Origin of the sequence: Lysinibacillus sp. FSL K6-3209 (assembly GCF_037976175.1) — a bacterium.
Lineage (GTDB): Bacteria > Bacillota > Bacilli > Bacillales_A > Planococcaceae > Lysinibacillus > Lysinibacillus sphaericus_D.
This window is the reverse complement of sequence record NZ_CP150264.1, coordinates 572,920-803,605: the sequence shown is the minus strand read 5'-3', so window position 1 is coordinate 803,605 and position 230,686 is coordinate 572,920. Positions and strand designations below refer to the sequence as shown.

Genomic DNA, 230,686 nt, shown 5'->3' with positions numbered 1-230,686 from the left:
CATACCATGGATCACCCGACCAAGACTGAACTGCCCCTACTGGTTTAATTCCTAAAGCTAATAAAGCTTCTGTTCCTTCATTTGTTAGTACAACAATACGTTTTGGTGTATCTTTTACCTCTGTCGTCCCCATTGCATGGTCCACACTGTATGAATTGCTTTCTTTTACACTTTCTTCTTTCTCATTGTCCTTCGAATTGCCACAAGCCGCAAGAACAAAAATAGCCATTACAGCTAGCAAAACTAGTAACTTATAAAATGCTTTTTGCATCTTCTTTTCCCCCATTGTATGTGATAGAATGTTTGTTGGTAATGATAATGATAATCATTTTTATTTAACAGAACGAAATCAATCATATGGTAAGATTTTATTACTGTCAATATGTTTTTACTAAAATGCACGTACATTCTACAGAAAAGAAAGAGTATAAATTTATGATTTTCAATAACAATTTTTCAAAATCTGTGGCGTTAATAATAGGAACGCTACTCTTAGTCATTTGTATGGGGATAAGTATTGTATATGGCTATGCAGATACTTCCATTCAAATAACCATTGAATCCTTTACCAATTTTAATCATTCGAACGAGCATATTATTATTCAAAATGTTCGCATTCCTAGAGCTTTAATTGCTACATGTGTAGGGGCTTCTTTAGCTATTACAGGCGTGCTTATGCAGACATTAACGAAAAATCCATTAGCATCACCAGGAATTTTAGGTATTAATACAGGCGCTGGTTTTGCAGTTGTATTTGCCATGATTTTTTTCCACACTTCAAGTTTACAATCATTCGCATGGATTGCCTTCTTAGGTGCAACACTAGCTGCTCTAGCTGTTTATGGCATTAGTTCATCTGGTCGAGATGCTGTAACGCCAGTAAAAATAACTTTAGCTGGTGCCGCAATCAGTGCTCTTTTTGCTTCCTTTACACAAGGTTTACTCGCAACAAATGAAGCAGAACTAGAGCAAGTATTGTTTTGGTTAGCTGGGTCTGTACAAGGGAGAAAATTAGAAATTTTATTATCTGTTCTACCATATTTAGTGATTGGATGGCTTGCCGCATTGTTTATCTCTTCGAAAATGAATATTCTTGCTCTTGGGGATGACATAGCGAGAGGTCTTGGATTGCCACTTGGACTGATGAAATTAACGGTCGGTATTATTGTTATTTTATTAGCAGGGAGTTCAGTTGCAATAGCTGGTCCAATAGGATTTATTGGTATTGTAGTACCCCATTTTGCGCGCAAATTTGTTGGTACAGATCACCGTTGGCTTATTCCGATGGCTGCTATACTAGGCGGAATTCTTTTACTGTTAGCCGATGTGTCAGCACGCTATATTATTATGCCTCAGGAAGTGCCAGTTGGGGTAATGACCGCGATGATTGGCACACCGTTCTTTATTTACCTTGCGCGAAAAGGTGGAAAAAAATGAAACAGTTAAAAACAGTACGTTTACTACAAAATAAAATATCCTTTTTACTAGATGTAAGTGCTTCTAAAAAACTAACCATTATTAGCCTTATAGCATTGTTTACTTTTTTCTTTAGTGCTTCATTTGGGGATTCTTTTATCAATCCGTTAAAGGTAATACAAGCCATAATAGGTCAAGGTTCTGAATTCGATCAGTTAATTATAATTGACTTCCGACTACCAAGAATTTTTATTGCGGCGTTTGCAGGTATAGCGTTAGCAGTGGCAGGTGCTATTTTACAAGGGATTATTAAAAACCCACTTGCTTCACCTGATATTATCGGTATTTCTGCTGGTGGTGGAGCTGCAGTCGTAGGTTTTTTAGCCTTATTTAGTGATTCAAATCATTCATTAACAGTTAGTATTGAATGGCTACCACTAGCAGGGTTTATCGGCGCAACGGTTGTGGCATTAATTGTTTACATATTTGCTTGGAAAGATGGGGTAACACCAAACCGACTTGTACTAATTGGGATTGCTGTCTCGGCCTTTATGCAGGCCATTACGACGATGTTGATGATTATCGGTCCTATTTATCAAGCTAGTGAAGCCAATAAGTGGATTACCGGAAGTGTCAAAAGCGCAGATTGGAACCAAGTACAAATAATAGTACCTTTAATTATTTTACTTCTATTTATTACAGTTTTTATTACTCGACAGTTAAATGTGCAAGAACTGGGTGATGATACAGCAGCAAGCTTAGGTCAAACGATTCAAAAAACACGTCTATTTTTATTACTCTTGAGCTCGAGTCTGGTAGCTAGTGCTATCGCATTTGCAGGAGCTATAGGCTTTGTCGGCTTAATGGCCCCCCATATTGCCAGACGTATTGTAGGTCCATCATTTGGTGTATTGATTCCAACATCTGCTTTCATCGGTGCTTTATTAGTAATGGTTGCAGATATTATTGGACGAACTGCATTTAGTCCTTTAGAAGTGCCAGCGGGCGTCTTTACAGCTGCCATTGGTGCTCCTTATTTTATCTATTTATTATTGAGAAACACTAAAAAATAAAGGAGTCAAACTGCATGACGGAAACTTTAGAAACGAAATCACTTACACTAAATTATGGTGATGCTACTATCATTGAAAATCTAACTTTATCTATTCCTATGAATGAAATCACCGTACTAATTGGGGCCAATGGTTGCGGAAAATCTACACTTTTACGCTCCATTGCTCGATTGTTAAAACCAAAGCAAGGCTCTGTATTATTAGATGGACAAGATCTTTTTAAATTATCCACAAAACAAGTTGCCAAAAAACTTTCGATTCTTCCGCAGTCACCTGTAGCACCTGAAGGGTTAACAGTCTTACAGCTTGTCAAACAAGGGCGTTATCCTCATCAAAGCTGGCGAAAACAATGGACAGAAAAAGATGAGGAAGTCGTATCCAACGCCTTAAATGCAACAGGCATTGAACATTTACAAGATAAACCGGTTGATGAACTTTCAGGTGGTCAACGGCAGCGTGCTTGGATTGCCATGACACTTGCACAGGATACAGATATTATTCTTTTGGATGAACCAACTACTTATTTAGATCTTACACATCAAATAGAAGTTTTAGATTTATTATTTGAATTAAATCATCAGCAAAACCGAACGATTATTATGGTTCTACATGATATTAACTTAGCCTGCCGGTATGCGGATCATATTATTACCGTTCGAGATCGGGGCGTCTTTCAAGAAGGTAGACCTGAAGAAATTATGACAACTTCATTAGTAAAACATGTATTCGATTTAGATTGTCAAATGACAAACGACCCTATTTATGGTACCCCTTTATGTATCCCCTTTAGTAAAGGAAGAATTATCTCTTAACATCCATATTACAGTCCAGTCTTTATAAATGAAACTCCCCCGTAAAAGGTTAGACTCATGTCTACTTTGACGGGGGAGTTTACTGTTAAATACTAAATCCATTCAATGAATTATTAGCTGGCTATAGCACATTTCTTTTGCTACTGTATTGATGCTTTCGGCGAATTTTTTCTTTCGTAGCATTATTATACGCTTCTTTATCAGTACCACGATTTGTTACATTTTCCCCTTATCTATACTTGCTTTAGATAAGATTGATAAAAGTGCTTTAGTCAGTTCTTCTGGAGGATACGGTTTAGTTAAATACTTTTCTATTTTATATCTTGCCACATCTTCTTTTGATTCATCTAGCGCAGATGAAATTAGGATTGGTATATTACAAGTTTCTTCGGTATCTCTTAATTGTCTTATTAAGTCCCAACCGTTTTTTTCATCTCCAAGCATTAAATCAATAACGATTCCAACAAGTGGTGTCTGAAGCGCTTCTTCATAAGCTCTTTTAGGATTATCGTGATAAATAACAGTAAATCCTCTACTTTTAAGTTCTTCTGATAAAAGTAAAGCAAGGCTTAAGTCATCCTCTATAATCAAAACATTTAATCCTGTTTGATTATTAAACTCATTATCTTCTAAATTAGATTCAAATTGCCTTTGTATAAGTGGTAAATTAAAGGAAACTGTTGTACCTTTTCCTTCTTCGGATTCTATCCAAATATCCCCACCATGTTTCTTAATTATTTCTCTACTAATAGATAATCCTAATCCAGTACCACCAATTTTCCGTCTTGTGGTATTATCAATGCGCTTAAATTTTTGGAACAGTTTTGAGATTTCATGTTTAGGAATACCGATTCCTTGATCTTCTATACTAACTTGTACCATATTATTTCTATTTTCTAGCGTAATCATTACATCTCCACCAGAAGGTGAAAATTTAATAGCATTCCCAATGAGGTTAATAAACACCTGAATTAGTCTTTCTTGATCACCATTTACATTTACTTGTTTTGCTTTATCAATTAAATGGACATGGTGTTTTTGTTCATGACGGAAACGATTAACAATTTCAATTGATAATTCGTCTATTGATAATTGTTGCATATTATATTGTTGTCTACCTGATTCCATTCTCTGTAAATCTAAGAAATCGTTAATAAGGTTAGTTAAACGAACCGCTTCCTTATGTATAGTTTCGATGTATCTCTTTTGTCGCTCAGGTTTTACTTCTTTTGTTAATAAAAGCTCTGTAAACCCTAGAACGCTAGACAATGGCGTACGTAATTCGTGACTAACCGTGCTTACTAATTCAGACTTCATTTGATCTATTTCATATTCTCTTGTAATATCCCGATGAACAAACATAGTTCCCATTTTTACTCCGCCTTCATACACACTTGTTGCATATACTTCAACAAATATAGGCGTATTATGTGAAATGGAGTAACGGAAAGTTCTCGTATCTAAAAAATCTTCTATGATTGCCTCGTTAAAAAAAGTAAGCAACTCTTCTGGTTGATCACATAGGTTTTGAAAATGCTCCAACCAAATATTTAGTGAAACATTATCCTTATTTATTATATTTTCAAAACGAATTATTCGTGATAAAGCTTTGTTAATTAATAATACATCTCCTGTAATTGAGACGAGTTGAATTCCTTCGTTTACAGTGTCAATGATATTTTGATTAAGCTGTCGGGAACGTTCGACTTCTTCATACATAAATATACGTTCAAAAGCAATTGATACACGGTTCATTAAGCCATTCAACTCATCTATCTCTTGCTTTGTAAAATGGTTTCCTTCTCGAGTTGCCATTAAAATAGCTACTAGGTGTCCATCTGAATTTAAAATAGATGAATAGAGGTCATAGCAATGGTAGTAATCTTGTGCAATATCCTGATTGTTTGGGGCAATTTCGCGTGTAATAATAAAGAATTTTTCTTCTTCTAACCGCACTTGCTTATCCCTATTCAAATTTCCTACAAGCTGTTCCGTTGTTTGTTCCGTCAATCCTTTGGACACATATATATTTCCTTCTAACAAATAGAGAACACTCGTGTCGAACATATAAATATCGTTCAAATAGTCATGTAGATTTTTTAATAGTTGTTTTTTATCCAACGTGAACGTTAAAACATGATTCAGTTGATTATATTTTTGTAAATGATCTAATGACTGTTGTAATTGAAGTTGATTTCCTTGTAATTCATCTTGCTGTGCTAATAGTTCCTCATTTTGTGTTGTTAAAACTTCCTCTTTTTCCTGTATAGAAAGTGTCATTTTATAAAATGAGTTTGCTAATATGCCTAGTTCATCTTCTTTTTGAACAAGACCGCCAAGTTCTATAAATCGTCCAGAAGCTATTTCATTTGTAGCTGTTGTTAATTGTTCAATTGGTTTAATCACATTAAATAACACTCTGCGCATAATGATAGCCACAAATAGTAAAATAAGCGCGCCTAGCAGCAAGGATATTAAAGTAAACTGCTGTGCTTTCTCAATAGTTCGTGAGAATAATTCATTTAAATCCACTTCAGTTTTTTTTTCGTACATTTTTGTATAGTTTACAAAATTATTTACCAGATCATTTGTCCCGCTACTTGATAGTTTTCTTAATGCCTCATAATCATTAGCATCTACATAACTTAATGCTTGAGGGAGAATGACAGATTTATAGTTTTTATTAAATTCGACTAAATCATTATATAATGCCTTTTCTTCATCAGTAAGTTGAAGTTCAGCAAACTGATTTAAATATTTTTCAAATTCAGCAAGATTTTCATGAAGTAACTCTAGTTCATGTTTATCTTGAAAAGCATAATAGCCTCTTGCTCTAAAAATAATTCCATTAAATGCTTCTGATAATCCATCAACAATTTGCGCTTTTCCACTAACAGATTCTCTCTCTTCTTTTAGACTCTGGTTAGTTGACTTAATGTATAGAATAAAAATAATCACAATTACGATAAAAATGATTGTTAGACTAATCAACATCTTAAGGAATTGGTTGCGAATATTCTTTTCTAATAAGGGAAAGTTTTTATGCATTCAATATATCCTCAACTAAACCCAATAATTCAATCGGGCTAAAAGGCTTAGACATAAAATAATTAGCACCTTTCTCCAATGCTATTTGACGGTCTGACTCTTGTGCCTTGGCAGTAAGCATAAGAATAGGTGTTTTTTGTGTAACTTCCATAGGTAGCTCTTCAATGACTTCTATGCCTGATAAATTAGGCATCATGTAATCTAATATTATTAAATCATAAGTTTGTTGACTGATTTTTTTTAAAGCTTCTATACCATCTTCTGCTTCGTCCATATCATACCCTGTATCTTCCAATGTATCACAAATAAGCATTCTTAAAATTTCTTCATCATCGACTACTAAAATTCTTTTCATACTCTCACTCTTTTCAGTATCTATTATTAAAATAAGCGATTGATTAAACGGAGAATTCGATTCGATACATCTGTAATATTAAATGGTTTGACAATGTAATCATCCGCCCCATTTTCTAGAGCATCTACTACGTACTCTTCACCCTTTCTACCTGTTAACATAGACACAATGACGTCATTGGATGAATATTTTTTTCTAATAGTTTTTAGCACTTCAATACCATCCATTTTAGGCATCATACCATCTAACAAGATAATATATTTACTATTTGAGTTATACCAATTAGATTTTAAGAAACTAACACCATCACTAAACTCCAAAACGTCAATGTCATAGTTTTCGTTTGGCCCCCAATTATTAAAATAATTTACAATTAAATTACGAATAATAAAAACATCATCAATGATAATAATTTTTATTTTAACTTTCTTTTTCACAACTTCTGCAACACTATCATATATCATTGTCTGGTTTCTTCCAGATTGTTTCGCGTTATAAAGTGCTTGATCTGCCTCTTCTAACATTTTTTTAGGATGTAGGTTAGTTGCAGAAACATCAACCAATCCTGCTGAAAAGGTTACATTGAATTTAACGCCGTTTGCTGTGAAATATTTTTTTTCCATCGATTTACGGAGTCTTTCTATTAATACGTAAGAATCTTGTATAGAAGTTTGAGGCATTAACATTACAAACTCCTCACCACCATAACGGCAGAAAATATCAGTATCTCGTTTTAAATTCATTACTAATGCTGCAAAACCTTTTAAAACTTCATCGCCTACTAGATGGCCATATGTATCATTTACTTTTTTAAAATAATCTAAATCTAAAATTGCAACCGAAAAAGGAGTTTGATTTCGATTAAATTGTTGAATTAATTTTTCAAACTGATTTTCTAAAAATTTACGATTATACACTTGTGTTAATTCATCAATAATAATAGAGTGCTCTAATTCCTTCTTATAAGCTAAACGATTGGTTACATAGGATACTAGTATTTCTTCATCAATCGGTTTAGGCATAAAATCTAATGCCCCCATATCATAAGCACGCACCCGATTTTCCTTACAATCATTTGCGCTCATCACAGTTACAAACATACGATCTTTTTTAATTTTTTTTATATTTTGTAATATAGAAAAACCATTTGTATCCGGAAGCATGATATCTAAAAAGACAATAGCTGGCTTTAATTCATAAATTAACTCCATTCCACGTTTACCGTTATAAGCAATAACGACAGAATAACCTTTTTTCTCTAATACATTCTTAAGATAATTAATAAATACAATATCGTCATCAATAACTAAAATAAACTCTTGATTCAATACATTCTCTGGGGAGGCAAGGAGCGGTTTACTTTCAGTTTGAACAGTCATATTAGTTTGATAGAAACTAATGCCTTCAATTAAAGAAGAAAGATAACTTGTCCATTCAGCTTTACTCCATTTTTTTTCGCTAACTTCTGTTAAAGGTTCTAATTTTTCACTAGCTGTAATTGATAGTTCTTCTAACCCTATTGAACCTGCCGTCCCTTTTAAACTATGCAAGAAATGATAGATTTCTTTCTCTGAAATATACTTTAGTTCACTCCAGCTTTTAAATTTCTCATCCATATTTTTATAAACCATCTGTTGATATTTTACGTTTTCCATTTATTATCACTCCAGTAACAATTTACTTTGTTAAAAATAGTATAACCTAAATTATTTTTAAATCTAGAACTTAATTTTCCTATCACATTTTATCCATATTATTGGATATACTATACAACTATTCGTAATTCTTTGGTTTCAATTTCGCTATCTCTATAATTATATTAGTATAATTATTTCATGTGTAAAATTGATCCAACAGCCACTACCACAACATATAGATTAATTTAAAAATACCTATTTTGAATTTTCACGTCAAAATAGGTACTTTGTAGAACTATATTTTTAAACCGATATATGACAGGGCTGCTTCCGCTCTTATGCAGAACAGAACATTTCTTCTGCTATTGTATTGTTGCTTTAGGCAGATTTTTTTCTTTCATAGCATTATTTTACGTCTCTAAATTACCTTGCACTTTCGGGTACTGTTTCTCAAAAAACAAGCTAGATTTGTAGCATTGACAAATAACGCAGCAATTGTTGCTGACTATACGTAATGTGCTTATTGTCTTTTTCGAGTTTGCTAGCCATAATACTTCCCTCGAGCGTGGCAACAATAAAAGAAGCTACCGCCTTTGTATCAATATCTGGTTTTAGCTCTCCTTGTTTAATCCCTTCTTCAATAATCCCTTCAATCATATGGAGAAATATCTTGAAAACGCCAAGTGCTTTTTCTCTTAATAATGGATTCGTATCATCACTGTCTACAGCAGTATTCAGCAAAGGACAGCCCCCTTGTATTGGGGGATTATTAATTACATCTTCGTATACATTAAAAAAAGCACCCACTTTTTCTAATGTTGTATTAGCATTGTGTATCGCCTCTGAAAAATGTTGATGCACAGTATCGATGGCGTATTCAAATGCTTCTAATGCAATCTCATCTTTATTTTTAAAATGGCGGTAAATACCACCCTTTTTTAGCCCTGTAGCCTCCATAATGTCATTCATTGAACAGCCAGCATAGCCTTTTTGATTAAACAATACTGCCGATTTTAAAATAATGTGTCTCCGTGTATGTTCGCCTTTTTGCATAATATCCTCCATTTATTATTGTCGAAAAATTGTAACATCTATTAGTTGTACATTAACATATAGAAAGTTATATTAAAAGAGACCGAACGGTCTTTTCTGATATAAGAATAGCATTTCTAAAAGGATAGGGTGTGAAAATGAGCACTTTGGTTAGCACGTAAAATTTTTATTAGGCTATGGTGGTATAAATTTATTGAAAAATAAGCAATACGTAGGAGGAAATTATGCAGAACATTATTATTCCAGATAGTAAGGTGGCAAAGGATGCTACCCAATTAATTTACGAGATTTCTCCAGCATTTCTTTATAATCATTGTTTACGGACATATGCTTTTGGTGATGCATTAGGGAAAAAATATGGATTTAAATATGATCAGGAGTTATTTTATCTTGCTTCTGTCTTACATGATGTGGGTCTTACAGATCACGTTTGTTGTAAACATTCATTTGAATATGAGGGTGCAGATTATGCAGAAAGTTTCCTTCATTCTCATGGCTTACCGCAAAATAAAATTGATGTGGTACGTGAAGCTATTATTCTTCACACCTCAGAAATTGCTGAAGAAAAACAACCTGAGATTGCCTTAGTTCATTTGGGAGCAGGGATGGATGTAGTTGGTTTACGTATAGAAGATATTCCAGAGGAAACATTTAATTTTATAATTGAGGCTTATCCTCGATTAGGTTTTAAAAAATCTATAATTGAACTAATTAAATATGATGCCAATTTAAAAAATGCACAGCAACAGCCAAATAATTTGAGTTCTTCTATGCTTCGTATGGGATTTGTAGATTGGGTGATGAATGCTCCTTTTAAGGATTAGTGAATAAAGCATTAGATTGTCCATAAGATTAGGAATACATGATTGTCATAAGAAAGAAAAATGCTACTCTTTCAATCTTCATTTAATACGGAAGGGTAGCGCTTGCTCGAAATAAAAAGGTTTTAAATATACTATATATGCCTACTATAACCTTCAAAAAGGATGGAAAAAATGAACCGAGTAAAAAAGGGGACAAAAATTGTTATTATAATCATCACTATAATGTGGGTTCTACATACGCTTTCAAAAAATTTCATCATTGACCCGTTATTTCAACGGTTTCTTTCCAATAAAGAGCAATACCTCATGAACCAATCATTATGGTTTGTGATGATTCGTATTCACATTCTTCTCGCTGTAGTAGCATTGATAACAGGACCATTAGGTTTGATTCAATGCGTTCACTCGAAATCATTGCACTTTCACCGGTGGAATGGACGTATTTATGTTTTATCAATTATTTTGAACTATATTCCTGGATTCTATGTGTCTTTCTTTGCAACAGGGGGTTGGCTCAGTACAATTGGGTTTCTCATTTTAAACACTTTATGGATTTGGACAACACTTAAAGGGTACGTATCTATTAAAAAGAAACAAATCATTCCCCACAAGCATTGGATGGTTCGAAGTTTGTTCCTTTCTTTAGCGAACTTGACCATTTATATTAGTGTCACAATCATTCATCATGGTGTAAACCTTTCCTACGTTACGTCATACACCATTGCTGTGTGGCTTTGTTGGATTCTCAATTTATGTTTGGCGGAAATCATTATTAGAAGGACAATATTTGACTAAGCATTTTTCGGAGAAAGTGGTTTCTCATTCGATTCTTGAAGCGCACAAAATTGCTAATACAAGGGGATTCATCAGGAAAATGACTGATCGTTGTAAATCCGTATTTTCCTGATGGCGCCCTCTAAGTCAATTTAACTTTTCCATATGACATTATTGCGTAGCAGGAATAAAACCCGCTGCTTCTGCATCTTCTTTCGTACAGAACATTTCTTCTGCTACAGTATTGTCATAATCACGTTGTCCAGGCATATGATAAATTTTGTTACCTTTTGAATTAACATTTCCTTTAATAGTACAATTGTCTTTACTGCTAATATTATTCGACTCATCTTTACTTGCTTTAGATGGATTTTCTGGGTTTTCTTCTTTCACAGCATTATTATAAGCCTCTTTATCGTAACCACGATTTGTTACGTAGTCTTCAACTGACCAAATACCAATGGCAGATTGTTGCGCAGTTTTTTGAATGGACTTAAACCAATCTACATGTTTCGTATTTGGCTCATAAATATAGGCCACGCGTGCTAACCCATTTTTCAATAATTGCTCTTGTACACTAATACCATCTTTCGTATAAACATAAGCTAATAATCTTTTGTATTTATCCCGATAGGAAACGTCGAATTCTAAATAAACCGTATCTTGTCCAGCTAGTAACTGTTTTGTAAATTCTTTCGCTTCTGGCCCAAATGGTTGCACCCCTAATGTTTTGTGATTCGTTTCAGGCGTATCTACAAGAAGAAACCGTATTTTTTCGGAACTACCATTATATTTTATTCTGATTGTGTCCCCGTCAATTATTTCCTGTAGTTCATATTCTTCAAATTTACTCACATCATGCTTTTCAGCAGATTCCTTTGTTGAAGCTACAATCCCTTGTATATCTTCAGTCTTACCATTGCCGGTGCTAGCCTCTTCTGTACATCCACTAATAAGCAATGTTGAAAAGAATAAAGCTAAAAATAATTTTTTCAAATTCATATCCTACTTCCTTAAAGTTAAATCTAGAACAATATCCATTACTATTTAGGATCGTCCGGACAAAAATAAAAAATGATACATAATAATGATCACCTTTTTAATTCCTTACGCATATCGCCAAAATCAAAAATCTCCAGCTATATTTATAAACTGAAGATCTGATAATTTATCTAAATATTAAATACAATACAACGGCAAAAATAATTGTTCCGCTAGTGATTAACGTTTTAATATCTTTATCACTCATTTTCAGTACCTCTCTTCTTACTTCATACAATACTTTATTTAATTCTATTATCAATAAAGTCGACTAATATCACAATGGATTTGATTAGTTTTCTTCTGAAACTTTTAAGTATGCTTAAAATATTTCCTATTTGTACAAAAAATTTCAGATCGCCCGTTACAAAATAAAGAGTCGACAAACTTGAAAAATACGAGTTTGTCGACTTTCTAATTCCCTCAATTGAAGGCATTTATGATAATACGCTATTAAATTTCATTATGTGGTTTTGGCTTGGGACCGAGCTCTTCTGGCTCAATATCAGCAAATGTTTCGCCTTCTTCTTCTAAATCACGCATGCGGTGAGCAATACGTGATGCTGCCGAAGCTGCAATACTAGCAACTAAATCATCTAAAAATGTATTAACATGATGTCCAGGTTCTGTGTCGAGTTTTTTTATAATACCGATTTTTTGTTTATCTAAATGTCCAAATGTTGTTACAGCAATACTTCCATATGTAAACACAGACCCCAATGCAATTGTTTCATCTACTCCGAATAAACCTTCATCGGATTCGATAATTTGTTGTAGAGGTGTCGATAATAGCCCTTTTTCAGCTAATTCATCCAACTCTATTCCAACTAATACTGCATGTTGGACTTCTCGTTTACGTAATACACGTTCAACCGAATGAATACAATGCTCTAATGTTAAGCCTACATTGTAGGATTTTTGCATTTCATAAACAATCTCAGCAATGTCTTCTAACTCTACGCCACGGCGAATTAGTGCAGCTTGGGCTGCTTTCGCCACTTCTTCTGACTGTACGCGAATACTTTTATCATGCATAACTAACCCTCATTTCAGTTTTTTTGCTAACATAACGCTAGCCCAACCTATTATACCTTTACTTTCGTAATATGGTACAATTTTGTCACAAACACATGAAGGAGTGTCATCATTGGATAAGGGAACTGTACAAGATTTAAAGTTCTATAGTGAAGCATTGCAGGAGGAATTACAGCTATATATTTATGTCCCTGCTAATTATTCTCCACTATACAAATATAATATTCTCATCGCTTCGGATGGTAAAGATTATTTCCAACTTGGAGGTATTACAAAACTAGCCGATGAACTTATCGATGACTATGAAATCGAGAATTTAATCATTGCATTTGTGCCATACAAAGATATTAAAGATCGCCGTACTAAATATATTCCAAGTGGTGAGCAACATGAAGCTTACTTACGCTTTTTAGCACATGAACTTGTTCCCTATTTAGATGCTGAATATGCAACGTACCAAATGGGTATGAGCCGTGCAGTTATCGGTGATTCTATGGCTGCAACCGCTTCCTTAATGGCTGCATTAAAGTATCCAAGTATTTTTGGCAAGGTTATTTTACAATCACCTTATGTTGATGAAGATGTACTGAAAGCGGTTGAACAGTTTAAAGATCCAGGAGCTATTTCTATTTATCATATCGTTGGAAAAAATGAAGATAAAGTTGTGACAATGGATAAAACCGTTAAAGACTTTTTAACGCCAAATCGACAGTTGCATAATCTAATGTTAAGTAAAGGCTTCTCTACATTTTATGAAGAGTTTGATGGCAATCATACATGGAAATATTGGAAACCTGATTTAAGACGTGCGTTAATTGAAAATTTCAATTAATGTTAGGCGATTCAAATTACGTATTTTGAAATTTCTGTTATACTTAGATAGAAAAATCGTTTATTTTCGGGAGGTAATGGACTATGAAGTACGGAATTGTGGCATTTCCATCAAAAAAATTGCAAGATTTAGCAAACACGTATCGTAAACGTTACGATCCTCATTATGCGAAGATTACACCGCATATGACGTTAAAAGACAGCTTTGATGCAACAGAAGACGATATTCAATCTATTGTTAAGCAATTAGATGATATTGCTGCTAAACACGCACCTTTAAATATTCATGCATCACGCATTAGTTCGTTTTTCCCAACAACAAATGCGATTTATTTCCGCATCGAACCAACTGAACAATTACAAGCATTCCATCGTGTGCTGGAAGAACAAATTCCTTTTGGGGACTCTAAACATGTTTTTGTTCCACACATCACGATTGCACAAAAAATGACGGACTCAGAACATGATGATATTTTTGGGCAACTCCGCATGACTGGGGTTGATGAACATGATAGTATCGATCGTATTCATCTTTTATACCAATTGGAAGATGGGTCATGGACAACATATGAAACATTCCGATTGACTGGAGCTGAATGACTTTTGTATAACGTTAAGATTGTCGAAACAGAGAAAGAACATGCTGATGCATTTGCTGTGCGTAAAAAAGTATTTGTAGAGGAACAAGGTGTTCCGCTTCATTTAGAATGTGATGCTTTAGATGCAACGGCAACACATTTTATTATGTATGAAGGCATTGAACCTGTTGGTGCTGCTCGTCTACGTGGCATTGAAGATCATACTGCAAAAATTGAACGCGTATGTATTTTACAAAGTCAGCGGGGCAAAAAACTTGGCGTTTTAATTATGCAAGAAATGGAGAAATTCGCAATTTCCATTCAACAAAAGAAATTAAAACTCCATGCTCAAAGCTACGCTGTTCCTTTTTACGAAAAGCTTGGTTACACGGTAACATCTCCTGAATTTATGGATGCCGGGATACCTCATCGAGCAATGGAAAAAGAGATATAAATGAACAGGTGTTACGATATGCTAAAAGCATAGTCGTAACACCTTTTTTTATGCTTTTGTCTGTTCTCTATTTTGAGCTCTTTCTCACACCAAAATAGACAAACGTTTATCATTATTTCATCATTCTAGCTAGCTTTTCGAAATCTAGTGAAGCGCCATCTTGAATAATAGAGTTTACGATTTTATCTTCAAGCTCTTGTGTAATTTGTCTATTAGACACCTTACCTACACGACGTACAATCTTTCTTACTTGTTTTTCATTGGTGAAATCAGCATATTGAATTGCATTAGCTAATGCAAAGATTTCATCCATTGATACGCCTGTCTTTTGTTCAATCGAATTAAAAAACGAGCGATGCATGTTCCCCCTCCTATCAATTCCACCTCAACGTTATTGTCGCGAATGATTCATAAACGGTAACTTTGTACACAAAACATCAATGACAACTGTTGGAGGCTCTAACCTTATTCAGTAAGTTGTTTATATACTCACAGAAAAAAGCTAAAGCCTATATATCTAAAACTCTCTAGAGCTTTTTAATAGCTAGACTAATTAACTTACGAAAGTAGCGCCAACAATAATTAGGAGAATAAATAGGACAACAATTAAGACAAATGTTGAGCCCATTCCATTATTGTTATTGCCTCCGCAATAGTTCCAGCTATTTGCACCTGCAACATTATTACCATAAGGTTGTGCACACCAGCCTTGATATCCCATAAAAGCACCCCTCCCTTCTACAACCTATAATATGTAAAGTTGCAGACAAGAGAGGGGTATTCGTCTAGTCAATATTCCCTTTTGGTTTAAAAATTAATGCACCAATAAAGCCAAAAACAATTGCAGCACTGATTCCTGAACTTGTGACTTCAAACATGCCGGTCAATACGCCTACTAATCCATGTTTTTCCGCTTCAGCCATTGCCCCATGTGTTAAGGAATTACCAAATGATGTAATAGGTACAGTAGCTCCAGCACCTGCAAAATGGATGAGTGGCTCATACAAGCCCATTCCATCTAGAATTGCACCAACAACGACTAACGTACTTAATGTATGTGCTGGCGTTAATTTACCAACATCCATTAATAATTGACCGATCACGCAGAAAATGCCTCCTACAATAAATGCAAATAAAAAAGTCATACCCATGCTGTTGCCTCATTTCATTGTAATTTCTATCGCATGTGCCGTACATGGAATGGTCTCTTTCTGTTGGAACGAAAGTGGAGATAGCAATGCACCTGTCGCCACAAGGAGCACTCGTTTATATGTCCCTGCACGGAGCTCTTGCATTACATAACTAAAAAAAACAGCCGCTGAACAGCCTGCTCCACTTGCCCCCGATTGAAAGGATTCATCTTGACCGTAAAATTCCGCTCCAGCATCGCGTAAAAGTGTTAACTCCTCATTTTTTATACCACTCTCGACAAGCATTCCTTTAAGTAGTTTTAAGCCAAGCTGTCCTAAATCACCCGTTAAAATTAAATCATAATGATATATTTCTTGTTTACGTTCCTCTAAATGAGACTTAATCGTTTGGAAGGCAGCAGGAGCCATGGCAGCACCCATATGAAATGGATCATCCATGCCATAATCGATGACCTTACCAATTGTGGCTGCTTCAATAGAAGGAGCATCTTCACGATGTTTACCAACCAGTGCATAACCTGCTGCTGTGACAGTCCATTGTGCCGTTTGTGGTTTCTGTGCACCATAATTGATTGGATAGCGAAATTGACGTTCAATCGCATTGTGCTGACTTGATGCCCCAGCAATTGAATAATTAGCAGCACCAAGCTCTGTTAAAAGGCTAGCTACAATCACAGCTGAAACAGAGGTAGCACAAGCGGAAAATAATCCGATAAACGGAATAGCTAATTCCCTTGCAGCAAAATTGGTAGGCGTCATTTGGTTCACTAAATCGCCACCTAATAAATAATCGACTTCTCCAGTTGTAATACCACCTTTTTTCATAACAAATTCACAGGCTTCTTCAACCATTTTTCGATGACCTTGTTCATTTGTATCCATTTGCCAGCGCTCATCATCGTAGACCGTATCAAAATATTGTTTGAAAGTACTGCGATCCTCTAACGGTCCTGCTACTACGCCTCCTGCTAACAATGATGGCTTTGATGGAAAGATGATTACCATGAAACCACCCCTATCGTCACAAGGATATATTTAATAAGTGCCACAAAAAATGCAGATACTACACCAAATAACACAACAGATCCAGCTAATTTGAATAAGTTACCGCCAACACCGAGGACTAAACCTTCAGATCTATGTTCAATTGCAGCAGAGATTACCGCATTCCCAAACCCTGTAACAGGTACTGCTGAACCTGCTCCTGCAAATTGACCAATTCTTTTGTATAAACCAAAGCCTGTTAAAATCATTGCAAAAAATACCATAGTTGCAACGGTTGGGTTTCCGGCCGTTGCTTCTGTGAAATTAAAGAAAACGATATAAAAAAGAGAAACCGCCTGCCCGATTGTACAAATGAGACCACCTACCACAAATGCTTTAACAGCATTTTTTAAGTAGGGGGGCGTTGGTGTTATGTTTTGTTCTAGCTGTTGATATTGCTCTTTTTCCATTATGTTTCCTCCTTTGCCAGCTTCTGCAGCTCCGTAATTTTTTTGCTTAGTTTATTATCTTCAAGTTGGTCCTTTTTTATTTTATTGGCTTCATAAAATATTTTATAATCGGCTGAAACGAAAACTTCTTTGTTAGGATACTTTTCATCAAACTTCTTTTGGAGTTTCTTCTCTAATTTAGTCTTATTCCATTTTTTCAAAGGTTTAATTTGCACAGCCACAAGCATTTTATCGTCATGTTGAATAACCGTTGATTTTTCAACCGCTTTTTCTTCTTTTAATACCGATTCAAGCTCTGCTTCATTTTGTGGAGAACCATAAACAATAAATTTTTCTTTTTCCGTGCATCCAATCAGCAATGTCATACAGACTAACAGAGGCAACATCATTCCTAATAACCTCAAGTATTTACCCTCCTTTTCTTAACAGTTTCTCCACACATAAAAAAACTATTCATTTGAATAAGTAAACGAAAGCCCGAGTCCATTTTTCAAAAGCACATATTGTAGAAGTAGTTAGAAGGAAAGGAGGTGACAATATGGGTTGTGGTAAACCAACAAATCCTATTGGACCTATCCATTCAGCAGGCTGCGTTTGTGACGTGGTGCGTGCAATTTTAGATATTCAAAATCAAGCGGTGCGAGATGAGTGTTCCCCATGTACAGCAAACTGTTTCTTAGAACCACTAGGCGGGATCGTGAGTCCTGCACGCTCAGCGGCAGATACACGCGTATTCATGCTAATTACAAAAGACGGTACTCCATTTAAAGCATTCTTTAGCTCACCATCAGCAGATCCATGTAAATGTACATCAGTATTTTTCCGTGTCGAAGATATGTTTGATGAATGCTGTGCTACTTTACGCGTTTTAGAACCATTATGTACTTATGATTCTACTGAAAGCACTGTAGACTTATTAAGTCGTGACGGCTGTTGCGTAAATATGAAGAAAATTTGTAAAGTAGATGATTGGAACTCTACTGATAGCTGTATCACTGTGGATTTATCTTGTTTCTGCGCTGTTCAATGTATCGCTGATGTTGACTTAGGGATTTGTAATTAAGTCTTTCTCCTTTGACACACTACACATAAAAAAAAAGTGTACAGCATCCTCTGCTGTACACTTTTTTTATAATATTGGCAATTGTCTTCCCCGCCATAATATTTGTTCAATATCCTCGAAGTAAATAATTTCTTGTGTATTAAACTCCTTAGACGTCAACAGCAAGGAATCCATTTGCATATCTGAAGCAGTTCCACTTAGTCTTCTACCATCCTTTAAAGTGATTAATAATGGTTGATAAGCTTTTTGACGAAACGGTTTTTCTAAAAACTGTAGCTGTTTTATAATATATTCGTCCACTTCTTCGTTTACTTCTTCATTTACTTGTTCTGTTACTAATTTAGGTACCGCTTCATCTAGACTCGACTCACTGTCGTAATGATCTTGATCTTTTACATAGACAGACGTACTTTCATCCAAATCCAATTCATGTAGCATTTTAGAAATGTTTAAGAAATAAGTTGGTGACTTTATATATAGGCGTGGCTCTCGCTCCACAATTATCACTTCCCTTTTTTCCCTACAATATGCAAAAGAAAAGAAATTGGTTCTTAGCCTATCTGACTTAAAAACATTGTCGCTAGTCCTAAATAAATTAAAATACTCGTAATATCATTTAATGTTGTAATAAACGGACCCGATGCAACAGCTGGGTCAATCTTCATACGGTGCATTAATAATGGGATAAATGAGCCAGCAAGTGTTGCCACTAAAATCGAACCACAAATTGCTGCACCAACAAGCATACCTAAAATTAATTCACTTTTCCATATATATACAATACCAATAACAATCAGGCCACAAACAATTCCCGTTAAGATGCCAGTACCCGCTTCTCGAAGTAACAGCTTCATTTTGCTATGTTCTTCGACATCACCTGTCGCAATACCACGAATGGCAACTGCAAGTGCTTGTGTGCCACTATTCCCCGAAGTACCTGAAATAAGCGGAATAAAGACTGCAAGCAACGCTACTTTATCTAATGTATCTTCAAACTGCCCCATTAAATTCGCTGTTAGCATACCTAAAAACAATAAAATAACAAGCCAGGGCAAACGTTTTTTTGCTGCTTGCCAAGGATTAGTATCAAATTTATCCATATCGGAAATACCAGCTAATTTCGAGTAGTCTTCAGATGCTTCCTCATCAATAACATCGATAATATCATCGACAGTAATAATCCCCAAAAGCTCACCTTGATCACCAATAACAGGTGTTGCTAGAAAATTATAATCCTTCATAATTTGTGCTACTTCCTCTTGGTCATCACCCACATGCACCATTACAACTCGTTCATTCATAATCGAGCGAATAAGTGTATCCTCATCAGCAATGATTAAATCGCGGAGTGAAATAACCCCTGTTAGTCGATGTGCCTCATCCACAACAAATATATAATAAATCGTTTCGGCATTTGGTGCCTCTTTACGCAATATCGCCATTGCAGAACGAACAGTTGAATTTTCAGGAATAGCTACGTATTCAGTTGTCATAATAGAACCAGCTGTATATTCATCATAACTTAAAAGCTCATTAATCTCTTCAGCTGTTTCTACATCCATCATGCCTAAATAGCTTTCTCGTTGCTTTGTATCCAACTCATTTAAAACGTCTGCAGCATCATCAGCATACATATGGGACAGCATTTCTGCACCATATGCTGGATCCATCTCAGCTAAATACGCTTTATATTCATCATCATCTATTTCGATTGCCTCAAAAATATCAGCCATTTCCGTCGGAGACAAGTACGAATAGATGATCTTCCTTATATCAGGCTCCACCTTTTCATAAAACGTTGCCTGATCATATGGATGAAGTTCTAAAAACTCATCACGGAATGCGTTAATTTCATTGTTTTCTAGCATACCACGTAAATGTGCCTCGTCGAATTGCACATCATCCTTTTCATTTCTTTCCTCTATCATGCTTGTCCCCTCCTTCCGAGCGTTGAAATTATTTTACGTTCATTGATGCAAATCTACCTTTTATATAATAGTGTGCATGCACTGTTTGTGCAAACTCTTTTTTTAGATAAAAACAACTTTCTTCTTTACTATACCCTACAATTGCTTATTTTTCTGTTAACATGCTATTAAGATACTATTTAATAGTAAAAATGATAAAGAGATGCTCGTTTTTGCGAACACCTCCTCAATTTTTTAATATTTGTTGCATATCATCTTTTAACATACTTGTGAAAGATTGCTTCTCATTTGTTAATGGATGGTGCAAAGACAACGATACACAATGTAATGCTTGCCGATCTATCAAATTACGGCTCCCCCCATATAATTCGTCGCCTATAAGCGGGTGACCTACATAAGCCATATGCACGCGGATTTGATGTGTTCGTCCTGTATGCAATTTTAAGCGAATATGCGTCATCGGTTCACCTTGAACAGTAAAACGCTGTAAGACGGTCACATCCGTATGCGCAAATTGGCCATCCTCCCGTACCTCACGTTCAATAATACTAGATTCTTTTCGACCAATGGGCGCAATGATAGACTGCCTATCCTCTGTTAAATGTCCATGTACAATTGCTTCATATTCACGCGACACATTACCACTGCGTTGCGCTAAACCCATTAAATGATGGATATGTGCATGCTTGGCAATACATAACAAGCCTGATGTATCACGGTCAAGCCTTGTCACAACATGGACGGTGGAGGCTAAACGTTGTTGTTCAAAATAGCCACAAACAAAATTAGCCACACTTTTTGATGGATGCTCACGGGATGGAATTGTACTTTGATGCGCTGGTTTATCAAGCACTAACAAAGCCTCATCCTCGTAAATAATCGACAGCGCACCATATTCAATTGTGAGTCCATCACTTTTCTCTTCTGGTGGGAATTTTATTTCTACCTGATCTCCCTTGTGAAGGGGGTAACGTACATTTTGCTCGATACCATTGACCGATAGTAAGCCCCCATCAAACTTAATAGCTGTTAAAGCACGTTTCGATATTTGCCATTGTGCTAAAGCCTCACGTAGCAATTGCCCATCCTTTTCAGCTTGAAATTGAAGTGTAAAACGTGTATCGCGATTACTCATTTGCAACGAATGACTCATGCACACGTTCCCAAAATGGAAACGGTCTGAAGCGTGCAAAGCGAACCCTTTCATTTGCTACATTGAAAGCAATGGATTTCACATCTCCTTGTGTGACTTGTAGATGATCCACTGTCATATTGAAGTTTTGATCGTTCACTGGGCGTAAAATACAGTGATGGTGAGCTGGTAAAATTAGTGGCGAGCCCACTGTTCGGAAGACGCGATTATTTATAGAAGCAATTTCAGTAATTTGAAGTGCTGCTAATGTAGGATGGATAATGGCTCCCCCTAAAGCTTTGTTATAAGCTGTGCTACCTGATGGTGTCGAAACACAAAGGCCATCCCCACGGAAACGCTCAAACTGATTTCCGTTTAACTCAACATCCATCACAAGGGTAACATCTGGCGATTTCACGGTCGCTTCATTTAGTGCTAAATAAGTATTCGATTCTGCATTATGATGTTCCACTTTTACTTCTAATAAGGGATACTCCACAACATTAAAATCTTTTTTGGCAATCGATAGCACTAATTTCTCTAGTTCTGAAGGTTTCCAATCCGCATAAAAACCTAAATGACCTGTATGAATACCGACGAATGCAACTTGATCTAGCAAATGTGAGTAACGATGGAAAGCATGTAATAGCGTGCCGTCCCCACCTATCGATACGACAATTTCAGGTGTCTCTTCATCGTATGTCAATCCAAAATCTTGCAAATATGTTTTTGCAAGCTCCATTAATTCATTTGATTGTGCATCTCTACGTGATTGAATAGAAAATTTCATTGTGAGTCACGCTCCTTCTCTGATAGTAAACTAGGATTCGATGCCTCTTTAAATTCACTAAAATAGGCTTGTGCTTCTTGAATTTCACTACGAATCGAAGACATTTCTTCATCTAACCGGAAGGCTGCCTCTGCTGCACTTTGTAGACGATTTTTTATTTCCTCGGGAAACATGCCCTTATATTTATAATTTAGCGAATGTTCTATTGATGCCCAAAAATTCATAGCTAATGTACGAATTTGAATCTCTGCTAGCACTACTTTTTTTCCTTGTATGGTCTCAACGGGGTATTCTACAATCATATGATATGAACGATAACCGCTTGGCTTATTATGGGTAATATAATCTCGCTCTTCCACTACGCGCATATCCTTACGTTGTCGAATTAGCTCTGTCACCGTCGAAATATCATCTACAAATTGACACATAATACGAACACCTGCAATATCACCAAGCTCGTCGCCAAGTTGCTTCGACGGTTCAAAGGCTAGTCCTTTTTCTAGCGTTTTATCGTAAATGCTTGCCAGTGGCTTTACTCGTCCTGTCACAAATTCGATTGGTGAATTTGCATTGACAATGCCAAACTGAGAACGCATACCTTTTAATTTTATTTTTAACTCATCTACTGCTTGTTTATAAGGACTTAAAAAAATCTCCCATTGTCCCATCGCTAAAACCTCCCGACATTCGGTATCGAACAAAACCAACACCGACTGTTCGTTTTGTCTTTTTTAATCAGCGAGAACTGCCTTGAAGTGTTGTTCCACTGCTTGAACAAATTCTGCTCCGTAATTGTAATTTCCTTCAATATTATACACGAGCATTTCCAATTCCTCGTAAAAATTTGTCAGTTCAATTACTTCCCCATCTACTTTTAACATTGGGTTTTGTTTGGCTTGTAAAATATGTACAAGATTGTCCCAACTGTTTTGTGGAAAACGCAAGTAATGATAGTCCTCTCCTGCATCCAGTAAATAGATAAATGCAAAATCATCTGAATCTGCAATTACTTGGGCAGCAGGCTTTAGCTGTAAATTTTTATGATTGTCGTTTAAACTAAAATGAGGTTGCTGATTTTCAAAATAAAATGATTCTATAGTATATATTTTACGCAAATGTGGGTCCCCTTTTCGTCGTTCTCTTCCTCTTATTTTAGCATATGGGGTAAATAGTTGCAGTGTGTAATTGCAAAACAACAAGCAAACTTCAGCTAAAAACCAATGACGTTATTCGCTTAAGTGCGTCCCGAGCTTTATCATTTCTGCGTGAAAAAAGCTCCAGTTAAATATCGATGACAACAGTAGGGGTAGAAGCCCCTCCCAATCAAATTATAGTTTGGCAACACACACTTAATAGAAGTAGCGGACTTCCGTTGACGCAAGTAAATTAATAAAAAAGGATGAACATATATGGCACAACAACTTGAAATTGAGTTTAAAAATATTTTAACAAAACAACAATATGAGCAATTGCTAGAAAAATTCCAAATCCAAAAAAATGCTATTCATCGTCAAACAAATCATTATTTCGACACCCCTACTAATGCTATTCGAAATTTGCAAAGTGGGTTACGTATCCGCATGATTAACAATTATTATGAATGTACATTAAAAGAGAAAACTTCAAATCATACACATCTAGAAACAACCGATGAATTGACCGCTGCACAAGCTGAAAAAATGCTTGCAGGTCAAGGCTTTTATGCACCAGAAGTCGCAAAAAGACTAGCGTCACACAACATTGCATTAAAGCAATTAGCCGTGTTTGGTTCCCTTACAACGGACCGTGTCGAAATTCCTTATAAAGACGGACTTCTTGTATTTGATCATTCTTTCTATTTGCAGTGTGACGATTATGAGGTAGAATATGAATCAAAAGATGAAATAAAAGGAAAAGCAATCTTCGACGAATTTCTACAGCAATACGATATTAAAAAACAAATTGCTGAAAAAAAAATTGCACGCTTTATGAAAGCTTTACAATCAACTAAACAACAATAATGCTTATTACAATACGAAAGGGTGACCAGCTCATTGGATATCCAATCTTTGAGAACTATGCTTGAAATCCAAGCACTACAAACATTAGGTTCTACGGGAAATACTTCACCAAATTCTGTCACAAACAGCAATTCTATCTTTTCTGATATGATTGAAGAAATGTTAGGTGATGCGACAACAACGAACAACGCAAAATTATCTAGCCTCCTTGGCATGAGTTCATCAGGCTCCGCCAACTTTATGGACCAACTTAGTAGCTTAACAGGTATGACTGGTGGAAATACAAATAATTCGCTCCAATCATTGCTCTATAATGGAACGAATTCTGTGTATATTCCCGCCTCTCTCCAAGCAACATTATCAAACATGCAAGCCAGCACTAAGCTAGATTCCTATGTATCAGACGATGTGATTGGCTCGACTGCCTATGCAAATTCACTTGCTGGAGCCAACCAATATGCCGCTATTATTGATAAGGCTGCGGCTACCTATAATGTACCAGCTAAGCTTATTGCTGCCGTTATCAAGCAAGAGTCCAACTTTAACACATTCGCTGTTAGTCATGCAGGCGCACAAGGCTTAATGCAATTAATGCCTAAGACAGCCCAATATTTAGGTGTAACAAATTCATTTGATCCCGAGCAAAATATTATGGCGGGAGCCAAATATTTACGCCAAATGCTCGATAAATTTGATAATGATCCAACACTGGCTTTGGCCGCTTATAATGCTGGAGCTTCTCGCGTAACAAAATATAATGGCATTCCACCATTTAAAGAAACGCAGAATTATGTCAAAAAAGTGATGAATTATTACACTGTTTAAATCGCATAAAGCCTGTAATTACAGTCCTTTTCAGCAAATTTCACCCTCGTTGGTGAAATTTGTGCTTTTCTATCGAAAACATTTCCAAAGTGCTCTTTGTTTGTGTAAACGAATGGACGTTGATAGAATGAAGGTAGTCACAAGATATTCACATTTTTCAATTCAACAAAGTATTAGATAAAATGGTACATGAACATATTAATTTGTACTTTACGATATACTTCTTATAAAGAATAAAAGGAGCATTTACTTATGAGTCGAAAATACACTGTTCCTTATGAGGAGCTTGGAGCTGAAAAACTTTCTGAACTCATACATGCGTTCTATAAAAGAGTTGCACAGCATCCTGATCTTATGCCAATCTTCCCTAAAGATTTGACAGAGACAGCCCGCAAACAAATTCAATTTCAAACACAATATTTAGGGGGTCCAAATCTTTTTACAGAAGAGCATGGACATCCAATGATGCGTGCGCGTCATATGAATTTTCCAATCACACCTGATCGTGCCCAAGCTTGGCTAGAATGTATGGCCGAAGCGATGGATGAGGTTGGTTTGGAAGGGAAGTTCCGTGAAACCTACTACCAACGTTTAGTATTAACAGCTCATCACATGATTAATACACCTAATGACGATGAGGGGGAATTATTACGTGAATAATATTCAAATGTTGCAAGAACCAACACCAACGATTTCTACTGCCAATAAGCCAATTGAATTGTATATTTTCGTAGATCCACTTTGTCCTGAAGCTTTTAGTATGCAATCCATCATTCGTAAACTCCAACTAGAGTATAATCATTATTTCTCATGGCGCTTTGTGTTAAGCACAGAGCTCTCTTCACTTAATTGTTTGAGTAAGCGCATGAAAGGCTGCGAATCAGGTATTGAACTGGATATTAATCACCCTGTGTTACCCTCTATTGCCATAAAAGCGGCAGAATTACAGGGTAAACGTTCAGGCGCTCGTTATTTGTCGAAATTACAAGAATATGTTTTACTGAATTATCAAGATGTAAATTCCTATGCAACACTGTTAAAAATTGCAGAGGAAGTACAGTTAGATATGAATGAATTCACAGTCGATTTTGGTTCAAAAGAAGCTGCACGTGCATTCCAATGCGACCTTTATATAAAAAGAGAAATGGAAGTTGATGAAGTACCTAGTATTGTATTTTTCAATGAGTGCATTGAGGATGAAGGGCTTAAAGTGAGCGGTAGCTATGACTATGGAGTTTATGAACATATTTTACAAGAAATGATGAATGAACAGTTAATTCGCCAACCGTTACCAACTATTGAAGAATTATTTTTAAAGTACCATACACTTTCTACAAATGACATAGCCTTTATTTATTCCTTAACAGAACAAGCAGCAGAACGTGAATTAAAAAAACGTATGCTACAACAAAAGATTGAACGTATTCAAACAGATCACGCTACACTGTGGCGTATTAAATAATGCAATTATACTTTTATTCCAAAAGGATAGGAACTCAACCATTCTATAACTGAGTCCTATTCTTTTTTTTATGTCATAACGTCATAATCTTTGATTATAGGAAGTGCCTATTGTAGGTCAAAGGCAGTGCGTCTAAAACATTATATGAAGGCAACAAGATTCCATCTTTCGTCTTATCATTAAGTGAATATCAATCTATCCACCTTAGTTAAAAAAGACGCTAAGAAAAAAACTACAAAAGACATGGAATATATATAGAATTAGCAGGAAAGAACTATAATAAAAGAGGCGCCACTATCCTCGACAGATAGAGACGCCTCTTTTTCACAAAGGGGATGGGAGAAATGTTCACGTTCAAACAAAGGGGTGTATGTTTGTTTTGTGATTTATTTCACAAGATTCACTTTATCATGGAATAATAAATTTAGCAATGTATCCTGCTTTAGATTCACAAATTTGTCATATAGAAAGCGATTACAGTACAGTATTTTTTCAAGATGGAAACTTTTAATCATTTGTAAATCAAAGAAAAACATTATTATTTACTTTTTTCTCGAAAGCCAATTTCTGCATAAAATAGAAAATGGCTGTAGTAATGTTACTACAGCCATACTTATTAATTATTCAACAATAATTTTTCCAATTCATTTAAGCGTTGTTCAAATACTTTACAAGCATCATCAATAGGTTTTGCTACATTCATATCAACACCTGCAGCCTTAAGCACTTCAATCGGGAAATCAGAGCATCCAGCTTTCAAGAAGTTATTAATATAACGTTCTACAGCAGGGGCGCCCTCCTCTAATATTTGCTTACTTAATGCCGTAGCTGCGGATTTACCAGTAGCGTATTGATAGACGTAGTAATTGTAATAGAAATGTGGAATGCGAGCCCATTCCAAACCAATTTCCTCATCAACTACCATATCCTCACCGAAATATTGCTTATTCAAATTATAATACACTTCCGTTAAACGTTCCGCTGTTAACGATTCTCCGTTTTTATCCATCTGATGAATTAAATGTTCAAATTCTGCAAACATTGTTTGACGGAACACGGTGCTACGGAAACCGTCCAGCCAATGGTTTAATAAATATATTTTTTGCTGCGGATCTTCTATTGTTTTCAACAGATAATCATTCAATAGTTCCTCATTGCATGTAGATGCCACTTCTGCCACGAAAATGGAATAATCTCCGTAAACGAAAGGTTGGTTATTACGAGTATAATAACTGTGGACACTATGCCCAAACTCATGCGCCAATGTAAATAAATTATCCACATTGTCTTGCCAGTTCATTAAAATATAAGGATTCGTACCGTAAGCACCTGATGAATACGCGCCGCTACGTTTACCTTTATTTTCTTTAACATCAACCCAACGATTATCGAAACCACTTTGGACAATTTCTTGATATTCTTTACCGAGTGGAGCTAACGCTTTCACTAAAATATCTTTAGCTTCCTCATACGGAACTTTCATATCTACTTCTTGAACAAGAGGTGTAAATAAATCCCACATATGCAACTCATCCACACCTAATAACTTTTTACGTAATGCAATGTAACGTTGCATAGTTGGTAGATGCTTGTGAATAGTCTCTACTAACTGATCGTAGACACTTTCTGGGATAAAGTTATTGGACAATGCCGCATGTCGCGCCGATTCATAATGACGCACCCGTGCACTCACATTGTGTTTTTTTACATTACCTGTCAATGTAGCAGCGAATGTGTTTTTAAAATGACCATACGTTTCATACATCGCTTTAAATGCTGCTTCACGTACGGATCGATTTTTACTTTCTAAAAACTTAATGTAATTACCATGTGTTAGTTGGACTTCTTCCCCATCCTCGTTTTTAACTGTAGGGAAAACTAAGTCCGCATTATTTAACATACTAAATGTATTCGAAGCAGTGCCTGTCACTTCTGCCATTTGTGCAAGTAATGCTTCTTGTTCTGCTGGTAGAACATGCGGACGGGTCATTGAAATTTCTTTTAATGATTGCTTATATAATTGTAAATCCTGATTATCAGCTAAATAGGATTCAATTGTTTCTTCGCTTAGTGATAAAATTTCAGGTGTTAAAAATGAAAGTGCTGCTGAAATATTTGTCGCTAACGTTTGAATTCGACTATTCATATCTTGATAAAAACTATTCGTTGTATCTTGATCATATCGCATATGCGCATACGTATAGAGTTTCATTGTACGTTGATAAATTTTATCGTAATAAGTTAGTACAGCTAATAAGGCATCTGCACCATTTTTTAAAGTACCCGCATAGCTAGATGCCTCTTTCGAAAGTTCTGCGACTTTCTTAAATTCCTCTTCCCATAGTGTATCCGTTGCAAAAATATCTTCCAATCGCCAAGTTAACTCTACCGGTATTTCATTTCTCATTAAAACTCGATTATTGTTACTAGCCATGAGCCAGCCCCCTTTATATATGACTTTCCTGTACTCTCATATTTTCTCAATATATTGCGACAATTGCAAATAATACCCTGTAGCTCAACTCATCAAAATCCCAGTTTGATTATCCATAGCGATACATGAGCTCCTTACTTCCATAAAGGAATTTAAACAGATGGTTGATTGTACAAATTGGTATATACTCGCTTCCATATCGCACTAGCGTAATCTTTTCCAGAAAATCTATGACCTAACAAGTTTCCATAGTTTTCAACAGCTTGCACGCCTAATTCTGTTGGCTCTACATTGAGAAGCTTTAGAAACAGTCGAATATCTTCTTTTCTTAACTCATACGGTAGCAACTGTCGTTTCCTGCAAAAATCTAATAAAATCACTTGCCATTCAATTGAGAACATCGGAATAGCCTGTGCATTTTTAACAGGTATACCAATGTAATGTGGCAGTGCATTCAGAGGAAAATTTTGCTCATAGCAACTACGTAGAAAACGATCTTGAACTCCCTTTCGACTTCGCAATAATTTTTGCATTACATACTGTTGACCCCATTTTATATACATCTCCTTGTATATAGTAAATGATTCATGTGTAATCGGCTTTGGCTCATAAAATGGGAATTGCTGATTGTTGAGTGGAATAGAGAGTACTTTCGCTATAAAAGTATGCCCGTGAACATAAAGTAGATTCGTCCAATAATTAAATTTTGCTGCTCTCGCATCATATGTAACTAAATACTGTATATTGTTGGATGAATAAGTAATTGCATTTTGATGGATAGGGGAAATTCTAATTTTTTGAATAGCATTTGTAGTATATTTTTTCTGTGGTGTTTGAAAAAGCCATAATGCTTGAATGTTATGCTTTTCATATCCTTCTGTACGCCGTTGCCAGTTTTCTTTTGTTATCGCACTACATTGATATTCAATGGCAATCCGATGATGTTCACCTTGCAGTAGTAAATCGGGCCTTTGTGATAGCTTTCTTAAAAATGGCTCCAGCTCTACTGTATGCCCAAGTGACTGCAACCATTCAAATAATTGAATTTTCCCTTGTAAATGGAGCTTGGATTCCCCTTCCGCAAATTGATGATGACAATCATTAGTAATATGTGCAAAGTGCGGAATAATCTGCTTACCAATTTTTAATTGTACAGGCTGTTGACATTGTGGACAAAAAAATTGTAATTGCTGACGAAATTGTCGTAAAGCTTGTCTCGAATGTTGATAGGAAATAATTAACTGCTGTTTGTCTGTATAGGCAATAAGCATGTTATCCTTCTCCTTTTTGCCTCATTGTAGTAAAGGTTTTTCTATACGCCAACTAATGATGTGCTTTTCTTTGAAAATTGATTTTTCTTTCCCTCATTTATCTCAAAACGTAAAAAAAGACTGTAGTCTACTCAATTTTGAGTATATCTACAGTCTGAAAGCTCCTGAGAGTCAGAAGCATGAAGATGTTAACTAAAATATTTTCGTACAGTTTCAAAGCAATCGTATTCCATAATTTTTTCGCCATATTCTTCAAGGCGATGAATTGTGAAATTAGAAGGGCTTAAAAACTCTTTAATAATCGCGTTTTTATCATGACGATTTAAATCATCGTCTGCATTCGCAAAGTCTACTACAAGATAGTAACTACCTTCATATTTGAATAATGAGGAATCCACTAAGTCATCTGTCATCCGTTTTGCAACGGGGATTAACTCATCAATATCTTTAAATTTATAAACATAAATGTCTGTATCCATAAATAACTCTGATTCATCCATGTCACCAAATTGAGTTAATTGACTAAGAAGATCCTCTCCAACTTCGTCAAATGGGGCAAACATACTTTTTTGTTCATCAAAATTTGAATGACCATCTAATGTTTCACCGTCTTTTAAAATATGTGCACGTGTGACAATGATTTCTAAGCCTACTTCTGACGCATTGATATGAATCCAAATCGGACCTTCTACATCAAAATAATCTTCAGTGTTCACTTCATCAATCATATCCCAAAAAAGTTGTTCACCCTTTGCTCGGTTGTACCAAATTTCTTCACGACTATAGCCGCGATCCTCTATATCATTGTACGTAATAAAGAGCTTGAGTGTATTTTCATTTACACGTTCGATGTCCACTAGACCTCATCTCCCTTCACTGTCATTTGTCGAAAAACAGTATTATTTCATTAGTATGCTTTGATTCATTGTTTTTAACCTTCATACTCCTTTGTTTTTCAACCTTTGACCACACTACAGAAAATCATCGAGCAACCGCAATCGTATTTTTTGGTCACAGTTGTCTCTAATTCTATTGTATGCTGTTCTTTCATAAAATGAAAAGGATATACACCGTTTCAAAGAAGATATTTGAATAATTGAAATTGTAGTAAACTATTTGTATTAAATCAAGTTTAACATACTTTTACGGAAATATATGACTTTTACCTATTAAATATTAGTTTTGAATGCAGGTTTTTACATAAGTAAAGCATAAAAAAATAGATGTCACAACATGCATTTGCATTTGTAACACCTACTACATCATTCTATGCAGTCTAAGTGGGTTTTAGTTCACCATACGCTGTGCTTCTTGTAATTGATAAGCTCTAACCTTACGCGGTAAAAATCGTCGAATTTCATCTTCGTTATAGCCTACTTGAAGTCTTTTCTCATCTAAAATTATTGGTCGGCGTAATAATCCAGGATATTCTTGAATTAATTCATATAAGCGTTGTAAAGGTAAGCTTTCAACATCTACATTCAATTTTTGGAATATCTTAGAACGGGTAGAAATAATTTCGTCTGTTCCATCCTCCGTCATTCGTAAAATCTCTTTAATTTCACTAATGCTTAACGGTTCAGAAAAAATATTACGTTCTGTATAAGGAATTTCATGCTCCTCTAACCATGCTTTTGCTTTACGACAAGACGTACAACTTGGTGATGTAAATAAAGTAACTATCATACTGACACATCCTTTCTATTTGTATTCGTTATCTATAAACCAATTTCTTAAATTAGAATTAATGTAATGTAAATCTACAGTTCCATTATACAGCACTCTGCTGTATTTGAATATAGTTCCAAGGAAAAAAAGAATACAGGATATATAACTTTGTTACAAAATATTCTGTCTATTAATACTACCTTAATGTATTCAATAAAGTATTCACTTTCTTTGCATGTCCAATGAACTAATAATAATATTCCCAGTAACAAGTCATTTTAAACATGAATTTCTCGAAACTAGTTGTTCTCAATTAAAAAACACAAACGAGAATAATGTCATGTAGACGTGTACAATTAAGGACGTATTTTAGATAAAATTGGTTTCCTTTTTTTACAACACAAAAAAATTCAGTCATAAGACTGAATTTACAGGCTTGCATTTAACTAAGTCTTTATACTATAATTTTGTGCAACAAGAGAAGCGCATTTGCGCCAGTCTTGATGGTCAACAGTATTTTGATTGTTGTCTTCAAAAAGACACTCTCTACACATTAAATAGTGTAGTTAAAAACGCTGACGAAGAGTAGTACATTTGCAATATACATGTATAGAGAGTCTGTGGTTGCTGGAAACAGACCATGTATGCATTTGGAATGGACTTCCGAGTTAGCTTTGTGAACGTTCAAGTCTTCACTTGATCCCATTAGCAAAGCTCGTCCCTTCACGTTACGAAGCAAAGTGGCCTTCTAAGGCAAGCAGGGTGGTACCGCGGATTCGAACATCATTCGTCCCTTCATTAGTTTATTCTAATGAGGACGCATGATGTTTTTTATTTTTTCGAACCCCGAGGAGGAACTTATTATGACAACTATTTTTTCAGGCGTACAGCCAACAGGTATTGTAACATTAGGCAATTATCTTGGTGCATTCAAGCAATTCCCAGCACTACAGCATGAAGGGAATGCTATTTACTGTATCGTTGACCAACATGCCATTACTGTTGCGCAAGATCCAAAAGAGTTACGTCAAAACATCCGTAATTTAGCTGCTACTTATATTGCGACTGGAATTGACCCTCAAAAATCAACGCTATTCATTCAATCTGAAGTACCGGCTCATGCACAAGCAGGATGGATGCTACAATGTGTCGCTTCTATTGGTGAACTAGAACGTATGACACAATTTAAAGATAAATCACATGGTAAAGAGACTGTTTCAGCAGCTCTTTTAACTTATCCACCATTAATGGCGGCTGATATTTTATTATATAACACGAATATTGTTCCTGTAGGGGATGATCAAAAACAGCATATTGAGCTAACACGTGACCTTGCAGAGCGCTTTAACAAACGTTATGGTGAAGTGTTAACGATTCCTGAAATCCAGTTACCAAAAGCTGGAGCTCGTATTAAATCATTACAAGAACCTACAAAAAAAATGAGCAAATCTGATCCAAATACAAAAGCTACGATTAAACTTTTAGATACAGCGAAAGATATCGAGAAAAAAATCAAATCTGCTGTCACTGACTCTGATGGTATTGTGGCATTTGATGTTGAAAATAAACCAGGCGTTTCAAACTTACTAACGATTGAATCCGCTATTTCAGGTGTAGCAATTGAAGATTTGGTGAAAAAGTATGAAGGCATCGGGTATGGTGGCTTCAAACAAGGTGTCGCTTCAGCAGTAATCGACCACCTAACACCAATTCAAGAAAGATTTTATAACCTTGTAGAGTCATCTGAACTGGACATTATTTTGGATGAAGGTGCAGAAAAAGCAAACGCTATTGCAAGCGCAACTTTAAAGCGCATGGAACAAGCAATGGGCTTAGGCCGCACAAACCGCTAAGAGAGGAATTAACATATGCTCTGTGAACATTGTCATCAACCAATCAAAATCCTTCTATTAGAAGGTGATTTTGGTGCAGATCCACTATGGTGTGGCCATTGTCAAGCCAATTTAGAATTAGAGCAACTTCCTTTAGATGAGACACTATTATCGGAGCTGACAACATGGATGTGTAACTTCGGCGAATGGATCGACCTTGAAACAGATTCATTTATTGATGGTATGGATACTTTAGCGAAAAGCCATGATGTACAAGGTGAAGACTTGGCCAAAAAAGTAGCAGAAGCCTTGGCCATTCCTGTGACGTTCAAGCCTTATCTTTAAGATTCGCTGTTTTATCGAAACCAAAATCGAGCACAACACTACAAAGTACAATGCAAGCTCCAATGGCGATATAAAATTCCGTTGTATGCATGATGAATTTTAAGACTACTGACCAAGAATAACCAAGTGTCCGATAGTTCAAATATAAAATTAAATTGCCGATAGAAAGTATCATTAAGCCATAGCTCATTAAAAATATAAAAAGACGAAACAAATAAACGGCATCCTTTCTATTTCTTCTTACTTTCTTTTCTATTCGCTAACTTTTAAAAAAAGACGTCAGCCTTGTAAATTAGGCTGACGTTTTTTCATTATTCCTCTATTTTTTTGAATAATAGACTTGCGTTATGACCACCAAAACCAAGAGAATTACTCATTGCATATTCAATGTTCGCCTTACGCGCTTCATTTGGTACATAATCTAAATCGCACTCAGGGTCTGGCTCTGTTAAGTTAATTGTTGGAGGTAAAATGCCCTCTTTCAATGCTAGTGCTGTAAAAATAGCTTCAACACCACCAGCAGCACCTAATAAGTGACCTGTCATCGATTTAGTAGAACTCATTGCTAATTTATAAGCATGTTCACCAAATGCCTTTTTTACAGCTTGTGTTTCAAATAAATCGTTGTATGGTGTACTTGTTCCGTGTGCATTAATGTAGCCTACTTGTGAAGGGTCTACGCCACCATCTTGTAATGCTTGCGTCATGGCACGTGCAGCACCTTCACCTTCTGGGGCTGGTGCAGTAATATGATGTGCATCGCCAGTTGAACCGTAGCCAAGAACTTCTGCATAAATTTTTGCGCCACGTGCTTTTGCATGTTCATATTCTTCTAAAATAACAATTCCGGCACCTTCACCAATAATAAAGCCATCACGGTTTTTATCAAATGGTCGAGAAGCTGTTTGAGGATCCGTATTTAAAGATAACGCTGTATTTGCACAGAAGCCTGCAACTGCCATCGTCACGATTGGTGATTCAGCTCCACCAGAAATCATCACATCTGCATCTCCACGCTCAATTACTTTAAATGCATCACCGATTGAGTTCGTACCTGATGCACAAGCTGTTACTGAACAAGAGTTGATTCCTTTCGCACCAAAGTGGATAGACACTTGACCTGAAGCCATATCTGGAATCATCATTGGTATAAAGAATGGACTAACACGACGTGCGCCACGCTCTTGGAATGTGAGAAATTGCTGTTCATATGTTTCCATACCACCGATACCAGAGCCAATCCATACACCTGCACGCGGCGCTAACTCTTCATCGATTGTAAGCTGTGCATCTTCCATCGCCATAATTGACGCAGCTAGTGCATAGTGCGTGAAACGATCCATTTTACGAGCTTCTTTACGTTCAATATACTTTTCAATATCAAAGTCTTTTACTTCAGCCGCGATTTTTGCAGCGAATAGGTCTTTATTTAAGCGTGTTAATTCACCAACGCCTGATTTACCAGCTTTAATGTTTGCCCATGTTTCTTCGATGCTATTACCTAGTGGTGTTACTGCGCCAATTCCTGTAATTACTACTCGTCGTTTACTCATTGTCTTACTCCTCTCAAGCAATTATCGTTTTTATTTTCCCCATCTTAATGCAACGGCACCCCATGTTAAGCCACCGCCAAAACCGACAAGTACTAATAGATCATCATCTTTTATCTTACCTGCTTCAAGCTCTTCTACTAAAGAAATACCTATAGAAGCAGCCGATGTATTGCCATATTTGTGAATCGTTTTTGACATTTTTTCCGCTGGTAATGCTAAACGTTCACGTGCCGATTCCATAATTCGAATATTCGCTTGATGCGGAATTAAAAAATCAACTTCTTCTTTTGTTAAACCTGCTTTATCTAATACATTTACTGCTGATTCACCCATTTGGCGTACAGCAAACTTAAATACTTCGCGACCGTTCATCGCAATTGTATCCTGTTGCGTTAAATATAAATGTTTGCCGCCTGTGCCGTCTGCCCCAAGCTCAAATGATAAAATCCCTCTACCTTCTGATACTGGGCCAACAATGGCAGCACTAGCACCATCACCAAATAAAACGGCCGTATTACGATCTTCCCAATTAATGACTTTTGACAGCTTTTCAACACCTACTACTAAGACATATTTATAAGCATTTGATTCTACAAATTGTTTTGCTGTCACTAGGCTATATATAAATCCTGCACAAGCCGCTGCTTGGTCCATTGCTGCTGCATTTACCGCACCAATTTGCTCTTGAACCATACATGCTACACTAGGAAATGTTTGATCTTGCGTTACAGTTGCTACAAGTATTAATCCTATTTCTTCAGGCGTAATACCTGCTTTGGCTATAGCATCTTTCGCAGCAGCTACTGCTAAATCTGAAGTTTCTTGATTATCTGCAGCAAAATGACGTTCTTCAATTCCGGTACGAGTTCGAATCCATTCATCCGACGTATCCATAATTTTTTCTAAGTCAAAATTCGTCACGACCTTTTCAGGAACGTATCTGCCTAAACCTATAATACCTGCGTTCATATAGCAACCCCTCTGCTTTCTTACTATCAATTATTAGTAACTGGTCATAATTATAACTCATAATTAAGGAATGGTGCAAGGTGATTTAAAATTAGTATAGCAAATGGATGTACTTCAAATAGCTTTCGATGGTTCAATTCACGTTTTCGTTGGTGTCACTAAAAACGTGAAATTCGCCACGAACACTTTGCGTTGCGCCAATCTACTACTTTGTTGTGACAAAATTGCCATAAATCACAAGACGCAATACATCACTTTTTGATAAAAGGTTCTTTTTTTTTCGACTTATGTTATGATATGATAATGTATATGTAATAAAATAGTTCGGTTGAGGTGAAATTAATGCAATATATCGTAACGTTCATATGGTCATTCTTACTAGTTTCCATGTTAAACTACGTAGTAAGTGCTGTAATCGGAGTACCATTTGATTTCCAAACTGGTGCGATTCTTTCAGTTGTATTCTCTGTACTAATTTTCGTTATTGGCGCAATCATTCCAAACGAGCCAACTCCAGAAGCTGCAGACCATCATTAATCAAATTTATAAAAAACCTGTCTCGCCTAGTGCGAGACAGGTTTTTTTCTATTTATTATTTTTCTACTACACACTGACCATCACACATGTTAATATGCAAAGTTTCTCCTGGCAATACTTCACCACGTAATAGCTCCTTGGCAACCGCTGTTTCAATATAACGTTGCACAAATCGTTTTAATGGACGTGCCCCAAACTGTGGATCTGCACCTTGCTCGACAACCCAATCTATGACGTCTTGTGCGACATCTAACGTAATTTCCTGTTCGGCTACACGTTTTACAAGCTGTTCAACATATTTCCAAGCAATCGCTGTAAAATGTTCTTCTGATAACGCATGGAACAGAATAATATCATCCATTCGGTTTAATAACTCTGGTTTAAAGTGTTGACGTAATGCTGCCATCACTAAATCTTCTACTGCTGCATCATCTTTTTGTGCCTCCATTAAATAGCTAGAGCCGATATTAGATGTTAAAATAACAACGGTATTTGTAAAGTTAACCATTCGTCCTTGACTATCCGTAATGCGACCATCATCTAGAATTTGCAATAAAATGTTCGCCACATCAGGATGAGCCTTTTCAATTTCATCGAGTAAAACGACAGAATATGGATTACGGCGAACAGCTTCTGTTAATTGACCACCTTCTTCATAGCCGATATAGCCTGGAGGTGCACCTACGAGACGTGATACACTATGTTTCTCCATATATTCACTCATATCAATACGAATAAAATGCTCCTCTGAATCAAATAGCTGTGCCGCAAGTGCTTTAGCTAGCTCTGTTTTACCAACACCCGTCGGCCCTAGGAATAAGAAGCTACCAATTGGGCGATGTGGATCTTTAATGCCTGCTCTTGCACGCCAAACTGCTTCTGTAACAAGCTGAACAGCATTATCTTGCCCCACCACTCGTTCATGTAACGTATCTTTTAAACGCAATAATTTCTCACGTTCCCCTTCAACTAGCTTTGTAACAGGGATACCTGTCCAACGAGATACAATAGAAGCAATCTCTTCGGATGTTACTTCTTCACGTAAAATACGTGTGTCACTACCGTTTTCTAATTGCTTTTCCATCTCTTGAATTTCTTTTTCAAGTGCAGGGATTTTCCCATGTCGTAATTCAGCTGCTTTATTTAAATCATATTTACTTTCCGCTTCGTCTAAATCACGACGGTACTTATCTAGTGACTCACGTTTTTTCTGGATACCTTGCAGTGTTTTTTTCTCTGCTTCCCATTGTTGACGCATACCTTCTGACGAACTTTTTAGTTTTGTTAACTCTTCTTGTAATTGCTCAAGACGTTTTTTACTCGCTTCATCCTTTTCCTTACGCAATGCTTGCTCTTCAATTTCTAACTGCATAATACGACGAGTGACCGCATCTAGCTCTTGTGGCATCGAATCAATTTCTGTTCGAATCATTGCACATGCCTCATCGATTAAATCAATCGCTTTATCCGGTAAAAAACGCTCAGTAATATAGCGATTTGAAAGCTCTGCAGCTGCTACAATTGCTCGGTCATGAATGCGCACTGCATGATGTAGTTCAAAACGTTCCTTTAAACCACGTAAAATCGAAACGGTATCTTCAATAGATGGTTCACGTACAAGCACTTGTTGGAAGCGACGTTCTAAAGCAGGATCTTTTTCAATATACATACGGTATTCGTCTAATGTAGTCGCTCCTATGCAATGAAGTTCACCTCGTGCAAGCATAGGCTTTAACATATTTCCTGCATCCATTGCGCCATCGGTTTTACCCGCACCAACAATTGTATGAATTTCATCAATAAATAAAATAATGCGCCCTTCAGATTCTTTCACTTCTTTTAGTACACCTTTTAATCGTTCTTCAAATTGCCCACGATAACTTGCACCTGCTATTAATGCACTCATATCCAACTCATAAAGCACGCACTCTTTTAAGCCTTCTGGCACATCTCCTTTAACAATACGTTGTGCCAAGCCTTCTACGATGGCTGTTTTACCAACCCCAGGTTCACCAATTAACACAGGGTTATTTTTCGTTTTTCGCGTTAAAATTCGAATAACATTACGAATTTCTTCATCACGCCCAATGACGGGATCCATTTTGCCGTTTTTTACTTCTTCGACTAAGTTACGACCAAATTGCTCTAATGGTTTTTTATCATCTGTTTGTTGAAATTGCATAATAGCACTCCTCTTCACTTTTTATTTCTTTACCCTAACTTTGTTTTCAAAGTTTGACCTTCTTTGACTAACTTTATTTTACAACAATCGACAAAGCCAAGCAAAAAAAAAGCTCAAAAATTTTACACTGGATAATGGGAAATTACGTTATAATAGTGGTATGTTTCGTTGTTTTAATATATCGAAATGATTATCATCATCCTTTTGTAATACAGGTAATTTTTATTACAAAAAGAAAGAGATGTGTTTGATATATGGTACTAAAGGATAGTACACAAGAGAAAATAAAGGCGCTTTTTCAAAATAACGGCGTTTTCATCAAAGTGAATAAGGATAGTAAAATTTTCTTAGAAGGAGAACGTGCTAAAGAAATATATTATATTAAAACAGGCGCTATTTCGATTAGTCAGGAAACCGAAAGTGGAAAAGAATTAACCGTTCGAATTTGCGGTCCTGATAGTATAATTGGCGAGGGTTCATTATTTTGTAACCTCACGTATTTTTCGATGACGGCAAAAGTTTTAGAATCTTCCACGTTATATGTTCTAAGTCGTAAATCATTAGAGCACCTATTAGTTGAGCAACCGCAATTAATGGTAGAGTATATGAAGTGGTTGCAAACAGAAAATTTAAAATATCAAAGTCGTCTACGCGATTTAGTGTTAAATGGTAAAAAAGGGGCTTTATTTTCAACGCTTATTCGCCTGACAAATACGTACGGTAAGTCATTGGAAGATGGGTCAATTTTTATTGATTTTCCATTAACAAACTCTGAGATTGCGAATTTGTGTGCAACAAGTAGAGAAATGATTAACCGTATGTTGAACGATTTAAAAAAGCATCATATTCTATCCTTTGAAAAAGGCTATATTACGATTATAGATTTGCAATATTTAAAAGATGAAATTGCTTGTGAAAATTGTCCTCTGCAAATTTGTCGTATTGATTGATTTATCATTTAGCCCTTTTAATTGCGTCTTGATTTATCCCTTGAATATTCACCCAGGAGCTTGAACTAATTCATTAGCATTTTTAATCCCTTCTGAATACCAGTGTACATCCGGCATTCCACCCGTTAGATAATGAAAGAAGCTAAATAAAAATCCCCGCTTACAGTTATGTGCAAGCAGGGATTTTTTATTCACTAGAAGCAGCGAATTTCCTAACGAACGCCTAACGCCATTTTTGCATAGCGAGACATCTTATCTTTTGACCAAGGTGGATTCCATACAATATTAACATTTGTACTTTTCACCTCTGGTAGTTCACTTAAAGCTGTATTCACTTGATCAACAATTACTGGTCCCATTGGGCAACCCATAGAAGTCAGTGTCATTGTAACGGTCGCTAAACCTTCGTCATCTAACTCTACATCATATACTAAACCTAAGTTGACGATATCAATACCAAGCTCAGGGTCAATTACATTTTCTAATGCACTTAGCATGCTGTCTTTCATATCTTGATCCATTTGTATTTCTCCTTCCAACATAGTGTTAACTTAATCATAGCAGATGCTTCTTATTATGCCAAATGCTGTGCAAGCCATTCCGTTGCTGCTAGCATACCATCACGTGTCACGGCATGACCAGCGTGTTTATCTGCAATAAATTTTAAATTGCTCGGATTTTCTTCATAGTATGTACGTAATGTACAATAAAAATCATACGTATCTTGAAATGGTACAGTTTTATCTTGCTCACCATGCCAAAAGAACACAGGTCGTCCAGCGAATTGTTCCGGCGTTAAACTAATATCATACGTTGCGAGAAGTGCGTTTGTTTTTTGTACTTCTTGTTCTGACATCGGCCACTTTACACCACTTTTAGCCAATTGCTGTAATTGATAGGCTCCTAATTTGATAAAAGCTGGACCACCCATACATATTGCCGCGGTTTGTATCCAATCATAAAGCTTTAAACAGCCAGATGTAACGATGGCTCCCATTGAAGTACCGGCTACACCAATTTTATCGCCAGCTACAAGTTGCTTATTCTTTAAATCTTTATATAATTGCTCTACTTCATGAATAGAATTTAAGACAATGTCCCAAAAATGTAAATTCATCTGAGTCTCTGTTAATCCTTCACTACGCGCACCATGGAATTTTGCATCTGGTAATAGGACACGCACCCCTTTATTTACCAACTGGTAAGCATAATGTAGGTTATGTTCTTTTGCACTCATAAAGCCGTGTAAGAAAATTACTACCGGGGTTTTTTCATTCATCTTGTCTGTATATATATGTAACAAAGGAATCTGTCCCCATATTTCAGTCTTTACAAACATTCTTGTCACTCCCAACTTTTGTCTGACCTTTTTATGTTAGCAAACTTTTTTCAATGTGACAAAATTTTGACGAACGGATAACAAAGCGATACTATTCAAACATAAGGAAAGGGGCAACAAGCTATGAAACAGCATTTAATCGTTTTAGATTTAGACGGTACGTTATTAACGGACCAACAACAAATTTCTTCAAAAACTAAAAAAACATTATTGCAGGCTAAGGAACAAGGGCATCAAGTTATGATTGCCACAGGTCGTCCATATCGCGCAAGTGATATCTACTATCATGAGCTTGGTTTAACAACACCGATTGTTAATTTTAATGGAGCCTATGTCCACCATCCTAAAAATGCTGCTTGGCAAACTATGCATACACCGATTGATTTAAGTGTTGTACGAGAGGTAGTTGATTCAGTCAATCACTATGAATATGAAAATATTATAGCTGAAGTGAAGGATGACATCTATGTGCACACGGAGGATGATCGGATTTTAAATATTTTTAACATGGGCAATCCAAAAATTACGTTGGGTGATATTTCGACAAAACTATTAGTCAATCCAACGAGTCTATTAATTCAAGCAAACGAAGTAAATTCTATGATTATTCGCGACCATTTACAAGCTGTCCATGCAGAAGTGATTGAACATCGTCGTTGGGGTGCTCCACTTCACATTATTGAAATTGTTCGCCGAGGTTTAAATAAAGCGGTGGGTATTTCACATGTAGCGAAGGATTTAGGTATTCCACGTGAACGTATTATCGCTTTTGGCGATGAGGACAATGATTTAGAAATGATTGATTATGCGGGTATTGGAGTCGCTATGGGCAATGGAATCCCTAGCTTAAAAAACATTGCCAACGAAATTACAACAACAAATAATGAAGATGGCATTGCTAAAATACTTATTGAACGCTTAAAATTATCATAGTTAATGCATCATTTCCAGTTATTAAAACTTTATTCTGTAAAAGCTTTTCATCTCTAATGCTTGTAAAATTTGATTTTTATTTGTACACTTGAATGCTTATACGTCTAGTGAATAAAGTTATAGCTTTTGGCAAGCTACTAGATTTTAAAAAGCGAAGCGAATGCGATCATTTTAAATCAGGACGCATTAGACAATGCTAGCATTTCTAGTAAATACAGTTTTTTTAGGAGGTCAAGATGATGAAGATTTTTACTGATAGTGGATGTGATTTACCAAAGTCATACTATGAAGAGAATGATGTCATTCTACTTCCGCTACGTGTACAAGTAAATAACCATGAATATGATGATGTCTTGTCGATTGATTCGAAGGAAGTTTATGATGCTATTCGCCAAGGGGCTCATCCAAAAACATCGCAAGTTTCACCAGAGCTCTTTCTGCAACAGTTCGAAAACCTAGCAAAAAGCGGTGAGCAAGGTATTTACATCGCCTTTTCATCTGAATTATCAGGTACGTATAGTACAGCTGTAATGATCCGCAACCAAGTTCTTGAACAATATCCAACATTAAAGCTCGCAATAGTCGATTCGAAATGTGCCTCATTAGGCTATGGCTTAGTCGTTGATGAAGCCGTGCAACTTCGAAAAGCAGGTACTTCGCTTGATGAAATCGAAACAAAAATACAATTACTCGCTTCACAGATGGAGCATCTGTTTACAGTGGAAGATTTAGATTACCTTGCAAAAGGAGGTCGTGTTTCGAAAGCGAGTGCCTTCCTTGGCGGACTCCTTAGCATAAAGCCTATTTTGAACGTAGAGGACGGTAAACTCGTACCAATTGAAAAATCACGTGGTCGTAAAAAAGCCATTGCGCGTATGTTGGATTTAATGCAAGAGCGTGGTGGCAATTTTGCTGATAAAATTGTCGGAATTAGCCATAGTGATGACTTGGCCTTTGCTAACGAAGTAAAAGCATCCATACAAGAAAGATTTGCACCAAAAGCAGTCCAAATGACAATGATTGGCTCTGTTATCGGCTCCCATGTTGGGCCTGGTACAATTGCAATTTTCTTTACGAATAAAAATTATCAAGCGTAGTGTGAAGCTGGTAGAAGTCTACGAATCGCCAGGAAACCTAGACAAATTGCCATCACGTTCACAGCAAAAAAAGTGTTAGATTGATTGCAGTCAATCTAACACTTTTTCAATTAGCTATTTTTACTTGCAGCGTCTTGCTGTTGACGACGTTTTTTTCCTCGTTTAATAATAATAATAACGAAGCCAATAAATACAACATAGACCAATCCAAGCGCAACCATGTAAGGAACATTTAGCCCCTCATCGTCCTTCACTTGATAAATTTCTACGATTTCACGGTCTAGTATTACTGGATAAACATTTTTTTCATTAATTCGCACCTTTTCTTCTTGTAAAATACCGTTTAGCATTTTACCCTCACCAATTTGATCTGGTGTTAAATCGACACGTTGTGTTTTTCCTGTATTGTTCACCATAATAATCCATTGCTCTTCATCGGATTTTCTCGTAAACACAAGTAAACCATTGTCATTTGTAATAACTTCGAAATCACCTTTTCGTAATGTCGCTGATTGGTTACGTAATGACTGTACGTTTTTAATATAGTCAATTAACTCTTCATCTGTTTTGAAATTGTATAATTGATGCGTGTCAGGTTTGTCTTCCCCATTCATGGCAATTTCGGTACCATACTGAACAACTGGAATACCAGGCAGCATAAATAACGCACCCATCGCCATTTTCAATCGTGTTGGGGGGAACATATTTTCAGAAGCAGAATCAAATGTAAAGCGATGTGTTTGTAATGAATCAATCATAATTTGCGTTGGTTTTTCACCAGCAAAGGGCTCCATTAGCTTTGAAGAGTCCTGATCTACATTTTTGAAAATATTACGGTAAATCTCTGCTGTAGCTGGTGAGAAGGATGCATCAAAATTCGCATCACTTTCTTCATTCGAAATCACATATAATGATTTGTTGGTATTTTTTAACGCCTCAATCATGTCATTCAGAAAGGCTGTGTCAGCATCCGCAATATTCGTTAAACGTAAGCCACCCACATCATATGTAGAAACAAATTCTGTAGCTGATTCGATTAAAGCAGCTTGAACATCTTTATTTGTTAAATCCCATTGAATGTGCCCATTATTTGTTGAGGCAATCCAGTTTTGCTTTGCTGCGTCTTTTGCCCACTCATGATTAGGACTTACATTATTTAAAGGAAAGTCCACCATCATTGACATATTTTTTTCTTTATAGGCCTTCACCACACTTTGGAATTCTTCTGCTGTTCCAAAATGTTCTTCGATTGTACTATAGCTCGTTGGCATAGAACCATCGTATACTTCTGTGTCAAAAATTGTCCCAATGGATACGATGGTATAGCCCATTTCGCCAATAAATTTTAGTTTATCTAGTAGACCGGTGAAGTCGCCACCTGCAAATTTCGTTGGGTCTTGCGTATTTGTATCATAATCGTTAGTGCCTGAGCCATTAAAGAAACGGTCAACGAGTAAATCAAAAATGCTTTCTTCAGCAATCGTTCTTTTTTGTACTTCATCCGCGTGTGCCGGTGTTGCGCCTATTAATGAAGTTGCCAGTAAAAGCGATGCAGCTGTCGCGCTTATCCACTTCTTAAATTTCACTTTTATTCCCTCTCTTTCAAACCAATCCAACGTCATTTTACCAAATAAAACAGTAACGTTGCTATCATTTCAAAATATTTTACCGAAATGCAAAATGAATTACGACAAAAAGGTGTCAAATTAAGTTAACCCATAAACACTGAAATTTCAGAATTGTTCTGGTGTCTGGCACTTCAAGAAAATAAAAGAGCCGTGAAGCAACAACTTCACAGCTTTTATTAAACATTATGCAAGGAAATTGAATCCCATTGGTAGCTTGAATCCTAAGAACATTGTAATCAGTAAAAATACTGCAAATAAAATCCAGAACATTGTTGTTGGCTTGTTTTTCTTTTGACGAACTAATACCATTTCCATCATGCCAATAACGAAAATACCGCCTAAAAATTTAAAGCCATAAAGCATTCCTTGACCGAATTTCATCGCTTCAATAAATAATGCCCCGCCAGTAATAATAATTAAAATGTAGAATAAACGTAATAACATATGTAAGCCTTTGGACTGCTTACCACTAAGTGCTGCAATTAAAAAGATTACGATGCCAACTACCCAAGTTGTAATGTGCAAATGTGTTTGGTTAGTTAAAAAATCCATTTTTGTCCCACCTCATTTTTTTTCTATCAAACTCTATCCTATCACGCAGTGGTAATGGTTTCAAATATTACAAGTTGTGTTCACAAAATTGAATGAATTTACGTCTAAATGTCTTGGATTCCAGACTTTCGAACTTGCTTAATAAAAAAATCTATGACAGCTACCAACGCCTGACTTAAGGGCGATTCCTGTTAGTTATTTGCTATTCGTCCACCTTAGAAAAGTGATGAGCTCCACTGAAACAAATTAAAAAATCCGCGGAGCTTGCACTCACGCGGACTAGCTATATTATTCAAAATGATTTACTAACGTACCGATACCTTGGATGGATACTTTCACAGTATCTCCCGCTTTTAAATATTGCGGTGGATTCATGCCTTTACCGACGCCTGCTGGTGTACCCGTTAAAATCACATCACCTGGCTCTAACGTTACATGTTGCGATAAAATCGATACGAGCGATTCGACAGTAAACATCATATCTTTCGTTGTACCATTTTGACGTACTTCATCATTTACTTTTGTAACAACTGTTAACTCTTGCGGATTTGGAATTTCATCTTTTGTTACAAGGTATGGTCCTAATGGGCATGTTCCTTCTAGGCTTTTACCTAAGAAAAATTGTTTATGTTTATCTTGAAGGTCACGTGCTGTAATATCATTCGCAATTGTGTAGCCAAATACATAGTCAAAGGCTAAGTTTTTCGGAATGTTTTTCCCACGTTTACCAATAACTACTGCCAGTTCCCCTTCATAATCCATTTTTGAAGAAAGATCTGCATGGATTGATAGTGTTTGACCATCAGCCGCAATAGCAGTTGGCGATTTTGTAAATACCATTAAATCGATTGGTGCTGCTTCTGCACCCATTTCTTTTGCATGCTCATCATAGTTTTTGCCGATACACATAATATTTTTTGGTGTGCGTGGAATTGGTGATAACCACTCAATCACTGTAAACTCACGTTTGAAGCTATTCGCACGGTCTGATTTTTCCGCTGCTTCTACTAATTTACGAATTTGTTCAACAAAATCGAAGCCTAATGCAATGCCATCAACAATTGAACTTGAAAAAGAAGGGAGAACTTGTAATTCGTTTTGAATAGCGAGTACATCCCATACCGCTTCTTCTTTTTTTACTTTTGGTCCAAAGCTTACATGTCCACCTAATTTAAATGATAAAATTTTCATGATTTTAAGAGCTCCTTCTTTTTTCTACATGATACAACAATATGATATAAATTACCTTACTTTTACGATAACAATTTTTAATGTTGCTAATTCTCTATTAATTAAGCATGTTACGCACAAATTTCAGCTTGACTCGGTTTTCGCCTTATATGTTAACTTACGCCAGATCGCTTCTAATGGACCTTGCTTCCATTTTGTAAGCCAAATTTCCGCTAAAATCATTTGCACGACAATAATACCGATAGCAATTAATACACCTGTAGCAACACTTACTTTCCCATACCAACCTAATCCAAATTGATAAAATATAAATGTCCCAATCATGGATTGCAGTATGTACATCGTTAACGACATGCGTCCAATTTTTGCAAAAGGACTAAGTATTTTTGGTATGACTGGCATTAGACAAAGTAAAACAACAAGGCCAATATAGCCAACTGATAAAATCGGCCCACCGATATAGACCTTTATATAATCAAGTAAATACGTACGTGTAAATAGGATGGGTACACTTTTTAAGAAAATACCAAGTGCTAGCCCAGCTATCGTAAGTGCTAGCCACAGCCATTTCAGCTCTTTTGCACGTTCGACTAAATGCCATTTGGAGGCAGCTGCACCTATTAGCATATACGGTAATATCGTAAATAATGACGCAATCCACATCCCGATTCCCGCTTGAATAGATAAGTCAGATAAACGCTGTAAAAAGGCATCTATCCAATTACCTGTACCATAGGCTGTAATTGCCTTTTCCACCCCAGTAATATCTAAGTACGTTTCAATCTCCGTATTAAAGTTAATATAACCTACTACAAGCAACATAAAAACATGCATAAATCCATTGATAACAATACCCGTTAGTAATAGCCAGATGGGATGTAAACGTAAAAGCAACAGCAGAAAAACGCCACAGAAGGCATACATCATTAAAATATCTCCCCACCAAATAAGGAGCGCATGCAGCAAACCGAACATAAATAAAACAGTTAACCTTCGGAGTCCTGTTCCATAAAAGTTTTGTTCACGACTTTGAGCTTTTTGCCATTGTAGCGCTAATCCATAACCAAATAATAAGGAAAATAAAGGATAAAAACTACTTTGCACATAAATATCTAAATTTTGTTGCCAAACAATATCTGACGGTGTTGTAAACCATGACGCTAAATCAATGTGTGGCATTGGCAAATAAAAGGCATACATATTGACGACTAGTATACCTAGCAAGCTAATTCCACGTAAAATATCTAATGTTGCGATTCGTTCCTGCAACATCGTCGGTTTCAAATTCACAAAATAGCCTCCTCTTCTTTCTAAGTCGTTAAACTACAATGCGCATCCTTCTGCGCTTTCAGTAAACTTCGATCAAGCTTACTTTCCACGCAGAAGTTTGCCTATTGTTGTTAACGTTGCTGAAAGGAATACTTAATTTTACAGGCAAAGGATAGTGACCCTACGCATAAATCGCCTGCTCAATATCAAATAAGTACAACACTTTCTCATATACTTGTATGTGTAAAATCGACTCAAGTGCCTCGCTATAAACACGTAGTTGCACCCCATAGCGACCTAAAAGTTCCTTCGATAACGCCGGCTCCTCTGCAAATTGCCGCCCAATGCGGTCGGTTTTATAATCGAGTAATATCCAGTTACCGTAGACATCCTCAAACAAGCAATCGACAATCCCTTGCACAATTTGAGCGTCGCCATCCTCATCTACGCGGCTTATCGTAAATGGCATTTCTCTTCGAATTTGCTTTGCATTTTTAAAACGTTGGCCAATATCGGTTGTAAAGAAACGGTAAATTTTCTCACACGGAACAATCTTGCTCTCTGCCTCGGTTAGCAGTTGTTTTACCACTAACTCAGTGACAAATTGCTCCACTTCTTGCACTGTGCTAAAGCCACATTGCGGTACATGTTGCATGACCGTATGAATGGCTGTCCCCATTTCCGCACCTGTCAGCTGCTTATCCTGTAAAAAGGTTGGCCTTGGGGCAATTGTAGCCTTGTCCTTTTTAGGAGCGGTAAAATAGTATTCTGGCTCCTCTAGATGTTGTAAGCTTTCTAGACGTTTAATTTCACTAACAGATGTTTTCGAACGTTTCTGTGTAGATTTTTGGTATGCATATTGGGCTTGGAAGCGAGCTGTAATTTCTGCAAGCAGAGCTGCGTCCTCTGGCGTTGCGAGCATCTGTTGCACGTCTTCATCTAACGCTTGCGTTTCATACATAAAATGATGTGTTGAAATGGCTCTTACCCACCAATGCGAGCTATCTTGTCTTGCTTTATACGAAGAACTTGTAATAGCTGCAAAATCAGCATGTCTCGCAACAGCTGGCCCAACCCAGTCAAAATAACTATTTGCACGCGCACGTAAATAATCTTGCAAAGGAGCATCCACAGGCAAGTTTTGCGCGTCCTGCCAAGAATCAAGTGTTTTACTCCAATTTTTTACGGAGCCAATTAAAATAAGTCGTTCCTTTGCACGCGTCATTGCTACGTACAACACCCGCATTTCTTCGGCTCTCATCTCAAGCTCCTTTTTCTCCTTCATCGCTAGAAATGGTAAAGAAGTATAGGTAATCCGATTGTCAGGGTCAATTGCTTTAACTGCAAGCCCATAATCTTGGTCAAATAAATACGGATTATGAAAGTCCATTTTGTTAAAAGGTCGTCCCATTCCTGCAACAAAAACAACGGGATACTCTAAACCTTTGGATGAGTGAATTGTAACAAGTCTTACTACATCGTCTTTTTCACCAATCGACTTTGCTGTTCCTAAATCATCGCCACGCGTTCGCATTCTATCTATAAAGCGTAAAAAGCGGAACAGTCCTCGAAACGCCGTCTTTTCATACATTAATGCTCGATCATGTAAAATGCGTAAATTTGCCTGTCGTTGTTTGCCATTCGGCATGGCACCAACCATTTCATAATAATGAGTATCCAAGTAAATTTTCCAAATTAAATCCGACAAAGAGCCACGACGTGCTAAATCTCGCCAGTTTTCAAATGCCAGCATAAAACGTTGAAGCTTCTCAAATGTTTCGGATTGCACACCATGTCCTTCACTGCGTATAAATTGCCTTAATGCATCATAAAACGGTGTTTTAGTATCTGCTAAACGAATTTTAGCGAGCTCATTTTCTGTTAAGCCAACAAATGGTGCACGTAATACAGAAGCTAATGGTATATCTTGATATGGGTTATCGACAACTTTTAGTGTGTTCAGCATAATCATTACTTCTAAGGCATCGAAATAACCTTTAGATGACTCTGCATAAAGAGGAATGCCAGCTAACTTAAATTCCTCTACCAAATCTGTAGACCACGTCATAGAGCGCATTAAAATGACAATATCACTGTATTTTAAAGGACGTTCTGTTGCCGTTTTCGTATCGTATACCGTTGTCCCCTCTTCCATCAATTGTCGAATGCGATCAATTATAAAACGTGCCTCATATTGTGATTTCTTCAGCTCCTCCAGCTCCGATGCTTCACTCGTATTTTCTTCCATTTCTTCATCCTCTGCCTGTTCCTCTGGCGGATGTAAAATCACGAGCTCAACAGGTACCTCTTTCGCATCATACGGTGCTGCTGGCTTCAATGAAGCATTGTCATCATACTGTATTTCACCGACACGTTCATCCATAATTTGTGCAAACACAAAATTGGTTGCGTTTAAAACTTCACTACGACTACGGAAATTGGCATTCAAATCAATACGCATCCCCGTCGTATCAGGATTTTCTACAAACTCCCCATACTTTCGCATAAACAGTTTTGGTTCTGCTAAACGGAAGCGATAGATACTTTGTTTTACGTCACCAACCATAAAAAGGTTGCCATCGTGCTCATCGCCTAGCTTGACTAATTGTAAAATGGTTTCTTGTAGCATATTCGTATCTTGGTATTCATCCACCAGCACTTCTTTAAAACGTTTTTTTAAATCGAACGCAACAGGCGATGGTTGTAATTCTCCCTCTACCTCTTCCGTTAAAATTTGCAGGGCATAATGCTCTAAGTCGGAGAAATCGATAATACCTCGCTCTAACTTCGCAAGACGGAATTGCTGGCTAAAAATAGACGTCAAGTCAACTAATGTTGCAATCGTTGGCGCCATCAGTGTAATTTCTTCCAGCAAACGTGCAGGTGTACGGACAAAATAAGTATCTTTCAACTTATTCATTATTTTTTTAGCAGCTTCACGCTTTTTCTTTGCTAGCTCTTGAAGCTCCACATCGACTAAAGCATCCTTTGATACACGTTTTAATGTCGACCACTTCACTGTAGAAAAATAATCAAATAGCTGTTGCCATGTGCCTTCTTGACTAATGCGAATCCCTTCCTGAATCATTGCAAAATCAATTTCAGCGGTTTCAGCATATGGAGCCGGTCCATCTGGTTGAAGCGTTATCGCACGCATTTCAGAAATGAGAACAAATGCTTCTTCAAGGCTATGTTTTACAGTTAACTTTACATATTTAGATAAATCTAAATCATCTATTGTCACATCGTCCGCTAGCTGATAGGTTTCTGGTAAGCTCGTTAACCATTTTTGTGGTTCAGCATGGACACGCGACGTATCATAAAGCTTACTTATTAATGTTTCAATCGCTTGATCATCACGATCTGATGTAAAACTATCGACAAGTTGATAGATTGCATGAATTCGTGCTTCGTCATCTGTATCATAGGCAGATTCTAGCACTTCAGCTAATATATCATCTCGGAGCAAGGCGATTTCTGCCTCATTAGCAATTCGAAAACCTGGATCTATATCGAGCAAATAAGCATACTGCTTAACAATCGCTAAACAAAAGGAATGCAATGTCGAGATTTGCGCTTTATTGACTAGGCTTAACTGACGTCGTAAATGGCTCGACGTCGGATTTGCTGCAATTGCTTTTTCAAGCGCCTCTGCCATACGATGACGCATTTCAGCTGCGGAAGCATTCGTAAACGTTACGACAAGAAGTTCATCCACATTTATTGGATTTTCTGTTGCCACTACCTTTTCAATCATGCGATTAATCAGGACCGCCGTTTTACCAGAGCCAGCAGCTGCTGAAACAAGCGTATCTTGCCCGCTTGCATAAATCGCTTTCCACTGATCATCGGTCCAAGTGACATTCGCTGGCTTGACAGGTATTTGCTGCACCATGTTAGTTCATCTCCTTGCGAATTTTTTCGACAACTTCTACTGGCTTTACTTGCGGTAGCTGACGATAACTTTGTTTACCATCGGATGGGTCAAATTGGCATACTGCTGCAAATTGACAGTAATCACACGCTGTTTTTGCTTTTAGCTTATAAGGGCTTATAGCCGTATCTCCTGCTAAAATGCCATTGCCTGCCTCCTGATGCTTACGGCGTACAAAATGCTGGAGATTTTTCATATCATTAACGGGCACGATGCGTGATTGTGATTCTGAAGGGGTACCATCTTTTTTCATATAAACAGGAATAATTTGCGAATGCCCGCTCGCTTCCTCAAGCTGCTCATCCATTGAGTAAATAGCCTCTGGATTTTCAGTTAAAAGTCCCTTCATTTTGTATTGCTTTAAGCGATCTTCTTCAATCTCACTGTCACTCAAATCCTTATCCAGTTTTAACATTGGATTATGGACGTGGACATAAAGCACACCTGCAGGCTCTGCATCGCCAGATAACCAAAAGGATGCATTCTCCATCGCTACATCTAGATACGTTAGCACCTGCAATGATAGGCCATGATACACTTCATTTAAATCTAAGTCACGGGCAGACGATTTATAGTCGACTATTCGTAAATACGAGCGATCATCAATTGATGCACTATCCACACGGTCAATACGACCTCGCATGTACATTTTTTTGCCACCTTGCAAATCAATTTCCAATGGCGGTAGCTGTTCATGCTGCCCTGGCCCGAACGATGCTTCAATAGCAATTGGTTTAAAGTGTGACACATTGGCATGCTGTGTCAGTGCCATCATCGTGCGCTCGACAATGCGAATCAATTTGCGTTGAATATAACGATAACGCGCACTAGATAATAAAATTTGGTGAGAGAAAACGGGCACAATTTGCTCTACTGCCTGTCGTGCAAGCTGTTGAATTTGCTGTTTTGACAAACGAATCCACGACAGTTGTAAACGGTGCGTCTCTTCGGTAATCCATTTCAATGCTTCATGGAACAAATCACCCATCGCAAATGTCTCTAAACGGTATTCTGCTCGTTCCTCTAAACGAAGCCCATACGTCGTGAAATGAGAAAACGGACAACGGAAGTATTTTTCTATACGTGACACACTTGAAGTGAGCTTGCGACCATATAATTCTTGTGTAATATAGCCTTCTAGCGGTTCTGCCTCATTTTTATGTGTCATTGGATGCATCAGGCGATGTAAGATTAATGCCCAGTATGGATCTTGTTCATAGTATTTTTGTACAGCAACCCATTCTGGTGCAAGTTCACGACTATGCTCTGCTTGCCTTAATTGCAGCATTAAATGAGCTAACGCTGTACGAGGATGGCGTATATAAGGCAATACATTATCATCAAGTAATTCTATCGGGTCAATGACAACTCGCTCGACGTTTACCCCACTTAAAAGACCTGCCGTTTTTTCATTTCCTATAATTTTCTTTATATATAACGAGGATATTAAAGCTTTTCCCTCTTCATCTGCCGTTGGATAAGTCATATAAAGCTTGTCAGATGGCGTAGTTATTGCACGATACAGTAAAAAGTTTTCCTGTAATAGTCGATTTTTAGAAGTCGGTGCTAATTCATAGCCAATATGGGTAAACCATTCACGTTCTACATCAGACAATAGACCTTCATAATCTAGACGTGTAGGATAGACACCATCGTTCATTCCTAGAACAAAGGCAACCTTTATGTGCGACAGGCGAGCTAAATCCACCGTTGCCACCATCACTTCATCTAAAGTGGGTGGAATACGAGCGAATTCTAATGTATCAAAACCTTCATCTAAAATCTTTGCCGCTTCCTGTACCGACATTTCTTGCTCGCCAAACATGTAAACAAACTGATCGAGTACGGCGATCCATTCTTTCCACGCTTGATCATGCTCACTAGCTGCTAACGCCTCTCCTCTATCCAATTCACGATCTTTCATGATTTGAAGCTTGTCATATACTTGTACTTCTTCTACTAGCTCAAATAACGCTGTTGCTACATCTCTACCTGTTTTCGCCAGTATAAGCTTGTCCTGTAACGCTTTTAATGGTGTGCGAATTTCATCGCGAATAGCCTCGATTTCTGTCTGCATTGCACGTTCTTCATCTGTTTGCACACGAGAATGGAATTCAAGCCCTCGATATTTTTTATAAAACCAACGACCTTCGTCAAACCAACGCTCTCCGTAAATCCCTTGCGCTAAACAGTAATTTTCTAGACGGTCGGCACGTTCACGCCAAACACTGTTTTCAGCATGTAATGGGAAAAATAAATCTGTTTTCACACTTCTGAAAAGCGGTTCATATTTCCAATTTGAAGTAATAACCTCCAATGCCGATCGACTAAATTCAATTAACGGATGGTGAAGCATCGTTTTTTTTGTATTCACAAAAATAGGGATGTCGTATTGTTGAAAAATTGTTGAAATTAGCGGATCGTATACATCTGCTTGTCTATAAAGCAGCACTATATCTTGATAACGATAGCCCTCCTGCCTTGTCAGCTTCGTTATTTCCCGGGCAATGGCATGGATTTCAGCCCGGCGATTTGAGGCTTCAAAAACTTTCACATCACCCGTGGATTTTTCTGTTTGTGGCACCCTATCCGCAAATGTTGCTTCTACATGCTGTAAGTCTTTTGACTGAAATCGATGGGTTTTGATAAAATGCAACGGTGCTTCGACTTCAATGCCATTGTCATATGCTATATCATGCAAGCGTTGACTTGTAGTTGCCGCTTCATTGAATAATGCCTGCTCATCTTTAGCTTCTTCCATATCATCATACGGTAGCACAACCGTTACTTGCTTCGTCACCTTTAGTAATTCTTTTACAAGCTCTAGCTCTCTTACAGTAAAGGCAGTAAAGCCATCTATATAAATTGTTGCCTGTTGCATCGTCTCAGAAAATTTTAAGTGCTCGGTTAAAATCGGATAATAGCCTTCACTATCGACATAAGTTGTGCCGAGTCGAGCTTCTAATGCTTGTAAAACAATGTATAAATCATTGATTTTCGCCTGCAGTGTATGAGGTGCATCAATCGCCTTTAAAGAAGCCGTTACATCACCTAAAACCGAACTGTTCACACTATAACGGCTAAATTCGCGTAACAACGTTTCAATTTCCTCTGTAAAGCCACGCTTACCAGCTGCTTGTCGAAACAACGAGAAATCACGCTTCTGCTCTTCTAGTAATTTTCGAATAAGCATTCGGTAACCATAACCATTTACTTCTTGGCGAGCAATACCACCTGTTTCTTGTAGGACAAGCCAAGCTAAGCGTTTAAACGTCATCACTTGTGCACGTATAAGCCCGTGCAAGCCATGTCTATTTGTCAGTTCATATTCAGTTGAATAAGACATTTGGTCAGGGACAATGATAAAAATAGGGTGACCTAATGGATCGGTATTTAATTGTTCGACTATTTCTCTATGAATATAAGCCGATTTTCCGGTACCTGCACGTCCTGATACAATTCGTAATGTCATTCACGCTTCCCCCTATTCATTTAAAAATTTTATTCTATCTTCAGAAAATCGCAACACGCGTTTCACTAGTAATCACTATTATAAAAGTCTATAGAAATGAAGTAAAAAGCCCCTTCTACCATTTTACATGATACAAGGGACCGCATGTGCACATTCAGCCTAGAAGATTATTCATTTTTCGTCATTTTTCGCACACGCTTCAAATCTCTTTCTACACGAGCATTCAATCGCTTCTCCATTAGCTTGCCAATCCACCATAGCAAAACGATAGCTACTCCCGCACTAATTAGTCGTACCGGACTCGTGATAAGCGATTTTAAATCATAGCCCAATACACTCATGCCAAAAATCATAACGAATTTTCCGGCTAATAAAACAGTTAGATAGTATTTTTTATGAATATGTGATAAGCCCGCTACTATATTCACTATTACAGAAGGCGTAAACGGAAAGCACAGTAAGACAAACAATGGGCTAATACCATTCATATCCACCCATTTAATAAACTTCTGTACTTTTTTACTGCCTGTTACAAAACGGAACTTCGGATGTTTTCCAAAGTGACGGACAAGTAAAAACACAGCATATGAACCAGCTACTGAACCTAACCACGATAACAAAAACCCTATCCATAATCCAAATGCACTCGCATTCGCCACGACGAACACAACCAATGGTAAAAAAGGTAAAAACGCTTCTAAAAAGGGCAGTAATATACCCATTATTGGTCCAAGAGTTCGATATTGTGCCGCAATATGTTCCATATTTTCTACAGTAAACCATTCATTCACTATTGCCACCTCTATTTATATTGCAAGATTACATGTAAAACCGTAAGTTCTTCTGATACATTTTGATATTCATGTGCTTGATGTCCCGAAAATACCAATGTTTCCCCTTCAGTTATCGTTTCATGCATAACCCCAGCCGAAATAACAGCTTGTCCATGAATCACTGTTACCGTTTCTTCTACCCCTTCTGTATGGGCTTCACTCCTACTCCTTGCACCTGGCTCCATTTCCACTTTATAAAATTCCCACCCTCGTTCAGGATCATAAGGAATTATGGAATAGACTCGATAACGCCCCTCGTCTTCATCGACATGTGGTGCATTTTTACTGCTAAATTTCATAAAATGGGCAATCGGCGGCTGTAAAAGAGATGAAAAAGAGATGCGTAAACCAGCAGCTATTTTCCAAATCGTTGAAACAGTAGGATTTGCTTCGCCTTTTTCAATTTGAGCAAGCTGTGCCTTACTAACCCCCGTTGCTTTCGCTACATCATCTAAACTTACACTGCGTTGCTGCCGTATTTTCTTTAATTGGAAAGCTAAATTTCGACTCATTTGTTCCATTACGACTCACCATTTCCTGTTGTTTATTTTATCAGACATATGTATACTTTAATAAACATGTGTGAATGTTCTAACTATTTCATTTTAAGTATACATGGAAATTTTTTTGAAAGGATGACCTTTTTATGACAAGCACAACAGATCTTCATAATGAACCAACAACCGCTTCAGAAGATAGCTTTATACAAGGAGTTAAAGATTGTGTACCTACTTTACTCGGTTATATTAGTATAGGACTGGCGTTCGGGGTTGTAGGTTCCGCGTCTGGCCTATCTTTAGTAGAAATTGCTTTATTGACAATACTCGTTTATGCAGGGTCTGCACAGTTTATTTTTTGTGCACTCTTGTTAACAAGCAGTCCTACCTCTGCTATCATTGTAACCATTTTTGTCGTAAATCTACGTCACTTATTAATGAGTTTAACATTAGCTCCACATTTTACGCGCTATTCTATGCTTCGTAATGTTGGATTCGGTACATTATTAACGGACGAAACGTTTGGGGTGGCCGTAACGAAACAAATGCAAAACGGTAAATTATACGGTCGATGGATGGATGGTCTAAATATAACTGCGTATGCATTTTGGATTTTATCTTGTATTGCAGGTGCCTTTCTAGGACAATGGGTGGCTAATCCTGAAAAGTGGGGCTTAGACTTTGCACTAATTGCCATGTTTATTGCTTTACTTGTGCTACAACTTAGTAGCGTTGGCAAACATAAAATTATGCATTACCTGATGTTAATTGGCTATATGGTTATTATGATGTATGGCTTATCATACGTCGTTCCTTCGCATTTAGCCGTGCTTCTTGCCACTGTTATCGTAGCAACGATTGGGGTGGTGACAGATAAATGACGACAACAGCTTCGATGGTGTGGCTAATCATTGGTTGCGCACTAGTAACTTGGTTACCACGCATTATTCCATTTATGTTCGTACGTAGTGTGAAACTACCCGATGTTGTTTTAAAATGGCTAAGCTTCATTCCTGTTTGTATTCTTAGTGCCCTTGTCATTGAAAATTTATTAGATACTGAAAGCAAAAATTTCGTGACATTGGATTGGCCCGTCTTTATTACGTTTGTGCCTACTCTTATCATTGCACTTGTCACAAAAAGCTTATCGATTACAGTTGTTGCAGGTGTTATTATCATGGCATCCGTAAGATTCTTCATGTAAAATGTTTGCCTTTTCACTATAAAAAATCCGCTTTGACGCTTGCGAAAATAGCACAAGAGGTAAGACGAAACCACCCACTTTAGGAAAGTTACGTCTTACACAGTGCCCGCAAAATCGAGGCGGATTTTTTAATAGTGAAGGCAGCAATACAGCCCTCCTTATTTTTTGTGCATTTTGCTCGCTAGCCAAAAGCCAAGTGTTAACGAAAAAGCATCCACAACAAAAATAATAGGTGGGGAAGTATAACCTGCATATACTGAAGCGGCAATAAGCGCAATAGCCAAACTTAACGCTACATAGCGGTTATACGTAATACGAGTAAACAATAACACGAGTAATGCTGGTAAAAATAATGCAAGCATCATTTTCCCATATAAATCGATCATAATTCTCTCGGCTCCGCCAACAATAAACCAATTCGATAATGGTCATTGCTGTAAATAACATGCTGCGTTAGGCGAATTTCATTATTACGATCTAACACCTCTAAACGACAATGTGCAGCATTTAATTGTAAAGCTTCGTATAACTCAACTTCAGTCGTAATTGAGTGTCCGTTTACTTTACGAATACATTCCCCTGCAAGTAAGCCCATTTTTTCTGCTGGCGAATCAGGCAGCACAGCAGCGATTACCGCACCCTTTGTACTTGGTGCAACCGCATATGACTCGGTCTTATCTTGCCAAGCATAATAAACTGCAATAATAATCCGAATCAATACCCCTAACGCTAACGTTATAAAGCCAATTAACGGTTCAAAATATGATGCAAGTCCACCTATTACAATCAACTGTCCTAACAATAAGACAGAGCGTCCTATTTTCGGCAACTGAACAACAGGCAATTCTTTCCTTAGCAATTTTGAAAAACCGATAACGACTGGGAATAATACGAGTGCAAAGTGACTATCGCCCAGTGTAAATTGGGGCCAATAAGGAATTGCTGATGGAATACTATTACCTGGTATGATAAAAAATATAGGTAATACCCAAACATTCCTTGTACGATATACGATAGCTTGCATTCCTCGCTTCGTATTTTCAATTCTAGGCGTTATTACTTGTTTAGCAGTACGACGAATTAACATCCCTTCCACTATTACACTTAGACCTGTTAAAATCGTAATTGTCACAATAGCCCCTTCTAATAAATCGATGCCTTCCAACGAAATCTTCCACCAGGAGAACGACCAGTTGTACTGGTACATTGCCCATAATGCTAACGTTGCGATTGCCATTGTGTAAATGGGTGACAATACATTAATGAAAAACAACAAGAGACCAAGGAAAAATATAGCGGTTAAAATCAATAAGTATACTTTGGGTACTGTCAGCCCGACACCAAGACTTATTAGTGAAATAACTAAGGCATAAGGCCATCCTCGTTTCCATTGCCCTATCAGCTCGGTCCAACCCCAAATAATACGTCTGTTAAAAAATTTACGCTCTTGCTTTACACGTCTATACCCTAAAAAGATAGCAACTACTATTGCAATATAAACTACTGGGTTCAGTAAAAAGCGGCCAATCGCTGTTACAATTTCTATTAATATATTACTAACCATACGAACACCCGCCGTTTCTATCATGAATACTATGCATTCATTGTATCAAACGACTACTGTCTTGCGTAGTAGTAACTGGTAGAAAGCTTGGTATTTCCCATCATTTTTATTAGATTGAGTATTTCTATTGTTCGATATTGTGCAGCAGGAAGCTCGTCGCCATTTGGAATTGTAAGTCATTTTGACGATCTTCTTTATAAGCTTTTAACGTACCATTTAAACTATTGAAAAAGGTAGAATCGACGTACATATCATTGTCAGGCTGTGCTAATTTTTGTTGCTCACGATAAAGTTTTACTGCCTCTTGTGTAGTCTCATCTAGATAACCATCTAATCGGTCAATCTGATAACCTAGCTTTTGCAAGGCTTTTTGCGTATAAGCAATTTCTTCGCTCATATCGCCTACTTTGAATTGCCCTGTTAGCGGATGCAATTGGAATGCAAATAATTCATTTTGTTCAATCACTAATCCAGCTTCAATTCCCTTCCCATGAATCCATTCACGTTTTGGCGTCAGCCATTTATTTGTTGATAGCTTCAGTTCTCCCCCATTTGCTAAAGACCAAGATTCTTGTACTGTGCCTTTACCAAAGCTTTTAACACCGACAATGGAAGCGCGATTCCAGCCTTTTAACGCACCACTTAGCACTTCACTAGCAGATGCACTTCCGCCATTTTGAATAATAACAATCGGAATCTTATTCATCGTACTTAAATATTTTTCATCAAAGCTTTTCGATTCAGTTTTTAATGGTTCCATGGCACCTTCTGCATTTTGCATATAGGCAAATACTTTGCCATTTTCCAATAGTGTACTTAGTAGCGCTGCGACGCTATGTAAATAGCCTCCAGGATTATCACGAACATCAACAACGAGCCCTTCTATATCTTTGCGTAGTAATTTACTCGTTTCTGTCACCCATTCATTTGCTGTCTTCTCACCAAATAACGAGATTTGAATATAGCCTATTGACGTATCCTCAATCTTGACTACCTCACTCGTTACTGTTTTATTGGAAATTGCAGCACGTTCCATCGTCATTTTAATATGTTTATCCTCGCTAGGACGATAGACAACAATTGTAAGCTTTGTTCCTTTTTCTCCTTGAATCAAATGCATTAGTTCACTCATTGTTTTGCCATCTACTTTTACCCCATCAACTTGTACAATTTCATCAAGAGAGCGCATCCCAGCCTTTTCTGCTGGAGACGAACGAACAGGTGATACGACAATGAACTTCCCTTTATTTTCTGTCAGTTCAATACCAATACCAACACGTTCTTCTGCTAGCATTTGTCGATGTTGCTCGGCCTCTTCCTTCGTGTAATACGTACTATACGGATCCTTAATGGCATCAGCCATACCGCGCAGAGCCCCTTCTACTAATTCGTCTTTTTTAGTACTATACACAGATTTTTTTTCGATTAATTGTAATGCTTCATTAATCGAATCAACCTCCGTCACTTGCACTTTTTTCTCTGCTCCATCTCCATCAAACCAGTCAAAATAAAATCCACTACCTATCAATAAACTGCTGACAAGTACGCCGACTCCTGCCGTAATTTTGCGCAAACCTTCCCTCCTCTGTCTCTTTACTGTATGAATTATATTTTTCAAACATACAAAATAATGTTTTGGTTTTCAGAATTGTTTAGGTGTCTGGCACTAATTGTTTGGGTGTCTGGCACCCAAACAATTAAAAAGCACGAAGATTTCTACGGTCACAACGGAAGCCGCAGAAATCTTCGTGAATTTTACTTAGTTATTCTGAATACGCTTCTGACAAAATTCAGAATTGTTTAGGTGTCTGGCACGCAAATACTGGCACGCAAATACTTAATCTAATGCATTTACAGTGTTTTTTAACATCTCTAAATTCATCGGGCCCTCTATCGCTTGCTGAATCGTACCCGTTGAATCAATAAAATACGTTGTAGGAATCGTTATGACTTGATATTCTGAACCAGCCGCATTTTCTGGATCCAATAAAATAGGAAATGTCAGTTCAAAGCCATCTCTAAATGTCATGACTGTATCAATTTTAGCATCGGCTGTGACATCTCGTTCAGCTGATGTTAAGTTGACAGCTAATATTTCAACATTATCTTCCTTGGCATATTGGTCATAATAATTTTGCATATGCGGCATTTCAGCTTTACAAGGTGGACACCATGTTGCCCAAAAATTGAGTACAACTTTTTTTCCACGTAATTCACTTAACGTCACTTCTTCACCATCTAAGTTTGTTAATGTGAAATCTGGCGGTATATCACCTTTATTTAACCCAACTGTGCGTTCTTCTACTTCTTTACCAAGGGATGCAGATTCAATTTCGCGCTCTTTATCAATTTGCTGTTTAACATATGTACCAATCATCGCAGCTATTAGCAACACGACAATAAGTAACCCAATATTTTTTTTCATTCTTTTCCTCCCATTCGTTGAATTCCTATACCTAATAGAAGTAATAGGAAGCTTACTCCAACAGCCGGTTGCCAAAAGCCAAGTGGCTGTAATGCGGCTACGATACTATAGCAAACTGTATACAAGTATAACGCTGTCTTAGTTGTTGGCACTTTCCATAATATGAAAATCGTTAGCACGCTTAGCACTACTAAAGTGATGAGTTCGCTTTGAAGTGGATTGTCATTCAATAATACCACGAACCATTGGTAAATGGATTGCGTTAACATAATTGCCCAACCACTCGCCATGATACCCTCATTATCAAATTGTAGCTGTTGACGCTTCCGCCAAAATTGTAACAGTATAGCAGCTACCCCTAATAGCACACCAACTGTTCCGCCGTTAAAGTAAAGAAGTGCTAGCGGTTGATTAATGACAGATTGAAAGTCCGTAATAATAAGACTAAACTTCCAAACGAGTATAAAAGTAAAGATGGCATCCCCATATACCCCTGACCATATTTTCGGGAATTGTATTCGCAAAATAAGCCATACGATGAAAAACGCTAGTAATAAAGCGACAGCTGTTGCTGGTAATGTTAATGCACGAATTGAAAACCACTCAGTATTGATCACCTAAACAAATCCTCCATCAATATAGATTCTTTTAGCATAGCATAGATGCTTTTACGAAAACTGTTATTTCACACTGTGTTCAAAAAAACTACTAATGGATATATAGAATGCTAATTTTAATTAGTACTTTATTTTAAAATACCCCATATCGTATTTTATTGCAATGAACAGATGAAATTCCGTCCACTTTTTTCAGACAAAGTTGACGCAAATAAAAAAGAGAGCCACCTTAAACATAAGACGACTCTCTTAATTCATTATTATAATGGAATATATTTTAATGGGTTCACACTACCAACAGCTTGTCCTTGCCAAGAGCCAATATGAATTTCAAAATGCAAGTGCGGGCCAGTAGAACGACCTGTACTACCCATTGCTGCAATTTGCTGTCCTTGGTTTACTACATCCCCTACACTAACGTTAAAGGCACTTAGATGTGCATAAACCGTTGTATAAATTTGTCCATCGATAGAGTGCGTTAAAATAACAACATTTCCGTAAGAGCTTAGTGGTGCTGCATAGGATACAACTCCGTCAGCAGCTGCCCAAATCGGTGTACCTGTTTTGTTGGCAAGGTCAACACCATAATGGAATTCTGGACCAGCTCCAAGGTTACGCCAGCCATATGGTGATGTTAAACGACCATTTGTCGGTTTAATCCAAGTACCTTCTGATGCTGGTGCATTCACCGTAGAACCAGAGCTTGACCCCGAGTTCCCCGCCGCCGCAGCTGCTGCTGCAGCAGCTTTGCGTTTTGCCTCTTGCTGACGAGCAATTTCTGCTAAACGGTTTTGCTCGGAAATGATTTTTTGCTGTAATTCTGCACTAATTTCCAGTGCCTCTGAATACTCTTTTTCAAGTAATACTTTTTCAGACTTTAATTTCTCTTGTTCTTTTTCTAGCTGATCAACTAATGTGTTTTTCTCTTTTTTCTGTCCATCTAATGATGCTTTTAAACCTTCTAGCTTCGCTTTCTGTTCTTCAAGCTTTTGGCGTTTGCCTTCTAGAACTTGTTTTTGCTCTTCTAAAGTTTGCTTATCTTGTTTTTGATCGCGAATAATTTGACGATCTGCTTCAAGTAATGAATTGACAGCAGAGAAACGATCGATAAAGTCTACGAAACTATTTGAACCGAGTAGTACATCTAAGTAGCTAACTGAGCCCCCAGCTTGAATTGCCCGTGCACGATCTTGTAACAATAAATCACGCTCTTCAATTTTGCGAAGAAGTTCTTCGATAGTTCCTTCTAATGCTTTTATCTCATCATTGGTAGCATTTATTTCAGCCAGTATATTTTTAATATCACTATTTGTTTTGTCGATTTCAGCGTTTAACGCTTGAATTTGATCTAATAGTTTTTGTTGCTTTTCTTTATTTGCATTAATGGCGTTTTCTTTACCACTAATAGAAGAATTCAATTGATTTTTCTTTGTTTCTACTTGTTTTTTCTCTTCTTTTAAATCCGTTAAACTGTTTGCATACGCTGATGGAGTTTGGATAAAAAGAAGTAGTGCAGTTGTTGCTGCAAATGCTTTTATAGAGTTTTTCGCTATACTTTTCATCTAATGGACTCCCCTTCGATATTTAATTCCCATAAACTTTGCCGTTTTAAAAGCCTTTAAATTGTGGTGCAAATTTAGCTAAGTTTACGCGTCGGCAGAATCTGCTTTTGAAATCTGTGACATCTTTGGCACCGTTAATATCCGATTTGACCCTACAAAACTAATGACTATTGAAACAAAGGAAGTTAAATTTTTAAAAACTTACGTACAGACATGAAACTTCCCCAAATACCAATTAACACACCAATAAGAAGTATCAGAGCACTTACTTGGTAAACGAGTGGTGAGAAATCTAACAGTTGCACGAGCTCACCTTGTAAACGAGGTGCAATAATTTTATAAACATTGTGGTAAAGCGTTGCGACAACCGCAATCGGAATAATAGAGCCTAAAATTCCAAGCCACATTCCTTCTAAAAGGAAAGGAATACGCACGAATGAATTTGTTGCCCCTACTAGTTTCATAATTTCTATTTCATCACGACGAGCGATAATCGTAATACGAATCGTATTAGAGATTAAGAAAATCGCAGTGAATAATAACCCTAAAATCAGCACAAGACCCACATTACGACTAATATTTAGGAAGTTGAAAAGCTTTTCTACCTTACCTTCGCCGTACTTAACATCGTATGTATATTCATACTTATTAATTGTCTTTGCAACTTTTGCTGTTTGTTGTGGATCTGCCGCCTTCACATATATTACATTTCGTAGCGGGTTACTTTGCTCAAAAAGCTTAAAGTCATCCCCAAAATCTTTTACTAACTTTGTCAATTCATCCTCTTTTGTGGAATATGTCATTTCCGCAACATCTGGCAATTTTTTAATCTTAGCTAGTAACGCTTTTTCAGCAGCTTCATCTGCCGTTTCGTCGATTAACACTTTTATTTCAACGTCGTTCTCTAAATCAGATGCAACTTTGTTTAAGTTCATCATAATGAGTGAGAATACACCTACTAATATTAAAGTCACTGTAACTGCGCTGACAGAAGCAATTGTCATCCAGCTATTACGTCCAAGTGATTTAACACTTTCTCGAAAATGGCGTTTTACCGTATTAAATTTCATAGCCGTAGTCACCTCCGTGCTCATCACGGACAATCATACCGCCTTCAATCGCTATAACCCGTCGACGAATAGTGTTCACTATTTCACGGTTATGGGTTGCCATTACGATTGTTGTACCCCGTGCATTAATCTCTTCAAATAAATTCATAATCTCCCAAGATGTCTCGGGATCTAGATTTCCTGTTGGTTCATCTGCAATCACAACTTTTGGTACATTGACAATGGAACGTGCAATGGAGACACGTTGCTGCTCACCACCAGAAAGTTCATTTGGGAACATTCTTGCCTTATGTTTTAAGCCGACAAGATCTAACACTTCCATAACCCGTCGACGAATTTCTACGGGCTCCTCTTCAATTACCTCTAGAGCAAATGCTACGTTCTCATAGACGTTTAACCTTGGTAATAGTTTGAAATCTTGGAAAACTACACCAAGTTGACGGCGCAAGAATGGTACCTTTTTATTTTTTAAACTCCCTAAATCAATACCATTAACAGTAATTTCACCTGAAGTTGCTTTTTCCTCACGGTACATTAACTTGATAAATGTCGATTTACCTGCACCACTTGGACCAACAACATAGACAAACTCACCTTGCTTTATATTAACCGAAATACCATTTGTCGCAACTACACCATTCGGGTACTTCTTTGTCACATTTTTCATTTCTATCATAATTTTTTAAACCACCTAAACCTCTTATATATGTAAGATGTATTCCTTTTTCTATTATAGCACTCAATCTATGATTTTTTATTACAGTTTTATTTCATTCGTTGGAATATTCTCCTAATTAATGAATGTTTTTTGGAATATTTTATATCAATCTATCAAACACCAACAAAATAAAACAGGAATCGATGGAAAGTTCTAGTCGATTCCTGTTTATTCCTTCATCTGAATATAAAAAAGCATTCAAGCAGTTTCGTCTCCTTGCTTGAATGCTCCTTATTTTACACTTCTTGTTCGTCAGTCGTTGTATAACGCACTAAAACTGCTCCTGTTTTCGACTCACCTTCAATAAATAGACGGTTGGCATCTTCCACTTCTTTATCAAAACGGACTACTTTAGATAAAAATTGATCTTGTGTCTCAATTTTCGATGCATCTTGAATACCGACATCTACTTTACCAAAATTCGTTACAATTTTACCGCTTAACGACATTGTACGTGGTACATATATTTCTACAGCACCTGCAACTGTATGTGCTTTAATTTTTGAAGATTTACTAGAGCATGTTGTCACTACAACATGTCCATTTATAGATTTAGCTTCTACTTCATCTAATGCACCATCTAAATATACGCGCCCATTCAAAGTTTCAGCTTCTAAATCTTTACCACGAACATCCGTTAGTTCGATGGAGCCATTTGATGAATCCACTTCCGCCTTCGTAAATACTAGCTTCGAGCCCTTAATTGCACCATTCAATGTTTTCAGCTTTAATTGCTCCAGCTCGATATTTTGTAAAGTTACGCCACCATTCATTAAACGGACAGATAATTTATCTAATTTTTCTTTTGGTGCAAGTACTTGTACATTAACTTGTACTAGCTTTAATTGACTTAAAATTCGGAGTGAGTCTTCTTCACTTTTCACAACAAATTGCTCCAAGAAATGATTACGTGTTTCTTCCTCATTATCATTCACTAGAGGTGCTTTGACCTTACAAATAATTTGGAAAGTATCACCTTCACACGGTTCTAATGAAAAATTACCATTTGGTAGCTCAACCATAATATTTTCTATATGCGCTGCTGCAAGTTCTTCGGTATGTGTAAATTCAAATTTATCTCCAAATGGTGAAGAGACATCGAATTCTTTTACTTTTTTTACTGCAGTATTCATCATATCCATAAAGAGTGAACCAATTTGTGTTAAATCTTTACGAAAATCATGGATTTCATCTTGGAAATACTTTGTGAAATCTGCCTCTTTCTTTTTTTGTTCTTCTTTAAAGATAGGTTCTTTTTCTGCTGAGGATTGCTGATCCGTATTCGACGCATCGTTCATACTGCTTTCAGTGGACTTGTTAGGTTGCTCTAATGCTTCTAATAATGTAATCGCCTCTTGCGCTGAAATTGTTCCTTTTTCCACAAGTTCTAAAATTCGTTGACGTTCATTTTGCATAATGGTATAGCCTCCCACAGATTGTTATATTTATTTATACGTCTCCATATGTGAAAAGTTTCACTGAAAAAAGAAAAAGCATGCACGATCATACAGTAAAAAAGTTTTCGTATCTGCTATCTAGATGTTTTTTTGATACTGTCATTTAAAAAATCTGCTACATTTCCAGAGTGAAAATAAGACTTATGCTAGATGTGCCAAATGCTTAATAGCGTGCGAGGTCTTAAATCTCACTCTCGGAAACAGAGCAGATTTTTATAATTTTTTACGTTTTGCTGATTGTAAAAATTTATTTTATTGCTTCTGTTAAAGCTGTTTCCATACGTTGACGATCACGTATTAATATTGGTTTTAAATATTTACCGGTATAAGAGCCAGCCACTTCCATTACTTCTTCTGGTGTACCAGTTGCAACAATGGTACCTCCTTTATCGCCACCTTCTGGCCCTAGATCAATAATGTAATCCGCTGTTTTAATAACATCTAAATTATGCTCAATAACGAGCACCGAATCCCCATTTTCTACAAGTCGTTGTAAAACAATTAGTAAACGCGCAATATCATCTGCATGTAAGCCCGTCGTCGGCTCATCTAAAATGTAAAATGACTTACCTGTTGAGCGACGATGTAATTCAGATGCCAATTTGACACGTTGCGCCTCACCACCAGATAGTGTTGTCGCAGGTTGACCTAATTTCATATACCCTAAGCCAACATCAACAATCGTTTGTAATTTTCGTTGGATTTTAGGGATATTTTCGAAAAACACGACGGCATTTTCAATTGTCATATCTAAAATATCGGCAATACTTTTATCTTTATATTTTACTTCAAGTGTTTCACGGTTGTATCGTTTCCCATGGCATACCTCACATGGCACATAAACATCTGGTAGGAAATGCATTTCAATTTTAATAATCCCGTCACCCCGACATGCTTCACAACGGCCACCTTTAACGTTAAAGCTAAAACGTCCTTTTTTATAGCCACGTACTTTTGCTTCATTTGTTGTGGCAAACACATCGCGAATATCGTCAAAGACACCCGTATACGTTGCAGGATTGGAGCGAGGAGTTCTTCCTATTGGCGATTGGTCAATATCGATAACCTTTTCCAATTCATCGATCCCTGATACTTCTTTATGTGCGCCTGGCTTTACCTTTGAACGGTTGAGCTTTTGGGCTAATGTTTTATATAAAATTTCATTAATTAGTGTTGATTTACCTGATCCAGATACACCTGTTACTGCTACAAATAAACCTAATGGCACATCTACTTTGACGTTCTGTAGATTGTTTTCCTTTGCCCCCACTATAGATAATTTACGTCCATTTGGTTTACGACGCTCTACTGGTAGTGGTATAAACTTCTTGCCGCTCAAATATTGACCAGTTAACGACTGCGGATTATCCATGACTTCCTGTGGCGTACCTGCTGCTACAATTTGCCCACCATGTACACCAGCGCCTGGACCAACATCAATCAGATAATCTGCCGCTAGCATTGTGTCTTCATCATGCTCGACAACAATCAGTGTATTGCCGATATCTCGCATATTTTGTAGCGTACTAATAAGACGGTCATTGTCTCGCTGATGTAGTCCAATGGATGGTTCATCTAAAATATAGAGTACACCTGTTAAGCGAGAACCAATTTGTGTTGCCAAACGAATTCGTTGTGCTTCTCCACCTGAAAGTGTTCCAGCTGCACGATTTAATGTTAAATAATCTAACCCTACATTCACTAGGAAGCCAAGTCGTTCCTCTATTTCACGCAATACGAGTCTCGCAATTTGCATATCCTTTTCAGATAAATCGAGCTCTTTGAAAAACGTATCTGCCTCCTGAATCGAATACGCTGTTACTTGTCCAATATGTTGATCGCCAATTTTTACAGCTAATGTTTCAGGCTTTAATCGGTAACCTTTACAAGATGGACAAGCTTGCTGTGCCATATATTTCTCCATTTGCTCTCGTACATAATCAGAAGTTGTTTCTTTAAAACGGCGCTCTACATTGCGCACCACACCTTCAAATTCAATCATCTGATCTCGTACATTGCCAAATTCATTTTCATAATAGAAGCGAATTTTATCTTTACCAGAACCATATAAAATCTTATCCATTTTTTCTTTAGGTAAATCTTTGACAGGTACGTCCATCGGAATAGCGTAATGATCACATACTGCCTTTAATAGTTGTGGATAATATTGTGAGCTGGTAGGCTCCCATGGTGCAATGGCGTGCTCTAATAATGAACGTTCCCAATCTGGCACGATTAATTCTAAATCAACCTCCTGCGTTGTTCCTAACCCGTCACAGCTTGTACATGCTCCAAACGGACTGTTAAATGAAAACATACGAGGCTCTAGCTCTCCTATTGAAAATCCACATAATGGGCAGGCATGATGTTCGCTAAATAATAATTCTTCATGTTCCATAACATCAACAAGAACGCGTCCTTCTGCTAATCGAAGAGCTGTTTCTAACGAATCACTAAGACGAGCTGCAATCCCCTCTTTAACAACAACGCGATCGACTACAACTTCTATCGAATGCTTTTTATTTTTATCAAGATCAATCGCATCGTCTAAATCGCGTAATTCACCGTCAATCCGTACGCGTACAAAACCTTGCTTTTTCAAGTCTTCTAGTAACTTGACATGTGTTCCTTTACGACCTGAAATCATCGGTGCCAGTAATTGCATTTTCGTACGTTCTGGATAAACTAATAAACGATCCACCATTTGCTCAATCGTTTGCGATGTAATCTCTATACCATGATTTGGACATATAGGCTTTCCAATACGAGCGAATAGTAAACGTAAATAATCATAGATTTCCGTAACGGTTCCAACTGTTGAGCGCGGATTACGACTTGTCGTTTTCTGATCGATTGAAATGGCAGGCGATAGCCCCTCAATTGCATCTACATCTGGTTTATCCATTTGGCCGAGAAATTGGCGCGCATAGGCAGATAGCGATTCTACATAACGACGTTGCCCCTCGGCATATATCGTATCAAACGCTAATGAAGACTTCCCAGAACCCGATAAACCTGTTAACACGACTAATTGATCACGTGGAATTGTGACATTTATATTTTTTAAATTATGTGCTCGTGCGCCTTGCACGACGATTTCTGTATTTTTCACAAGCCAATCACCCTTCTGCTTTCAATTCAAATATTGTATCTCGTAGTTCAGCTGCTCGTTCGAAATCAAGCGCTTTAGCCGCTTCCTTCATCTCTACTTCAAGAGATGCCAGCAATTTCTCTTTCTCTGCCTTCGTCAACTTCTTGCCTTTCGTTGCCTTTGTTACATAAGATTCCTCTTCCTCTGCCACTTGTGTCGCACGAATAACATCCGGAATCTTTTTGACAATCGTTTTCGGTGTAATGCCATGTTCCTCATTGTACGCCATTTGAATTGAACGACGACGTTTCGTTTCCTCAATCGCCTTTTTCATCGAATCTGTCATATTATCTGCGTACATGATAACATGTCCATTGGCATTACGTGCCGCACGACCAATTGTTTGAATAAGCGAACGTTCCGAACGTAAAAACCCTTCCTTATCCGCATCTAATATCGCTACAAGTGATACTTCAGGAATATCTAAACCTTCACGCAATAAATTAATGCCGATTAGTACATCATATGTACCTTTACGAAGCTCGCGAATAATTTCAATACGCTCTAATGTCTTAATCTCTGAATGTAAGTATTCCACTTTTAAGCCCATTTCCTTCAAATAAGCAGATAAATCTTCCGACATTTTTTTCGTCAACGTTGTAACGAGGACACGTTCATTGCACGCAATACGGTCATGAATTTCGTCAATTAAATCATCGATTTGCCCTTCAATCGGACGCACGTCAATTAATGGATCAAGTAATCCTGTCGGACGAATAATTTGTTCCACCATTTCCGGTGTATGTTCAAGTTCATATGGACCAGGCGTTGCTGATACATAAATGGCTTGATGTATATGTCTCTCAAACTCCTCAAAACGCAAAGGACGATTGTCTAGTGCAGATGGCAAACGGAAGCCATGCTCCACTAGTACCCCTTTTCGGGCTTGGTCCCCGTTATACATACCCCGTACCTGTGGTAATGTCACGTGACTCTCATCAACAATTAGCAGAAAGTCTTCTGGGAAGTAATCAAGTAATGTGTATGGTGTGGCACCAGCTTCACGTAATGTTAAATGACGTGAGTAGTTTTCAATACCTGAACAAAAGCCCATTTCACGCATCATTTCTAAATCATAGCGCGTGCGTTGCTCTAAACGCTGCGCTTCCAATAGCTTATCTTCTGCTCGCAATAACGCAAGACGTTGTTCTAATTCTTGTTCAATATTATCAATCGCTTTCAGCATTTTTTCTTCGCGTGTAACGAAGTGGGAGGCTGGGAAAATTGCTACATGGTCACGATCTGCCAATATTTCTCCTGTTAACGCATCGACTTCTCGAATGCGATCAATCTCATCTCCGAAAAATTCCACACGAACGCAATGTTCATCACGAGAGGCTGGGAAAATTTCGACAACGTCACCTCGCACACGAAACGTTCCGCGTGTAAAACTAATATCATTACGTTCATATTGCACATCTACTAGTTTTCGAAGCAACTGATTGCGTTCAATCTCCATCCCTGTTCGAATGGATACAACCAATTCGCGATATTCTTCAGGAGAACCTAAACCATATATACAAGACACTGAAGCAATAATGATGACATCATCACGTTCGAACAGAGCTGATGTCGCTGAGTGACGCAGCTTGTCGATTTCATCATTAATGCTTGAATCTTTTTCGATATACGTATCTGTTTGTGGAACATACGCTTCAGGCTGAAAGTAATCATAATAACTCACAAAGTATTCAACCGCATTATTTGGGAAGAACTCTTTGAACTCACTATATAATTGACCTGCTAGTGTTTTATTGTGGGCCATAATCAGCGTTGGTTTTTTTACTTGCTGGATAACATTAGAAATTGTAAATGTTTTGCCCGTTCCTGTTGCGCCAAGCAAAGTTTGATGTCGTTTCCCTTCACGTACACCCTCCACTAATTCCGCAATCGCCTGTGGCTGATCCCCGTTAGGCTGATATGGCGCCTGTAAATCAAATGTTTGCACGCATGTTCCCGTCCTTTCCTTCCAATTTGTACATATATTTTAGCATAGCAGTACTAAAATATCGAACATTTAACGAACGAATGTTTGTTATTTTTCTCAATTTCGCATTTTCCATTTTATTACAACTCATTTTTTTATCGTTACTCATCACTACAACTAACGCTATCTTTTATTTCTCTAGAATCTAAACACTTTAACTCCTTATATCCATCATTAGGTATATACCCTTTCTTTAATCATACAATTCTATAAATTTTACAAATGACAAAGAAAATTATCCTTATTGTCCTATGAATGCAATAAGGTGCTTTCTATTTCATTGCAGACAAAAAAATCCGCTCCCCGTAACGGAAAGCGGTCTTATCTAGTATTATTCACTGGCTATTTTGTGTAATGCCTCTAGTTCAGCTGCGTATAGATGAAAAGCCTTTTCATCACGTTCATCGAGTGTTCTATCTATCAGAACCATTAGCTGTTCTTCACGATGCATACGCTGGATATGATTTAAAAATAAATCTAAATAAATCTCGTTCAATAATTTCTCTGCCTCATCAACTTTTTTTGACTGACCAACGGCTTTTAGAAAATCTGTGTACGAATAATATTTATCCAACGATCTCCACCTCGATCCTTTTCTAAATTATAAGAAAATTCAGACCAAATTGCAACGTTAAACAAATTAAAATCAACTATCATTTATTAGAATTATAGCGTATTTTTAAGCAAATTTCTAAAGAAATAGTATCAATTTCTAGACATTTTCGTTTTTTATCCATATTTTCAGTATTCGTCTTGGTCATTTACACTACAAATAAATATTCCCAAAAGGAGGCATTACATATATGTCCAAAAATTATGTAAATGGTTATTTAATGTCTTTCAATACTTACTTATTACAACCGATTCAACATGAATCTAAAATTTTCACTAGGGTCATCGACAAGCATAATGAGCTAATTGTGACACGCAAGCCTTTGCATGTTTTACGGAAGTCATGCATTTCAATGGGCACAACGTATGAAGCAGCAAAATTTTCTGCGAAACGTTTTTTTGGTAATCAACATAAACTGCCAATTGTTGTTGCTTATGATTATGGCTTTCCTTGCATTTTTTTGCCGACCTACTCGCCAAACTCTATACATAATATTTGGATTGGACTTCATGCCATTTCGAATATTTCACCAAGCATTGATGGTTGTATCATTACGTTGAAAAATGAGATAAAAATCGAGCTCCCTATTAAATATGGCTCGATTAGTAAACAATTTGTCAATGCATCTATGCTCTATAAACATTATATGGAAGAGCGCAAGCAACTTAGCCATGATGCCCCCTATCACCCACCATTTTGAGTGCCTGACACCTAGAAAATTCAGAATTGTTTGAGTGCCTGACACCTTAAAAAACCTCAGAAGCTTGTTGCTTCTGAGGTTTTCATTCATTATCCGATTTTAGAACGTAAATAGGCATTGATGAATGGATCTATGTCTCCGTCCATAACTGCTCCTACATTCCCTGTTTCTTCACTTGTGCGATGATCTTTTACCATTGAGTATGGATGGAACACGTATGAACGAATTTGAGAACCCCAGCCAATTTCCTTTTGCTCTCCACGAATTTCATCAAGTTGTGCTTGTTGCTTGTCAATTTCTAACTGGTATAATTTACCTTTCAACATTGTCATGGCTTTTTCACGGTTTTTAATTTGTGAACGCTCTGCTTGACATTGAACAACAGTACCTGTTGGAATATGCGTAATACGGACCGCTGAATCGGTTGTATTAATATGCTGACCACCTGCACCTGTTGCACGATACGTATCAATTTTTAAATCCTCGGTACGAATATCTACTTCAATATTGTCATCAAATTCTGGCATAACATCGCATGACACGAATGATGTATGACGACGACCTGATGAATCAAACGGTGAAATACGTACTAAACGGTGTACGCCTTTTTCAGCCTGTAAGTAACCGTACGCATTATGTCCTTTAATAGATAATGTTACGGATTTTATACCTGCTTCATCACCTGGAAGATAATCGACTGTTTCTACTTTAAAGCCACGTTTTTCAGCCCAACGCGTATACATACGAAGCAACATCGAACCCCAGTCTTGAGACTCAGTACCACCAGCACCAGGATGCAGCTCTAAAATCGCATTGTTATGATCGTATGGGCCACTTAATAGTAGTTGCAGCTCAAAATCATTCATTTTTTGTTGGAATTCTGCTAGCTCATTGCCTAGCTCCTCTTGCAATTCCTCATCAGGCTCTTCACGCAATAACTCCAGTGTCATATCTAAGTTTTCATGTGTATCGACTAATTCTTTATATTCATTAACAATGGCCTTCAAGCCATTCCCTTCATTAATAACTACTTGTGCTCCTTGTTGATCGTCCCAGAAACCAGGCTCTAACATCATTTCATCTAATTCCTGAATACGTGCCTCCTTGTTTTCTAAGTCAAAGAGACCCCCTAAAGTCCGCCAATTTAGTGGCTGTAGTGTCTAACACATTACGTACATCTGCTAATTCAATCATTGTTAAATCCTCCGAACATTTTTAATGGATATTATAAATAAAATCCGTATCTTTTTATTATAGCGTTTTTGAGGCGGAAAACATACTATTTTCAATATCTCCATAGGTTACGCTTAAAAAATGGCAAAGCTTGAACAAAAAAATAGTAGTACAAACTAGCTTAGCTTGTGCTACTATTTTCTTTGTTCAATTTCACTAATTTAATTTTCCAAGTAAGCTTTTACGCGCTTCCGTATGAATCTTTTGATCACAATGCTCGCATGTCAAACGTCTATTTCGATTTACCTTATAAAGTTGATATTTCCTTGTTCCTTCTAAAAGCTTAAACAGTTTCTTACAACAAATACAAGTCGTTTCATAATAAATCATCCATTTCCACCCTTTCGTATAAGCAAATATTATTCATTTGTATTCAAATTTAGCTCGTGAACTAGTTCACTAGTAAATGTCTGCAATTGATAATAGTTAGTTTACATTTGAAAAAGTATGAAGAAATTAAAGTTGCAATGAATTCATTCTTAGTACTTACTTCCGTGATTTATCTTGGGGTAATTATGCGTGGTTAATCTCTAGCTCTCATCTTGCTTTGAATCATCCTCCAACTTTGCCACACGTTGAAAAACTTTGACTCGATCAAATTGTACAAGTAAATGCTTTGTACGCTTCTCAAGCTTATATTTTAATAAGAACGCCCTTTGAATACGGTATTCAAAGGCTTTTGGGCTAACATCCACAATAATTTCTTGGCCGTTCATAAAGACCACCTTTGTTTGCTTTTTATCAACTGCGATATAGTCATCAATATGATGCACAGCAAACCAAATACATTCAGGATGTAAGGGCGACTTACTAGGGAACCATAAAATATTAAAACGCTCATGAACAACAATAGGATTTTTATTCAGCTTACCTAATATCATCTTAGAACCATCAAAAGCCCCTCGTAAGCTAGACCCAAAATAACGAAGATTAAAATCCATTAACCTCGTAGGTGATAATTTAGATATATATTGAAAGTCCCTTTCAATTACACGTGTACATAAATTTCCAAAGGCATCATACTCAGGTATATACAACATAGTTTCACTACTCATAATGTCTCCACAATTATAATGCAATGATTACTCCTCCTTAAATATCATGTTTATTATCTGAATTAAAAAGGAATGTACATGTATCTCGTTGTACTCTATGTACTTCCTCGAGCATACCCTCGAGAATTTTGTCTACTGAAGATCAATTCACCTCCCTTTTAGTCAAAAAAGAAAGTTCATGTGGACTTAATGAAATTATTCAATAATCTGCTATACTATTCACTTTCATTGTACTAAATACCTATTGTTACAATTATTGTATACTCTCAGTTGTCTATTGTCTATTAATTCTGACTTTTAACCCCATATTTTCTAGAAATAGATAAAAAAGATCAACTCAACTATCCGTTGAATTGATCTTTTACTATTATTTATTGACCTGCACCATGACAGTTTTTAAATTTCTTTCCACTACCACATGGGCATAAATCATTTCGACCAATATTTTCCGCATTACGTACAGGTTGTTTTTTCGGTGCTGGAGAACCATCTTCTTTCGGGTTCACAGCCTGACCTTTCGCAACCTCTTCACGTTCTAAGTTACTGCGAATTTCAGCTTTCATCGCGTATTTCGCTACATCTTCACGAATGGAAGCCACCATATCCTCAAACATAGCAAAGCCTTCTTGTTGATATTCGCGTAATGGATCATTTTGACCATAAGCACGTAAGTGTATCCCTTGTCGTAATTGATCCATTGCGTCAATATGGTCAATCCACTTCGTATCAATCGAACGCAATAAGATAACTTTTTCAAACTCACGCATACGCTCTGGTGTTAGCTCTGCTTCTTTTTCATCATAGCGTTGATGCACAGCGTCAGAAATAAGTGCAATAATGTCTTCAGCAGATTTACCTTGGAAATCAGCTACTTTTAATGTACCCTCTTCTAATAGATTTGCGGATACATAATCCTCAATCGCTTTTAAGTTCCAATCGTTCTGCTGCTCTCCTTGTGTATAAAGGCCAACAACATTATCAATTGATTCCTGAATCATGGACTCTACAAGTACACGCATATTTTCTGTTTCTAAAACATCATAACGTTCTTTGTAAATAATCTCACGTTGCTGACGTAAAACATCATCATATTGTAATAAACGTTTACGTGCATCAAAGTTATTCCCTTCAACACGTTTTTGCGCTGATTCTACAGCTCTTGATACTACTTTCGATTGTAATGGTTGTGAATCATCCATTCCTAATCGCATCATCATCGACTTCATATTGTCAGAGCCAAAACGACGCATTAAATCATCTTCCAGTGACAAGTAGAATTGCGTAACCCCTGGATTCCCTTGACGTCCAGAACGACCACGTAACTGATTATCAATACGACGTGATTCGTGACGCTCTGTACCGATAACTGCTAAACCACCAATTTCTAATACACCTTCACCAGGTTTAATATCCGTACCACGACCAGCCATATTCGTTGCGATCGTAACAGCACCTTTTAAACCAGCATTTGCGATGATTTCCGCTTCACGCTCATGGTTTTTCGCATTCAATACGTTATGTGGAATTTTATGTTTATTAAGCAATTGCGAAATAATTTCTGACGTTTCAATCGCAACTGTACCGACAAGTACAGGTTGTCCTGCCTTATGGCGTTCAGCAATGTCAGCCGCCACCGCTTTATATTTTCCTTCCATCGAAGCAAAAATTAAATCTGGACGGTCATCACGAGCGATAGGCTTATTCGTTGGAATCGCAATAACACTCATATTGTAAATATTGCGGAACTCTTCTTCTTCTGTTTTCGCTGTACCTGTCATACCTGCAAGTTTCTGATACATACGGAAATAGTTTTGGAATGTAATTGTAGCCATTGTCATCGATTCATTTTGAATCTCAACGCCCTCTTTAGCTTCAATTGCTTGGTGAAGGCCATCCGAATAGCGACGCCCTTTCATTAAACGTCCCGTAAAGCCGTCAACAATGACAATTTCGCCATCTTGGACTACATAGTCAACATCATTATGCATACTCACATGTGCCTTTAATGATTGGTTAATTGCATGATTTAATCGTACATGTGTTAAATCAAATAAATTGTCGATACCAAATGCTTTTTCGGCTTTTTCTACACCAGCATCCGTTAGCGTAACACCTTTTGTCGACTCTTCATATGTGTAATCTGTCTCTGCACTTAACATGCGGACAAATGCATTAGACTGTTTGTACAATTGTGCTGATTTCCCAGCCTGACCCGAGATAATTAATGGCGTACGTGCTTCATCAATTAAAATCGAGTCCACCTCATCGATAACAGCATAGTGTAACGGACGTTGCACACGTTCTTCTTTATAAAGCACCATATTGTCACGTAAATAGTCAAACCCTAACTCATTGTTTGTACTATACGTAATATCCGCTTCATATGCAGCGCGCTTCTCTTCTTTTGATAAACTGTTTAAATTTAAACCTACAGTAAGGCCTAAGAAATTATACAGTTGGCCCATCTCAGCGGCGTCACGACTAGCCAAATATTCATTGACTGTCACAACATGCACGCCTTTACCAGTAATAGCATTTAAATAAACCGCCATCGTCGCTGTTAACGTTTTACCTTCACCGGTTTTCATCTCTGAAATATTACCTTCATCAAGTGAAGCAGCACCCATGATTTGCACGCGGAAAGGATACATGCCTAATATACGTTTCGACGCCTCACGACTCACCGCAAACGCTTCAGCACGAATAGAATCTAATTTTTCGCCATCTGCATAACGCTTTTTAAATTCTTCTGTCTTCGCTTGTAGTTGGTCATCTGAAAGCTGTTCCATTTGAGAAGCGAATCCCTCAACTTGGTCAGCGATTTTTTCTAATTTTTTTAACTCACGTTTATTGAAATCAAATAATTTATTTAATAGGTTTGCCATGAATATTTTTCACTTCCTATACGAGTCTCAAATTTCATTTTACCATTGTGTAACAGTTTCATGCAAACAGTGTCCTTAAAGCGCTAACTGAAATGGGATAAAGTAAGTTTAATTCATTAACTTACATTAATCGCCATTTGTAATAATTGTACTGCATATTCCATAAAAAAACCTCTCGCTATAGTGAGGCTACAACAAGAGGTAAAAAAATTTTTTCTTTATATTAACTAACTCTTTAATAAAACAATCATATGAGCCATCGTTGAATAACCGCTCTCGTTAAGCATTTCGCGAACATTTTGTAAATAAGCTAAATCATGTTCAATCGTTTTAGCATAGGATTGAATTAGTTTAATGACCAACTCAGTAGTCAATCCTTTATGATGCCCTGCCATTCCAATTAAATGAAGCTTAATGATTGAAATATTTACTGATAACATAACAAAACTCTCAAATAAATTAGGCTGATCAAATGGAAATAAATTTTTAAATACATAATTTACAGCATAATTTTCAAGTATATATTCGTGCTCTCTCATGAATGGAGCATAATATTCGGCATAAAACCTTTTATACAATAAAATAGAATCATTAATATCTGTTTCATCATTTAGCTGTAAGGAATTTATCATATCATTGACACAGTCCAAATAACGTTGGCTCGAAATGCCGCCCATTAAACGATAACTCAAAAGTTCTTTTGCCATATTCATTTGAAATGATAGATTTTCTGGTAAATTTAATAATAATTGAATTTGCTCATCATCATTTAGAATATTTTTATATCGAGTCATTATAGGTTCTAATTGTATTGCCCAATCCTTAATTGGTATTTCGCTTATTTTTTGAAAAAACATGCCAATAACTATTAATCGCACATCTAAAGATTGCTTACGATTTTGTAACATTTCGATTGTAAACATTCTTAATTCCCAAAAATGTGGCTTTTCTTTGGAATCTAGTTTCGCATCAACTAGTATATTTTTTTTGGTTTGCTCTTCATCAATGATAAAATTAATGCCTGTCTCATTAAGTAACATTAAACGTGCTGCCTCGGGACATGAAGGTGTCAAACTTTTCTCAAGACGATTATCAACTTCCTTTACTATTCTTGGATATACCGAACATGTATGACACAAAAACTCTTCACCAAGTTCTGCCTGTATTTTGCACCAACCATCTTCAGTCAGCATGGTACATACATTATTTTCAGTCATTTTAATTTTCCCATAAGAAAAATCAGATGGATTTGAACGCTCTCTAGTTATGTATTTTTTTAATTCTTCTTTAATCCCTGGTTTACTAATATTACGATATTTTTGAAAGGTTGTTTTATCAACAGCGACTTTCCAACCGGCGCAACAAGTATCTTCACATGAAGCACCTATACATGAAAACTTCGTTAAATATTCAGGTATTAATATTTCTCTATACATACATCACACATCCTTAGTTTTATTAATTTTATCTTAATAAAAAAACTCCCGCCAATGCGAGAGTTCTTTTTACTATTTTAATGTTTAAGTTGTTTCGATTAAACCGTACTTGCCATCTTTACGTTTGTAAACAATGTTTGTACCATTTGATTCAGCATCAGTGAAAATATAGAAATCATGTCCTAACATATTCATCTGTAACACCGCTTCTTCTTGATCCATCGGTTTTAAATCAAATTGTTTTGTACGCACAATAGAATACTCGTCATCCTCTGTTACTGTATCAGCTACAGCTTGTGATGTAGCAAAATAAAGTCCTGCACCTTCACGCTCACGGAATTTACGGTTTACTTTAGTTTTATGTTTGCGAATTTGTCGTTCTAATTTATCGACAATTAAATCGATTGCAGCATACATATCATTATGACGTTCTTCTGCACGAAGTGTTAAGTTTTTCATTGGAATTGTAACTTCCACTTTTGTTTGTTTGTCATTGTAAACCTTTAAATTTACGTTAGCATTGGCGTTAACATCTTCGTTAAAATAACGTTCAACTTTTTCGATTTTATTTTCAACATACTCTCGAATAGCTGGAGTTACCTCAATATTTTCACCGCGAATGTTAAAGTTTAACATGTAAACTCCTCCTTTATAACTGCTATACTTTATATTTCTACACAAGTGTGTGAAATTCCTCTAAAATAATTCTTTTTTTCACAAGAAATTTTAAGAATTGATTTTTTTCATCTTGGCTTCTGCTGCCTCTTTTTTACGGCGGGCTTTTAGCTCATCAACAATCAAATCCTCAACAGCACCCTGATTATTGAAAAACACACCATATTGTTTCCCATTGCCAAAAGGACGACTCCAAATGACCTCTCCGTATACGCGAATTTCTCTTGTATCCAAAACAAAACGCAAATCAAGCGGAGACGGACGGAAACCTAAATCGACCTCAGTAAACATTTTTAATCCCCTCGGACTAATATCTAATAAATCGGCCATAGCCGTTTGTGCATGGTCTACTTTGCCATTCTCATATATCGCAAAAGTCATATTAACAGGCTCTTCAAACTTAAAACGGAAGCCTTCTTGACGTTTAAATTTCATTTTCCCCACTCCAATACTTTTCAAACATTTCGATAGCTTGATTATGACACGAATGCACGATTTCCATCCAGAGGGAATTAGTAACATATTTTACCGTTTGATAGCATAATTTATGACTATATCGTTTCATGCCGTCAATCTTTTAATGATTCTGTTTCATTGTTTATAAAATACCATTTAAATATTACATAATTTTTAAATACATTAATCGGAAAATTGCTGAATTTAAAATATTTGAATACTATTATTGAAAAGTAAATGGTAAAGATTATCCGAACAAATTGTAACAAAATTAAAAAGTATGAGTTCGGTACAATTCCGAACCCATACTAAATATTACAAATGAAATGATTCCTATATTATTCAATTTTAAAGAGGCATACAGGAAAAAGCTTAAGGGATCATTCAAAAATAAGCGATTAGATTATTTCTTGCCATCATAGTATCTACCATCTATGGAACTTACATTACTATATGGATTTAAATAGACTTGTTCAGACTTTTTGGACTGTTGCAAGTTTCTCATATCTGTTTTAATTGTATCCATTACTTTTTTTAGTCGCCCCTGAATACCTGCATCCAATTTAATTAAATGTGGTGTTAACTGATGTCCATCTAGTGACACACTATTAGAAGACATCACTTCCTCAAGAAGTTGACCACGTTTTTCTAGAAATTCATCAATTTTTTCAATGTATTGATCACGTTCATCGCCATCTGGTATAACAGTTAAATGTTCATAAAGCTGGGCTGATGTCGCAAGTAATTTTTCAACTGGCCCCATCATCACACTTGGTTTCCATTTCCATACTGTTGTTGACGATTGATACGTAGAACTTCCTTCCACGTATCTCGGAATTCAGTAACTAAACCTTCAACTTCTTCAATAATAGCAATATCATTTTTTATGTTTGCTTCAACCAAGCGTCTATTCATATATTCATATAGTGCTAGCATATTTTTTGAAATTTCGACATTCATATTCAAGGTTGTTATAAATTCGCTTATAATAGCTTGCGCCTTTAATAAATTCGTGTTTTTTTCTTGAATTTTCTTTTCTTGAATAGCCTGTTTAGCCTTCGCTAAGAACTTTAAACAACCATTGTAAAGCATTAATGTTAGCTCGCCTGGTGATGCTGTAGTAACACTATTTTGTTTATAAATATTATGGGCTGATGTTTGTGCTGCCATTCAAAGACAACTCCTTTTTATTACCTTTTAACTAAATTATACTAAAACTATTACTACTGTCCACTAAATTGTGAGAACATACCGGATTGTGAATTTGCTTTGTTAATTGCTTTCTCCATTGCACTAAATTGTTTCCAATAGCGACTCTCAATATTTTCTAATTTCGTCTTCCAAATATCAATTCGTTTTTCCATATCAACGAGATTTTTCCCGATTGTATAAGAATTATCTACGCTTGAAGCAAGTCCGGCTTTTTTCTCAATATCATTAGAAAAAGTCTTCATGGAACTACGTAATTTTAGTAAAAATCCTTGTGTATTAGCTGTTACCTCTTGCCCATTTACTGTTACTTTTTCTTTTACATCACCTTTATTTGTAAATAACGCAGTTACTGCATCCGGATCTTCTTCAATTGCTTTACGTAATTTCAATTCGTCAATTTCTAACGTACCACCGTCATTGTATGATTTAGAAGATGTAATACCAATTTTATATAAAGTATTAAAATTCGGATTCGATACTGCAGGATTCGCTTCATAGACCAACCCACGCATATCCGATAATCCACCTCGCAACATTGAATCACTACGTAAAAGGCCACTCTTTGCTTTTTCTTCCCAAAGCTTAATTTCATTTTCTGACATTTCTTTTCGTTGCTCATCTGTTAAAGGAGCATACGAACGATATCTCTTCTCTTTTGTTTGCTCGTTAATATCTTTAACTAGTCCATTATAAGTCGTAACAAATTCTTTAATCTTAGTCATCATATCATCAACATCTGTAGATGATGTCATTGTTACAGGAGGTATATTTGGTGCAGTAGAAGGCTTACTAACTTCTGCATCTGCAGCAGCTTGAGCAGCAATTAAATTTGCTTCAGCTTGTTTTAAACGCTCATCGCCAGCATTAAAATTATTTTGTGCTTGTACTTTTAATGCTAATTTTTCATCGTAAGGAATTTGCACTACTGCAACTTCTTGATATTTCTGAAGGTCTACATCACTTATATCTTTTAAAGATTGTTTTTGGGCATCACTTAACTTTGATAAATTTGTTTTCAATGTTCCATCTGGAAGACTATCTATTGAAGCATTTAAAGTTTCTTTACTAGAAAAATCAAAACCTTTAATTGTAGTAATATCAGAAGCTGACAAGCCACTTAAAAATTCCTTATTTAATGAATTATAAGTCTTCAAAGATAAATCTTTATTAGCAGCATCTTGGAATTTAACTAGCTGTGTCCCATCTAATGTTTCCACCAATAATAAATCATCTTTACTTAGATTTCCAAGTTTCGTTTTCAATTCTGGTGAAAAATCAGGGCTGTTATTGATTGCCGCTTTAATCGTTGCCTCATCAGCATTTTGATCAATCGTTAGATTTTGTAATTGCGTCATTTCAGCAGCAGTAAGTGATTTAAAAAATTCGCTGTTATTGATTTGATTAAATGCTTCTTGTTCAGTAGCATTTAAGCTATTTTTAAATACTTCATCAAATTTATCTAGATATGGTTGTTTTACTGCATCAAAATTAGCGATAGCCGTATCTAATAGATTCTGTAACTGATTTTTACTAATTTGAGCATTATCGCGTTCTTCTTTAGCTGCCTTTAAATTTTCAGTAATAGTAGTAGATGCGTTAAATGTTTCTTTTAAAGTTACAGAGTAACCCGCTATAGAAAAAGTATTAGAATTTTTTTCAGTTGCAATACCGTTCACTTGTAAAACAGCATTTTGACCATTATTAGCCAAATCTCCTGAAGTTGCACCTACTAGAGAACTAAAACCAAGTTTACCGAAAACATCCGCACCGGCTTCTACTGTAATTTCAGCTCCTGTACCAAGTTTATTATCACCAGTATTTTTTGCTGTTATAGAAAGTTTGCCGTTTTCAAATAAAGCATTTACACCCGCATTACTACTATTAATTTTTTCAACAAGCTTAGCAACCGTTGTTGTATTTGGGTCAAATTCAATTGTTGTCGCTTGCTCTGCTAATTTCCCATTAGCTTGAATTGCCTTTAACTCAATTTTGCCATCTGTAATGCCTAGTTCTTGTAATGTTGTATTACCTGTAGCATTCACTTGTTTATCGCTAACACCACGAGCAGCCGAAGCCAATTGTGATACACCTTCAATAGATAATGAACCAGATGCTTGCGAAGTGGCAGTAGCAGACACATAGTTAGAATTTGATGACGTTGCAGTTTTTTTGTTGAAGCCCTTTAGTAATAAATTATCAGCTATATAAGTATCAAATGTTTTTAACTTTGCATTAATGCTACGATATGCATCTCGTGTCCATTCAGTTGTTTGCTTTTTTTGTTGTAATTTAGTGAGTGGAATTTTTTCTGCCGCCATTAATTTTGATACTAATGAATCAATATCCATTCCTGAAGCTAATCCACCAATTCGGTTTACCATTATATATTCCTCCTAAAAATCCCTATATTTTTTCATCTACAATCATTCCTAAAAGCTTTTGCATTTCATAAAATGCATCTAATAACTTTTTCGGTGGTATTTCCTTAACGACCTCTTCCGTTTGAGTATCTACTAATTGTACAAAATAACGATCTAATCCATCATGCAACACAAACTTTGATGAACTGTGACTGATATGTAAAAATTCATTCACGGTATCTATCGCTTGTTCCAGCTTTTCTTTTGGTATATCTTGCTCGTCGCTTGCAATAATTGATTTTTCTGCAACTGGCTGTGAAGCTACTTTATTAGATACAGTAGGCTTTGTTACCATTTCTGAGCTTTTCACCTTTGTACTGTCTGAAGTAGCTATAGCCTCGATTGATTGTCCTTGCGCTATAATACGCATAAATGCCAACCTCCTAAGCTTTTTAGATAACTTGTACTTAATATCGGATGTTTTTTAGAAAGATTCACTTTTATAACAAAATGATTGGTAACATTTTCATTAATTCGTAAAAAACGACCTTACGTTAAATTCAAACGAAAAGTCGTATTTATGGGTGAGATTGAAATTATAAGAAAGCGAATTCTCGATTTTTTAAATTTCGTTATGTATTTCATCTGTATGTTTAGTAAAAACACTTTGGAAATATCGTATACAAGTAAAAGCTAGCTTTAAATATGATTAGAAAGTTTAACATCATTAAAAATATCAACAATCATCTTTGCTCGCTCTTCAAAAGTATGCGATCCTTTAACTGCTTGCCATCCTGCTTGAGAAATTTTTTTTCTACGCCCATCATCTTGTAAAATGGTCTGAATGGATTCAACCATTTCCTCGAGATGATTGAAGTTATAAAAAATTATTTCTTCATCTGCTAAAAATAATTCTCTTAGGTATGGCGTTTCATTTGTTACTACTACAGATCTTGCCGCCATTCCGGCAAAGATTCTTTCATGTGTACCATCACGCAGTAATGCTTGAAAATTCATCACTATTTTAGACTTTCTCATTAATTCCTGCGTCTGCCAATAATTTACCGACTCATGAAGACGGACATTTGGGTATTTCATTACGGGAGAAGAAGACCAGTTGTTACCATAAATATCCACATTAAAACCGGCATCGGCTAAAGCCATAATTACTTTTAAACGATTCACTGAATAAACATAACGACCAATTTCATGAACCATCTTCACAAACTCAGGTGTTTCATTTAATCGTAATTCAATCATAATATCACGCTTTTTAAAAGCCTCTTTAAACTCTTCTATATAGTATCTACTTGTATCAGCTAAGCAATTTTCTATAACTTCTTCACAAATAGCTCGTATTGCTGGTGATTGCCCATTAATATAACCTTTATAATTAGACATATCTGAATATGAACCACTGACTAAAATATCAATTTTCTTGTCACACGGTTCAATAGATAATTCAATAGCTGCATGTGGAAGCAAATACGTATTTTTAACATTTAGTCCGAATGTTTCTAAATTATTCACGTCATGCCGGTCCATTAAAGTTAGGATATCGATATCACGTAAATTTTGGATACGTCCTAGATGATCAATAGGGTGGTCGATAAGTAAAAGGATATAAGGCGCTTTGACTACCTGATTCAAAACTTCTTGCTGGTCTGTAAATATACCATTAAACGAAATAACAGCATCAACATCCATTTGCAAACTTGTAATAATTTGTTCATTACTAGAATAAATCGTATCCAGTATTATTGTCTCTACACCTATTTTTTCAAACCCTTTTGCAAGTGAATCTATCCAATATCTTAGAACATTATAATTAGAACTACCTTTTAAAAGGAGGACTTTTTTCAAATTACTCACCTCAATTAGGACTTCCCTATTAAATATTCACTGATTTCAAAATCTAATACAGTGTCAATGTCCAACGAATTGTCATTTGACATAATAAAAGATGTTGTCTCCTCTGTTAAAAAGGTTTTTTTCTCTATTATGTCTTCTACTCTCGCTACATAAATAGCTCCATTTAAAACGTATACATTCGGTAAATCCTGCCTTCTTGTAGCTAACTTATCCTGTTCAATAATGGGCTTCATCTTGCCATTTTCTATTGTATACATCCAATAAGGTGATTGCTCTGCCTCCGTTACTGAAACGCAGAACTTAGCTTGTTGGTTTATGGTATATTCAATACAATTGTCTATATCTTCTACAGTACGGAACGGTGAAGTTGGTTGCAATAATACTACATACTCATATCCTTCACATTGCTCTAGTGCATGGAGAACAGCAGTAATACCTGGTGTATCATCTTGTGCTAGCTCTGTTGGTCTTACAAAAGGCACATCACACCCATATTCTTTTGCTATCTGAATGATTTCTTCATTATCTGATGATAGTATCGTTCGCGTAATGTATTTGGATTTTTTTGCTTCTTCAATTGTCCATGCAATTAATGGTTTTCCTGCTAACACTTTAATATTTTTTCGCGGTACACCTTTTGAACCTCCGCGTGCAGGGATAATCGCTAAAACTTTAGGCTTCATTTAAAAGCTCCTTAAACTCATTATTTGCTTTATTGAAATCATCCATTTGTCCAATATCTAGCCAATATTCTCTAATTGGAAAAACAGATGTTTTACTATTTTCTTCTATTAATTTTTCAAACAAAGATGGCATATCATAAAATTCATCCTGTGGAATATAGTCCAGTACATCAGGATTTAATACATAAATTCCCGCATTTACAAAACTACGATGAATTGGCTTTTCTCTTATTGTTACCAAATCTGTACCATCCGTTTCAATTACACCGTATGGAATTTGATATTCAAACTCTCTTACACACATCGTGGCAACAGAGTCATGCTCCATATGGAATTGCATCAATTGATCGAAATTAATTTGTGTAAGCAAATCTCCATTCATCACAAAAAATGGTTTCGTCGGTCTACTTTTTAGTAACGAAAGTGCTCCAGCAGTCCCCATTTTTTTGTCTTCTTCAATATACTCAATCGTTACATCAAATGCTTCCCCATTTTGAAAATAGTCCTGGATTACCTCTTTTTTGTAATTGACAGAAAAAATAAAATTTGTATATCCATATTGCTTAAAACCTTCTATTATTGTTTCTAAAATTGGCTTATTCCCAACTCTAAGCATTGGTTTTGGTGTATCGTTCGTTAATGGTCGCAACCTTGTACCTAATCCACCAAGCATTAATACAACCGTGTTTTTATTTAAGGTCGTTTCAATATTGTCCGTAAAAAGTATATTGATAATTCTATTATTCTCATCTACAATAGGTAACTGCTTAAGCATTTTTGATTTCATTATTTGCTTATATTTGTGATATTTTTGACCGCTTCTTGCACTTATTGGATTTGGGTTCATAATGGACGTTATAGTTACATCCAGACCTTCACCTCGCAAAATACCACGGCGTATATCTCCATCTGTGACAGTTCCAAGCAAATGTTGTTCTTCATCTACAACTACTGCAAATTGCAGAGAAGAATCATCAATAATTTTCATTGTATCTAGTAAAGTATGATTTTGATTAACTAGCGTTTTTTGCCATTGTTTCATATAGTTACACTTCCTTTGCAGGTACACCCACTGCTTTTATGCCATTTGCAAAATTACTAACCACAACTGCCCCTGCACCAATTAAACAATTTGATCCTATATGAATGCCTTGGATAATTGTTGCACCTGTTCCGACGTGTGTTCCTTTTTCTATATGGACACTGCCTGATATTTTTGTGCCTGGCGCAATATGTATATGGGAACCTATTTGACAATCATGATCAATCAGCGCACCAGTATTTATAATACTATTATCGGCAACTGTTGTATTCGTTTGAATAATAGTACCAGCCATTATTTGAACACCTTGACCTAATTGAACGGAAGGAGCAATAATGGCTGAAGGATGGATGACAGATTTAAAATGATACGTTTTTTGCGTAAAAATATTGAAGATTTTTTCTCGTAATGGGGACGGTTTAATTGTCCCGATAGCGAGTACTAGTTCAATGTCAGATGGATTATAATCTTCTATTACCTTATCAGTTCCTAAATAAGGTAAATCAAAAGCATTCTCTTCTAGAGTAGGTGCAGTAAATCCAATAATCGTTTGCTTCTGTTCAAGTAAAATTTCCGTTAATACCGAGGCATGTCCCCCATTCCCAACCATAATAATCCCTTTATTCATCTATTAGTTCATCCTCTTCATATGATTTTGAAGCCATTTTACCAATGAGAGACCAGTAATTTGAAGGTTGAAGACCATCGCCAGGTCTTTTAACAGTCAAGTTGCTAATAGAGAATACTTCACCTGCTTGGATATTTTTTTTAGCAACTAAGCTCTTTCGTGCAGGAATACGATTTTGTAATTCTATAGATGTTGGTTTTTTTATGCCATCTCCTAATGCCTGTTCTACTTCTCTAATTCCTTTTATCATTGCCATTAGCTCATCAGGGTTTAAAGAGGCTATATGATCAGGTCCTTCTAACGTTTTATCTAATGTAAAATGCTTCTCTATTACGGTTGCCCCCATCCCTACTGCTACAAGCGGAATAGTGATTCCTTCTGAATGGTCTGATAAGCCGATAGGTAATTGAAAGATTCTTCCCATTTCAATCATTGCTTTTAAATTAATGGAATCCATAGGCGCTGGATATTGTGTTGTGCAATGTAACAGCGTTACATATTTTTTCAATACTGCTTTCGCCTCTTCTGTAACATAAAACTGATTCACACGCTCTATCGTAACGGGTTCATTAGATTTCGCCAAACCATAAGAAATAAAAGCTAATGCCTCATGTATTTCTTCGATAGTTGCCATTCCGGTAGATAAAATAATTGGCCTTTGTTTTGTTGCAATATAATGAATAAATGGAGCATTCGTTAATTCTCCTGATGGAATTTTAGCCGTAGCAATTGCAATTTTATCTAGCAAAAAATCGACACTTTCGAAGTCAAAAGGTGTCGATAGAAATTCTATTTGCTCTAATTCACAAAATGATTGCAATTCAATAAATTCCTCATAAGTTAATTCCAGCTTTTTCAACATAGTAAATTGAGAAGAAGCCTCACCTAAATTTTCAACTTGATATGCTGCTTGCTGTGCTTTCTTTGTAACTAGATTTTCAGCTTTAAAGGTTTGAAATTTTACCGCGTCTGCCCCTGCTTTTTTTGCAACCATCACAAGCTCTCTTGCCATTTCTAATGACCCATTATGATTGACACCTGCTTCAGCAATGATATATGTTTTATTTTTCATAGATCATAAAACCCCTTTTGAATAGAAAATGAAGGTAAACTACGTAATACTGATATTATTTTTTCAGATACTATTCCATCGCCAAATATATGTTCATACTTATCGCTAAACGTTCTTGCCTTTTCAATGGAAATAAGTATATTTTCAGCATCCATATTTGTATTAAATACTGAATTGGGATGCTCACGCCCTTCCTGACGACTTCCACAATTAACAGTAGGTGTTTCTAAATAAGGTACTTCAATTAATCCACTTGAAGAATTCCCAATGACAACATCAGCATTCTTCACTGCACTTAAATACTTTAACTGACCGAGTGAATCGAATATTTTCGCATTGCTGTGTTTTAAAGTAAATTGTTGAATTGCCTCATTAATAAACCTTCCACCATTATCAGCATTGGATTTCGTAAACACTAAATTAATATCAGGGTAATTTTCCAGTGTCTTTAACAATTCGTATACCCCATTATTATGACCATTCGTTTCAGGATGATAGGTTATTAAAAACATAGGTCGTTGCTCATCTAGTTGCAGTGTTTGAAATAGTTCCTGACGTGTCAGTAGAGTTAAATTTACAATATTTTCTATACCAAGAGCACCAACATTATAAACACGTTCTGGAGATTCACCTAATTGAATCACACGGTTGCGATGGGATTCTGTACTTGTAAAGTGCCATGTTGCCATTTTTGTAATGGAGTGACGAATAGCATCATCATAAGCACCAAATGTACATTCACCCCCATGTATATGAGCAATAGGTATTTGCATTATAAGAGCTGTTTGAGCTACTGCTAACATTTCAAATCGATCACCTAAAATGATGAGTAAATCTGGTTGTAAACGATTAAATGCGTCTGCAAAACTAATTGTAGCAAGTCCCATTGATTTCACAATGCTGGTTGGAGAATCAGCGGATAAAAGAATTTCTATCTTTTCATTGATGAAAAATCCATCATTTTCTATTTCTTTATAAGTGCTTCCAAACTCTGGAGATAAATGCATACCTGTAACAACCATTTGTAAATCAAATTCTTTATCTTCTTGAAGTTTTTTGGCAAGATTTGATAGTAACCCATATTCCGCTCTAGTACCAGTTACAATACAAATTTTACGTTTCATCATTATCCCTCACTTATTGGTGTGCTAGGAATATTGACAACACTTCTATTTAACTGGTCTGTCACACTTAAATCTGATTTTGGACAGTTTTGATAGATTGCTAAGTGATGCATTGGATTCCAAATAGGACGACTCATTACACCTTGCTCATTTAAAAAGTCCAACACTTCATCACGATTAAACTGCTCATCTAGTAGAATAGTTTGTAGCCAATAATTACTTCTAGTATTTGCAGGCTCTTTAAATAATTGGACACCCTCTATACCTGTTAACCATTGCTCATAGTTCTTTGTTAATTCACGTTTTTGTTGGATAAACAAGGGCATTTTTTCTAATTGCGCACAGCCTAACGCTGCGTTTATATTCGGCATACGGTAATTAAATCCGATTTCATCGTGCTCATATGCCCAACGATGGGGTATTTTAGCAGTCGTTGTTAAATGTTTTGCATAATCAGCTAGTGCATCGTCATCTGTCACAATCGCACCGCCACCACCAGTTGTCATTATTTTATTGCCGTTAAAGCTCAATGCACTAACTTTTCCAAAGCTACCTGTATGTTTTCCGTTATAATATGAACCTAACGACTCTGCTGCATCTTCCACAAGCGTCAAATTATACATTTCACATACTTTAAGTAAGCCCTCTATGTCTGCTGCATGGCCAAATGTATGCATCGGTACAAGTGCTGAAATACGTCTTCCTGTTTCCCTATTATAAAGCTGATTGTTTTGTAGTTTTCCAATTTGTTCTAAGTAGATTTTTAATTTATCTGCATCAACACCTAATGTATTAATGGAAACATCTATAAAATGGGGAACTGCACCTAAATATGACACAGCATTAGCTGTTGCAATAAATGTAAGTGAAGGCATTAATACTTCATCTTCCGCTTTTACACCTGCAACCTTTAATGCAATATGTAGCGCAGCTGTACCATTTACAACAGCAACTGCACGTTTAACACCGACAAATTTTGCTAAATCCTCCTCAAACCGATTTACATAGGCTCCAACTGAGGATACCCAGCCTGTTTTGACACAATCTGTCACATATTCTACTTCTTTATCATTAAATGTAGGCTCATGTAAAGGCACAAATTCTTTTCCATAAAACCTCTTTACATTATCTGCAAATTCCAACCATTGATTATTCATATATTATAAACATCTGCCTTATATTGAGATAAATTTTTAGGATTTGTAAACCATTCTATCGTTTCTTCAAGACCTCGTCGGAAACCTTCCTTGCCACCAAATTGCGGTTCCCATCCAAGTAGTTCCTTTGCCTTTTTGTTCTCAGCCCAAAGACGTTCAACTTCACTTTTTTCAGGACGTAAACGTTGTTCATCCGTTTCAATCGTTAAATCTACACCCATAATATCTGCAATCATTTGTGCAGTTTCACCAATAGAAACCTCATAATTTGATCCGATATTAATGACTTCACCAATTGAACTAGTAGCATTCATAACAGATATAAAACCGTTAACAGTATCCTTTACATAGTTAAAATCGCGTGTAGGGCTTATAGCTCCAAGCTTAATATTTGTTTTGCCACTTGCTAGCTGACTGATGATGGTCGGTATAACGGCGCGAGCAGATTGGCGTGGTCCATATGTATTAAACGGACGAATAATTGATACAGGTGTGTCAAATGAGCGATAAAATGACAAAGCCATTTGATCAGCACCTATTTTTGAAGCAGAATAGGGTGATTGTCCTTGTAATGGATGTTCTTCATCAATTGGTACATACAACGCTGTTCCATATACTTCACTTGTAGAAGTGTGAACTACCTTTTCTACACCTAATTCTTTCGCAGCTTGTACAACATTTAAAGTCCCTGTCACATTTGTATCAACATAAGTTGCTGGAGAATGATAGGAATATGGAATTGCAATTAAAGCTGCTAAATTAAGGACATGCGTGCACCCCTTCATCGCTTCTTTTACACCATAAGGATCACGAATATCTCCTGAAAATACATCCAATGATGATTTAATTTCGGCCGAAGACTGATCTAACCAGCCCCATGAATTAAAAGAATTATAATAAACAAATGCACGAACATCATAACCTTGTCGTACTAATGTTTCTGTTAAATGCGAGCCTATGAAGCCATCCGCTCCGGTCACTAAGATTTTACTTTTCATGTTCCATACACCTTTTTATGTTTTTTCATTTCGTTTTTTGTAAAGATTTATGTCTAATTTACAAGACTTATAATTTATAATAGCGCCGTACTTACTTACGATATTCAATAATATTTAATTTTTCAAAGTATGGACCTATTTCATATTCAAATAAATCTGCCACTAATAAAAAGTCTTTTATTTCTAAGCCTTCATTTAATTCTATATATGTGCGCTTTAGTACATTTTCATCTAAATTTGAATCATAGCCATTTGCCATTAAATGAGCATTTACTTGACTTAACCATTGTATTCCTTCACTAAATTCCAATATTAGAGATAGTGCATCTCCAATATTATCATCTCTTAAATTTTCAATAATTTGGTTTATGCCATTTGGAATTCTATCTAAATATTCATTGTAACTAATAATAATATCTTCAATTAAATTGCTCATTTATTTCCCTCACTATTGGTTTATTTTTTCTAACAATATATTAGCATAGTCAATAATATTATCTACCGCTTTATTCATTTCTCTATAAAGAGTTAGGCTTTGCAGTTTGACTCTCTTATAAGAATCTTCTGCACTTTCATTAGCTTCCGGCTTAAAGTTTTTAAGGACAGAAATTTTTATAGGATCTAAACTTAATGTTAAGGCTGTTTTTTTAGCCAAATCTTCAAATTCATTATCATTTTCATCTAATTTTTTCAAAATTGATTTAGAAAAAGCAATTTTCGAAGTATTTTTTAGAATTAGTTTTTCATTTGCTTCTAATAATTTTTTTAACGTTTTATATGCTTCTATCTCATCTTGTATTTGCTTTTTTAGCAGTAGTATTTTATCTTCGTTATTTTCTTTTTTTATTGATGTTGAAACAGCAACTACTTCATTACAATACTTTTCACAAAATTCTTTAAATGATAATTGACTAAAACCTTTAATTTTCGCTCCACCTTCAGTACTATTAAAAACTCTATCTTTATCCTCAGACACAGAGATAATGCGTTCAAAAGTTTCTTTCATACCTAGGAAAGGATAATCTGTTAATACTTTGCCACCATTATATCCATCTACAAGAATTCCACCCGTATTGAGCATTTCTTCTCTATTAATTTCCTGCACCCTTACATTATTGTCGGCATGAGTTTTATTATTTGTATAAGCTAAATCTTGACCAATTAAGGTGATGGGGCCACTTGTTAAATATAATGCTAGCGTTAAGGCATAATGGGCACAGGAGCCTCCTCCTGCCAAAATAATAGACTCTTGGTTAGTTATTTTACTTAAGTGTTCTTGCAAAGTTCGGTCTGTTGGAGATAGAGCAAAAAAGCATTCGGTATCAAAACATTCTCTTATTTTTGGGAAACTTGACATTGTATAAACAAAACTTGTATTTTTAAATGTTATTTTTTTATAATGCTCATAGTTTATCGCTGCACCGTCAATGGAAATAACATAATCTGGTTCAATTCCCTCACTGACTAAAGAATTAATGGTAGATCCTGCTGCTATCAAAACTATATTTTTTCTATATGTTTTTAAGGTAGCTAATTGTTTTGAAAGCGATGGTCCACCAGAAGCAACGACAACAGGACAACTAAATTTATCTTTTAATTTTAAAATGGAGCTGTCTTGTACTGCATATTCTAAATTCATAATATAATTTTTTTGCCACTGCTCTCCATAATACATAATTGTATTCTCATTCACTTTAGCTACTGTTAAATTATCTTTCAGTAATTTTAAAAAGTCTTTATAAAATTGAGGGAATACTTTGTCATAATTTGGTGAACAAATAATATGGAATTTATCAACTATTGAAATCGCACTATATAATGGTTGCTTTAAGTCCTCTATATTTTGGATATTTGACAGAACAATTACATTATCGTGCTCAAGCTGCACATCAAATAACGGTTCAATAATTACTAATTTATCTTCGCCTTCCATCTTTTCTAAAAAAGATTGCACAATATAGCCTAAACCATAGCCAAAAATCACATGAACATATCCTGGTTTATAATTTTTTTCTATAATTTTTTCGCTTTCTTTTAAAGGATTAAATTTGCTATGTAATAAATACCCATTAACTTTTAAAGTATCTAAGCCTGAGCTTGTAGAAATCGTTTCAACTTTATAATCTTCTAAAATCATGGATTTCACCTCTATACACTATATCGACAAAAGAAATCAATTTTAAAGAAAAACAATGTTATCTACACTCTTGCCTCCAAAAATTTAATTCTTCTATTCACTTATATTTTCTCAAGAAAATATTAAAAATAATCATTACTTTATATCCAAAGGCTAACTTCGACTCTCCTATACTCTTGCGCGTTAATGGTTACTATTTACTAATGATAGTCTTATTCTAATGTCTAACTTTGATGTCCAGCCCCTCCTCAAGTTCAAGTAAATGCAAAAATAAAAAAACCCGTGTTTCAAAGAAACACGGGTTTACTGTATCAATTATTGTAATAATTGAAGAACGCCTTGTGGTTGTTGGTTAGCTTGAGCTAACATAGATTGTGCAGCTTGAGTTAAGATATTGTTCTTAGTGAACGCCATCATTTCTGCAGCCATATCTGTATCACGAATACGAGATTCAGCAGCTGTTAAGTTTTCAGAAGCAGCACCTAAGTTGTTGATTGTGTGCTCTAAACGGTTTTGAACAGCACCTAATGCAGAACGTTGAGTAGAAACTTTTTTGATTGCGTCATCAATTGTGTTGATTGCATAACTTGCTTTAGAACCAGTAGAAACTGATGCATTTGTTAAGCTTGTAGATAAAGATTTAACTTGCATGTTTCCAATTTGTAATTTCATAGTTTGGCCTTCGTTAGCACCAATTTGGAATGTTAAAGAGTTAGTACCACCAGAGAATTTACCGCTTAATAGTTTCTTTTCGTTGAACTCTGTAGTGTTAGCAATACGATCGATTTCGTCTTTTAATTGTTTAACTTCATCTTGTAAGAACGCACGGTCAGTGTTTTCGTTTGTATCGTTACGAGATTGTACTGCTAATTCACGCATACGTTGTAGAATTGCGTGTGTTTCGTTAAGAGCACCCTCAGCAGTTTGGATTAAAGAGATAGAGTCTTGAGAGTTTTTTGAAGCCATGTCAAGACCTTTGATTTGAGCGCGCATTTTTTCAGAGATTGCTAAACCAGCAGCGTCATCACCAGCACGGTTGATTTTGTAACCTGAAGATAATTTCTCAAGGTTTTTAGCTGATTGAGAGTTGTTGAAAGCTAAGTTACGGTGTGTGTTTAATGCTGAAATGTTGTGTTGAATTCTCATTTGGAATTCCTCCTTGAATGTTTGTTTTTTGTTATCCCACATCCGTGTGGAATATTGTCGGTTTAGGTAGTATGTATGTACTTCCCGCGCCTTACAATCTATATATCGTATCTAGTTGGAAATGTTTAATAGTTTTTACGAAAGTTTTTTTATTTTTTATGTAATAAATTATAAGATTGGGTTTCTTATAGAATAGAAGGTTTTTTATTTTTTCTTTAGTTGTTCCAAAAAACTAGATGAAGCAGTTAGAGCTTCTTTGTTTTGAGCTTGAATGGCTTCAAAAACTTCAGAACGATGTACCTTAACTGTTTTAGGTGCAACGATACCTAACTTTATTTGTTCACCTTCAACTGCTAAAATCTTTATTTCAATTTGGTCGCCAATCATAATGGATTCATCTTTTTTACGTGAAAGTACTAGCATTATTTAGCACTTCCTTCCAATGCTTGCAGTGGATAACGTAATGGATAGGATTTATTATCTTGCAGAACTATTTGCTTACCACATTTTCCTTTTAAATTAATTACTAATGGAGCAAGTAAATTAATGGTAGAATCCTTTAATGTTTCCTTCATTGTGACAACAGCATAAGTTAGAACGTCTTGTTCATTTTCAATTTGTAGTTGTTCAATATCCTCTTCACTTAAATCAAAGCTATAGTCTTTTTTAAAAGCGAATGGATATGCAACAACAAATCCTATTTCTTTATGTTCAACTGATTGCAACAATACTAATGGATGTTCTTCTGAGATAGGTATAAGTATAAATTTCTTATAGTCTTCTAATCCGAGCAACCCTTGTTTAAAAGTAAGTATGTCTTGCTCATCAATTTCAACTTCACCTAAAAATTTTGTAGTAATTATCATTGTTTCCACGCACTCCTTTAAATGATGACATCAATGTCAACATCTGGTCTTTGTATCATTGTACCAGTTACTTTCCCTGGTGTGTATTCATGGATTGGTTTATTCACTTGTGCATCAATTATTGGTTCTCTACGTTGGATATTGATGTCGGTTATGCCTGGTGTATAGTTAATTTTAACAGAGCCTATTGAAGGCACAAATTTTATATTAAATTGCACACGGTGGGGTCCATGATTTTGTTTGGCGATATTTTGGATGGTTGCTCTACCTTGATCTTTACCTGCACTCTCCATCATTTGTCGACCTTCTCTAGCTCTACGTGCCATTCCCTTCAATGCTTCTTGCTTGCCCTTTTGTGCGTAATTAGCAATTGATTCTAATGGTCCAATTAGCCCTAAGTCACGTCTTGCTTGAGACGAATCAATTTTCAATACACTGCGTGTTGTATGAATCTCAAGTGTTGCAGCTGGCTGTTCAATATGCTGGGTAGCTCTTGGCTGTTTAATATATTGCTGTGGCTTAGCAATATGAAGATCAATTTGTGCGTCAGTTGTACGGATTTGGATTTGTGGGAGTTTCATCTATGTCTCTCCTTTCAAGAAAAGCGTCTGAACAAAATGTTCAAACGCTTAGATTTTATAGCGGAAAACTAGTATTAAAATTATCTAATAAAATCAACTAAAGTTTGCTGAATAATTTTAGAGCCAACAGACAATGATGCCTGATGAATTGATTCTGATGTTACCATTTCTGTAATAGCTTTTGCATAATCGACATCTTCGTTATTCGATAATTGCTTTGTCACGCTAACTTCACGAATTGATAAGCGATTTTCCATTAATTCTACACGATTTTGGCGTGCCCCCACATCGGCTTGTGCTTCGAGAATTTTACTATGCATCATTGTAATATCATCATTTGTACTTGTGCCAGTCAAGCCACCTAATGTTGAACTTATTTCATCCGCTGTAGCGAGTGGAATTCTATTTGGATCTAACAGTCCAGAAATTTCTCCCATCATGTCATCAACGCTTTTAAATAAATCTTTGCCAGCAGTATTTACGGTCATTTGAATACCATCATATACTTCAATTTTCACATCTTCCGTATTGACGTTCGCTGTGTTAATTGCCCCATTTAAAAATAGTGGTTGGCCTGTCTTTGTACCGCTAAAGATATAACGATCACCCACTTTAGTATTACCAATATCTTGAATTTGGTTGCGAATTTGATCAATTTCAGCTTTAATTTTTGCTCTTTCATCAGCTGAATTTGTATCGTTCGCTGCTTGAATAACAAGCTCTCGTACTCGCTTCATCTGTTCGCCTACTTGATTTAATGACTCATCAGATGTATCTAGCCAGTTATTTACTTCATTCATATTTCGCGAATATTGTTCAACTTGTCCTAAATCACGTCGATAACCCATACCTTTTACTGCTACAACAGGGTCATCCGATGGTCTTGTAATTTTAGAGCCTGAGTTTATTTGATTTTGTAGCTTCGACAGTTTTCCATAGTTATTATTTAAGTTCAGAAGCATGTTATTCGATAACATAGATTGTGTTACGCGCATGTTTGTAAAAGCTCCTTTCTTTTTGTCAAACTAGATTCGTTTAGATTCCTACACGACCCATGCCGTTAATAATTTTGTCTAATGTTTCATCAACGACAGTAATCATTCGAGCATTGGCGTTATACGCTTGTTGGAATGTAATCATATTGGTCATTTCTTCATCCAGCGATACGGAAGTAATTGCAGCACGATTATTACCGATTGTCACAAGTAATGTTTCAGAAGTTCCGTTTAAACGTGCTGCTTCTTCTCCATCAACACCTAGCTTCCCAATAATACCTTGATAGAATGACTTAAATGTTGCTCCATCTAAATTCGCTTGAACCTTTGACTGGATATTCGACAGTTCAAGTGCCCATTTGCCGTTCCCTTCTTCATTTGCTCCTGTAGAAGCTGCCAATTTCGATGAATCTTTAATAAGCGCATCATTTACTTTAATATTGCCTGCTGACAATGGTTTTGTATTATCAATCGGTTCAAAGAAATCGAGTGTGCTTTGAGCACCAGTGAAATCGAATCCTTGCTTATGCATTGCATTAAAGACATTGGCAAATTCCGAAGCCAATTTGTCAATGTTAGCCATCGTTTCAGGATAATAGCCTTTAGGACCTGTTGCACTTTCATAACCGTATGAATCAATTACAGATAGTAATTTACCTTTGCCAGGCTCTAACTGGTCATATGTAATCGTTCCTGAATCTGTTGTACCTGTGCCGTTTACTTTAATGTTTGTAAAAAGATTCGCTAAATTTGCACCATCAATTTGTGTAGTACCACTGTTGACTTCAATATTCGCAGCATCTTTACCATTAACTAATTTAATTTCTGTATTTGTGCCATATGGCTTAAAAATAACCGTCACACTACCTTCGGCTACACTAGAAGCAAGCCCTCCTGAAGGAACACGTTCAACTGAAACTGGGATGTAACTATTTAATTCATCGATTAACACATCGCGTGCATCATATAAATCATTCGGTACATGACCATTTGGTTCAACCTCTTGCACTTGCTTATTAATGGAAGCAATTTGCTTTAGTAATGAGTTGATGCGATTTGTCGACACACTAATTTCGTTACCTATGTTGCCTTGAATCGTCTTTAGTTGCGTATCCATATAGTTAAAGGATTGAGCTAAGTGATTGGCACGCTCAATTGCCACTTTACGTGATGCCGCGTTTTCTGGAGCTGTACTTACATCTTGTAGACCTTTCCAAAACTGTTCCAATGCTGCGTTCAAACCAAATTTAGATGGTTCATCCATAATATCTTCCATTTGAGAAATAGCATTTGAACGTGATTCCCAGTAACCTAATTTATTCGTTTCTTGACGGAATTGTCGATCGATAAACTCGTCGCGAATGCGTTGAATGGAACCAGTTTCTACCCCTGTTCCCATATGGCCAGGGTAATTTGGTGTATTTAAACCTGCTGTTGGAAACCCTGGTGTAGCTTGCATGTTTACTCGTTGACGTGAGTAGCCAAGTGTATTGGCATTCGAAATATTATGACCTGTTGTATAGAGAGCTGATTGCTGTGTAAATAAACCGCTTCTACTTGTTTCTAAGCCCATAAATGTTGAGCGCATTCTTGTTCCTCCCTTTAATAACGTTTTAATAAAATTATGCTTGAGAATCGAAGTACGATTTTTTTGCCATTGTATTCGTACCGCGCACTTCACGCCCCGAATAATTCATTTGCTCAGGACGCGGACGTAGCGCATCTAATGTCAGATTGACGAATTGCAATGATTGAAATACTAATTTTTGATTGAGTTCATTTTGTTTGCGTAAATCATTAATAATTGACATGAGTCGATTGCGAACAGCTGATAGTGTGTCTTTTTCAGCATCTTGTTCAGCAGCTTCGATGACATCAGCGACAGTCATTTTGTCAGTGGACGCAACTCCCTTTGCTCCTAGGTATTGTGTTACCTGTATCTGACGCTGTTGCTCGAGCTTATCGATAGCCGCTACATGCGCCTGCTCATCCTTGAGCATTTGGTCAAGTGCTTTCATATCGCCAGTTTTTATGATTTCTGTTTTTTTATAAGCTAGTTCGAGCAAGCTTTTATGCATTTTTTCTAGCTTTGTTAATGTAGAACAAATCGTCTCTACAGACATTTTGCTAAACACCCTTTCTGTTATTTCCTAGAAACGATAGTATTTCAGCATATCTTCAGCAACTTTACGCGCATTGACCTTATATTCTCCAGAATCAATATCTGCCTTTAACTGTTGCACACGCTCTGCACGTTCTGCACTGTAAGTAGTAACACCTTGCATGTTCTGAGCGGCTTTTGAAATTTCAATTTTGTCAGCAAATGACGCTTTATTTGTATCAGATTTCACATTGCGTACTTGATTTTTATAGGCATTTACTGCATTAACACCATAAGATGTGATTTTCATGTTCATCCCCCTATCTTAAAAGCTTATCTTACTATTATTTCGGATTGTCTCCAACAATGTTAAGTTTTCAAATATAAAAAAGTGTGCTAATTTTGTTTAAAATTAACACACTTTCGCTTATCAACCATCTTGTAAGGTGTAAAATTTATCTTTATTGCGCATTTCACGAAAATTGACGTGATGTCAACATTATTTTTTGCGGTCAGCATGATAAGTTACTTTATCACGTTGTTCCACACTTTCACGAAACTCCTTCGCTGCCTCAAATGTGCGAAGTTCTGCCTTTAATTCATCTTGGCATTTTGTACATAATTTTCCTGTTGTCGTTAAATGGCCGCAGTTATCACATGGATAACCTAGGTTTGGAAACATTGCAGGCTGTAAACGACCTTTACGCACCCATTTATATAATAAATCTTCTTCAGCACCAGTTGCCTCAACAATTCGTTCTACTGTCGCAGCGCGATTTTCACGCTTGCGTAAAAATCGATAAACAATTTGATATAATTCCTCTTCAGATTGTGCACATTTATGACATACTTCTCTGACCCCTGTATAATTAAAAAATTCATTACACTTTGGGCAATTTCGAACCTCAGCCATCTTTTCTTCCTCCTCTTGCCATGATCACTATCTAATTGTACGAATCCTAAATTCGTAATCTATTATACATGATGTTTTAGCATTTTCATCCATTAATTAAAGTGAAGGTTCGAACATTTCGGGCCCCTGCTTCTAGTAAAACTTGTTTGGCATGCCGTAGTGTTGTCCCTGTAGTTTTAATATCGTCAAAAAGAAGGTAATCTTTACGCTTAACTTGGGCTTCTGGTATTAGACGAAAAAGCGGCGCTGATTGTATACGCTGCTCTCTATTTTTTGAACTTTGTGTTTCTACTGTTACTTTTTCTAGAAGTTGAGTAAAGGAGATATTAGCTGCTTTTAGAAGCTCCTCCGTATGGGAAAAGGTACGTTCTTTTTGCTTCATAGGATGCATAGGAATGGGTATAATTATCGCTTTTTCCTGTTTAAAGTGTGCATGTAACTCCTGCCGAAATACTTTAGCAAGTGCAACATCTTGTAGAAATTTATATTGATGTAAAAATGCCTTCATTGCATCATTATATTGATAAAGTGCCGTTGCTGAAGTAGAACGTGCAAATTGCGCTTTACACTTTTCACAAATACATGGTGGAAAGCATCTTAATAAAAGTGTTTGCCAAGAAGGTGCAAAGTGTAATGGCTGTGCACATAATAAACAAAACTTATCTATTTTATTCATTGTTTGAACCCTCTTTATTGTTAGCTAAAATCTTCTGTCGAGCTTCATCCATTGCCAAAGTTACTCCATGATGAAATAAAACAACTTCCCCATTCGTATAAGAGGCATGCCTTCCTACACGTCCCGCAATTTGAATAAGTGCGCTCGCTGTAAAGATTGTTGACTCTGCTCCAACAACAGCAACTTGTACATTTTTTATCGTAATACCTCGTTCTAAAATGGTTGTCGTCAGTAATCCAGGAATTTTCCCATCGCGTAACTGTAGTACTTTTTGTTTTCTCTCTGGATCTTTAGCATGTACTGCTAATATATTTGCATGTATCCTCTGAAACAGTGGTGTAGCTAGATTTAGCAGTTCTACTGTCGGGAAAAATATAAGAAATGGCTCATTTTTCGCAAGTCGTTCTTTAGTCCATGCTTTGAGTTTTCGAGGAAGTTTCCCTCGCTTTATATTTTTTTCATAGCCCCATAGCGAACAAAAATATGGCACGGGCAATGGCTTGTGATGGTATCGATTTGGGATAAAAGAATAACTGTTTTTATATTGATTAATTAATGATTGAGAAGGTGTAGCTGTAATAAAGTATATTGGTGCATCACTTGTTTTAGCTTTTTGCACTGCTCTTTCTAATGTTGCGTCATATGCATAAGGAAATGCATCCGCTTCATCAACAATCATGACATCAAATGCCCGTTCGAAACGATACAGTTGATGAGTCGTTGCTAGAATTAGCTGTGCATAACCATGTTGCTTTGGCGCTCCACTATAGTACGCATGGACAATAGTTTGTGGAAAAGCTTTTTGAAAGCGCGGGAATAACTCCAATACTACATCTGTACGTGGTGCGGCAATGCACACTCGTAACCCTTTTTCTAACGCATAATGTACAGACTGAAAGAGCAACTCTGTCTTACCAGCTCCACATACTGCATTCAATAAATGGGATTTTCCTGCTATTACACTTTCTAGTAGTTCATCGGCTGCTCGTTGTTGTTGTGCTGTCAATTGCCCTGTCCATTGAAGGGGATGCTGCTTGATTCGACATGCCTTCGGTCCTTTCCATATAAGCAATGGTGTACAACTGCTCACTCTGCCCATCTTCAGGCAATGCCTGCAATAAACGCACCGTTGTAGACATTTCGAGCAATCATACTCAGTAAATTCATGTGGATTGTCATTATAGCAACGATTACATCTTAATCGTGGTGTTTTTTGAATACCTTCTATTATAAAAAAGTATTTTCTATTAATAGCCTGCTCCATATCATCTTTAGCAAACGGTGTATGCTCCTTTAACCAAATTCGTCCCTCATGAAAGTCTCGTAATGCGGGAGGCAACAGCCATCCTTTGTATTTCATGTATCTAGCTCCTTTCTTTTTGTAATGTTGGTTTATTAGTGATTCTGCCTTATGACTGGCGATTGGTATGATTTTAATGGCGATTCTCCATCTGCGCCTATCAAGCAAATAAAAAAGCCCCTACAACAAGTTGTAGAGACTTTTACTTATTATTTTTTTGTCCAACCAAGACCCATTGCACCTTCACCTAAGTGCGTGCCAATAACAGGTCCGAAATAGCTTAATTTAAAGTTTACGTTCGGGTAAGTCGTAGCAAGTTGTGCCAACCATTCCTCGGCTTCTTTTTGGCAATTACCGTGAATAACTACAGCATCCATCTTGTCATACTTGTTTGCATCTTCAGCCAATAACTCTTCTGCCCGCTTTAGTGCTTTCTTACGTGTACGTATTTTTTCAAACGGTACAATGACCTTGTCCACAAAATGCAAGACAGGCTTTACTTGTAATAAGCCTCCGATTAATGCAGCTGCTGAAGACAAACGCCCTCCCCGTTGTAAGTGCGCTAAGTCATCTACAATGAAGTAAGCACGAATATACTGCTGCATGTCCGCTAATGCTGCTAGTATTTCTTGTGCTGAACAACCTTCCGCAGCCATTTCAGCCGCGCGTAGCACATAAAATCCTTGAACAGCGCAAGAAATCTCGCTGTCAAATGGGTACACATCAATACCTTCCACCATTTCTCCTGCTTGGACCGCACCTTGATATGTACCACTTATACCACTCGATAAATGAATGGAAATTACTTCGTCATAATCATTTGCCAACTCTTCAAAGAGTGAGGCAAACTCACCAATGGGTGGTTGAGTTGTTTTGGGGAATTCTTTTGCACCCCGTACTTTATCATAAAACTCAGATGCAGTAATATCTACTTCCTCTGCGAATAACTCACCTGAAATGTTTACACTTAACGGAATCATACGAATGTTTAAGCGCGCGCGTTCTTCTGGCGTAAGGTATGCAGTACTGTCTGTTACGATTGCCGTCCTCATTCATTTCCACTCTCCTATGTTCCAAGTTTACCTCAAAAAGAAATGAATGTGAATTGAATTACGAAATCTCGTAATGACGTCAGGAATTGACTTTTTCACTACAAGTTCAGTCCGTAACATACACTAGATTTCAACTTTACTTTGCCATAAGGCTCAAATCTAGCGTTCATTTCACATTCATCTTCTATGTATAGTAAAGGGAAAAATTTCCCCTTATTGATTGCCCGTGCTAGATTTGGTATCATCTCCAATATAAAAGACGCTCGTTACCTTCCACTTTCCATCTTCTTTGACAAATACCGTTACTTGGCGTCCAGCGCTTTCATGTTCGACGTTTGTTTGCACTTGAAGAGAGTGCGTTGTCATATTGGCAAATACTTGCGCTTCATCCTCATTATACTTTGCAATGGTCACATTTGTTACATCACGTTTCGTATCAAATTGAGCAAATACTTCATCTGCGAATACTTTCTCTTCATCATAATTAAAGCCTTTTGGATCCTTAGATATCGTGTCCATATAACGATCAATTTCTTCATCATTGAATGCGGCAATATATTCATCAAACGCCGCTAAAATTGCTTTTTCCTCATCAGCCGGCACATTTGAAGCTTTTTTAACCTCTTCACCCATCATTTCAAAGCCCACCGTACCGTCTTCAATTACCTTTTCACGCTCTTTTGCCGTTAAATCTTCATCTTTATTGCCACAGGCAGTTAACACTAATAAGGTTAAAACTGCTAGAATACTTTTCTTTAACATCATAAAACCTCCCGCGCAATATTGTAGCATATAAATGCTTAAGTAGGAATTTTGTTGCGCATTTTCAACTTTTAGGTGCTTATTTCATTAAAAGACGTCTTTCCAATAAAAATGTTGCATAATAAAAAACTGTCTTAAAAACTACTTTATCTTTTAAAGTAGCTTTTAAAAACAGCCTTCATTACTACTATGCAATTATCGCACTTCAACCCAACCATTTTTAATAGCTGTTACAACAGCTTGTGTACGGTCGTTTACGTTCATTTTTTGTAAAATGCTTGAAACGTGGTTTTTTACCGTTTTTTCTGAAATAAACAGTGTCTCACCAATAGTACGGTTAGATTGTCCATCTGTTAGTAATTGTAAAACTTCGCATTCGCGTTTTGTTAATAAATGGAATGGACGGCGAATTTCTGTTTGATGGAAGTTGCCTTTGTTTTCATGCTCAGACAGGCGACGGAATTCTGCTACTAAATTTTTAGTTACTTTAGGATGTAAGTAAGAGCCGCCATTTGCCACTACTTTAATCGCTTCCACGATTTCGTCTGCATCCATCTCTTTTAGCATATAGCCTAGAGCGCCTGATTTTAGTGCATGAGTTACGTATGTTTCATCATCATGAATGGATAACATGATGACTTTAGCATCTGGAAATTCTGTAATTAAATCTGCTGTTGCCTCTACACCATTTTTCCCCGGCATATTTATATCCATTAAAACAACATCTGGTTGATTTTCCGCATATAAATTTACTACATCTGTGCCATCGTCACCTTCTGCAATTACATCAAACGTATCCTCAAAATCTAAGATACGTTTTACTCCTTCTCGGAATAGTTGGTGATCGTCTACAATAATAATCTTCGTCATTAGTCTTTACCCCCTAAAATTCTGCAACACAATTCTTTACTCTACTTCTAACGGAATTTTAAATAATACCGTAGTGCCTCGATTTATCTCACTTTCAATTGAGATTGTACCATTTAATATTTCAATTCGTTCTCGCATTCCTAAAATACCAAAGGAATGATCTTTCACAACTTTTTGATCGAACCCCACGCCATCATCTTTCACGACAACATTCACTGCATTGTTCAACCATTCAAGTTTTACCCAAATATCCTTACATTTCCCATGCTTCATGGCGTTTGTTACACATTCTTGCACTAAGCGAAAAATGGATACTTCGTAATTTGAAGGAATACGTTGTTCTGTGCTTCTTGACTGGAAATGAATTTCCACTCCTGGATTATATTCGGTCACAGTCGACAAATATTTCTTTAATGTCGGCACAATGCCCAAATCATCCAGCGCCATAGGTCGTAAATCATAAATAATTCGTCGCACCTCTGACAGTGCATTACGCACAGTTTTCTTCAAATCAGCAATTTCAGCCAAAGCGTATTCTATGCCCTTCTCTCGATACGTTCTTTCTATTAAGTCCGTACGCATTAAGACATTGGCCATCATTTGAGCAGGTCCATCATGAATTTCTCTTGATAAACGTTTTCGCTCTTCTTCTTGTGCAGCGATGATTCGAATACCAAAATCTTGCTTCATTTTCGCTTGTTCAAGCGCTAATCCAACATTTTTTAAATCAGACGTTAAATAATTTAAAATAACATTTACTTGATTGACAATATGATCAGCACGTTCAATTGTATCGAGTAAGCCTCTTAAACGTCGCTCTAAATCATCTCTTTTGTCGCGAAGTTGCTTTTCTTGTGTTTTAATGACGGAGAGCTTCAATTGAAAATCATGTGCCGTTTCATATGCATCTCTAACTTGTTCTTCGGTATAATTATCAAAAGCTTTACTCACTAACACAAGTCTTTGCTTAGCAAGCTGCGTGCTTTTTTCTAAAGCATCGCCTTCATCGATGACAGTTGAAATTTGTTTTCGAACAATTTCTAGCTCTTGTTGCATATCTTCAAAGCTTCTTCGGCTTTGTTCACTTATAATGAAAATATCATCTTTAGAGCTCATGATTGTTTCTAACATTCGATTGAATACGTCATCAAGCGACTTTAAATCGAAGGTATCATTTGAAAACATTGTGTACTCCCCAGTCTAATGTCCTTATTATCACATAGTATTTTGAAAGACCAATTTCATAGAATCTAAGTCTAAACCTATTATAGCATCACAATGCTAAAAATTAATGCTTTTTCTTTATGAAATTTATAGCATACAACCCTATTTTAAAGGAGAATGACACTTATGAGAGAGAACTATTTAACTGTAAAAGGCTACGGAGAAAGCGAAATTATTATATCTAAATCTCGCTTTCTTACTTATATAGAACGCGCTGAAACCGAAGAGGATGCAATGACTTTTATAGAGCGCATCAAAAAAATGCATCATAATGCGACACATAATTGCTCTGCCTATATTATCGGTGAACATGATCATATTCAAAAAGCGAATGATGATGGGGAACCTAGTGGCACTGCTGGCGTCCCTATGTTAGAAGTCTTAAAAAAGCAAGGCTTAAAGGATACGGTCGTTGTCGTCACACGCTACTTCGGTGGCATAAAATTAGGCGGCGGCGGTCTTATTCGTGCTTACGGTAAAGCAACAACAGAGGGATTACTCGCTGCACAAGTTGTCGAACGAAAACTTCATCACCTTATGAAAATTGCAATTGACTACACATGGCTTGGAAAAGTGGAAAATGAGATTCGCAACTCTGGATATTCTTTAGAAGAAATTAACTACTTGGAAGGTGTCGAAATCATTGTTTCGGTGTTAAAAGAGGAAGAAGATCAGTTTCGTCATTGGGTAACAGAACTTACGAATGGGCAAGCAACAATCACTTTTGAGCACGCGCAATTTATCGAATTTATTGTGAAATAAATAGTTTTAATTGTCTAATCCTGAAGGTCCATAGTATAATTTTAATATTGAGCTCACTTAATCAATTACGCCCATGTGCTAATTTGAATAAATTTTAGCTCAATTGCATAATTATTCCCAAAATCAAGAGGAGAATATACCATATATGAAAAGAACGAATGTAAAAAAGAAGAAGAGGTCTTCTAAAGCTTCTTTGATTATAAAAGTAGCATTACTTCTAGTTGCTAGTTTACTAATTTGCGTTACGGCCTATGGTGTTTATATTACAAAGCAAGCTGAACACGCAGCCAACTCAGCACATGAAGTATTAGAAGGTCGAGATGTCTCTGCTTTACGAGAAGAAAAAGTAGAACCGGTTAATGATAATGTGTCGATTTTATTTGTCGGTGTCGATGATAGTGAAAATCGTGGGCAAGGTTCTGAAAACTCACGCTCAGATGCACTGATTCTTGCAACTTTAAACAACACTACGAAAACTATTAAAATGTTAAGTATCCCTCGTGATTCTTACGTTTATATCCCTTCAGTAGGCTATAAAGATAAAATTACTCATGCCCATGCGTTAGGTGGTACGCTTTCGACAATTGAAACGGTTGAACAACTTTTTGATGTTCCGATTGATTACTATGTCCGCATGAACTTCAATGCGTTTATTGATGTCGTGGATGCTTTAGGTGGTATCGAAGCAGAAGTACCATATGCTCTACATGAAAAAGATGAATTTGATCGTAATACAATCAACCTCAAGCCAGGTTTACAGCATTTAAACGGTAGTCAAGCACTTGCCCTCGCACGTACACGTAAGCAAGATAGCGATATCCAACGCGGTATACGCCAACAAGAAATTTTAACGGCTATTACAAATAAAGTAGCATCTGTTGATTCTATTACAAAATACGACGATGTTATTAAAGCAATCGGCGATAACATGAAGACAAATATGACATTTAGTGAAATGAAATCATTCCTGTCTTATTTAACAAAAGGTAAGCCACGTATTGATTCATTAACATTAGAAGGTAACGACGATATGTCTACAGGTGTTTATTATTATCAATTAGACCAACAATCAGTTGATGATGTATCTGAAATTCTTAACAACCACCTTGCAAGAAAAAAATCGTCTTCTGCTTTAACAAATAGTAATACTGATACAGACAACGCAGCTGGCGATGACCGTTCAACAAACGAATCAGCGCAATAAAAAAATAAAAAGCCTTTCCACTATCAAAGTTTGGTAGCGGAAAGGCTTTTTTGTGTATGAGGTTCATTACCCGCGAAATCTGGTATTTTACCCGCGATACATGAGGTTTTACCCGCGAAATCTAGTATTTTACCCGCGATTCACAATACTTTACCCGCGAAAACCATATTTTACTGAAAAAAAAACTGTAGACGAACTCAAATTCGAGTTTGTCTACAGTTTTTCTTTTGTTATTTATTGAATATCCGCATGAAATTTAATAGCGGTTTATAGTTTTTACCGGCAAGTCCAATGACTTCGACGAAAATTTCGATAGCAATTAAGATGACCGTAATTAGTAAAATGGCTCCCCATAACTTTGCCATTGAGAAGATAATGGCAGCTAAACCAAACATCATTGCAATGCCATAAATAATTAGTACCGTTTGTCGATGTGTAAAGCCCATATCCAATAATCGATGGTGTAAATGTGATTTATCTGGATCAGACCATTTTTTCTTCATTCGGTAACGACGAACAATTGCAAAGAATGTATCAGAAATCGGTACACCTAGCATAATAACTGGGATAATTAACGAAATGATTGTAAAGTTTTTATATCCTAATAAAGCCAATACAGAAATCATAAAGCCTAAAAATAATGCCCCAGTATCTCCCATGAAGATTTTAGCTGGATGGAAATTATAAAATAAGAAACCAATTGTCGCTGCTGCTAAAATTGCTGCAAAGGCTAATACGAACATATCGCCCATTATAAAGGCCATACCAGATAAAGTAATAAGTGCAATTGAAGAAACGCCTGCAGCTAATCCGTCTAAGCCATCAATTAAGTTTATTGCATTCGTAATACCAACAATCCACAATATAGTGAATGGAATACTTAGAAAACCAAAATCTAATTGCCCACCAAATGGCAAGTTAATGAAGTCAATTTGAATACCACCCACAAAAATAACGATTAGTGCGGCAACTATTTGACCAAGCATTTTTGCCTTCGCTGATATTTCACGCATATCATCAATAACACCTGTTGCTACGATAATACAAGCTCCGATAATAATCGCTAAACTATATTGACTTTGTGGCTGTAAGACCGCCACACCTATTAAAAACGCAAGGAAAATTGCCAGACCACCGAGCCTTGGCATGATACGTGCATGTACTTTTCGATAGTTTGGCGCGTCAACGGCACCTATTCTAAACGCTAAACGTTTAACTAGTGGAGTTAACAAAATGGAAGCAACAAATGCTGCTATTAAAGACACGTAAAGCATGTCTCTCCTCCTCAAAAAAATAATCTACATTTGAATCCAATTTGATTATAGCACGAACATGCTCTGAAATATACTTTTTCTAATCATTTTCCGCTATTTCACATTTTCCATTTTTCTCTATTATTCTACCTTTATTACTTAATGTCAAATGTAGTCATCATTCGTAAAATTTGATAGAATAATGATGTGTCTAGCATTTAGACAACTTTAAAGGAGCGTAAATTCATGTTCTCAATTTTTAAACGCAACAATGAGCAAACAAGTGCTCGTCAATTAAAACGCTACTATAAAATAGTAGAACAAATTAATAATCTTGAAGAAAAATACGTCAATAAGTCAGATGCTGAGTTAAGAGAAATGACTTTTATTTTCAAGGATCGCTTAGATCAAGGTGAACCAATTACATCCATCATTCCAGACGCATTTGCAGTCGTACGCGAAGCCTCAAAACGTGTATTAGGTATGCGTCATTTTGATGTACAGCTAATCGGTGGACTCGTATTAACTGAAGGCAATATTGCTGAAATGCCTACAGGTGAAGGGAAAACGCTTGTTGCTTCACTTCCCTCTTATGTACGGGCATTAGAAGGCAAAGGTGTTCATGTCATTACAGTAAACGATTATCTTGCGAAACGTGACTATGAGCTTGTTGGACAAATCCATCGTTTCCTCGGTTTAACAGTCGGCTTAAATGTACCAATGATGGAACCAAATGACAAAAAAGACGCTTATAACGCGGATATTACGTACGGTGTCGGTACTGAATTTGGTTTCGACTATTTACGTGACAATATGGCACATAGCTTAGCCGATAAAGTACAACGCGCTTATCATTTCGCGATCATTGATGAAGTCGATAGTGTACTTATTGACGAAGCGAAAACGCCTTTAATTATTGCTGGTAAAATGCCAGCAAACGATGAATTACATCGCATTGCAGCTATGTTAGCAAAACGCTTTAAAGCAGAAGAAGACTACGACTTTGATGATGAAACAAAGGCCACTTCTTTAACGGATAAAGGCATTGAAAAGGTTGAGGCTGCCTTCAATGTTGACAATTTATACGATTTAGAGCATCAAACACTTTATCACTATGTGATCCAAGCGGTTCGTGCACATGTCATGTTCAAGCGTGACGTTGATTATATCGTGAAAGATGACAAAATCGAGCTTGTTGATATGTTCACAGGTCGTATTTTAGAAGGTCGTTCTCTTTCCGATGGCTTACATCAAGCAATCGAGGCAAAAGAAGGCGTAACGATTACTGAAGAAAATAAAGCACAGGCACAAATTACAATTCAAAACTATTTCCGCATGTATCCGAAGCTATCAGGCATGACAGGAACTGCGAAAACACAGGAAAAGGAAATCCGTGAAGTGTACGGTATGGAGGTTATTCAAATCCCTACAAACCGCCCACGTCAACGTGTAGACCAACCGGATATTATTTTCAAAACACAAGCAGCAAAATATAAATTTGTAGCTGCCGAAGCAAAACGACGCCATGAAAAAGGGCAACCTGTTTTAATCGGTACTACGTCCATTTTGCAATCTGAATCCGTTGCAGACCATTTAAAAAAGGAAGGCTTAAAATTCCAATTACTGAATGCCAAAACAGTTGAGCAAGAAGTAGAGCTTATTTCGCAAGCTGGTCAAAAAGGTCGTATTACGGTTGCAACCAATATGGCTGGTCGTGGTACAGATATCGTGTTAGGTGACGATGTCCATGCACTTGGTGGTCTTTACGTAATTGGTACAGAAAAACATGAAAGCCGCCGCGTTGATAATCAGCTACGAGGACGTTCTGGTCGTCAAGGTGACGTAGGTGAAAGTCGCTTCATTCTCTCTATTGAAGATGATATGTTCCGCCGTTATGCAAAAGAAGAAGTTGAAAAATTCACAGCAAAAATGATTGTAGATGAAAATGAAGTCATCCAAAACAAAGATGTTCAGGAGCTTATCAACCGTACACAACGTATTGTAGAAGGCTCACAGTATGGCATGCGCGAATACAATTTAAAATTAGACGATGTCATTAATGATCAACGTACCGTTATTTATGGCTTACGTGACAAAATTTTAGCTGGTGAAGATGTAATGGGAGAGCTGCAAAAAATGCTGCGTGAAACGGTCGATTTTGCAGTGCGCGATGCTGCACCTGAGGAGCTACCTTCTGTAGAGTGGGATTATGACCAAATGGAAAGTGCACTGAATTCATTATTCATTACTCCGGTTACAATTGATCGTGAAGTTGGCAAAGTAAAACAAATTCTAGCGGATATACAGCCTTCTGAACAAGAACTGCTCGATCATATGCAGAAATTCGCAGAAAATGATGAAGTCATGACGGTTATTCCACAAGTGATGTTGAGTTATATAGATAGTGGCTGGGTGAAGCATTTAGAAGCAATGGCTCATTTAAAAGAAGGTATCGGTTTACGTCACTATCAACAAGAAGATCCGATGCGCATTTACCAACGAGAAGGACTCGAATTATTCGGGAAGAATTTCCAAGAATTGCGTCGCTCTATTATTATCGAAATTACAGGCTTCATGAAAATGGTTGAAGGACAACAGGAGGTTTAATTATGGGTTTATTTTCATTTTTTAAAAAATCAGATAAAATCGTACAAGAAAACACAATTGACTCAAAAGATTTACTAGGAAATGCGGCTACAAATAAAGGGGACAATCGTGATGTTGTAACGAAGCTGTCATTCCATCCTGAATGGAATGTACCACAAGAACAAAAGTATATTTTTAACTTCCTTGCAAATGAGCTAGAGCCTTTAAAACCAAATCAATTATCGCTATCTTCTATTAGTATTGAAGATGAGCCACGCACAGGGAAATGGCTTGTTCGTGCATTTTTCCGCTCATCATTAGCTGAAGCAATTGAGTTAGGTGAAATTGAATTATTCATTATGGATAAAAACGATGAGCTTGTCGCATCTAAAAAATTCGATTTTAAAGCGCTAGGCACAATTCCAGCTGAAAGTGCTCGTCCATGGGTTTTTGAATTTGAAAAATCAACTATTAAAGTAGACGAAGTGCCAGAAGATGGTTGGAAAATCGCATTTAACCTTGTATCTTTACGCGGCCACCAATTAGAATTAGATCCGTCATGGGAACAACAATTACCAGCAGCACAAAAAGAAGAGCTTGCTAAAATCGTTAATACTTTACCGAAATTAGGTGAAACAGAAGTTAACTTTACTGGTCTTCAAGCAAAACTTGCTGATAATGGTAACCTGAATGTTTCGATTTTTATCCGTAACGGTCACAATAAAGCAATTAATCTAGAACAATTACCGCTAGAAATTATCGACGCAACAGGTAAACAAATTGCCAAAGGATCATTTAAAATGGATCCAATCCTAACTGTCCAACCAAATTCAACAAAACCTTGGACATTCATCTTCCCAGCTGAACTAGTTGATGCACAACAAGCAGACTTATCTCGCTGGACAGCACGTGTAACACAATAATATAAAAAAATCCTTCTTTCTACGGAAAGAAGGATTTTTGATTTCCTACATGTACGGAGCGATTTGCCCTAGTTTACTGGCGATTCTCACATTGTTTGTGGCGATTGAATCATTCAATCAAATAAAAAGCGATTTTTGCCCTAATGCAAAAATCGCCTGTTCATTATTTTACTGTATCGAATCGTTTATACCCTACTAATCTAGTTGACCAGTAAGAGTACGTCACATCCGATAGTTCCACACCATCTGTACCCGCGTGGATAAATTTATTGTTGCCAAGGTAAATACCCATATGAGAAATACCTTCTTTATAAGTATTTTCAAAGAATACTAAGTCCCCTGGCACCGGATTTTTCACATGTGTTGTATTGCCATTAAAGTAGCCTTCGCTGCTATCTCTCGCTATTTTCACACCACTTTGATTGAATGCATAATAAATAAACCCACTGCAATCAAGACCTTCTGGCGTATTACCGCCATAAAGATAAGGTGTTCCAATTAAAGTATTCGCCACTTCCACTGTCTTTTTGTAAATAGCTTGTCCATTCGCTGTAGGATCTTTTGTTGTTACTTTTGATGGAGTCCCCGTATCTGTAGTTACATTATTATGTACTGTATCATCCTCGGGTACGACAGCTACTGGAGAAATTTTTAATACTTGTCCAATATAAATCGTGTCGTTCTCTATGCCATTCCACTCTTTAATTTCCTTTATTGTCACATTATATTGCTTAGCGATTTTTGATAATGTATCACCTTTCGCAACAGTATGAACAGCAGTTGAAGGTTTTGAAGGTGTAGTTGTTGCTGGCTTTGAAGGTTTTCCTGTTTCAGCTGTTGCCTGCTTTGTAATTTCTAACTTTTGTGCTACATAAATCGTATCCTTCGATAGATTATTCCATTTTTTTATATCTTGTATCGTCACTTGATGACTTTGAGCGATTTTGGATAACGTATCGCCTTTTTGTACTGTATATGTTGCAGCTTCAGCATTTTGTATCGCAAAAAATGAAGTAGCAATAGTGCTTAAAGCGAGAATTCTCAATTTTTTTGATTTAAGCATATCCAATAGCCTCCGTTCATGTTAGAATATTTCCTTGTGTGTCTATCATACTAAAGAATTGTCTAAACAAAAATCGGAAATACTGACTATTTTTCAAACAATTTATCAATCCTATATAATACTACAGAATCCGACTGTTTAGCTTAACTGTAATAATTGCAAGTTTAATAGTCCTATGATAACATACATTTCTGTATTTAAAATTTTTAGAAAGTTTTAGCTTTTCAATTATAAAGGAGTTTTTATTATTTATGAGAAACATCTTAGTTTTCATCAAAGAGAATTTAGCTGTAGGCTTATTACTTTTTGCCTTGTTCTTAGGGGCAGGTAATATTATCTTTCCACCGTTGCTCGGGCAACAAGCTGGTGAACATATTACAACAGCCATGGTTGGCTTTTTAATAACAGGCGTAGGCTTACCTTTACTGGCAATCGTTGCAGTTGCAAAAGCAGGCGGCGATTTACAACTACTTGCCAGTCGTGTTCATCCAATTTTCGGTATCATATTCACTTCAATTGTCTATTTAGCAATTGGGCCGTTCTTCGCTGTTCCACGTACAGGCTCTGTGTCATATGAAATCGGCATTGTGCCATTTCTTTCAGAGGCGGCTCAAGAACATTGGGCTCCACTATTCATTACATCTATATTATTTTTTGCTTTAATACTTTATTTAGCATTCAATCCATCGAAACTTGTCGATCGTGTAGGGAAAATTTTAACCCCTGCGCTCTTAATTGTTATATTATTATTAGCTGTTAAGAGCTTTATTACCCCAATGGGTGAATCAGGCACAGCGGTTGGGAATTACACAGTTTCGCCATTTTACGAAGGTTTTGTACAAGGCTATTTAACGATGGATGTTCTTGGTGCTCTCGTATTTGGTATTGTTATTTTGCAGGCATTACGTGGTATGGGGATGAATGATACTAGAAAGCAAGTCAAAACTACCATTTTTGCAGGGATTGTCGCTGCAATTGGCTTGGCCTTTGTTTATATTTCACTTGGCTATATTGGCAATACAAGCATTGGAGCAATTGGTACATCTGATAATGGTGGCGTCATCATCGCAAAATCAGCAGAATATCTGTTTGGCGACTTTGGCAGTATTATTTTATCGGTTACGATTTTATTAGCTTGTATTTCTACTGCTGTTGGCTTATTAACAGCCAATGCACAGTTTTTCAACAAGCTATTTCCACAAATCTCATATAAAACATTTTTAATCGTCTTTACGTTATTTAGTGTAGCGATTACAAATGTTGGATTATCGACAATTATCAATACTTCACTTCCAGTATTATTAATTATCTATCCGCTCGCGATCGTATTGATGGTATTATCGCTTGTTGATCATTTCTTTAAAGGTGGACGAATTGTTTATGTGTTGGCGTTAATTCCGACATTCTTTGTCAGTCTTTACGATGGCTTAAAACAGATGAAAATCACGTTTACTTCTTATGAGAATATTTTAAATATTTTGCCACTGTATGAACAAAGCCTTGGTTGGCTTGTTCCTGCAATAATCGGTACAATTGTCGGTTTTATTATTCATAAGCTTTTTAAGAAGAACTAAACTTCAAACAAACAGACACGTCTTCCTTTTATGACGTGTCTGTTTTCATTCGCTGTAATTTGGAAATTCATGTATAATAAAAATAAGTTATTAGAAAAGAGGTGTCTTATGAAAAAAGTATTATGGTCCTTCATTTTTATACTGAGTGTTATCCTATTTCCTTTATCAAACGCTTCTGCTGCAAATAACGAACAGCAACTCGTTGAGGAAATCAAGGAAATCATTACAGAAAATTATGTTGGTAAAGTAAATGGTAACTTACAAAATGCCAAAACTATTTCGGAAATCATTAATATGTTAGACCCTTACTCAACATATTTTACTAAGCAAGAATTTGAAGAATTTATGAATAGCATTAATATGTCGACAATCGGTATTGGTGTTGTCATTGAAGAGCATGATGACGGCATTCATATTTTACAAGTAATTGAAGAAAGTGGAGCATCTGAAGCTGGTGTCGTGGCAGGAGATATTATTATCGGCATTAATGGTCAATCCATTGTAGGTAGCTCAACTCAAGAAGCCTCTTCCCTGCTAATCGGTAATGAAGGCAGCGAAGTGCAAATTAAGCTATTACATGAGAATGGCACTACTTCTACTAAAACTATTACACGTAAAAAATTCACCCTACCAAACGTAGAATCTGCTTTATTGTTTGGTGATGTTGGCTACATAGCAATGTCTTCTTTCTCTGAAGATGGCGCACAACTAGTAAAAGACGCACTGACTCAGCTTAAGCAACGTGGTGCTACTTCATTTATTTTAGATTTACAAAATAATGGCGGTGGCTATGTTGCAACGGCAGAACAGCTTACTGGATTATTCCCAAAAGCAAAAATCGCCTATTTATTACAGGAAGCTCATGCCTCCTATGAAGTGCGTGCTGCACAACAAAACATTAAATTCCCAACAGATACACGTATTTTAGTAAACCGCTATAGTGCAAGTGCTTCAGAAATGCTGGCAGCTTCGTTACAAGATCAACAATCGGCGATCCTATATGGTGAAACTACTTATGGTAAAGGGGCAATGCAAGGTTTCTTTGAATTACATGACGGCAGTTATTTAAAGCTTACTGTAGGTAAATTTACAGGTCCTGCTGGTCAAACGATTAACGAAGTAGGCGTGAAACCAACTATTCAAACGAAAACTGCACCACTTTTCCAAGCTCATTATGATGCCATTAAAGCACAATACAAAGAGTATCAGGAACTAGTAAGCCTAAAAAATGTACCAACTACAAAAACATTTGTAGTTAAATTTTCGCAAGCCTTCTCTTCACCAATTCCTGAAGGCAGTGTACAGCTTGTTGCTTTAGGCGGAGACGAAATTCCAATTACTACAAAAGTAGGAAAAGACAATTCCTTACTCGTTACACCTAAAAATCCTTTAGGAAAAGGCCAAGAATATATGTTGCTCGTTCATCCAACTATTCAAAAACCTACAGGTGACAAACTGCAAAAAGGGATTTATCTGCATATTGCAGTAACTAACTAACAACGAGCCATCTTATTGAATAAAAGCGTTTGATTGTCGCTCCAAAGCGAATCAAACGCTTTTTTATATGACATGCCCTTTTATATGCCCCAACCAAGAGCGCGTCTGGAACTGAAATAAAAAATCCCTCCCTATATTGAGAAGGATTCCATTTTCTATCACACACATGGAGGTTCTTTTAATATAAAAAAGACATGAACTAAATTTCGCGCAAGTTCACATGGCTTGCTTTTTTGTTCTAGTAAATTCGTTAATATTAAACGTTCAAAAGAGCCAACAAAACTATCCGCAACTATTTTTATATCGATATTTTGTAATTTAAACAATCCATCACAATCATGTCGATAAACTAACTCAATAAATTGCTGTGTAAGCTGCGATTTAACGCTTGATGATTGTTTCGATTCAAAAAAGCCAATTTTCGTTAACTTTGGATTTTCAATAATATAGAGAAACATCAAATATAATTTATGTTCTAGCATATGAATAAAGCCTTCCAGCCCTTTTTCAGCCTGTTCGGAATGATTGTCCATAATCTCATAAAACCCAAGCTGAAATTGTATGTTTAAGTCCTCATAAAGCGATTCTTTACTTTTAAAATATAAATAAAATGTGGGCTGTGTTACATCTGCTGCTTTCACTATATCGCTTATTTTCGTAGCATGGTATCCCCTTTCAGCGAAAAGCTCCACAGCTTTTTCCAGTAATAATTGTTTACTTTTTTCACCATTTGAGTTGATTTTCCTACCTCTTGCCATCATTGTCACCTTACTCTGTTAAAAATTATTACCCTGTTTAAAAATGTAATTTTAAATAGTAAACCATCACGAAACCCATCATTTTACTTTTCACTATCTGAATAATGTTAATTATAATATAATTCCAAAAATTACACTATGCATATTCAACAAAATATGATGTTTGGTACTTTTCTAATCTATTGAAAAGCATTGTAATAAGCTAAAAGCATTATTTTAACAAAAATAAACTTTTGCTTTAAAAAATACAAAAAGCATGCTGGAAGTACTACTTCCAACATGCTTCAGACTGTAGACAAACTCGAAAAATTTCGAGTTTGCCTACAGTCTTTTTTCATTTTAAAATAAAAATAGATGTCTACTCCCGTTGATTTCCGCTACGTTCGGGCGCTTTCCGCGGGCACATCGTAAGCCGCAACCCTCGCTAACGCGCGGTCTGTTGCGTCTTACGTACTGTGCGTTCCCGCAGGAGTCGCCCGCCCTTCGCTCCAATCAACTTGATATGAATTGCTATCAATCAACTATAAATAAAATAATCTATTTGAGGTGATGGAAAATGATGTCGAAAAATCAAATCAATGAACGTGAACAATTAGAAATATTGACAATTGACCAATTGGTGCCACAAGACCATTTAGTCCGAAAACTAGAGGCAGCGATTGATTTTTCGTTTATCTATCCATTAGTGGAAAACCTCTATTCATCTTTAGGGCGTCCAAGTATTGACCCTGTTGTTCTCTTTAAAATGACCTTTATTCAATATGTTTTCGGTATTCGCTCAATGCGTCAAACTATTAAAGAAATTGAAACGAACATGGCCTATCGTTGGTTTTTAGGATTTGGCTTCCATACAGAAGTTCCACACTTTTCTACCTTCGGTAAAAATTATGCGCGACGGTTTCAAGACACAGACGTGTTTGAACAAATTTTCTATCGTATTCTAAAAGAAATTCTGAAGAAGGGTCTCCTGCACGCGGACCATGTATTTATTGATTCCACGCATGTAAAGGCAAGCGCTAATAAGCGAAAGTATGATAAAAAAGTCGTTCGAAAAGAAACACGTGCTTATGAAGAGAAACTTCAACTGGAATTAAATATTGATCGTGAGGAACACGGAAAAAAGCCCTTCCCTCCAGAGAAATTTGAAAAAGACGAATGGAAAGAAATCAAGGAAAGTACGACAGACCCTGAGAGTGGTTATTATGTTAAGGATGAACGGACTAAGCAGTTTGCGTATTCATTTCATGCAGCGACAGATGAAAAAGGTTTTGTATTAGGTACGATTGTGACTCCAGGAAATGTGCACGACAGCTATGTATTGCAGCCACTTGTTGAAAAAATCATTGAAAAAGTGAAAAAGCCATTAGCGATTGCTGCGGATGCTGCTTATAAAACACCTGCCATCACTAACTTTTTATTAGAGAATCAAATGTTACCTGTTCTCCCTTATACACGTCCTAAAACAAAAGATGGTTTCTTTCGAAAGCATGAATATGTGTACGATGAGTACTATAATTGTTATCTTTGCCCACAAGGGCAGGTATTGAAATATACGACAACCACAAAGGAAGGGTATCGCCAATATAAATCGAATCCAACGATTTGTGCTAATTGCCCCTGGCTATCACAATGTACAGAAAGCAAGAATCATCAAAAACTTATTCAACGTCATATATGGGAAACATATATGGAAGAAGCTGAACATTTACGCCATTCATATGATATTAAACAAATTTATGCAAAGCGCAAAGAAACGATTGAACGTGTCTTTGCAGATGCAAAAGAAAAGCATGGTATGCGATGGACAAACTTAAGGGGTCTTAAAAAATTGTCCATGCAGGCGATGCTTACTTTTGCTGCCATGAACTTGAAAAAGCTTGCTACTTGGACATGGCAAGCTGCTTAAGGAGAGTAGATATGCTCATAGAGAATGGTCGACTTGGGAATGAAATCCAATTATTTACTATAAAAAATGACAAAAGGCATCAAGGTTAGAACTTCTTGATGCCTTTTGTCGACAATCTCAAGCATGCTGGAAGTACTACTTCCAACATGCTTTTCGCGCATTTTATTTTAACCATAATGCTTATTGTTTTAATAACTTCTTTTTCAGTTTATCCGTAAATTCTTTTACTTCTTTGATGCCAAATACTAAGTAGGAACCTACAAAGACAGCAATAAAGATAGCTAGACCTACAATAAACGTTAACCACTTATATTCAAATACTAAATAATGGCTTGAGTAATACATAACTACAGCAATGACTATCATTGGTGGCACAGCTCTGAAAAATTGTAACTCTTTGCTAAAGATGCCCATCTTCAAGTGATATTTAGGTATTGCATAAAAAATTAGCATCATAAAGTTTGTAATAGAACTTATTAATGTGCCCCATGCAATTGCCTCAGCACCGTAATTTTCTACCATCAACATAATTACGGCTATATTGACACCAAATACATTAATTAAACTAAATATAACGGGTGCCATGGAGTCACCCTTTGCGTAGTAAAAACGTGTAATATACGTATTCGCCGCTAAGAAATACATGGACAACACGAATATTGCTAAAACAGGTGCAGTTATCGCTGTTGATTTTGCATCAAAATTACCATACTGGAATATCACCTGAACCAAGTTTTCTGAGTAAAAATAAGAGTATATTGTTACAGGTACAAGTAGCAATAGTAGATAGTGTAGCCCTTTTGAATAGAGACCCTTAATCGATGTAAGATCATTGTTGGCTTCTTTTTGGCTCAATATTGGATAAATTACTGTTGTCACAGCTGTAATTAAAATCGCTTGCGGGAATTGCATCAGCTTGGAAGAATAGTTTACAGCTGCTACAGCCCCTTCAGAAAGCATGCCAGCAAAAATACGCTGTAACAAAGCATATAATTGAATCGTTGCTCCTCCCAGCATAATTGGCAACACCATAATCCAAAGCTGCTTGGAGGAAATATTATGTTCAAATGAAAACCCGACTTTATGGGAATCTAATTTGCGATATCCAATTATTAAGAAATACAACATAATCGCCGCACTAGCTAAAGCACTTATACCGTATCCAAGTGCTTTGATACTTTCAATTTGAGATAACCCAAAGGCAATTACTAAGAAAATCGCGTTGTAAATTAGAATAGCAAAGCTCGATAAGTGAAATTTTTCATTTACATTCAGTAAACCACTATACCAAGATGATAAAACAAGTAAGATAGATGATGGCATCATCCAAAAGTACAAGTTTTTCAATAAGTCTAATTCACTTTGACTATAATCTTCCTTATTTTTACCTTGGTTAAACATATCCATAATTGGATTGGTAAATGCTAATAAAATAATCGTCATAATAGACACAGTCAACAGTACAATCGTAAAGGACTGTTTTACAAATAATGCTCGGTCTGTTGTTTCCCGATTATAAATTGAGATAACGGCTGTCGTAAAAGCGCCACCAACTACTAAATATAAAAAATTTGGAATGGTGTAAGCTGTGAAAATACTATCAGCAGTATGGGAACTCCCATATTGAAATCCGATAATCATTTCACGTAAAAAGCCGAAAACACGGGCAACGATATTAATAATCGCTACTGCCCCTACAATTTTAATAAATTTATTCATAAGTCATCCCTACCTTTAATGGCCGACTTATAAATGTCTATACATCTAGCTGTAATATTTTTTTCATCGTGAATAGCTAATATTTCGTTAACCGCTTCACGATTCATATATTGATCCTTCGGCGTGTTCACTGCACGCAGCATCTCCTCAGATAAAGCCATAGCGTTCCCAGGCTCCACTAAATGCCCTGCTCCTTCACCAAGTAGCGATACAAGCCCACCTACTTTAGAAGCGATGACAGGCGTATCTGTTGCTAGTGCCTCTAATGCTACAAGACCAAAACCTTCTAAATGTGATGGTAACACAAAGACATCACTTGCCTGGAACCACTTTACGAGTTCTTGTTGTTTTAGTGGGTCTATAAATTTGACGTCTTCACTGAAGAATGGTTGCAAGGATTGGAAAAAATTTTCATCTCTTCTAGATCCTATAATTTTCAGCTCGATAGGTCGCTCCACTTTTGTTTTTAACATTTGGAATGCCTGCAAAAGTTCCTCAACGCCTTTTTGCTTAATGACGTTGCCTACAAAAAGAAAAATAAATGGTTCTTTTGCTAATTGCAATTGTTGACGTACTTCAGCCTGGCTCCCCTTTGAAAATACATGTCGATTGACACCCATACTAACAACAGAGATTTTGTCAGGTGCTATATCAAAGTCTTGCTCGATTTGTTTTGCTAACACGGGACCTACTGCAATAACATGGTCACTTTCACGTAAAATGCTCGCTGTCCAATTGCGAATTCTCGCATTTTTCTTTGCCATACGTTCGATGTCTCCACCATGAGCAGTAACAATGTACGGTATACCAAACATTTTCTTTAAAAGTAACGATAACATCCCTGAAGGAAACACGTAGTGTGCATGTGTTACATCGATTGATTTTCGATATTTCAAACCCTTTATTAATGTAGAAAATCCCCATTTAGCATATTTGACAATCGTGTTTTTCTTGCCTGTAGCTGGGTTTGTATTCACTGCTATTTCAACGTCTAGTCCAGCTTTTTCAAGCGCTGTCACTTGGTTTTTCACAAAAATACCGAATGATAAATGATCAGATGAAGGATACATATTACTAATGACGAGTATTTTTTTCATAGACGTGTCACTGCCTTTTTCATTAATTCCTGACCATACATGGCCTCTTTATGAATATGTGTAGCAATTTGTTTCGTCTCTGCAATTGACTGTTCCCAATTGCTACTTAGTTTGCCAACTAATTTAGAAAGAGCTTTCTCATCATCTTCTATATCCTGCATCTGTAAACATCGATCCGATGCGCCGACAAAGGACATAAAATCTTGCACCTTTGTATGATAGGATACAGCAATAATGGGAGTCTCTGAATTGGTCGCCAATATTAGCGAGTGTAAACGCGTACCAATTATAATATCTTGCTCGCCTGTTACTTCAAGTAAACGTTCAGGCACAAGATTTTCCTCAATTATTTCTGTATGAGCACGATGTTGCATTTTTTTCTGAATATCTTTTGTCACGGTAACATCTTGCGGAAACTTCGTTGCAAAAAATGTAATGTGAACGTTTTGCTCAGAAATGACTTGATCTAAATTTTTCGCCATACCTGTTACATATGCATCGTATTTTGCTACATTTCCTTCTGGCCAATAGTTTGCATTATAGTACGGAACGGCTGAAACACCAATTTTTATTGGCTTTTCAGCGTAATCTTTGCGATCCCCTTTTAACGTAAATGCAGGGTCACCAATGACTTCTATCGGTTTTTTGACCCCAATACTTTGTAAAAGTTTTTTAGACTGAGGATCACGCACAGAGATATTTGCTGCATAACGACACATAACTCGGATACTAATTTTTCCTGAAAATGTATCTAGTGGTCCTGCACCACATCCGTAAATAATGTAGGGAATATTATTTTGTTTTGCCATCATTGCATATGTTCCATAAAGATGGGCCTCACGCTTATAAAAATCCATTAAAATACCACCACCACCAATAATGAGGAGGTCAAAGTTTGCTACATATTGTTTGTTATTTTTATACGTATGGATAAACGTTTTATATAAGTTGCCCTTTTTATAATACAATGGATAGCTATGTACCCCATAACGCGCGGATGTTTGTTGTGTGTTATTACTAAAAACGGTAATGTCGTCACTCGTTACCGAAAATGTTTGTTTTACTTGTTGAAGAATGCCGTATAATATTGATTCATCACCATTATTATCATTGCCGTAATTCCCCACAATGCCTATTTTCATTAAAAAACATCCTTTTACTTTTTAATACAGAGATTATACCACAATTGCACTTATTCGTTCTTTTTAAAAATAGTAAAAAAAAGGGGAGCCCCGAATTTCAACGAGATTCCCCCCTTTTCTAGCACCTTATGACAATACTAAATCCTATAAAACAGCAAAAAAGTACTACTTTATGTTTACTTCTGCTAGTCATCTATTGCTAACTTTTACTTATGAATTGCTCTATAAAGGAACAAACCGAAATGCGCTCGGCTAATCGCTTCATTTGGTTTAAAAATGTTACCATCATAGCCTGTCGTAATATTGTTAGCTGCTAATTGTTGTACAAATGTATACGCCCAATGATCTTTTGGAACATCTTTAAAGGCAATACCACTTGTTCCATTTAATTGATATGCGATTGCAACAATTTTCGCCATTTGTGCTCGTGTTAATGTTGCATTCGGGTCAAAAGTATTGTTTTCGCGACCACTCATAATGCCCGCTTCCACAACAGCTGCAATTTCTTTAAAGTAAATGTGATTTGCCGGTATATCTTTGAAGTTTGGATTTTTCACATTTTTTGTATTTAACCCTAATGCACGGCTAATAATGACAGCTGCATGTGCACGTGTCAGTTTGTCATTCGGTCTAAATGTTCCATCAGCCTGTCCTGTAATAATATTTTGAGACGTTAAATATTCAATCTCTTTAAAGTATACGTAATTATTTGGAATATCTTTAAACAGCGCTGGCTTCGCTACAGTAACCGTAGCAACTTGACTCTTCGTACCTAAAGTTGCAATGACCTTACCTGTTGTACCAGGATTTTGCGCGGTAAACTTACCATCGCTTGTAATGGTACCAATATTTCCTTCTACGGACCATTTCACTTGAGATGGATTATAAACAATCGGCTTACCTGCATCATCTTTTGCATCGATTGTAAAATTCACAGATTCTCCTGCTCCAACTGTTTTAGAGCTTGGCGTAACATTCATTGTTGTAGGAGCATCTACTACTTTGACTTGGAATGATTGCACCGCAGCGCCATCATAGCCGATGTAAATACGTTCTTCACCAGCTTGTGTTGCTGTATAGTTTAAACCATTAATCTGTAATGTTTGGTTTTGCGAAGCTAACGTTACATGACCATCTAGTGGTAGTGTAGTAAAGTTATCATCTAAAACGTATTGTACTGCGACACTCGATGAAGCACCTACTAGCAATGTTGCATAGTTTGTACTATTCGTAAATTTAATGTGTTTCGCCTTGCCATTTGGCGCCGTACTTACCGCTTGTAGTGTGGCAGATACAAGACGTTGTGTATTCCCTGAATTAGAAGGTAAATTCGCTAAAACAACATTATTACTGCCGTAGTTTCGAATTCCCATCGTTGTTGAACCACCGCCATCTAAATTAAGGGCTCTATCAACCCCAAGCGCCACTAAATAATTAGCAAGTTGCACCATATTCATGCCCTTACTATGGCTTTGACGTCCGTCTACTGTAATGAAATGTACAGTTTGTCCATTATTACTTGTAGCAACTACTGTACGTGGAGCAACTTCTTTTGCACGTGAACTTGTTGTGCTCATCATAATATAAGGTTTGCCATCCTTTACTAGATAAGGACCGCTAGCCAAGATAAATTGTGCATTTTGCCAAAGTTGGTCAATTGAAAAATTAACGCTCATTTCATCGCCAACCGCTACATGGCTTAACTTTTTGTGCCAATCGCCACCCTGTAAAGATACAACGAAGCCAGTAGATGGAATCGTTAATTTATCTTTTGATCCATAAGGCTTAATTTGTGTGACTTTACCAGTTAACGTTTGACCAAATGTATTTTCTGTAATCGGCGAACCTGTGTCTACTACCATTTCAAAACCGAATTCATTTGTATCTGTTGTTTTACTATAAAACTGTGGTGTGTAAATAATCGCTTCATTTATATTACGAATACGATTTAACCCTGACATTTCATATTTCGTGCCATTATGGGCTAGTGTGACGTCAAAATCAAAATAATCAATGACCCCACGACCATCCGAATTCATACCAAAAGCCGTTGGAACGTTCATATATTGGTCAGAACCGTTTGAAACTGCACCACCATTTAAAATAACATTATTTTTAGCTAGTAAAAATAATGGATAGCCTTCAGACATATTATAAAAACTTGCATTAATAGCACCAACTACTCGATTTCCCTCACGAGAATGACGATTCGCATTTGCTACTGTCGATTCTTTTCCATTGACTGCTGCGGGCATTCCTAATTGTACTTCTGTCGTTGCATCACCAACATTAATCGTTAAGTGATTAATAGAGTTTGTATAGGTATTGCTGTATGTATATTGTTTATACTGCACACCTTTTGAAAGTGGGTAATCCTTCTTTACTGTTTGAAATGCATAGGCATTTAGCGGACTAACAACAATCGACATCATTACAACTAAAATCAGTAAAATTTTTGCTATTCTTTTCATTTTTCGCGCTCCTCATGAAATGTAGAGCCCTCACCTTCCCTTCTATGTTTTTCTTCTATAAGATTATCAAAAATATGCCAAAATAGCTATGGAACATTTAAGCTATTTTCCAGTTTCATATAATTGGTAAAAAAACTGTTTATATTGACGCATTTTATGATAATACGCATATTTAACCTTATCTCAACTCTCTAACTTTGGTAAAATGATGTTAATGTTTAGGAGGTTAAAAATATGAAAAAACTATCAATTATTGCATTGCTTATGACAATAGTTAGCTTGCTCTTTTGGCAACCCCAATTAGCATCTGCTGATGAACTTTCAGGGCATGCACACGAAAAGGGTCTTCGTTATTTAATTTCAAAAAATGCTATAGTAACGGATGCTAATGGCAGTTACCGCCCCAATGACAATGTTACACGCGGAGAATTTGCTTCGTATTTAGCAAAGGTCATGAAGCTTGAAGCGAATAACGGCATGGTATTTACCGATGTACCTGATACATATGTGTATGCAACCGATATTCAGCTTGCTGCTACAGCTGGCATTATAACTGGCTACATAGATGGGTCATTTAAGCCTGATGCTGCCATTTCAAGACAACATATGGCCATTATGTTGGAGAGAGCTATTAATTATTTAAAAATTCCTAAAGGTACATCATCCATTACATTTAAGGATAATACTTCTATTATTAAAGACTACCGTTCTGCTGTAGCAACCGGTGCACAGTTAGGCATCATCATTGGTTCTGATGGTTACTTTATGCCCGAAAAAAATGCAACAATTGGACAAGCCGCAACGTTCATTCAACGTTTGATGTTACTAGCTGGTGATGGGGCTGCAGACGTCTCAACGTATGCGATTAAGGAAATTTCAAATGGTACACTAGTCGGCAATCAAGGCTTTTCAAGTTATGATGCTGCTGAAAAAGCAATTACAAAAAATACACAAGTGATTGTCCAAAAAGATAAAATTGTGAAAATGTCCGCCGGCTATGTTGTTACGAATAATTATGTTGCACTTTATTCTGAAACGATTAAAGATCAAATCGCTGTTGCAGGTAATACAGAGATGGAATATATAAGCAGTGATGCCACGCAAGTAAAAGTGAGATTAGCAGGTCAGGTTGGCTATTTAAAACAAGCAGATGTCACGTTAATTCCTTTTTCCCTAAGTAAAGGACGCGCTTACTACTCCGTCGAAAATGGTGAAATTAAACATACACTATACGATTACAAAACAAATAAATATTCTTCAAGCTATGTTTACGGAAAAGCACCTGCCTTCATGAAACAAGGTGAAAAATACTATAGCTGGAATGGCATCTATTTCATTAATGGAAACGGTTCTTCGAAAGGTGAAGCTTATAACTATTATCAATTTTTACCTGCACGCGCAACAACGCAATATACAGCAGAAGAAATTGATGCTTACATTTTGAATAAGCTTGCTGAGATTGAAAGTACAGGTATTACGCTTTATAAAGATGCTACAACAAAAAGTAAGCTACTCGGTTTAGGAAAGACGTTAAAAGAAGTTGAGGCAAACTCAAAAATTAATGCCATGTTAATATTGGCACTTGCGCAACATGAAAGTGCTTATGGTATGAGTGACCATGCACAAAACTTAAACAACCTATTTGGTTTATATGTTTATGACACAAACCCACTTAACAAAAAATTCGATAGCGTCGCTGCTAACATTAACGAACTTGTTGAGAAGTTTTTACAACCGAACTATATAACGCCAGGTGGTTCTCCAGGTAGAAACTACGCAAATGGTGCAGTAGTTGGTTCAAAGGCACTTGGCTTTAACGTAAAATATGCCTCAGATCCATTTTGGGGTGCAAAAATTGCTGGCCACTACTACCGTGCTGAAAAAGCATTAGGCTTTAAGGATGCAAATAATCCATATAAAATTGGTTTAACAACTACTGCAGGCTTAAATGTTCGTTTAGAGACTTCAACTAGCAATAGTCCACTCTTCACATATGCGCGCAGTGGTATGCCAGTTATCATCGTTAACACGGACATCAATGGCTGGCATGAAGTGCTACCTGATAAGCTTCATACAGGCACAGCTTACATTAGTAAAGATTATATTAAACTTATAGATACAGTGAAATAAGAAATAGCGCCAATCCAATAACTAAATTGGATGGCGCTTTTTTATGATTTCATCGGTGTGGGTGTGATTCACCCGCGATGATTTGTGTGTTACCCGCGGAATGCACATGTTTACCCGCGATTTTTTGTGACTTACCCGCGAAATATAGCTGTTTACCCGCGAATCACCCACGTTTACCCGCGATTACAAAAACAAAAGGGCTGCCTAAAATAGGACAGCCCTTCATTATTAATATTTAAGTTTTCTTTGCTCGGTTTTAATAATTGCTGATGCAATGACGACGAAACCTAACATTAAAATAAAGATTAAATCAAGTAATCCAGTGTGCATAGACACGGTAAACAATGTAATAACAAATGCGTACGCTACAGAGTGGAAACTACGAATGCCACCTTGTTTCACTTTATTATAGATTAAAGAAATTAGCACACCGTACAATAAGAAACCAATTGCCACAAGCGCATAGCCACCATCTAGGAATAACTGTCCAATAAAGGTTGGTGTTGTCGTTCTTGTAGGTCGAGTAATAAATTTACCTTCTTCCACACTTAAAGAGTTAACAACCTCTGTCACCTTCATACGTGGTGAAATTTGCTCACCAGGAAGAATTGTATTAAAGATACCTTTATGAATTTGACCGTTTAAATAGCCTTCTTCTTGTGTGTACTCAATAATTTTACTTAAAACGATATGACCTGTTACACTTTCACCATTTAATGAACGCATCCATTTTGGCGTTAAGTTTACTTTTTGCTCAACTGTTAACAATTTTTCTTTTTCTGTCTCTGTCAGTTCTACATCTGGTTGATCGCGATTATTAAACTCTTTCGTAGTATCTTCTGTCACTACGCGTAAGAAACCGAACATTGAGAATGCTACACCAATAACAAATAATGCTGTTAGGAACCATGTTAATTTTACACGTTTCACAACATAGTGGAAAATAATAATTCCAGTAAATAGCATAATAATTAAAGGCGTACGATAGCCCATTAATAGGAATAGGAACATCACAACAGCAAAGATTGAACCGTAAACTATTGCCTTCTTCCACGTCATATTCTTTTCTAAAATCATTTTGTAAGATAATAACAGTAAAATTCCGTACCATAATAACTGACTAAAGAAATTTAGTTTTGGATCAAGATTACGACGATTGGATTCATCAGAAATTCCTAAACCACCACCAAAAATCATCATTAAATAAGAAGCTAATCCGATTAATGTTAATAACACAACAAAGTGAATCACATATTTTCCTAAGAACGATAGCCCAAATGTTGGGATTGTCCACTGTAATCTATCGATAATATATACACCAAGGTAATAGCAAACAAGCGCAACTAATACTGCTGGTAAAATGGATACACGAACATTAAATAATTCAAATCGATGAAAATCAAATAGACTGGTAAAGAAATATAGCACTAATATAAAAGGTAAAAAGAAATACGGTGAAAACGTATCAATCTTATTGACCTTTGTGAAAACTTGCTTCAGTTTATTCATACATGTAATACATCTAAAAAGATGTTATTGCCCTCCTCTATCATGAATCAATAGTTGTTATCACTATTATATTCTTTAGTTTTCCCTACAAAAACAAAGGTTATTATATCATAAATACGGTTAGACTTATAGAAAGGATTGAATTGATTTTACATAAAAAAGCTCAAAAATTTCATTTTTAACTAATTCTCTACGAATCAGTTAATATTTAGGTGTATGATGAAATTTAGTAATACCATTTTGAGAAAAATAAAAGCAAGGATGTGGATTTATTGAAGAAATGTGTTATTTCCTTCATCGCTGTCTGTGCTTGTTTGCTTGTTGCAATGCTATCACCGACAAAAGCCCAAGCTACAACACAAAAAATCGGCATTGTTTTCTCTGAAAGTAGTGAGAAATATGCCAACACTACACACCCTGGTGGTACATATGAGGGACGAACAGTATCTCCAAAGGTCGACTATAGCTCAACGTATAACAAAGAACTTAAAGCATACCTTTTATATCAGCAACAAGGCTTCCATGTAGAGAAAATTTTCGAAAAGGACTTAAATAACCTAGAAAACTTAAGTCAATATGATGCAATCGTCTTTCCATATACGGTCATGATGAATCATCAACAACGCGAAAATATCAAAATATACGTTCGAAATGGTGGCGGTGCTATTTTTGCATTCCAAACAGCTCGTAATGAATCAGCAAAATTTCCGAAGGCTGGTCAAATGGATCTTTCTCCATTAATCTATGATGTCGACTCATGGGTCATGGAATGGGATAACTTATCAGAAGTTTTCAATGCACGCTTTATCGACGATATTGTGCTAGGTAACGCGACCATTAGCAATGCAAATTCAGTTCACCCAATTATCCAAAACACCACAAAAGAGCTCGGTAAAAGCACGCTTAGTCTGACAAAATCGGATAAAGAGTGGGTTGAAATTATAAAACCTTGGCAAGGTAGCTCCGCTTCACCGATTTTATATTTCTCGAATTACAACTATACCGATAAGCCACAAACGATGAAGAAAAATGAATTTGGTGCAGCTCATGCTATTGAATATGGCAAAGGAAGAGTTGTACAAATCGGCTTCAAAATTTTCGATTATATGACGATTAATGTGAAAGCAGACTGGCAAGACAATGAAAACGGTGCTGCTTACTCGACCACACGGGGCGACACAGATGCTCAAGTATTTATGAAGCACGCTTTACATTGGGTTGCCGAAGATCACGATGGATATGTGCCACGTCGCTATAACCTTTCTCTATTTTCTGACGGTGTGCAAAGTTATGTAGCGCCATCTGGTCAATTTGTTTTTTACTCTACAGTAACAGTTAAAAACAACGGTAATGTGCCTGCTCGTGGTACGTTAAAAGTAGAAATTGTTGATGCGAACGACCATATTGTCGGGAAGGGGCACGATCGTTACATACCAGGTCTAGCCGCAGATGCGACAACATCGAATGCTGACCAGAAAGATATTAGTACCCACTCGGAAAAATATCAAATCTTGATGCCTGGAAATTTAGCCGCTGGAACGTATACGATACGCACTTCCTTCATTGAAGGTCGTGATGATCGTAAAAATGCAGACGAAAAATTTGCAACTATTGCAGAAATTAAAACGCTCACACGCACAAAAGGTTCCAATAAGGCCTCTATTGGCATCGCTCCCTTCTTCCAAGATGTACCAGCATCAAGTGGTGCTTACAATGATATTAAAAACTTACATGCACTTGGTGTGGTAAAAGGCAGTAATGGCAAATTTAATCCCCAAGGCACATTAACACGCTTGCAAGCTACCGAAATGGTGTTACGTGCACTAGGAATTTCACCTTTAAGTTCAGCAACATTGAACGCCAGTGATATCAAAGCAGGTGATTATGGCTATGCAGTACTAGCTACAGGCGTTCGTTACGGGATTATTACTTTAGAAAATGGTAAAATCAACGCGCACCAGCCCATGACACGTGCTGCTATGGCACACGCACTTGTTAAAGGCTTTAAGTTACAAGGCTATTCTAGTAAATCATTTTCTGACGTTCCTGCATCTCATATCTATTTTAAAGATATTCAAGCGCTCTATGCGTTAAATATAACAACAGGCTATGCAGATCAAACATTTAAGCCAAACAATACAGTATCCCGCCAAAACTTTGCTCAATTTGTTAATCGTACGTTACATGCAAATGCGAAATAGATTTTGACGATGATCAAACTACTATCGCCAGCTAAATCCAAATAAAAAAGAGCTACACAGTTCATATGTTGAACAATGTAGCTCTTTTTATTATTGTTTTGCGTAATATTGATAAATACCTTTATAAATCGCTTCAGCAAATAACTCAACATATTGATCATCTGTCATTTTGCCTCGGTCTTCACTATTCGTTAGGAAGCCTAGTTCAACTAGAATCGATGGAATTAACATGTTACGAATAACATAGTATTGTTGTTCTTTCACGCCACGATTTTTCATGTTTAAGTTATTCACAATTTGGTTATTTACAAAAGTAGCTAAATCAATATCTTCTTGATACATATCTCCTGTAGTCACAGCATAATATGTTTCAGTACCTTGTGCAGAGGTGCTAGATGCTGAGTTTACATGAATACTAACAAAGATTTCGCCATAGTTTGCATCTGTAAAGTCAACGCGATCTTGCAGTGATGGGTACGTATCACCTGTACGTGTCATTGACACTTTTGCTCCAGCTGCTTCCAGCTTTTGTCGTACAAGTGTCCCAACTTTTAACGTAATCGCCTTTTCCGAATTGGAGCCTACAACAGCGCCTGGATCTTTACCACCGTGACCAGGGTCAAGAATGATAATACGATTTTTAAGTGGATTGCCATTTTGGTTTAATAGTTTTAAATACGATTTATGCACGTAGCCTTTTTGACCATCAAAAGTGATTTCAGCCCAATAGCCATTAATACTGTTGACATGCACATAATCGCCTTTGCTTAATTTACCTAATACCGTTGAAGTAGAGTTCGCTTCTTTACGAACATTTAAACTATCAACAGTTGTACGACCTAGTAAATCTCCTCCTGTTACAGGTGGAGGCGTTGGATCTGGTTTTGAAGGCTGTTCTACTTCTACATCCTCTGTGCTATTTGCAACAACATAACCTGGCAAGCCATTAACGACTGTTAAATGATAGCCATTAACCGTTTTGTAGACAGGCAGTTTAACATTGCTATTAACTGTTGAAATGATTTTAGAAGAGGAAGTTGGCTTCACATAAAGATTAATACCTTGTGTTGTCTTTACTTCTTTTTGAATTTTTCCTAATACATTACCATCCGCATCTAAGAACTGAGCGTATGTTTTATAAATATAAGCAAAAGCGCCTTTATATGTTACTTTCAACCAGTCTCCTTCAATTGCATAGACTGCTAGTTTTCCGCCTTTATTGACTGTGCCTACAATGTTTGTACTAGAATTTGAATCTTTTGATTTACGAATATTCAAGCCATCTGTTGTCACTTGAACTAAACCAATAACTTGTGATGTATCAGGAACAGCTACACCTTTTACAGGAAGCTCTAAACGATATTTTTCACTTTTAGCACGCGCAACAAATAATGCAAATTGTGCACGTGTTACCGAGCTATTTGGATTATAGTTTTGGCCGCTTCCTTTTGTAATACCATTATAGTAAATCGCATTAACGTATTGAACGTAAGGATTTGTAATCGCTACATCCACAAAAGGAGAATCCATATTTTCGTATTCACTTGCATCCAATTTAAATGCTTTTGTTAATACATAACTCATTTCATCACGAGTTAAAGGCTTGTTCGGTAAAAATTGACCAGTTGTGTTTGTTTTAAAGTATCCTAATTGGATAGCACGTTCAACATAGCCTGAAAGCTCTGTACCAACCGTTACATCTGAAAAAGTGGACTTGCTAACCGTTAGTGGTTTATTTCCTGAAGCCACAACTGCCATCTTGGCAACTTGTCCACGTGTTACCGTATTATTTGGTTTATAATACGTTTTACCTTTTTCTGTATACCCTTTAATAACACCTAAACTAACTAAATAATTGATCTCTTCATAAGCTTCATGCTTTGGTGTAACATCTTCAAAACCACCACTTGCATTTGCACTATGTATCGTAAACATAGAAGCTGAAATGAATAAGACGCATAATATAAGACTGATTTTTTTAAAGTACAATGTCTTATTTCCTCCCTTCATGTTTCGTGTTCTCGTGTTCATTTTAACAAAAATCCACATACAAAACTATCATAGAATGTAACTATTCGACATTTTTTTGTTATCACCTCATTTCACAAAGATTCATAAAAAGAAGAGAGCCTGCATGTGCAAACTCTCCTCCATTTATACGTTATTTAAAAGAACTTCCATGCAATGCCTTACTCCAAACGTAGCCCTTGTCCGAAGCAAAGTAGAAATTGATTATTTATTCACTTGCTTAGCACGCTCAATAAATGCTTCTAATTGAGAAATTTTTAACATTTCATCATAACCGAAGTTACCATTATCTTTACCTGCTGTAATACCGTTTGATGCGATAATTGAAATATATTCTGTTGCCCAATGGTTTTCAGGAACATCTGCAAATGTCACAACATCACCTTGATGCTCAAGACCAAAAGCAACTACTAAAACTTTTGCAATTTGTGCACGAGTCATCGGAGAAGATGGATTAAATTTGCCGTTATCATCACCAGAAAAAATACCTAATTTCGCTACAGCAGCAATTGCCCCAGCATGTGCATAAGTAGGTTTTACGTCTGCAAATGACGTATTTTTATCAGATGTATCTAAATTAAGAGCTTTTGCAATTTGAACAGCAACTTCAGCACGTGAAGCATATACTGTAAAATCAATTGCAGCTTCTTTTACTTCCGCTGCTGCTACTTTCGTTACTTCAGCTTGTTGTTCAGTATCAAATTGTGCTACACGTTTTGCGCCAACATAACGTGAGCTCCAGTAATATGGATCGTTTACATCAGAATAGCTTACACCTTTACCTGTTTGAGAGTGAATCATTTTACCGTCACCTATGTATATCGCTACATGTGAGATACCACTACCACTCGTGTTAAAGAACAGTAAATCGCCAACTTGAAGATCACTCTTCGCTACTGCAGTGCCTTGTTGATATTGTGAGCTTGAAGTACGATTTAATTTGATGCCTAAATCACTGAAGACTTTAGAAGTAAAGCCTGAGCAATCTAATCCGCTAGTAGTTGTACCGCCATAAGCGTAAGGAATACCTAAATATTTCGAAGCTGTTTCAGTGACCTCATCTGTAGTCGCCGCTTCAGCGTTATCTATTTGAATTGTTGAAAATAACATAAAAGATGCAAAAATCGGTAATAACCATTTTTTCTTCATAAGTTTGTTATGCCCCTCTCAAAGAACTTTTTTGCCTATACATAGACTATCACAAATGATGGTACTTTAATTTTTCAATTGTGTAACGGTTTTGAAAGTAAAAAAAACGTTGATATACCAACGTTTCGTGGTTTATCAACGCTAAAATATGGGTATTAATTAATGGGTATTCCGGATTTTTGTAACATTCCTGTAATATAAGCCACGCTTTGTTACAATAGACAATGACGAAAATTGCCGATAAAAACTCACGAATTGCTCGTAAAACAAGCGATATCGCCGATAAAGACCCATGAATCGGCCGTAAACCCTCCGAAAGTGGTCAATACATTCATATCAAAAAAGTGTTAGATTGAGCGCTCAATCTAACACTTTTTCCTTTAAGCATTCTAACTGACTTATTCAATACTAACATTCCCTACATATTGTGCACTGCCTGCTGTACTGCTAAATTTAACTTCCAAAACATAGCTTCCTTTGTCGGTTGGGAATTGAAATTCTCTGAAATCATCAAATTCCAGTTCAATTCGCTCGTCATCTTTTAACAGAAAAGCTGACACTTGTGCATCAGTCCAAATATCTCCACCGTTTTTTTCGTTCTCCTCAAAATCCAATGATGTCTTTTGACCTGGTAAGACCTTTATTTCATCCAATGACGATGCGTATTTTTTAATATTTTCGATGGACTTCTGTACATCTTCACTTGCTGTCTTCCAACTGATATTTGCTTCTGTTAATTGAACAGAGGAATGATCAAAATTTAAATGAGCAGTTGGCACTCCAACATCATAGTCTTCACCAATACAGCCTGTTAGCATAAAAGCAAAAAGCAATCCAATCAATAAATTTACAAATGCTTTCATCTCACACCTCATTATTTTAGTTTAGGCTACATTGTCAATATTAGCGCTTTGACTTGCTAGTGTAACTAAACTGTATAAATCACTTAAATCATCGTAATGAATCACGATAAATCTCTTCAGCATATTCAATTTCTATCGTTTGAATTGCTAATCGACAGTTCTCAACTGCTTCTTCAACATTTCTCCCTTTAGCAATAATAAAGCCATGTTTGTCTTTTGGACTGTTCATTCCTTTTGTGACATCGCATTCTTCAATATTGCATTTATAGGCTACAATGATTTCATCCACATTTTGGATATTCAATTTCTTTATTTTTTTGTTCGGTTGGAATCTAAAGAAAATAACTGCGGCAGCAGGATATTGTTGATTTACATCATATTTTTGCCAATTCTCTGTATAGATGGCATCTAAAGTCCATTGTATTAGATCAATACCTGAAACGAAATGATGCAACGCTACAATCTGGTCGCCACCTGTTCTACAATGAGCAGCAATTATTTTAGGACCATATGTGGTAATTTTTATCTCTATATGGCATGGGCCGAAAACTACACCTGTTAACGTTAAAAAATTTAAAACAAATAGTGTAATCTCGGTTATTAATTCATCATTTAAAGTTGTTGGCACACTGTGACCATACGTTACAAAATCAGATTCTGTATATTTATCTGTAATGCCCACGACATAGTGTTTTCGATTAAAAGAAAAGGTTTCAACACTAATCTCTACCCCTTCTTGGTAATCTTCCGCTATCAGAGTTGTCGGATTTTCTTTATCCAAAAATTCGTATACTTCTTTAAATGTGGAGATTTTTTTAGCAACCTTACTCCCTGTTTCAATGCATGGTTTAAGAATAAATGGAAAACCATTTTCATTAGCGAATTCTATTAATGCTTCTTTAGAATTGATGAGTTTAACATTGACATAACTAAAATTATTACGGTTTAGGAGATTACGTAAGTTACACTGGTTCTTAAATAATTTTATTTGCTCTGATTGTTTATATTTGTTTAATGGATATTCCTCTTGTAATGCCACGACAGCATTTTGACCGTCTCCTGTAAAGGATAAAATAGCATCTACGGGGTATTTTATTAATATCTTTCCTACTTCTTTTTTTAATAAAGTTATATCCTTATAATCTATTTCATAGTAAATATCATCTAATTTCAATAAATCTTTCAGCTGTTTTTTTTGTTCTTTCTCGATACATATCACTTTTATGCCTAATTTCTTAATTGTCTTTAATGTATTCACACTACAATCAATAACCATTATCCTTTTTCTCATATTTTTTCTCCTTTTAATCCATTTGTTATGAAAAAACATCCTAAAAAATTAAATAATAGTTACATATCTCTTTATTTGAAGTTTTGTTCATAAATCTTATACAATTGTTATTTACAGATAAATTAAAAAGGGGAGGATAATGCAGATAATTATTATGATAGACAGGGCTATAATTACTTTTAATGCTTGATAGGCAATACAATTAGGCATAGTTAAAAGGCCTGAGTCGATACACTACCGATTTCAGACCTTAACTGACTTCCCAATTAACGATTTTGCATGTATTTATAATTCCGAAGTTAAAAAATACTACTATACGTATTTAGCTTGCTAGCTATTTAAAATTCGAAAATATTTACTACCATTATCCAACTAGTATAAAGTTTTATTAACTACCGATTAAGTCCCAAATAAAACCGACAATCGCTGAAGAGTTAGCCGTAAAGATTTGTATGCCTGCCCACATCATTGTTTCCCTCCTGCCATTCCATTTTCTATATTATCTTATGTTATCAATTTTATTTGTTAAAATGTAAACAAAAGTTAACATTTTACGAAGGGACGAAGTATATGAAAATTGGAGAATTAATTCGAACGTTACGTCTACAAAAAAATTTACGTTCTAACGTGCTCTACAAAAATCTACTAAGTCGACCTGCTATTGTTAAATTTGAACGTGGTGAAAGCGATACAACAGCTGAAAAATTTTTAAAGATGTTAGATCACTTAAATATTACGTTAGAAGAATTTAGTATCATTTATAATGACGGGAATAAGGACTTGGATTACATGAGAAAGTATGTAGAAGCTTTCTATAACCGAGATGTCAATGCGTTATACATGGTCGCCGAACAAGTTGAAAATGAATATACATTTACGAACAATCTTAAATTTTTGCATTATCGATCTTTAATTTTGTTATTAATTGATGATGTTCGTGGGACCGATGAACATCTTAACGAAATAACGCTGCTTCAAGAATATTTAATGAACTGCGAAAGTTGGGGTTATTACGAAATTACCTTATTCGCTAATAGTTTAAGCTTCTATTCTATAGAATTAATCGACCTTGTTTTTGAGCGTGCCAAAAAAACATTGCAACGCTATCAAAATCTTACACGGTACCGTAACGAAATTGCCTTAATGATTTTCAATATTTTAGAGAAAAAAATTACGTGCAAGGATATTGATGGTGCTAAAACTTATCTTACGGAGTTAGAAAATATAAAAGTAAGTGTAGTAGATAATATGTACATGCAAACAATGATTAAATTTTTCTCTGCCATCATCGCTCTTATTGATGGTGATACAACGAAAAACAAATCAATACTGCAAATTATTGAAGTTTTCTCTTTGTTGGAGCTAAAACTTAAAGCTGCACAATGCCTAGAGTTTTATGACAAAGTAAAGGGAATATATACAATAAAAATAAAAGAGGACATCTTCTCCTAGTAAGTGTCCTCTTTTTCCTATTTTTCCACTGTCATCAAGTTATTGACTAGAAAACAATTGTACCCAATAGAAATTCCCTTTACCATCCACTGCAATGGCAACACCGGTGTTTGTATAATTTTCTCGTAAAATATTATCGCGATGTGCTGGTGATGCCATCCACGCTTTAACAGCCGCCTCTGGAGTCGGAATATTTCTTCCTATATTTTCACCTAAGCTCGTATATGGATAATCAAATAATGTTGCTAAATCCCATGGCATTCCATAGTAAGGTGATTCGTGCTCAAAATAATGACGATTAATCATGTCCTGTGCCTTGATAACAGCCACTTGTGTTAAAGCTTCATCATAGTTAAGACTTTGTAACTTTCTTTTTTGTCTTTCATTATTGACTAACCTAATCACATCATTAGACATGGCAGATGAGTAATTTTTAGTCGAAATATAAGACTTCGATAAGTAATCATAGGCTGCTTCGAAATTGGTTAGTGTCATTGAAAAATCAAGACTCCGTTCAACTATGGAGGCAAATTGTGCACGTGTTACCAATTGATTCGGGGCAAATTGTTTTGCATTGACTCCTTTAATAATGCCCACATCTGCTAGTGATTCAATATAATCCTTTGCCCAATGCCCTTCAGTAATATCACTAAACTTACTATGATTTTGTGAATCAACTTCAATATTGTAAGCAAGCGTTATCATTTTAGCAATTTGCATGCGCTTCAATGGCACATCAGGATTAAAACAATCGCCATCTTGTAATATTCCTAATTCCACCAATGCACAAACTTCCTTGTAATAAGGATGAGCTGGAGATAAATCTCGAAAATTAGCTGCAGAGGGAGCAGTCATATTTAGTTGCATTGAACGGGCAATTGCTGCCGCTGCCTCCGCTCGCGTAATAGCCTGCTCTGGCTTAAATGTCCCATCCTGATAGGTTGTCATATATTGCTTATCCAACATGTGCTGAATGGAACGATTCGCCCAATGGGTAGATGGAACATCCTTTACTGATTCTGCCGCTAAGGCAACATCTAGTAAGTTTGGAAGAGGCATAGCATGTGGTGTAGCCAGCAAAATAAGCGACAAACCGACAATACTAGGTACTTTTTTTAACATAGCTACCTCCTTAAATATGTATGGAAATTTTTGTATTCATGCCGATAATTCATCGCTTCATATAAGCAACGAATATCCGCTAGTGTTTTCGTCTTTACCCTATTTACCACATAATAAACATACCATTATTACCTGTTTTTTCCTACAAAGATTTTTAAAAACATCACTCTACAGGCATGTTCATTCCCAAGAGTGATGTTTGTCTTGTTATTCAACCCCAATAATGTATAGGTCATTATTATTTTTTTGTAGTATGCGATAAAGGAATAAAGCCATTTGACCACGTCGTACATCAGTATACGGAGAAAATGTCGTAGCGCTAGTACCTTGCGTAATCCCATAATCTAATAACGTTTGAATATATCGATTGGTTTCAACATCCTTTGTAAAATCTGTAAACGGTGCAGTTAACGATGTCGCTTGCTGTAGATGAAAGCCTAGTGTCAGCATTTTTGCCATTTGACTACGCTTAATAGTAGCATCCGGATTAAATTGATTTCCTTTTTGGATAATACCATTAGCTGCTAGTGCTGCAATATAGCCATAATACTGATGCGAAGTTGGCACATCGCTAAAACCTGGATTGTCCACGTTGTTCGTTTGCAATTGAAGCGCTTGTGCTAAAAAATAAGCTGCTTCTCCACGCGTTAAATGTTGATAAGGGCTAAATGTTGAAGGTGTTGTACCAAATACAATGCCTTTATTGTATAGCTCGCTTACTGCATGATAGAGCTCAGTCTCACTATTATTGCTTGTAATATCTACAAATGGCATAGGAGCCGCTTCCGTGGGAATTACGGCAACACAAGGTGCTACAGCTAAAGCCGTAGCAAATGCCCATGCATATTTAGTATGCTTTGTTTTCATAGACCTTTGCCCCTTTGTAATTAAAAGTATTTTAACCATTTAAAATAACGAAAAGAGGGACCAGCCCTCTCTTCGTCCATTAGTCCAATCCTAATGTCTTTGCATGCTCTTGTAAAATGCGATAGTTGTAAACTAAATCTTGTTGCTCCAACGTTAGTGAGCTATATAGTTTTTGTGCTGCGATCACTTTCTTTTCAAATGTTTTTGAATCGGGATCTAGTTCCCCAATCGCATTGACTACTTTTAACACTGCTGCTATATCTTTTTCTGCACCTTTTAGCTTATCGTAGTTGATAACTTGTCCTCTTACTTTGGAGTCTAGCGCCTTATACGCAGCTACTGCATTTTCAACATCTTGGATATACGTACTGGATGTTGGAGAAAGACTAGCGATAATCTCCACTACTTTTTTTACTTCACTCATATTTTTCTCTGCTTCTAGTAAAATCGAATAATTCGATACTCTTTGTTTATCCGCTGTATTAAGGCTATCGTAGTCTTTACGAACGGACTCAATCATCCCAAAATACATTTTATCGCTCGGTTTTAAAGCTGCAATACTCTTGTAGACGTTAATTACATTATCTAAAGAAAGAAGCACTTGCTCATTATAGACGTATTTACGTTGTGTAGCCGTTAAATTATCATAGGCTTTCAAAATCTTTTGATATTGACTATCCATATTTTTAGATGTCATCAATTTATCAATCTCATTGATAACACTAATAACTGGCTTAATCAATTTTTCTTGGTCTTGTAGCGTTCTATAATTCGCTACTGCCAATTGCTGATCTTTCGGCAATGCATTAAAAGCTGCACGAATTTCCTCAATACGTTTGACATATTGGTGTGGTTCAATATTTGGCAACTCATCAATCATGCGTTGGACATTGCCAGCACCTAATATGCTTGTTTCCGCAGCTTGCAACAACTTGTAATTCGTCACATACTGCTGCATTTCTTTGCTGAGTGCTTCATACAATGCACGCGCATGTACAGTATCTTCTTGGAATGTTTTGCTCGATGCTTTTAACTTACTAATTAATTCGATTACGTTAGCTAATGGTTCATAGCTTTGTAATGTTGCCATATTGTTGACAAACGCCTTTTGTTCTTTTGTCAATTTATCATACGCTTTACGTGCTGCATTGACCTTGCTAACAAAATTATTGGCATTTGGGTCTAACGTATCGATTTGCACCATGACACTTAAAATTGGCTTCACTTGTCTTTCACGATCCGTTAATGTCTTGATATTTGAAACGAGCTTTTTCTGTCCAGTTGGTAGTTTATCGTAAGCAACACGCGCATTCATTAGCTTAGTTAAATAATCCTCTGCTTCTGGAACTGCCGCATCTATTAATGCAATCACTGTACTTGCGGAAGTAAGCTCCGTTTCCGCTGTCACCAGCTTTTCATAGTTGATGATTTTCTGTTGTTTGTCTGGTGGTAGTGCATCATAATTGGCACGTGCAGTTTTTAAATCGTTTAAAAACGTCTTACTTGTAGGCTTTAACGTTTCAATTAACCCGATTAATGATGCTACATCTTCGACAGCTGTTAACTGTTCATAATTGGTCACGCGCTTTTGAGATGCTGCATCTAATGCATTGTAAGCTTTACGTGCAGCGATTACCTTTTTCGTATAGTCTTTATTGGCTGGGTTTAAGGCAGAAATTAAATTAATAACCTTCACTACGTTCGCATTATTTTTCTCATACGTTGTTAATGTTTTATATTGCGTTACTAATCTTTTTGCATTTTTGTCCATCGTTTTATATTCAGCCGATAATGCCACAACTTTTGCAACAAATGTCGCATCTGGTTCATTGGCTAATGCATTGACTCTATCATCAAACTGTTGAGCAGTAGTGATATAGTTGTTGGCTGTTAACAACGCTGTGTAGTTCGTCACTAACGCTTGCGCTTCTGGGGACAGTTTATTATATTCTGCAAGTAAATTAACAACCGTGTCTTTATAATCTTTGCGTGACGTATTTAACCCCATAATAGGATCGATAAGATTTATAGCGTCCACTTGATTCTTTAAGTTTTTATAGCTTTTAACATACTCGCGTTTGGTCGAATCTAACTTTAAGTAAGCCGTGTTAGCAGCCTTTGCTTTTTTTGTATAATCTTTCGCCGTTGGATTTAGTTTTTCAACTAACGTAATAACATTTAAAACAGCTTTATGAGAGCTCTCCCACGTTGTTAACTCTGACAAGTTTTTCACGATTTTTTTCACACTTGCCGCGTCAATTTTTTGTCCAGCAGGTGCTACAGGCGTATTATAGGCTATACGCGCTTCTTCAATTTTCGAGATTTTATCTGGGGCATTAGCAATTTCAGAAATCAATGACTCAATGACTTCTGCAGCCACAATATTAGATTCAGCTAATTGTAAATCTTCCGCATTTTTTACAAATTCTTTATTAGAAAGCTTATCATATTCCGCTCTTGCCGCCTTTACTGCTACACGATACGCGTCCGTATTAGAAATACGTAATGCTGTAATTTGCTTGGACACGTTGGCCGCCTCTTGGAAAGGTTTTAAATCGCCATAATTGGAAACTAAACGTTTCGTCTCTGCGTCCTTTAAATTGTTATAAGATGCTTCAATTGCTGCTACAGTACTGATAAAACTTGTAGCTGTAGTAAAGTCTTCTGGTTTTTTCGTAGTGAGTTGCGTAATACTTGCAACAATCTTATCTGCAGAAGATAAATTGACTAGCACATCTGTATATTTTTTAAATGGCGTAACTGTTGTGTTATTCGGATTATATGCTGTAACAATTTTCTTTTGGTCAGCAGTTAGAGCATTATAGCTTGTTGTTACTTCAGCGGCTGCTGTAGCAATATCACTAGAGCTCGAAGATGAATCTATTTTAGAAATTAAATCCTCTAAGTTAATAATCGTGATGTCTACTGCATTTGCATCCTCATTCATTTTTACAAGCTTGGCGATATCGGCACCGTTCTTTTTAAAATAATTATTACGTTCCGTGTCGTCATAGCCGTATTGAAGTGATGTGCCGCGAACAGATGAAACAATGTCTTTGGCATTATTTGCTAATGCTGTATCGACAGCTACATTAAAATCATTTTGGACAGCCAGATAGGAATTGGCTGCTGAAGTTGAACCTAAAAATGTCGTATACTCTGCTTGCACAGCGGCAACATCGTCAACAAATGTTCTACTTGTATAGGTAATTGCATTAATGCTTTTACCTAGTTCATTTAATTTTTTGACGAACCCTCGTTGTGCCACTACATACTCATATTTCGCTTGAATAAAAGCTCGTTCATTATCATTAAAATCGGTCGTGCTTAATACTTTAACATCGCCATCTGCAATGACCATCTCATTTGCTGTGGATGTTTCAGAAAGCTTGCCAAATTGCTCGATTGTTTTATTTCTAGTTTCCGTTGTTGCTACGGCGTTCACATAAGCTACTTGTTCAGCTTGTGCGACAGTTTGTGTTTGTGCTTGTGCTTCTTGTACATTAGCAAGTGCTGCTGGTGTTAATAAAAGGCTCGTTAAGACACCCACTTTTAAAGGTTTCTTCAACTTGCTCATCCTTTCTTTTTACGTTATATAGGAAAATAGATATGTATCATATATTGCGAATCTACTATCTTTAGTATCGGTGATAATAACTTGATTTCAAGCTATTGTTGTAAACTCACATACAACCTTTACTAACTTACAGATAATTGCTATTTTTAGATAGAATAGACTTTTTAAAGGAAGTTATTGTTAGAATACTATATAATTGTGATAGACGCATTTATCCCGCGTCGGACGTTTAAAATTAAGCTTAATTAAAGTCCCACCTTATTGAGAGAATTCGTTAAAAAAACTAGCATTTATACTATGTCATTTACCAGTAACTAGGTGTATACTACATCTTTAATATTTAATTTATTAGAAAGGGAGCTAGATATGTTTTATCACTACAAGTTTTGGCATAGCTTAACGCATCCCCTGAACTTTACACAGGCTTTGGAAACAGGAGAAATAAGAGGCTATAAAAAGCGTTCCTTTACGATTTTCTTTCTCTTCATGCTCCTTTTTGCAATACGTGAGTTTTGGGGATTAGGCACTGAAAGTTTAACAACATTATTTGCAACGAACCAGCAAGATGAATATTATACAGCCCGTTTGCTATCAATGGTCGGAGCCATTGTTTGGGGAATCATTTATTTTTGCTTCCACTATTATGGCGTTACATATATATTACATCTATTAACGGACATTCCTTACAAATGGATTCAAAAAGTACAACTGTTTGTAATGGCATTTATACTTATTGAAAAGACCATTTTATTTGCAGTGTTTTACGCAGTAGGCTACTCTACAACCTTCTCCTTCTTATCACTTGCCCCTGTGGTACAGCAAGTGATAGATAAAGATGTTGTATTATTCATTATTAATCAGCTAACAGTTACTACTGTACTGACGATTATTGTGCACTTTACTTTCCTTTCTAAATGGGAGGAAGCAGCAGATCGCAAAGCGCTGTTAGCAAAAATTATTATACTGCAAGTAATTATGGCTGTTTTCGTTGGGATGATTAGCGTACTACCACTTCAAGAATGGATTACAAGGGGGCTAGGATGATGCGTTTTATAAAATCCAGACCTTGGACAAGCCTTAGTATTATCGTGATGGCGATTTTAGTTGGCGTAAATGCCTTCTACGTATTCAAAGATAATAGCAAAGTAGCCCGTTCCTATTTTGTTGATGAATTTCAACGAGCTACTGTCGGTGACCGTGTAGAAACGGTGAAAAAAGATGCCATTGTTGCACCAGCCGAAACGTATACAGTTTCTGCGGATGCAAAAAGTTTATCAGCAGTAAATGTAAAGCGTGGTCAGCAGATTCAAGCAAGCGATTTACTCGCTACCTATAAAACAGAGCAAGTTGACGATGAGTTAACAAAGCTTGAGGCTGAACGGGATGCCTTTGAAACTGAATTAAGTGATTTGCAATCCGCCTTGTCACAAATAGAATCGGATTTCGGAGGCACAGATAATCCGAAAAGTTCGATCAATACAGATCAAATTAGTGATAAATTAAATGTCACAGTAAAATTAGAATTAGGTCAACAAAATACTCCATCTACAGCGGTAGCTATTTTAAATCGCCATATTGCAGAAGCTACACGTCAAATTGCCGTAATGGATGCACAAATTGCGCAAATACAAGCACGCCAAGGAGTCGTAAGCCCTGTTGATGGTGTTATTGCCAACGTCACAGAGGAAGCTGGTACAGTCACATTTGAAATTTTTTCAACAGAAAAAGCAATGCTTGTCTACTTATCTGAAGATGAATGGCAACAGGTTGCGGCTGGGCAAAGGGTCGATTTTGAACTACAGCATTTCAAAGATAAGCTATCAGGTATCGTACTTGAAAAATCAATGATTGCTACAAATCATGACGCTATATGGGCAAAAGAATTAGCAAAAACGGCGAAACTACCGAAGCCTAGTAATTATGAAGTAATGCTACAACAAGACGATGTATTAGAAAATATTCCATTTTCAACAGTCGGTCAGGCTTCCATCGTCGTTAATGAAGCTTTTGATGCTTATAAAGTGAATTCTTCTTGGGTCAAATCAGTAAAAGGCGCAAAGAGCGTCTATATTATTGACGAGGACGGAAAAATCCGTCTTGAAGATATTGAAGTTGCTTTTTCAACGAAAGATTCAACGATATTCACAAGCTATATAGATGTTGGTACACCGATTCTAGCTAATGAAAAGCGTAACATTTTAGCACGCACTTTCCGCTCAATGCCCGTTAAAAAAATTGAGTGGCAAAACTTTAAAGAAATTGGCTGGAAAGACTACGTCAAATATATAATTTTCTAAACTAAAATGGAAAGTGTTAGATTGAACTCAATCAATCTAACACTTTTTTTGCTGCGCTGTTGTTGTCCGCTACGGCGGTGCTTTCCGCTCAGCACAGTAAGCCGCAACCCTCGCTACGCGCGGTCTATTGCTTCTAACATTATGTGCTGTTTCCGCCGGAGTCACCACCTCCGCTACCAACAACTAGTAACCCTTCTAATTTTTTAATTATTGCACAAGCAAGAATAGCTAAGTTTTCCATGTTCTCCATATAGCAAAAATTTATGAACACCTTTCTTCTGTTTCTTAAATTTTTTTAGTTATTTCCCAGCCTCTTTTTTTGCTATATCGTTATGTCCGCTATAGGAGTGCTTGTTACATGTTCTACTCCATTGTTTTATTCCTTTAATCTGTTTTTAAAATATTGCTGATTATCTAATATAAGTTTATTTGTTGGATCGTATTGTAATGCTTGTTCATTATAATTATTCGCTATATCATATTGTCCCAGACGATCGTAACAAACAGCTAATTGAATATACGGTAACCATGTCCAAGCGATATGTTCAATTAAATTCCCCTGTTTTGGTTTGTTCTTCATACTGATTGCTTGTTCATACCAATAAATAGCTTGTTCATAATGGGAATCTGCCAAAAATCTCGCACCTAAACGACAACAGCATTCTGGACGAGGCGTGCTATAGGCTAATGTTTTTAATAAATATTGCAACTGTCTATCAGCATCATTCAGCATTTCATAACAATCTGCTATTTTTATACAAGCTGCCATTTCATCCTCTATCCAACCTTGTTTTGTCGCTAAAAATTGTTGATATTTATCAATGGCTTCCTTGTATAATGCATGGTCTTTTAATTCATTTCCAAAATAAAATAAATCTCGTGCCGTAAATATCTCTTGTTGTGCTTCCCTGCGCTTATAAATTCTCAAGTTACGGTCAGTATAGGCTTTTTCTTTGCGATGTGTAATGGCTATATTACGTTGCATAACATTCCCTTGGACAGCTAAATATTCATGAACTGCCCCAACCCATTTAAAATCGCAAGAACGTTTTACTACTCTATTTCTTTTAAGGCTATATGTTGGATTGCCAATTTCATCAAAGGCTAAATGATAATCCATCATCACACTATCCACTTTGTTATTCGTTAGTTCTTCTAGTAAGTTTAGAAAATGTGTTCTTTCGCTTTCTTCTATAATGTCATCTGCATCTAACCATAAAATATAATCCTTGGTAGCTTTGCTAAAAGAAAAATTGCGAGCTTGTGAAAAATCATCTTTCCATTCAAAATCATAAATAAGACTTGTGTATTGCCTGGCAATTTCTTTCGTTTTATCCGAGGAGCCAGTATCTACAATAATTATTTCATCCACAAGTCCTTGAACAGAAGATAAGCAACGCGCTAAAACTGGTTCTTCATTTTTGACAATCATACATAAGCTAACAGTCGCTTTCTGCTTTTCTCCAATAATGATTTCATTTTTAAATTTTTCCGCACCAACTAGGTCTGACTCTCGATAAATATGAAAAGCAGGCAAGCGAGTATCAACAAATAATGGTAATTCTAAAGCGGAAGCCCTTATGCAAAAATGTCGATCTTCCCCCCAAAACGATAGATTTTTTAGCTGTTTAAAGCGAGCACCCTTTAAAAGAGCTTTTCTACTTACTAATGTGCAAGCACCTAGCCCACCTACTTCATAGATACCTGGTACTTTTAATTTATTGACAAAAGCGGACGTTCTATTGGCGATCTCAATTGGTTCTAATTTTTCACCATTATTAATCTCGTATAATGTATATTCATCCATCATCCACACTTGTGGTAACGCCGTTTCATTTTTGTTCCATTTAGTCCAGAAAATATTGGAGATAATTTCTTTTTGTGCATTCCATAAGTTTTGAAGTGTATTCGGATACAACATTAAATCAGAATCTATCAGTAGCAAACCATCATATTGTAGTTGAATTGCATGTTCAATAATCATATCTTTCATTTTCCCTACTTTTTCAATTAGCGAATCGGTCCAATAATGTGTGTGTTCATCCTTCCTATACAGTTCATTTTGTTGACTATTTTTAATAATTTTTACACCTTCATTTTGTGATTGAAATAACGTCAAAAGTTCCGTTGATTGTTGGTCGTCATTATCGTCAATAAATAAAAAATCCACTTTATGCTCGTCTTTGTTTAACGACTGAAGTGAAAACAAAAAATAATCTAAAATTAAAGGTTTTTGTCGTACAGGACTAGCAATTAATATATGAGGTTTCATGCAGTTCTCCTTCATTTGGTGTTTTTTGAAAATTAAACAACATACCTTCCATACACGTCTTCACTCTAGAGCCAAATAGGAACTTCATCGTTATATCATTATTCATCTTTTATTTAATTTGTGACAAACCGTTACTATATGCTTCAACTAATGAAAAAAGTGAAATTGACAATTGTCAATTTCACTTTTTCATATCATGATGTTTTATTGGTGAATTACCAAGAATTTTCGATATCCTGTTGTGTTGCTAATTCGTAATACATCGTCGTTATTCCACTTACTTCATACATCATTCCTTGGACGAATAACTTTTCACCATTCGTACCGTTTAGGCGGATGGCAAAAATTGATTGACCTTTACCAACTTTTTTAACTGTTACCCCATCAGCAGCATTTTCCACATCAACAATTTTGTGATCATACAATGCTCCTGTAAATTGCTCTATGTGAACATCTTTCACGGTAAAGCCTATTTCACTCTTCGGAATGAAAACACTGCTAACTTCAACTGCTGCTGAAGTATACATTTCATAACCATCTGTTTCAGCATGAATACCTACACGTACAGATTGTCCTTTATCATCCGACAATGTTGCAATGTAGTCACCTGCCTGCAATAACTTCAATTCGTAATTGCCGCCTTTTGGAATGCTTTCTGGCTCCCAACCCTCAAAATTGAATGGTTGATAGACGTAGACTTTGTCACTTACTTCATGACCATTTGCAGTTGTTAACTGAATATGAGACGGATTAAAGCCTAAATCCTCTTCGAAAAGTAATGCTGAACCCGGTGTGATTTCATCTGTTTGTTGGCAATCAAGCTGAAGTTTGCCATCCACTTCTGTAACGACTACTTTATATTTTTGCGTGTCGATAATCTCATAGTTTTCTTCATTATCAATATTGTAGCTAACTAACATAAAGTAGCCCGATCCTTCACGCAATGCTTCTACCGTCAACCCATTCGTTGTTTGATGAACTTTGAAAAATTCATGCTCCCCATCAGCCGCTATATTATCATATGAATAGGCTTCTAGTTGAGTAGCTCCAAAATCACGCGCAGCGAAATTTTGGACAACGCGATTTGCTTGCATCGCCTCTATGCGATGAATAAATAATGCAAGCTGTGAACGTTTGACTGTTTCTTTTAAACCGAATGTTGTAGGTGTAATACCCTTTGTAATATTGTGTTCAAACAATGGACCTACTGCATAATACGCATCAGAGTATTTTACAATATCCGTAAACGGCAGTGTCCAATCTTCAGTATTATTGCTTAATTGGAAGGCAGATGTTAACATGCTCGCTAACTGCTCACGTGTGATGGCTTGATTGACACCAAAGCTACCATTGGCAAAGCCTGTCGCAATTCCCTCATTTGCTAATGCTGCAATGGCGCCGTAGTATTCGTCACTTTGCTTAACATCGGTAAATTGAGGGTCCATTACATTTTGCGTATCTAAAGCCAATAAATTTGCTAAAATTTTGGCTACTTGTCCACGTGTGACATCTGCAAACGGCTTAAATGTACCATCTGCATAACCATTAATAATTCCACGCTTAGCTAAATCTTTCACCGCAGCTCCATACTCTTTCGTCATATCCACATCGCTAAATCCTTCAGCTGCGTGCGCTGTCGGCACTACTACAATGGCACTTGTAGCTAAAGCCGCAACGATTGCTCCTTGAAATAATTTATTTTGTTTCATTCACTCGACCCCCTACGTCTTTTCACTATCATACTATGATAATACGTGGAAATAATACTAAAAGTTTCATATTGTACTATAGTTATGTATGTTTATAGCATTGCAGCAAAGTTAATTGTATTCATACCCGCTGTTTTTTCCATAAAAAAAGCCTTGTGACTATGATGAATCAAAAGATTTCATCTAATCACAAGGCTAGTTATAACACTAGTAAACTAGTGTATAAAGTAACACTTCGTTTTATTAAGGAGTTACAATTGTTGCTTTAAGTTCTTTTGTTGCGTTACCAACTTTAATTTTTAAAGTTACTTTAGCTTCTGTAACGCCAGCTTTTAATGTAGCTGTTGCAGCTGCAGTACCGTTACCAGCAATTGTTACATCAGTAACTTTTTCAGGTACGATTGTAACTGTTTCTGCTGCAAGTGCTTTGATTTCTTTGTTACCATATTGGTCAACAGTTGCAACGTTTACTACCACTGGAGCATCTCCAGTAGATTTTAAGTTTGCTACAGTTGCACCAGATGCTAATGTAGCTTCTGTAATAGTTTTCGCTACGTTGTAATCAGCTAAATCTACTGATACTGTTGATGCTGTAAAGAAGAAATCTTGTGTTTTTTCAGCGTCAGCTGAAACAACGAATTTTTGTTCTAATACTTCACCAGTTGCATTAATTGTTACTTTTAAAGTGAATTCTGTATCAATTTTGTTTGCTGCTGGAGTTGTATCAGTGTTTAAAGCTGTGTCAGCGATATTTACTTTACCTGCAGTTACAGCTTGTGGTGCAGTTAATTTACCGCCAGTTACTGTTGCTGTATATTCGTTTGGCTCAAGTGCAACTTTACCGCCGTTTAATAAACCGTTAACAGTGATTTTTTTGTCAGTTGCTACTTTTGTTTTACCAATTTCAGCAATTTCGTAACCTTTGTATTCTGTACCATCAGTTACTTGTACTTTTACTTCTACAGCAGAATCAATTGTGCCATTTGGCGTTACTAGAGCAACGTTTAATGTTGCAGTACCATTTTTAAGTGGTGTAACTTGGTTTGCATTTACTGATACTACATCAGAAGTACCAACTAATGTAACTGTTACAGGAGCTGCAGAGTTTTTCATTTCACGACCGTATTGGTCTTCAATGATTAAGTGATCTTTTGCAGTAATTGTCACTGGTGCTTGAGCAGTTGAAATTACTAATGGGTTTTTAAGGCCGCGAACTACAGTTGGTACTGCTGCAGCTTTAACATCTACAGTGATAGTAGCAACTTTGAATGTTGAAGTTTGGAATACTAATGCTTGTGTTCCAGCTGCTCCAAATGTAGTTTTGTAGTATACTTGACCGTCTTTTACTTCAAGAGCAGATTCAGCAACTGGTGTGCCGCCAACTTTAATACCTTTGTTAGCATCAGCTAAGATTTTTTTGTTAGTGATAACATTGCCTTCTTTATCAGTAACTGTTAAAGGAATTAATGTAGCTTCGTTAGCAACTGCGATTTCTGGTTGAGAAACAGAGATTGCGTTAGTTGTAGTAGTTTCTGCCACTTTCACAGTGTATTTAGCAGATTGGCCGTTAGTTGTTGAAATTAATAATACATCAGTATCACCAGCTTTTAAGATTGATGATAAAGCAACTACTAATTTATCTTTTTCGCCAATTTTTACTTTTGTTACTTTGTTATCGATTGTTAAGTTTGTTGTGTTAGTGTTTGTAATTACTAAACCACTTGCTTTAGCAGCATCTGTAATTTCTTTACCGTATTGGTCTTTAAGGTTTAATACGATAAATGCTTCAGAAGCTTTAGAGTTATCATTTAAAACTACTTCTTCACCTTTAGCGTTGTAAATACCTGCTACTTCAATAGAAGAAACTGTAGATTCAGCAGATAATTTCACAGTTTTAGAAACTGAAGTACCTGTAGCAGTATCAAATAATACAACTGGTACTAAATCGCCGATTTTTTTACCTTCTACAACAGCGCCTGATAATTTAACTACACCTTTAGCAGCATCAGCTACAACAGTTGTGTTAGCAGTATCATTTGTTTTTAAAGAAGTTGTTTTTGTAATATCTGTACCGTATTGGTCTTTCACTACGTAACCAACAGTTGCAGTTGTACCTGCAGCGAAAGTACCGTTAGATTGGATAGCTGTATCAACTACTGCTACTTCGTCTAAGATTTCGATAGAAGTAACTTTTTGAGCTTCGATTTTAACGTCGCTTGTTAATACTTTTTCAGTTAAACCAGAGATGTTTACAGTGTAATCTGCAGCTTGGAAGTTTGTAGCGCCTACTAATTGAACTGATTTTTTGTCAGCAGCCCAAGTAAGAGTTACATTTTGCTTGAATGTACCGCGTAATAATTCAATTGTAGCTTTAGAAGTATCTTCTACTGCTTTGTTGAATTTTACTTCGATTGTTTTAGCGTTAACAGCTTTTACAGATTCTAATTTAACTTCAGCTACTTCATATGTAACTACAGCTGAATAAGCTTTGCCTTCGATTTCGAAGTCTACTTTAGTTTCTTTGTTTTCTGGAAGTGCAGTTTCTAATTTTACAGTATGTTTTGTATCATCAGAAAGAGTTACTTCTAATGTAGTTGCGTCAACAACTTTAGCTTCTTTTACAGTTAAAGGAGCTTCTGCAATGTTCGTGATTGTACGGTTTAAGAATGATGCGAATTGACCACGAGTTAAAGTGTTTTTAGGGTTGAACGCTTTAACGTTTGTAAGACCAGCATATTCTAACGCGATAATTGCTTCACGGTTTTCGTTAGCTGTAGCGTTATCTAAGTCAGTGATTGTAGATTTGAAGTCAGATTCTTTGTAATCTGCAACTAAGTCTACACCGTAAACAGTGTTGATAGCACGTACTAATACTACTGCCATTTGTTCACGAGACATGTTTTTAGTGTACATTAATTGGTCGTTAGAACCTTTGAATACGCCAGCATCTTTAACAAGTGCTGCATATTGTAGTAATTCTTGGTCTGGAGCTGTAGTTGGTAGGTCAGTGAAACGAGCTTTTGTTGCATAGTCAGCTGGCACTTCATAACCTTCAGATACTAACCATTTACCTAAGAATTTTGTTACGTTACCGCGTGTTACTACTGCATTTGGTTTGAATGTACCGTCAGTGTAACCTCCTACGATTTTAGCGTCCGCTAATGCTAAGATTGCGTCCTTGTGATCACTATTTTCAATATCAGAAAAGCTTGCTGCGCTAGCTACTGGTACGATTGCTGATGCTACTAGAGCTGCTGATGCTGCGCCGACAACCCATTTACTATATTTTTGTTTCATGTGCAAAAACCTCCTAGATAAATTAGCCACTTTTGTGACTACGTTTCTATTATAAAAGAAGTAGAACATACATTTCTATGTGCAATATTTGGAATGAAGGATGTGGTAATAGTTTATCTTCATTGGTTACAAATACATTTATTAGTTTATTTATAATTTGTTTTCCATCCGAATTTTGGCATACTAACGTTTCTTTTGTTCGAAAAATATACCATTTTACCCATAGTTATTGAGACTTTTTCCCTTCCAATAATTTTTAAGTAAGCCAAATATCTCACTTAAAGGAATAGTGAACAAATCGTGAATTTAAGTTACAATAATATAGGTAATTTATTCATTAATTCCCTTGGAAAAATGGATTAATATTTTATGGAAACCAGAATCTAGCGATAGCTATTAAAATAAATGGGCATTACTAGACTTCTAATAGTGGTAAAACTCGGTTTTGTGGCGTTTTGCTCGGGTTTTGTGGCGTTTCACATTAGTAGCTTGCGATTCACGAAGTTTTATTTTTTACAGAGATGGGGATTTGACAGAAATGGTATTTAGTAGTCTTATTTTTTTATATGTCTTTTTGCCATTAGTGATTGTTGTGTACTTCATCTCTCCGAAGATGCTACGCAATACGATTTTACTGTTGGCAAGTTTGTTCTTTTACGCTTGGGGTGAGCCGAAATATGTGCTTCTCATGATGCTGTCCATCATACTCAATTATGTGCTCGGTATCGTTATTGAAAACACCGCTTCCCAGTCCAAGCGCAAAACGTTACTTTGGTTAGTCATTGTTAGTAACCTAGCCATCTTAGGCTATTACAAATATGCTGGCTTTTTCGTGGAGATTGTCAATAATTATTTGACGCAACCTATTAAATGGCAGGCTGTACCGCTGCCAATCGGTATTTCATTTTACACGTTCCAAGCTCTTAGTTATGTAATTGATGTCTATCGTAAGGACGTAAAGGCACAGCGCAATTTTTTAGATTTATCACTGTTCATTACATTATTTCCGCAACTCGTTGCAGGCCCTATCGTTCGTTATCAAACGGTAGCTGAACAAATAAAGAAACGAATTGCGACAGCAGAAGATTGGATGATTGGGACGCGTCGCTTTGTACAAGGGTTGGCGAAAAAAGTACTGATAGCCAATCCGATGGGCGAAGTTGCCGATCACGTCTTTAGCTTATCAGGTGGGGATTTAACAACGGGGACTGCCTGGATTGGGATTTTAGCGTACTCCCTTCAAATTTATTTTGACTTCTCAGGCTATAGTGATATGGCAATTGGGTTAGCACGAATTTTCGGCTTTAAATTTGAAGAAAACTTTAACTATCCATATATAGCACAATCTGTTACAGACTTTTGGCGACGCTGGCATATCTCACTTAGCAGTTGGTTTAGAGATTATGTCTACTTCCCACTTGGTGGTAGTCGTGTTAGCCATGAATGGAAACTATATCGTAACTTACTTATTGTGTGGACACTTACTGGTTTTTGGCACGGGGCTAGTTGGACGTTTATGGCATGGGGCTTTTACTACGGTATCTTAATTTGCTTGGAAAAATGGGTGCTGTTGAAATGGTTGGCACGTATTCCACGCATCGTCCGACATATGTATATATTAATTATTGTAATGATTGGCTGGGTGTTCTTTAGAGCAAATGATTTTACATATGCATTTTCATTTATCAAAACGATGTTTGGGCTTTCCGATGCCGCACTGTACAATTATGAAACGATTTTACTGACAAAAGATTATGCGCTATACTTTGTCATCGCTATTATTTTTGCCATGCCGATTTATAAGCTTTATCAAACATGGAGTGAACAAAAGGCAGCCGCTTCCCTATCATTTGACTGGGGTCTGCGCATTACACAAACCATTTACTATGGTGCACTTTTGTTATTTATTACGATGTTTTTAGTAAACGCAACACATAATCCATTCATTTACTTTAGATTTTAGGTGGGACATCATGCGAAAAATTCAAACGTATCTATTACCAATTACATTTTTTTGCATTATTTTCGGTGGCTTCGTCGTGCATATATTAACGGTAGATCGGCCGCAATCAGAAATGGAAAACCGGCCATTAGAATCTGCCAACATTACGCCAAGCGCTACGGAAATTTTAACAGGGACATGGTCCAAGCAAGTAGAGTCGTATATTTCTGACCAGTTTCCTGCACGTGATACATGGATGCGCAATTATGTAAACTTTCAACGTGTTGTGGGCAAAACGTATTTAAATGATAAGTACGCTGTTGACGATAAAACTGGCTGGATTATTTCTAAGCCGGCCCCAGTAAAACCCAAAGAAGAGCTAGCTGCTTTTGCCTCTGATTTACAACGCTTAAGCGAAGGGCTAGCAGAAAAGCATATACCGTTTACATTTTACTCCCTACCAGCAAAGGCGACTTATTCACGTGAGCCAAGCCCACGCTATATGCCAGAAGATGCTGGTATTACAAACAATGTAAAACTGCACGAACTTGTTACCGCTGCAGGCGTAGACAATATTCGTCTCTATGATGAAATGCAAGAAAACTTTTCTGCCGAGCGCAACTTCTTTAAAACAGATCATCACTGGACAATTCGCGGTGCGTATTCAGGCTACGAAGCGCTTATCCATACACTAAACAAACGACTGGGCGAAACAATAGCAACCATTCCTTTTGATGAAGCCAATACATTTTGTTTACCAAATAAGTTCGCCGGCTCATGGAATAAAATACTCTATATGACCGTCGACAATAATGAACAAATTTGCTATAACGAACCCGCATCGTTTGCAACACAATTTACAATTTACGACGGTACAATTGAAGGTGGCGTCACTGCACCGTACGACGCAGTGTACGGTCGGGCGAAACAGATGAGTCCTGACGCAATAGTGAACTATGCGGATGCCTACAGCCGCGACTTTGCTGAACTTACAATCGTCAACCAAAACTATGACAGCGACAAACATCTCGTCGTTATTAAAGATTCATACTTTAACACCATTCAATTTCACGTAGCAAGTCACTTTAAAACTGTTACCATTTTAGACTTACGTTATTTAGAGAAGGATATTATTCCTTACTTACAAAACATGCAACCGGACTATGTTATTCTTGCCTATAATGATCGCAATTTAAAACTGATGCCCGAATAACTATCAGTCAATCACGTGATAACGAGGTATCCGCGGTTTGCTTGGGGTTACCCGCGATTCGCTCCGGTTTACCCGCGATTCGCCCCGGTTTACCCGCGATTTGCTTCGATTTACCCGCGATTTCCAAAACAACTACAAAAGCAGTGATTTCTAGCTAGTTAGAGATCACTGCTTTTTAACATTTTTCAACTTTCCAACAATCCATTGACTAAACGGTAAAAATGACAATAGTTTCGTCAGCCCGATGCAAACAACAAGTGTCCACAGCATAAGCATGGAAACACGCGTCAATGTGCTATCAAAATGTGCCACAAACCAGCTTGTCGATAGACGTAGCACTTCCCAATGGATAAGGTAAATCATAAACGCATATTGACTAATAATACGAACCAACTTCGTAGCTGGCAATGACTGCCCCCAAGCAATAACACAAAGCACAACACTAAAGACAAGCGGGACTATATCAAGACGCCTCGAATGCACCTCTGTATAGCCAAGTAACATACGAATCGTTAAAAACAGTACAGCAAGTACAACGAAAACAACCGTTGCACCTCGGTATTTCTTCGCCAATGCAGCTAGTCTCTCATAAGATACCCCCATCGCATAGGCAACTGCAAAATAACCAAGCCATCCTGTAAACAGCAAGCGTAACACGTTCGCATGCTCCTCAAAAATTGGATAAGGCAATGCAATGACCGCATGATGTACAAGCGTAATCAACACACTAAGCGGTAAAAACCAAGTAATCGACCATTTAAAACGCTTCATCAACGCAAATACTATATATAGCTGGAAAATAACTACAACAAACCAGCCGACAAACTCTCCATAAACTACATTATAAAAATACTTGTCCCATAACAAACCTTTACGATAAATTGACTCCACTAATAATGCATCAACAAAAGCCCACACTAAAAAAGGCACTAAAATATATTGAAGACGACTCGACCAAAAATTCATTGGTAGCCGTTCACGATAACGATTCGACAATATGATAATCGATAACACAATAAACGTCGGCGTTGCATAGCAAAGCGCAATGCGCAAAAACAGATAAACCTGTTGCTCGGGTTCTACACCAACCTCCAAAATTACCCATGATGATGTATGTAATAGTAAAATGGATAGGCATGCCACTACACGTAGGAAATCCCACTCTTTAATCACTACAACATTCTCCTAGTACTATACTCTCTCTATTAAGCATGTCATAGTTTATCAGATAATGCAATGGCACTAGTTGGTAGCTATTTTTTTAGTAAAACGCAAGCATCTGTGATGTAGGATATTAACATTTAAAGAGTAACGTTTATATTCTGTGCCTTTCTTATGGATTGATAAATTGCTCTTTTAAACTTATTCAATGGATTGCAGTAATCTTGTTCAGCAGGTAGCACTCCAAAAATCCTTTCCAGAAGCGTGTCTGTTTCTAACTGTTCGCCAGAAAAAAGATCTTCTATATCATTAATAAAGGTTTGATTGTATTCTTGTGCTTTAGTTATCATATCTTCTATGATGAAATTGTGCTCTCTGTAAATTTCACTAAGTCTAAAGATCTTAATGGACTCCTTTGTATAGTTACAACCGTTTTCTTCTACTACAATATCCCACTCGCCTTTACTATTAAAACTATTATTACCACTATCATATAGGATGCCATCAAGATTAAAATCGAGCTTTGTGTCATCAAAATATGGATGATGATGCATCCTTGTATGATCCGTATCATCATTTTTTATTTTATTGCAAATACTGCAGCTAGGTATAAGATTATTAAAGGAAAGTCCAAAAAGAGGATATTTCGACTTTGGTAAATAGTGATCAAGTTCAGGCCTTGTCACAAATTTAGTTACCCCCCTAGCTTTTTTGCAAATAATAGTTAGCGTATACAGCCTGTTACAATATGGGCATGAATTAATTCCTAAATTTTCAGTAAGTGCATAACCATTGTAATTTTTTCTTTTTTTATTAGAAAAGGAATGGTAATTGAATATTTTTTCAAATAGTTTTTTTAAATCATTTTCTCCAACACCCAATGTTGTATAATCATATTCTTTGATAAGCGTAAGAAAGGTATCTCGATCAGCTTCTAAAATCCTTACAACATCTCGTTCAAGCTTCTTTATAATATCTAAGTATTTACTAGCGTTATTCCGATAGCCTGCTTTAACACAGTGAAGCTGCTTATCAATATCTCCCCTGACTTTCGTTGATGATTTACTAATACTTATTACTGGATTGACTAAGTTCTTCTTGTCCGCATCAAATGTAAGTGCATTATTAACTTGATAATCTTTTAGAAAAGTAAATATGACTTTGTATTTTTTAAGTTTATCCGTTACTTCTATTTGCAATTTATCAATATGAATTGCCATAGCATCTATAATGTGATGATTTTTTATTTCTATCACTATTGTAATCCTCTTCCTTTTTTTAGTAATTCCAGTTCTTCCTCAAGCTGCTTTATCCTTTGTTCAGCTTTTATACTTTCGGAAAACTTCTTTTTATACATTGACTCCAGCTTATAACGAATTAAAGGCTCCCCAATCATATCAATAGATTTCTTAATATATTGTCTTTCTACTTCAGTAACATCTTCCTTTTGGAATAGTTGAATTAGTTTCTTTATATGCTTATGAGCGACTTCTCCTAACGTCCCATTGTCCATAAAGAACGATGATTTTAAAATATCATGGATATTTTGAGCATAGGTCTGCTCCATTGTATATTTTCCACCTAACACGATTGTATGCTCTAAAGGAATATCTGACATGATAAATGGTGAGTTTGAAGTTAATAGTAAGTGAACGGTATTGACTATTTCATGATCCTTAAAGGCATAATTCAGTAAACTTTTGATATCACTAATAAAGCTCTTTTGCCATGCTGGATGGAAGAACATATCTCCCTCATCTAGTAGAATCATCAGGTTCTCATTTTGGTTGTTCTTTAAATAATCAGAAGAAATATCTTTTGTATTATAGTTTTTGACATATGAATTAGCTCTTGCTAGGGCCCCTAATATTCTCGTTACTTTTTTATGATTGCTCTCAAAGAATAGCTTTGCAAACAACGTAAGCTTTGCATATTGCCCTGAAGATAATCCTAGAAAGTCCAGTGTACAAATCCATTGCGAATTACTTGCCACAAATTGATACAAAGACGATAAATCTTTATAATCCACGTTCTTTAATTTAAAGCTTATATCATAGTATTCTTCTAAAACTTTTGAGCTTTCGATTTTTTCCCCAAAAAGTTTTGTCAAAGCTCCTTCAATATCTTTGGTCGAATTCTGATAAACTTTCACCTTTAACAAAACTCCATGAGGTAACGGAATACCTTCAGCAAATTCCTCGTTTAACGTTTCACTTTCACTAAGAAAGATCAACTTTTTATAGTTATCTTCATTAACTAGTTGCCTTTTGACCCCTTCCCTCTCTCTAGCATCTTTGATTCTTTCTAGCATTCTTAATTCGTTATTTGTTGACAAGTCTTTATGATTGCCTTCTACTTCTCTATCGTGCTCACTTCCAGTATAATTTGATAGCTCTGTAAAACTTGTATAACTTAATAAACTTGTGTTAGATAAAATTCCTGAATTCATATCGTATCGCATTTTCTGATACCTTATAGCAGACCTAACATCAATTTTATATCCATCGCCTTGTTCAAAATTATGTCTAAGAATTAAATTGTCTCCATCCTCATATATGATTAAAAATTTTTTAAAAGCATTTTCATCATTTTGATTGTTAAAGTAGTATTTGAACATATCGAGCAATGTTGTTTTCCCAGCACCATTTTTCCCAACTATCGCATTAATCATTTTCACCTTATCATGATCGTTATAAAGAACCGAGTCTAGTTCATTCGTGTTATCCTCTACAACCCATTCTTTGTTTTTGTATTCAACTTTGTATTTATCGCTAAATGTCATAGACTTATCTTTTAATATTTTGTGCTCTTTAATCCAGAAATAAATAAGCTTAATGTCACCTACTTCCCCTGTCCCAACATGACCAAATTCTTTTTTTAATATTTCCACAAAAAAATTGCTTAATTCATGTGCCTTATCATAGCTAAATATCTTCTCTTCTTCTTCATAGCTAATCTCAAATTGCTTGTCATCAATATCCTTGATTGAAAACAATAATTTATCTTTTGGAAAGCCTTTGCGAATTAGATATACACTTTTCGTTTCTGCATCTGAATCCATATCTTTTATTGTAAAAGCATACTCGCTATCATTTAGAGTAAGCAATGTTGGAAGGCTGACAGCGTTCATCATTTCAATATCGTCCCCATCGATTTTTAATTCGTTGGGTAAAGATTTAAAGACTGCCCTTTTTAAAACGTTATCCATTATCCGAACTGTCGTAAAAGTAAATTTTAAGCGCTTCTTTAACATAGAATTAATATTTGAAGTATGAATTACTGCATTGATTTGTTTAGCAGTTAATTCTTTACGATAAACAATATTTTCTGATAAGCGGGTTACAATTGCTTCAACAACTTCTGACTTATCCACTAATCCAAACACATTTTTAATTGTTCTAATACCCATAAAATCATAGCCTATACTCCCAGGTTCCCCAGCATATCCAATTGACAATGTTAACTTATTTATTTCCGATTCACTATATTGTTGTTCTGTTATATAACCTATAATGACAGTGTCTTTAATACAGTCCGAATAGTCGCTGAAGTTTTTAAAGTCCTGATATTTATAATAATTTTGGAACATTTCAAATAATAGTTTTTTAGTTTCAGAAGAAAAGCATCTTTTAAAAATATCTAGCTGATGATTTAACATGTCATTGCCTGCAAACTTATTTTCATCAATCATCCAATAGAAAGGTGTTAAGTCATAGGTTTTAAAGCTTAGAAAATAGTTAATATTTTCACTATTATTCTTTGTTATTTTCTCAATATAACCATCCATATATTTACGATAACGGTATAATAGGTTTTTCTTTTTACTTAATGTTTCTATAAATTTTTCTGTTAAAGCGATGTAGTCATATTTAAAATTCACAACCCCTGGTACATTTAATCCACTCCTTATTAATTTGTATCTTCTAATAATTTCATCCTCTTGATTAGATGTATCCTCCTCAACTTGATAAGTCTCAAGCATTTTTATTAAATCGCTAATTTCTTTTTGTAAACCTTCATTTTGACTCACTTAGTTCTCTTCCCCCAATTAAATAAAATCTTCAGTTTTCCAAAATATTATTTTGTAACATTCCATTTAGAAAAATGTGTTAATTATATTATAAATTAAGTATTAGGAAATTTGTTTCAAATATTATAAATTAAATAGATAAATAGATACACCGTTTCCATATTTTTTGAACAAAGACAGTTCATATATACTTTAAAAATGGAGCGATTTGTATTTGAGCAATATCTTAAAAGCCCACTTCATAACTAATTGAAGTGGGCTTTTAAAATATTGTATTCAACTAATTCACCATCTGCACTGCTTGTTTGTTGCCATTCTTTCGTTGTATCAAAAGCGATGTTAACTGACACCTCCATTTTTTTGCTTGTCTACAACCCTTTGAATACTTGGTTCAATACAATCAAATCCAACTCCTATAGAACAACTTCTTTGAAAAAACCATTTTATAAATTACAAAAGCAATTAAATTAAATAGAAGGAAAATAATCGACTGGACTATTGTCACAACTATAATAAATAAGAGATCTGCACCTAATACAATCTCGCCCGGAGGCAACTCTTTTTTCGTGCTTTCCACCAAAACAAAAGTGCCCCAGACAAAGATAGATACGTATAATCCTAAATATGCGAACAGTGCATATTGATAAAACTTCATTCTAAATTTAAATCCTAACACCACATTCAGAAGAATTATAACGAAAGGAAAAGCTAAAAATTGGAATAACGAATCAAACCTTCCGTCTAACATTGAACCAAGAAATTGACTTATACATGCAATTGCACTATTTGCAACCGCTACTATAATGAAAGCATTTTTTGATGTATCCATTTTTCACCCCTCTATTAACTCCTATAGAGTGTTGTTATAAATTTTATCATAAATGGATTGCATACCCATGACTTTCGCCACTATATTTTGTATTATGTATTCACTTTCAAGCTCGTTTGAAATCAATTGCTTGTCGCCAATCCATAATAAAACCAGCCAGTTTTCAGCGATTTACCGCTGAAAACTGGCTGGTTTTTGCATTTTGCTAATTCACCATCTGCACCGCTGGTTTGTTGCCATAAATCGTTTCTACCCATTCTGGATGGTCGATAAATGGATTGCGGTTCCCTTGGATTTCGTAGATTCTTTCGTTTCGTCGTTTTTCATAGTCATCTACAGGGTCTTGTAGATGCCATTGTAAAAGAACCGAAAGTTTACCGTGATATGGAGCTGTTCCATTGTTGACTTTGTCATTTAATTCAAGGTCTACTTTATCGCCTAGCTCATAACGCGTTGCCATATAAAACAGAATGCGTGCAACGTCCCCTTTGACACGATTCGGTGGTTCGAAGGAATCGGCGTCTTTCAAGCAACCGTTACAGCCAGTGACTGGACTACCGCCATTGTCAAAGTCTAAATTTCCTCTTGCGCTATTTACTTGAACATCGGTAGGGCGTAAATGATGGATATCAGTTCCTGGTCCTTGACTTGTGCCGAAATTACCATGTGATTTTGCCCACGTATGCTCTCGGTTCCAGTTGCCTACATTGCCGCCGTTGTTTGTTTTTGGACTAGATTTACCAGAATAAAATAACAGGACATTATTTGTATTATTCGGATCTTCGTCTGTGTATCTCAAGGAATCCCATGCAGCATCATAGGATAATACTTTTTGGTTTGAAATTATATCGTGCAGCGCCTTTTTGAGTGCTTGCCCCTCTTTGTTATAGGCAGCAGTATAGTAGTCGTTAGCCGTTACAGTCACACTAAAATTGGCCGTGACACTTTTTGTACCATCAGATGCCGTGACACCAACAATATGACTACCCGCTTCTAAAGTTAACGTTAAGCGTTTGCCCGTTATCGAACCTTTTGTAGCGGTAAATGTCAATTCGTCATTATCCGGATCAGCGAAATGCTCTGTTAAATCAATGGTAATGTCCGTGCCTACAGCTACTGTCTGATTTGTAAAAGGCTTTTTGATGATTGGTTGCTTGTTTTCAGCAGGGACAGGAGGGTAGACAATCGGTTGACCCTTAGAATTTGTAAATTTAATGTTTTCTAACGATGCACCCTTCTTCAATTCAATCAACTGTAAGTCAATATTTTCTGCGCCTCTAATTTCACTTACATTTTTGCCTTCAATTGTAATCTTTTTAAACGTATTGCCCTTTAAGTCTACAATGGACTCTGGATGATTTGGCGTAATAATCACATCTGTCTTGTTAAAGCCTTCACCGTGAAGCTCGACATACTTCCCTTTTAAGTGTACGCCCTTCGTAATATACGACGCTGCATCTAAATGTAATGCTACACTCGGTTTTGTAATAACTAAAATATTTTTCTTAAAGTTCTCATAGTTATATGTGATTTCAGGTTGAATCGGTTCTACTGTAGGACCTTGTTTTAAATCCAGTTGCACCATGACAGGGTCATGGTCACTTGCGCGGCCTGCCATATCTGTAAAGTCTGCATTAATATGAAGAATATCAATTATCGTTTTATCTTGAAGATTATTGGAAACTAAAATATGATCTAATACTTGCGAATTTCCTTGATACAAATACGTATAACGGTCAGAAGAATCGGCTTTATTGATCATATTGGTCATCCATTCACCTTCATGAATTTTAAGCGCTTTGGCAAATTGGTAATCGTTAAAATCACCTAACGATACAATGTTTGCATCTGGATTTTTCGTTTTAACATCCGTAACAAAGTTATACACAATATTTGCGATTTTTTGGCGCTGCACTTCACTTTTATATTGCGGTGGTTGTGCTGCTCCGAATAATGGTGTGTCACCCGATTTAGAATTCCAGTGATTAGCAATCACAATGACATCTTCACCTTGGAACTCAAATTGTGCAGCTAACGGTTTTCGGCTATTATTAAATGCCTCATTCATTGGGTCAATTCGCCCTGGGTTCAGCGTTAATTGACCGTTTTGATAACTAACCGCAGTAGTCGCATCCCCTGCTTGGATTCCTTCTTTCAAGTTCACCCTTGCTGGATTGTATAAGAAACCAACACGAATATTCGCGTTCGGTGCACCACCATCTGCATTATTCACAGGGTCAATATTGACATACTTATAATCAATACCACTTTCAGCTTTAATGGCATCAATTAAGCGTTGATAACTTTGATCAGCCTTGGCATCACCAGCCGACTCGCCGTTATTATCTTGTACTTCCGTCACCCCTACAATGTCTGGCGTTTGCATATCAGTACCAATGGCACGTGCTAATTTTCGCGCCTTATCATCCGATGTCGACGTTTTGTTATTCGAGAAGTTTTCTAAATTATACGAGGCAATTGTTAGCTTATCCTCTGCTTTGACTATTTTAGTTGTCTCAGGTGTTGCCGACCCTTTTACATGGGCTTGCTTCATGTTATCTAATGGCACGTAAATTTTGAAGTTTTGATAAGAGTAGCCCACAATACCCGTAATCGGTCCGCTAAACTTATCACCTGTGGCAACTTCGAAATCACGAGCTGTTCCGTTCGGTTCCAATCTAAATTGAATACGATTTGGGTTTGTTTTTCCTTCCTCATACAGAACCCCACCATGCAGCGTGTTTGTTGGTTCACTTTCAAGAACCGTTACTAAATCGCCATGTTCCTGTGGAGCAACAGCTTTAACATTGCCTACTTCCACTCGCATCCCTTCAATACTTTCCCAAAAATCAATAGCATCAATTGTTGGGTTGAAAACTTGCAGATTGTCACTATCAATTTGGCTAAATGACATTTTTAATTTATCAATTTGAATGGCTTTTGGTAATGCTACACTGGCATTAAGTACTTGTACTTTGCCACCTTGATCATTTCGTACATTGATTTGCGTCGTTTTTAAATCAGTTTGGTTCGCATCACTATAGCCATCATACGCATATTCATCTACTTTACCTGATACCGATACTAAATTTCCTACTTGAATCGGCCAAGCATTCTTTCCGCTATAAAGTAAGATTCCTTCCGATGTATTCGGATTATCATCCGCCAATTCATCAGGTGTTTGAATTGTATAATAATAACTACCATTTAAAGAAAATGAATAGGTTACAATCCCTTGAATGCCATCAACGGTTTTGCTGGCAAATGGAGAGCGATGGCCTTCCCCTTGAATATCATGAATTTGCAGCGCATCTGTAATAACATAGTCATAGGTCATCACTTCACTAAACGTACCATCAATTGCTTTGACAACCGTTTTTAATGTTGTGTTTTGCGTAATATCGATTGGTTTTTCGTATTTAATACCTGATACAGTAGGATTTGTACCATCTACTGTGTAATAGATTTCCCCATTAGCTGTAGATGTTGATAAAGTGACCGTTGTTTGATTAATAAATGTACCACTACTTGGCGACGCGATCGCTGGTTTTAATGCTGTGCTATCCACGACAATATCGTTAACAGAACGTGGTATCACTTGGTAATCCTGATCGAATTGTTGGACAATGCCCGTAACCGATTCATATGTTGTGCCGACCGTTAGGCCTAGCGTATTCGTTTCATCGCGTACTAAGAAATTGCTACCATCACTAGCTGTATAGTTTGCCCAGCCACTTCCTGTTTGCACATTTGTCAGCGCAACATTTTTTATCGTAACAAGTTGTGATTCATTTGCTTCTGCTACCTCGGCACCTGTTACTACTTTTGCAGTTGGTGCACCAACACCTGCCACTTTGTCGATAATTTGAGCTCCGTCTAATTGCAGTAACCCTCTATAGTCCGCAAGCTTCCCTTTAAGCGTTACTTCGTCGCCAATTTCTACATTTAGGCTCGTCGGACGTACAGCGATACCACCTGTTCCATCTTGTACAGAGATGGTATTTTTCAACTTCCCTGCCACAATACCTTTGATTGTTACTGTTGTACCGTTCGCTTGTGTTCTTGCATCAGCGATTGACTGAACATCTGCTTGTCCAATAACGGTATAATTAAAAGTTTGCACATCACTATTTTCCAGCCCCTGTGCAACTGCTATCGCTTTTATCGTTATTGTTTTATCAATAACGATTGGTTGCGTATAACTAGCACTTTGTAATGTTGGCTCTGTTCCATCCGTTGTATAATAAATCGTTGCACCAGCAGTGGCAGAAGATAATGTAATGGCAGTGCCTGACGCAACCGTTCCAGAAGGTGTGGAAGCTGTTACGGCTTCTGCCTTTATAATAGGTCCAACCTCACCTCCATCCATTGCATGACTGCCTAAATGTTCGAATGTATCGATTGGATAAGGCTGCCATTCTAATGAAGGGTCAAAGATGTCACTTGGATTTTTATCGCCAGACGTAATGGAACTCTTTCTAACCAATGTTGTATCAACAGTAGACACCCCATTGTCATTCCATGACTTGCCTGGATCAAACCCCATTTGACCAAAAGAATCTACTACCTCTTCACCTTTCTTTAAAACAATCGCATCATTACCATTAAACGCGGTAACAGCTGAAGCAAGTCCACCTTCCTCTTTAATCGCTGCCACTGCACTAGAATTATAGAGAATGATTGTCTCATTATGTGCTAAAGTGCCACTTAACGTCTGTTTGTTCGTTGGTGTTGTACTACCATTTGTATAAAGTTCAAGTTTGTATTGGCTTAAATCAATTGTTGAACCCGTTCCATTGTAAAGTTCAATCGCCTTATTATTACTGGACCCTTCAATATACTCAGAGATAATTAAATCAGTAGCTAATTCAGCCGCAACAGCTTGACTAGGCATTACTGGCATCGATACACTCGCAACTAATGTCGTTGCGAGTAAAGCATTAAATGACTTGTTCCATTTCTTTTTAGACATCATCAGTTAGCTCCTCTTTAAGTATTTGCTTCATAAAAACCTTCTTCTTAACCGAAGAAGGTCTACCATCTCTCTATCTCGGCTGTCGGTTTGTACCTACACCAGACGCATCAAGCGTGCCATCAATAGTAGTAAAACTTATTTCCCCAGTATATATATATGAAACCATATAACTGTTAATGCACTATTGAATTACTATATAGTAACTGTTAAATTATAGCATTCTTCAATAATCTAAGCACACAACAAAATAGTGCAATTGTTAACCGAAACTTCACTTTTGCTAAACATTCAGTACTTTTTCATGGTTACTCCTCACAGAGGTTAGCTATAGATAATCGTAGGAAAAGTGTTAGATTGATTGGGGTCAATCTAACACTTTTTTGCTATACCGTTGTTGTTCGCTATGGCGGTGCTTTCCGCTCAGCACAGTAAGCCGCAACCCTCTCTAACGCGCGGAATGCCCGCGTCTTACGCTGTGTGCATTCCCGCAGGAGTCACCGCCTCCGCTACCAACAACTAGTACATGCTTCTATTAATTGTTTACTGCAATAGAATAAACAGCTAAGGTTTCGTTTGCATTGCATAGTGGAAAAATGCCATCAATTGAACTCTTTTCACTATATCGTTGAGTCCGCTACAGCGGTGCTTTTCGCTCATCACAGTAAGCCTCAACTCTCTGCTTGCGCGCGGAATTCCCGCGTTTTACGCTGTGTGCGTTCCCGCAGGAGTCACCGCCTCTGCTACCAACAACTAGTACATGCTTCTATTTATTGTTTACTGCAAAAGAATAAACCAGCTAAGGTTTCCTTTATTTGCATAGCAGATAAATGCCATCATTTGAACGCGCTTCACAAACAATGCAACGTCAACAAATGGCAGTAGTTTTAGTACGTGCTATTAAAGAAATCGCTGGCGTAGACTTAGTAGCTGAGTACAAAAAAGCAAACTTCGTAACAGAAATTGGTGACTTAGACAAAGCTTACTCTGCAGAACAACGCACAGCGATCGTTGCTTTAGAATATGCGGGTATTACAAATGTTGCTCACTTCAACCCAGGTAACAGCGTAACACGCGGACAATTCGCTTCATTCTTATACCGCACAATCGAAAACGTTGTAAACAACCCAGAAGCTGGTGTTGCTTCAGTAAAAGCAATCAACAGCACAACTGTTGAAGTAACATTCGACGAAGAAGTAGACAACGTACAAGCTCTTAACTTCTTAATCTCTGATCTTGAAGTGAAAAATGCGGCTGTTAAACAAACAAACAAAAAAGTGGTTGTATTAACAACTGCTGCTCAAACAGCTGACAAAGAGTACACTGTATCTCTTGGCGAAGAAAAAATCGGTACATTCAAAGGTATCGCAGCTGTAGTTCCTACTAAAGTAGATATCGTTTCTAAATCAGTACAAGGTAAACTTGGCCAACAAGTAACTGTTAAAGCACAAGTAACTGTTGCTGAAGGGCAATCTAAAGCTGGTATTCCGGTGACATTCTTCATCCCAGGTTCTGCTAATGGCGTGAAATCTCCAGTAACAGTTGAAGCTGTAACAGATGAAAACGGTATTGCTTCTTACACTTACACTCGTTACGTCGCAACAAACGACACTGTAACTGTATACGCAACTGGTGATCGTTCTAAATTCTCAACTGGTTATGTATTCTGGGCAGTTGATCAAACATTAACGATTACTGAAGTAACAACTGGTAATACAATCAACAACGGCGCTAACAAAACTTATAAAGTCACTTACAAACACCCAGAAACTGGTAGACCAGTATCAGGTAAAGTATTAAACGTTTCTGTACTTGAAAACATTGATGTAACAGTTGATAAATTACAAAACGTTACGGTGAATGGTGTTGCGGTAGTTCAAACGAGTGAAAATAACATGAGAGCTGCACAAATCACAACTGATACTAAAGGTGAAGCTACATTCACAATTTCAGGTTCTAACGCTACAGTTACTCCTGTAGTATTTGAAGCTGCTTCAACTAATGTTGCAAACACTTACTCTCCAAAATATACAGCAGATACACTACAAGCTGTTGCGGCTAAAGTAACATTTGGTGCTATTCAAGCTGCTTACACAATTGAAGTAACTCGTGATGGTGGAGAAACTGCTGCTACTGGAGTTTTAAACGGACGTAAATACAATGTAGTGGTTAAAGATAAAGATGGTAAAGTAGCTGCTAACGAAATTGTTAACGTGGCATTTAACGAAGATATTGATGGCGTAATTTCTACAGTGACTTCTGCTCAATTCGTAAAAATCGAAAACGGTAGACAGGTTGGATACGAAGGTAAAAAAATCACTGTTAGAACAAACGCTAAAGGTGAAGCAAGCTTCGTCATCGGCAGTGATACTGTAAATTCTTACGCTACACCAATCGTTTGGATCGATATTAACAACCAAAGCGGTAAAGATGCAAACTTAGACAAAGGTGAGCCTTCAGCAGTTGCACCAATTTCATACTTCCAAGCTCCATATTTAGATGGTTCTAAATTAGTATCTTACAAAGGTACAACTGAAACTGACAAATTTGTTAGTGGAGAAACTGCAACATTTAAAGTACAACTTACGAACCAAAGTGGTAAAGTCGTACCAAATTCTGGTTATACAACAAAGGATGTTACGTACACTGTTTACAACACTGGTGCAAATAATGTAAAAGTAGGCGAAGTTGAAATTGCTCCAAACCGTGTGCATACATTAGTTTCTCAAAGCGGTGAAATCAATGTAACTGCTGTAGATGGGAAATCTTCTTCCGTAAAAGTGCTTGCTACTGGTGTAGCTAAAGACGGTAATAAAGAATTTGCATTTACTTCAAAAGAAGCAACTGCAACATTCACTTCTACTTCAGAAATCCCTAACCTATTTACTGGTGATATTCATTCATTCGATACAGACAAAGAAACTGTCGTATTTACTGATGGTTCCGTTCTAAAAAATGCGGTGAAATATGCTGGTGAAACGGGCAAAACATATGTATATAGAAATGTAAATGGTGCACCACTTTCTAAAGACCAGTTTGTAAATATTCTTAAAGGTGCCACTTCAGGGGTAAAAGTAACATATGAAGTTAAAGATAATACTGTTACATTCTATGTTGTTTCTGTTAACGCTGGGGGAACTAAGCCGGTTGATATTATTGGAGATAAAGCATCTGACGCTACTGCTGTTACAGCTGCAAAAGCTAAAGTTACAGTAACACCTAATATTGCTACACTTTCAACTGATACGGCAGAAAATAAACGTTTAGCTGTACAATCAAATGTTGTAACTGAAATTAACGATTCTTCAGTAACTGTAAGTGTAGTAGAAACTTCTACAGCAGGAACTTATACTGTTACGTTAACTAAAGGCGCAAGCACTGCTACAGTAAATGTTACACCAAAATTTGGTCAAAAAGTAACTGCTGAATCTATTACTTCTTCACTTGCAGTGAATACAAATGGAAAAGATTTAACCCTTAATATTGGGTCTGCTCTTGCAGGTTTCACAATCGCGAATGTAAATCCAGATGCTGATAATGCATTAGACATTACTACTTCTTTTAATAATAATGTGATTACTATAGCTAAAGCACCTTCTGCTTCTATTGAAGCTGCACAATTAATCGAGAAGACTTTAAAAGTTTATTTCGACGCTCAAGCTACTGGTTATGCTAAAGAAAGCTTTGTAGCAACTATTACAATTGATGATGTAACGAACCGTACTTTAGCTATTACAGTAAAGCCTACTCCATAACACAAAACATTACTTTTATAAGCATATAAATTTAGTAAAAATAAGTAGAAATGAAAACCCATGTCTTGTTTATCGCAATACATTGGGTTTTCTTTCTAACCAATATTACCAAATAGAGTATATAAATCCTTTTATTGAAATTATCCAATATAGTGCAATTTGAATTAGTCACCAACTTATCTTCTGTTCCTTCGCAATATATTGCATAGTTCCAACATTACTTTTACTAGTCCTTTTATAAAGCATGTACTAATGGAAGATAGTTTAGAGAGGGGCGTGAGAAAATGAAGAACAAAGATGGACAAGCCATTGCTTTAGGAAATCGACTAAAAATGCTACGCCACAAACATCATCTAACGCTTGCCGCATTGGCAGATTTATTAGGTATTTCGCATAGTTATGTAGGCTTTATAGAAAAAGGGACGAGGAAAGCATCTGAAAAAGTATTGCAAAAGTATGCAGAATTTTTTGATGTGTCTTTTGCAGAATTAGTTGACTTACAGTTGCAAACTATTCCTACCATTCATAGTCCATCTAGCGAAACGCCTCCCCCTTTAACAAATGAAATAATGGAGTTAAACAATTTATTACTGAAATTAAATGAAGATATACGTTGTACAATGATTGAAAACTTTAAGGAGCAAATTCAACAAACGCTTTATCATTTGCTGACACCCTATGAGCTTTCAGATATTAAACGAAGTATTACGAAAATAAAAAATGCTTGGTTTTCAGAAAGTGAAGAAGTTGATCAAGATAAAAGCTACAAGGGCTATATCACCCTATCAAATGAGCCAATCTATTTTCAATTACAAGTAGAGCAACATATATTGCATCTTCAATTACTTCATGCTGATAGAAGACAACGCTCTCTGTTTGAAAGTTGGTTAGGCGATTGTTCCCTTTATTATCAAACGGAGGAATATTTACAGCATATTCGTGAACCGCAGAAAATCGTTACTATTTTATGGTTAAGTCCTAATATGTCCTATCGCCAACAACATCATTACTTAGTGCAAAAAGCGTTACTTTCATTAGATTTAAACTATTGTGATACGAAATTAAGTTGGTTTGTTCATAATTACGAGCAGCACAATACAATGCAAGATATTCAAGAACACATTAGCTAACGAGAAGGAGCTGATATCTCTTTGATTATCCATTCTGACTTTGATTTGCCTAAGTACTCTAAAAAATTTCTTCAACATTTAAAAAGAAAGTACTATTCAGAAGAAACCATTATTGGCTATGAAAATGATATAAAAAAGTTCTCGTCCTTTATTTATCAATTATACGATGGTCATATTTTAACAGAGGAAATATCGAAGGACGACATTCTAGAATATCTAGATTTTTTAGGCAATCAGGATTATAAACCCAATTCGATTAGTAGATATTTTTACGGTGTGAAGGCATTTTTCAAATATCTTGTGATAGAGTTGAACTTTAAAGTCGATCCAACGATAGGCATATCTACTCGAAATGTGTATGTACCGTTACCCGAAATTCTGGATATGGAAGAAATGGCATTAGTGTTGGCTACGGCAAAAAAATACTCCGAATTTTACTATGTATTAATCAGCTTACTCTATTACACGGGTTCCAGAATTACGGCTGCTCGAACGTTATTAAAGGAAAATGTTGATATAAAAAATAATAAAATATACTTCCCACGGATTAAAGGTGGCAGAGATCTTCACTTACCCCTACATCCAAAACTGCAAAAAATATTAGCGGAATATTTACAGAAAACGAAAGACAACGGATCAGATTATTTATTTCCCTCTCCCGTAAGTCGTAATATGCCCATTAGCGGAGTAGAAATCCGTATCAAATTAAAAAAAATTGGCGCCCAATGCAATATTACAAAACGATTAACCCCCCATGTGATTCGTCACTGTACCGCAACACACTTAACACTACTCGGTGTAGACCAACATTATATCGCAACTCTATTAGGTCATACCGATTCCCGTTCCACTGCACGCTATCAACATTTGAAAGTAGATGATTTAAGGTCGGCTATGAAGAAATTGAAATAACAATAGAATACCTAGCGAATATTTATTCAAAAAAATAATAAATTATACCAATGTAAGAGCTTTCTGTTAAAAACCCACCAGTAAAACTGGTGGGTTTCTTTACGCGTAAACGCTATTTAAATACCTTATGTCTAACTATATTCTGAAAGGTCCGCCAACCATACTTCTTTTCTACAAGCCGCTAAAGCGGCAGACTTTTTTCTTCCAGTTAATTTATTCACAATTTAAAGGGTCAATGATTTCATTTATTGACATCTGATCATAGCGTAAATCTTCTTGTAATTGTTTTGTGATATACTTGTGAATCACTTTTTGATTTCGACTAACTGTATCTACTAGGTATCCACGACACCAAAATTGGCGATTTCCCAATTGGTACTTTAAACTATCATGCCGATTAAAAATCATGACGCTACTTTTCCCTTTTAAATAGCCCATAAAAGCAGATACACTTAGTTTGGGAGGAATCTTCACCAACATATATATATGATTCGAACACGCTGTTGCTTCTACAATTTCTACCCCTTTTCTTTCACATAACTGACGTAGTATTCTCCCTATTTCCGCTTTAATTTGACGATAAATAACTTGTCTTCTATATTTCGGTACAAAAACGATATGATACTTACAATTCCATGTTGTATGTGCTAAACTTTTACTATCCATTTGGAGCTCCTTTCGTACAAAGTCGGTTGACTAGACCTGATTTTATTGTACGATTGGAGTTTTTTTGTTGTCTATAGCTAAGCTTTCCGAAACTAACTACATAGTAGAGGAATTTCAAAACAAAAAACCAATCATTAAACAATGGTTGGTTTAATTCTTCTGTAAGTCGTAACATGCAAATTTTAGGGGTAGAAATACACATCAAATTTTAAAAATTGTTTCACAATGCAACATTTTGAAATAATTAACACCTCATGTCATTTGTCACTGTACTTCAATACTTTAACACTATAGGATGTTAACTAATATTATATCTTACCTTTACTAGGTTATAGCGATTTTCGTTCTACTGGGTGTTATTAACATTTAAACTAGATGACCTGAGATTGGATATGAAATAAATAAAAGAATTAAGATAAAAATTTTTTAATAAGGTTTCATATGTCAACTGATTCCGATTATACCATCAATGTATAAGGATTCGTTGTGTTGTTGCTCTAGCCATTTATTAATTTGAGCTTATAGACACTTGCAATTGGATATAGGAAAATTAGACTCGCTAGTCAAACCGAACTGTTCCGCACAATGATGAATTCATGCCAAATAATTAGAAAAAGACCCCATAGAGTCAAACTCTATAGGGTCTAAATCTACTTATTTCACTAGCAAGCTAGTTTATAAAGTAACGTTCATTTATTTCTTTGTTACTGTCCAAGTTGATGTACCATCAAATGATACAGTATATTCGAATTCTCCAGCTAAAGTTGTAGAAGTAGCTGGTACTTTAACTTTAAGTGTAGCTGTACCTGCATTTGTTGGTAGGGCAGCAAATGATACTTTTAATTCTTTTAAATCTGAAGTTGAAGCAACAGTACCTTCTTGAGTATCGATTGTGATTTTTGTATCTGCAGCAACTGATACATTAGATGTAAATGTAATTGTAACATCAGTTCCATTAACATTAGCTGTAGCTGTTGGAGCAGTTGCAGCTGCTTTTTCTAATGCTTTAAGGCCTGAATCTAAATCAGCTTTTGCTTTATCATAATCAGCTTTTGTAGAAGAAGTGTTATTTAATACGTCAGTTGCAACTTTAACAAGTGCTTGTACGGCAGCAACAGATGTATAATTTTCTTCTTTTACTGCAGCAATTGCATCACTTAAAGCTTTTTTAGATGCTGCTGTATCAGCTACTGCTGTATCAGATAGTACTAATGCTTTTTTAGCATCAGCTAAATCTTTTGTAGCTTTTTGAATAGCACTTGTTGAAGCAGTAGTTACATTTACAGCTTTTGCTGCTGTTAATGCATCAGAGTAAACTTTCCAAGATGCAGCAGTATAGTTTGCTTCAACTAAATTAGCATCAGTTTCTACTTTAATAGCAGCAGTTAAAGCTTTTCCTGCTTCTAGTCTATCATTTTCAGCAGCATCTGTAGGTTTAGTTCCGTTATTATTAATGTTAATAATAGTGAATGTTACTGTGCTACCCTCTACATTGTAAGTTACAGTAACTTCAGCTTTTTTAAGAATGTCGATGAATGCATCAACATCACTAATTGTTGCTCCACCTAAACCTTTATAAACATAAGTTTTACCAGATTCGCCAGCATATTTCACTGCGTCTTTATCATTAATTACAAGTTCTTCTTTAACAGTATTGATTGATTTTACAACACCTGTATAAGTGTTTCCAACTTCACTTGTTTTTACGAATGAAGCTGTAGCTTCTTTAGAAGTAAATGCATATGTTTTTACATTTGTTGAATTTCTTTCAGTGTACTTAGCATTACCTGTAGCTACAACTTTTACAGATGTAGATTTACCATCAACTGAACGTACTTTTAATTCAGTTAAAAGTGTTGATGATGATGTTGTAAAGTTACGGTTTGGAGATACTACTTTCCATTTTCCATCAACATCTTGTACCTCAAGGTCATTTGCACCAGTGTTAGTTACAGTGTAAGTTACAGATGTAAACTCAACAGAAGTTGCGTTATATGTTTTACCACTTTGGTTTGTTAAAGATGGTTTAAATGTTGCTACTTCAGCATCTTTGAATTTATCTACTTTTTTATTAGTTGCATCATAAGATGAAATTTTAGCACCATCTAAATATTGCTCTTGGAAGTATGCAATTGCTCCAATAGTTGTTGGTTCGCCTTTATCTAATTTACCATCAGCAGCATTTGATGTATTAATATCAATCCATGCAACTGGAGTAACATAGTCATTTACAGAGTCACTGCCGACTACAAATGAAGCTTCACCTTTGTCATTTGTTTTTACAACAATTTGCTTAGCTTTATTTCCATCTTTATCAGCAGCTTCTGGGTAGTATGATTGATTTCCATCTGCATCTACTTTAATAAATTTAGCTTTTGTATTTGTAGCAATTACTCCGTCAAGATCTTCGTTGAATGCTACGTTTACTGTTTCATTCTTCGCTACTTTACCATCTTTATCTTTTACTACGATGTTATATTTACGTCCACCGTTTGTATCTCCGATAGCCGCAACTTCCCCACCATCACGTTTAAGTTCGATAGTGTATTCAGCTTGAAGAGCACCAAATTTAACTTTTGTAGCTGATGCTTGTAATGCTGATGCTTCATATTTATGAGCATAAGAAGTTACTTTATTATTTGCATCATAAATAGCTGATGCTTCGTAAACTACAGGAGTTACTTCAGCGTTTGTACCAGAAACTGTGAATGTTGCTTCACCGTTTCCATCAGTAGTAATTTGTGCTGCTTTAACTACAGTACCGTTACTTAATTGAGCTACAGGAGTACCGTTTACAGTAACATTTTGTAATTTATCAGCAGTTACATCAATGTTTTCAAGTACAGAAACGTTGAATGTTTTATTAGCTTCAGCTTTACCAGTTGTTGCATTTTTAAATGTAACTTTGTAAGTTTTGTTAGCACCGTTGTTGATAGATGTACCTTCATTTACATCAGTTACAGTAAGGATAGTGTCTACACCCCAGAATACATAACCGATTGAGAATTTAGAACGGTCACCAGTAGCATATGCAGTTACAGTGTCAGTTTTAGCAGTGTAACGAGTGTAAGTGTAAGTTGCGATACCTTCTTCGTTAGTTACTGCTTCACCAGTAAGTGTTGGGTTTACAGCATCGTTGTTGTTACCAGGAACATTAAATGTCACCGGAATACCAGCTTTAGATTGCCCTTCAGCAACAGTTACTTGTGCTTTAACAGTTACTTGTTGGCCAAGTTTACCTTGTACTGATTTAGAAACGATATCTACTTTAGTAGGAACTACAGCTGCGATACCTTTGAATGTACCGATTTTTTCTTCGCCAAGAGATACAGTGTACTCTTTGTCAGCTGTTTGAGCAGCAGTTGTTAATACAACCACTTTTTTGTTTGTTTGTTTAACAGCCGCATTTTTCACTTCAAGATCAGAGATTAAGAAGTTAAGAGCTTGTACGTTGTCTACTTCTTCGTCGAATGTTACTTCAACAGTTGTGCTGTTGATTGCTTTTACTGAAGCAACACCAGCTTCTGGGTTGTTTACAACGTTTTCGATTGTGCGGTATAAGAATGAAGCGAATTGTCCGCGTGTTACGCTGTTACCTGGGTTGAAGTGAGCAACATTTGTAATACCCGCATATTCTAAAGCAACGATCGCTGTGCGTTGTTCTGCAGAGTAAGCTTTGTCTAAGTCACCAATTTCTGTTACGAAGTTTGCTTTTTTGTACTCAGCTACTAAGTCTACGCCAGCGATTTCTTTAATAGCACGTACTAAAACTACTGCCATTTGTTGACGTTGCATTGTTTGTGAAGCGTTTAGGTTGCCATTTGAACCGTTGAATACGCCTGCATCTTTTGCAAGTGCAGCATATTTAACTAATTCTTCTTCAGCTGTTACTGGTAGATCGTTGAAGCGTTGTTTTGAATTCCAGTCAGCTGGAATTTCTTGGCCTTGAGCTTCTAAATAACGACCTAATAATTTAACCACTTGACCGCGGTTAATTGTTTGGTTTGGTTTGAATGAGCCGTCAGCGTATCCATTGATGATACCTGCATCAGCAAGTGCGTTGATTGCTACTTCGTGGTCGTTACCTGCTACATCTGAGAATCCTGCTGCAGAAGCCACTGGTACGATAGCAGAAGCTACTAAAGTAGCCGTTGCAGCCGTAGCTACGAATTTTTTGTATTTCTTTGGTTGGTTAGCCATAGAAAAATTTCCTCCTCTAAGTTCAAAAATTATGTCTCTACTACATAGTTATGTAGTAAATAAACAACTACACATAAAAGTATAGTTGTATCCCTAAAAGTTGTCAATCATATTTTGGGAAAATTACTAATTGGTTTCCGGAAAATAGTGGACATCGAACTCTCTTTTACCATTGTCGTTTATCCAACACTTTTTTTCAAGTGAAAATATGCAACTTTACCAACAAAATCTAATTTTCTATCATTCCTTGTTCATATTTTCTAGAATCTTATAAAATAATGGATAATTAAGTTAAATCAAGAAACGAAAAAAGCTCAAGCATATAAATGCTTGAGCTTTTTTCGCTTGGGCTACCAACCGTTGTTTCCTTGCAGGGAATTCTATTTATTTCATAGAGGAAATTCCTATACACCTACAGTCTAACACTTTCAAATTAAAACGACAATACCATTTTTTAAAAATTATTGACGTTTTTGCCTAGCCACTTCTAATAAAAAAAGTGGTAAAGCGATTTGACGCTTGATACGCTTAGGTTCTTTCATTAATCGGTAAAACCATTCAAGACCAAATTTTTGGAAAATTTCTGGTGCACGTTTTACTGTACCTGCCAACACATCGAATGATCCACCAACACCTTGATAAATCGTTGGATGCAATCGGTCGCGATTAGCATTAATCCAATTTTCCTGTTTTGGACTACCCATTGCTACAAATAGTAAATCCGGTTGTGCTTCATTAATACGATCAATGACCTTCTGTTCGTCTTTTTCATAGCCGTCCTGTGTGCCGACTATTTTAATAGAAGGAAATAGTGATTTTAGCTTTGCTTGTGCTGCATCAGCTACACCAGGTTTACCTCCATACAGGAAAATAGGCTTGCCTCGTTTTGCCGCTTCTTCACAAAGCTTCATCATCATATCAACGCCTGTAACACGTTCACGAATTTGCCCTTTTTGAATTTTAGAAGCAAGAATAACACCAATCCCATCTGGAATTTGAAATTCTGCTTCATTTAATAGCTTCTTTAGTGCAGGGTCTTCTTTTGCTTTAATAATTTTTTCTGGATTGATGGCAACGACGAGCGCTTTTTGTTTCTGTTCAATGCGCTCGAATGCCATATCCATTAATTCATCGTAACCTTCTGTATTGACGTTAATGCCAAGTACTGTTTCTTTCATCGGTTTTTCGCATCCCCTAGTAAATGGAACTGGAAGCCAGCTTCTTGCCATTTATCACGGTTTAAGCAGTTTTTCGTATCGAAGACGATTTTTGTTTTCACTGTGATAGCTGCTGCATCCATTGCTTTGAACTCATTGTGGTCTGTTAGTACAACGATGATGTCTGCGTCTTTTGTAGCTTCTTCTAAGCTTTGTGTTTGTGTAGCATGTTTGTTTTCTTTAATGTGCGGATCGTAAGAAATTACTTCTAAGCCTAGGTTTTGTAGCTCATCAATGACGATTGTTGATGGACTTTCACGCATATCATCCACATTTCCTTTGAAGGCTAGTCCAAGCACTGCTACTTTACCACCTGCGATTTTGTTTTCGTTTAAAATAGCTTGTGTTCTTTGTGCAGTATAGCTTGGCATGCTGTCATTTGTATTACGAGACAGATGAATAATTTGTGCTTGTTCGCCACCTAGCTCTACAAGGAACCATGGGTCAACAGCGATACAGTGACCACCTACTCCAGGACCTGGGAAGTGAACATTTACACGTGGGTGGTAGTTAGCAAATTTAATTGCTTCCCAAATGTTAACGTCTAATTTTTCAGCCATTTTCGCTAATTCATTGGCAAACGCGATATTGACATCACGGTATGTGTTTTCCATTACTTTTACTAATTCAGCCGTTGTAGCATCTGTTAGATGAATTGTGCCATTTACAAATGTTTGGTAAAGCTCTTTTGTCATTTGTGCAGATACTGGATCAATCCCACCAACGATACGGTCGTTGTTCACTAATTCTTCAAAAATACGACCTGGAATAACACGCTCTGGTGAATGCGCTACAAATAAATCAACACCGAACTCTAGATTTGCTTTAATTAGCTCTGGTAGCATAATGTGTTCTACTGTTTTCGGTGGAACTGTGGATTCAAGAATTACTAAGTTCCCTTTTCTTACATAAGGCACAATGGATGCCGTTGCTTGGCGTACATATTCTAAATTCGCTGTATTGTCAGGATTGATTGGTGATGGAACAGCTACAATGAAAACATCTGCTTCTTGTGGTGTTGTTGATGCTGTTAAGAATCCTTCATCTACTGCTTTGTTTAGGCGTTCTTGTAAACCGTTTTCTTCAATATGAAGCTTTTTCTCTTGAATACTTTTTACTGCTGCTGGGTTTACGTCCACCCCATGTACTTTTATGCCGTGGTTGGCAAACATTACAGCCGTTGGTAATCCGATATAGCCAAGTCCAACGACACAAATTGATTTCGTCATTCTCTATTCTTCCTTCCGTTTCAAAAACGAGTAGTAAATTTTTATATGGTCTATAAATGCTGAATTGCATTTTTGTTCTGCATTATAGTATACATCTTTCAAGGGAAAGTGTGAATCAATTTGTTATTTTACAGTATTTTCTGTGTGCGATTTTGCATAATGGTGGGTTTAAAGTAGCTTTCTGGTGGCGATTCACGAGCGTTTTGTGGCGATATCTAAAATTTTTATGACGTTTCCAATAAACTAGACAAATCGTACTTCGTATGTTTGCCTGAATTACAGCGTGTTCATAATGTTTTTTGCAATAATCGTTTTGTGACATGTTTACACTCAAGCATTAAAAACGCACTACCTGTTCGTTATCGTATCTCCAACAAGCATGTAATAATCTTTAATACTTGCTGTTCCCCGTATATTTTTTATTTCAAGTAAGACGATGCCACTGGCTGTAATAATTAATATATCCATTTGCATGGGGAGGATCGTAGGAAGTATAACATCGTGGAAAAGGTGACAGTCACTAAGCTGCGGTAACTTTTGTAGCTCTTTCAAAATATATTGTTCTGCAAAATCGCTCGCTTCCTTATTTTTAAGCTCCTGTTGGAACGTTATGTACTGCGGATGTGAAGGCTCAAGCAAGCTATTTTGTCGCGTTTTATTGCTGTTATAGTAAATAGAAAAGGGGTGAAGTTAGTAATTAAAGGATAAAAGTAAAATATAATCACACAAAAAAAAGGAATCTCCATTAATATCGGGGATTCCTCATTGTTCCGCTTTCTAGTAACTTTAAAATAGATTGTGCCTGTTGCATATGCAATGCTAGAACATATTGGCTTGCTTGAAGCAATATTTGCGACTTCACCATATTCATCATTTCCTTCGCAATATCAGCATCGCGAATTCGTGATTCCGCTGCGGTTAAATTTTCCGCTGTATTGACGTTTGCATTATAGGCATGCTCTAGGCGATTTTGATAAGCCCCTAAACGAGAACGCTCCGATGATACCCGTTTTAATGCCTCATCCATCGAGGAAATCGCATTATTGGCATCATCTCGTGTTGCAATTGAAGTTGTGGCGTCCAACCCAAGCGCCCCTGCCCCCATATCATTAATAAACAACTCAATAGTTTGACCAGCGTTTGCACCCGCTTGAATCTTGAGACCATTCGTTGAATAGTCACCATTTAATAATGTCTTCGTATTAAATTCGGTATCTTTAGAAAGACGTTGGATTTCTTTTTTTAGTTCCTGAAATTCCAAATCAAGCTGCTGTCGGTCACTATCGGTTAATGTGTCATTGGATGCTTGTACTGCTAGCTCCCGCATTCGTTGAATCATGGCATGCGTTTCGTTTAGTGCGCCCTCTGCCGTTTGCATAAGTGAAATACCGTCCTGTATATTTTTCGACGCCATATTCAAACCGCGAATTTGTGCCCTCATTTTCTCGGATATCGCAAGACCAGCCGGATCATCAGCCGCACTGTTAATCCGATAGCCAGTAGAAATTCGTAACATTGACTTGCTCATAGCATTATAGTGCCTATTCATGTTACTTAATATAGATAACCCTGTAGCAGACCACTTACCAAGCATTCCACCACCCCCATGCTAAAAGTATTTTTATTTATATCGGATTGTGACAACTTCTTTAAAGTTACATTGGTAAATAATCCAAATAATTGAAGTGTTCTATCTATAAAAGTGTTAAAGCACCCGCTTCTCTTTCTTGAAAAGTGGGTGCTTATTTGATGTACCGAGTATTCAATTTCCGAAACCTCCGAAATGCGTGCTCTTTTGATGTAGTAGCTCAAAAAAGAGTGCTTCATTGTAATCTGCTAATGCTTGGTCTATTAAATAATCAATGTTTTTTTGTTCAATTTCAGCAATCAGCTGATCAATCTCACCTACAGTTGCTGAAGAGACAAGGGGTAATTGTGGCAATTTTGGTGTAGCGCTTTCAAGAATTGGCGTTAAATGTTCATGCACATTAGTAATGAGTAATAGTTGGTAGAGTGGTAATCGGATAAAACGATTGCCCTTTTGGAAAACAAATACCTCAGATAAATTTTCGATCTGTTGTGTATGCAAGTTAATAATCATCTCTTTACCTTCAATTGGAATGAAATGAAAAATCTCATTCTCTTTTAAAATTGAGAAATATTGATAAGCAAATACGAGACGCAATTTATCTCCAGAGATTTTCGTGTAAAACGGCTTCATATACTGAACTTGCATCATCCTTCATCCCTCCTTATTATCTGATTATTCAGATTTTAACACAAATCACGCATCTTGTTAACCATCTTATCCTCAAATTTTTTCTTTCTTATCATTCAGCTTATCATGTCTGCATTTTAATCGTATAATGGAAAGACAGTCTTTTTTTCTTCCCACGAAAGATGATATTTAATCATCTAAATAAAGCTAAAGTCATTGGCCAATGCAATTGAGAGGAGTGAGGTTATGGCTTTGTCTATTTCGCAACTAGCTAAGGAACATCAACCATTTATACTTGCTAAATTAAAAGAAGCTGAGCAGGATTTACATCCGTCCTCTAGCGAAGACGAGGAGCTTGTGCGTCGTGCTGTATTTTCTGTACGAAACAAATCCATCGTATTTGAACGTTTTAATGGAGCAAGTTCTATATTATATGCAAGTGTACAGGATGTGAGACCTGCAACTGTAGAAATTGATTTTGCTCATGGGACGCTAAGCTGTAACTGTCCCCAACTAAAATGGTGTCGTCATCAAGTTGGCGCATTACTTGCTCTCTATCAGTATTTTGATTCTGTACAAAACTGGTCAGGTGCATGGCGTGCACAAAAATCTGTGCAGCTAAAATCATTAGCGGACGAACGTAGCCCTGAAAGCTGGCAGCTAATGGTCGACGAAGTAATGAAACGTCTGTTACCATCTGGTCGCATTTTAGAAGGCTACGGACTTTCGGCAATCCGTTCTGATGCATTAGAACGACTGCGCAAGCATATGCCATTTGAACGTGAATGGCAGCCACTATATAAGCTATTTATCGAACTTTCGATTTTTAATGCAATTTGGCGGCATTTAAATAATACGCAAGGTCATTCATTAGACTCACCTTATATGAAATACTTTATCGATCAAAGCGTGCAGTCATTTGAAAGTATATTAACTGAATTAACGAATCGTTCTCGACTTTTTGCAACTGATCCATTTTATAATGCACTTCAAGAAATTGTCCGTGAATTTTTACTAGAACGTGAAGGGCTGTTTGCTAGTCGATTACAAATCTATATGCTGCTGTGGGCAGTGCTTTTTTATGAGAAGCCTCGACGTGAACAGGAGCTAACTCTGATTAACAATCTTGAGGAAGTTTCCTCCGAGATTTCTTTACAGTCATTAAAGCTTCTATTTTACGTGTTATTACAAAAAGAACAGTTATTACAGGAAAGCATTGCGCATATTGCCTTACCACAAATGCAAGATTTGTTTGAGTTAGCTACTTTTGCTAAGCGTGCTGGCGAGTCACATTCACAAGCATTCATTTTACGTGCCATGCTTCCATTTGCTGAAGCTTTTTTACAGGAAACTGTGCCCGTCGTACAGCGAGCTCAATACGTACGGCAATTTCAATTATTATATGAAGATATACAATTAACGGAAGAAGAAGAAACAACACTTTATAGCGCATTTGGTGTGTATGGACTACAGCCCTATTCGTTTTTCCTTATACGAAAAGAGCGCTATCGCGAATGGGCAGCATTGCATCAATTAAATCTTTCCTCTTTTTCTTATTTAGAAATGTGTGGATTAAAAGATGTTCTACACCTAGCTCCAGCAGCTGTTTTACCTTTGTATCACGTCTATGCAATGGCAGAGATTACGCAAAAATCTCGGATGAATTATAAGCAAGCTGTACGTATTTGGAAAAGTATGCGGAGTGCCGCAAAAAGAGCAGGGAAAGTTGCTTATTTTGAACATTACATGCAAACAATCCGTGCAGAATATAAACGACTTCGTGCACTTCAGGAAGAAATTGAGAAAGGAAACTTAGTATGATGACATTACATGCTCCCTCTCCGTTTACGAAAAAACAACAGTTACGTATTGAATCAGCTCAAAACGGCAATTATACGATGCGGGGTTTTACTACAAGTGGTGCAGCAATCGATGTTGACACACTGATTTCTTCATTATTTTTTAACTATGAAGCAAATACTTATGGCTTAATGACCAGTCGTACAGACATTTCCATCGATATTTCTAGTGCAGAACTACTCGATATCTTTTCTCCACGCTATCAGCACCCGTTTATTAGTTGGCAAGGGATTGATAATGACAGCAGTGCATTAATTGAACACGCACAAATGTTACAGCAATATTGGCAAGAGCCTAGCCTTTGGTCGTATGCCGTTATTGCAGATGATTTTTCCTCCTTGTCATTTAATATAGACGGTGTAGATACGGCATTACTGGAAGTAGCTGTGCAGCAAAAACTTGCACACGCTGGGTTATTGGTGTCTGATGTTCCGAAGCTCCTTCCATTTTTCAGTCGCGGTGGTTGGCCATTAGAGCAGGACCGTCAAGCTGGCGCCGTTACTGTCTCTCTACGTTTAAGTGAGCCTGAGGAAGATTCGGAAGTTTGGCTTTTGGAAACGGTGCTTAGTACAGTGACAACGAAAAATTACTGGACACCGGCTGTTCGAAAAAAATCACTACCACTAATCGACGCGCTACCAACAAAGTGGCAGCCATTTGCACTAGATATTGAACAACAACAAACGCAGATTGTAGAACTCCTTTCCATTGAAAATTTACAATCTGATATTTTCATTCATGCTACCCTTGATGATTTGGAGGTTCGCACATTTTTACGTGAAGACCTAGCCCGATTACAGGCACTTGGTTTTGATGTTGTGCTACCAGCTTGGCTAAAAGATTTAAAGCAATCCAAAATGCGTGTACGTGTTAGCACAGGCAATATATCAACGAAAAAAGTTGCTGGACTCGATGATATTTTAACGTTTAAATGGCAATTTTCTATGAACGGTGAATCAATTTCTGCTGAGCAGTTTAAAAAGCTTGTCGATGAAAAACGAGAATTTATTCGTATTGGTACGGAATGGTTCCGAGTGGATGCCAACTGGATGCAAGAAATGCGTGCTTTAATGCAGCAGGCTGAAGATGAAAGCTGGACTGTTCGTGAACTATTGTTCCGTGAGTTACCTGAAGATCTTTCTCCGCTAGAAGAGGAAGATGCTGATGCTGCGTTGCGCGATGATCCAATTTTTGCATTTGAACTCCAGCAATCTTTAAAATCGTATATGGAACAGCTTCAGGAGAAAAAAGGTCTTCCATCAGTTCCAGTCCCTCTTTCATTAAATGCTAGCTTACGCCCTTATCAGCAAGAAGGGTTTGAATGGCTAGTCTTTATGCGTGAGCAAGGTTTTGGCGCTTGTCTCGCTGATGATATGGGGCTTGGCAAAACTGTTCAGCTTATTTGTTACTTACTGCATATCTATGAAACAACGGATGCCAAAGAACCATCTATTATTATTTGCCCAACCTCAGTCCTTGGTAACTGGCAAAAGGAGCTTGACCGTTTTGCTCCATCTTTAACTGTGCATACGCATTATCAAGCAAATCGAATGAAAGAGGATGCATTTGTTCGGTTTATTGAACAAGAAAAGCCGCATGTTATTTTATCTACCTATGGAACTGTGTCACAGGATGCTGAATTTTTACAAGCAATTGATTGGGCAACTGTTGTATTAGACGAGGCACAAAATATTAAAAATATGCAGACTTTGCAATCTCGTTCGATTCGCAAATTACATGGTAGTCATCATATTGCTTTAACAGGAACGCCTGTTGAAAATCGTTTATCGGAACTTTGGGCGATATTTGACTTTATTCATAAAGGGTATTTAGGGAGCTTTGGCCGCTTTAATGAGCAGTTTATTTTGCCTATTGAGCGCGATGAATCCGAACCACATAAACAAAAGCTACGAGCAAAAATTCAACCGTTTTTACTTCGTCGTACAAAGCGAGATCCAAATTTACAGCTTAATTTACCTGATAAGCAAGAGTCCCATGCGTACTGCGCCTTAACGGCAGAGCAAGCTTCACTGTACGAGGGCTATATTTTAGAAACGTTGGATCAGCTAGAACAACTAACGGGCTTTCAGAAAAAAGGACGCGTCTTAAAGATGCTAAGTAAATTGAAGCAATTATGTAATCATCCTGCTCTTTATTTAAAGGAACCTTTTGAGGATGCTGCAACGATGCTGACACGCTCAGTCAAATTAGAGCGTATTGTACAAATGGCAGCGGAAATCGTCGATAATGGTGAACAGTGTCTTATTTTTACGCAATATATTGGAATGGGCCAATTACTTCAGCATTGTTTCAGTGAAATTTATAATGTCGATGCACCATTTTTAACGGGCGCCATGCCTAAACAGCAGCGTGACCGATTGGTGGAGGCTTTTCAGGCAGGAGAATTTCCTATTTTTATCCTCTCATTAAAGGCTGGAGGAACAGGGTTAAATTTAACTGCTGCAAATCACGTACTACATGCCGATCGTTGGTGGAATCCTGCTGTTGAAAACCAAGCAACAGACCGTGCTTATCGAATTGGGCAAACGCAATTTGTGCAAGTGCATAAGTTTGTCACGATTGGGACGATCGAAGAAAAAATTGATAAGATGCTGGCGCAGAAATCTGCATTATCGGAAGAACTTATTCAATCAAGCCAGTGGTTAACGGAGCTAGATGATGATGAGCTTCGAGATTTGATTTCACTCGATTATAACTTGTCTTAAAGATGCGCCAAGAGCTTTTACGTTCTTGGCGCTCTTTTCTTTAGCAACTATTCGTGAACAATGTTTACTTCTTTCCTACTTACTTCATATTTCTATTTAGTTGTGTGAAATAATCATTGCTGTGCGGTCTTCAGCAACGATAAATGATATGATAGTCCACAACGCCCCTTTCTAACTAAAATGATTACGGTGCAAAGCATTCTATAGGAGAATGGCGAATTGCGTAAATGTTTAGCTTTGCTCCGTATGTATTGCGATAGTCGGTTATACTACTGGTAATTGCAATTCTTTCTTAGGTAACACAAAATCTTTTATAATCTCCTGCTCGACCGATGACGATGATGGCAATGTACTTCCATCATTATCTGGCTGTTTCAGCCTATAGAAGCGAACATCTTCTACAACCACTTCTGTCATATAAATCTTGGTGCTATGCTCATTCGTAAATGATCTAGATTGAATACGGCCGTTTATGCCAATTAATGAACCTTTACCGCAAAACTTCACAATATGCTCTGCCAGTTTTCCCCATACTGTACAAAGAATAAAGTCAGTCTCTACTTCTCCACGACTGTTTTTGTAATTGCGATTTATGGCAAGGGAAAAATGAGATTGGACACGATTTCTAGATAGTTGTCGCAACACAGGATCTTTTGTTAATCTTCCAACCAGTCCGACTTGGTTCATTGATTCACCTCCTTTTTGTTTAATTGCCCTCATCTTACAAGAGGCTATTCACTTTTGGCAAAACTCGATTTTTGTTTTTTAGCTCATTTTTAAATAAGAAAATAAATTTTTAAGCTGTTATTTATTTGTTTGTTAGGTTTTTTTATTGTGTGGAGGTCAGACGGCAGTAAGTGTTACTCCCCATTTTTAAAAAGATAAATTTAGCATCTTTTCATATTTTAAGAAGACAGTCTTAGCTGTAATTGATTATGTTATACTAAAAGGGATGACCGACTTAGGAGGATACATAATGAAAACATTTAAAATGCTTTCTTTTGACCTTGTCACTCAAGATGGCATGCAAGCATTTCCTTTAGTCGATGGCATTATTATTAACCAGGAAAACAGCCATCAATCTTGGATTCTTGAATTGTTTATCGATCGGCAATATCGTCCGATTTTTGATGAATTATTAGCGAATGCTACAGTAGTTGATGTTCGTGCAGTTATTTCATTTCCTGATAATGAACCAGCTCCGTTTCGGGTAGTTGTGCATACTGTCCAAGAAATTGGCGAGCATGTTTCTGTGCTTTTAAAAGGAACGTTAAAAATTAAACGTTCTAAATACGCTGAACAATTACTCGCTGATCTTTTAACAGAAGGTGTTTCACAAGTAGAATTACTAGACCGCTTCTCAAAAGGAATGAAAGAGCGGCCAAAACTTAAAAATGATGAATGAGCAGCGATACGTTTAAGGACGTATCGTTTTTTTGTACTGGACAGTTTGAGATTTTTGGATAAAATATGGTGTAAAAAACTTAGGGGTGAACGTCAATGAATTTAGTCATGCGTGAGAAGCCGTTAAAGTTGTTATGGTATGAGGCTTTACTACGACGCTTATGTGATGGAGATCGAGATGCTAACTATTATAGCGAGCAATTTCGAAGGCTTGATGCTGGCTTTGCTGGTGAAAAACGAGTAGACCGAGAATGGCATGAATTAGTATGTCCAAATACTTTTGCTGTATTGCATAATGTTGTACTTGTCAATGCAGCACAGCATTTTCACCAAGTTGATACACTTTTTATTTGTAAGCATTTTATGTTCGTTGTGGAAATTAAAAATATACACGGTCGTCTGGATTTTGATGCTACGACACATCAATGCACACGCACAAAATCTGATGGCACAGTGGAAGGTTTTGCAAATCCCATTACGCAAATTCAACGTCATATGCAATTCATTAAAATTATATCTAAAAATTATTCTCTCCCCATTGAAAGTGCAGTTATTTTGTCTAATCCATCAGCTATAATTGCAAATCATCCAAAATCCGTCCCTATTTTCCATGTGTCAGGGCTACAAAGCCATGTCCAAACTCTTTTTGAAAAGTATCCAACACCTATTTTAACGAATGAGCAATTAACCCGTTTTGTACAACTAATTAGAGCGCAGCATCAACCTCAAGAAATACTCCCTCGTATAGATACTTCGAGATTCCGACATGGTGTACTTTGCCCAAAATGCCGATACAAAAATCAAATGCACTTTTATAGAGGCGGTTGGAAGTGTCTAGCATGTCACTATACAAGCACCGAAATTTTTGCAGAAGCCTTGCAAGATTATCGATTGCTCGTAAGTCGTACAATTACCAATAGTCAATTGCGTGCGTTTTTCGGTATTACTTCTAGTGATGCTGCTAATCGTTTATTACGGAAATTTCAATTTCCTAGCACTGGTACTTATAAAAATCGAATTTACTATCTTCCTGATAATTTAATAGAATATATGAAACCGTTTTTTTAATGCTACTTAAGGGGAAATTTGGGAGTTGAATGTTTGATGTTATGTTTATCGGAGGTTTACCTTTGTTTCGCGGGTAAACGTTTCTCTTTCGCGGGTATTCTCCTTCGTTCCGCGGATAAACGTTCTGCTTTCGCGGGTATTCTCCTTCGTTCCGCGGATAAACGTTCTGCTTTCGCGGGTATTCTCCTTCGTTCCGCGGGTAAACGTCCTAGTTTCGCGGGTATTCTCCTTCGTTTCGCGGGTAAACGTCCTAGTTTCGCGGGTATTCTCCTTCGTTTCGCGGGTAAACGTCCTAGTTTCGCGGGTATTCTTCTTCGTTCCGCGGGTAAACGTTCTGCTTTCGCGGGTATTCTCCTTCGTTCCGCGGATAAACAGGCCGCTTTCGCGGGTATTCAAATCTTTCCGCAAATACCTTCAATCCATAATGATAAAGAAAAAAGTGATTCCGGTTGAACGGAATCACTTTGTTTTTACGGGTTAGTCATTGTGTTGCGGTCTTCTCTCATAGTGCCGTTGTTTCGTTCAACACCATTTACACCATTGGCATTTGGTACGTTGTCATAGCCATTTGTACCATTGACATCCGCATTCGAACCTGGTGTTGTTGCTTCTGGCATAACAGTATTTTCTCTTACTGTGCCATCATTTACAGTACCGTCGTTCACAGTACCATTGTTGACGTTACGATCGTAGACATTATCGTTTCTATCAGGATCTACGACATCTTCTACATCGTTAACACCTCGTTTAACGTCGTTTTTCACGTTCTCCATTGGGGTTTCAGCTGCATTATTACCCCAGTTACAACCTCCAAGGAATACTGTAGCAAGGATAATGGCTAAAAATGACATTTTCCACATATAAAAAACCTCCTTTCTTGAGTACTATGTCATCAAATACAACATGTGCATTTGTGATCCTACATAGATTGCCCGAGAAAGGAGGGAACTATCCGATTTTTTGTGCAAAAACTATTTTTGTTTATCTTTTAGTAATTGCTCAATGTATGCAGCTTCTGCTTTACAATTATAGGTATAGTTTGTACCTAATTCTTTTTGTAAAGCTTCGATTGTTTCGACTTGTTTAGCGGTTGGTTCTTCATTTAAAATTTTTGCAATTACTTCATCGATTTTTTGTGCCATCTCTTCATGGAATTCAGTACTCATCAAAACATCGGCTGGGATTTTTTCGATCCAAGCGGCATTTTCCTGAAAATAAGACTGCCAGCTAGCAATGAAGTCTTCCATAGAAAAGCGCTCTTCTTCCCAACCAATACTTGCTAAGTATGATTCAAAAGATGTTGAAATCGAACGCGTAATGCTAATTTTAACACCTGAAGACAATTCCTTATACATCTATATAATCCTCCTACTTTTTAGAAAACCTTAAATTACATGTATTTCAATTCACAATACTATCTATGCCATCGCATTAAAAAACTAAACTAAATTCTGTCAAAAAAAATTGACAATAAGAACACTATTCGACAAGATTATTTTATAACTTTTAGCCTATAATTGCAAATTAAGGCTGTTTTGGTTGTTCAGGTCCTATTGCAAATAAAATATCTGCCTCACAAACTAGCTCGCCGTCAACGGTAGCTACAGCATGTCCTTTGCCCATTACACCGCGCAGTTTAACGAATTCTACTTCTAATCGTAGCTGATCTCCCGGTATTACTTGGCGTTTAAAACGAGCGTTATCAATTCCTGTTAAAAATACTAAACGTCCTTGGTATTGTTCTGATTTTAATAAGGCTACGCCACCTACTTGCGCCAATGCCTCAACAATTAAAACACCTGGCATAACAGGATATCCTGGAAAATGTCCATTAAAGAAATCTTCGTTAATCGATACATTTTTGATACCTACTGCACGCTTGCCTACTTCTAATTCCACAATACGATCTACAAATAAAAATGGATAACGGTGTGGTAAAATTTCTTGAATTTGCTCTGCTGTTAACATTTCTTTTCCCCCTCTAAGTATGTATATATACCTTACGTCCAAAAGAGGATGTAGGTTTCAACGTATAATCGCTTTTAAGTTTAAAATACTCGATTTTTTATGTGAAACACAAAGTATGGTAAAGAATATTATTATTCTTTACCATTCATAATGTCAAATATATGCTGCCATGTTTCTAATTTAAATACATCCATTGTTTTTCCTTGACCAATTACACTGTAGCCGACCATTGTACCTAAAATAGCGGCAACAACGATTAAAACAAGAACAAGTACAACTCGTAACCAAATCGGAATCAGCCGTATTTGCACCCATCGAACCTCGCGTTGCTCTCCATTTGAGCGACGTCCCTTCTCTTCTGGTGGCGTTTCGGTTTCTTGTGTCGGCACAGAACGTCGACGTGAATCGTTTGTCATAGATATTGTACTCCTTTATTTCTTACTCAATAATGCACTTATCTAACACCATTAATAAGCCCTAGCATTTGGTCAGCTAGTGTTACGGCTCTTGCATTAAATTGATAAGCACGTTGCGTTTCGATTAAATCTGTCATTTCTTTCGACAAGCTCACATTCGATAATTCGAGTGCTTCATTTTGCATGCCGATTTGTTGACGATTTGCTCCTTGTAACTCTGTTACAACTTCTGCTTGTGTATATCCTAGCTCTGCTAAGTTATCTGGTAAGCCTACATATGTACCAGAAATATGCTCCATTAGTTGCGGCTTTTGGAATTCCGTTACTGCTAAATCCGTACGAATAACATCACCATTTGGATATGTAGCTTCTAACATGCCTCCATTGCGCACAACAAAACCTTTTGCATTATCAGGTAATGTAATCGGCTGTCCATTTGCATCTGCCACTGGATAACCATCTGTATTGACAAGCATCACCGTTCCATTATTTAAAGGTGATAAATAAAAGTCACCTTGACGAGTATACACTGTTTTTGTGCCATTTTCACCATCTGGCATTAAAATGTTGAAATATTGCTTTGGTTTTGTAAAAGCAAGATCCAAATCGCGATCTGTTGTTTGAAGCGAACCTTGCTTATGATTTGTTTGAATTTGTCCAAGCTGTGCGCCAGAGCCATAACGGATACCTACTGGTGATTGACGCACAGTTGGGTCCTGTTTATCATTATTAAATTGCTGATACATAAGTTCGTTGAATGTCGCTTGTCGTGTTTTATAGCCATGCGTTCCACTATTAGCAATATTATTACTAATTGTATCTAATTTATTTTGCAATTGCCCCATTGTATTTGTTGCGGTAATCATTGTTCGTAGCATGTAAAAACGCCTCCTGTTCGCTTAATTATATTTTACCGATTTCATTTACAGCCTTTTCCATACTTCGATCATACGCTTGCAACACTTTTTGGTTTGCTTCAAAAGCTCGGTATGCTGTCATTAAATCTGTCATTGTGCGTCCAGAGTCTACGTTTGAGCGCTCTAAAAATTTTTGTCCTAATGTAAACGATACACCATTTGCACCGTAAGCAGTCGGCAAGGCTTCTCCATTTTCTGTACGAATTAAGCCATTATCTTGTTTACGTAGCATGTTCGGATTGGCCGCAAAAGATACACCTACGCGCGCTACTTGCTGGTTATTCACATAAATTCCACCGTCCTGATCAAGACGGAAATCATCATTTGGTAGCTGGATGCGTTGTCCATTATCAGATAACACGTAGAGACCTTGACCATTTACTAAATAGCCTTGACCATCTAATGTGAAATTCCCGTTACGTGTATAGGCTTCTCCACCGTCTGGATGTGCTAAACGGAAGAAAATTGAACCAGAGACACCATCTTCATTTTGAGGTAAGTTTCCATCGATAAGGGCCATATCTGTCGTTAAATCCGTGCTATAGATTTGACCTTGTATGTAATTTGGCAATGTTTCTTGCATATATATCCCTGTATTGAGTGCACCAACTTGACTCATATACTGTGAGCCAGTTTGCTGATTGGCAGGTGCATTTGTTTTTCCTACGCTGGACATTAGCATATCTGGAAACGAACGGATGGTAGATTGATCTGCCTTAAATCCAGGCGTACTTGCATTTGATAAGTTGTTTGTCAGTAATTCTGTTCGTCTTTGTTGTGCTATCATACCTGTTGCTACTGTATAAAACCCTTTAAACAAAGGAATCACCTCATTGTATTTTTATAGTGATGCTGGAACACGATCAATATTTTCTAACATAATGCCAGTGCCAATTGCAACACAATCCATTGGATGTTCAGCAATAAAGACTGGAACTTTTAACTCTTCGATTAACAGTTGGTCCATTCCGTGTAATAATGCGCCACCACCAGTAATAATGACACCACGGTCTATAATATCTGCTGAAAGCTCAGGCGGTGTTTTTTCTAGCACGTTTTTCGCCGATTGTACGATCATGGCTACTGATTCATGTAATGCACGTTCAATTTCCTCTGAATGAATCGTAATTGTACGAGGTAAGCCTGTTACCATATCACGACCGCGAATATCCATTGAGTCGTTACGTCCACCTTTGAAGACTGTGCCAATGGTGATTTTGATTGCTTCGGCTGTACGCTCACCAATTAACAATTTATATTCTTTTTTAATATATTGTAAAATATCATTATCAAAAACGTCGCCCGCAACCTTAATAGACTCACTTGTTACAATGTCACCCATAGAAAGAACTGCGATATCTGTAGTACCACCACCGATATCCACTACCATATTGCCACTTGGTTGGAAAATATCCATCCCAGCACCGATTGCCGCAACTTTTGGTTCTTCCTCTAAATATACCTTTTTACCACCAGATTTTTCAGCAGCTTCGCGAATCGCTTTTTGCTCTACACTTGTAATATTTGTTGGACAGCAAATCAATATACGTGGCTTTGTTAAAAATCCTTTTAGATTTAATTTATTGATGAAATGTCTAAGCATCGCTTCAGTAACATCAAAGTCTGCAATTACTCCATCGCGTAATGGCCGAATTGCTGTTATATTACCGGGCGTGCGACCCACCATTTGACGAGCTTCTTCACCTACTGCTAATACCTTATTGGTCTTTTTATCTATTGCTACCACGGATGGTTCGTTTAGGACGATTCCTTTACCTTTAACGTGGATTAATACGTTCGCAGTTCCTAAGTCAATGCCTATATCCTTCGAAAACATTTTTTAAATTCTCCTTCCCGCCAGTTCCAACTACATAACGTTCCTATTGTCTATTTATCTAGAATATTTTATCATACCCTATTGGTAATTTCACCTAAATTTAGTTATTACGCTTGTTTTCCTTCAATTATATGTACACAAATAGAAATGTACAAAAAAAGAACGAATCATTCTTGACTCGCTCTTTCTTTCCACTTGTTTTTCGTTGCCTCTCCTCCACGAATATGACGTACGGCTTTATGGTAGGCGAGAATTTCTTTCACTTGATCAGCTAATCCTTCATGAATTGTTGGTAATCGCTCAGTTAAATCTTTGTGCACCGTACTTTTAGAGTAACCTGTCATTTTCGCGAGGACACGCACAGTTTCACGCGTCTCAATCAATAATTCACCGAGGCGTATGCAGCGCTTCCGAATGTGCTCGTGCACGTTCTCGTCCTTTCCACACAATTTCACAAAATGGCTTTGGCATCAGATGCACGTCTGCGCATTTCTTCACCTTATGTGAGGACAAAGCTATTCAGAACACGATTTGCACTTTCTCGTTAAATTGCTGACTTTTTTAAAATCCTAGGAATTTTTTCGGGTTAACGTATTTGCCGTTTTCTAGCACTTCAAAATGCATATGAACGCCTGCTGCTTGATTCCACTCATTGTCAGTCGCTTTTCCAAGTGCCTGACCTTGTGCTACTTCATCGCCTTCTTTCACAGCGATGTCTTTTACAGAACTATATTGCGTTTGCATACCATTCGCATGCTCCAAGACGATTTTATTGCCTGTGAACGCATCTAGTTTTACTTCTAGTACTTTACCACTTAACGCAGCAACTACTTCGAATTCCTCTCCATTCATAGAAAGGGAAATGCCTGATGAAGTTGTAAATGTTTGATTAAATACCATTAAGGCATTCTCACGTGACTCTTCTTTTGCTTCTACATCATAAAATTCCTGTGAAACTTGTACTTTACTAAGCTCTGCTTCCTTGAATGGATACTTCATTGTTTCTGTTTTTGCATTTGTTTCAACTACTGGACCTGGGTCTACTTGCGCTACATCTGGTAATGGTGCTTCTTCTTTTGTCACGAGACTATTGTAACCAAATAACATACCTGCTAACATTAATGCACCACCCGCGTATACCGCCGGCCAAAACCAAGGTTTTTTCTGCAATTGTCCTTTTTCATTTTGAGAAGTTTTACTATTTTTATCCTCTCTCATTTTCATCACCTCTAGTTGCAGTGTGAACAACTAGAAGCTATTTTAAACATGCATCTATTTTTTTTATCTCAATTTGTTGATAATAATAGTGTAAAATCTCTGAAGCGCTCTTTCCTTCACGTGCCATCGCATCTGCACCGTACTGGCTCATACCAACACCATGACCATATCCTTTCGTTGCTACCTGAACTTTGCCCGTCTTCTTATTATATGAAATCTTAAAATCTGTTGATGGCAATTGTAAGAGTGTTCTAACCTCTCTCCCCGACCATATATTTTTACCTAATTGTAGCCTCTCAACACGTCCTGAATCATTGAGAAACAATTGCATACGACCGAAATCATTCGCCTGCCATTTAACTGGCCACAGCGCACTCCATTCAGCTAACGTCCATTCTTTTATTGTTGCAAACTTAGGAGAAGCTTGATCGGACATACTTGCAACGCTTTGTAAATACGGTAAGTCATTCCCACTGTAACCGTAAGCACTCTCTGTTTTACCATTGCTCGTTGAGTGAAACATCGCCGTAATTAGTTCATTATTATATAAAAGTACTTGTCCTTCTGTTTCCGTAATGGCTTCGACAATTTTCTTTTCATTTCCCGGGAAATTGCTAGTCCAATTGGCTTTTCTTTGTTCTTTATTGTAGTAGACTTGCCTTGCAACAGTAGGTGCAATGGCTTTTTTACCGTAATTTGTCGTTTTCAGCGCATAGGTTCTCGCGGCAATGGCTTGCGCTTTTAAAGCTTCTTTGTCAAAGGACACGGGCATTTCTGCAGCCACTACACCTACTATATACGTTTCTAAAGGAATTTTTTCTTTTTGTCCCTCCACTTCTATGAATATTTCACAGGCATTTTCCGTCTTTTGTGGGGAGTTGTTAGAATAATCATCGATACGTCTCTCACTGAATGCTACTGGCATCATATATAATGCACCAATTAAACAAATCACAGCAATTATCATTATCCAATTTTTCATAAGGAATAATATGCGAGTACAACGGAAAATATGAGCGTTCCATGATTACGGGAGTTCGTTTTGCTTTGGTTTGTGAGGGGCACTGTGTTTCGCGGGTAAATCGCTCTGCTTCGCGGGTATTTCACTTCATTTCGCGGGTAAATCGCTCTGCTCCGCGGGTATTTCACTTTGTTCCGCGGGTAAACCACTCTGCTCCGCGGGTATTTCGCTTCATTTCGCGGGTAAATCGCTCTGCTCCGCGGGTATTTCACTTCGTTTCGCGGGTAAATCGCTCTGCTCCGCGAGTATCTCTTCATTTCGCGGGTAAACCTCTCTAATCCGCGGGTATTTCACTTCATTTCGCGGGTAAATCGCTCTGCTCTGCGGGCATCTCTTCGTTTCGCGGGTAAATCTCTCTGCTCCGCGGGTATTTCACTTCATTTCGCGGGTAAACCACTCTGCTTCGCGGGTATTTCACTTCGTTTCGCGGGTAAACCACTCTGCTTCGCGGGTATTTCACTTCATTTCGCGGGTAAATCGCTCTGCTCCGTGGGTATTTCACTTCATTTCGCGGGTAAACCTCTCTAATCCGCGGGTATTTCACTTCATTTCGCGGGTAAATCTCTCTGCTCCGCGGGTATCTCTCTTTGCATTAACTAAAAACCTCTTTGCTTATAGTAAGCAAAGAGGTTTGTTGTTAGTTTGCTGGTAATTCGATTGTTGTTTTTTCTTTCGGTGTAACATCCATTGTTGTTACACGCTCAATATTTGCACCAAGTGATGCTAATTTGCCATGGAAGTCTACGTAACCACGGTCTAAGTGATGGAGTTTTGTCACTCGTGTTATTCCTTCAGACACAAGGCCTGCTAAAATTAGGGCTGCTGCTGCTCGTAAATCTGTTGCCATAACCTCAGCTCCCTGTAGGTTTACTGGTCCTTCGATAAACACAGAACGTCCTTCGATTTTAGCTCCGGCATTCATGCGACGGAACTCTTCAACGTGCATAAAACGATTTTCAAAGACTGTTTCTGTAATGATACTCGTACCTTCAGCGGTTAACATCAACGCCATCATTTGCGACTGCATATCTGTTGGGAAGCCTGGGTGTGGCATTGTTTTAATGTCTACAGCTTTTAAAGTTTGCGGTACGTGGACACGTATTCCTTCATCAAGCTCTGTAATTTCTACGCCCATTTCACGCATTTTTGCGATTAAAGCCGTCATATGTTCAGGCACAGCATTTTCAATCGTTACATCACCCTTTGTAATCGCAGCTGCTACCATAAATGTACCTGCTTCGATACGGTCAGGAATAATATAATGCTCTGCTCCATATAATGTGTCAACACCTTCAATACGAATCGTATTCGTACCTGCACCGATAACACGGCCACCCATACTATTAATGAAGTTTGCAAGATCTACAATTTCAGGCTCTTTTGCTGCATTTTCAATTACTGTCGTTCCTTTTGCTAAAGATGCAGCCGTCATAATATTTTCTGTTGCACCGACACTTGGGAAATCCAAATATACATTCGCACCTTGTAAACGACCCTCTACCTTCGCTTCCACATAACCGTGCCCAAATGAAATTTTTGCACCCATTGCCTCAAAACCTTTTAAATGTAATTCAATTGGACGTGAACCGATTGCACAGCCACCTGGTAAAGCAACTCGTGCAAAGCCATTTCGTGCAAGCAAAGAACCCATCACTAAAATCGATGCACGCATTTTACTAACATATTCAAATTGAGCTTCACTTGAAAGTTCTTTTGTTGCGTCTATATATACTGTATTGTCTTCTGGTATATATGTAACATCAGCGTTTAGACTTTTTAGTACTTCATTTATGGTATAAACATCTGCTAAGTTAGGGACTTCTTTAATTACATTTTCTCCTTTTGAAGCAAGTAAAGCTGCCGCCAGGATTGGTAACACTGCATTTTTTGCGCCCTCTACACGAACTTTCCCCTGTAGCTTTTGGCCGCCAGTCACTATAATTTTATCCACCTTACGTCCCTCCGAATTCAATCTCTTAACCTATCGAAAATTTATTTTAAAAAAAGATGTATAATGTCATAATAAGTAAACAAACAACTCTATAGTACAACTTTTCACACGCTCGTTCAAGCGTCCAAATCACTATTTTAAGGCATTTATTGATATTTTGCTATTTATTTATTGTACGCATTATTTTTTTTTTTGTGAATGACCAATAACACGGGAAAATATGTAAATTCCTAAGACGTTTTCAAAAGTACGTGGATACTATATTTCCGTTTCCATAGCTTATTAAACCTCTTAAGTACATATTTCAAAGGACCACATAAGTGAACTTATGGAGCCCTTCGAAATATGCACATATGAAATTACGCATCCGTTACTATCTAGTTAGTTGGCACTAACTAACTTTAAAATAAGTAAGGAAGTTTTCCAGACCAACTTGACACTTGTAGAAAGAAATTAGAGACTGCTGTCCCTATCGCAATACTTAGCAAAATATAAATTAACTGTATTTGAAATACTTTATTTTTTTTAAATAATTTTTCTAGCATGAAGGCCTGCAAAGCGTAAAAAGTGATAGCAATAAAAAAGAGGTGCGATAGAATGCCCATTAAAGCTTCTTGCCCTACTGCTTCATAAATTCCCACATCGTGTTCCTCCATTTAAAAAACGGGCAGATATTGCATCTGCCCGTTAAAAATTGAATTAGATATTACCCTCATGAACGTTGATACGATTCAACGCACGTTTTAATGCTAGGTCAGCACGTTTGAAATCAATGTTATCTTGTTTGCTTTGAATTCGTCCTTCAGCGCGTTTAACGGCTTCTTTAGCACGTTGTACATCGATATTATCAGCAATTTCAGCAGAAGGTGCTAAAATTGAGATCTTTTCTGGACGAACTTCAATGAAACCACCGCTTACAGCAACAATCTCAGTTGAACCATTGTCCTTTTTCAGCTTCACTGCACCAATTGCAAGTGGAGCTACCATTGGAATATGGCCGGCAAGAACACCAATCTCACCTGAAGTTGTTTTCGCGATTACCATTGATACTTCAGAATCGTATACCGGGCCGTCGGGAGTGACAATATTGACTGTAACTGTCTTCATATTTTTTCCTCCTCGTCCCTAGTATTAAACCTCTACGCCCATGCTTTTCGCTTTTTCAACTACTTCTTCAATAGAACCTACTAAACGGAAAGCATCTTCTGGTAGGTGATCGTGTTTACCTTCAAGGATTTCCTTGAATGAACGAACCGTTTCTTTAACAGGAACGTAAGAACCTTTTTGACCAGTGAATTGTTCCGCAACGTGGAAGTTTTGAGATAAGAAGAATTGAATACGACGAGCACGTTCAACTGTTTGTTTATCTTCATCAGATAACTCATCCATACCTAAGATAGCAATGATATCTTGTAATTCACGGTAACGTTGGATTGTACGTTGTACGCCAGTTGCTACTGCGTAGTGCTCAGCGCCTACGATTTCTGGTGATAATGCACGAGAAGTCGAAGCTAATGGGTCAACCGCAGGGTAGATACCCATTTCAGATAATTTACGCTCAAGGTTAGTAGTTGCATCTAAGTGGGCGAAAGTTGTAGCTGGAGCCGGGTCAGTATAGTCATCGGCTGGTACATAGATCGCTTGAATAGAAGTTACAGATCCTTTGTTAGTAGATGTGATACGTTCTTGTAATTTACCCATTTCAGTTGCAAGTGTTGGTTGGTAACCTACCGCAGAAGGCATACGACCTAATAGGGCAGAAACCTCAGAACCTGCTTGTGTGAAACGGAAGATATTGTCGATGAATAAAAGTACGTCTGCACCTTGCTCATCACGGAAGTATTCTGCCATTGTAAGACCAGTTAAAGCTACACGCATACGTGCACCTGGTGGCTCGTTCATTTGACCGAATACCATCGCTGTTTGCTTGATAACGCCTGAATCGCTCATTTCGTAGAATAAGTCGTTCCCTTCACGAGTACGCTCACCTACACCAGCGAATACAGAGATACCTGAGTGCTCTTGTGCGATGTTATTGATTAATTCTTGGATTAATACAGTTTTACCTACACCGGCACCACCGAATAGACCGATTTTACCACCTTTAATGTATGGTGCTAATAAGTCTACTACTTTGATACCTGTTTCAAGGATTTCAACTGAAGTTGAAAGTTGATCGAAAGATGGTGCTTCGCGGTGAATTGAATCACGACGTGCATCAGCTGGAATTTCTTCACCTAAGTCGATTACTTCTCCTAATACGTTGAATACACGACCAAGAGTCACTTCACCAACTGGTACTGAGATAGCTTTTCCTGAATCTGTTACTTCTGCTCCACGTTGTAAGCCATCAGTAGATGACATTGCAATTGTACGAACAGAATCATCACCTAAATGAAGTGCAACTTCTAATGCAAGAGTTGTTGGTTCTTCATTAGGACGTTCAATCTTAACTGTTAATGAGTTATAGATTGCTGGTAATTGGCCATTGTCGAATTTTACGTCAACAACCGGACCCATTACTTGAATAACATGTCCTTTATTCATTACTGTGTACCCTCCTATCGTATTCTTATACGACATTGGTGAGCTGAGCCTATTCTAAGGCTGCAGCCCCACCAACGATTTCTGTAATTTCTTGTGTAATAGCTGCTTGACGTGCACGGTTATATTGCAATGAAAGATCTCCGATAAGATCAGATGCGTTATCAGTTGCATTTTTCATAGCAGTCATACGAGAAGCATGTTCACTTGCTTTTCCATCTAATAATGCGCCGTAAACAAGGCTTTCCGCATATTGTGGAAGTAATACTTCAAGAATTGCCTCACCAGATGGCTCGAATTCATAAGAAGCATTGCTGCTTGCAGGTGCAATATCAGTTAATGGAAGAAGTTTTTTCTCTGTCACTTCGTTAGCGATAGCACTAACAAAGTGATTGTAGTACATATAAAGTTCATCATACGTACCGTCAATGAACATACCAACAGCATTACGAGCGATTTCTTTAATATCAGCGAATGATGGTTGGTCAGGAAGAGCAACAACACTGCTAATAACATTATGATCACGTTTCACAAAGTAATCACGAACAACACGACCTACTGCTAAAATCACGTATTCGTCTTTTGATTTATGACGCTCGTTGATTGTACGTTGTACTTGACGTAAGATACTTGAGTTGTAAGCACCTGCAAGACCACGGTCAGAACCAATGACTAAGTAAGCTGTTCTCTTAACAGGACGAGCAGTTAACATTGGATGTCCACTGTCTTTTGTACCTGATGCGATAGCGCCTACTACGTCTTGAATTTTTTCCATGTAAGGAACGTAAGCTTTAGCATTTTGCTCTGCACGACGTAACTTTGAAGAAGAAACCATCTGCATCGCTTTCGTAATTTGTTTCGTACTCTTTGTAGAATTAATACGACCTTTTATTTCGCGTAAGTTTACCACTGGTATTTCACCACCTTTTGTTTTTTAATCAAGCGACTATTTTTCTTGCTTATTCTGATTTAGCGAAAGTTTTTTTGAAGTCAGTTAAAGCTGCTACGTATTCCGCATCAGGAGCAAGTTCTTTAGTAGTACGAACATGATCTAAAACGTTTGTGTGGTTTGTATCTAACCAGCTTAAGAATTCACTTTCAAAACGAACGATATCTTGAACTGGAATATCATCTAAGTGACCTTTAGTTAATGCGTAAAGGATTGCAACTTGTTTTTCAACTTTAAGTGGTTTGTTTAGGTCTTGTTTTAGAACTTCAACCGTACGTTTACCACGCTCAAGTTTTGCAAGTGTAATTTTATCTAAATCTGAACCGAATTGAGCGAAAGATTCAAGCTCACGGAATGCAGCTAAGTCAAGACGTAGTGTACCCGCAACTTTTTTCATCGCTTTAATTTGAGCAGATCCACCTACACGTGATACAGAAAGACCGGCGTTAATCGCTGGACGTACACCTGAGTTGAATAAGTCAGATTGTAAGAAAATTTGTCCATCAGTGATTGAGATTACGTTTGTTGGGATGTATGCAGAGATATCCCCAGCTTGTGTCTCAACGAATGGAAGAGCTGTAATTGAACCATTTTGATATGTTTCATTTAACTTCGCAGCACGTTCTAATAAGCGGCTGTGTAAGTAGAAAACGTCACCAGGGTAAGCTTCACGACCTGGAGGACGGCGAAGAAGAAGTGAAAGTTCACGGTAAGCTGATGCTTGTTTAGAAAGATCATCATACACGATTAAAACGTGTTTACCTTGTAACATGAATTCTTCAGCCATAGATACACCAGCGAATGGTGCTAAGAATAATAATGGAGCTGGTTGAGAAGCAGAAGCTGTCACAACGATTGTATAATCTAAAGCGCCATGTTTACGAAGCGTTTCTACTACACCACGTACAGTAGATTCTTTTTGACCAATTGCAACATAGATACAGATCATGTTTTGGTCACCTTGGTTAAGGATTGTATCGATTGCTACAGATGTTTTACCAACTTGGCGGTCACCGATGATTAACTCACGTTGACCACGACCGATTGGTACAAGTGCGTCAATCGCTTTAATACCAGTTTGTAGTGGTTCATGTACTGATTTACGAGCCATTACACCGAAAGCTGGGCTTTCGATTGGACGAGATTTTGTTGTGTTGATTGGACCCTGTCCGTCCACTGGTTGACCTAGTGGATTTACAACACGACCAATTAGTTCTTCACCAACTGGTACTTCCATAATACGACCTGTACGACGAACTTCATCGCCTTCTTTGATGTCTGTGTATGGACCTAAGATTACGATACCAACGTTACCTTCTTCTAGGTTTTGAGCCATACCCATAACACCGTTAGAGAACTCTAAAAGCTCTCCAGCCATGGCGTTGTCGAGGCCATGAGCAAGAGCGATACCGTCACCAATACGGATAACTGTACCAACTTCGCTTACTTTAAGTTCAGATTCATAATTCTCAATCTGTTGTTTAATCAGACTGCTGATTTCTTCAGCCTTGATGCCCATGTATGTCACCTCTCACATTTCTAAATTATTAACCGATTAATTCACGTTTTAGACGCTCTAGCTTGTTCACTACTGAGCTGTCATAAATATGGTTACCGATTTGAACACGAATACCACCTAATAATGATGGATCGATTTCGTTTGTAATGTTTAATGATTGTTTCCCAACAAGTTTAGCAAATGCTGCAGAAATTTTAGCGCTTTCTTCAGCAGAAAGTGCACGAGTTGAGAATACAGTTGCATCTGCAGAACCTTGTGCTTGTGCAGCAAGTTCAGCATACGCATTCGCAATAAGCTTCACTTCGTTTACACGCTTTTTCTCAACAAGTAGTTGAACAGTGTGTAAAACTTCTGGCGTTGCACTTGCAAAGATTTCAGCAACCATTTGTTTCTTGCGTTCGATAGAGAACTTAGGCGCATTTAAAAGTGTTAAAAAATCAGGAGATTCATTTACAACTTTTGTTAACTCGTTTAAGTCTGCCCCAACTTCAGCAAGAATATTTTTTTGTTGCGCAAGTTCAAAAAGAGCTTGAGCGTAACGCTTAGCTACAGTTGAATTACTCATTGAGCTTCCCCTGCCTTCGCAATCGTCTCTTCAATTAGAGCACGGTTGTCTGCCTCAGAAATCTCTTTGCTAAGGACTTTAGATGCTGCAAGTACAGATAATGAAACGACTTCATCACGTACAGCTGCGATCGCTTTTTCTTTTTCAGACTCGATTTCACGTAAAGCCGATTCTTTTAAGCGGTTAGCTTCATTGCGAGCTGCTGTAAGAATTTCTTCTTTTTGCATTTCGCCTTGCTTCTTAGCACCCTCAACAATCGATTGTGCTTCCGTACGAGCTTCTTTAAGAAGACTTTTTTGTTCTTCTAAAAATTTATGCGAATCTTTGCGCGCTTTTTCAGCTGCTTCGATTTCACTTGCTACTAATTCTTCACGTTGTTGCATGATGCCCATTAATGGACCCCAAGCGAACTTTTTAAGAAGAAGCATTAATACTAAGAAGATGACTAATGTTGAGACGATATCTCCACCATTGAATCCTCCACCTGCACCAAGTACAAGATTGTCTAAAAACACGATTGTTTCACTCCCTTCAAGAGCTTTAACTTCAACATAATAGTTTGTAATACTTTAAAAAACTTACCTATTTTAAAAAGCTATATTTGCACATAGCTTTTATCTGTTCCAAAATGAAGGGCGAAGTTTCATCTGGTGAATCCTGCTTCGCCACTAGTAAAATTCAGTATACAACTGAATTATTTGTTCATTACGATGAATGCTACTACTACTGCGATGATCGGTAAGGCTTCAACTAATGCAACCCCGATGAACATAGTAGTTTGAAGAACGCCACGAGCTTCTGGTTGGCGAGCGATACCTTCAACTGTTTTTGATACGATAAGACCGTTACCAATACCTGCACCAAGTGCACCTAAACCGATTGCGATTGCTGCTGCTAATAAACCTAATGAACCTGTCATTTTAAAATTTCCTCCTTGGAATTGTTTGTTTTTTTGGTTCAAGCATAAAATTTATGCTTTATATTAATGGTCATCGCTCACTTTATGAGCCATGTAAACCATTGTTAACATTGTGAAGATAAAGGCTTGGATAAAGCCGATGAAAATAGAGAAACCTTGCCATGCCATCATAGGAACAATTGCACCTACGAACCCGATTGGTCCTGAAACGGCTAAACCTGCGATTAATGCAAGTAAAATTTCACCTGCATAAATGTTACCGTAAAGACGCAGACCTAATGTTAAAGTGTTTGCAAACTCTTCAATGATTTTTAACGGGAACATAAATGACATTGGTTTGAAGAATGTACCAACATAATGGCCTGTACCCTTCATTTTGATACCATAGTATTGCGTTAATACTAAAATCATCGCTGCAAGAGTCATTGTAACCGTTGGGTCAGCTGTTGGCGATTTCCACCAAAGTTGATGGTCATAGATGATAGAGAATGGAAGACCTAATAAGTTAGATACTGCGATAAACATAATAAGTGTGATACCTAGAATGTGGAATCGTCCACCCGTTTTCCAGTCCATGTTGCTTTGAATGATATTCTTTACGAAATCCATAATCCATTCCATAAAGTTTTGCATACCAGTTGGTTTTAACTTTAAGTTTCTAGTTGAAATAACTGCGATTAAAAATACGATTGTAGCTGCAACTAGTAACATCATAACTGTAGATAAGTTAAATGTTAAAAATCCAATGGTTACTAACGGAGCTTCATGATTCATTGTTATTTTTCACCTCTCTTTCTAATAAAGCACATTAGTGGTTCCTTACATGAGATACAATTCTCTCGACAAAGAGAAAAACGTACGGAATCATTAGCCCTATGACCGTGCTAATTAAGTGAAAATAGTTTGGCAACGAAATGGCTATAGCAACTGCCGCTACACCTGATCCAAAACGAAGTGCTGTACCAAGTGAACCTATTTTCTTCCCTTCACTAATGGAACGATCAAACTTCTCCATACGGCGAACTAAAATCCAAAAATTATACGTACCAAAAAATGCACCGATTGCGATGCCCGCAAAAACAGTTTGATAGGACGTAAAGCCCCAGCCTAATGCGCAAAGTGCGAGCAAAAAAAATAACGCTCTCTTCTGCACAGCAAAAATGTGATGCAAATCTAGCATTGGTTTGTAGTCTCCTGAATCATTTTTTCGAGTAAAGAAAACGTTTGCTGACCACTTTGTGAAATCAGAAAAGAGCAGTGAAAAACACTACTCACAGCGGAATAGTAATGGGGACGTCATTTGAAATTACAGGTGTAAATCCCTAATAATGCCTTACACCCCATACTTATTCGGTATAAAACCGAAACGCACAAAACGTTGCAAATCGACAGTGTTGGTTTGTACTGTCAATTTAGTAGAAACTTGATATAACAAGTGTTTCAACGTCTATCAACGAATAGAAACCCTTATCATTCTTACCCTTTGTAAGCATACAATAGGTGATATTTGAAGTCAATTAGTAAAGGAGAAAAACTTCACAGCCACTATACTCTTGTCAAATTGTTGACAAATTTGTGTATAAACTTTCATAGATTCCAAAAGTTTTTTCGGAATAATGCAAAAAAAAGCTAATTTACGACATAAATATGCTCGTAAATTAGCGACGCATTTACCATTAGTTCTATTTACTCATTTTTCGAATTCAGAATGGTGTATTACTTGCTTTTTTGCAAAAAATCTAAGAGCGCTTTCACAATTCGCTGCGAAGCATGCCCATCTCCATAAGGATTAGAGGCTTTTGCCATAGCTTCGTATGCTTCTTTATCCTCTAGTAATTCTTTTGCTAGAGAATAAATCATTTCCTCTTCCGTACCTGCTAGTTTCAAAGTTCCCGCAGCAATACCTTCTGGACGCTCTGTTGTATCACGTAGCACTAGAACTGGCTTGCCTAATGATGGTGCTTCCTCTTGTACACCGCCAGAATCCGTTAAAATCATATACGAATTGGCAGCGAAGTTATGGAAATCAAACACTTCAAGCGGTTCAATTAAATGCACACGTTTATTATCACCTAATATTTCGTTGGCAATTTCTCGAACAGCTGGATTCATATGCACCGGATAAACAACCTGAACATCCTCATGCTCCGCCAGCAGTCGAGTAATTGCTCGGAACATATGGCGCATTGGTTCGCCTAGATTCTCACGACGATGTGCTGTTAATAAAATCATGCGGTCATTTGCTATTTTCTCTAACACTGGATGTGTATAATGTTCACTCACCGTTGTAGCTAATGCATCGATAGCTGTATTGCCCGTTACATAAATCGTATTTGGATTTTTATTTTCGTCCAATAGGTTTTTCTTCGATACTTCAGTTGGCGCGAAGTGTAAATCGGCCATGACACCTGTCAACTGACGATTCATTTCCTCTGGATAAGGTGAATATTTATTCCATGTACGTAAACCCGCTTCAACATGACCAATGGCAATTTGATTATAAAATGCTGCTAAACTTGCGATAAATGTTGTAGCCGTATCGCCATGCACTAAGACAATATCAGGTTGCGCTTCTTTCATAACTTTATCTAAGCCTTGTAAAGCATTTGTTGTCACATCAATCAGTGTTTGACGATCCTTCATAATATTTAAATCGTAGTCTGGCGTGATCTTAAATGTTTCTAATACTTGGTCAAGCATTTGGCGATGTTGTGCTGTTACAGTCACAATTGATTCCACTTGCTCGGGATGCTTTTGTAATTCCAATACAAGCGGGGCCATTTTAATCGCCTCTGGTCTTGTACCGAAAATCGTCATCACTTTCCATTTTTTCGTCAAAACGATTTGCACCGTCCTTTGGTTATATTGTACGTTTAAAAGCAATGCCCCTTCTTCACCTTGATGTGCCAAGTTCGGGTGGCAAATTGCCCAAACATACTATGAAACGTCCTTCAATATTGAAGGACGCTTTCAAGTGCTATAAAGTTGCTGTTTAAAAAACGATATTACTTCGTAAGCAATACGCGCAATATATTATTTTGTACCGAATAAACGGTCTCCAGCATCACCTAAACCAGGAACAATATAGCCATGGTCATTTAACTTTTCGTCAAGTGCTGCAATGTAGATATCCACATCAGGATGTTCGTCTTGAATCACTTTTACACCTTCAGGCGCAGCAATTAAACACATAAATTTAATGCTTTTCGCACCGCGTTTTTTCAGTGAGTTGATAGCTTCCACTGCTGAACCGCCTGTAGCAAGCATTGGGTCTACAATAATGAAGTCACGTTCTTCAACATCTGCTGGTAATTTTGCATAGTACTCAACAGGTTTTAATGTTTCTGGGTCACGATAAAGACCGATATGACCAACTTTAGCAGCTGGAATAAGTTTTAATACACCGTCTACCATGCCGATTCCTGCGCGTAAAATCGGTACGATCGCAAGTTTTTTCCCAGAAAGAACTTTTGTTTTTGCAATGGTTACAGGTGTTTCAATTTCAATTTCTTCTACAGGCATATCTCGCGTAATTTCGAATGCCATTAATGTTGCTACTTCATCAACTAGCTCACGAAATTCTTTAGTTCCTGTATTTTTATCACGAATATAAGTTAACTTGTGTTGGATTAGTGGATGATCAAATACGTATACTTTGCTCAAAGGGGTTCTCTCCTAACCGTTCGGATTGATTTTTATCTCAACTAGTATAACAGAAAATATCAACTGTCTCAAAATTAAATTCGAGATATGCCCTTTTCTAGAGTGTTTGCTACATATACAAGCTAATTATACATCAAGTATCGTATCAAGTTGTTCAATTGACATTGGTTTATAATAGAAGTAGCCTTGTCCAACTGTACAACCGAGCGCTCGTAAAATCTCAACCTGTTCCTCATTTTCTATTCCTTCCGCAACAGATGTCATCCCTAAATTTAAAGCTAGCTGAATAATGGAACGTACAATGGCTAATGTTGCCGCATCTTTTATGTCATTAATAAAACTGCGATCGATTTTTAACTCTGTGAACGGTAATCGTTGCAAATAGCTAAGCGAGGAAAAGCCTGTCCCGAAATCATCCACCGATGTTTGAAAGCCATAGCTTTTTAATTCTTGGATAATGGTGAATGCTGTTTGGAAATCGACTAAACCTATATTTTCAGTTACCTCTAAAATTATATTGCTTGGATCAATGTTATATTTTTCAACGAGCTGGCGGATATCCCTTACAAAATGAGGATAGTAAAAATGATCTGGTGATATATTGACTGCAACCTTCACCAGCTTCTTCCCTAATTGTTGCCGCTCTGCTAGCCATGCAAGAACTATCTCTAATATTTGACTATCAATTTCACGAACCTTACCTGCATTTTCGGCAACTGGTATAAACATAGCCGGTGACACAAAGCCGAGAATAGGTGAATGCCAACGAGCTAAAGCTTCTATACTTTGAATTTCACCTGTTCGTAAATCTACTTTTGGTTGTAGATTTACAGAAATTTCTTTATTTTTAAGTGCTTGTGATAAATGATTTAGAACCGTCATTTGTTGCTCTAATAAATCGTTGCGTTCCTTTGTGAATATTTCCATATGTGTGCCCGGTTTGTTAGCTGCATAAGATAGTGCATTGTCAGCAAATCTGATGGCATCAGCAATTTTTATCTCTTTATCAAAGTAAGAAATTCCGGTTTTTAACGTAATATAAATGTGCTTACCATTTATTATAAAGGGCTGGCGTGTTAATTCTTTGATACGCTGTTCATAGTCACTAAATTCTTCTTTATGTGTTACTTGTGAAATAATAAGACTTGAACTTGTAAATCGAGCAATATATTCATTAATCTCGGTTTTATGTTCTTGGAGTCGTCGAGCAACTTGCCTTAATAACTCGTCGCCCGCTTCTCGACCGTATAATTCAACGACTTGGTGGAATTCACTAGGTTGTATTATTTTGATAAAGCCAATATGCCCTCGTTGTTCTTCCTGTTCAATTTTATTTAAAAAGCTATGCCGATTAGGCAAACCCGTTGTAATATCCTTATATGCTAAATCCCATAGCCTTCTTTGTGTTTTTGCATACGTAAACGCTAATGCAACAAGTGCACCTATTTTTTCAAACAACTTATTAAATAATGCACTTTCGCTTGAATATTGCGAAAATATCATAAACAAGCCAATCGCTTGTTGCTTCTGATTACGAATAGGGACAAACCATCCAATGTGTTTATTTGTTGTATTAGCAAAACTTTTAAACTCTATTGGAATAGCAATATCTTCTAAGTTATTTGTAATTATCGTTGAACCCTGTTGCATCACCTGTCTATAAAAGTCGTTCATCTCGCACAATTGTGGCACATGGTCACGCGTCCTATTAGAAGTAAACACTTGAAGTTGATTGGATTCTGTTTTAATAAGTATTGTACTAAATACAAATGGAATAAAAAATTCATCTATGCCACTACAAATAGTGTCCATTTTTTTATAAAATGGCTCGTCTTTTTCTATCGCTTCGTAGACGGCTCTCTCTAATTTCATTATAAAATCTTCTGTATGATAATACGTTATATCCTTCACAATTACTAACACAAATAAAGTTTCATTATTATGACTTTGAAAAGGAAGGGTCTGCATCTCGGCCCAAAATGGCGGCTTTTCAAAGCGATGGTGATGCAACTTTGCTGTCACCATTGCTCCACTATGTATTTTCTCTTTTATCATTTCAACTGTTGTCGTTTGTAACTGATTCGAAAGCATCTCAAAATAATCTTTTTTGAGAATCTCTGTATGACTTGCATTTATTAGCATGCAAAAAGATTCGTTGCATTCTAGTATACAATTTGTTTTCGCATCTAAAATAACGTAGCTTTCTTTTGATTGTTCACCTAAGTTACGAATTGTCGTTAATAATATACTATTTTGTATATCCATAGATTTAGTAACCATCCAACCCCTCCCGTCTCTATCCATCCACTATAACTTCATTTATATTGTACATAAAAATTCAATAAATTGTCACTTTTATAAAAAATATTATCCTTTTCAGGACATTGGTTGTCCTTAATGAATATAATATACTCTTTCAATCTATATTTATGTAAAAAAATCCAAAAATAAGATTATTTTATTTTTTTGGTAGCTAAAAAGTTAAGAATGTAGTGCTTATCTAAACAAAAAGGCCATGGCTAAAGTGAACTTAACACTTTAGTCACAGCCTTGCTTTTTAGCAGTAATGATTATGCGTATAAAGGATGTTTGTCAGTTAAAGCTTTTACGCGCTCTTTCGCTTCAGCTTTCACTGCTTCATCTTCAGGGTTTTTAAGTACAGCTGCAATGATAGCGCCGACTTCTTTCATATCTTCTTCTTTAAAGCCGCGAGATGTCACAGCAGGTGTACCAATACGGATACCAGAAGTAACAAATGGAGATTCAGTATCGTAAGGGATTGTGTTTTTGTTTGTTGTAATGCCTACTTCATCTAGTGCGTGCTCTGCTACTTTACCAGTTAAGCCAAGAGATTTTACGTTTAATAGTAATAAGTGATTATCTGTACCACCCGAAACGATTTCTACACCTTCAGCGATTAGCACGTCTGCTAAAGCGTGTGCATTTGCTTTAATTTGTTTTGCATATTCTTTGAACTCAGGTTGTAAAGCTTCGCCAAATGCTACTGCTTTCGCAGCGATTACGTGCATTAATGGTCCACCTTGGATACCTGGGAATACAGATTTATTTAATTTTTGCTCCCATTCTTTTGATGCAAGAATTAAACCACCACGTGGGCCACGTAATGTTTTGTGTGTAGTCGATGTAACAAAATCAGCGTAAGGAACTGGTGATTGGTGCTCTCCAGCAGCTACAAGACCTGCGATGTGCGCCATATCAACCATAAAGTAAGCTCCTACTTCATCGGCAATTTCACGGAATTTAGCGAAATCAATTTCGCGTGGATATGCAGATGCACCTGCTACAATTAGTTTTGGTTTATGTGCTAATGCTTTTTGACGAACATCTTCGTAGTCAATTACATGTGTATCTTCTGTTACACCGTATTCAACGAAATTGTAAAGAATACCTGAGAAGTTTACAGGAGATCCATGTGTTAAGTGACCGCCATGAGATAGGTTCATCCCTAATACTGTATCGCCTGGTTCTAAAATTGTATGGTATACAGCCATATTCGCTTGTGCACCAGAGTGTGGTTGTACGTTAGCATATTCTGCACCGAAGATTTCTTTCACACGGTCACGTGCAATATCTTCAACTACGTCTACATGCTCACAGCCACCATAGTAACGTTTTCCCGGATAACCTTCAGCATATTTGTTAGTAAGAACTGAACCTTGTGCTTCCATTACTGCTTCAGATACAAAGTTTTCAGATGCGATTAACTCGATATTCGCTTGTTGACGTTTTTTCTCTGCTAAAATCCCATCTAATACTGCTTTGTCTTGTACTGCTAATTTTTCGTATGCCATCTTTGAAAAAGCCTCCTAAGTATTATCGTTATTTACCTGTACCTCTGACAACAGAAGTTGTGTTATTTATATACAGCACGTTCGCCACCAATTAGTTTTGGACGTGTTGTTGCTACTGTGACAATTGCTTCCCCTACTGTTCGCACGGATGTACGAACCGGAACAGCTACTTCCTTTAAATGCATACCAATTAACGTTTGTCCTATGTCAATACCTGCATGTGCACGTATCGCCTCTACAACAACTGGGTTTTCCAATTTTGTATACGCGTAAGCTGACATTGACCCACCTGCAGTACGAACAGGTATGACTGCTACTGGTTCATAGCCAAACTGTTCTGCAACTGAAGCTTCCATCGTGATTGCACGATTAATATGCTCACAGCCTTGGAACGCTAGATATAGCTGATGTTTTTTTGCAAATGCTTGCAACGGCTCAAAAATCGCTTGTGCTGTTTCCAGCGCACCCGCTGTGCCAATTTTCTGACCAATCACTTCAGACGTAGAGCAGCCTACGACAAAAATAGTCTTTGGTCGCAACACTACTTGCTCTTCGAAATCACTGAGTAACTGAGTCAATTGCGTTTGTATTTGTTGCACAACCATTAAGCTCAGCCCCTTTTATTGATGTCTTTTCCTTACGCTAAGCCGTACCATTGCATAGGGTAAAGTGACAGCACATGCTGCCACTGCCTATACACAATTGTGTTAACGGCTGAAAAAGCGCATTGTTTATTGTTCTAATTCAGCGATTTTTTCTACGCGGCGTGTATGACGACCGCCTTCAAAATCTGTTTCAAGCCATGTTTTGGCGATTTCACGTGCAAGGCCAGGACCAATTACGCGCTCACCCATTGCTAAAATATTTGAATCATTATGGCAACGAGTTGCCTTTGCACTAAATACATCGTGTACTAAAGCACAACGAATACCTTTTACTTTGTTCGCAGCGATGGACATGCCAATCCCTGTTCCACAAATTAAAATGCCTTTATCAAATTCCCCGCTAGCAACACCTTCAGAAACTGGCTTTGCATAATCAGGATAGTCTACTGAATCCGCAGATTGTGGACCAAAATCTTCGTAGCTAATATTTAGCTCATCTAACAGTTGCATAATCTCACGACGTAAATTATTGCCTCCGTGATCAGAAGAAATTGCTATTCTCACTGGGTTCCCTCATTTCGAAATATAGTCAACATTAGTTTACCACTTCTCTCCCTAGAATAACATGATTTTTGTTGCATTTTTATGCTGATTTCTCCTAAAAGACGAACGTTTCTTGTAAATAGATTAAAAAACGTTCATTTTTTAGTCTTTTTTTTGTGGATAATGTGAATATCCTGTTAATAAATTCGGATAATGGTCTTTTGTTATAATATTCCCTCTACTGAAGTTTTTCTGCTTTTTCTATTACAGTGGACATACTATTTCGATATTTTTTCCAAAGGCTCCCATTATCGTCCATGCCAGCTAAAAATAAAAAACTGTGGGCATGCTTTTTAAGCTTGTCCACAGTCTAACTTTCTATGCTTGTCTATCAAATTGTTGGATCATTTTATGAAGCGCTTCGGATTGCTTTTTTAAATCTTGTGCAAGTTGTTCAACCTGCTCGATTGCATAAGCTTGCTCTTCTGTTGCACTGCTAACTTCCTGTGCACCTGCTGATGTTTCTTGTGCAATCGCTGCTACTTCTTGTGATTGTCGAGCAGTTGTTTCGATATTGTGCATTTGTTTTTCTATTAATGACGAAATCTCGACAATTGCGTTTGCCATTTCATGCACACTAGAGGACATTCCTTCAACAGCTGTCGTTGTCTCTGATACGCGTGCTGCTTCTTTTGTTGCAAATGCTACCTGTTGATTCATTTGCTTCACGACAATCTCAACATTTTGTTGCATGGATTGGATTAGCGACGTAATGCCTTGTACTGCTTTTGCGCTTTCATCTGCTAAACCACGCACCTCTTCTGCTACAATTGCAAAGCCTTTCCCATGTTCTCCTGCACGAGCAGCTTCGATGGAAGCATTTAATGCTAGTAAATTAGTTTGCGCAGCAATATCGCCTACTAAACTAATAATACGTTCAACTTGTCCCGCATTGTCTTCTAATGTACGAATACTTTCTAACGCTTCGTTGTTACCGGCTGCGATTTGTTGAATGCTGTTGACTAACGTTTCAATCGCTTTTGTTGTATTAGTTAAATTATGTAAAATCTCTTTCGATTGCGTTGCAGACTGTTCAGCTCTCGTATTCACTTCAGTTGCTAATGCTCGCACATCTTCAATTGCTTCTGCGGTATCTTGTACTGCTGTAGCTGACGCTTCGGCTCCTTCCGAAATATGTCTCACCGTCACCGCAATACCGTCCGCTTTCTTTGTCGCAACAGCTGTTTCATCGGATAGCTTAATAATGGATTGATTTGTTTGTTGGAAGTTTTGATCGATGCTTTCTACCATATGTCGTAAATTTAACACCATTTGTTGGAATGCTATAGCCACTGAACGAATCTCATCATTTGTTTTCGGCATCACTACATCCTGTCCAATTTTACCTTCTGCAACACGTGTAGCAGAATATTCAAGCTGTTGTAATGGCTTGATTAAAATAACGCTGAAAATTGCAGCTAAAATACCTGACCAAGTAATCCCTAATAAATAAGTAATCACTTCAAATAGCTTACGATTGGTATCTGGGAAAACAGTAGGTTGTATAAATTCAATGAAGATAAAGCTTATACTATATGTGATTAGTGCAAGTATACTTACAAATAATACTAGTTTAAGTCGTAAGCCAAACTGTTTTTTCATAGTGCCCCTCAATTCTTCTCAAGTATTTTTACTAATCGTTCAACTAATTCCTGTAATTCTGCAAAAGTTTCCTCATAAATTGCTTTATTCCCACCGTAAGGATCTACCACATTTTCATAGCTTCCTTCACTCGTATATTCTTTCAATGTAAAAACTTTTTCTTCCGTATGTGGATAGTTAGCAATTATGGTATCTTTATGTGCTGTGGTCATCGTTAAAACGAGATCGGCCCACCCCACTTCTTCTACAGATAGTTGTGTAGCTAAATGTTGATGCGCTATATTCGCCTCATGTAAAACTTGCTGTGCATGTGCAGACATTTCTGCGTTCGGCATTGCATAAATTCCAGCTGAACGAACATTAACGTCGGCGAGTTGTTTCTGTTTTAAAATGGCCTCTGCCATCGGACTGCGACAAGTATTCCCAGTACATACAAATAATATATTCACACTTATCACCTTCCTTATTTATTTTTTAATTGCGAGTATACTCATAACGATAAAAATAATGCCTGCAATTATTTGAATTTTATTTCCAAAAAAAACCTGACTCCTGCGTGCTAAAACTAAAGACCCATACGAACAAATAAAAGCACTCAATCCGGCACTAATTATGAAAATTGTCTTTTCTAAGTTAAGCATACCAAAAGAAACACTCACTGAAAAGGTATCTAGGCTAGCAGTCACAGCTAATAAAACTGGTGAAATGGTTATTTTCTCATTTTTGTGAGAAGACAACAGTAAATGGAGGCCAATACTAAATAATAAAATACTTGAAATCCATTGCCCCCATTCTAACAAAAAACGCATTAAGTAGCTCCCTAATTCAAAGCCGAGCAGTGGAAAAAGCATATGTAACGTGGCTGTCCACACTGCTAAAAATAAGCGATATCTAACATTTGGAATTAATACAAATAACCCGATGACATCTACAGACGTTAAAATACCTGCAAGAATTCCCTGCAAGAATGCACTCCTTCGCTATCTAATATTTTATCATTTTATGCTCGAAAATACAGTATTATCAATAATGTCAATAGCAAAAAAAGCATCAAGAACAAACTTCCTTGATGCTTTCATATTACGGGGGAACTTGTGGATATCGCTGGTAAATTCTCTCGTATCGCTATGAAAATCTGGCGAAACGCCACCAAACCTTCACCAATTGCCAGTAAAGTCTCAATGCATTCCAATGTTAACGTGTATACCATTTACCACCCGCGGCTTTTTCTAGTCTGTTCATAATGGCGGCGCCTACACCTTCTGTGGAGGTTGCCGTTACTAATATAATGGTAGCGTCTGTTTTATCGCAAGCACGCAACGCATGGTATAAGGACGCACCCATTTCTTCTTTGCTACCTGTTTGACCGATTGAAAAATAAAAATCGGTTGGAATATGCTCAAAGCTTGCAGGTGCTAGAAGTGCTACTTTATGCTGCTGTGCTTGAAGTTGTTGTATTGCTTGTTGCACTTTTTGGTCATCACAGTCGATTAAGTAGACAGGTGCATTAGGCGCATAATGTGTATACTTCATACCTGGCGCTTTCGGTGTTTCTTCCATTGTCTGTTCTATTTTGGACGGTTGAATAACTGGACCGATTACGGACTCTAACATTTCCCTTGTAATGCCACCTGGACGTAATATAACGGGTGGTTCATGCGTAACATCAAGTACGGTTGATTCAAAGCCAATGCCTGTTGGACCACCATCTACAATATACGGTATGTACCCTTCTAAATCGTCTTTTACATGTATCGCCTCTGTTGGGCTTGGTTTCCCGCTTCGATTCGCACTTGGTGCAGCTAGCGGTTTTTGTATTTGCTGTAGTAATGCTAACGCAACGGGATGATCCGGCATACGAATGCCGACTGTTTTTAAGCCAGCTGTCACACTTTCTGCTAGCACATTTGGTTTTACTGGCATCACAAGTGTCAGAGGCCCTGGCCAAAATACATCCATACATTTTTTTGCAAGTTCAGAAATATGTTCTATATAAAGGTGAACTTCCTCTTTCGTTCCTATATGGACTATAAGCGGGTTATCGGATGGTCGACCTTTTGCCTTAAAAATCTTTTTGACTGCTTCATCATTTGTAGCCACTGCCCCTAAACCGTAAACCGTTTCTGTTGGAAATGCCACAACTTCTCCTGCATTTAAGATATCCACAGCTTGTGCATAAGTTATTTGACTATTCACATTACTGTCCACAATCTTGCAAACGGTTTCCATATGAAAAACCTTCTTTCAATCGTTGTTTTTTTCTGAATTATCCACATTTTGTTTATAACTTATCCATAATTGTGTATAAGTTATCTGAATTTGTGCACAATTACTCAAAAATCCCTTTAATCCATTCCCAAATAAAAAATGTCACTTGTTCTTTTTCTTCTTTCTTTTCTTCCTTTTTTTCCTCTTTTTCAGGTTCACAAATAGATGGAAAAATGCTACACCACCAGTTATCGCCACGCGCATCGCCAATTTTCACGACAATCGAATGATACATATTTTGCGGGTAAAACATTGCTTCCTGCCTTTTCGGTGGAAATAAGTTATCCCCAAGTACAACTTGTGTATGCAATTGTGGATAATTTTCTTTTAATTGTGCTTCAATATTCTTTTTTAATGTCGCAATGCTGTCATTATCCACATCTGTAGTAGCACCCACTTGTAATAAATAAGGCTTTAAATCTTTTACAAGTTGCTCTTTTTCTAGTTGATCATTCGTTGTATTGCTATTTGCGATAACTCTTATACGAAAATCATTTTCTTGTTGATGATTCATAGCTTCCTGTGCAGAACCTATTAACGATGGAATATATAAAATACATAGTTGTAAAGCTATTGCCATGATTACTAGTCTCGCAAAGGCTAGTAAAATATTTTGTTTTGGAAATCTAACAATCTTGTATTCGTTTAACATAAAAACCCCTCCTTGCTCAACATTGTGGTCAAGAAGGATGATCTTTATACATGAATTTCACAAAAAACCATACGAGGTTTTCCATTAATATCTTTTTCCACTGTAATACTAGCCTGTGGAAAACTTTCTTTAAAAAATTGCGCTACTTGCTCTCCCTGTGTATAACCAATTTCCAGTCCAATTAAAGCTGGTTTGTTCATTAGGACAGGAAGCTGTTGTGCTAGTTTTCGATACAACACAAGCCCGTCCTCTTCTGCAAAAAGAGCGCTATGTGGCTCATGCTCCAACACAATGCTAGACATATCCTTTGCTTCTTCAAAGGCGATATATGGAGGATTCGATAACACAATATCAAACTTTTCCCCAACTAAAGGTGCTGTTAAATCGCCTAGACGGAAATCAATATCCGCAGCTAATAATTGTGCATTTTTTTTGGCAGTAGCTAATGCCGCAACAGATAAATCAGTTGCTACGACTGTTAATTCTGGACATTCTAGCTTCATAGAAATGGCAATAGCTCCGCTACCTGTTCCGATATCTGCTAGCTTTAGCGTTTTGTTATCAAATAATTGACCAATTCGATTGGTTGTTGCCAGCACTAATTCTTCGGTTTCTGGTCTCGGAATAAGCACCGACTCATCTACTATAAATGTACGTCCATAAAATTCTTCGCTACCAATACAATACTGCACAGGTCTGCCGCTTGCATGCTCTTCAATCAATTTTTCAAACCGTTCACTTTGCTCAAAGGTTAAGGTGTCTTGCAAGTGTAACATCACACCCGAATACGTTGTGCCGAGTATATGCTGCATGACAATACGAGCAGCAGTTTCTTCGCGTCCATTATCCACTAAAAAAGAAGAAGCCCAATCAAGGGCCTCCATTACATTTTTATAGGTCATCATTAAGTCGCTCTAACTTTGATGCTTGCTCTTCTAAGATCAGCGCATCAATAATTTCGTCTAGTCTACCCTCAACGATTTGATCTAGCTTTTGAATTGTTAAGCCAATACGATGATCTGTGACACGGTTTTGTGGATAATTGTATGTGCGGATACGCTCTGAACGGTCTCCCGAACCTACTGCTGACTTACGTGTTGCATCAATTTCTTTTTGTGCTTCTTGTAAATACATATCTGCTACACGTGCACGAAGAATTTTCATCGCTTTTTCACGGTTTTTAATTTGTGAACGTTCATCCTGCATTGATACAACAACACCCGTTGGTAAATGGGTCATACGAACAGCTGACATCGTTGTATTTACCGATTGCCCACCTGCGCCTGAAGATGCAAATGTATCGACACGGATATCTTTTTCGTGAATTTCTACATCTACCTCTTCAACTTCCGGTAAGCAAGCCACTGTCGCTGTTGATGTATGAATACGTCCTTGTGATTCTGTTGCTGGTACACGTTGTACACGGTGTGCACCATTTTCAAATTTAAATTTAGAATATGCGCCTTGCCCATTAATCATAAAGATTACTTCTTTGTAGCCGCCCATTGGGTTTGGTGTTGCTTCCATAATGTCGATTTTCCAGCCTTGTGTTTCAGCATAGCGAGAATACATACGGAATAAGTCACCTGCGAAAATATTTGCCTCATCACCGCCGGCTGCACCACGAATCTCCATAATAACGTTTTTATTGTCATTCGGGTCTTTCGGAATTAATAAAACACGTAGTCGTTCTTCCAACTCTTCTTGCTGCTCTTTTAATGAGTTGAATTCTTCTTTTACCATCTCGTGCATATCCGGATCTTTTTCATTCTCTAACATTTCTCGTGTATCAACTAGTTGATCTTTGACACTTTTATATTCACGATAAGCATCCACTGTCTCTTGAATATCCGATTGTTCCTTAGAATATTCACGTAATTTTTTACTGTCGTTTACAATATCAGGATCACTTAAAAGCTCATTTAGCCTTTCATAACGATCCTCTACTGCTTGTAGTCTATCAAACATGGGCTTCACCTCTATTTAGTTCATTTATCTATATTCAAGTAGAAGTCCGCCTCTCTTTACAATGAATGAGACGAACACTATTTTCCTCTATTTGTTAATTATTCCGGCTACGGATTACTTTAGGCGTAATTATATGCACGGCATATTTCCCTTACTTAGTATAAGGAAAATTTCACGTGTATGCTACAATTATTCGGTGGATTGCTTAAAATCATGATAGCCCTTCGATAAAATTAACAATAGTACACTTCCATGTTAACACAACTTTAAAGCGGTGGATGTGCGTGACACTTTCGACAAACAGGATAGTAAGAATCGTTACCTCCGATTTTTATTTGGTCGCCTGTATACACAGGTTTACCATTATCATCGACACGTAAATTCATCGTTGCCTTTTTATGGCAGAACCAGCAAATCGTTTTCATTTCTTCAATTTTATCTGCATATGTAAGCATATACTGACTACCCTCAAATAATTCATTTTGGAAATCATTCTTTAGGCCAAAGCCCATGACTGGAATGTCTAGTTCATCCACAATATTCGCTAATTGTAGTACATGTGCCTTTTTTAAAAATTGCACTTCATCTACAAGCACGCAGTATGGCTTTACTTCATTATTTTTTACAAGTTCAAAAATATTCGTGTCCTCATAAATCGGAATAGCCTCTTGTCTTAAGCCTACTCGACTTGAAACAAATCCAACCTCATCACGTGTATCAAGACCTGACGTAAATATCATGACAGGCTTTTGCTGCTCTTCATAGTTATGGGCAACTTTTAAGATTTCTATTGATTTGCCACTATTCATCGCGCCATGTTTATAGTATAGCTGTGCCATTGTATTTTCTCCCTCCCTGTTGTCATTGGATTTTGAAAGGAATTATTTTAGCAATTAGCTTTAAGCCCGAACGATTATAGCTATGGGTCGGCTTAAAAATTTCAAAATCCGGTCTACTGTTGTTATATATTAAACGCGCGCAACGTTGCGAAAGAAACCCTATACGCCAAAACGCAATGATTGCTTGCACTATTTAAATACTGAAAAAAATACCTGCCAAGCACATGCTTGGCAGGTATTAAACTAACATTAGTTTTTAAGACCGTATTTTTTGTTGAAACGATCCACGCGACCATCAGCAGACGCGAATTTTTGACGGCCAGTATAGAATGGGTGACATTCGTTGCAGAACTCGACAACGATGTTTTCTTTTACTGAACCAGTTTTGAAAGTGTTACCACAAGAGCAAGTTACTGTTGCTTCTTTGTAGTCTGGATGAATTCCTTGTTTCATATTCGTTTTCTCCTCTCGCCCTGAACCATCTGGAACAGAGTAATTCGAACTGTACCTTACATAGCCCGAATATGTCGGCTACATATGTACACGTTGCATACTTTTGAAGTATAACATAGTTATTTTATTGTTTTCAAGCAAAAAATATTGAAAACTATTCACGAACTTCGCGAAATAGTTTGGCACTATTTAACGCCAAAATCCATCTGTACATGCACCCGCAATTAATCTTATCTTACTAGGGTGCAATAAAATAATGTGCTATGCTCTTTTAAAGGCTCTACTTCAAGTAGTATTCACTTCGTAGCCAAAAGCAATACGTTCTTTTCAAACACTCATTGATAATGATTATCAATTTAGCTATACTATTATTGAAGCCGTAAAAAAACACCAGTAACGACAATTCGTTACTGGTGTTTCCGAGTGTAGATAAATTGTTTGAGAATTGTTTGAGTGACTGGCACCTTAAAGTAGGCCTTTACCTTTAGTGGCTTTTTTCATATCTTCATTTAACTTTTCGAAAAATTCTTCGTTTGATTTTGTTGTGCGTAGCTTTTTCAAGAAACGCTCTGCGAAGTCTGGCGCATCTGAAAATGTTTTTCGGATTGCCCATAGTTTTTCAAGTTGTTCTGGCTCAAGAAGCAATTCTTCCTTACGTGTACCTGAACGACGAATATCAAGCGCTGGGAAAATACGACGCTCTGCTAATTGACGATCTAAGTGCAACTCTAAGTTACCCGTCCCTTTAAACTCTTCATAAATAACTTCGTCCATACGTGAACCTGTATCTACTAAAGCTGTAGCTAAAATTGTTAAGCTACCACCTTCTTCAATATTACGTGCAGAACCGAAGAATCGTTTTGGTCTATGGAAGGCCGCAGGATCGATACCACCTGACAGCGTACGACCACTTGGTGGAATAACTAAGTTATATGCACGAGCAAGACGTGTAATGGAGTCCATTAAAATAATTACGTCACGTTTATGCTCTACTAAGCGACGTGCTCGTTCTAACACGATTTCCGCTACCTTCACATGATTTTCCGGAACTTCATCGAAAGTAGAACTTACGACATCCGCATTTACAGAACGCTCAATATCCGTTACCTCCTCAGGACGTTCATCAATAAGTAATACGATTAACTCTGCCTCTGGATGGTTTGTTGTAATAGCGTTAGCAATTTCTTTTAATAATGATGTTTTACCAGCCTTTGGTGGCGCAACGATTAATCCACGTTGACCAAATCCTACTGGCGCTACTAAATCCATAATTCGAGTCGATAGATTGCGCTGTGTAGTTTCAAGCTTGATTTGGCGATCAGGATATAGCGGCGTCAATGCTGGGAAATGAACACGTTCTTTTGCTACTTCAGGATCTTCTCCATTTACAGCATCCACCTGCAGTAATCCATAGTAACGTTCATTTTCTTTAGGGGGACGCACTTTACCAGACACTTTATCCCCATTACGAAGATCAAAACGACGTATTTGAGAAGCAGAAATATAAATATCTTCTTTACTCGGTGAGTAATTGATTGGTCGAAGGAAGCCAAAGCCTTCTTGCGATACAATCTCAAGTACCCCCTCCATAAAGAAATAACCCTCTTGCTCTGAACGCGTTTTCAAAATAGCAAAAATTAATTCCTTTTTCGTTAGTTTGCTATAATACGAAATTTTGTATTGGCGTGCGAGGGCGTAAAGCTCTTTTAACGTCATGTTTTCTAATTGAGCGATTGTCAATGTAGACATATGCACAACTCCAGTCTTTTTCAAAATATAATGCATGTATTGGGGTAAACATAGAAGTTTTTAAAGTAAAACTATGGGATGGTTTAATGAAGAAGAAGGTACCTAGTGCAAATAGTTGCACTAGGTATATTTTAGAAGAAAATATTATTAATAGCTAGGTTTTTTATCAAGAGCGTGACGACCTTCTACAAAACGGACAGTACCTGACTTCGCTCGCATAACAACTGAATGTGTTAATGCATAAGCTCCTTTGTACTGCACACCTTTTAATAGCTCACAATCTGTAACAGCTGTTGCTGCAAAAATTGCATCGTCACCTTTTACTAAATCATCTAAGTAAAGAACTTTATCTACATCTACGCCCATTTGTTTACAGCGTTCTAACTGTTCTTCATCTTCTGGCACTAATTTAGCTTGGAAGTCTCCACCAAGGCATTTTAATGCAACAGCCGATATAACACCCTCAGGTGCACCGCCCATACCAAACATAATGTCGATGCCTGTTTCATCGAATGCAGTGTTAATCGCTGCTCCCACATCTCCATCTTGAATAAATTTAATACGAGCTCCCGCTTCACGAATCTCATCTACTATCGCTTGATGGCGTGGGCGATCTAATAGAGTAGCTACAACATCTGAAATATCTTTATTTTTTGCTTTTGCTACTTGTAATAAATTATAAGTAACAGAGGCGTTAATATCAACTTTTCCTGCCGCTTCTGGTCCTACAGCGATTTTCTCCATGTACATATCTGGTGCATTTAATAGATTACCCTTATCAGCAATTGCTAATACTGTCATAGCACCATTTGTACCTTTTGCCACTATATTTGTACCTTCTAAAGGATCGACTGCTATATCTACTTTGGGACCGCCATTACGAAGACCAAGCTCCTCACCAATATAAAGCATTGGTGCTTCGTCCATTTCGCCCTCCCCAATTACTACTGTAGCATGCATTGGAATCGTATCGAACATTGAGCGCATTGCTGTCGTTGCTGCATCATCTGCCTCAATTTTCAAACCGCGACCCATCCATTTCCCGGATGCGATTGCTGCTGCCTCTGTTACTCGTACTACTTCCATCGATAAACTGCGTTCCATTGTTGTTTTGCCTCCCGTTATCGGCATGTTTTATTTTACCGAAACATTCAAATTACCTTTATTGTAACATAATTGGCTCAAAACTTTTACCTTACATTACTCCTTTGCCTCTGCAACGCTAACCATAATTGTTTCACGTCGAATATCTGCGCCTAAGTCACGTAATTTTTCAATAAGTGAGCTATAGCCACGTTCAATATGATAGATATCATGAATTTCAGTTTCACCTTCAGCTAATAAGCCAGCTAAAACTAATGCTGCACCCGCGCGAAGGTCTGTCGCAGTGACACTTGAGCCATGTAATTTACTTGGACCAGTAATTATCGCTGTATTTCCTTCTACACGTGCGTTGGCATTCATACGACGCAGTTCATCAATATGCTTAAAACGAGCCGTATAAATGGTATCTGTTATCTTTGAAGAGCCAAGTGCTTGCGTCATTAACACCGAAAGTGGTTGCTGAATATCCGTAGGGAATCCAGGATAAACTATCGTTTTGACGTCAACCGCTTGCAATGTAGATAGGTCTGTTTTGGGAACAAAAATACTTTCCTCGTCTATGTCAATCTTGACGCCCATTTCACGAAGCTTTGCTGTAATTGCCTCTAAATGCAATGGAATGACATTATCTATCGTAATACCGTCGCCAACTGCTGCTGCCATTATCATAAATGTAGCGGCTTCAATACGGTCTGGAATAATTGTATGTTCCGTTCCATGCAGTTCCTCAACACCTTCAATGCGAATAACACTTGTACCCGCACCTTTAATATTGGCACCCATATTCGTAAGGAGTGTGGCTACGTCAATTATCTCAGGTTCTTTTGCGGCATTTTCAATAACCGTACGTCCCTTTGCACGTACCGCAGCAAGCATAATATTAATCGTTGCGCCAACACTTGCGACGTCTAAATAAATTTTAGCGCCGATTAATTCTTCAGCACGTAAATAAATCGCACCATGCTCGTTAGTAATTTTAGCGCCAAGGGCTTCAAACCCTTTAATGTGTTGATCAATTGGACGCGGCCCTAAGAAACAGCCACCAGGCAAACCAATGACAGCCTTTTTGAAGCGACCAAGCATGGCACCCATTAAATAATAAGAGGCGCGGAGTTTTTTAACATTACCATTTGGCAACGGCAGTGCAACCATATCGGATGGATCAATAATCATTTTGCCATCCTCAAATTGTACTTCTCCACCAATCTCTTCTAACAAGGCTTTTAAAGTCCAAGCATCTGAAATTTCAGGAATCCCTCCAATTGTCACTGGAGAGTTCGCCAAAATTGATGCTGGAATTAAGGCGACTGCACTATTTTTTGCACCACTAACTTTAATTGTACCCTTTAGACGATTTTCGCCTGTAATTTTATAAACATCCATTTCGCGTTCTCCCTCATGATTGGAAAGTAATTTTTGCATTTGACTCACTTTATAATCTTATTATTCACCTTTTCGCTTATTCCAATCCGCTAAAAATCCTTCAATTCCTTTTTCCGTTAATGGATGGTGGAAAAGTTGTTTTAACACTTTGAAAGGAGTTGTTGAAATATGTGCGCCAGCAAGAGCTGCTGCCGTTACATGTTGCGGGTGACGAATAGAAGCAGCAATAATTTGTGTTTCAATATTATGGATTGTGAAAATATCTGAAATGGTTTCGATAAGTTCAACACCGTTTTGACCAATATCATCTAAACGGCCGATAAATGGTGATACATATGTAGCACCTGCACGCGCAGCCATTAATGCTTGGTTGGCACTGAAAATTAGTGTTACGTTTGTTTTAATGCCTTTGTTTGCAAAGAAGCGACACGCTTCTAAACCAGCGGGTGTCATTGGTAATTTCACTGTAATATTCGGTGCAATAGCCGCTAATTCTAGACCTTCTTTAATCATACCTTCAGCATCTAATGCAATAACTTCTCCACTTACTGAGCCATCAACAAGCTCGGCAATTTCACGTAGACGATCATGAAAAGATACGTTCTCCTCTTTTGCCACTAATGATGGGTTTGTTGTCACGCCTGATAAAATGCCCCATGCGTGTGCTTCTTTAATTTCATCAAAGTTTGCTGTATCAATAAAAAATTTCATAATATTTCCTCCCTAACCCTATTTATTTATATTATTAATTTTTTTCAAAAAAGTTATAATTTCAAAAACAAGAGAAGGTCGATTGCTAGCATCAACACTTCTCTTATTATGTGTATTCATCTATGCTTTTGTACCATATATGAAGCAAAAATTATGCTTTTTGTGCACTACCAAATTCACGGATTTTACCGATAACTATTGTTTTAATTGCTTCACGCGCTGGTGCTAGGAATTTACGTGGATCGTAAACAACTTTATCGTTGTCAAGAATTTCACGAATCACTTTTGTCGCAGCGATTTGATTTTCAGTATTCACGTTAATTTTAGCCGTACCTAATGAAATGGAACGTTGAATATCTTTTGTTGGAATACCTGTACCACCATGTAATACTAAAGGA

At 36.9% G+C, this 230,686-nt stretch carries 200 protein-coding genes and 1 other annotated feature (2 of these 201 running past the window's edge); of the genes, 43 read left to right on the top strand and 157 right to left on the bottom strand.

The features are described 5' to 3' along the window. Positions 1-271, bottom strand: the start of a protein-coding gene (locus MHH88_RS03805) for an iron-siderophore ABC transporter substrate-binding protein (protein WP_339261623.1). 710 nt of this gene lie to the left of the window's left edge; 271 of the gene's 981 nt are visible here — the first part of the coding sequence; it begins with the start codon at positions 269-271; the stop codon falls past the left edge of the window. A 164-nt stretch (positions 272-435) separates the two neighbouring features. On the opposite strand from MHH88_RS03805, the gene MHH88_RS03800 reads away from it, so the two are divergent. Genes MHH88_RS03800 through MHH88_RS03790 form a run of 3 tightly spaced genes read left to right on the top strand, consistent with a single transcriptional unit; the run spans position 436 to position 3,301 of the window. After that, positions 436-1,437: an iron ABC transporter permease gene (locus MHH88_RS03800; protein WP_339262990.1), complete on the top strand. Its 1,002-nt coding sequence runs from the start codon at positions 436-438 to the stop codon at positions 1,435-1,437. Next, entirely contained in the window at positions 1,434-2,489 is a 1,056-nt protein-coding gene (locus tag MHH88_RS03795; protein ID WP_339261622.1) for an iron ABC transporter permease, read from the top strand. Before MHH88_RS03800 ends, MHH88_RS03795 begins: the two co-directional genes overlap by 4 nt. A gap of 14 nt (positions 2,490-2,503) precedes the next feature. Then, positions 2,504-3,301 (top strand): ABC transporter ATP-binding protein, encoded by a 798-nt coding sequence (locus tag MHH88_RS03790; RefSeq protein ID WP_339261621.1) that lies wholly within the window; start codon positions 2,504-2,506, stop codon positions 3,299-3,301. 216 nt (positions 3,302-3,517) lie between these two features. Here the strand turns inward: MHH88_RS03790 and MHH88_RS03785 are convergent, their stop codons facing one another. The 4 genes from MHH88_RS03785 to MHH88_RS03770 form a co-directional block, all read right to left on the bottom strand. Continuing rightward, positions 3,518-6,349 carry an ATP-binding protein gene (locus MHH88_RS03785; protein ID WP_339261620.1) on the bottom strand — a complete coding sequence of 944 codons (2,832 nt, stop codon included), beginning with the start codon at positions 6,347-6,349 and terminating at the stop codon, positions 3,518-3,520. Then, positions 6,342-6,704, bottom strand: coding sequence for a response regulator (locus tag MHH88_RS03780; protein WP_069510527.1), 363 nt, complete (start codon positions 6,702-6,704; stop codon positions 6,342-6,344). Before MHH88_RS03780 ends, MHH88_RS03785 begins: the two co-directional genes overlap by 8 nt. A gap of 26 nt (positions 6,705-6,730) precedes the next feature. Continuing rightward, positions 6,731-8,359, bottom strand: a complete 1,629-nt coding sequence (locus MHH88_RS03775) for a diguanylate cyclase (RefSeq protein WP_339261619.1) — start codon at positions 8,357-8,359, stop codon at positions 6,731-6,733. 444 nt (positions 8,360-8,803) lie between these two features. After that, positions 8,804-9,394, bottom strand: coding sequence for a TetR/AcrR family transcriptional regulator (locus MHH88_RS03770; protein WP_103977376.1), 591 nt, complete (start codon positions 9,392-9,394; stop codon positions 8,804-8,806). Positions 9,395-9,618: 224 nt separating this feature from the next. Between MHH88_RS03770 and MHH88_RS03765 the strand changes: the two genes are divergently transcribed. Next, complete coding sequence (locus tag MHH88_RS03765; protein ID WP_339261618.1) at positions 9,619-10,218, top strand: HD domain-containing protein; 600 nt, start codon at positions 9,619-9,621, stop codon at positions 10,216-10,218. A 171-nt stretch (positions 10,219-10,389) separates the two neighbouring features. Then, the gene (locus MHH88_RS03760; protein ID WP_339261617.1) at positions 10,390-11,013 is read left to right on the top strand and encodes a DUF2306 domain-containing protein; all 624 of its coding nucleotides are present in this window, start codon (positions 10,390-10,392) and stop codon (positions 11,011-11,013) included. Positions 11,014-11,163: 150 nt separating this feature from the next. Here MHH88_RS03760 and MHH88_RS03755 read toward each other — a convergent pair whose 3' ends face one another. Both MHH88_RS03755 and MHH88_RS03750 read right to left on the bottom strand, forming a co-directional pair. Beyond that, positions 11,164-11,994 (bottom strand): thermonuclease family protein, encoded by an 831-nt coding sequence (locus MHH88_RS03755; RefSeq protein WP_339261616.1) that lies wholly within the window; start codon positions 11,992-11,994, stop codon positions 11,164-11,166. 492 nt (positions 11,995-12,486) lie between these two features. After that, complete coding sequence (locus MHH88_RS03750) at positions 12,487-13,068, bottom strand: phosphatidylglycerophosphatase A (protein ID WP_339261615.1); 582 nt, start codon at positions 13,066-13,068, stop codon at positions 12,487-12,489. Positions 13,069-13,180: 112 nt separating this feature from the next. Between MHH88_RS03750 and MHH88_RS03745 the strand changes: the two genes are divergently transcribed. The 3 genes from MHH88_RS03745 to MHH88_RS03735 all read left to right on the top strand — a co-directional run bounded on the left by MHH88_RS03745 (position 13,181) and on the right by MHH88_RS03735 (position 14,931). After that, the gene (locus MHH88_RS03745; protein WP_069510542.1) at positions 13,181-13,900 is read left to right on the top strand and encodes an alpha/beta hydrolase-fold protein; all 720 of its coding nucleotides are present in this window, start codon (positions 13,181-13,183) and stop codon (positions 13,898-13,900) included. Positions 13,901-13,983: 83 nt separating this feature from the next. Then, entirely contained in the window at positions 13,984-14,499 is a 516-nt protein-coding gene (locus MHH88_RS03740) for a YjcG family protein (RefSeq protein ID WP_024362548.1), read from the top strand. Between the two features lie 3 nt (positions 14,500-14,502). Then, on the top strand, positions 14,503-14,931 hold the full coding sequence (locus MHH88_RS03735) for a GNAT family N-acetyltransferase (protein ID WP_339261614.1): 429 nt from the start codon (positions 14,503-14,505) through the stop codon (positions 14,929-14,931). Positions 14,932-15,043: 112 nt separating this feature from the next. On the opposite strand, the gene MHH88_RS03730 is transcribed toward MHH88_RS03735, so the two are convergent. From MHH88_RS03730 to MHH88_RS03705, 6 genes are all read right to left on the bottom strand, one after another. Next, positions 15,044-15,292: a stage VI sporulation protein F gene (locus MHH88_RS03730; protein ID WP_069510548.1), complete on the bottom strand. Its 249-nt coding sequence runs from the start codon at positions 15,290-15,292 to the stop codon at positions 15,044-15,046. Between the two features lie 192 nt (positions 15,293-15,484). Beyond that, complete coding sequence (locus tag MHH88_RS03725) at positions 15,485-15,652, bottom strand: YjcZ family sporulation protein (protein WP_080653321.1); 168 nt, start codon at positions 15,650-15,652, stop codon at positions 15,485-15,487. A gap of 64 nt (positions 15,653-15,716) precedes the next feature. Continuing rightward, positions 15,717-16,076, bottom strand: a complete 360-nt coding sequence (gene spoVAE / locus MHH88_RS03720; RefSeq protein WP_339262988.1) for a stage V sporulation protein AE — start codon at positions 16,074-16,076, stop codon at positions 15,717-15,719. Between the two features lie 15 nt (positions 16,077-16,091). Next, entirely contained in the window at positions 16,092-17,087 is a 996-nt protein-coding gene (locus MHH88_RS03715; RefSeq protein WP_069510552.1) for a stage V sporulation protein AD, read from the bottom strand. Continuing rightward, a complete protein-coding gene (gene spoVAC / locus MHH88_RS03710) occupies positions 17,081-17,536 on the bottom strand; it encodes a stage V sporulation protein AC (RefSeq protein WP_069510553.1) in 456 nt (151 codons plus the stop codon). The genes MHH88_RS03715 and spoVAC overlap by 7 nt, the downstream gene beginning before the upstream one ends. Then, positions 17,536-17,940, bottom strand: a complete 405-nt coding sequence (locus MHH88_RS03705) for a YhcN/YlaJ family sporulation lipoprotein (RefSeq protein WP_069510555.1) — start codon at positions 17,938-17,940, stop codon at positions 17,536-17,538. The genes spoVAC and MHH88_RS03705 overlap by 1 nt, the downstream gene beginning before the upstream one ends. Positions 17,941-18,074: 134 nt before the next feature. On the opposite strand from MHH88_RS03705, the gene MHH88_RS03700 reads away from it, so the two are divergent. After that, on the top strand, positions 18,075-18,599 hold the full coding sequence (locus MHH88_RS03700; protein WP_069510557.1) for a CotY/CotZ family spore coat protein: 525 nt from the start codon (positions 18,075-18,077) through the stop codon (positions 18,597-18,599). A 66-nt stretch (positions 18,600-18,665) separates the two neighbouring features. On the opposite strand, the gene MHH88_RS03695 is transcribed toward MHH88_RS03700, so the two are convergent. From MHH88_RS03695 to MHH88_RS03670, 6 genes are all read right to left on the bottom strand, one after another. Beyond that, on the bottom strand, positions 18,666-19,097 hold the full coding sequence (locus MHH88_RS03695) for a hypothetical protein (protein WP_069510559.1): 432 nt from the start codon (positions 19,095-19,097) through the stop codon (positions 18,666-18,668). 53 nt (positions 19,098-19,150) lie between these two features. After that, on the bottom strand, positions 19,151-20,527 hold the full coding sequence (gene mgtE, locus MHH88_RS03690; RefSeq protein ID WP_069510561.1) for a magnesium transporter: 1,377 nt from the start codon (positions 20,525-20,527) through the stop codon (positions 19,151-19,153). 226 nt (positions 20,528-20,753) lie between these two features. Then, positions 20,754-21,662, bottom strand: a complete 909-nt coding sequence (locus MHH88_RS03685) for an RluA family pseudouridine synthase (RefSeq protein ID WP_339261613.1) — start codon at positions 21,660-21,662, stop codon at positions 20,754-20,756. After that, complete coding sequence (locus MHH88_RS03680; RefSeq protein ID WP_024362537.1) at positions 21,655-22,449, bottom strand: NAD kinase; 795 nt, start codon at positions 22,447-22,449, stop codon at positions 21,655-21,657. The genes MHH88_RS03685 and MHH88_RS03680 overlap by 8 nt, the downstream gene beginning before the upstream one ends. Further along, positions 22,446-23,117 (bottom strand): GTP pyrophosphokinase family protein, encoded by a 672-nt coding sequence (locus tag MHH88_RS03675; RefSeq protein WP_024362536.1) that lies wholly within the window; start codon positions 23,115-23,117, stop codon positions 22,446-22,448. Before MHH88_RS03675 ends, MHH88_RS03680 begins: the two co-directional genes overlap by 4 nt. Before the next feature lie 63 nt (positions 23,118-23,180). Next, entirely contained in the window at positions 23,181-23,564 is a 384-nt protein-coding gene (locus MHH88_RS03670) for a hypothetical protein (RefSeq protein ID WP_024362535.1), read from the bottom strand. 294 nt (positions 23,565-23,858) lie between these two features. Here MHH88_RS03670 and MHH88_RS03665 point away from each other — a divergent pair, with 294 nt between their 5' ends. From MHH88_RS03665 to MHH88_RS03650, 4 genes are all read left to right on the top strand, one after another. Continuing rightward, positions 23,859-24,449 carry a CYTH domain-containing protein gene (locus MHH88_RS03665; RefSeq protein WP_339261612.1) on the top strand — a complete coding sequence of 197 codons (591 nt, stop codon included), beginning with the start codon at positions 23,859-23,861 and terminating at the stop codon, positions 24,447-24,449. Positions 24,450-24,482: 33 nt separating this feature from the next. Next, entirely contained in the window at positions 24,483-25,274 is a 792-nt protein-coding gene (locus MHH88_RS03660) for a lytic transglycosylase domain-containing protein (protein WP_339261611.1), read from the top strand. A 252-nt stretch (positions 25,275-25,526) separates the two neighbouring features. Continuing rightward, positions 25,527-25,934, top strand: coding sequence for a globin (locus MHH88_RS03655; RefSeq protein WP_024362532.1), 408 nt, complete (start codon positions 25,527-25,529; stop codon positions 25,932-25,934). Beyond that, on the top strand, positions 25,927-26,736 hold the full coding sequence (locus MHH88_RS03650) for a DsbA family protein (RefSeq protein WP_069510569.1): 810 nt from the start codon (positions 25,927-25,929) through the stop codon (positions 26,734-26,736). Before MHH88_RS03655 ends, MHH88_RS03650 begins: the two co-directional genes overlap by 8 nt. 616 nt (positions 26,737-27,352) lie before the next feature. Here MHH88_RS03650 and pepF read toward each other — a convergent pair. The 4 genes from pepF to spxA all read right to left on the bottom strand — a co-directional run bounded on the left by pepF (position 27,353) and on the right by spxA (position 32,124). Beyond that, the gene (gene pepF / locus MHH88_RS03645; protein WP_069510571.1) at positions 27,353-29,170 is read right to left on the bottom strand and encodes an oligoendopeptidase F; all 1,818 of its coding nucleotides are present in this window, start codon (positions 29,168-29,170) and stop codon (positions 27,353-27,355) included. A gap of 152 nt (positions 29,171-29,322) precedes the next feature. Beyond that, positions 29,323-30,441, bottom strand: coding sequence for a competence protein CoiA family protein (locus MHH88_RS03640; RefSeq protein WP_339261610.1), 1,119 nt, complete (start codon positions 30,439-30,441; stop codon positions 29,323-29,325). Positions 30,442-30,629: 188 nt separating this feature from the next. Further along, on the bottom strand, positions 30,630-31,298 hold the full coding sequence (gene mecA, locus MHH88_RS03635) for an adaptor protein MecA (RefSeq protein WP_069510575.1): 669 nt from the start codon (positions 31,296-31,298) through the stop codon (positions 30,630-30,632). 430 nt (positions 31,299-31,728) lie between these two features. After that, positions 31,729-32,124 carry a transcriptional regulator SpxA gene (spxA, locus tag MHH88_RS03630; protein WP_024362527.1) on the bottom strand — a complete coding sequence of 132 codons (396 nt, stop codon included), beginning with the start codon at positions 32,122-32,124 and terminating at the stop codon, positions 31,729-31,731. A 551-nt stretch (positions 32,125-32,675) separates the two neighbouring features. Continuing rightward, positions 32,676-32,907 (top strand) — a binding site (T-box leader). Positions 32,908-32,972: 65 nt separating this feature from the next. Between spxA and trpS the strand changes: the two genes are divergently transcribed. Further along, positions 32,973-33,962 carry a tryptophan--tRNA ligase gene (gene trpS, locus MHH88_RS03625; protein ID WP_024362526.1) on the top strand — a complete coding sequence of 330 codons (990 nt, stop codon included), beginning with the start codon at positions 32,973-32,975 and terminating at the stop codon, positions 33,960-33,962. 15 nt (positions 33,963-33,977) lie between these two features. Beyond that, positions 33,978-34,286 carry a hypothetical protein gene (locus MHH88_RS03620; protein WP_339261609.1) on the top strand — a complete coding sequence of 103 codons (309 nt, stop codon included), beginning with the start codon at positions 33,978-33,980 and terminating at the stop codon, positions 34,284-34,286. Here the strand turns inward: MHH88_RS03620 and MHH88_RS03615 are convergent. The 3 genes from MHH88_RS03615 to MHH88_RS03605 form a co-directional block, all read right to left on the bottom strand. Next, entirely contained in the window at positions 34,270-34,500 is a 231-nt protein-coding gene (locus tag MHH88_RS03615) for a hypothetical protein (RefSeq protein ID WP_024362524.1), read from the bottom strand. The two genes, MHH88_RS03620 and MHH88_RS03615, sit on opposite strands and share 17 nt — an antisense overlap. Positions 34,501-34,597: 97 nt before the next feature. Then, complete coding sequence (fabF, locus tag MHH88_RS03610; protein WP_069510579.1) at positions 34,598-35,839, bottom strand: beta-ketoacyl-ACP synthase II; 1,242 nt, start codon at positions 35,837-35,839, stop codon at positions 34,598-34,600. Between the two features lie 30 nt (positions 35,840-35,869). Beyond that, complete coding sequence (locus tag MHH88_RS03605) at positions 35,870-36,808, bottom strand: beta-ketoacyl-ACP synthase III (RefSeq protein WP_024362522.1); 939 nt, start codon at positions 36,806-36,808, stop codon at positions 35,870-35,872. 342 nt (positions 36,809-37,150) lie between these two features. Between MHH88_RS03605 and MHH88_RS03600 the strand changes: the two genes are divergently transcribed. After that, entirely contained in the window at positions 37,151-37,345 is a 195-nt protein-coding gene (locus MHH88_RS03600; RefSeq protein ID WP_024362521.1) for a YjzD family protein, read from the top strand. Positions 37,346-37,400: 55 nt separating this feature from the next. Here the strand turns inward: MHH88_RS03600 and MHH88_RS03595 are convergent, their stop codons facing one another. Beyond that, entirely contained in the window at positions 37,401-39,527 is a 2,127-nt protein-coding gene (locus MHH88_RS03595) for an AAA family ATPase (protein WP_339261608.1), read from the bottom strand. 254 nt (positions 39,528-39,781) lie between these two features. On the opposite strand from MHH88_RS03595, the gene MHH88_RS03590 reads away from it, so the two are divergent. Further along, complete coding sequence (locus MHH88_RS03590) at positions 39,782-40,477, top strand: Crp/Fnr family transcriptional regulator (protein ID WP_339261607.1); 696 nt, start codon at positions 39,782-39,784, stop codon at positions 40,475-40,477. Between the two features lie 212 nt (positions 40,478-40,689). Here the strand turns inward: MHH88_RS03590 and MHH88_RS03585 are convergent, their stop codons facing one another. Both MHH88_RS03585 and MHH88_RS03580 read right to left on the bottom strand, forming a co-directional pair. Then, complete coding sequence (locus MHH88_RS03585; protein ID WP_024362519.1) at positions 40,690-40,998, bottom strand: metal-sulfur cluster assembly factor; 309 nt, start codon at positions 40,996-40,998, stop codon at positions 40,690-40,692. Between the two features lie 53 nt (positions 40,999-41,051). Beyond that, positions 41,052-41,816, bottom strand: a complete 765-nt coding sequence (locus MHH88_RS03580; RefSeq protein ID WP_339261606.1) for an alpha/beta hydrolase — start codon at positions 41,814-41,816, stop codon at positions 41,052-41,054. Between the two features lie 123 nt (positions 41,817-41,939). On the opposite strand from MHH88_RS03580, the gene MHH88_RS03575 reads away from it, so the two are divergent. Both MHH88_RS03575 and MHH88_RS03570 read left to right on the top strand, forming a co-directional pair. Next, positions 41,940-42,749 (top strand): Cof-type HAD-IIB family hydrolase, encoded by an 810-nt coding sequence (locus tag MHH88_RS03575; RefSeq protein WP_339261605.1) that lies wholly within the window; start codon positions 41,940-41,942, stop codon positions 42,747-42,749. Between the two features lie 239 nt (positions 42,750-42,988). Next, positions 42,989-43,846, top strand: a complete 858-nt coding sequence (locus MHH88_RS03570) for a DegV family protein (RefSeq protein WP_339262985.1) — start codon at positions 42,989-42,991, stop codon at positions 43,844-43,846. A 110-nt stretch (positions 43,847-43,956) separates the two neighbouring features. On the opposite strand, the gene MHH88_RS03565 is transcribed toward MHH88_RS03570, so the two are convergent. From MHH88_RS03565 to MHH88_RS03530, 8 genes are all read right to left on the bottom strand, one after another. Further along, complete coding sequence (locus MHH88_RS03565; RefSeq protein WP_339261604.1) at positions 43,957-45,468, bottom strand: alpha-amylase family glycosyl hydrolase; 1,512 nt, start codon at positions 45,466-45,468, stop codon at positions 43,957-43,959. A gap of 189 nt (positions 45,469-45,657) precedes the next feature. Then, positions 45,658-46,026 carry a YisL family protein gene (locus MHH88_RS03560; protein WP_024362514.1) on the bottom strand — a complete coding sequence of 123 codons (369 nt, stop codon included), beginning with the start codon at positions 46,024-46,026 and terminating at the stop codon, positions 45,658-45,660. A 288-nt stretch (positions 46,027-46,314) separates the two neighbouring features. Beyond that, entirely contained in the window at positions 46,315-47,217 is a 903-nt protein-coding gene (locus MHH88_RS03555) for a fumarylacetoacetate hydrolase family protein (protein WP_024362513.1), read from the bottom strand. 123 nt (positions 47,218-47,340) lie between these two features. Next, complete coding sequence (locus MHH88_RS03550) at positions 47,341-48,507, bottom strand: DUF418 domain-containing protein (RefSeq protein WP_339261603.1); 1,167 nt, start codon at positions 48,505-48,507, stop codon at positions 47,341-47,343. Between the two features lie 160 nt (positions 48,508-48,667). Continuing rightward, positions 48,668-52,381 carry a helicase-exonuclease AddAB subunit AddA gene (addA, locus tag MHH88_RS03545; RefSeq protein ID WP_339261602.1) on the bottom strand — a complete coding sequence of 1,238 codons (3,714 nt, stop codon included), beginning with the start codon at positions 52,379-52,381 and terminating at the stop codon, positions 48,668-48,670. Between the two features lies 1 nt (position 52,382). Then, entirely contained in the window at positions 52,383-55,892 is a 3,510-nt protein-coding gene (gene addB / locus MHH88_RS03540; RefSeq protein WP_339261601.1) for a helicase-exonuclease AddAB subunit AddB, read from the bottom strand. A gap of 167 nt (positions 55,893-56,059) precedes the next feature. Beyond that, on the bottom strand, positions 56,060-56,683 hold the full coding sequence (locus MHH88_RS03535; RefSeq protein ID WP_339261600.1) for a TVP38/TMEM64 family protein: 624 nt from the start codon (positions 56,681-56,683) through the stop codon (positions 56,060-56,062). An 11-nt stretch (positions 56,684-56,694) separates the two neighbouring features. Continuing rightward, on the bottom strand, positions 56,695-57,246 hold the full coding sequence (locus MHH88_RS03530; RefSeq protein ID WP_069510603.1) for an XRE family transcriptional regulator: 552 nt from the start codon (positions 57,244-57,246) through the stop codon (positions 56,695-56,697). A 125-nt stretch (positions 57,247-57,371) separates the two neighbouring features. On the opposite strand from MHH88_RS03530, the gene MHH88_RS03525 reads away from it, so the two are divergent. Next, positions 57,372-58,103 carry an AzlC family ABC transporter permease gene (locus tag MHH88_RS03525; protein ID WP_339261599.1) on the top strand — a complete coding sequence of 244 codons (732 nt, stop codon included), beginning with the start codon at positions 57,372-57,374 and terminating at the stop codon, positions 58,101-58,103. Beyond that, positions 58,100-58,426, top strand: a complete 327-nt coding sequence (locus tag MHH88_RS03520) for an AzlD domain-containing protein (protein ID WP_024362507.1) — start codon at positions 58,100-58,102, stop codon at positions 58,424-58,426. The genes MHH88_RS03525 and MHH88_RS03520 overlap by 4 nt, the downstream gene beginning before the upstream one ends. A gap of 158 nt (positions 58,427-58,584) precedes the next feature. On the opposite strand, the gene MHH88_RS03515 is transcribed toward MHH88_RS03520, so the two are convergent. From MHH88_RS03515 to MHH88_RS03460, 12 genes are all read right to left on the bottom strand, one after another. Further along, the gene (locus MHH88_RS03515) at positions 58,585-58,809 is read right to left on the bottom strand and encodes a DUF2198 family protein (protein ID WP_024362506.1); all 225 of its coding nucleotides are present in this window, start codon (positions 58,807-58,809) and stop codon (positions 58,585-58,587) included. Continuing rightward, the gene (locus MHH88_RS03510) at positions 58,809-60,014 is read right to left on the bottom strand and encodes a PDZ domain-containing protein (RefSeq protein ID WP_339261598.1); all 1,206 of its coding nucleotides are present in this window, start codon (positions 60,012-60,014) and stop codon (positions 58,809-58,811) included. The genes MHH88_RS03515 and MHH88_RS03510 overlap by 1 nt, the downstream gene beginning before the upstream one ends. A gap of 100 nt (positions 60,015-60,114) precedes the next feature. After that, positions 60,115-61,563, bottom strand: a complete 1,449-nt coding sequence (locus tag MHH88_RS03505) for a S41 family peptidase (protein ID WP_339261597.1) — start codon at positions 61,561-61,563, stop codon at positions 60,115-60,117. A 264-nt stretch (positions 61,564-61,827) separates the two neighbouring features. Then, on the bottom strand, positions 61,828-62,415 hold the full coding sequence (locus tag MHH88_RS03500) for a redoxin domain-containing protein (RefSeq protein ID WP_069510611.1): 588 nt from the start codon (positions 62,413-62,415) through the stop codon (positions 61,828-61,830). Further along, positions 62,412-63,032, bottom strand: a complete 621-nt coding sequence (locus MHH88_RS03495) for a hypothetical protein (RefSeq protein WP_339261596.1) — start codon at positions 63,030-63,032, stop codon at positions 62,412-62,414. The genes MHH88_RS03500 and MHH88_RS03495 overlap by 4 nt, the downstream gene beginning before the upstream one ends. A gap of 260 nt (positions 63,033-63,292) precedes the next feature. After that, positions 63,293-64,594 carry a peptidoglycan DD-metalloendopeptidase family protein gene (locus MHH88_RS03490; protein ID WP_069510613.1) on the bottom strand — a complete coding sequence of 434 codons (1,302 nt, stop codon included), beginning with the start codon at positions 64,592-64,594 and terminating at the stop codon, positions 63,293-63,295. 185 nt (positions 64,595-64,779) lie between these two features. Further along, on the bottom strand, positions 64,780-65,664 hold the full coding sequence (gene ftsX / locus MHH88_RS03485; RefSeq protein WP_025218659.1) for a permease-like cell division protein FtsX: 885 nt from the start codon (positions 65,662-65,664) through the stop codon (positions 64,780-64,782). Next, positions 65,654-66,340: a cell division ATP-binding protein FtsE gene (gene ftsE, locus MHH88_RS03480; RefSeq protein ID WP_069510615.1), complete on the bottom strand. Its 687-nt coding sequence runs from the start codon at positions 66,338-66,340 to the stop codon at positions 65,654-65,656. Before ftsE ends, ftsX begins: the two co-directional genes overlap by 11 nt. Positions 66,341-66,618: 278 nt before the next feature. After that, positions 66,619-67,797, bottom strand: a complete 1,179-nt coding sequence (locus MHH88_RS03475) for a DUF4097 family beta strand repeat-containing protein (protein ID WP_103977390.1) — start codon at positions 67,795-67,797, stop codon at positions 66,619-66,621. A 289-nt stretch (positions 67,798-68,086) separates the two neighbouring features. After that, complete coding sequence (gene uvrA / locus MHH88_RS03470; protein WP_339261595.1) at positions 68,087-70,951, bottom strand: excinuclease ABC subunit UvrA; 2,865 nt, start codon at positions 70,949-70,951, stop codon at positions 68,087-68,089. Positions 70,952-70,958: 7 nt separating this feature from the next. Beyond that, a complete protein-coding gene (gene uvrB / locus MHH88_RS03465) occupies positions 70,959-72,938 on the bottom strand; it encodes an excinuclease ABC subunit UvrB (protein WP_339261594.1) in 1,980 nt (659 codons plus the stop codon). A 370-nt stretch (positions 72,939-73,308) separates the two neighbouring features. Continuing rightward, entirely contained in the window at positions 73,309-73,551 is a 243-nt protein-coding gene (locus tag MHH88_RS03460; protein ID WP_024362495.1) for an IDEAL domain-containing protein, read from the bottom strand. A gap of 229 nt (positions 73,552-73,780) precedes the next feature. Here MHH88_RS03460 and MHH88_RS03455 point away from each other — a divergent pair, with 229 nt between their 5' ends. Further along, positions 73,781-74,290, top strand: coding sequence for a competence protein ComK (locus tag MHH88_RS03455; protein WP_339261593.1), 510 nt, complete (start codon positions 73,781-73,783; stop codon positions 74,288-74,290). 89 nt (positions 74,291-74,379) lie between these two features. Here the strand turns inward: MHH88_RS03455 and prfB are convergent. The 35 genes from prfB to MHH88_RS03280 all read right to left on the bottom strand — a co-directional run bounded on the left by prfB (position 74,380) and on the right by MHH88_RS03280 (position 108,762). After that, positions 74,380-75,481 (bottom strand): peptide chain release factor 2 gene (prfB, locus tag MHH88_RS03450; RefSeq protein ID WP_103977644.1). Its coding sequence is split into 2 segments (ribosomal slippage): positions 74,380-75,408 and positions 75,410-75,481, totalling 1,101 coding nucleotides; the frame shifts between segments, so codons are not numbered across the junction. A gap of 572 nt (positions 75,482-76,053) precedes the next feature. After that, on the bottom strand, positions 76,054-76,578 hold the full coding sequence (locus MHH88_RS03445) for a competence protein ComK (RefSeq protein ID WP_339261592.1): 525 nt from the start codon (positions 76,576-76,578) through the stop codon (positions 76,054-76,056). A gap of 371 nt (positions 76,579-76,949) precedes the next feature. Further along, on the bottom strand, positions 76,950-79,463 hold the full coding sequence (secA, locus tag MHH88_RS03440) for a preprotein translocase subunit SecA (RefSeq protein WP_339261591.1): 2,514 nt from the start codon (positions 79,461-79,463) through the stop codon (positions 76,950-76,952). Between the two features lie 227 nt (positions 79,464-79,690). After that, on the bottom strand, positions 79,691-80,899 hold the full coding sequence (gene fliB / locus MHH88_RS03435) for a flagellin lysine-N-methylase (protein WP_339261590.1): 1,209 nt from the start codon (positions 80,897-80,899) through the stop codon (positions 79,691-79,693). Between the two features lie 84 nt (positions 80,900-80,983). After that, the gene (gene raiA, locus MHH88_RS03430; RefSeq protein WP_069510631.1) at positions 80,984-81,535 is read right to left on the bottom strand and encodes a ribosome-associated translation inhibitor RaiA; all 552 of its coding nucleotides are present in this window, start codon (positions 81,533-81,535) and stop codon (positions 80,984-80,986) included. Positions 81,536-81,625: 90 nt separating this feature from the next. After that, entirely contained in the window at positions 81,626-82,009 is a 384-nt protein-coding gene (locus MHH88_RS03425; protein WP_069510633.1) for a PilZ domain-containing protein, read from the bottom strand. Between the two features lie 424 nt (positions 82,010-82,433). Next, the gene (locus tag MHH88_RS03420) at positions 82,434-82,856 is read right to left on the bottom strand and encodes a flagellar protein FliT (RefSeq protein WP_339261589.1); all 423 of its coding nucleotides are present in this window, start codon (positions 82,854-82,856) and stop codon (positions 82,434-82,436) included. Then, on the bottom strand, positions 82,796-83,200 hold the full coding sequence (gene fliS, locus MHH88_RS03415; protein ID WP_069510635.1) for a flagellar export chaperone FliS: 405 nt from the start codon (positions 83,198-83,200) through the stop codon (positions 82,796-82,798). Before fliS ends, MHH88_RS03420 begins: the two co-directional genes overlap by 61 nt. Before the next feature lie 53 nt (positions 83,201-83,253). Beyond that, the gene (fliD, locus tag MHH88_RS03410) at positions 83,254-85,623 is read right to left on the bottom strand and encodes a flagellar filament capping protein FliD (protein WP_339261588.1); all 2,370 of its coding nucleotides are present in this window, start codon (positions 85,621-85,623) and stop codon (positions 83,254-83,256) included. Between the two features lie 22 nt (positions 85,624-85,645). Further along, positions 85,646-86,032, bottom strand: a complete 387-nt coding sequence (locus tag MHH88_RS03405; RefSeq protein WP_069510639.1) for a flagellar protein FlaG — start codon at positions 86,030-86,032, stop codon at positions 85,646-85,648. A 269-nt stretch (positions 86,033-86,301) separates the two neighbouring features. Continuing rightward, positions 86,302-87,474, bottom strand: coding sequence for a glycosyltransferase (locus MHH88_RS03400; protein WP_339261587.1), 1,173 nt, complete (start codon positions 87,472-87,474; stop codon positions 86,302-86,304). 5 nt (positions 87,475-87,479) lie between these two features. After that, positions 87,480-88,157, bottom strand: coding sequence for an acylneuraminate cytidylyltransferase family protein (locus MHH88_RS03395; protein WP_339261586.1), 678 nt, complete (start codon positions 88,155-88,157; stop codon positions 87,480-87,482). Continuing rightward, the gene (locus MHH88_RS03390; protein WP_339261585.1) at positions 88,147-89,199 is read right to left on the bottom strand and encodes a nucleotidyltransferase family protein; all 1,053 of its coding nucleotides are present in this window, start codon (positions 89,197-89,199) and stop codon (positions 88,147-88,149) included. The genes MHH88_RS03395 and MHH88_RS03390 overlap by 11 nt, the downstream gene beginning before the upstream one ends. Positions 89,200-89,203: 4 nt before the next feature. Beyond that, entirely contained in the window at positions 89,204-89,827 is a 624-nt protein-coding gene (locus MHH88_RS03385; protein ID WP_339261584.1) for an acetyltransferase, read from the bottom strand. Further along, positions 89,820-90,899 carry an N-acetylneuraminate synthase gene (gene neuB, locus MHH88_RS03380; RefSeq protein ID WP_339261583.1) on the bottom strand — a complete coding sequence of 360 codons (1,080 nt, stop codon included), beginning with the start codon at positions 90,897-90,899 and terminating at the stop codon, positions 89,820-89,822. The genes MHH88_RS03385 and neuB overlap by 8 nt, the downstream gene beginning before the upstream one ends. Continuing rightward, positions 90,896-92,023: a UDP-N-acetylglucosamine 2-epimerase gene (gene neuC / locus MHH88_RS03375; protein ID WP_339262983.1), complete on the bottom strand. Its 1,128-nt coding sequence runs from the start codon at positions 92,021-92,023 to the stop codon at positions 90,896-90,898. The genes neuB and neuC overlap by 4 nt, the downstream gene beginning before the upstream one ends. Positions 92,024-92,025: 2 nt before the next feature. Then, positions 92,026-93,180, bottom strand: coding sequence for a LegC family aminotransferase (locus tag MHH88_RS03370; protein ID WP_339261582.1), 1,155 nt, complete (start codon positions 93,178-93,180; stop codon positions 92,026-92,028). Continuing rightward, positions 93,177-94,178, bottom strand: a complete 1,002-nt coding sequence (locus MHH88_RS03365) for an NAD-dependent 4,6-dehydratase LegB (RefSeq protein ID WP_069510654.1) — start codon at positions 94,176-94,178, stop codon at positions 93,177-93,179. The genes MHH88_RS03370 and MHH88_RS03365 overlap by 4 nt, the downstream gene beginning before the upstream one ends. Before the next feature lie 91 nt (positions 94,179-94,269). Continuing rightward, on the bottom strand, positions 94,270-94,614 hold the full coding sequence (locus MHH88_RS03360) for a hypothetical protein (protein WP_069510656.1): 345 nt from the start codon (positions 94,612-94,614) through the stop codon (positions 94,270-94,272). Between the two features lie 12 nt (positions 94,615-94,626). After that, complete coding sequence (locus MHH88_RS03355) at positions 94,627-96,315, bottom strand: 6-hydroxymethylpterin diphosphokinase MptE-like protein (protein ID WP_339261581.1); 1,689 nt, start codon at positions 96,313-96,315, stop codon at positions 94,627-94,629. Positions 96,316-96,630: 315 nt separating this feature from the next. Beyond that, entirely contained in the window at positions 96,631-97,461 is an 831-nt protein-coding gene (locus MHH88_RS03350; RefSeq protein WP_069510660.1) for a flagellin, read from the bottom strand. A 204-nt stretch (positions 97,462-97,665) separates the two neighbouring features. Then, complete coding sequence (gene csrA / locus MHH88_RS03345; RefSeq protein ID WP_069510662.1) at positions 97,666-97,884, bottom strand: carbon storage regulator CsrA; 219 nt, start codon at positions 97,882-97,884, stop codon at positions 97,666-97,668. Further along, positions 97,884-98,327, bottom strand: a complete 444-nt coding sequence (gene fliW / locus MHH88_RS03340) for a flagellar assembly protein FliW (protein ID WP_069510664.1) — start codon at positions 98,325-98,327, stop codon at positions 97,884-97,886. Before fliW ends, csrA begins: the two co-directional genes overlap by 1 nt. 17 nt (positions 98,328-98,344) lie before the next feature. Then, a complete protein-coding gene (locus tag MHH88_RS03335; protein WP_339261580.1) occupies positions 98,345-98,908 on the bottom strand; it encodes a DUF6470 family protein in 564 nt (187 codons plus the stop codon). Positions 98,909-98,988: 80 nt separating this feature from the next. After that, the gene (gene flgL / locus MHH88_RS03330; protein ID WP_339261579.1) at positions 98,989-99,903 is read right to left on the bottom strand and encodes a flagellar hook-associated protein FlgL; all 915 of its coding nucleotides are present in this window, start codon (positions 99,901-99,903) and stop codon (positions 98,989-98,991) included. A 40-nt stretch (positions 99,904-99,943) separates the two neighbouring features. Continuing rightward, a complete protein-coding gene (gene flgK, locus MHH88_RS03325; RefSeq protein ID WP_339261578.1) occupies positions 99,944-101,491 on the bottom strand; it encodes a flagellar hook-associated protein FlgK in 1,548 nt (515 codons plus the stop codon). A 34-nt stretch (positions 101,492-101,525) separates the two neighbouring features. Continuing rightward, on the bottom strand, positions 101,526-102,026 hold the full coding sequence (locus MHH88_RS03320) for a flagellar protein FlgN (protein ID WP_339261577.1): 501 nt from the start codon (positions 102,024-102,026) through the stop codon (positions 101,526-101,528). Positions 102,027-102,053: 27 nt separating this feature from the next. Continuing rightward, a complete protein-coding gene (gene flgM, locus MHH88_RS03315; protein ID WP_024362470.1) occupies positions 102,054-102,314 on the bottom strand; it encodes a flagellar biosynthesis anti-sigma factor FlgM in 261 nt (86 codons plus the stop codon). A 189-nt stretch (positions 102,315-102,503) separates the two neighbouring features. After that, positions 102,504-102,917, bottom strand: a complete 414-nt coding sequence (locus MHH88_RS03310) for a TIGR03826 family flagellar region protein (protein WP_069510674.1) — start codon at positions 102,915-102,917, stop codon at positions 102,504-102,506. Positions 102,918-103,002: 85 nt separating this feature from the next. Next, complete coding sequence (locus tag MHH88_RS03305) at positions 103,003-103,593, bottom strand: phosphoribosyltransferase family protein (RefSeq protein ID WP_069510676.1); 591 nt, start codon at positions 103,591-103,593, stop codon at positions 103,003-103,005. Beyond that, on the bottom strand, positions 103,586-104,953 hold the full coding sequence (locus tag MHH88_RS03300) for a helicase-related protein (protein ID WP_339261576.1): 1,368 nt from the start codon (positions 104,951-104,953) through the stop codon (positions 103,586-103,588). The genes MHH88_RS03305 and MHH88_RS03300 overlap by 8 nt, the downstream gene beginning before the upstream one ends. Positions 104,954-105,102: 149 nt before the next feature. Further along, positions 105,103-105,945, bottom strand: a complete 843-nt coding sequence (locus MHH88_RS03295) for a DegV family protein (protein ID WP_339261575.1) — start codon at positions 105,943-105,945, stop codon at positions 105,103-105,105. Between the two features lie 213 nt (positions 105,946-106,158). Continuing rightward, positions 106,159-106,710, bottom strand: coding sequence for a nuclear transport factor 2 family protein (locus tag MHH88_RS03290; protein WP_231785561.1), 552 nt, complete (start codon positions 106,708-106,710; stop codon positions 106,159-106,161). A gap of 192 nt (positions 106,711-106,902) precedes the next feature. Further along, a complete protein-coding gene (locus MHH88_RS03285; protein ID WP_024362464.1) occupies positions 106,903-107,577 on the bottom strand; it encodes a response regulator transcription factor in 675 nt (224 codons plus the stop codon). Positions 107,578-107,613: 36 nt separating this feature from the next. Continuing rightward, positions 107,614-108,762 carry a sensor histidine kinase gene (locus MHH88_RS03280; RefSeq protein WP_069510682.1) on the bottom strand — a complete coding sequence of 383 codons (1,149 nt, stop codon included), beginning with the start codon at positions 108,760-108,762 and terminating at the stop codon, positions 107,614-107,616. A gap of 165 nt (positions 108,763-108,927) precedes the next feature. Between MHH88_RS03280 and MHH88_RS03275 the strand changes: the two genes are divergently transcribed. Together MHH88_RS03275 and MHH88_RS03270 are read left to right on the top strand one after the other, a co-directional pair. Further along, on the top strand, positions 108,928-109,563 hold the full coding sequence (locus MHH88_RS03275) for a YigZ family protein (protein ID WP_069510683.1): 636 nt from the start codon (positions 108,928-108,930) through the stop codon (positions 109,561-109,563). Between the two features lie 145 nt (positions 109,564-109,708). Beyond that, a complete protein-coding gene (locus tag MHH88_RS03270; protein ID WP_069510685.1) occupies positions 109,709-110,767 on the top strand; it encodes an LCP family protein in 1,059 nt (352 codons plus the stop codon). Between the two features lie 230 nt (positions 110,768-110,997). Here MHH88_RS03270 and MHH88_RS03265 read toward each other — a convergent pair whose 3' ends face one another. Further along, positions 110,998-112,041, bottom strand: a complete 1,044-nt coding sequence (locus tag MHH88_RS03265; RefSeq protein ID WP_024362460.1) for an MraY family glycosyltransferase — start codon at positions 112,039-112,041, stop codon at positions 110,998-111,000. Positions 112,042-112,266: 225 nt separating this feature from the next. Here MHH88_RS03265 and secA2 point away from each other — a divergent pair, with 225 nt between their 5' ends. After that, complete coding sequence (gene secA2, locus MHH88_RS03260) at positions 112,267-114,627, top strand: accessory Sec system translocase SecA2 (protein ID WP_069510688.1); 2,361 nt, start codon at positions 112,267-112,269, stop codon at positions 114,625-114,627. A 2-nt stretch (positions 114,628-114,629) separates the two neighbouring features. Continuing rightward, positions 114,630-115,529 (top strand): accessory Sec system S-layer assembly protein, encoded by a 900-nt coding sequence (locus MHH88_RS03255; protein ID WP_103977411.1) that lies wholly within the window; start codon positions 114,630-114,632, stop codon positions 115,527-115,529. 163 nt (positions 115,530-115,692) lie between these two features. Here the strand turns inward: MHH88_RS03255 and MHH88_RS03250 are convergent, their stop codons facing one another. Next, positions 115,693-116,592, bottom strand: a complete 900-nt coding sequence (locus MHH88_RS03250) for a LysM peptidoglycan-binding domain-containing protein (protein WP_339261574.1) — start codon at positions 116,590-116,592, stop codon at positions 115,693-115,695. Between the two features lie 251 nt (positions 116,593-116,843). On the opposite strand from MHH88_RS03250, the gene brnQ reads away from it, so the two are divergent. Then, positions 116,844-118,166 carry a branched-chain amino acid transport system II carrier protein gene (gene brnQ / locus MHH88_RS03245; RefSeq protein WP_339261573.1) on the top strand — a complete coding sequence of 441 codons (1,323 nt, stop codon included), beginning with the start codon at positions 116,844-116,846 and terminating at the stop codon, positions 118,164-118,166. 108 nt (positions 118,167-118,274) lie between these two features. Beyond that, entirely contained in the window at positions 118,275-119,663 is a 1,389-nt protein-coding gene (locus MHH88_RS03240; RefSeq protein ID WP_339261572.1) for a S41 family peptidase, read from the top strand. Between the two features lie 158 nt (positions 119,664-119,821). Here the strand turns inward: MHH88_RS03240 and MHH88_RS03235 are convergent, their stop codons facing one another. Beyond that, complete coding sequence (locus MHH88_RS03235) at positions 119,822-120,421, bottom strand: TetR/AcrR family transcriptional regulator (protein ID WP_069510698.1); 600 nt, start codon at positions 120,419-120,421, stop codon at positions 119,822-119,824. 556 nt (positions 120,422-120,977) lie between these two features. Between MHH88_RS03235 and MHH88_RS03230 the strand changes: the two genes are divergently transcribed. Beyond that, complete coding sequence (locus MHH88_RS03230; protein WP_339258423.1) at positions 120,978-122,327, top strand: IS1182 family transposase; 1,350 nt, start codon at positions 120,978-120,980, stop codon at positions 122,325-122,327. Between the two features lie 180 nt (positions 122,328-122,507). Here the strand turns inward: MHH88_RS03230 and MHH88_RS03225 are convergent, their stop codons facing one another. From MHH88_RS03225 to MHH88_RS03210, 4 genes are all read right to left on the bottom strand, one after another. Further along, positions 122,508-124,046, bottom strand: a complete 1,539-nt coding sequence (locus tag MHH88_RS03225; protein ID WP_339261569.1) for a lipid II flippase MurJ — start codon at positions 124,044-124,046, stop codon at positions 122,508-122,510. Further along, on the bottom strand, positions 124,043-125,143 hold the full coding sequence (locus MHH88_RS03220) for a glycosyltransferase (protein WP_339261567.1): 1,101 nt from the start codon (positions 125,141-125,143) through the stop codon (positions 124,043-124,045). The genes MHH88_RS03225 and MHH88_RS03220 overlap by 4 nt, the downstream gene beginning before the upstream one ends. Next, positions 125,140-126,285 (bottom strand): polysaccharide pyruvyl transferase family protein, encoded by a 1,146-nt coding sequence (locus MHH88_RS03215; protein ID WP_069510704.1) that lies wholly within the window; start codon positions 126,283-126,285, stop codon positions 125,140-125,142. The genes MHH88_RS03220 and MHH88_RS03215 overlap by 4 nt, the downstream gene beginning before the upstream one ends. 206 nt (positions 126,286-126,491) lie before the next feature. Beyond that, a complete protein-coding gene (locus MHH88_RS03210; RefSeq protein WP_339261564.1) occupies positions 126,492-128,756 on the bottom strand; it encodes an S-layer homology domain-containing protein in 2,265 nt (754 codons plus the stop codon). Positions 128,757-128,990: 234 nt separating this feature from the next. Here MHH88_RS03210 and MHH88_RS03205 point away from each other — a divergent pair, with 234 nt between their 5' ends. Beyond that, a complete protein-coding gene (locus MHH88_RS03205) occupies positions 128,991-130,886 on the top strand; it encodes an S-layer homology domain-containing protein (RefSeq protein ID WP_339261562.1) in 1,896 nt (631 codons plus the stop codon). Between the two features lie 228 nt (positions 130,887-131,114). Here MHH88_RS03205 and MHH88_RS03200 read toward each other — a convergent pair whose 3' ends face one another. Then, positions 131,115-132,395: a hypothetical protein gene (locus MHH88_RS03200; RefSeq protein ID WP_069510709.1), complete on the bottom strand. Its 1,281-nt coding sequence runs from the start codon at positions 132,393-132,395 to the stop codon at positions 131,115-131,117. A 272-nt stretch (positions 132,396-132,667) separates the two neighbouring features. On the opposite strand from MHH88_RS03200, the gene MHH88_RS03195 reads away from it, so the two are divergent. After that, positions 132,668-134,596 carry an S-layer homology domain-containing protein gene (locus tag MHH88_RS03195; protein WP_339261560.1) on the top strand — a complete coding sequence of 643 codons (1,929 nt, stop codon included), beginning with the start codon at positions 132,668-132,670 and terminating at the stop codon, positions 134,594-134,596. Positions 134,597-134,686: 90 nt separating this feature from the next. Here MHH88_RS03195 and MHH88_RS03190 read toward each other — a convergent pair whose 3' ends face one another. The 4 genes from MHH88_RS03190 to MHH88_RS03175 all read right to left on the bottom strand — a co-directional run bounded on the left by MHH88_RS03190 (position 134,687) and on the right by MHH88_RS03175 (position 139,927). Then, a complete protein-coding gene (locus tag MHH88_RS03190) occupies positions 134,687-136,531 on the bottom strand; it encodes an N-acetylmuramoyl-L-alanine amidase (RefSeq protein WP_339261558.1) in 1,845 nt (614 codons plus the stop codon). A 297-nt stretch (positions 136,532-136,828) separates the two neighbouring features. After that, on the bottom strand, positions 136,829-137,773 hold the full coding sequence (locus tag MHH88_RS03185; protein WP_339261556.1) for a C40 family peptidase: 945 nt from the start codon (positions 137,771-137,773) through the stop codon (positions 136,829-136,831). Between the two features lie 398 nt (positions 137,774-138,171). After that, positions 138,172-138,636, bottom strand: coding sequence for a hypothetical protein (locus MHH88_RS03180; RefSeq protein ID WP_339261555.1), 465 nt, complete (start codon positions 138,634-138,636; stop codon positions 138,172-138,174). 88 nt (positions 138,637-138,724) lie between these two features. Then, positions 138,725-139,927, bottom strand: coding sequence for an ATP-grasp domain-containing protein (locus MHH88_RS03175; RefSeq protein WP_339261553.1), 1,203 nt, complete (start codon positions 139,925-139,927; stop codon positions 138,725-138,727). Between the two features lie 570 nt (positions 139,928-140,497). Here MHH88_RS03175 and MHH88_RS03170 point away from each other — a divergent pair. Continuing rightward, a complete protein-coding gene (locus MHH88_RS03170; protein ID WP_069510722.1) occupies positions 140,498-141,379 on the top strand; it encodes an Rgg/GadR/MutR family transcriptional regulator in 882 nt (293 codons plus the stop codon). 39 nt (positions 141,380-141,418) lie between these two features. Here MHH88_RS03170 and MHH88_RS03165 read toward each other — a convergent pair whose 3' ends face one another. The 3 genes from MHH88_RS03165 to MHH88_RS03155 all read right to left on the bottom strand — a co-directional run bounded on the left by MHH88_RS03165 (position 141,419) and on the right by MHH88_RS03155 (position 146,936). After that, positions 141,419-142,501: an S-layer homology domain-containing protein gene (locus MHH88_RS03165; RefSeq protein WP_339261548.1), complete on the bottom strand. Its 1,083-nt coding sequence runs from the start codon at positions 142,499-142,501 to the stop codon at positions 141,419-141,421. A gap of 207 nt (positions 142,502-142,708) precedes the next feature. Beyond that, entirely contained in the window at positions 142,709-143,368 is a 660-nt protein-coding gene (locus tag MHH88_RS03160; RefSeq protein WP_339261546.1) for an S-layer homology domain-containing protein, read from the bottom strand. 79 nt (positions 143,369-143,447) lie between these two features. After that, positions 143,448-146,936 (bottom strand): hypothetical protein, encoded by a 3,489-nt coding sequence (locus tag MHH88_RS03155; RefSeq protein ID WP_339261544.1) that lies wholly within the window; start codon positions 146,934-146,936, stop codon positions 143,448-143,450. A gap of 435 nt (positions 146,937-147,371) precedes the next feature. Between MHH88_RS03155 and MHH88_RS03150 the strand changes: the two genes are divergently transcribed. Both MHH88_RS03150 and MHH88_RS03145 read left to right on the top strand, forming a co-directional pair. Further along, entirely contained in the window at positions 147,372-147,989 is a 618-nt protein-coding gene (locus MHH88_RS03150; protein WP_339261542.1) for a hypothetical protein, read from the top strand. Next, the gene (locus MHH88_RS03145) at positions 147,986-149,242 is read left to right on the top strand and encodes an HlyD family secretion protein (protein WP_339261540.1); all 1,257 of its coding nucleotides are present in this window, start codon (positions 147,986-147,988) and stop codon (positions 149,240-149,242) included. Before MHH88_RS03150 ends, MHH88_RS03145 begins: the two co-directional genes overlap by 4 nt. Positions 149,243-149,618: 376 nt before the next feature. Here MHH88_RS03145 and MHH88_RS03140 read toward each other — a convergent pair whose 3' ends face one another. The 3 genes from MHH88_RS03140 to MHH88_RS03130 all read right to left on the bottom strand — a co-directional run bounded on the left by MHH88_RS03140 (position 149,619) and on the right by MHH88_RS03130 (position 156,520). Then, entirely contained in the window at positions 149,619-151,514 is a 1,896-nt protein-coding gene (locus MHH88_RS03140) for a glycosyltransferase (protein ID WP_339261539.1), read from the bottom strand. Positions 151,515-151,729: 215 nt separating this feature from the next. Next, positions 151,730-153,223: an S-layer homology domain-containing protein gene (locus tag MHH88_RS03135; protein ID WP_103977426.1), complete on the bottom strand. Its 1,494-nt coding sequence runs from the start codon at positions 153,221-153,223 to the stop codon at positions 151,730-151,732. 243 nt (positions 153,224-153,466) lie between these two features. Next, positions 153,467-156,520 carry an S-layer homology domain-containing protein gene (locus MHH88_RS03130; RefSeq protein ID WP_339261536.1) on the bottom strand — a complete coding sequence of 1,018 codons (3,054 nt, stop codon included), beginning with the start codon at positions 156,518-156,520 and terminating at the stop codon, positions 153,467-153,469. Positions 156,521-157,058: 538 nt separating this feature from the next. Between MHH88_RS03130 and MHH88_RS03125 the strand changes: the two genes are divergently transcribed. Together MHH88_RS03125 and MHH88_RS03120 are read left to right on the top strand one after the other, a co-directional pair. After that, a complete protein-coding gene (locus MHH88_RS03125; protein ID WP_339261534.1) occupies positions 157,059-158,483 on the top strand; it encodes an MBOAT family O-acyltransferase in 1,425 nt (474 codons plus the stop codon). A 10-nt stretch (positions 158,484-158,493) separates the two neighbouring features. Then, positions 158,494-159,675, top strand: a complete 1,182-nt coding sequence (locus MHH88_RS03120) for a DHHW family protein (protein ID WP_339261532.1) — start codon at positions 158,494-158,496, stop codon at positions 159,673-159,675. Positions 159,676-159,840: 165 nt separating this feature from the next. Here MHH88_RS03120 and MHH88_RS03115 read toward each other — a convergent pair whose 3' ends face one another. The 5 genes from MHH88_RS03115 to MHH88_RS03095 form a co-directional block, all read right to left on the bottom strand. After that, positions 159,841-160,848, bottom strand: a complete 1,008-nt coding sequence (locus MHH88_RS03115) for an acyltransferase family protein (RefSeq protein ID WP_339261530.1) — start codon at positions 160,846-160,848, stop codon at positions 159,841-159,843. 128 nt (positions 160,849-160,976) lie between these two features. Further along, positions 160,977-162,092, bottom strand: coding sequence for a hypothetical protein (locus MHH88_RS03110; RefSeq protein ID WP_339261528.1), 1,116 nt, complete (start codon positions 162,090-162,092; stop codon positions 160,977-160,979). Then, the gene (locus tag MHH88_RS03105) at positions 162,092-164,866 is read right to left on the bottom strand and encodes an AAA family ATPase (protein WP_339261526.1); all 2,775 of its coding nucleotides are present in this window, start codon (positions 164,864-164,866) and stop codon (positions 162,092-162,094) included. Before MHH88_RS03105 ends, MHH88_RS03110 begins: the two co-directional genes overlap by 1 nt. Before the next feature lie 400 nt (positions 164,867-165,266). Next, positions 165,267-165,695: a hypothetical protein gene (locus MHH88_RS03100; protein ID WP_339261525.1), complete on the bottom strand. Its 429-nt coding sequence runs from the start codon at positions 165,693-165,695 to the stop codon at positions 165,267-165,269. A 205-nt stretch (positions 165,696-165,900) separates the two neighbouring features. Continuing rightward, a complete protein-coding gene (locus MHH88_RS03095; RefSeq protein WP_339261523.1) occupies positions 165,901-170,670 on the bottom strand; it encodes an endonuclease in 4,770 nt (1,589 codons plus the stop codon). A gap of 827 nt (positions 170,671-171,497) precedes the next feature. On the opposite strand from MHH88_RS03095, the gene MHH88_RS03090 reads away from it, so the two are divergent. The 3 genes from MHH88_RS03090 (at position 171,498) to MHH88_RS03080 (ending at position 176,464) form a co-directional block, all read left to right on the top strand. Further along, the gene (locus tag MHH88_RS03090) at positions 171,498-174,422 is read left to right on the top strand and encodes a hypothetical protein (RefSeq protein ID WP_339261522.1); all 2,925 of its coding nucleotides are present in this window, start codon (positions 171,498-171,500) and stop codon (positions 174,420-174,422) included. Positions 174,423-174,706: 284 nt separating this feature from the next. Then, positions 174,707-175,552, top strand: a complete 846-nt coding sequence (locus tag MHH88_RS03085; RefSeq protein WP_339261520.1) for a helix-turn-helix transcriptional regulator — start codon at positions 174,707-174,709, stop codon at positions 175,550-175,552. Positions 175,553-175,573: 21 nt separating this feature from the next. Then, positions 175,574-176,464, top strand: coding sequence for a tyrosine-type recombinase/integrase (locus tag MHH88_RS03080; RefSeq protein ID WP_339261518.1), 891 nt, complete (start codon positions 175,574-175,576; stop codon positions 176,462-176,464). Between the two features lie 213 nt (positions 176,465-176,677). Here MHH88_RS03080 and tnpA read toward each other — a convergent pair whose 3' ends face one another. From tnpA to MHH88_RS03045, 7 genes are all read right to left on the bottom strand, one after another. Next, complete coding sequence (gene tnpA / locus MHH88_RS03075) at positions 176,678-177,130, bottom strand: IS200/IS605-like element ISBsph1 family transposase (protein WP_339261516.1); 453 nt, start codon at positions 177,128-177,130, stop codon at positions 176,678-176,680. A 693-nt stretch (positions 177,131-177,823) separates the two neighbouring features. After that, complete coding sequence (locus tag MHH88_RS03070; protein WP_339261514.1) at positions 177,824-181,330, bottom strand: S-layer homology domain-containing protein; 3,507 nt, start codon at positions 181,328-181,330, stop codon at positions 177,824-177,826. Between the two features lie 461 nt (positions 181,331-181,791). Continuing rightward, positions 181,792-182,508 carry a WecB/TagA/CpsF family glycosyltransferase gene (locus MHH88_RS03065; protein ID WP_339261512.1) on the bottom strand — a complete coding sequence of 239 codons (717 nt, stop codon included), beginning with the start codon at positions 182,506-182,508 and terminating at the stop codon, positions 181,792-181,794. Continuing rightward, entirely contained in the window at positions 182,505-183,776 is a 1,272-nt protein-coding gene (locus MHH88_RS03060; protein WP_024362930.1) for a nucleotide sugar dehydrogenase, read from the bottom strand. The genes MHH88_RS03065 and MHH88_RS03060 overlap by 4 nt, the downstream gene beginning before the upstream one ends. Positions 183,777-184,124: 348 nt before the next feature. After that, positions 184,125-184,415 (bottom strand): nuclease-related domain-containing protein, encoded by a 291-nt coding sequence (locus MHH88_RS03055; RefSeq protein WP_339261509.1) that lies wholly within the window; start codon positions 184,413-184,415, stop codon positions 184,125-184,127. Between the two features lie 106 nt (positions 184,416-184,521). After that, positions 184,522-185,370: a flagellin gene (locus tag MHH88_RS03050; RefSeq protein ID WP_339261507.1), complete on the bottom strand. Its 849-nt coding sequence runs from the start codon at positions 185,368-185,370 to the stop codon at positions 184,522-184,524. 168 nt (positions 185,371-185,538) lie between these two features. After that, the gene (locus tag MHH88_RS03045; protein ID WP_024362926.1) at positions 185,539-186,015 is read right to left on the bottom strand and encodes a hypothetical protein; all 477 of its coding nucleotides are present in this window, start codon (positions 186,013-186,015) and stop codon (positions 185,539-185,541) included. A gap of 225 nt (positions 186,016-186,240) precedes the next feature. Between MHH88_RS03045 and MHH88_RS03040 the strand changes: the two genes are divergently transcribed. Both MHH88_RS03040 and MHH88_RS03035 read left to right on the top strand, forming a co-directional pair. Further along, positions 186,241-187,815, top strand: a complete 1,575-nt coding sequence (locus tag MHH88_RS03040) for a hypothetical protein (RefSeq protein WP_339261504.1) — start codon at positions 186,241-186,243, stop codon at positions 187,813-187,815. Beyond that, positions 187,812-190,580: a DEAD/DEAH box helicase gene (locus MHH88_RS03035; RefSeq protein ID WP_339261503.1), complete on the top strand. Its 2,769-nt coding sequence runs from the start codon at positions 187,812-187,814 to the stop codon at positions 190,578-190,580. The genes MHH88_RS03040 and MHH88_RS03035 overlap by 4 nt, the downstream gene beginning before the upstream one ends. Positions 190,581-190,844: 264 nt before the next feature. Here MHH88_RS03035 and ssb read toward each other — a convergent pair whose 3' ends face one another. Next, positions 190,845-191,267, bottom strand: coding sequence for a single-stranded DNA-binding protein (ssb, locus tag MHH88_RS03030; RefSeq protein ID WP_339261501.1), 423 nt, complete (start codon positions 191,265-191,267; stop codon positions 190,845-190,847). 289 nt (positions 191,268-191,556) lie between these two features. On the opposite strand from ssb, the gene MHH88_RS03025 reads away from it, so the two are divergent. Next, on the top strand, positions 191,557-191,985 hold the full coding sequence (locus MHH88_RS03025) for a YwpF family protein (RefSeq protein ID WP_103977440.1): 429 nt from the start codon (positions 191,557-191,559) through the stop codon (positions 191,983-191,985). A gap of 95 nt (positions 191,986-192,080) precedes the next feature. Next, positions 192,081-193,052 (top strand): nuclease-related domain-containing protein, encoded by a 972-nt coding sequence (locus MHH88_RS03020; RefSeq protein ID WP_339261498.1) that lies wholly within the window; start codon positions 192,081-192,083, stop codon positions 193,050-193,052. 45 nt (positions 193,053-193,097) lie between these two features. Here the strand turns inward: MHH88_RS03020 and MHH88_RS03015 are convergent, their stop codons facing one another. The 42 genes from MHH88_RS03015 to MHH88_RS02810 form a co-directional block, all read right to left on the bottom strand. Next, positions 193,098-193,448, bottom strand: a complete 351-nt coding sequence (locus MHH88_RS03015) for a hypothetical protein (RefSeq protein ID WP_339261496.1) — start codon at positions 193,446-193,448, stop codon at positions 193,098-193,100. A 74-nt stretch (positions 193,449-193,522) separates the two neighbouring features. Beyond that, positions 193,523-193,912 (bottom strand): hypothetical protein, encoded by a 390-nt coding sequence (locus MHH88_RS03010; protein WP_069512815.1) that lies wholly within the window; start codon positions 193,910-193,912, stop codon positions 193,523-193,525. A gap of 111 nt (positions 193,913-194,023) precedes the next feature. Next, entirely contained in the window at positions 194,024-194,407 is a 384-nt protein-coding gene (locus MHH88_RS03005; RefSeq protein WP_024362918.1) for a hypothetical protein, read from the bottom strand. Between the two features lie 169 nt (positions 194,408-194,576). After that, positions 194,577-195,020, bottom strand: a complete 444-nt coding sequence (gene fabZ, locus MHH88_RS03000) for a 3-hydroxyacyl-ACP dehydratase FabZ (protein WP_069512816.1) — start codon at positions 195,018-195,020, stop codon at positions 194,577-194,579. Between the two features lie 131 nt (positions 195,021-195,151). Further along, positions 195,152-195,436 (bottom strand): DNA-directed RNA polymerase subunit beta, encoded by a 285-nt coding sequence (locus tag MHH88_RS02995; RefSeq protein WP_069512817.1) that lies wholly within the window; start codon positions 195,434-195,436, stop codon positions 195,152-195,154. Between the two features lie 38 nt (positions 195,437-195,474). Then, positions 195,475-196,314: a flagellar hook-basal body protein gene (locus MHH88_RS02990; RefSeq protein ID WP_069512818.1), complete on the bottom strand. Its 840-nt coding sequence runs from the start codon at positions 196,312-196,314 to the stop codon at positions 195,475-195,477. Positions 196,315-196,339: 25 nt separating this feature from the next. Further along, a complete protein-coding gene (locus MHH88_RS02985; protein ID WP_339261492.1) occupies positions 196,340-197,173 on the bottom strand; it encodes a flagellar hook-basal body protein in 834 nt (277 codons plus the stop codon). 21 nt (positions 197,174-197,194) lie between these two features. Continuing rightward, entirely contained in the window at positions 197,195-198,190 is a 996-nt protein-coding gene (locus MHH88_RS02980; RefSeq protein ID WP_024362913.1) for a rod shape-determining protein, read from the bottom strand. Between the two features lie 167 nt (positions 198,191-198,357). Next, the gene (locus MHH88_RS02975) at positions 198,358-198,618 is read right to left on the bottom strand and encodes a sporulation transcriptional regulator SpoIIID (protein WP_004269485.1); all 261 of its coding nucleotides are present in this window, start codon (positions 198,616-198,618) and stop codon (positions 198,358-198,360) included. Positions 198,619-198,751: 133 nt separating this feature from the next. Next, a complete protein-coding gene (locus tag MHH88_RS02970; protein ID WP_069512820.1) occupies positions 198,752-199,408 on the bottom strand; it encodes a M23 family metallopeptidase in 657 nt (218 codons plus the stop codon). 37 nt (positions 199,409-199,445) lie between these two features. Further along, positions 199,446-200,390, bottom strand: a complete 945-nt coding sequence (gene spoIID / locus MHH88_RS02965) for a stage II sporulation protein D (protein ID WP_339261489.1) — start codon at positions 200,388-200,390, stop codon at positions 199,446-199,448. Positions 200,391-201,066: 676 nt separating this feature from the next. After that, a complete protein-coding gene (gene murA, locus MHH88_RS02960; RefSeq protein ID WP_024362909.1) occupies positions 201,067-202,380 on the bottom strand; it encodes a UDP-N-acetylglucosamine 1-carboxyvinyltransferase in 1,314 nt (437 codons plus the stop codon). Positions 202,381-202,781: 401 nt separating this feature from the next. Continuing rightward, positions 202,782-203,021: a DUF1146 family protein gene (locus tag MHH88_RS02955; protein WP_024362908.1), complete on the bottom strand. Its 240-nt coding sequence runs from the start codon at positions 203,019-203,021 to the stop codon at positions 202,782-202,784. Positions 203,022-203,079: 58 nt separating this feature from the next. Next, positions 203,080-203,487 carry a F0F1 ATP synthase subunit epsilon gene (locus MHH88_RS02950; protein WP_024362907.1) on the bottom strand — a complete coding sequence of 136 codons (408 nt, stop codon included), beginning with the start codon at positions 203,485-203,487 and terminating at the stop codon, positions 203,080-203,082. 24 nt (positions 203,488-203,511) lie between these two features. Next, on the bottom strand, positions 203,512-204,927 hold the full coding sequence (gene atpD, locus MHH88_RS02945; protein ID WP_024362906.1) for a F0F1 ATP synthase subunit beta: 1,416 nt from the start codon (positions 204,925-204,927) through the stop codon (positions 203,512-203,514). A gap of 49 nt (positions 204,928-204,976) precedes the next feature. Continuing rightward, positions 204,977-205,834, bottom strand: a complete 858-nt coding sequence (gene atpG / locus MHH88_RS02940) for an ATP synthase F1 subunit gamma (protein ID WP_024362905.1) — start codon at positions 205,832-205,834, stop codon at positions 204,977-204,979. 49 nt (positions 205,835-205,883) lie between these two features. Continuing rightward, complete coding sequence (gene atpA, locus MHH88_RS02935) at positions 205,884-207,392, bottom strand: F0F1 ATP synthase subunit alpha (protein WP_024362904.1); 1,509 nt, start codon at positions 207,390-207,392, stop codon at positions 205,884-205,886. A gap of 28 nt (positions 207,393-207,420) precedes the next feature. Then, on the bottom strand, positions 207,421-207,957 hold the full coding sequence (locus MHH88_RS02930; RefSeq protein ID WP_024362903.1) for a F0F1 ATP synthase subunit delta: 537 nt from the start codon (positions 207,955-207,957) through the stop codon (positions 207,421-207,423). Next, the gene (gene atpF / locus MHH88_RS02925; RefSeq protein ID WP_024362902.1) at positions 207,954-208,472 is read right to left on the bottom strand and encodes a F0F1 ATP synthase subunit B; all 519 of its coding nucleotides are present in this window, start codon (positions 208,470-208,472) and stop codon (positions 207,954-207,956) included. Before atpF ends, MHH88_RS02930 begins: the two co-directional genes overlap by 4 nt. Positions 208,473-208,651: 179 nt before the next feature. Continuing rightward, positions 208,652-208,876: a F0F1 ATP synthase subunit C gene (gene atpE, locus MHH88_RS02920; protein WP_004269474.1), complete on the bottom strand. Its 225-nt coding sequence runs from the start codon at positions 208,874-208,876 to the stop codon at positions 208,652-208,654. Positions 208,877-208,939: 63 nt separating this feature from the next. Further along, positions 208,940-209,650, bottom strand: a complete 711-nt coding sequence (atpB, locus tag MHH88_RS02915; RefSeq protein ID WP_024362901.1) for a F0F1 ATP synthase subunit A — start codon at positions 209,648-209,650, stop codon at positions 208,940-208,942. 34 nt (positions 209,651-209,684) lie between these two features. Beyond that, positions 209,685-210,056, bottom strand: a complete 372-nt coding sequence (locus MHH88_RS02910) for an ATP synthase subunit I (RefSeq protein WP_024362900.1) — start codon at positions 210,054-210,056, stop codon at positions 209,685-209,687. Between the two features lie 536 nt (positions 210,057-210,592). Continuing rightward, complete coding sequence (gene wecB, locus MHH88_RS02905) at positions 210,593-211,714, bottom strand: UDP-N-acetylglucosamine 2-epimerase (non-hydrolyzing) (protein ID WP_069513047.1); 1,122 nt, start codon at positions 211,712-211,714, stop codon at positions 210,593-210,595. Between the two features lie 195 nt (positions 211,715-211,909). Next, positions 211,910-212,539: a uracil phosphoribosyltransferase gene (gene upp, locus MHH88_RS02900; protein WP_024362898.1), complete on the bottom strand. Its 630-nt coding sequence runs from the start codon at positions 212,537-212,539 to the stop codon at positions 211,910-211,912. 126 nt (positions 212,540-212,665) lie between these two features. Continuing rightward, on the bottom strand, positions 212,666-214,819 hold the full coding sequence (locus tag MHH88_RS02895; RefSeq protein ID WP_339261482.1) for an EAL domain-containing protein: 2,154 nt from the start codon (positions 214,817-214,819) through the stop codon (positions 212,666-212,668). Between the two features lie 290 nt (positions 214,820-215,109). Beyond that, the gene (glyA, locus tag MHH88_RS02890; RefSeq protein WP_339261480.1) at positions 215,110-216,351 is read right to left on the bottom strand and encodes a serine hydroxymethyltransferase; all 1,242 of its coding nucleotides are present in this window, start codon (positions 216,349-216,351) and stop codon (positions 215,110-215,112) included. 62 nt (positions 216,352-216,413) lie between these two features. Beyond that, positions 216,414-216,956 carry a TIGR01440 family protein gene (locus MHH88_RS02885; RefSeq protein WP_024362895.1) on the bottom strand — a complete coding sequence of 181 codons (543 nt, stop codon included), beginning with the start codon at positions 216,954-216,956 and terminating at the stop codon, positions 216,414-216,416. 126 nt (positions 216,957-217,082) lie between these two features. Next, positions 217,083-217,520, bottom strand: a complete 438-nt coding sequence (gene rpiB / locus MHH88_RS02880) for a ribose 5-phosphate isomerase B (RefSeq protein WP_024362894.1) — start codon at positions 217,518-217,520, stop codon at positions 217,083-217,085. A gap of 357 nt (positions 217,521-217,877) precedes the next feature. Beyond that, the gene (locus tag MHH88_RS02875; protein WP_339261477.1) at positions 217,878-219,161 is read right to left on the bottom strand and encodes a HAMP domain-containing methyl-accepting chemotaxis protein; all 1,284 of its coding nucleotides are present in this window, start codon (positions 219,159-219,161) and stop codon (positions 217,878-217,880) included. 8 nt (positions 219,162-219,169) lie between these two features. Beyond that, positions 219,170-219,610 carry a low molecular weight protein arginine phosphatase gene (locus MHH88_RS02870; protein ID WP_339261475.1) on the bottom strand — a complete coding sequence of 147 codons (441 nt, stop codon included), beginning with the start codon at positions 219,608-219,610 and terminating at the stop codon, positions 219,170-219,172. A gap of 18 nt (positions 219,611-219,628) precedes the next feature. Next, the gene (locus MHH88_RS02865; protein ID WP_339261473.1) at positions 219,629-220,126 is read right to left on the bottom strand and encodes a manganese efflux pump; all 498 of its coding nucleotides are present in this window, start codon (positions 220,124-220,126) and stop codon (positions 219,629-219,631) included. A gap of 229 nt (positions 220,127-220,355) precedes the next feature. Then, the gene (locus MHH88_RS02860; RefSeq protein WP_339261472.1) at positions 220,356-221,390 is read right to left on the bottom strand and encodes an L-threonylcarbamoyladenylate synthase; all 1,035 of its coding nucleotides are present in this window, start codon (positions 221,388-221,390) and stop codon (positions 220,356-220,358) included. A gap of 100 nt (positions 221,391-221,490) precedes the next feature. After that, entirely contained in the window at positions 221,491-222,081 is a 591-nt protein-coding gene (locus tag MHH88_RS02855) for a stage II sporulation protein R (protein ID WP_069512831.1), read from the bottom strand. A 44-nt stretch (positions 222,082-222,125) separates the two neighbouring features. Next, positions 222,126-222,986 carry a peptide chain release factor N(5)-glutamine methyltransferase gene (gene prmC, locus MHH88_RS02850; protein WP_103977447.1) on the bottom strand — a complete coding sequence of 287 codons (861 nt, stop codon included), beginning with the start codon at positions 222,984-222,986 and terminating at the stop codon, positions 222,126-222,128. Then, the gene (gene prfA / locus MHH88_RS02845) at positions 222,973-224,049 is read right to left on the bottom strand and encodes a peptide chain release factor 1 (protein WP_024362887.1); all 1,077 of its coding nucleotides are present in this window, start codon (positions 224,047-224,049) and stop codon (positions 222,973-222,975) included. The genes prmC and prfA overlap by 14 nt, the downstream gene beginning before the upstream one ends. A gap of 266 nt (positions 224,050-224,315) precedes the next feature. After that, positions 224,316-224,888: a thymidine kinase gene (locus MHH88_RS02840; protein ID WP_024362886.1), complete on the bottom strand. Its 573-nt coding sequence runs from the start codon at positions 224,886-224,888 to the stop codon at positions 224,316-224,318. 249 nt (positions 224,889-225,137) lie between these two features. Beyond that, entirely contained in the window at positions 225,138-225,341 is a 204-nt protein-coding gene (gene rpmE, locus MHH88_RS02835) for a 50S ribosomal protein L31 (protein WP_004269457.1), read from the bottom strand. A gap of 465 nt (positions 225,342-225,806) precedes the next feature. Then, complete coding sequence (rho, locus tag MHH88_RS02830; protein WP_024362885.1) at positions 225,807-227,090, bottom strand: transcription termination factor Rho; 1,284 nt, start codon at positions 227,088-227,090, stop codon at positions 225,807-225,809. A gap of 147 nt (positions 227,091-227,237) precedes the next feature. Beyond that, complete coding sequence (glpX, locus tag MHH88_RS02825; protein ID WP_024362884.1) at positions 227,238-228,194, bottom strand: class II fructose-bisphosphatase; 957 nt, start codon at positions 228,192-228,194, stop codon at positions 227,238-227,240. A gap of 96 nt (positions 228,195-228,290) precedes the next feature. Then, complete coding sequence (locus tag MHH88_RS02820) at positions 228,291-229,577, bottom strand: UDP-N-acetylglucosamine 1-carboxyvinyltransferase (protein ID WP_024362883.1); 1,287 nt, start codon at positions 229,575-229,577, stop codon at positions 228,291-228,293. Positions 229,578-229,637: 60 nt separating this feature from the next. Further along, a complete protein-coding gene (gene fsa / locus MHH88_RS02815; RefSeq protein WP_024362882.1) occupies positions 229,638-230,288 on the bottom strand; it encodes a fructose-6-phosphate aldolase in 651 nt (216 codons plus the stop codon). Between the two features lie 151 nt (positions 230,289-230,439). Continuing rightward, positions 230,440-230,686, bottom strand: the 3' end of a protein-coding gene (locus MHH88_RS02810; RefSeq protein ID WP_339261466.1) for a class II fructose-bisphosphate aldolase. 608 nt of this gene lie beyond the right edge of the window; the window shows 247 of its 855 coding nt (coding positions 609-855); its start codon lies beyond the right edge, outside the window; the stop codon is at positions 230,440-230,442.

Bases quoted from the DNA above. Each gene is read 5' to 3' on its own strand.
- MHH88_RS03800 (WP_339262990.1), top strand. From the start codon at position 436: ATGATTTTCAATAACAATTTTTCAAAATCTGTGGCGTTAATAATAGGA.
- MHH88_RS03795 (WP_339261622.1), top strand. From the start codon at position 1,434: ATGAAACAGTTAAAAACAGTACGTTTACTACAAAATAAAATATCCTTT.
- MHH88_RS03790 (WP_339261621.1), top strand. From the start codon at position 2,504: ATGACGGAAACTTTAGAAACGAAATCACTTACACTAAATTATGGTGAT.
- MHH88_RS03785 (WP_339261620.1), bottom strand. From the start codon at position 6,349: ATGCATAAAAACTTTCCCTTATTAGAAAAGAATATTCGCAACCAATTC.
- MHH88_RS03780 (WP_069510527.1), bottom strand. From the start codon at position 6,704: ATGAAAAGAATTTTAGTAGTCGATGATGAAGAAATTTTAAGAATGCTT.
- MHH88_RS03775 (WP_339261619.1), bottom strand. From the start codon at position 8,359: ATGGAAAACGTAAAATATCAACAGATGGTTTATAAAAATATGGATGAG.
- MHH88_RS03770 (WP_103977376.1), bottom strand. From the start codon at position 9,394: ATGCAAAAAGGCGAACATACACGGAGACACATTATTTTAAAATCGGCA.
- MHH88_RS03765 (WP_339261618.1), top strand. From the start codon at position 9,619: ATGCAGAACATTATTATTCCAGATAGTAAGGTGGCAAAGGATGCTACC.
- MHH88_RS03760 (WP_339261617.1), top strand. From the start codon at position 10,390: ATGAACCGAGTAAAAAAGGGGACAAAAATTGTTATTATAATCATCACT.
- MHH88_RS03755 (WP_339261616.1), bottom strand. From the start codon at position 11,994: ATGAATTTGAAAAAATTATTTTTAGCTTTATTCTTTTCAACATTGCTT.
- MHH88_RS03750 (WP_339261615.1), bottom strand. From the start codon at position 13,068: ATGCATGATAAAAGTATTCGCGTACAGTCAGAAGAAGTGGCGAAAGCA.
- MHH88_RS03740 (WP_024362548.1), top strand. From the start codon at position 13,984: ATGAAGTACGGAATTGTGGCATTTCCATCAAAAAAATTGCAAGATTTA.
- MHH88_RS03730 (WP_069510548.1), bottom strand. From the start codon at position 15,292: ATGCATCGCTCGTTTTTTAATTCGATTGAACAAAAGACAGGCGTATCA.
- MHH88_RS03725 (WP_080653321.1), bottom strand. From the start codon at position 15,652: ATGGGATATCAAGGCTGGTGTGCACAACCTTATGGTAATAATGTTGCA.
- spoVAE (WP_339262988.1), bottom strand. From the start codon at position 16,076: ATGACTTTTTTATTTGCATTTATTGTAGGAGGCATTTTCTGCGTGATC.
- MHH88_RS03715 (WP_069510552.1), bottom strand. From the start codon at position 17,087: ATGGTAATCATCTTTCCATCAAAGCCATCATTGTTAGCAGGAGGCGTA.
- spoVAC (WP_069510553.1), bottom strand. From the start codon at position 17,536: ATGGAAAAAGAGCAATATCAACAGCTAGAACAAAACATAACACCAACG.
- MHH88_RS03700 (WP_069510557.1), top strand. From the start codon at position 18,075: ATGGGTTGTGGTAAACCAACAAATCCTATTGGACCTATCCATTCAGCA.
- mgtE (WP_069510561.1), bottom strand. From the start codon at position 20,527: ATGATAGAGGAAAGAAATGAAAAGGATGATGTGCAATTCGACGAGGCA.
- MHH88_RS03685 (WP_339261613.1), bottom strand. From the start codon at position 21,662: ATGAGTAATCGCGATACACGTTTTACACTTCAATTTCAAGCTGAAAAG.
- MHH88_RS03680 (WP_024362537.1), bottom strand. From the start codon at position 22,449: ATGAAATTTTCTATTCAATCACGTAGAGATGCACAATCAAATGAATTA.
- MHH88_RS03675 (WP_024362536.1), bottom strand. From the start codon at position 23,117: ATGGGACAATGGGAGATTTTTTTAAGTCCTTATAAACAAGCAGTAGAT.
- MHH88_RS03665 (WP_339261612.1), top strand. From the start codon at position 23,859: ATGGCACAACAACTTGAAATTGAGTTTAAAAATATTTTAACAAAACAA.
- MHH88_RS03655 (WP_024362532.1), top strand. From the start codon at position 25,527: ATGAGTCGAAAATACACTGTTCCTTATGAGGAGCTTGGAGCTGAAAAA.
- pepF (WP_069510571.1), bottom strand. From the start codon at position 29,170: ATGGCTAGTAACAATAATCGAGTTTTAATGAGAAATGAAATACCGGTA.
- MHH88_RS03640 (WP_339261610.1), bottom strand. From the start codon at position 30,441: ATGCTTATTGCCTATACAGACAAACAGCAGTTAATTATTTCCTATCAA.
- trpS (WP_024362526.1), top strand. From the start codon at position 32,973: ATGACAACTATTTTTTCAGGCGTACAGCCAACAGGTATTGTAACATTA.
- MHH88_RS03620 (WP_339261609.1), top strand. From the start codon at position 33,978: ATGCTCTGTGAACATTGTCATCAACCAATCAAAATCCTTCTATTAGAA.
- fabF (WP_069510579.1), bottom strand. From the start codon at position 35,839: ATGAGTAAACGACGAGTAGTAATTACAGGAATTGGCGCAGTAACACCA.
- MHH88_RS03605 (WP_024362522.1), bottom strand. From the start codon at position 36,808: ATGAACGCAGGTATTATAGGTTTAGGCAGATACGTTCCTGAAAAGGTC.
- MHH88_RS03600 (WP_024362521.1), top strand. From the start codon at position 37,151: ATGCAATATATCGTAACGTTCATATGGTCATTCTTACTAGTTTCCATG.
- MHH88_RS03595 (WP_339261608.1), bottom strand. From the start codon at position 39,527: ATGCAATTTCAACAAACAGATGATAAAAAACCATTAGAGCAATTTGGT.
- MHH88_RS03590 (WP_339261607.1), top strand. From the start codon at position 39,782: ATGGTACTAAAGGATAGTACACAAGAGAAAATAAAGGCGCTTTTTCAA.
- MHH88_RS03585 (WP_024362519.1), bottom strand. From the start codon at position 40,998: ATGGATCAAGATATGAAAGACAGCATGCTAAGTGCATTAGAAAATGTA.
- MHH88_RS03580 (WP_339261606.1), bottom strand. From the start codon at position 41,816: ATGTTTGTAAAGACTGAAATATGGGGACAGATTCCTTTGTTACATATA.
- MHH88_RS03575 (WP_339261605.1), top strand. From the start codon at position 41,940: ATGAAACAGCATTTAATCGTTTTAGATTTAGACGGTACGTTATTAACG.
- MHH88_RS03570 (WP_339262985.1), top strand. From the start codon at position 42,989: ATGAAGATTTTTACTGATAGTGGATGTGATTTACCAAAGTCATACTAT.
- MHH88_RS03565 (WP_339261604.1), bottom strand. From the start codon at position 45,468: ATGACGTTGGATTGGTTTGAAAGAGAGGGAATAAAAGTGAAATTTAAG.
- MHH88_RS03560 (WP_024362514.1), bottom strand. From the start codon at position 46,026: ATGGATTTTTTAACTAACCAAACACATTTGCACATTACAACTTGGGTA.
- MHH88_RS03555 (WP_024362513.1), bottom strand. From the start codon at position 47,217: ATGAAAATTTTATCATTTAAATTAGGTGGACATGTAAGCTTTGGACCA.
- addA (WP_339261602.1), bottom strand. From the start codon at position 52,381: ATGGTGCAGCAAATACCTGTCAAGCCAGCGAATGTCACTTGGACCGAT.
- addB (WP_339261601.1), bottom strand. From the start codon at position 55,892: ATGACATTACGAATTGTATCAGGACGTGCAGGTACCGGAAAATCGGCT.
- MHH88_RS03530 (WP_069510603.1), bottom strand. From the start codon at position 57,246: ATGGAACAAATGAGTCGAAATTTAGCTTTCCAATTAAAGAAAATACGG.
- MHH88_RS03525 (WP_339261599.1), top strand. From the start codon at position 57,372: ATGACAAGCACAACAGATCTTCATAATGAACCAACAACCGCTTCAGAA.
- MHH88_RS03520 (WP_024362507.1), top strand. From the start codon at position 58,100: ATGACGACAACAGCTTCGATGGTGTGGCTAATCATTGGTTGCGCACTA.
- MHH88_RS03510 (WP_339261598.1), bottom strand. From the start codon at position 60,014: ATGATAGAAACGGCGGGTGTTCGTATGGTTAGTAATATATTAATAGAA.
- MHH88_RS03500 (WP_069510611.1), bottom strand. From the start codon at position 62,415: ATGAAAAAAAATATTGGGTTACTTATTGTCGTGTTGCTAATAGCTGCG.
- MHH88_RS03490 (WP_069510613.1), bottom strand. From the start codon at position 64,594: ATGAAAAGTATAGCGAAAAACTCTATAAAAGCATTTGCAGCAACAACT.
- ftsX (WP_025218659.1), bottom strand. From the start codon at position 65,664: ATGAAATTTAATACGGTAAAACGCCATTTTCGAGAAAGTGTTAAATCA.
- ftsE (WP_069510615.1), bottom strand. From the start codon at position 66,340: ATGATAGAAATGAAAAATGTGACAAAGAAGTACCCGAATGGTGTAGTT.
- MHH88_RS03475 (WP_103977390.1), bottom strand. From the start codon at position 67,797: ATGCAAAATGAACGTCAACGAATTTTAGAACTTGTGGAAAAAGGAACA.
- MHH88_RS03455 (WP_339261593.1), top strand. From the start codon at position 73,781: ATGTCCAAAAATTATGTAAATGGTTATTTAATGTCTTTCAATACTTAC.
- MHH88_RS03445 (WP_339261592.1), bottom strand. From the start codon at position 76,578: ATGAGTAGTGAAACTATGTTGTATATACCTGAGTATGATGCCTTTGGA.
- secA (WP_339261591.1), bottom strand. From the start codon at position 79,463: ATGGCAAACCTATTAAATAAATTATTTGATTTCAATAAACGTGAGTTA.
- fliB (WP_339261590.1), bottom strand. From the start codon at position 80,899: ATGTATAGAGAAATATTAATACCTGAATATTTAACGAAGTTTTCATGT.
- raiA (WP_069510631.1), bottom strand. From the start codon at position 81,535: ATGTTAAACTTTAACATTCGCGGTGAAAATATTGAGGTAACTCCAGCT.
- MHH88_RS03425 (WP_069510633.1), bottom strand. From the start codon at position 82,009: ATGAAATTTAAACGTCAAGAAGGCTTCCGTTTTAAGTTTGAAGAGCCT.
- fliS (WP_069510635.1), bottom strand. From the start codon at position 83,200: ATGGCAGCACAAACATCAGCCCATAATATTTATAAACAAAATAGTGTT.
- fliD (WP_339261588.1), bottom strand. From the start codon at position 85,623: ATGGTAAACCGAATTGGTGGATTAGCTTCAGGAATGGATATTGATTCA.
- MHH88_RS03405 (WP_069510639.1), bottom strand. From the start codon at position 86,032: ATGCGTATTATAGCGCAAGGACAATCAATCGAGGCTATAGCTACTTCA.
- MHH88_RS03395 (WP_339261586.1), bottom strand. From the start codon at position 88,157: ATGAAGCCTAAAGTTTTAGCGATTATCCCTGCACGCGGAGGTTCAAAA.
- MHH88_RS03390 (WP_339261585.1), bottom strand. From the start codon at position 89,199: ATGAAACAATGGCAAAAAACGCTAGTTAATCAAAATCATACTTTACTA.
- MHH88_RS03385 (WP_339261584.1), bottom strand. From the start codon at position 89,827: ATGAATAAAGGGATTATTATGGTTGGGAATGGGGGACATGCCTCGGTA.
- neuB (WP_339261583.1), bottom strand. From the start codon at position 90,899: ATGAAAAATAAAACATATATCATTGCTGAAGCAGGTGTCAATCATAAT.
- neuC (WP_339262983.1), bottom strand. From the start codon at position 92,023: ATGAAACGTAAAATTTGTATTGTAACTGGTACTAGAGCGGAATATGGG.
- MHH88_RS03370 (WP_339261582.1), bottom strand. From the start codon at position 93,180: ATGAATAATCAATGGTTGGAATTTGCAGATAATGTAAAGAGGTTTTAT.
- MHH88_RS03365 (WP_069510654.1), bottom strand. From the start codon at position 94,178: ATGAAAAGTAAAATCTTAGTGACCGGAGCGGATGGCTTCATAGGCTCG.
- MHH88_RS03360 (WP_069510656.1), bottom strand. From the start codon at position 94,614: ATGAGCAATTTAATTGAAGATATTATTATTAGTTACAATGAATATTTA.
- MHH88_RS03355 (WP_339261581.1), bottom strand. From the start codon at position 96,315: ATGATTTTAGAAGATTATAAAGTTGAAACGATTTCTACAAGCTCAGGC.
- MHH88_RS03350 (WP_069510660.1), bottom strand. From the start codon at position 97,461: ATGAGAATTCAACACAACATTTCAGCATTAAACACACACCGTAACTTA.
- csrA (WP_069510662.1), bottom strand. From the start codon at position 97,884: ATGCTAGTACTTTCACGTAAAAAAGATGAATCCATTATGATTGGCGAC.
- fliW (WP_069510664.1), bottom strand. From the start codon at position 98,327: ATGATAATTACTACAAAATTTTTAGGTGAAGTTGAAATTGATGAGCAA.
- MHH88_RS03335 (WP_339261580.1), bottom strand. From the start codon at position 98,908: ATGAAACTCCCACAAATCCAAATCCGTACAACTGACGCACAAATTGAT.
- flgL (WP_339261579.1), bottom strand. From the start codon at position 99,903: ATGCGCGTAACACAATCTATGTTATCGAATAACATGCTTCTGAACTTA.
- flgK (WP_339261578.1), bottom strand. From the start codon at position 101,491: ATGCGCTCAACATTTATGGGCTTAGAAACAAGTAGAAGCGGTTTATTT.
- MHH88_RS03320 (WP_339261577.1), bottom strand. From the start codon at position 102,026: ATGTCTGTAGAGACGATTTGTTCTACATTAACAAAGCTAGAAAAAATG.
- flgM (WP_024362470.1), bottom strand. From the start codon at position 102,314: ATGAAAATCACATCTTATGGTGTTAATGCAGTAAATGCCTATAAAAAT.
- MHH88_RS03310 (WP_069510674.1), bottom strand. From the start codon at position 102,917: ATGGCTGAGGTTCGAAATTGCCCAAAGTGTAATGAATTTTTTAATTAT.
- MHH88_RS03305 (WP_069510676.1), bottom strand. From the start codon at position 103,593: ATGAATAAAATAGATAAGTTTTGTTTATTATGTGCACAGCCATTACAC.
- MHH88_RS03300 (WP_339261576.1), bottom strand. From the start codon at position 104,953: ATGAAATACAAAGGATGGCTGTTGCCTCCCGCATTACGAGACTTTCAT.
- MHH88_RS03295 (WP_339261575.1), bottom strand. From the start codon at position 105,945: ATGAGGACGGCAATCGTAACAGACAGTACTGCATACCTTACGCCAGAA.
- MHH88_RS03290 (WP_231785561.1), bottom strand. From the start codon at position 106,710: ATGATGTTAAAGAAAAGTATTCTAGCAGTTTTAACCTTATTAGTGTTA.
- MHH88_RS03285 (WP_024362464.1), bottom strand. From the start codon at position 107,577: ATGACGAAGATTATTATTGTAGACGATCACCAACTATTCCGAGAAGGA.
- MHH88_RS03280 (WP_069510682.1), bottom strand. From the start codon at position 108,762: ATGTTTTCAAATGATACCTTCGATTTAAAGTCGCTTGATGACGTATTC.
- MHH88_RS03275 (WP_069510683.1), top strand. From the start codon at position 108,928: ATGAGAGAGAACTATTTAACTGTAAAAGGCTACGGAGAAAGCGAAATT.
- MHH88_RS03270 (WP_069510685.1), top strand. From the start codon at position 109,709: ATGAAAAGAACGAATGTAAAAAAGAAGAAGAGGTCTTCTAAAGCTTCT.
- MHH88_RS03265 (WP_024362460.1), bottom strand. From the start codon at position 112,041: ATGCTTTACGTGTCTTTAATAGCAGCATTTGTTGCTTCCATTTTGTTA.
- secA2 (WP_069510688.1), top strand. From the start codon at position 112,267: ATGTTCTCAATTTTTAAACGCAACAATGAGCAAACAAGTGCTCGTCAA.
- MHH88_RS03255 (WP_103977411.1), top strand. From the start codon at position 114,630: ATGGGTTTATTTTCATTTTTTAAAAAATCAGATAAAATCGTACAAGAA.
- MHH88_RS03250 (WP_339261574.1), bottom strand. From the start codon at position 116,592: ATGCTTAAATCAAAAAAATTGAGAATTCTCGCTTTAAGCACTATTGCT.
- brnQ (WP_339261573.1), top strand. From the start codon at position 116,844: ATGAGAAACATCTTAGTTTTCATCAAAGAGAATTTAGCTGTAGGCTTA.
- MHH88_RS03240 (WP_339261572.1), top strand. From the start codon at position 118,275: ATGAAAAAAGTATTATGGTCCTTCATTTTTATACTGAGTGTTATCCTA.
- MHH88_RS03235 (WP_069510698.1), bottom strand. From the start codon at position 120,421: ATGGCAAGAGGTAGGAAAATCAACTCAAATGGTGAAAAAAGTAAACAA.
- MHH88_RS03230 (WP_339258423.1), top strand. From the start codon at position 120,978: ATGATGTCGAAAAATCAAATCAATGAACGTGAACAATTAGAAATATTG.
- MHH88_RS03225 (WP_339261569.1), bottom strand. From the start codon at position 124,046: ATGAATAAATTTATTAAAATTGTAGGGGCAGTAGCGATTATTAATATC.
- MHH88_RS03220 (WP_339261567.1), bottom strand. From the start codon at position 125,143: ATGAAAAAAATACTCGTCATTAGTAATATGTATCCTTCATCTGATCAT.
- MHH88_RS03215 (WP_069510704.1), bottom strand. From the start codon at position 126,285: ATGAAAATAGGCATTGTGGGGAATTACGGCAATGATAATAATGGTGAT.
- MHH88_RS03210 (WP_339261564.1), bottom strand. From the start codon at position 128,756: ATGAAAAGAATAGCAAAAATTTTACTGATTTTAGTTGTAATGATGTCG.
- MHH88_RS03205 (WP_339261562.1), top strand. From the start codon at position 128,991: ATGAAAAAACTATCAATTATTGCATTGCTTATGACAATAGTTAGCTTG.
- MHH88_RS03200 (WP_069510709.1), bottom strand. From the start codon at position 132,395: ATGAATAAACTGAAGCAAGTTTTCACAAAGGTCAATAAGATTGATACG.
- MHH88_RS03190 (WP_339261558.1), bottom strand. From the start codon at position 136,531: ATGTTTACGATACATAGTGCAAATGCAAGTGGTGGTTTTGAAGATGTT.
- MHH88_RS03185 (WP_339261556.1), bottom strand. From the start codon at position 137,773: ATGAAGAAAAAATGGTTATTACCGATTTTTGCATCTTTTATGTTATTT.
- MHH88_RS03180 (WP_339261555.1), bottom strand. From the start codon at position 138,636: ATGAAAGCATTTGTAAATTTATTGATTGGATTGCTTTTTGCTTTTATG.
- MHH88_RS03175 (WP_339261553.1), bottom strand. From the start codon at position 139,927: ATGAGAAAAAGGATAATGGTTATTGATTGTAGTGTGAATACATTAAAG.
- MHH88_RS03170 (WP_069510722.1), top strand. From the start codon at position 140,498: ATGAAAATTGGAGAATTAATTCGAACGTTACGTCTACAAAAAAATTTA.
- MHH88_RS03165 (WP_339261548.1), bottom strand. From the start codon at position 142,501: ATGTTAAAAAAAGTACCTAGTATTGTCGGTTTGTCGCTTATTTTGCTG.
- MHH88_RS03160 (WP_339261546.1), bottom strand. From the start codon at position 143,368: ATGAAAACAAAGCATACTAAATATGCATGGGCATTTGCTACGGCTTTA.
- MHH88_RS03145 (WP_339261540.1), top strand. From the start codon at position 147,986: ATGATGCGTTTTATAAAATCCAGACCTTGGACAAGCCTTAGTATTATC.
- MHH88_RS03140 (WP_339261539.1), bottom strand. From the start codon at position 151,514: ATGAAACCTCATATATTAATTGCTAGTCCTGTACGACAAAAACCTTTA.
- MHH88_RS03135 (WP_103977426.1), bottom strand. From the start codon at position 153,223: ATGAAACAAAATAAATTATTTCAAGGAGCAATCGTTGCGGCTTTAGCT.
- MHH88_RS03130 (WP_339261536.1), bottom strand. From the start codon at position 156,520: ATGAAACAAAAATATAGTAAATGGGTTGTCGGCGCAGCATCAGCAGCT.
- MHH88_RS03125 (WP_339261534.1), top strand. From the start codon at position 157,059: ATGGTATTTAGTAGTCTTATTTTTTTATATGTCTTTTTGCCATTAGTG.
- MHH88_RS03120 (WP_339261532.1), top strand. From the start codon at position 158,494: ATGCGAAAAATTCAAACGTATCTATTACCAATTACATTTTTTTGCATT.
- MHH88_RS03100 (WP_339261525.1), bottom strand. From the start codon at position 165,695: ATGGATACATCAAAAAATGCTTTCATTATAGTAGCGGTTGCAAATAGT.
- MHH88_RS03095 (WP_339261523.1), bottom strand. From the start codon at position 170,670: ATGATGTCTAAAAAGAAATGGAACAAGTCATTTAATGCTTTACTCGCA.
- MHH88_RS03090 (WP_339261522.1), top strand. From the start codon at position 171,498: ATGCCATCATTTGAACGCGCTTCACAAACAATGCAACGTCAACAAATG.
- MHH88_RS03085 (WP_339261520.1), top strand. From the start codon at position 174,707: ATGAAGAACAAAGATGGACAAGCCATTGCTTTAGGAAATCGACTAAAA.
- tnpA (WP_339261516.1), bottom strand. From the start codon at position 177,130: ATGGATAGTAAAAGTTTAGCACATACAACATGGAATTGTAAGTATCAT.
- MHH88_RS03070 (WP_339261514.1), bottom strand. From the start codon at position 181,330: ATGGCTAACCAACCAAAGAAATACAAAAAATTCGTAGCTACGGCTGCA.
- MHH88_RS03065 (WP_339261512.1), bottom strand. From the start codon at position 182,508: ATGAAAGAAACAGTACTTGGCATTAACGTCAATACAGAAGGTTACGAT.
- MHH88_RS03060 (WP_024362930.1), bottom strand. From the start codon at position 183,776: ATGACGAAATCAATTTGTGTCGTTGGACTTGGCTATATCGGATTACCA.
- MHH88_RS03050 (WP_339261507.1), bottom strand. From the start codon at position 185,370: ATGCTTGGTAAGTGGTCTGCTACAGGGTTATCTATATTAAGTAACATG.
- MHH88_RS03045 (WP_024362926.1), bottom strand. From the start codon at position 186,015: ATGATGCAAGTTCAGTATATGAAGCCGTTTTACACGAAAATCTCTGGA.
- MHH88_RS03040 (WP_339261504.1), top strand. From the start codon at position 186,241: ATGGCTTTGTCTATTTCGCAACTAGCTAAGGAACATCAACCATTTATA.
- MHH88_RS03035 (WP_339261503.1), top strand. From the start codon at position 187,812: ATGATGACATTACATGCTCCCTCTCCGTTTACGAAAAAACAACAGTTA.
- ssb (WP_339261501.1), bottom strand. From the start codon at position 191,267: ATGAACCAAGTCGGACTGGTTGGAAGATTAACAAAAGATCCTGTGTTG.
- MHH88_RS03025 (WP_103977440.1), top strand. From the start codon at position 191,557: ATGAAAACATTTAAAATGCTTTCTTTTGACCTTGTCACTCAAGATGGC.
- MHH88_RS03020 (WP_339261498.1), top strand. From the start codon at position 192,081: ATGAATTTAGTCATGCGTGAGAAGCCGTTAAAGTTGTTATGGTATGAG.
- MHH88_RS03010 (WP_069512815.1), bottom strand. From the start codon at position 193,912: ATGTGGAAAATGTCATTTTTAGCCATTATCCTTGCTACAGTATTCCTT.
- MHH88_RS03005 (WP_024362918.1), bottom strand. From the start codon at position 194,407: ATGTATAAGGAATTGTCTTCAGGTGTTAAAATTAGCATTACGCGTTCG.
- fabZ (WP_069512816.1), bottom strand. From the start codon at position 195,020: ATGTTAACAGCAGAGCAAATTCAAGAAATTTTACCACACCGTTATCCA.
- MHH88_RS02995 (WP_069512817.1), bottom strand. From the start codon at position 195,436: ATGACAAACGATTCACGTCGACGTTCTGTGCCGACACAAGAAACCGAA.
- MHH88_RS02990 (WP_069512818.1), bottom strand. From the start codon at position 196,314: ATGCTACGAACAATGATTACCGCAACAAATACAATGGGGCAATTGCAA.
- MHH88_RS02980 (WP_024362913.1), bottom strand. From the start codon at position 198,190: ATGTTTTCGAAGGATATAGGCATTGACTTAGGAACTGCGAACGTATTA.
- MHH88_RS02970 (WP_069512820.1), bottom strand. From the start codon at position 199,408: ATGAGAGAGGATAAAAATAGTAAAACTTCTCAAAATGAAAAAGGACAA.
- spoIID (WP_339261489.1), bottom strand. From the start codon at position 200,390: ATGAAAAATTGGATAATGATAATTGCTGTGATTTGTTTAATTGGTGCA.
- MHH88_RS02950 (WP_024362907.1), bottom strand. From the start codon at position 203,487: ATGAAGACAGTTACAGTCAATATTGTCACTCCCGACGGCCCGGTATAC.
- atpD (WP_024362906.1), bottom strand. From the start codon at position 204,927: ATGAATAAAGGACATGTTATTCAAGTAATGGGTCCGGTTGTTGACGTA.
- atpA (WP_024362904.1), bottom strand. From the start codon at position 207,392: ATGGGCATCAAGGCTGAAGAAATCAGCAGTCTGATTAAACAACAGATT.
- MHH88_RS02930 (WP_024362903.1), bottom strand. From the start codon at position 207,957: ATGAGTAATTCAACTGTAGCTAAGCGTTACGCTCAAGCTCTTTTTGAA.
- atpE (WP_004269474.1), bottom strand. From the start codon at position 208,876: ATGACAGGTTCATTAGGTTTATTAGCAGCAGCAATCGCAATCGGTTTA.
- atpB (WP_024362901.1), bottom strand. From the start codon at position 209,650: ATGAATCATGAAGCTCCGTTAGTAACCATTGGATTTTTAACATTTAAC.
- MHH88_RS02910 (WP_024362900.1), bottom strand. From the start codon at position 210,056: ATGCTAGATTTGCATCACATTTTTGCTGTGCAGAAGAGAGCGTTATTT.
- MHH88_RS02895 (WP_339261482.1), bottom strand. From the start codon at position 214,819: ATGGTTACTAAATCTATGGATATACAAAATAGTATATTATTAACGACA.
- glyA (WP_339261480.1), bottom strand. From the start codon at position 216,351: ATGGCATACGAAAAATTAGCAGTACAAGACAAAGCAGTATTAGATGGG.
- MHH88_RS02885 (WP_024362895.1), bottom strand. From the start codon at position 216,956: ATGGTTGTGCAACAAATACAAACGCAATTGACTCAGTTACTCAGTGAT.
- MHH88_RS02875 (WP_339261477.1), bottom strand. From the start codon at position 219,161: ATGAAAAAACAGTTTGGCTTACGACTTAAACTAGTATTATTTGTAAGT.
- MHH88_RS02860 (WP_339261472.1), bottom strand. From the start codon at position 221,390: ATGGAAACCGTTTGCAAGATTGTGGACAGTAATGTGAATAGTCAAATA.
- MHH88_RS02855 (WP_069512831.1), bottom strand. From the start codon at position 222,081: ATGTTAAACGAATACAAGATTGTTAGATTTCCAAAACAAAATATTTTA.
- prmC (WP_103977447.1), bottom strand. From the start codon at position 222,986: ATGATGACCTATAAAAATGTAATGGAGGCCCTTGATTGGGCTTCTTCT.
- prfA (WP_024362887.1), bottom strand. From the start codon at position 224,049: ATGTTTGATAGACTACAAGCAGTAGAGGATCGTTATGAAAGGCTAAAT.
- MHH88_RS02840 (WP_024362886.1), bottom strand. From the start codon at position 224,888: ATGGCACAGCTATACTATAAACATGGCGCGATGAATAGTGGCAAATCA.
- rpmE (WP_004269457.1), bottom strand. From the start codon at position 225,341: ATGAAACAAGGAATTCATCCAGACTACAAAGAAGCAACAGTAACTTGC.
- rho (WP_024362885.1), bottom strand. From the start codon at position 227,090: ATGTCTACATTGACAATCGCTCAATTAGAAAACATGACGTTAAAAGAG.
- glpX (WP_024362884.1), bottom strand. From the start codon at position 228,194: ATGGAACGCAGTTTATCGATGGAAGTAGTACGAGTAACAGAGGCAGCA.
- MHH88_RS02820 (WP_024362883.1), bottom strand. From the start codon at position 229,577: ATGGATGTTTATAAAATTACAGGCGAAAATCGTCTAAAGGGTACAATT.
- fsa (WP_024362882.1), bottom strand. From the start codon at position 230,288: ATGAAATTTTTTATTGATACAGCAAACTTTGATGAAATTAAAGAAGCA.